A 224,247-nucleotide genomic window follows, 5' to 3' on the forward strand; every position below is an offset into this window, starting at 1 on the left:
TCCTTGGCTTGGACGAGCTTGTCGATCTCGGCGATCGTACGATCCGTCAGGCGCTGGACCTCGTCCTGCCCGCGGCGCTCGTCGTCCTCGGAGACGAGTTTGTCTTTGACCAGCTTCTTCAGCTGCTCGTTGGCGTCGCGGCGCACCGCGCGCACGTGGATCTTGGCTTCTTCGCCGGTGTGGCGCACGACCTTGGTCAGCTCCTTGCGGCGCTCTTCGGTCAGCGCGGGCATCGGCACGCGCAGCAGGTCGCCCTGGGCGGAGGGGTTCAGGCCGAGATCCGACTCGCGGATCGCCTTCTCGATCTTCGCGCCCATGCCCTTTTCCCAGGGCTGCACGCTGATCGTGCGGGCGTCGAGCAGCGAGACGTTGGCGACCTGGCTGATCGGCAGCATCGAGCCGTAGTACTCGACGTGGACCTGGTCCAGGATGCCCGGGTGGGCGCGGCCGGTGCGGATCTTGTGCAGTTCGTTCTTGAACGAATCGACGGACTTCGCCATCTTCTCGGCGGCCGTCTTTTGGATGTCAGCGGTGGTCATGAGATGGGGGCCTCGTCAAACGTGCACGAGCGTGCCTTCGTCCTCGCCCAGCACGACGCGCTTCAGGGCGCCGGGCTTGTTGATGCTGAAGACCCGGATCGGCAGCTTCTGGTCGCGGCACAGCGCGAACGCTGTGGCGTCCATGACCTGCAGGTTCCTCGCGATCGCTTCGTCGAAGGCGATCGTCGAGTAGCGCGTGGCGGTCGGGTCCTTGTTCGGGTCGGCGGAATAGACGCCGTCGACCTTGGTCGCCTTCAGCACCACCTCGGCGCCGACTTCGGCGCCACGCAGCGCAGCGGCGGTGTCGGTGGTGAAGAACGGGTTGCCGGTGCCGGCGGCGAAGACGACGATCTTGCCTTCCTCGAGGTACTGCAGCGCCTTCGGGCGCACGTACGGCTCGACGACCTGCTCGATCGAGATCGCCGACATCACGCGGGCGGTCATGCCTTCCTGGCGCATCGTGTCGGCCAGCGCGAGCGAGTTCATCACCGTCGCGAGCATGCCCATGTAGTCGGCGGTGGCGCGGTCCATGCCGACCGAGCCGCCCGCGACACCGCGGAAGATGTTGCCGCCGCCGATGACGACGGCGACCTGGCAGCCCAGGTTGGTGATCTCCTGGACTTCACGCACCATGCGCACGATGGTGCCGCGATTGATGCCGTACGAGTCCTCTCCCATCAGCGCCTCGCCCGACAGTTTGAGCAGAATGCGCTTGTATGCGGGCATGCGAGAGACTCCTGATTCGGTGGTGATGCGAGAGAGAGTGTAAGGGGGCACGAGGCCCCCTTTGTTGCCGGACCTAGCTTATTGGCCCTTGGCGGCGGCGACCTGGGCCGCGACCTCGGCGGCGAAGTCGTCGACCTTCTTTTCGATGCCTTCGCCGACCACGTACAGGGTGAAGCCCTTCACCGTGGTGCCGGCGGCCTTGAGCATCTGCTCGACGGTCTGCTTGTCGTTCTTGACGAAGGCCTGGTTCAGCAGCGAGACCTCCTTCAGGAACTTCTGCACCGAACCCTCGACGCGCTTGGCGACGATCTCCGGCGACTGCACCGGCTTGCCGGCGGCGGTCGCGGCGGCGGCGTCTTCGGCGGCCTTCTCGGCGGCGATGCGGCGCTCGGACTCGACCAGGTCGGCCGGGACTTCGCTGGCGGCCAGCGCCTTGGGCTTCATCGCGGCGACGTGCATCGCGACGTCCTTGGCGGCGACGGCGTCACCTTCGAACTCGACGACGACGCCGATGCGCGTGCCGTGCAGGTAGCTGGCGAGCTGGCCGCCGCCGGCGTAGCGCTTGAAGCGGCGGATCGACATGTTCTCGCCGATCTTGCCGATCAGGCCCTTGCGCACGTCCTCGAGCGTCGGGCCGAAGCCGTCCTGCTCGTAGGCCAGCGCGCCGAGCGCGGCGACGTCGGCCGGGTTCTTCTCGGCGACGAGCTGAGCCGTGGCCTTGGCGAAAGCCAGGAACGAGTCGTTCTTCGAGACGAAGTCGGTCTCGCAGTTGATTTCGACGAGCGCGCCGGTGGCGCCTTCGACGGCAGCGGCGACCACGCCTTCGGCGGTGATGCGGCTGGCGGCCTTGCCGGCCTTGTTGCCGAGCTTGACGCGCAGGATCTCCTCGGCGCGGGCGATGTCGCCGTCGGCCTCGGTGAGCGCCTTCTTGCACTCCATCATCGGCGCATCGGTCTTGGCGCGCAGTTCGGCAACCATGCTGGCGGTGATTGCGGGCATCTCTCTACTCCATTCGGATGGCAGGAAACCGCCGCAGCGCGTCGTGCGCGCCGGCGGCGGACTCACGGATTCGGGGCGGGGCCGGGTGCGGCCCCGCGCGGATCAGGCCTCTTCGCGGACCTCGACGAACTCGTCGGCGCCGGCGGCGGCTTGCACGACCTCGTTGGTCGCGCTGGCCTTGCCTTCGAGCACCGCGTCGGCGACGGCGCGCGCGTACAGCGCGACAGCCTTGGCCGAGTCGTCGTTGCCGGGGATGACGTAGTCGATGCCCACCGGCGAGTGGTTGGTGTCGACGACGCCGATCACCGGGATGCCGAGCTTCTTGGCTTCGGCGACGGCGATCTTGTGATAGCCGACGTCGATCACGAACATCGCGTCAGGCAGCGCGCTCATGTCCTGGATGCCGCCGATGTCCTTCTCGAGCTTGACCAGCTCGCGATCGAACAGCAGGGCTTCCTTCTTGATCATCTGCTCCATGCCGGCTTCCTTGGTCGCCTGCATGTCCTTGAGCTTCTTCAGCGAGCCCTTGACCGTCTTGAAGTTGGTCAGCATGCCGCCGAGCCAGCGTTGGTCGACGTAGGGCATGCCGCAGCGCTGGGCTTCCATCGCGACCACTTCGCGCGCCTGGCGCTTGGTGCCGATCATCAGGATCGTGCCGCGGCGCGCGCTCAGCTGGCGCACGAACTTCATCGCGTCCTCGAAGAGCGGCTGCGTCTTCTCGAGGTTGATGATGTGGATCTTGTTGCGATGGCCGTAGATGTACGGGGCCATCTTGGGGTTCCAGAAGCGCGTTTGGTGCCCGAAATGGACGCCGGCTTCCAGCATTTCACGCATGGAGACAGTCATGGAGACTCCGAAGGTTGGATCTAGAATCCCGGCGCTTGATCGTTGCCGAAGGTGACCGATTGGCTCGAGTCGTGAAAGCGACTGAAGCCTCTCCCGTCTCCCCGCCAGCGACACCTCAGGTGCCCGGGTTCGCGGATGTGTCCGTCTCGAATCGCAGGGGCATCAGCACCCGCCCCGAGACAAACCCAATGAGTCTACCACGCCGCGGCGCCCCCGATCTGGGCGACGCCCGGAACCGCATCGTGTCCGGCGCTTCCAGCGCCCTCGCGATGCTCGAAGAATCCCTCGCCGCGGCCGACGCGGCGCCCTGCCGCCACGCCTTCGTGCGCCGCTTCGACGCCCAGGCCCGGGCCACGGCCGCGGCGGTCGATGCGCTGCACGCCGCCGGCGCCCCGCTGCCGCCGCTGGCCGGGCTGGCGGTCTCGATCAAGGACCTGTTCGACGTCGCCGGGCAGCCGACGACCGGCGCCTCGGCGGCGCTGGCCGACGCGCCGCCGGCCGCCGCCGACTGCCCGGCCGTCGCCCGGCTGCGCTCTGCCGGCGCGGCGCTGGTCGGCCATACCAATCTGTCCGAGTTCGCCTTTTCCGGCCTCGGCCTCAACCCGCACCACGGCACGCCGGCCAACCCGGTGAGCGCGGCGCTGGACGCGACGCCGCGTGTGCCCGGCGGCTCGACCTCGGGCGGCGCGGTCAGCATCGCCACCGGCGCGGCCTGGGCGGCGCTGGGTTCGGACACCGGCGGCTCGATCCGCATCCCGGCGGCCTTCCAGGGCCTGGTCGGCTTCAAGAGCACGCAGGCGCTGGTGCCGCTGGACGGCAGCATCCCGCTGTCGAGCTCGCTGGACACGGCCTGCGCGATCACACGCTCGGTGGCCGACGCGGTGCAGCTGCACGGCATCCTCGCGGCACGCACACCGCGGCCGGCCGCGCGTCCTCTCGACGGGCTGCGTTTCGCCGTGCCGCGCACGCTGATGCTCGACGGCCTGGACGACAGCGTCGCGGCGGCCTTCGACGCCGCGCTGGCGACGCTGTCGGCCGGCGGCGCACGCATCGTCGAGATCGTGCTGCCCGAACTGGGCGAGCTGGCGTCGATCAACGCCGCCGGCGGTTTCCCGGCCGCCGAGTCCTGGACCTGGCATCGCCACCGCCTGGCCGAGCGCGGCGATCGTTACGACCCGCGTGTCGCCAGCCGCATCCGTCGCGGCGAAACGATGTCGGCCGCCGACTACCTGGACCTGCAGCGCACGCGCCGCGACTGGATCCGCCGGGTGCAGACGGCGCTCGCCGGCTTCGACGCCGCGCTGTCGCCGACGGTGCCGATCGTCGCGCCGCCGCTGGCGCCGCTGGAGGCCGACGACAAGCTCTTCTTCGCCACCAATGCGCTGGTGCTGCGCAATCCGGCGGCGGTGAACTTCCTCGACGGCTGCGCGCTGTCGCTGCCCTGCCAGACCGCCGGCGTGCTGCCGGTCGGGCTGATGCTCTGGGCACCGGCTTTCGCCGACGACACGGTGCTCGGCGCCGCGCTGCAGGTCGAGAGCGCGCTCGCCGCGCGGGAGGCTTGACGATGCGAGTCGCCGTCATCGGGGCCGGCATCGTCGGCGTCACCACCGCGTTCGAACTCGCCGCCGACGGGCACGAGGTCGTGGTCTACGAACGCCGCGGCAGCGTCGCCGCGGAAACCAGCTTCGCCAACGCCGGCGTGCTGGCCCCGGGCTACGTGATGCCCTCGGCCGCGCCGGGCATGCCGCTGAAGCTGATGCTGCAGCTCTTCCGCCGCGAAGGCGCGCTGACGCTGGACGGCCTGGGCGTCTGGGGCCAGCTGCCCTGGCTGTGGCGCTGGTGGCGCGCCTGCCGCCCCGGCGTGCACGCGACCAACCGCGCCGCGATGCTGCGCCTGGCGCGACTCAGCCAGGAGCGCCTGGCGACGCTGACGCGCTCGCTGCGCCTGGACTACGAGCACAGCCGCGGCTACACGGTGCTGCTGCGCAGCGAACGCGAACTCAAGCGCGCCCGGCCAGGCCTGAAGCTGCTCGCCGAACTCGGCGTGCCCTTCGAGTTGCTCGACGCCGAACGTGCCCGCCAGGTCGAGCCGGGACTGAACCCCGAGACGGCGCTGCGCGCGGCCGTGCACCTGCCGCAGGACGGCGTCGGCAACTGCCGCCAGTTCGCGCAGCAGCTGAAGACCGAGGCCGCGCAGCGCGGCGCCGACTTCCGCTTCGGTGTCGAGGTCGAGCGCATCGGCGCCGGCGGCAGCCCGACGGTGCTCGCCTGCGGCCGCGAGGAGCGTTTCGACGCCGTCGTGCTGTGCAGCGGCGCGGCCTCGGTCCCGCTGCTGCACTCGCTGCGGCTGAAGCTGCCGCTGGCGCCGGTCTGGGGCTACGCGGTGACCGCACCGCTGCGCCAGCTCGAGGCCTATCCCGACCTCGGCCCGCGCTCGGCGATCTTCGACGAACGCTTCCGCGTCACCGTCAGCCGCCTCGGCCAGCGCGTGCGTGTGGCCGGCAGCAGCGAGATCGGCGGCCGCGCCGACCGCTACGACGAACGCGCGCTGCGCACGCTGTACCGCGTGCTCGAGGACTGGTTCCCCGGCGCCTTCGTCGCGACCCAGGCGCAGCGCTGGAAGGGCGCGCGCCCCAGCCTGCCCGATGGCCCACCGGTGCTGGGCACCAGCGGCCTGCCCGGTGTCTGGCTGAACCTGGGCCACGGCGCCAGCGGCTGGGCGCTGGCCTGCGGCTCGGCGCGTGTGCTGGCCGAACAGGTGGCCGGGCGCGCCGCGCCGCTGGACATGACGGCGCTCGGCCTGGAACGCCTGCGCTGAACCAGGGCAGGACGAGAATGGCGGCATGAGCCCCGCCCTCGTCGCCCCCAAAACCGGCTGGCCGCTGCACGACGCGGCCGCCTCCCGCGCCGCCGAGGCGGTGGCGCTGGCCGCCACGCCGCCGCACGCGCTGATGCGCCGCGCCGGGCTCGGTGTCGCCCGCCTGGCGCTGGCGCTGGCACCGCACGCGCGCAGCGTCGCCGTGCTCGCCGGCCCGGGCAACAACGGCGGCGACGGCCTCGTCGCCGCACGCCATCTGCACGCCGCGGGCAAGGCCGTGCGCGTCGTGCTGACCGGCGACGTCGGCCGGCTGCCGGCGGACGCTGCCGACGCGCTGGCGGCGGCACAGGCCGCCGGCGTGCCGATCGCCGAAGCGCTGGACGAAGACCCGGCCGAGCTGATCATCGACGCCCTGCTCGGCCTGGGCACGCGCCGCGCGCCCGAAGGCCGCATCGCCACCGCCATCGCCTGGGCCGCGTCGCGCGGCGCGCCGGTGCTGGCGGTGGACCTGCCCTCCGGCCTTCATCCGGACACCGGCCAGCCGCTGGGCGAGGCCTGCATTCGGGCCGACGCGACGCTGGCGCTGCTGACGCTCAAGCCCGGGCTCTTCACCGGCGAGGGACGCGACCACGCCGGCCAGGTCTGGTTCGACGAGCTCGGCGTCGCGGCCGGCGGCGAGACCGCCCGCCTGGCCGCCGCGCCGGCACGGGCCGTGCGCCGGCACGCCCAGCACAAAGGCAGTTTCGGCGACGTGGCCGTCGTCGGCGGCGCGCCCGGCATGGCCGGCGCCGCCTGGCTGGCGGCGCGCGCGGCGCTGGCCGCCGGCGCCGGCCGCGTCTACTGCAGCCTGCTCGACGCCGAGGCGCCGCTGCTGGACCCGACCCGGCCCGAGCTGATGGGCCGCCCCGCCTGGTGGCGTTCGCCGCCGGCGACGCTGGCCGCAGCGACCGTCGTCGCCGGCTGCGGCGGCGGCCAGGCGGTGCGCGAGGCCATGCCGGCTCTGCTGGCGCATGCCGGCCGGCTGGTGCTGGACGCCGACGCGCTCAACGTGCTGGCCGCCGACCTCTCGCTGCAGCGGCTGCTGACGCGCCGCGCGCAACCGACCGTGCTGACGCCGCATCCGCTGGAGGCCGCACGCCTGCTCGGCACGACGGCCGCCGCGGTCCAGGCCGATCGCCTGGCCGCGGCGCAGCGCCTGGCCGAGCGCCTGGGCTGCGTCGTCGTGCTGAAGGGGTCGGGCAGCGTCGTCGCGGCACCGGGCGCCCTGCCCTCGCTGAACCCGACCGGCAACGCGCTGCTGGCCACCGCCGGCACCGGCGACGTGCTGGCCGGCTGGCTGGGCGGCGCATGGGCGGCCGGTGGCGAAGCCTTCGCCACCGCGGTCGCCGCGGTCTGGCAGCACGGCCACGCCGCCGACCGCGCGCTGGCCGCCGGCGCCGGCCGGCCGCTGCGCGCAGCCGACCTCGTCGACGCGCTGCACGCGAGCGCCTGAACGCGCCTCAGCGGCGCGTGCGCACCTTGCCGGCCGTCTTGCGGGCGCTGCTCTTGCGCGGCGCGGTGGCGACCTTGCGGGCCTTCGAAGCCGCTTTCGCGGAGCGGTCGGCGGCCCGCAGCGCAGCCAGTTCCTCGCTCGCCGAACCCGGCTTTTCGGCACGCTCCGGCGTCCCGCGGCCGCGCGCCAGCAGGCGCTCGGAATCGCCCTCGCGCACCATGCGGAAGTCGATGCGGCGGCCGTCCAGGTCGACGCGGCTGACCTGCACCTGCACCCGCGTGCCGATGACGTAGCGCACGCCGGTGCGCTCGCCCCGCAGTTCCTGGCGCAGTTCGTCGTGGCGGAAGTACTCGCCGCCGAGTTCGGTGATGTGCACCAGGCCCTCGACGTAGAGCGCGTCGAGCGTGACGAACAGGCCGAACGGCGTCACCGCGCTCACCGTGCCGGCGTACTCCTCGCCCAGGTGCTCGCGCATGTAGCGGCACTTGAGCCAGGCCTCGACGTCGCGCGAGGCCTCGTCGGCGCGGCGCTCGTTGGCGCTGCAGTGCGCGCCGGCGGCTTCCCAGGCCTCCATCTCCTGCGACATCGGCTTCGCCGGCTTGGCCGGCTTGCCGCCCTTGGCACCGCGGCGCACCTCGGGCACGCGCGTCTTCGGGCTGGGCACGAGGTGGTAGCGACGGGTGCCGAGCAGGGCCTTGATGACGCGGTGCACCAGCAGGTCCGGGTAGCGCCGGATCGGGCTCGTGAAGTGCGTGTAGGCGCCGTAGGCCAGGCCGAAGTGGCCGGCGTTGCTGGCGGTGTAGATCGCCTGCTGCATCGAGCGCAGCAGCATGGTCTGGATCTGCTGCGCGTCGGGGCGGCCCTGCACGGCCTGCGAGATGGCCTGCATCTCGGCCGGCGTCGGCTCCTCGCTCAGGTGCAGGCCGAGGCCCAGCGCCTTCAGATAGGCCTGCAGCGCGGCACGCTTCTCGGGCGTCGGACCTTCGTGCACGCGGTACAGCGAGGGGTGCTCGCCGTGGGCGATGAAGTCGGCTGCGCAGACGTTGGCCGCGAGCATCGCCTCCTCGATCAGCCGGTGGGCGTCGTTGCGCACGCGCGGCACGATCTTCTCGATGCGGCCGTTGTCGTCGCAGACGATCTGCGTTTCGACGGTGTCGAAGTCGACCGCGCCGCGCAGCGCACGCTGCTTGAGCAGCGCGCGGAAGACCTCGTGCAGGTGCACGAGCTGCGGCACCAGGTCGGCACGGCGCTGGGCTTCGGGGCCGCGCGTGTTCTGCAGCACCGCGGCGACCTCGGTGTAGGTTAGCCGCGCGTGCGAGCAGATCACCGCCGGGTAGAACTGGTAGGCGTCGAGCGTGCCTTCGGTCGACACGAGCATGTCGCAGACCATCGCCAGCCGGTCCTGCTCGGGGTTCAGCGAGCACAGGCCGTTGGACAGCTTCTCCGGCAGCATCGGGATCACGCGGCGCGGGAAGTAGACCGACGTCGCACGTTCGTAGGCGTCCTCGTCCAGCGGCTCGCCGGGTTTGACGTAGTGGCTGACGTCGGCGATGGCGACGATCAGCCGCCAGCCTTCGAACAGCGTCTTGCCGCGACCGCGGCGGAAGGGCTCGCAATAGACCGCGTCGTCGAAGTCGCGTGCGTCCTCGCCGTCGATCGTCACCAGCGGCACGTCGGTGAGGTCGACACGGTGCTTGCGGTCGGCGGCGCGCAGCTTCTCGGGCAGCGCCGCGGCCTGGGCCAGCGTCTCGGGCGTGAAGCGGTGCGGCACCTCGTACTTGCGCACCGCGATCTCGATCTCCATGCCGGGGTCGTCGATCTCGCCGAGCACCTCGGCGACACGGCCCACGGGGCGCGAGTGCAGCGACGGCGGTTCGGTCAGTTCGACCGAAACGACCTGCCCCACCGCGGCGCTGGCGGTGGCGTTCTTCGGAATCAGGATGTCCTGGCCGTAGCGGCGGTCTTCGGGCGCGACGATCCAGTGGCCGCCTTCGTGCAGCAGCCGGCCGATGATCGGCGACTTGCGGCGTTCCAGAATGTCGAGCACACGCCCTTCGGGCCGGCCCTTGCGATCGAAACGCACGATGCGCACGCGCACGCGGTCGCGGTGGAGTACCGAGCGCATCTCCTGCGGCGCGAGGTAGATCCAGGTGTCGCCCTCGTCGGGCACGACGAAACCGTGGCCGTCACGATGGCCTTCGACACGGCCCTCAACCTCGCCCAACAGGCCGGTTGAAGAATTTTTTGCGGAGGGGCTTGCAGAGTCCATATTCCGATGCTATAGTTCTTTCTTCCCTGAGACGCCCAGATGGCGGAATTGGTAGACGCACTAGTTTCAGGTACTAGCGCTTAACGGCGTGGAGGTTCGAGTCCTCTTCTGGGCACCAAACAACGACGGGGTTTCGGAAATTATCTTCCGAAACCCCGTTGGCTTTTCCGGCGAACGGAAAATAAAAAAGGCCAGCTTCGTGCTGGCCTTTTTGCTGGGCGGTCAAACCGCGAACTTGCGGGCGAGACCGTCGGGACGAAGGTTGTCGTATTCCTCGAAGGGCTGGTGGATCCACGGGCTCGTGTCGAGCATCTCGCAGTAGTAGTCGGGCACGTAGCTCGACACGCCCTTCACCCACAGCACCGCGGCGCGCAGCTCGGAGATCGACGGCATGCCACGCAGGCGGTCGACCACCGCGCGCAGCGTCACGCCGGTGTCGGCCAGGTCGTCGACGAGCAGCACGCGGCCGGCAAGTTCACCCTTGGGCATGGTGATGTACTTGGCCATGTCCAGGCGGCCCTGGATGGTGCCGGCGTCGGAGCGATAGGAACTCGTCGACATGATCGCCAGCGGCTTGTCGAAAACCCGCGACATGACGTCGCCGGGACGCATGCCGCCGCGCGCCAGGCACAGGATCTGGTCGAATTCCCAACCCGAGGCATGCACCTTGAGCGCCAGGCGCTCGATCAGCAGGTGGTATTCGTCCCAGGAAACGTAGAGGTGCTTGCCGTCGTCGGTGAGCATGGATTCTCCTTCTCGCTATTTCGTCGTGATTCAGGCGCGGAACGGATGCCGCAGCAGGATGGTGTGGACCCGATCGGGGCCGGTGGAAACCATGTCGATCGGGGCGCCGATCAGCGCCTGCACCCGCTCGAGATAACGTCGGGCGGCAAGCGGCAACTGTTCCCAGTTGGTCAGGCCGGCGGTCGTGTCGCTCCAGCCGGGCATGGTTTCGTAGATCGGCTGGCACTGCTCGATCTCGTCGGCATCCAGCGGCAGCACGTCGAGCACGCGACCGTCGAGTTCATACCCGGTGCAGATCTTGATTTCCTGCAGGCCGTCGAGCACATCGAGCTTGGTGATGCACAGGCCGGAGACGCCGTTGATGATGATCGAGCGCTTCAGCGCCGCGGCATCCAGCCAGCCGCAGCGGCGTGCACGGCCGGTGACGGTGCCACGCTCCTGGCCGACGGTCGACAGGTGGTGGCCGATCGTGCCCGCGGTCTCGATGTCGAGCTCGGTCGGGAACGGGCCGCTGCCGACACGCGTCGTGTAGGCCTTGGTGATGCCGAGCACGTAGTGCAGCATGCCCGGGCCCAGGCCCGAGCCCGCGGCGGCGTTGCCGGCGACGCAGTTGCTCGAGGTGACGTAAGGGTAGGTGCCGTGGTCGATGTCCAGCAGCGTGCCCTGGGCGCCTTCGAACAGCAGGTTCTCGCCCAGGCCGTGGGCCTGGAACAGGCGGTAGCCGACATCGGCCATCATCGGGCGCAGCTGTTCGGCGGCACGCAGCATGTCGTCGAGCATGGGCTGCAGCTCCAGCGGCTGGCCGCCGAGCACGCCGGTCAGCTCGGCGTTGTGCAGGTCGAGCAGCGTGCGCAGCTTGGCTTCGAGGCGCTCGGGGTGCTTCAGATCCTGCACGCGCAGCGCGCGGCGCGCGACCTTGTCTTCGTAGGCCGGACCGATGCCCTTGCCGGTGGTGCCGATCTTGCCGCTGCCGCAGCTCTCGCGCTGCGCTTCACGGGCGCGGTCGATCTCGACGTGGAACGGCAGGATCAGCGGGCAGGACTCGCTGATGAACAGGCGCGAGCGCACGTCCAGGCCCAGCGCCTCGAGGCGCTCGATCTCGCCGAGCAGGTGCTTCGGGTCGACGACGACGCCGTTGCCGATGTAGCACTTGACGCCCTCGCGCATGATGCCCGACGGGATCAGCTGCAGCGCCGTCTTGCGCCCGGCGATGACCAGGGTGTGGCCGGCATTGTGGCCGCCCTGGAAACGCACGACGCCCTGGGCGTGGTCGGTCATCCAGTCGACGACCTTGCCCTTGCCTTCGTCGCCCCACTGGGTGCCGACGACCACGACGTTGCGTCCCGCGGTCGGGAGGATGCCTGTTTGCATGGGATGGGTTCCTTAACGGGATTCAGCAGGCGCGCAGCTGCCACTGGCCGTCCAGCAGCACGAGCTCGCGGTCGCATTCGAAAGCCTGGGTCTCGACTTCGTGACCCGGCAGCGCGGCGATGACGGTTTCTCCGGCTTCGCGCAAACGGCGCACGGCGGCGCGCAGCGCGGCGTCGTCGCCCCAGGGGGCGCGGATCGCGCGGCCGGCGCCGACGGCCGGCGCCAGGTCGGCCAGCGCCTTCAGGTCCAGGCTGAAGCCGACGGCCGGCCGGTTGCGGCCGAAGACCGCGCCGACTTCGTCGTAGCGGCCGCCCCGCGCCAGCGCGTCGGCGCTGCCGGCGCCGTAGACGGCGAAGCGCAGGCCGCTGTAGTAGGCGTAGCCGCTCATGTCCGACAGGTCGAAGCCGATCGCCAGACCGGGGAACGCGGCGCGCAGGTGGCGCGCGGTCCATTCGAGCTGCTCGATCGCGGCGGTGATCAGGCTGCGCTGGGGCAGCTCGCTGCGCGCCGCGGCCAACACCTCGTCGCCACCGTACAGGCGCAGCAGCGCCCGCAGGCCGTGGCGGGTCTCGTCGGGCAGGCCGACGGCCAGCGCTTCGAGCGCCGAAGCGTCCTTCTCGGACAGCGCGGCGACGACGTCCTGCAGGCGCGAGGCGTCCACCGGCGCGCCGGCGAGCACGCCGCGCAGCACGCGCGCGTCGGCCAAGTCGATCGTCAGATCGGACAGGCGGGCAGCGTGCAGGCAGTCCAGCGCCAGCTCGGCGACCTCGAGGTCGGCTTCCAGGCCACCGTGACCGAAGATCTCGGCGCCGAACTGCAGCGGCTCGCGCGTCGCGTTCAGCCCCGAGGGCCGGGTGTGCAGCACCGGGCCGCAGTAGCAGAGCCGGGTGACACCTTCGCGGTTGAGCAGATGGGCGTCGATGCGCGCCGCCTGCGGCGTCGTGTCGGCGCGCAGGCCGAGCGTGCGGCCGCTCAGCTGGTCGACGAGCTTGAACGTCTTGAGGTCGAGTTCACGACCGGTGCCCGACAGCAGCGACTCGAGGTGCTCGAGCAGCGGCGGCATCACGAGCTCGAAGCCGTAGCCGCGGGCGCGGTCCAGAAGGCGCCGCCTCAGCTCCTCGATGCGTCGGGCGTCGGCGGGCAGGACGTCGGCGATATGCTCGGGCAAGAGCCAAGCTGACAACATTCGAAAAGGCCTGCAGCGCTTAAAAAGGGGATTGTACGCGGCGTTGCCGGCCCGGCCGACGAACGGCCGAGCGCACCGCGGGGCGGCTCAGTGCCAGAGCGCCAGCAGCACCAGGCCGACGCTGATGCAGCCCAGGCCGAGGAAGCGGATCTGGCCGTCCTCAAGCCGGGTCATCTGCTCGAACATGCGGCGCCAGGTCGCCGGGCTGGCGAAGGGCAGCAGCCCTTCGAAGATCAGCACCAGCGCCAGGGCGCCGAGCAGCAGGTCGGACACGTCGGTGCCGAACCGCTCACTTGCCCTTGCCGGCCGGTGTGCCCGGCCCGCCGTTGCGCATCGCGCGGAAGAACTCCGAGTTCGGGTCCAGCACCATCACGTCGCTCTTGGAGCGGAAGGCGGCGCGGTAGGCCTCGAGGCTGCGGTAGAACTGGGCGAACTGCGGGTCGCGGCCGAAGGCCTCGGCGTACAGCGAGGACGCCTTGGCGTCGCCCTCGCCCTTGATCTTCTGCGCGTCGCGATAGGCCTCGGCGAGGATGATCTCGCGCTGGCGGTCGGCGTCGGCGCGGATCTTCTCGCCTTCGGCCGCGCCTTGCGAGCGCAACTCGTTGGCGACCTGCTTTCGCTCGGACTCCATGCGGCGGTAGACCGAGTCGGTGATGTCGGCGACGAAGTCCACGCGCTTGATGCGCACGTCGACGATCTCGATGCCGAAGCCCTTGGCCTCGTCGGTCAGGCGGCTCTTGACGTCGTTCATCACCCGGTCGCGCTCGGTGGCGAGCACGCCGCGCACGGTGCGCTTGGTGATCTCCTCGTTGAACGCGGCCTGCACCACCGGCGCCAGCCGCGACTCGAGGTTGCGGATGTCGGTGCCGTTGTTGCGGATGAACTGGCGCGGCTCGGTGATGCGCCACTTGACCAGCCAGTCGATGACCAGGCTCTTCTTCTCGGCCGTGAAGATCGGCCGCGTCTCCGGGCTGTCCAGCGTCTGGATGCGCTTGTCCAGGAACACGACGTTCTGGAACGGCGGCGGCATCTTGAACTTGAGGCCGGGCTCGGTGACGACTTCCTTGATCTCGCCGAGGGCGTAGACGACCGCCACCTGGCGCTGGTCGACGACGAACAGCGTCGATGCGGCAAGCATCAGCGCGACCAGCGCGCCGGCGACGATAACTCCGATTCGATTCATGTCTCGCGTGCTCCTGGATCAGCGGCCTTCGCGGTCGCGAGCGCGCGCGTTGTCGCGGGAACGGATGTCGGCGCTGCCGGACAGCGTGTCCGGCGTCGACGAAGGCGTCGGCACGGCCACCGGGGCCTGCGCCGGCGCGGTGCTCGGGCCGCTCTGCTGGATCAGCTTGTCCAGCGGCAGGTACAGCAGGTTCGAGCCGCTGCGCGAGTCGACCAGCACCTTGGAGACGTTCGAGTAGATCTGCTGCATCGCGTCGAGGTACATGCGGTCGCGCGTGACCGCCGGCGCCTTCTGGTACTCGGTGAGCACCGAGCGGAAGCGCTGGGCGTCACCTTCGGCCTGGGCGATGACGCGGGCGCGGTAGCCCTCGGCTTCCTCGGCCAGGCGCGAAGCGTTGCCGCGGGCCTTCGGGATCACGTCGCTGGCGTAGGCCTGGCCTTCGTTCTTGAAGCGGTCGCGGTCGGCGCCGGCCTTGACGGCGTCGTTGAACGCCGCCTGCACCGCGTCGGGCACCTGCACGTTCTGGACGTTGACGTTGGCGATGATGATGCCGGCGCGCAGGCGCTCGAGCTGGGCCTGGATCGACTTGACGAGGTCCGAGGCCAGCGCGTCGCGCTGCTCGTAGAGCACCGAGTCGACGCTGCTGCGGCCGACGATCTCGCGCACCGCCGATTCGGCGGCCTGGACCACCGCTTCGTCGGCGTTGCGGTTCTCGAACAGGTACTGGCGCGCGTCGCTCAGCCGGTACTGCACGGTGAAGCGGATGTCGATGATGTTCTCGTCCTGCGTCAGCATCGACGAGTCGCGCAGCCCGGTGGCCTGGACCACCGTGTTGCGGCCGACGTCGACCGAACGCAGCTGCGTCACCGAGACCGTCTCGTGGGCCTGGATCGGGTACGGAAAGCGCCACTGGAAGCCGGCGTCGGCCGTGTGGCTGTACTTGCCGAAGGTCGTGACGACCGCCTGCTGGCCTTCCTGGACGATGAAGAAGCCGCTGCCCAGCCAGACCAGCACGACGACCGCGCCGATCAGGCCGACGCCGATGCCGGCGCTCTTCATGTCGGGCTGGAACGACGGGCCGCCGGAGCCGCCGCCGTTGCCGCCTTCGTTGCGGTTGCCGCCACCGCCGCCCTTGCCACCGAACAGGCCGCTCAGCTTGCGGTTGAAGTCGCGCCAGAGCTCGTCGAGGTCGGGCGGGCCGTCGTTGCGGTTGTTGAAGACCCAGCCTGCCAGCGCAGCGCGCAGCCGCGAGACCTTGAAGGGGGGTGTGTGCTTCATTCGTTGGTGATCGTTTGCGCCTCGGGCGCGGGACGCGCGGCCTCGGCGATGACCTGACGCAGGACGTCGAGCCCCTGCCCGTCGCGTGCGCTGACGAACACGCGCGCGCGGCGCATGCCCGGATGGACCTCGACCTCGTCGCGCGGCTGGCGTGGCAGCCGCGACTCCTCGAGCAGGTCGCATTTGTTGAAGACCAGGATCTGCGGCACGCCGGCCGCCCCGATCTCCTCGAGCACGCGCTCGACCTCGGCCTGCTGCTCGAGCAGCGCCGGGCTCGCGGCGTCGACGACGTGCAGCAGCAGGTCGGCGTCGGCGGCCTCGCGCAGCGTGGCCTCGAAAGCCTCGACGAGCTTGTGCGGCAGGTCGCGGATGAAGCCGACGGTGTCCGACAGCGACACCGAGGCGCCGGCCTCGCCGAGCCAGAGCGAGCGCGTCGTCGTGTCCAGCGTCGCGAACAGCTGGTCGGCGGCGTAGGTGCGCGCCTTGACGAGGGCGTTGAACAGCGTCGACTTGCCGGCGTTGGTGTAGCCGACCAGCGAGACGCGGAAGGTGCCGCGGCGCTCGCGCGCCCGGCGCTGCGTGCCGCGCTGCTGCTTGACCTTCTCCAGCCGCGCCTTCACCGACTTGATGCGCTCGCCGATCATGCGCCGGTCGAGTTCGATCTGCGCCTCGCCCGGGCCGCCGCGCGTGCCGATGCCGCCGCGCTGGCGCTCCAGGTGCGACCAGCGCCGCACCAGCCGCGTCGCGACGTACTGCAGGCGGGCGAGCTCGACCTGCAGCTTGCCTTCGTGGCTCTGGGCGCGGGCGGCGAAGATGTCGAGGATCAGCGAGGTGCGGTCGGCGACCGGAACGCCGAGGTGGCGCTCCAGGTTGCGCTGCTGCGCCGGCGACAGCGTCTGGTCGAAGATGACGCCGTGCGCCTGCGTGGCGCCGACCATCGCCCGGATCTCGTCGGCCTTGCCCGAACCAACGAACAGCGCCGCGTCGGGCGCCTTGCGGCGGGCGGTGACGCGGGCGACCGCGACGTCGCCCGCCGACTCGGCCAACAAGGCGAGTTCGTCGAGGGTGGGGTCGAAGTGGCTGTCACCGCCGAGGTCGACGCCGACGAGCACGGCGCGCGTCGGGCCGCCCTCCTGCGACAGCGTCTGCGGTGCAGCTGAAGTCAAGGCTCGGGTGGTGGCGGGTCTCGTTGGAGGGAATCGAGCGGGATCAGGCCTGCTCGGAGGCCTCGTTCGGATGGAAATTCACCGCGCGGCTGGGCACGACGGTGGAGATCGCGTGCTTGTAGACCATCTGGGTGACGGTGTTGCGCAGCAGAACGACGTACTGGTCGAAGGATTCGATGTGGCCCTGGAGCTTGATGCCGTTGACCAGGTAGATCGAGACCGGCACGTGCTCTTTGCGCAGCAGGTTCAGGAAGGGGTCCTGCAAAAGTTGGCCTTTGTTGCTCACGATATGCTCCGTGTTGAATGTCGAGTGCCCCACGTTATCACACGGGGGCGAACCCGACTTGAAAAGCGGATTGCCTCAGGGGCTGCGTTCGTCGAAGGGATTCTTCGAGGAACGGAATTCGATCCGCATCGGCGTGCCGACGAGCTTGAAGTGCTCGCGGAAACGACCTTCGAGATAACGCTTGTAGGCGTCGGTGATGTGGTCCAGCGAGTTGCCGTGGATCACGACCAGCGGCGGATTCATGCCGCCCTGGTGGGCATAACGCATCTTCGGCCGGAAAGCGCCTTCGCGCCGCGGGGCCTGGTGCTGCACGGCGTCGATCAGCAGGCGCGTCAGCACCGGCGTCGGCATCTTCACCGTCGCCGAGGCGTGGGCGTGCAGGATGGCCTTCCACAGCGCCGTGAGGCCGGTGCGCTTCTTCGCCGAGATCTGCAGCACCGGCGCGAACTTCAGGAACGCCAGGCGGCTCTCAATCGAGCGCTGCAGCTGCTGGCGCTGGTAGTCGTCGGTGGCGTCCCACTTGTTGAGCGCCAGCACGACAGCACGCCCGGACTCGAGCACGTAACCGGCGATGTGCGCGTCCTGCTCGCTGACGCCGACGGTGGCGTCGACCATCAGCACGACGACGTTGGCGTCGGCGATGGCCTGCAGCGTCTTGACGACCGAGAACTTCTCGATCGCCTCGAAGACCTTGCCCTTGCGGCGCAGGCCGGCGGTGTCGATCAGCTCGAAACGGCGGCCCTCGCGCTCCAGCGAGACCTTGATCGCGTCGCGCGTCGTGCCCGGTTGGTCGAACGCCACCAGGCGCTCCTCGCCCAGCCAGGCGTTGATCAGCGTCGACTTGCCGACGTTGGGCCGGCCGGCGACGGCCAGGCGGATCGGCGCGTCGGCATCGGGCTCGCCGCCCTCCTCGTCCTCGTCGCCGAAGTCGAAGTCCTCCAGCGCCGTCTCGAGCAGGCTGCGCACGCCCTGGCCGTGCGAGGCCGACAGCGGATGCGGCTCGCCGATGCCGAGCTCGTGGAACTCGGCCAGCAGCGGCGACTCGGCCATGCCTTCGGCCTTGTTGACCGCGAGGATGACCTTCTTCTGCTGCGTGCGCAGGAAGCGCGCGATGTCGTGGTCCTGGGCCGACAGGCCGGCACGCAGGTCGGTGACGAAGACGACGACGTCAGCCTCGGCGACGGCCTGCTTGGTCTGCTTGGCCATCTCGGCGACGACGCCGCTGGGCTTCTCGGGCTCGAAGCCGCCGGTGTCGACGACGATGAACTCGCGCCCGCCCAGGCGGGCGTCGCCGTAGTGGCGGTCACGCGTCAGGCCGGCGAAGTCGGCGACGATGGCGTCGCGGCTCTTCGTGATCCGGTTGAACAGCGTCGACTTGCCGACGTTCGGCCGCCCGACGAGCGCGATGACAGGTTTCACTCGCGACCTCAGTTCGGACGGAAGGCGTGCAGGCCGCCCTTGCGGGTGACGACCAGCATCGTCGTGCCGGCGAGCACCGGCGCGCCAACGACCGCCGAGCCGTCGGTCGGCAGGCGCAGCTGGAACTCGCCGGTGGCGGCCGACAGGAAGTGCACGTAGCCCTCGGCGTCGCCGAAGACGACGCTGGGGCCCAGCGCCAGCGGCGCGCTCAGGCCGCGGTAGAGCATTCGCTCGTTGGTCCAGAGCACTTCGCCGTTGTCGCTGCGCCAGGCGCTGACGCGGTCGGTGCCGTCGGCGCCGAAGATCGCAGTGTCGTTGCCGCCGACCGGCTGCACGCCGCCGACGTTGCGCGACCACAGCAGCGTGCCCTTGGACGCGTCGGCGCAGGCCACGGCCGACTGGAACGAACGCGCGCAGACCTTGTCGCCCAGGCGCAGCACCGGGCCCAGCAGGTCGGCCAGACGCTCGACTTCGTTGGTGCCGCGCGGCGAGGCCATCGCGACTTCCCACTGCACGGTGCCGCGCAGCGAGTCGACGCCGGTCAGGCGCGGGCCCTGGCCGACGAGCAGCGTGTTCTTGAACGCGGCGACGACGCCGGCCTGCGACAGCGTCAGCGCGTCGCTCGGGCGCTGCATGCGCCACAGCAGGCGGCCGTCGAGCGCGTCGAATGCATTGACCGTGCGGTCCACGCCCATGACGAAGACCCGTTCACCGGCGACCAGCGGCGCGGTGACGACGCGCGAGGACAGGCGCTTGCGCCAGACCTCGCGGCCGCCGTCGACGACGACCAGCTCGTTGGCCGTCGTCACGACGGCGTCGAAGCGGCCGTCGCTGCCCAGGCCGGCGGCGATCTTGGCGTCGATCCTGGCGCGCGACAGCTCCTTGCCGCTCTGGGCGTCGAGCACGAGGATCGTGCCGTCGCTGCCGGCGACGCGGAACTGGCCGTCGCGCACGACGACGGCCAGCGGAAACTCGACGCCGTCCAGGCGGGCGCTCCAGACCTCGCGGCCGGCGATCGTGGGCTTCAGGTCCTGCAGCGCCATCGGCTTGGGCTTGGACGAGCCGCAGCCGGCCAGCACGGCGGCGACGGCGAGCGCGAAGACGACGCGGCGCATCACGACGCGGCTCCCGAGGCGGCAGACGCGGCCGGGGCAGGCGGCGCCGCGCCGAGCGCGGTGAGCTTGGCCTCGACGAGGCGCTTGTAGTCGATCTTGTCGTCCATGGTCTTGAACGCCACCTCGTAGGCGGCACGCGCCTCGTCGTTGCGGCCGGCGGCGGCGAGCACGTCGCCACGGCGGTCGGCCACCAGAGCCTCGAAACCGACGGCCTTGGCGCCGTCCAGCTGCGCCAGCGCCTGGTCGAACTGCTTGGCCGCGGACAGAACGGCGGCCAGGCGCAAGCGCGCGATCGTGCGGTACTCGTCCTCGGCGGCGTGTTCGGCGACCCAGGTCAGCGTCGCCTTGGCGGCGTCTACCTGACCCTTCTCGAACTGCACCTTGGCCGCGGCCAGGCCGCCCTGCTCGGCGTAGGCCGTGCCGGCGTAGCGGTCCTTCAGGTCGCCGAAGATGCGCCCGCTCTTGTCGGCATCACCGGCGGCGGCGGCGCGGTCGAGCTCGTCGTACATCGCGCTGGCCTTCAGCGCCTGGCTGCGCTGCCAGTAGTTCCAGCCGTTCCAGCCGGCGTAGGCGGCGAGCGCGGCGATCAGCAACCAGGAGACGAGGTTGCCGTACCGCTTCCAGAACGCCTTGAGGGCGTCGATCTGCTCCTGCTCCTGCAGGTCGAGTTGTGTGGCCATGTCGGTGAAGCGGACGAAAAACGGTCGATTATGCGGGGAGCAGGTCGGCTGCCCAGGTGGCGGGGTCGGCGATCGGTCGCGCGGCCTGCGCCGCTGCGGCGTCGCGCAGCGGCTTGACGGCAACTTCGCCGCGGGCGAGCTCGTCGCCGCCGAAGATCAGCGCATGGCGCGCGCCGCTGGCGTCGGCCTTCTTGAACTGCGACTTCATGCTGCCGCCGCCGACGTGCAGCTGCACCGCGACGCCGGCCGCACGCAGCGCCTCGACGACGCGCATCGCCTGCGGCAGCGCGCTGCCGTCGGGCACGATGGCATAGGCGTCGGGCACCGGCGCCGGCGGCGCCACGCCCAGCTGTTGCACCAGGTCGAGCACACGCTCGATGCCCATGCCCCAGCCGATGCCCGGCGCCGGCTTGCCGCCGACCAGTTCGACCAGGCCGTCGTAGCGCCCGCCGCCGCAGATCGTGCCCTGGGCGCCGAGCTTGTCGGTCACCCACTCGAAGACGGTCAGGTTGTAGTAGTCCATGCCGCGCACCAGACGCGGGTTGACGCGGTAGGGCTGGCCGGCGGCGTCGAGCATGGCCTTCAGCGCATCGAAATGCTTCAGCGAGGCTTCGCCGAGGTAGTCGATGAGCTGCGGCGCGGCCTCGACCATGGCCTGCATGGCCGGATTCTTGGTGTCGAGAATGCGCAGCGGGTTGCTGTGCAGGCGGCGGCGCGCGTCCTCGTCGAGCAGTTCGGCGTGCTGCTCGAAGTGGGCGATCAGCGCCGCGCGGTGCGCCTTGCGCTCCTCGGGCTGGCCCAGGCTGTTGATGTCCAGCCGCACCTCGCCCAGGCCCAGGTCCTTCCACAGCGCCCGGCACATCAGGATGACCTCGGCGTCGACGTCCGGGCCGCCGAAGCCCAGCGCCTCGACGCCGACCTGGTGGAACTGGCGGTAGCGGCCGCGCTGCGGACGCTCGTGGCGGAACATCGGGCCGATGTAGAACAGGCGCTTGCCGCCGTCGTACAGCGCCGAGTGCTCGACGACCGCGCGCACGACGCCGGCCGTGCCCTCGGGGCGCAGCGACAGCGGATCGCCGTTCATGCTGTCGACGAAGGAATACATCTCCTTCTCGACGATGTCGGTCACCTCGCCCAGCCCGCGCACGAACAGCGGCGTGTGCTCGACGATCGGCGTGCGCACGTTCTGGTAGGCGTAGCGGCGCATCAGCGCGCGCACGGTGTCTTCGAACCACTCCCAGCGCGCCGACTCGGGCGGCAGGATGTCGTTCATGCCTTTGACGGCAACGATCTTCTCGGCCATGGGGAACAGGTTGGTGCGGCGGGCCGGCGGCCCGCCCGGAACGAGGAATCAGGCCGCGGTCGCGGCGGCGCCGAAGCGGCGCTCGATGTAGTCCTCGACGATCTTGTGGAACTCCTGCGCGATGCCCTCGCCGCGCAGCGTCAGCGCCTTCTCGCCGTCGATGAACACCGGCGCGGCCGGAGCCTCGCCGTTGCCCGGCAGGCTGATGCCGATGTCGGCGTGTTTGCTCTCGCCGGGGCCGTTGACGATGCAGCCCATCACCGCCACCTTCAGGTTCTCGACACCCGGGTAGCGGCTCTTCCACACCGGCATCTGCGCACGCAGGAAGTCGTCGATCTGCTTGGCGAGTTCCTGGAAGGTGGTGCTCGTCGTGCGGCCGCAGCCGGGGCAGGCGGTGACGCTGGGGTTGAAGGTGCGCAGGCCCAGCGACTGCAGGATCTCGCCGGCGACGACGACCTCCTGGGTGCGCGCCTCGCCCGGCTGCGGCGTCAGGCTGACGCGGATCGTGTCGCCGATGCCTTCCTGCAGCAGGATGCCCAGCGCGACGCTGGACGCCACCGTGCCCTTGGTCGCCATGCCGGCTTCGGTCAGGCCCAGGTGCAGCGCGTAGTCGCAGCGCTGGGCCAGGCCGCGGTAGACCGAGATCAGGTCCTGCACGCCGCTGACCTTGCAGCTGATGACGATCTGATTCGGGTCCAGGCCGAGTTCACGCGCGGCGCTGGCCGAGCTCAGCGCCGACTGCACCAGCGCCTCGTACATCACCTGCTTGCCGTCCAGCGGCTGGGCGCGGTGCGCGTTCTCGTCCATCATGGACGCGAGCAGTTCCTGGTCCAGGCTGCCCCAGTTGACGCCGATGCGCACCACCTTGTTCCAGCGGCAGGCGGCCTCGACCATCATCGCGAACTGGCGGTCGCGCTTGTCGCCCTTGCCGACGTTGCCCGGGTTGATGCGGTACTTGGACAGCGCCTGCGCCATCGCCGGGTACTCGGTGAGCAGGCGGTGGCCGTTGTAGTGGAAGTCGCCGACCAGCGGAACGTCGATGCCCATGCGGTCGAGCTGCTCGCGGATGTGCGGCACGGCCTCGGCGGCTTCGGGCGTGTTGACGGTGATGCGCACCAGCTCGGAGCCGGCCTGGGCCAGTTCCTTGACCTGGATGGCGGTGCCGATCACGTCGGTCGTGTCGGTGTTGGTCATCGACTGCAGGCGCACCGGAGCGTCGCCGCCGATGGTCACGACCCGGTTCCCCCAGACGGCACGGGCCTGGCGCGAGCGGCGCGCCAGCGGTGCGGCGGACGGGATGGTGGCGGGCGTTTCCGGAGCGTTCATCGAAACCTCACTGCAATAACGGCTGCGCTCACTGCAACTCGACGCGGGCGACGGCGTTGCGGGTCAGCGGCGCCAGGTCGACCGGCTTGCCGCGGAAGGACAGGCGGGTGGCCGGCGCATTGCCGATTTTGAGCCGCAACGGCAGTTGCCCGTCGACCCCGGCGGTCTCGCCGGCGCGCAGCAGGCGCGAAAAAACGACCTGGCCCTTGGCGTCGTAGGCCTCGATCCACGAGGGCTGTTCGGCATGCAGCTGGACCAGCCCCGCCGCAGCCGGCACGGCCGAGGCAGGCGCAGAAGCCGCGGCCAGCGTGGCGGCCATCGCCGGCTTCAGCGCCGGCAGCACCGCGGATGCGGCCGACGCTGCGGCCGCCGGAACCGGCGCCGGGGCCGGCACGGCCACCGGCACGGCCACCGGCGCGACCGCCACGGCGACCGACGCAGGCGCCGAAGCCGGCTCCACCGGCACCAGGGCGACCTCGGGCACCGAGGCGGCCGCCTCGGGCACCGACGCCGCTTCGGGCGGCGGGCTGGCGTCGGCGGTCGGCGCAGGGGACTGGAGCATGCCGGCCGGCATGAAATAGACGACCGCCGCCGCGATCAGCAGCGCGCCGCCGGCCCAGACCAGCGGCTTGACCGAACCCAGGCTGACCTTGGGCATGTCGGGGCCGGCGCGTTCACGGAACGGCGTGTTCAGGCTGCCGACGACGTGATCCAGCGCCGAACCGTCGGTGCGCGGCAGCAGCGCCAGCACCGGCTGGGCGTCGGTGTGCAGCGCACGGCACACCGCCAAGGCGAGTGCGCGCGTGAACGCCGGGTCCAGCAGCTCGTCGTGGCGGTCGGCTTCCAGCGCCTCCAGCTTGGCCACCGGGACCTTGATGGCGGCGGCCAGCGCCGCGATGTGCAGGCCCTGCTTCTCGCGTGCCGCGCGCAGCAGCGCGCCGGCCGTCGTGCCCGCGGGCGGGGGCGTCACGGAATCAGTCATCGAACCGGCCTTGCTCGAACTGGGCAGCCTCGGGCGATTGGGGGAAACGGTCGCGCAGCTGGCGGCCGAACTCGTAGGCGCCAGCCTGGTTGCCCAGCCGGCGCTCGATGCGTGCGGCCAGCCACAAGGTGGCCGCACTGGATTGCTCGCTCACCGCGTTGACGCGCTGGACGTAGAAGCGGGCACGTTCGAACGAACCGCGGTGATACAGCGCGTCGGCGAGGTTGTAGGACGTCGCCGGGTTGGCCGGTTCGAGCTGGAAGCTGCGGTAAAGCGCCGCTTCGGCATCGGCCCAGCGGCCTTCGCGCGCGTCGCAGACACCCTTGGCGAGCAGCGTGCGCGCGCTGCCGCGGTACTGCGGCAGCGCCAGCGTGGTCTCGAACTCGCGGTCGGCGTCGCCGTAGCGGCCCTGCTGGCAGAGGAACCAGCCGTAGTTGTGGCGCAGGTCGCCGTCGCGCGGCGCCAGCGACAGCGCGCGCTGGAAGCTGTCATCGGCCAGGCGCGTCTCGCCCAGCGCGGCGTAGATCAGGCCGCGCAGGCCGAGCGCTTCGGGCATGTCGGGGCGCGCGGCCAGCGCCTGTTTGACCTCGTCGAGCGCGGTCTCCGACTGGCCGCGGGCAAAGTACGCCGACGCCAGCTCCAGCCGCACCTTGGCGCGGCGTTCGACGTCGGCGGGGTCGTTGCTCGGCCGCGTCTCGCGGGCCGAGCCGTTGGCCGGCGGTTCGCTGACGCAGCCCGCCAGCAGCGATGCGGCGCAGGCCGCCGCGGCCAGCAGGGCCAGCAGGCGACGCGTCACCGCGGGTCCTCCGCGGCGGCGATCGGGATCGTGCGGCGGCGCTCCAGCAGGCGTTCGCGTGCCCGGGTGCGGTCCTGCACCTCGCCGGCGAGCTGGCCGCAGGCCGCGTCGATGTCGTCGCCGCGCACCTTGCGGATCGTCGTCACGATGCCGGCGTCCTGCAGCACCTTGGCGAAGGCCGTCACGCGTTCGCGCGGCGAGCGCTTGAGCCCCGACTCGGGGAACGGGTTGAACGGGATCAGGTTGAACTTGCACGGCACGCGGCGGCGGCGGACAAGGTGCACGAGTTCCAGCGCCTGCTCGGGGGCGTCGTTGACGCCGTCGAGCATGCAGTACTCGAAGGTGATGAAGTCGCGCGGCGCTGCTTCGACATAACGCAGGCAGGCGTCGAGCAGCGCCTCGATGCCGTCCTTGCGGTTGATCGGCACCAGCGCGTCGCGCAGCGCGTCGTTGGGCGCGTGCAGCGAGACGGCCAGCGCCACCGGGCAGTCCTCGCGCAGGCGGTCGATCATCGCCACCATGCCCGAGGTCGAGACCGTCACGCGGCGGCGCGACAGGCCGTAGCCGTGGTCGTCGAGCATCACGCGCAGCGCCGGCACGACGGCCGTGTAGTTCTGCAGCGGCTCGCCCATGCCCATCATCACGACGTTGTCGATGACGCGCTGGCCGTCCGGCCCGCGCAGGCGGTGCTCGGCGTAGCGCAGCTGGGCGATGATCTCGCCGGTGCTCAGGTTGCGGCTGAAGCCCTGGTGCCCGGTCGAGCAGAAACGGCAGCCGACGGCGCAGCCGGCCTGCGAGGACACGCACAGCGTGCCGCGGTCGTCTTCAGGGATGTAGACGGTCTCGACGGCGTTGCCGCCGCCGACGTCGAACAGCCACTTCGTCGTGCCGTCGGCCGAGACGTGCTCGCTGATGACGGGCAGCGACTCGACCACCGCCGCGCCGGCGAGCTTGCCGCGCAGCGACTTGGCGAGATCGGACATCTTGTCGAAGTCCGACTCGCCTTTCTGGTGGATCCAGCGGAACAGCTGGACGGCGCGGAAGCGCTTCTCGCCCAGGCTGTCGCAGAAGGCCGCCAGCCCCTCGAGGTCGAAGTCGAGAAGATTGACGGCCATCGTCGACTCAGCGGCTGTAGACGCTCATGCCGGGGAAGAAGAACGCGACCTCGACGGCCGCCGTTTCCGGGGCGTCGGAGCCGTGCACGGCGTTGGCGTCGATGCTGTCGGCGAAGTCGGCACGGATCGTGCCCTTCTCGGCCTTCTTCGGGTCGGTGGCGCCCATCAGCTCGCGGTTCTTGGCGATCGCGCCTTCGCCTTCGAGCACCTGGATCATCACCGGGCCCGAGATCATGAAGCTCACGAGGTCGTTGAAGAACGGGCGCGCCTTGTGCACGGCGTAGAAGGCTTCGGCCTCGGCACGCGACAGGTGCTGCATCTTCGCGGCGGCGATCTTCAGGCCGGCGCCTTCGAAGCGGGCGTAGATCTGGCCGATGACGTTCTTGGCGACGGCGTCAGGCTTGATGATCGAGAGGGTGCGTTCGATGGCCATCTTGAAATATCTCCTTCAATCAAGGACTTGGCAAAGCTTTCGATTCTACCGCGCCGGATCGGCGCGGCCATGACGGAAAGACGCGTTCAGCGCCCGCCGCGGCGACCACCGCCGCCGCCGCCACCACCACCCCGGCCGCCACGCGGACCGCCGCGGCCACCGCCGCCGTTGGCCTTGCGCAGGAAGGCGTCGCCGCCGATGTAGCCGACCGAGGTCTGCATCGGGTCGGGCTGGCCGCCCGCGCCACCCTTCTTCGGGCCGCGCGCGCCACGGCCGCCGGCCAGCGGCTTGGGCTTCTGCACGAAGCGCTTGTCGTAGGTCTGCTGCAGCGGGTTGGGGATCGGGCCGTCCTCGCCGAGGTCACGCACCGGCCGGTCGCGCTGCAGGCCACGCTTGTCGTAGGTCTGCTGCAGCGGATTCGGGATCGGGCCGTCCTCGGGGATCTCGCGGCGGCGCTGGCGTTCCTGCTGGATCGCGCGCTTGTCGAAGGTCTGCTGCAGCGGATTCGGGATCGCGGCCTCGCCGGCTTCGCGGCGCTGCGGCTTCGGGCCGCGCGGCGCGCTCTCGGGGGCGTTGCCACCACGGCCGCGCTTGCCGCGCTTGCCGCGGCGATCACCGCCGGCATCGCGCTGCTCGCCCTCGGGACGCTCGCCGACGCCGGTCATGCGGCGCAGCGAACGAACGTCCTGCTCGCTCAGGTCGACCCAGACCCCGCGCTTGAGCCCCTTGGGCAGCACGACCGAGCCGTAGCGGATGCGGATCAGCCGGCTCACCGCGTGGCCGACGGCGTCGAAGAGCTTGCGCACCTCGCGGTTGCGGCCTTCGGTGATGACGCAGCGGTACCACTGGTTGGCGCCTTCGCCGCCGCCGTTCTCGATGCTCTTGAAGCCGCAGCGCTGGCCGTCGATCTCGACGCCTTCGAGCAGCTTCTGGCGCGCGGCGTCGTCCAGGCCGCCGAGCGAACGCACGGCGTACTCGCGTTCGACGCCGAAGCGCGGGTGCATCAGCTGGTTGGCCAGTTCGCCGGAGTTGGTGAACAGCAGCAGGCCTTCGGTGTTGATGTCCAGGCGGCCGACCGACTGCCACTTGCCCTGGTGCAGCTTGGGCAGGCGGCGGAAGACCGTCGGCCGCTGCTGCGGGTCGTCGTGGGTGACGACCTCGCCGGCCGGCTTGTGATAGGCGATGACGCGGGTCGGCGGCGGCGCGATGCGGTAGCGCACCGGCTTGCCGCCGACGGCGATGCGGTCACCGGCGGCGATGCGCTGGCCGATGTGCGCCGGCTCGCCGTTCACGGTGATGCGCCCTTCCAGGATCATCTGCTCCATGTCGCGACGCGAGCCGATGCCGGCCTGGGCCAGCACCTTGTGCAGCTTGGGCGCGTCGGGTTCCGGCGCGAGCACGCGCTTGGCCGGCAGCGGCGGCGCTTCGTCGCCGGCTTCGGCGTCCCAGACGCCCGACAGCACGCTGGCGAAGACCTCGCCGACGTCGGCCGGCGGCAGTTGCGGCGCCGGCGCGGTCTCGGGGGCCTCGTCGTCGCCGGCGACGTCTTCGCCCTCGGCGGCCGGGGCGGCGGCGTCGCGCGGCGCACGTTCGGCGCGCTCGCCACGGCGGCCACGACGGCGGTTGCGGCTGCGGCGCGGGGCGTCGCCTTCGGCGCCGGCTTCGGCCGGCGCGGCGTCGGCGCCCTCGCCTGCCGGCTCGGCAGACGGTTCGGCCGCGTGTTCCGGCGCGGGGGCGGGCTCGGCGCGCGGCGGCGCTTCGGCCGGAACCACCGTCGGCGCCGGCTCGGGCGCGCGCTCGGCAGCGGCGGCCGGCAGCGACTCGACGACGGCCACAGGCTCGGCCGCCGGCGCCTCGGCGGCGGCGGCCTTCTTCGTCGTGCGCCGGCGGCGCGGCTTGGCTTCGGCGGCGGGTTCGGCCGCGGCCTCGGGCGCGGGCGCCTCGGGAGCCGCAACGGCCTCGGCTGCCGGCGCGACGTCGGCGGCGGGCGCCTCGGCCTTCTTGCGCGGCGCGCGGCGCTTTTTCGGCGGCGCCTCGTCGGCGGGAGGCACGGCGGCGATCGGGTCCGGCGTGGATTCGGCGTCGTTCGAGCTCATGCGATCTCGTCGTTCAGGAAGTGGTGTCGGGGCCGGAAGCGCCTTCGGGCGTTCCGGTGATGGGGGTGGACGCCTCGGCGTCCGCCGTCTCGGGGGCAATCGGCGCTGCAGCGTCGGCTTCGTCCAGCGGCAGCTGGGCCTGACCGTCACCGAGCAGCGAAGGCTGGTCTTCGAGCGCCTCGAGCATCGCCGTCGGCGCTTCGCCGCCGTCCAGCGGCGGCAGCTGATCCAGGCTCTTCAGGCCCAGGTCGTCGAGGAACTGGCGCGTCGTCGCGTACAGCGCCGGGCGGCCGGGGGCCTCGCGGTAGCCGATGACCTCGACCCAGCCGCGATCCTCGAGCTGCTTGACGATCTGGCTGCTGACGGTGACGCCGCGGATGTCCTCGATGTCGCCGCGTGTCACCGGCTGGCGGTAGGCGACGATGGCCAGCGTCTCCAGCGCAGCACGCGAATACTTGGGCGGCTTCTCGGGGTTCAGGCGATCGAGGAACTCGCGCATCTCCGGCCGGCTCTGGAAGCGCCAGCCCGAGGCCAGCGCGACCAGCTCGACACCGCGGCCGCGCCAGTCGGACGCCAGCTCGTCGAGCAGCGTGCGAAGCGTGTCGGCGCCGACCTGGTCGTCGAAGAGCACGCGCATCTCGCGCAGCGGCAGGGGCCGGTCCGCGCAGATGAGCGCCGTCTCGAGGACGCGCTTCGCCTCCGAAGTGTTCATTCGCCTGAGCTCAGGGAGCCTGCGGGCGGCAGGCGGGGTCGTTCGTTGGGTCGGGCCGGCGCGAGGGCCGGGGCGAGGACTCGCCGAAGGTCGGGATCGCGCGGCAGCGGCCAGCAGCGCCCGGACATTGTCAATCGAGCGGGATTGTAACCCCAGCAATGGCCCGCCATGCGGTCGAGAAATCCTCGGGCGGCGGACAGCCGAAGGACAGCGGCGCGCGCGTGACCGGATGCTCGAGTTCCAGCCGCACCGCATGCAGCGCCTGGCGCACCATGCCCAGCGCCGGCCGGCCGCCGTAGACCGCATCGGCCACGAGCGGATGGCCGCGCGAGGCCAGGTGCACGCGGATCTGGTGCGTGCGCCCGGTGTGCAGCGTGCAGCGCACGGCGCTGAGGCCCTCGTGCTGCGCCAGGCACTCGACGTCGGTGCGCGCCGGCTTGCCCGAGGCGACGACGGCCATGCGCACGCGCGACACCGGATCGCGGCCGATCGGCGCGTCGATGCGCTGCGTGGCCACCGCACCCTGCGCCAGCGCCAGGTAGCGCCGGTGCACGTCGCGCGCGGCGATGTCGCGCACCAGCGCGGTCACCGCCGGCAGGCTCTTGCCGACCATCATCACGCCCGAGGTGTCCTTGTCCAGCCGGTGCACGATGCCGGCGCGCGGCAAGGTGCTCGCGGCCGCGTGGTGCGCCAGCAGGCCGTTGAGCAGCGTGCCCGACCAGTTGCCCGGCGCCGGGTGCACGACCAGGCCCGCGGGCTTGTCCAGCACCAGCAGGTGCTCGTCCTCGTACAGGATGGACAGCGCCATCGGCTGCGGGCGGAAGGCACGGCTCTCGTCGGTCGGCACCAGCTCGACCTCGACACGCTGGCCGGCCTTCACGCGCCGCGAGGCGGCGCCCGCCTGCTGGCCGTCCAGACGCACGTGGCCCAGGTCGATCAGGTGCTGCAGATGGCTGCGCGAGAACTCGCCGGCCATCGACACCAGCACGCGGTCCAGGCGTTCGCCGTGCTGCGCGGCCTCGACGACGGCCGCACGCGTCTCGACGGCGTCGTCGGTGCCGCCCTCGTCCTCGGCACCGTCCACCGGGGGCGCCGGGACATCGTGCGCGGGCGACGAGGTCGCCTCCCTATAATCGGCGGCTTTTGGCACGCTTGCGGCACGCTTTCCGATGACCTTCTCCCAGAGGTGGCGCCTTGCGCCCGTAGCCGTTTCGACGGCCGTGATGGTGGCCACGCTGCTGGCTGGCTGCGGCTCGACCCAAAAGGAAGAGCGCGCCGACGTGGCGGCCGAAAAATTGTATGCGGACGCCAAGGACAGCATGGAGGCCGGCAGCTACGACCAGGCCATCAAGTCCCTGGCGCGCGTCGAAGGCCTGGCCGCCGGCACCCAGCTCGCGCAGCAGTCGCAGCTCGACCTCGCCTACCTGTACTGGAAGACGAGCGAGAAGGCGCAGGCGCTGACGACGATCGAGCGCTTCATCAAGCTCAACCCCTCGAGCCCGGCGCTGGACTACGCGATGTACCTGCGTGGCCTGATCAACTTCAACGAGGACATGGGCCTGTTCGGGCGCATCGCCAACCAGGACCTGTCCGAACGCGACCAGCGCGCCGCGCGCGACGCCTACCAGTCCTTCAAGCAGCTCGTCGAGCAGTTCCCGGCGTCGAAGTACGCGCCCGACGCCCGGCAGCGAATGGACTACATCGTCAACTCGCTGGCGGCCTACGAAGTGCACGTCGCGCGCTACTACTACAAGCGCGGCGCCTACGTGGCCGCGGCCAACCGCGCGCAGCAGGCGGTGACCGAGTTCCAGCGCTCGCCAGCGGCCGAGGAAGGCCTGTACCTGATGGTGCAGAGCTACGACCGCCTGCAGCTCGCCCAGCTGCGCGACGACGCGCTGCGCGTGCTGCAGCAGAACTACCCCGACAGCCGCTTCCTCGCCCAGGCCGTCGAGCAGGACAAGCCGCGCGCCTGGTGGAAGCTCTGGTGACGCGCCGGCGCCCGCCGCGCTGATCGACAGGCCGCCTTCGGGCGGCCTTCGTCTTTGTGCCCGAGCCTGCGGGCGGCGCCCGGCCGTCAGTGCTCGGCGGCGAGCTCGTGCAGCCAGTCCAGCGCTTCGTCCTCCGAGCCCACCCAGGACATCGGCGGCAGCGCCGCACGCAGCCGCGTGCCGTAGCCCATCTGGCGCATGCGCGGGTCGCAGACGACGAGCAGCCCGCGGTCGGTCTCGGTGCGGATCAGGCGCCCGGCGCCCTGCTTCAGCGACACCGCGGCCTCGGCGACGAAGTAGGCGTCGAAGGGATCGCGGCCCTCGGCACGCAGCTGGCGCACACGGGCCTCGACCAGCGGGTCGTTGGGCGGCGGGAACGGCAGCTTGTCGATCAGCACGCACTGCAGCGCGTCACCCGGCATGTCGATGCCTTCCCAGAAGCTCTGCGAGCCGACCAGCACCGCGCCGCGGCCGTCGCCGAAGCGCTGCAGCAGCGCGCGCCGCGGCTGCGTGCCCTGCACCAGGATCTCCAGCGACTGGCCCTGCCACTCGGCCTCGGTTCGCAGCGCCTCGGCGATCTGCGGCAGCACGCGCAGCGTCGTCGTCAGCACGAAGGTGCGGCCGCCGAGCGCCGCGGCCAGCCGCGCCGCCAGCGAGCCCACCGCCGCCGGGTGCGCGGCTTCGTTGGGTTTCGGGAAGCGTGTCGGGATCCAGGCCCGGGCGTGGTTCGGGTAGTCGAAGGGGCTGCCGACACGCAGCGTCGTCGCATCTTCCAGCCCGGTGGCCGAGGTGAACCAGGCCAGGCCGTCGTCCTCGCCCAGCGTCGCCGAGGTGAAGATCCAGGCCCGCGGCGCGGCCTGGCGCTGCTCGGTCAGCATGTCGCGGATGTCCAGCGGCGACTCGACGAGCCTGGCCTGCAGCGGCGACAGGTCGATCCAGCGCACGCGGCCGTCGGCGGCCTCGTCGGCGAAACGCCCGGCCAGCTCGGCGATCGAGCGCACACGCTCCTGCAGACGCACGAAGTCGGGGCCGACGGCGGCGACGCCGGCCAGCGCGTCGGCGGCCGCGTCGGCCGCGGCCGCCAGCGCCGCCAGCGGCTCCTGCAGCCGGCCGTCGCGGGCGCGTTCGTCCCAGCGCAGCTTGATGACGCCGCGCACCTCGCGCAGCGCGCCGGCGCAGGCCAGGCGCAGTTCGCGTGCCGCCTTCTCCAGCCCGGCCTGCAGCTCGTGCCAGGGCATCAGGCCGCGTGCCTGCGCCAGGCCGACGGCCAGCAGGTCGCGGCCGACGTCGAGCACCTGGGCCGTGCCCAGCATCGTGCCGAGGAACTGCACCCCGGTCTCGACGAGCTGGTGGGCCTCGTCGAAGACCGCCGCGTCGACCGTCGGCAGCAGTTCGGCCACGCCGCTGTCGCGCAGCGCCATGTCGGCGAAGAACAGGTGGTGGTTGACGACGACCAGATCGGCGGCCATCGCGTCGCGCCGCGCCTGCATCACGTGGCAGTTGCGGTGCTCGGGACAGTCGGTGCCCAGGCAGTTGTCGCGTGTCGAGGTGACGATCGGGATCACCGGCGAGCGTTCGTCCAGGCCTTCGAGCTCGGCGAGGTCGCCGCTGCGGGTGGACAAGGCCCAGGTCTCGACGCGTGCGAGCTGGCGCACGGCGAAGCGGTCGGGCAGCTCGGCCGTCGTGCGCGCCTGTGCCAGGCGGTGGCGGCAGAGGTAGCTGGCGCGGCCCTTGAGCAGCGCCATGCGCACCGGCACGCCCAGCGCCTGCACCAGGCGCGGCAGGTCGCGCAGGAAGAGCTGGTCCTGCAGGCTCTTGGTCGCGGTGCTGACCAGCGCGCGCCGGTCCGACAGCAGCAGCGGCACCAGGTACGCGAAGGTCTTGCCGACGCCGGTGCCGGCTTCGGCGACCAGGGTCTCGCGGTCTTCGACGGCGCGCGCTACGGCCAGCGCCAGGCGGTCCTGCTGCTCGCGCGGGATGAAGTGGCTGTCGTGGCGCGCGAGCGCGCCATCGCTCGCGAAGGCCTCCGCGACGCGGTCGGCGAGATCCTGGCTCACGCGGGTTCGGGGGGTTCGAGCGCGTTCTCGAGCTGGGCGATGCGGTCGCGCAGCGCCAGACGGCGTTTCTTCAGGCGGCGCAGCACGAGGTCGTCGGCAGGGGTGGCAATGAGGTGGCGGTCGATGAGGTCGTCGAGATCGGCGTGCTCGATGCGCAGCTCGATGAGGAGCCGTTGCGGCGAATGCAGGTTGTCGTCCATGGGCGCACCGGAGGCCGGATGGCCGAGTTTATAGTCGGCCGCATGCCGCCCCCTGCTGCCGCCCGGTCCGCGTTCCGCATCAGCGCCACCACCGCCCTGCACCGGGGCGACCGCGCCTACCAGCAGGACCAGGTGGCGATCGTGGCGCACGCGCGCATCAACGGCTGCGCGCTGGCCGTCGTCGCCGACGGCATGGGCGGCAAGAGCGGCGGGCGCAAGGCCGCCGACCAGGTGCAGCTGACCGCACGCCAGCTCTTCGAACGCTTCGTTCCGAGCGAGGACGCGGCAGCGCAGATGCTGAGCCAGCTGGTCACCGAGTCGCACCTGATGATCAAGCTGACCGCGATCACCGCCGAGGAGGAGCCGCACAGCACGGTGGCCGCCTACCTGGTGCTGCCCGACCTGAGCTGCGAGGTCGTGCACGCCGGCGATTCGCGCGTCTACCACTTCCGCGGCGCCGAGATGCTCTGGCGCACCACCGACCACTCCTTCGTGCAGCGCCTCATCGACGAGGGCAAGCTGAGCGAGGAGGCGGCCAACACCCACCCGCAGTCCAATCTGCTGACCGGCTGCCTGGGCACGCACTCGGACCCGCCGGTGGCGCTGCACCGCATCGAGCGGCTGGAGCCGGGCGACACGCTGATGGCCTGCAGCGACGGCCTGTGGCACTACTTCACGCCCAAGGAACTGGGCGCGATCGTGCACGCGCTGCCGCCGCGCGAGGCCGGCGAGATGCTGGTCAACAAGGCGCGCCAGCGGGCCCGCGGCGGCGGCGACAACCTGTCGCTGGCGCTGATGCGCTTCGAGGCGCTGAAGTAGCCGCCCCCGGCCCTAGTTCTTCGGGATCTCGGGCCGCGCCGGCAGCGGCGTCGACGGCTTCTTGTCCTTGGCGCGGCGGTCGGCCTCGCGTTCGGAAATGCGGGCGCGGTCCTCGGCAGCCTGCTGGCGCAGGTCCTCGGCGGCCTGGGCCCGGCGCTGGGCACGTGCGGCCTCGTCGCGCGCGCGCTGCGCGCGTTCGGCGGCCGACGGCGTCTGCGGCGCGCGTGCGGCGGGTGCCGATGCCGCCTCGCGGATCACCGGCGCCGGCTGCGCCGGCATCGGCGGGCGTGCGGCGGCCTCGCGCTGCTTCTCCTCGATGGCCTGCAGGCGCGCCGCGGCACGGCGGCGGCGGCCCTGCTCGTCGAGCACCAGCTCCTGGTGCTTGAGGCGACCCAGGGTCTCGCGGCGCCGGGCCTTGGCCTCGTCGACGCAGGCGGTGACGACGAAGCGTTTGCGGCACTCGGCCTCCTCGGCCGCGTAGCGCGACTCGGCAGCGCTGCGTTCGGCGGCGATGCGGCTGCGCTCGGCGCGGTCGTCGAGATCCGAGGTGGCGGAAGCCGCCAGCGCGGCCCAGGAGGCGGCCAGCAGCGGCAGCGCGGCCAGCGGCGGGAGAAGACGGCGATACATCGGCGGGAGTGTGCCCGAGGGCGAAGCTTCAGGTCAGCGAGGTGTCGACCTCGCGGCGTTCGAGCCCGAGGTACTCGGCCGACTGCATCTCGCGCAGCCGCGACACGGTGCGCGGGAACTCGTGGGCCAGCGGGCCGTCGGTGTACAGCGCCTCGGGCGGCACCTCGGCCGAGACGAGGAACTTGACGCGCCGGTCGTAGAGCACGTCGACCAGCCAGGTGAAGCGCCGCGCCTCGCTGGCCAGGCGCGGCGGCATCGCGGGCACGTCCGACAGGATCAGCGTGTGGAAACGCGAGGCCAGCTCGAGGTAGTCGTTCTGCGAGCGCGGACCGCCGCACAGCGTCTTGAAGTCGAACCAGACGACGCCGCCGGCACGCCGGCGCGCGCGCAGCTCGCGGTGCTCGATGTGCAGCAGCGGGTCTTCGTCACGCGCCTCGGCCAGGCGCTCGAAGGCTTCGGCCAGCGCGCGCTCGGCCTCGGCGTCGGCCGGGCAGTGGTAGGTGGCGACCTGCTGCAGCGTGCGCTGGCGGTAATCGATGCCGGCGTCGACGTCGACGACTTCCAGCTGCGCCTTCAGCAGCTCGATGGCCGGCAGGATGCGGTCGCGGTGCAGGCCGTTAGGGTACAGGTCGTCGGGGTGGAAGTTGGACGTCGTGACGATGCTGACGCGGTTGTCGAACAACGCCTGCAGCAACCGGTGCAGGATCATCGCGTCGGTGACGTCGGCGACGTGGAACTCGTCGAAGCAGATCAGGCGGAAGCGCCGCGCGATGCGCCGGCCCAGCTCGTCCAGCGGGTCGACGGTGCCTTTGAGGTCCTGCAGTTCGCGGTGCACCTCGCGCATGAACTCGTGGAAGTGCAGCCGCGTCTTGCGCACCAGCGGCACGGCCTGGAAGAAGCAGTCCATCAGGAAGCTCTTGCCGCGGCCGACGCCGCCGACCATGTAGACGCCGCGCGGGATCGGCGGGCGCACCAGCAGCTTGGTGATGCGGTTGCCGCGCCGCGCCTTGTAGTCGGCCCACTCGCGCTCGCAGCGCTCGAGCGCGTCGATCGCACGCAGCTGCGCCGGGTCGGACTGGTAGCCGCGCTCGGCCAGCGTGGCCTCGTACAACGCTCGGACGCCGCTCATCGGTTCAGGAAGCTCAGTGGAGGATGGAAAGACCGCGATGCTAGCCGGCGTCGTGCACGACCCGGTCGCGGCCCTCGTGTTTGGCGCGGTACAGCAGCGCATCGGCGCGCGCCAGCGCCGCGATCAGGTCTTCGCCGGCGCTCACCGCCGTGACGCCGATGCTGACCGTCACCTGCAGGCCCTCGGCGATCTCGCCCCAGGCATGTTCGGCCAGCGACCGGCGCACACGCTCGAAAGCGCCGGCCGCCTCGTCGGGCGGGAGCGCGGCCAGCGCGACGAACTCCTCGCCGCCCAGGCGCGCCAGCAGGTCCGGCGCGCGCAGCGAAGCCGCCATCAGCGCCCCGGCCTGGCGCAGCACGGCGTCGCCGACGAGGTGCGAGAAGCGGTCGTTGATGCGCTTGAAATGGTCCAGGTCCAGCACCGCCAGCACCAGCGGGCCGGGCCCGCGCCGGGCCTCGAACTCGGCTTCGAGCGCGCGCCGGTTCGGCAGCCCGGTCAGCGCGTCGGTCTCGGCCAGGCGGCTGTACTGGCGCACGTCGTCCTGCAGGCCCTGGTTGTGGGCGCGCAGCTGGCGGTTCTCGTCGCGCAGGTGCAGGTCGACGAGGCGCGCGGCGAGCTCGTCGACGCGCGCGTCCAGCGCCGCGCGCACCGAGGCCATCTGGCGCGCGTGGCAGCGCAGCAGCAGAGGCAATGCGGCGTCGGGACGACCCGCCAGGTCTTCGGCACGCGCACGGCGGCGCAGCCAGACCGCGCCGTCGTCGGCAAAACGTTCGGCCAGCTCCAGCGCCCGGGCCGCTGACCGGGTTCCGTCCTCGCCGCGTCGCCGCAGCAGCTCGCCATGCAGCAGCCAGCCCTCGGCCATCAGCCCCGGCGGCATGCCGCGGGCCTCGTCGACCAGCGCCTGCAGCAGCGGCGCCGCCGCCGCGTCGTCGCCGGCCCGCACCAGCCAGCCGGCACGCAGGAAGTCGTGGCTGCTGCGCCCCGGCACGCCCCGGGCGGCCAGCTCGGCCGTCGTGCGGTCGACGGCCTCCAGCGGCCAGCGCAGCTCGGCCAGCAGCGCCGCGGCCTTGTCGGCGTCGACCTCGTGCAGCTGGTCCTAGGCGTGCAGGCCGCTGTGCACGAGGTTGATGCGCAGGCGCAGCAGGATCGCCTCGTCGGCCAGCACCGTGCCGGCCTGCAGCGCACGACGTGCCGACTCCAGCGCGTGCAGGTCCAGCCCCAGCGCCTCGAAGGCCAGCGTGACGCCGGTGAAGACGGTGGCCACGGTGCGCGGCTCGTCGACGTCGGCCATGCGCCGCAGCACGTGGCCGACGGCCTGCATCGCAGGCACCGGCCGCAGCGCGCGGGCCCGTTCCGAGGCGAGCAGGACCCAGGCCGAGGCCTCGAGCTCGGCGGCGCCGGCGCGCAAGGCGTGGCCGGCGGCACGCTCGGCCCATTGCTGGGCCGGCAGCGGCTGCTCGCGGTTGGCGTGGCCCTTGGCCAGCAGCAGCGCCGCCTCGGCGGCGTCGCGCCAGGCGTCGACGGCCAGCGCCTCGTCGTGCAGCGCCTGCACCTCGGGGCTGGCGGCTTCCACCGGGCCCTGGGCGAAGGCCTGCCGCAGTGCGTCCAGGCGGGCCGCGAACGGCGAAGCGCCGGCCGCGCCCCCGGCAGGCGGCATCAGAAGTTCAGGGTGCGCTTGTCGACGGCCAGCGCCGCTTCCTTCACCGACTCGGCGAGCGAGGGGTGGGCGTGGCAGATGCGCGCGATGTCCTCGCTGCTGGCCTTGAAGGCCATCGCGACGCAGGCTTCGGCGATCAGCTCGCTGGCCATCGGGCCGACGATGTGCACGCCGAGGATCTCGTCGGTCGTGGCATCGGCGAGGAACTTGACCATGCCGGTCGTGTCGCCCAGCGCACGCGCGCGGCCGTTGGCCATGAACGGGAAGCTGCCGGCCTTGTAGGCGCGGCCTTCGGCCTTGAGTTGCTGCTCGGTCTTGCCGACCCAGGCGATCTCGGGGCTGGTGTAGATGACCCAGGGGATCAGGCCGAAGTCGACGTGGCCGTGCTGGCCGGCGATGCGCTCGGCGACCGCGACGCCCTCTTCCTCGGCCTTGTGCGCCAGCATCGGCCCGCGCACGACGTCGCCGACCGCCCAGACACCCGGCAGGTTGGTGCGGCACTCGTCGTCGACGACGATGGCGCCGCGCTCGTCGAGCTTCAGGCCCACGGCCTCGGCGTTCAGGCCGGTGGTGTTGGGCTGGCGGCCGATCGAGACGATCAGCTTGTCGACGTCCAGCGTCTTCTCGGCGCCCTTGGCGTCGGCGTAGGCGACGCTGACGCCCTTGGCGCCGGTCTTGATCTCGCCGATCTTCACGCCCAGCTCGACCTTCAGGCCCTGCTTGGCGAAAGCCTTCTGCGCTTCCTTGGCGATCTGCTCGTCGGCCGCACCCAGGAAGGCCGGCAGCGCCTCGAGCACCTGCACCTCGGCGCCCAGGCGGCGCCAGACCGAGCCCATCTCCAGGCCGATGACGCCGGCACCGATGACGCCCAGCTTCTTGGGCACCGCGCCTATGCGCAGCGCGCCGTCGTTGCTGAGGATCTTGTCCTCGTCGAAGGGCAGGCCGGGCAGCGCGCGCGCGCTGGAGCCGGTGGCGACGACGACCTGCTTGCCGGTCAGAACCTCGTCGCCGACGGCGATCTCCCAGCCGCCGTCGACCGCCTTCACGAACGAACCGCGGCCGTGGAAGAAGCTCACCTTGTTCTTCTTGAACAGGTAGAGGATGCCGTCGTTGTTCTGCTTCACGACCTGGTCCTTGCGCGCGACCATCTTCGCGACGTCGATGGACAGGCTCTTCAGACCGATGCCGTGATCGGCAAAATGCTTGGCGGCGTGCTCGTAGTGCTCGCTGGACTGCAGCAGCGCCTTGCTCGGGATGCAGCCGACGTTGGTGCAGGTGCCGCCCGGGGCCGGGCCGCCCTTGTCGTTCTTCCACTCGTCGATGCAGGCGGTGGCGAAGCCCAGCTGGGCGGCACGGATCGCGGCGATGTAGCCGCCCGGGCCGCCGCCGATGACGATGACGTCGAAGTTCTTGGACATGAGGTCTTTCTAGACGGGATCCTCGGGCACGAAGATCCACAGCAGCAGGTACAGCAGCACGCCGGTGCCGCCGAAGAAGGCCAGGCCGAGGGTGACGAGGCGCCAGATCCAGCTCTCGACGCCGGTGGCGCGCGCCAGGCCGCCGCAGACGCCGCCGAGCCAGCGGTCGGCTCGGCTGCGGCGCAGGCGGTTGACGGCGTCGACGGCCGGCGCGGCCGCCGGGCCGTCGAGCAGGCGGGCCTTGGCGCGCGCGAACTCCTCGTCGCTCAGCACGCCGCGCTGGCGCAGTTCGTCCAGACGGGAGAGTTCGTCGGCCAGGCTCATCGTGCGGGTCAGATGTCGAACAGCAGGCGCGACGGGTCTTCCAGCGCTTCCTTCATCGCCACCAGGCCGAGCACGGCCTCGCGGCCGTCGATGATGCGGTGGTCGTAGGACATCGCCAGGTAGTTGATCGGGCGGATGACGATCTGGCCGTTCTCGACGACGGCGCGGTCCTTGGTCGCGTGCACGCCGAGGATCGCGCTCTGCGGCGGGTTGATGATCGGCGTCGACAGCATCGAGCCGAACACGCCGCCGTTGCTGATCGAGAAGGTGCCGCCGGAGAGCTCCTCGATCGACAGCTTGCCGTCGCGGGCCTTGGTGCCGTACTCGGCGATCTTCTTCTCGACGTCGGCAAACGACATCTGGTCGGCGTTGCGCAGGATCGGCACGACCAGGCCGCGCGGCGAGCCGACGGCGATGCCGATGTCGAAGTAGCCGTGGTAGACGATGTCGTTGCCGTCGACCGAGGCGTTGAGCACCGGGTACTTCTTCAGCGCCGCGACCGCGGCCTTGACGAAGAAGGACATGAAGCCGAGCTTGACGCCGTGTTCCTTCTCGAAGCGCTCCTGGAAGCGCTTGCGCATCTCCATCACCGGCGCCATGTTGACCTCGTTGAAGGTCGTCAGGATGGCGTTGGTGGCCTGCGACTGCAGCAGGCGCTCGGCGACGCGGGCGCGCAGGCGCGACATCGGCACACGCTGTTCGGGGCGCTCGCCGAGGTTGACCGCGGGCGCGGCCACCGGCGGCAGCGGCTTGGCGACGGCCGGAGCGGCCGGCGCGGCGACGGGCGCCGGCGCCGCGGCCTTGGGCGCGGCCAGCGCGCCGAGCACGTCGCCCTTGGTGACGCGGCCGTCCTTGCCGGTGCCCGGCACCGAGCCGGCGGCCAGCTGGTTGTCGGCCATCAGCTTGGCCGCCGCGGGCATCGCGACGCCGGCCTTGGAGCCGCCTGCGGCGGGGGCCGGGGCAGCCGGCGCCGGGGCGGCGGCGGCAGGCGCCGGAGCGGCTGCTGCGGGCGCGGCGGTGCCAGCCTTGGCCTCGGTGTCGATCTTCGCGATCAACTGGTCGCTGGCGACGGTGGCGCCGTCGGCCTCGACGAGTTCGGCCAGCACGCCGGCGGCCGGCGCCGGCACTTCGAGCACGACCTTGTCGGTCTCGATCTCGATCAGGATCTCATCGGCGGCGACGGCGTCGCCGGGCTTCTTCTTCCATTGCAGCAGGGTGGCTTCCGCGACCGATTCGGACAGTTGCGGGACCTTCACTTCAACGATTGCCATGGTCTATCTCGGTGTCTTGTTCGGGGCACCGCGGGGCGAGAGGGGCCGACACGGCTCCATCGACCACGCGGCGAGGCCGGGCTGCGCCACACGGCGCGCCCGGCACGCGCTCACTTGGTCAGCACGAAGCCTTTGAGCTTGCCGTAGGCCTGCTCGAGCAGCGCCTTCTGCTGCTCCTGGTGCAGGTGCGAGTAGCCGACCGCGGGCGAAGCGGACGGCGGCCGGCCGGCATAGCCCAGCTTCTGGCCGTCGAGCATGTTCTCGTGCACGTAGTGCTGCACGAAGAACCACGCGCCCTGGTTCTGCGGCTCGTCCTGGCACCAGACGACCTCGGTGGCGTTCGGGAAACGCTTCATCTCGGCCGCGAAAGCCTTGTGCGGGAACGGATAGAGCTGCTCGACGCGGATGATCGCGACGTCGGCGGCCTTCTTCTCCTCGCGCTTTCGGATCAGGTCGTAGACCACCTTGCCCGAGCAGCAGACGACACGCTTGACCTTGTCGGCCTCGGCCTCCGGGTGCAGCGAGGTCATCACGGTGCGGAACTCGCCGCGCGTGAACTCGGTGAGCGGCGAGGTCGCGTCCTTGGCACGCAGCAGCGACTTCGGCGAGAAGATCACCAGCGGCTTGCGGAACGGGCGCACCATCTGGCGGCGCAGCAGGTGGAAGATCTGGCTGGCCGAGGTCGGCTGCACGATCTGCATGTTGTTGTCGGCGGCCAGCTGCATGAAGCGCTCCAGGCGCGCCGAGCTGTGCTCGGGACCCTGCCCTTCGTAGCCGTGCGGCAGCAGCATCACCAGGCCGTTGGCCCGGCCCCACTTCACTTCGCCGGAGGCGATGAACTGGTCGATGACGACCTGCGCGCCGTTGGCGAAGTCGCCGAACTGGGCTTCCCAGATCGTCAGCGTGTTCGGCTCGGCCGAGGCGTAGCCGTACTCGAAGCCGAGCACCGCTTCTTCGGACAGGATGGAGTCGATGACGACGAACGGCGCCTGGCCTTCGGCGACGTTCTGCAGCGGCACGTAGGTGCCGATGTCCCACTTCTCGCGGTTCTGGTCGTGCAGGACGGCATGGCGGTGCACGAAGGTGCCGCGGCCGCAGTCCTCGCCCGACAGGCGCACGCCGTAGCCGCTGGCCACCAGCGACGCGTAGGCCAGCGTCTCGCCCATGCCCCAGTCGACGTTGACCTCGCCACGGCCCATCGCGGCGCGGTCGGCGAGCACCTTCTCGACCAGCGGATGCAGCTTGAAGGTCGGCGGCACCGTCGTCACGCGCTCGGCCAGGCGCTTGATCTCGGCCAGCGGCAGCGCGGTGTCGGCGGCGTCGGTCCACTTCCGGCCCAGGTACGGGGCCCAGTCGACCGCGTACTTGCTCTTGAAGTTGGTCAGCACCGGGTTGATCGTGTGCCGGCCCTCGTCCATCGCCGAGCGGAAGGCCTTGACCATCTGGTCGGGGCCGTCGGCCGGCAGCACGCCCTGGGCGACGAGCTTGTCGCCGTAGAGCTTGCGCGTGCCCGGGTGCTGGGCGATCTTCTTGTACATCAGCGGCTGCGTCAGGCTCGGCGTGTCCTGTTCGTTGTGGCCGAGCTTGCGGAAGCAGACGATGTCGACGACGACGTCCTTCTTGAACTGCTGGCGGTAGTCCATCGCCAGCTGGGTGCAGAGCACGACGGCCTCGGGGTCGTCGCCGTTCACGTGCAGCACCGGCGCCTCGATCATCTTGACGACGTCCGAGCAGTACAGCGTCGAGCGGCTGTCGCGCGGGTCGCTGGTCGTGAAGCCGATCTGGTTGTTGACGACCAGGTGCACCGTGCCGCCGGTGAAGTAGCCGCGCGTCTTGGCCAGCGCCAGCGTCTCCATCACGACGCCCTGGCCGGCGAAGGCCGCGTCGCCGTGCACCTGCACCGGCAGGACCTGGTTGCCCATCGGGTCGCCGCGGCGGTCCATGCGCGCCTTGGCCGAACCTTCGACGACCGGGTTGACGATCTCCAGGTGCGAGGGGTTGAAGGCCAGGCTCAGGTGAACCGGGCCGCCGGCGGTCGAGACGTCGCTCGAGAAGCCCTGGTGGTACTTGACGTCACCGGCCGGCAGCGCCTCGGGCGCGGTGTGGTCGAACTCGGCGAACAGGTCCTTGGGCATCTTGCCCAGGGTGTTGACGAGCACGTTCAGGCGGCCGCGGTGGGCCATGCCGATGACGATCTCCTGCACGCCCTTCTCGCCGGCACGCTGCACCAGTTCGTCCATCGACGCGATGAAGCTCTCGCCGCCTTCGAGCGAGAAGCGCTTCTGGCCGACGTACTTGGTGTGCAGGTAGCGCTCCAGGCCTTCGGCGGCGGTCAGGCGCTCGAGGATGTGCTTCTTCTCCTCGGCCGTGAAGCTTGGCTTGCTGCGCGAGGACTCCAGGCGTTCCTGCCACCAGCGCTTCTCGGTCGGGTCGGTGCCGTGCATGAACTCGACGCCGATCGTGCCGCAGTAGGTCTCGCGCAGGGCCTGCAGGATCTCCCGCAGGCTCATGTTCTCGGCCTTGCTGAAATACGTGTTCGCGGCCGAGAACATGATGTCCATGTCCGACTCGCTCAGGTCGTAGAACGCCGGATCGAGCTCGGGGATCTTGGGGCGCTCGGTGCGCTTCAACGGATCGAGGTCGGCCCAGCGCGAGCCGAGAACGCGGTAGGCCGCGATCAGGCTCTGGACGTGGACCTGCTTGCGCGCGACGGCGAGGTCGACGGCGCTGGCCTTGAGCGCGAAGGCGTTGGCCTTGGCGCGTTGTGCGAAGGATTCGACGACCGGGGCGTGGGCGACGTCGCGGCTGTCGGAACCGTCGACCGCGGGCACGTGCTGGAGGTTGTCGAAGTAGGCGCGCCAGTTGTCGGGCACGCTGCCGGGGTTGTCGAGGTAGGCCTCGTAGAGTTCCTCGACGTACGGGGCATTGCCCCCGAACAGGTACGAATTCGACCTGTACTGCTGCATCATCTCTCGCGCACCTTTCGCCCCGGTTCCCAGGGCTACGATGGGTTGATCAACCTTCCGCGGCCCCGGCTTCACCGGTTGGCGGATTGCGACCCGCCTTGCTGCACATCTGACTCAGCAAGGGGACGGGAAGGACCAGACACGTTCCGTATCCAGCGAAGGACTGTAGCACTTGTACTGAATCCGGGTGGGGCGATCTGAGCCAGCGCAAACCCGGGCGGCTTCGTGCGCCGCGTGGCAAATGGCACGCGGCGGCGGTCTTCATCGGCGCTTGGCGGCCCGCCATCAGGGCGCACACTGCGCCCGCCATGTCCACCCGCCGCATCCTGCTCGTGCCCGAGGCGCCGCCCAAGCCGGCGACCGGCGAGCCCTGCAACGGCTGCGGCGTCTGCTGCGCCGCCGAGCCCTGCCCGCTGGGCGTGTGGATCTCGCGCCGCCGCCACGGCGCCTGTGCGGCGCTGGTCTGGGCCGCCGACGAAGGCCGCTACCGCTGCGGCGCGATCGCCGAGCCCGGCCGCCATCTGCCGTGGCTGCCCTCGGCCTGGACGGCGCGGCTGGCGCGGCGCTGGGTCGCCGCGGGCGTCGGCTGCGACGCCGACTACGAGGTGCTGGACGGACGACGGGCCGGCGACGCCGCGAACGGCGACCCGGCCCGCTGAGCCCGGCGGGGCCGACTCAGGCCGTCAGGCCCAGGCGCTGGCGCGCCGCGTCGTACTCGCGCTTGAGCCGTGCGACCAGTTCGCCGGCCGGCAGCACGGCCTTCACGGCACCGATGCCCTGGCCGCAGCCCCAGATGTCCTTCCAGGCCTTGGCGCCGTCGCCGCCGAAGTTCATCTTCGACGGGTCGCTCTCGGGCAGGTGGTCCGGGTCCAGCCCCGCGTTGCGGATCGACGGCTTCAGGTAGTTGCCGTGCACGCCGGTGAAGAGGTTGGAATAGACGATGTCGTCGCTGTCGCAGTCGACGATGCACTGCTTGTAGGCCTCGGCGGCACGCGCCTCGTCGGTGGCGATGAAGGCCGAGCCGATGTAGGCCAGGTCGGCGCCCATCGCCTGCGCGGCCAGCACCGCGTCGCCGGTGGCGATCGAGCCCGACAGCGCCAGCGGCCCGTCGAACCAGGCGCGGATCTCCTGGATCAGCGCGAACGGGCTCTTGACGCCGGCATGGCCGCCGGCACCCGCCGCCACCGCGATCAGGCCGTCGGCGCCCTTCTCCACCGCCTTGTGCGCGAAGGCGTTGTTGATGACGTCGTGCAGCACGATGCCGCCCCAGGCGTGCACCGCGTCGTTGAGGTCGCTGCGCGCGCCCAGCGAGGTGATGACCAGCGGCACCTTGTAGCGCGCGCAGACCTCCAGGTCGTGCTCGAGCCGGTCGTTGCTCTTGTGCACGATCTGGTTGATCGCGAACGGCGCCGACTTGCGCTCGGGGTGGTCGCGGTCCCAGGCGGCCAGCGTCTCGGTGATCTCGGCCAGCCACTCGTCGAGCTGCGAGGCCGGCCGCGCGTTGAGCGCCGGCATCGAGCCGACGATGCCGGCCTTGCACTGCTCGATGACGAGCTTGGGGTTGCTGATGATGAACAGCGGCGAGCCGATGACCGGCAGCGCCAGATGTTGCAGCACGGGCGGCAGCATCAGAAGGCCTCCAGTTCGAGCGCGGTGACCGACTCGGCACCGTCGACGATCGCGTCGCGCAGCCCGCCGCAGCGCACCAGCAGGTGGTCGCCGTAGAAGCGTGCGGTGGCGATCTTGGCCTTCATGAACTCGGGGTCCTCGCCGGCGGCCAGGTGCTGTTCGGCGACGAGCAGCGCGCGCGCCATCTGCCAGCCCGCGACCGCGGTGCCGGCCAGCATCAGGTAGGGCACGCTGCCGGAGAACACCGCGTTCGGATCGCTCTTCACCTTGGCGAGCACGAAGTCGACGACGTCCAGGAAGGCACGGCGCGCGGCGCCCAGGTGGCGCGCCATCGCCAAGGCCGCGGCGCTGCCGGACGCGTTCAGCTCGCCTTCGGTGGCCTCGATCTGCGCGGCGATCGCCCGCGCCGTGGCGCCGCCGTCGCGCGCCGTCTTGCGGCCCACCAGGTCGTTGGCCTGGATCGCCGTCGTGCCTTCGTAGATCGTCAGGATCTTGGCGTCGCGCAGGTGCTGGGCGGCGCCGGTCTCCTCGATGAAGCCCATGCCGCCGTGCACCTGCACGCCCAGGCTGGCGACGTCCAGGCTCATCTCGGTGGACAGCCCCTTCACCAGCGGCACCAGGAACTCGTAGAAGGCCTGGTTCTGCTTGCGCGCGGCTTCGTCCGGATGGGCGTGCGCGGCGTCGTAGGCGGCCGCGGCCACCAGCGCCATCGCGCGGCAGCCTTCGGTGTGGGCGCGCATCGTCATCAGCATGCGGCGCACGTCGGGGTGGCGGATGATGGCCGAAGCCCCCGGCGTCGAGCCGTCGACCGGGCGGCTCTGCACGCGGTCGCGCGCATAGGCCACGGCCTGCTGGTAGGCGCGTTCGGCCAGCGCGATGCCCTGCACGCCGACGCCGAAACGCGCGGCGTTCATCATGATGAACATGTACTCGAGGCCGCGGTTCTGCTCGCCGACGAGGTAACCGACAGCGCCCCCGTGGTCGCCGAACTGCAGCACCGCGGTCGGGCTGGCCTTGATGCCCAGCTTGTGCTCGATGCTGACGCAGTGCACGTCGTTGCGCGTGCCGTCGGCCAGCACCTTCGGGCAGACGAACAGCGAGATGCCCTTCACGCCTTCAGGCGCGCCGCTGACGCGTGCGAGCACGAGGTGGACGATGTTCTCGGCCATGTCGTGTTCGCCCCAGGTGATGAAGATCTTCGTGCCAAATAGCTTGTAGCTGCCGTCGCCCTGCGGCTCGGCACGCGTGCGCACCAGCGACAGGTCGCTGCCGGCCTGCGGCTCGGTCAGGTTCATCGTGCCGGTCCAGCGCCCCGAGATCAGGTTCGGGATGTAGGCCTGCTGCATCTCGTGGCCGCCGGCGGTCAGCAGCGCCTCGATGGCGCCGTCGCTCAGCAGCGGGCACAGCGCGAAGCTGATGCTGGCGCTGTTGACCATCTCGCCGCAGGCCGCACCGATCAGCTTGGGCAGGCCCTGGCCGCCGAACTCCACCGGGTGCTGCAGCCCCTGCCAGCCGCCTTCGGCGAACTGCTGGAACGCTTCCTTGAAACCCGGCGTGGCGCGCACGCGGCCGTCGGCGAACGAAGAAGGATCCAGGTCGCCGACGCGGTTCAGCGGCGCGACGACGTTCTCGTTGAACCGCGCGCATTCCTCCAGCACGGCGACGGCGGTGTCGAAGCCGGCGTCCTCGAATCCGGGCAGCGCGGCGACGGCGTCGAGGCCCGCGAGCTCCTTCATCACGAACAGCATGTCCTTGACCGGGGCACGGTACGTCATGGTTCTTGTCTCCAGATGGAAAAAAGGCGCCACGGAGGGCGCCTCGGGGTCTTGTTTTTCTTCAGAGCGCGGCGACCAGCTCCGGCACCGCGGCGAACAGGTCCGCCTCCAGGCCGTAGTCGGCGACGCTGAAGATCGGGGCCTCGGGATCCTTGTTGATCGCGACGATGACCTTGCTGTCCTTCATGCCCGCCAGATGCTGGATCGCGCCGCTGATGCCGGCGGCGATGTAGAGCTGCGGCGCGACGATCTTGCCGGTCTGGCCGACCTGCCAGTCGTTGGGCGCGTAGCCGGCGTCGACCGCGGCGCGGCTGGCGCCGAGTGCGGCGCCCAGCTTGTCGGCCAGCGGCGTCAGCACCTCGTTGAACTTGTCGCTGGAACCCAGCGCGCGGCCGCCGGAGACGATGATCTTGGCAGCGGTCAGCTCGGGCCGGTCGCTGGTGGCGAGTTCCGAGCCGACGAAGACCGACAGGCCCGAGTCGGCGACTGCCGGGATGGCATCGACCGAGGCCGAGCCGCCGCTGGCCGCCGCGGCGTCGAAGCCGGTCGTGCGCACGGTGATGACCTTGATCGCGTCGGCGCTCTGCACCGTGGCGATGGCGTTGCCGGCGTAGATCGGGCGCTCGAAGGTGTCGGCCGAGACGATCTTCGTCGCGTCGCTGATCTGGGCGACGTCCAGCAGCGCGGCCACGCGCGGGGCGACGTTCTTGCCGCCGGCCGTCGAGGGGAACAGCACGTGGCTGTAGTCCTTGGCGATGGCGACGACCTGGGCGGCGAGGTTCTCGGCCAGGCCGTGGGCCAGCGCCGCGCCGTCGGCGTGCAGGACCTTGGCGACACCGGCGATCTGCGCCGCGGCCTGGGCGGCGCCGCCGGCGTTCTCGCCGGCGACCAGCAGGTGCACGTCGCCGCCGCAGGCCAGCGCCGCGGTGACGGTGTTCAGGGTCGCGCCCTTGACGGTCGCGTTGTCGTGTTCGGCAATGACGAGGACAGCCATCTCAGATCACCTTCGCTTCGTTCTTCAGCTTCGAGACCAGGGTCGCCACATCGGGCACCTTGACGCCGGCGCCGCGCTTGGGCGGCTCGCTGACCTTCAGCGTCTTCAGCCGCGGCGTCACGTCGACGCCCAGGTCGGCCGGCTTGACGACCTCCAGCGGCTTCTTCTTGGCCTTCATGATGTTGGGCAGCGTGACGTAGCGCGGCTCGTTCAGGCGCAGGTCGGCGGTGACGACGGCCGGCAGCTTGAGGTCCACGGTCTCGGCGCCGCCGTCGACTTCGCGCGTGACCTTGGCACGGCCGTCGGCGATCTCGATCTTGCTGGCGAAGGCGCCCTGCGCCAGGCCGGCGAGCGCGGCCAGCATCTGGCCGGTCTGGTTGGCGTCGTCGTCGATCGCCTGCTTGCCGACGATGACGAGGCCCGGCTGCTCCTTGTCGACCAGCGCCTTCAGCAGCTTGGCGACGGCCAGCGGCTGCAGTTCCTCGGTGGTCTCGACGAGGATCGCGCGGTCGGCGCCGATCGCCATCGCGGTGCGCAGCGTCTCCTGGCACTGCGTGACGCCGCAGGACACGGCGACGATCTCGGTCGCGACGCCCTTCTCCTTGAGCCGCACCGCCTCTTCGACGGCGATCTCGTCGAAGGGGTTCATGCTCATCTTGACGTTGGCGATGTCGACCCCGGTGCCGTCGCTCTTCACGCGGACCTTGACGTTGTAATCGACCACCCGCTTGACGGGGACCAGCACCTTCATGCCTCAGCTCCTGGGAGTTGACGTTGACGTTACCCGACGATTCTAGTGGGGGGTTCCGAAGCCCCTGAGGCGGAACCCCCAGAAATCGAACGATCGTTCTATTTTGGGCGAACCCCATCAGGGTGAACACTAGGATTCCCCCTGCCCCGAGGGCGCAGCCGGATTCAGGACCGCGTAAACGCCTGAGGGTAATGGCGGTCGTACCAGCCGCGTGCGCCCTCGTGATCCTGGCGAAGGAAGAGTGCCAGCCCGGGCACCGCCATCAGCAGCAGCCCGCTGGCCGCGAAACCCGCGCCCAGCAGCAGGTAGCCGGTCGGCACGGTGGCCACGCCCAGCAGCGCGCCGCCGAGCGCCGGCGCCAGCGCCGCGGCGAGGTGGGCGATCGCCAGGTGCGCGGAGCTCATCCGCGAGCGGTAGTCGTCGGGCATCGCCAGCATGCGGTGCGTCTGGCCGACGAGTTGCGTCACCGCCAGCGCCAGGCCGATGACGGCGAACAGCGCGACCAGCCCCGGCGCCCAGCGGACCAGGCCGATGCCGGCGATCGCCACCGCGCAAGCCTGCACCGCGACAGCCAGCGCGCGTACCCGCCCGACTCGCTCGATCAGCGCCGGCGCCAGCCCGGCGACGCCGGCCAGCAGCCCCAGCGACATCGCCGCGCTGCAGGCGCCGAACCAGGCCGCCGACAGCCCCAGCCCCTGGATGCGCAGCGGCAGCAGCAGCCCGGTGGCCGGCAGCAGGCACATCATCATCAAGGCGCCGACCAGCGTCCACCAGCGGTCCAGCCGCACGCGCCACTTGGCGCGCAGGCCATCGGCCATCTCGTCGAACCAGCCGCGCCGTGCAGTGGTTTCCGCCGGGCGCTGCGCCGAGCCGACGCGCCAGGCGGCGAGCGTCGCGAGCCCGAACAGCAACAGGCTCATGACCATGGCGGCGCGCAACCCGGCGCCGGCCAGCACGACGCCGCACAGCCCAGGGCCGAGCATCCCGCCCAAGGCCTGGGCACCGCGGCGCAGGCGCAGCGCGGTCGGCAGGTCCGCCGGCGGCAGCAGCTCGGGCAGGACGCTGGCCTCGGCCGGCCAGAGCAGCGCCGTCGCCGCCACCGACAGCAGGCTGCAGGCGCAGATCAGCCGCAGGTCGTAGACGCCGGCCGCGCACAGCAGCGTGAGGCCCAGCGCGTCCAGCACCAGCGCCAGCTTGCCGACGCGGATCAGCTGGCGCTTGGGCCAGCGGTCGCCGGCCGGCGACAGCAGCGGCGTCGCCAGCAGCGCGGCGAAGGCGGTGATCGCGCCGTAGCGCGCCAGCGCCTCGGCGCCGCCTTCGCGGCTGATCCACCAGGCCAGCGCCAGGTGCATGGCCGCGGCGGCGAGCAGCCCGAAAAGCTCGCCCAGCATCAGCCGGCGCACCGGCACCGGAATCGAGCGCCAGGCGGCGGGCAGGGTCGGGAGCAGGCCTTGGGTCATGGCGCCGCACTCTAGGCAGCGTAGCCGCGACGCGTTAGCCACAACACCGCCCTGCGAGGCGGTGTGCAGCGGCCTCTGTATCGACCCACCGGCCGGCTCTCTGTATCGATCCAGGAACGCCGCGCCGGCGTATCGTCGCCCCATGTCCGAACGCCCCACCCGCTACCGCCGTCTGGCCGAAGACCTGGCGCGGGCGCTGCACGAAGGGCGCTACCCGCCGGGCTCGCAGCTGCCTTCGGTGCGCCAGCTGTGCAACGAGTACGGCGCCAGCCTGGCGACGGTGACGCACGCGCTGCACGAGCTGGAGGACGCCGGGCTCGTCGAGGCCCGTGCGCGACGCGGCCACTTCGTGCGCGGCGCGGTGCGCGCGCCGCTGCCGCCGACCGGACAGGCGCTGGAACTCGAAGGCCGGCGCAAACGCCTGATCGAGCTGGCGACGACGCGGCCCGACAGCCTGTCGCTGAGCCATCTGGCGCTGCCGGCGGCGCTGCTGCCGCTGGCCGCGCTGCAGCGCCATCTGCAGCAGGCGCTGGCCGCCGACCGCTCGCTGCTGGCGATCGGCAGCGTCTACGGCAGTAACGCGCTGCGCCAGGCACTGGCGCACCGCATGCTGCGCGCCGGCTGCGCCGTCGATGCCGAGGACATCATCGTCACGCACGGCGAAGGCGAGGCGCTGGAGCTCAGCCTGCGGCTGCTGACGCGCCCCGGCGACACCGTCGCCCTGCCCGAGCCGGCGTCGCCACGCACGCTGGAGCTGGTCGCCAGCCTGGGGCTCAAGCCCCTGCCCATCCCGGCGCCGCAGGACGGCGGCTTCTCGGTGCCGGCACTGGCCTTCGCGCTGCAGCACCACGACGTGCGCTGCTGCGTCGTCGATCCGAGCTTCGACAGCGTGCGCGGCAGCCGCATGCCCGACGCGGCGCGCGAGCAGCTCGCCGCACTGCTGCGCGAGCACCGCCTGCCGCTGATCGAGTGCGAGCTGATGGGCGAGCTGCAGCGCAGCGGCGAGCGCCCGCGCCCGGTCAAGGCCTGGGACGACGACGACCGCGTGCTGTACTGCGCCAGCCTGGCCTGCGTCACCGGCGCCGGCTTCAGCGTCGGCTGGGTGGCCAGCCGACGCCACCGGCTGCAGCTGCGCGCCGCACGCGCGGTGCACGGCGAGCTGCTGTCGCCGCTGACCGACGCCGCACTCGCCGGCTTCCTGGCCGACCGCGCCTACGAGACGCATCTGCGTCGCCTGCGGCGCACGCTGGCGGCGCAGACCGAGGCCTGGGTCGAGGCCGCACGCCGCTGGCTGCCGCCGGGCACGCGCGTCACGCCGGGCGAAGGCGGCTACGTGATCTGGGTCGAGCTGCCGCCGGGTGTCGACAGCGCCGCGCTGCTGCCGCGACTGCGCGAACGCGGCTACGGCTTCGTGCCGGGGGCGGCCTTCGGCAGCAGCGCCGCGCTCGCCCGCGGGCTGCGGCTGAGCGCCGCCCACCCGCTGGACGCGCAGCGCGAGGAAGGCCTGCGCCAGCTCGGCGAGCTGCTGCGCGGCTGAGCGGCGGTGACGCCGCGTGACACCGGCGGCGGCCTCGCCGGCCGCCACCCCGCGCCGCGCCTGGGATCGCCGCGCCGCGGCATGTGAAGCGCGCTTCACACGACGGCAAACAGGCGCTGGCGCCGGGCCGCCAGAGTCGGCAGCCGGACCCGCTACCCGCCTGCCGATGACTCCCACGACCGCCCGCCGGCTGCGCTACGGCGCCGCCGGCCTGGCGCTGCTGCTCGCCGCCGTCGCGGTGCAGCGCCTCGTCTTCTCCCGCCCCGAACCGCCGGCGCTGATCACCGCGCCGGCGACGCGTGCCGACCTGCAGGACACGGTGCTCGCCAACGGCACGCTGCAGGCCTTCAAGCAGGTCAGCGTCGGGGCCCAGGTCTCGGGCCAGGTCAAGTCGCTGAAGGTGGCGCTGGGCGACGAGGTGAAGAAGGGCCAGCTGGTCGCCGAGATCGACTCGATGACGCAGCAGAACACGCTGCGCAACGCCCGCGCCGCGCTGGTCAGCGTGCAGGCGCAGCTGCGCTCGGCGCAGGCGACGCTGGCCCAGGCCCGGCGCACGCTGGCACGCCAGCAGCAGATGCGCCACAGCGAGGCCAGCGCGCCGGCCGACCTGGAGTCGGCGCAGGAAGCCGTCGAGGTCGCCGAAGCCAACGTCGTCGCGCTGCAGGCGCAGCTGGAGCAGGCCCGCATCAGCGTCGACACCGCCGAGGTCAACCTCGGCTACACGCGCATCAGCTCGCCGATCGACGGCCAGGTCGTGGCCATCGTCACCGAGGAAGGCACGACGGTGAACGCCAACCAGTCGACGCCGACGATCCTGATCGTCGCCCAGGTCGACACGATGACCGTCAAGGCCTCGATCTCCGAGGCCGACGTCACCAGCGTCAAGCCGGGGCAGAAGGCCTGGTTCACGATCCTCGGCGAGCCGCGCCGGCGCTTCGAGGCCAGGCTGCGCAGCGTCGAGCCGGCGACCGACAGCATCAGCTCGACGTCGACTTCGACCAGCAGCAGCTCGAGCACGTCGACGACCAGCGCCACCGCCATCTACTACAACGCCAAGTTCGAGGTCCCCAACCCCGACCGGCTGCTGCGCATCTCGATGACCGCCGAGGTGCACGTCGTGCGCGGCGAAGCCAAGGGCGCACTGACGATCCCCGTCGGCGCGCTGGGCGCGCGCCAGGACGACGGCCGCACGACGGTGCAGGTGCTCGGCCCCGACGGCCAGCCGCAGCCGCGCGCGGTGCGCATCGGCCTGAACAACAACGTCGCCGCCCAGGTGCTCGACGGGCTGAAGGAAGGCGAGCGCGTGGTGCTCGGCAACGCCGCCTCGCCGACGGCGTCCACCAGCGGCCGGCGCATGGGCCCGCCGCCGATGTTCTGACGATGGCCGGCTCCCACGAGAGCGCCACGCCGCTGCTGTCGCTGCGCGGCGTCTGGCGCGAGTACCCGGCCGGCGACGGCACGATCGCCGCGCTGCGCGAGCTGGACCTGGACATCGCCGCCGGCGAGATGGTGGCCATCGTCGGCCAGTCGGGCTCGGGCAAGTCGACGCTGATGAACGTGCTCGGCTGCCTGGACCAGCCGACGCGTGGCCGCTACACGATCGCCGGCCGCGAGGTCGCCAGCCTGGCGCCCGACGAACTGGCGGCGCTGCGCCGCGAGCATTTCGGCTTCGTCTTCCAGCGCTACCACCTGCTGTCGGACCTGACGGCGCAAGGCAACGTCGAGATGCCCGCGGTCTACGCCGGCAGCGCACGCGCCGAGCGCCAGGAGCGGGCGCGCACGCTGCTGCAGCGCCTGGGCATGGCCGACCGCCTGGGCCACGTGCCGGGCAAGCTCTCGGGCGGCCAGCAGCAGCGCGTGTCGATCGCCCGGGCGCTGATGAACGGCGGCGAGGTGATCCTCGCCGACGAGCCCACCGGCGCGCTGGACAGCGCCTCGGGCGCCGAAGTGATGCGCATCCTGGCCGAGCTGCACGCCCAGGGCCACACCGTCATCCTCGTCACCCACGACATGGGCGTGGCGCGGCACGCCCGGCGCATCGTCGAGATCAAGGACGGCGTCATCGTCGCCGACAGCGGCCGCCCCGCGGAACACGCGGCACCGACCGTGCCACGCACCGAGGTGCAGCGCGGCCGCGGCGCCTGGCTCGACGGCCTGCGCGAGGCGCTGCACATGGCGCTGCTGGCGATGAACGCCCACCGCCTGCGCACGCTGCTGACGATGCTCGGCATCATCATCGGCATCGCCTCGGTGGTGTCGGTCGTCGCGCTGGGCGAGGGCTCGCGGCGCAAGGTGCTGGCCGACATCAGCAGCATCGGCACCAACACCGTCGAGGTCTTCTCCGGCCAGGGTTTCGGCGACCCGCGTTCGGCGCGCATCCAGACGCTCAGGCCCGCCGACGCCGACGCGCTGGCCGAACAGGGTTTCGTCGACAGCGTGACGCCCAACGTGCAGACCTCGCTGACGGCGCGTTTCGGCAACGTCGACGCTTCGGCCAGCGTCAGCGGCGTGGGCGACCAGTACTTCCGCGTCAAGGGCCTGAAGCTCGCCGACGGCACGGCCTTCGGCGCCGACGCGATCGAGCGCTACGCCCAGGTGGCCGTCATCGACGACAACACGCGCCAGAAGCTGTTCCCGACGACCGAGCCGGTCGGCCAGGTGATCTTCCTGGGCAGCATGCCGGTGACGGTGATCGGCGTCACGGCCAAGAAGGACAGCGCCTTCGGCCCTAACAGCGAGAGCCTGAACGTCTTCGTGCCCTACACGACGGCGATGCGGCGGCTGATCGGCCAGGGCTATCTGCGCAGCATCACCGTGCGCGTCGCCGACCACGCACCGATGGCCGCCGCCGCGCAAGGCATCGGCCAGCTGCTCGAGCAGCGCCACGGCCGAGTCGACTTCTACGTGCTCAACACCGACAGCATCCGCCAGACGATCGAGAGCACGACGCGCACGCTGACGCTGCTGATCGCGTCGATCGCGGTGATCTCGCTGGTCGTCGGCGGCATCGGCGTGATGAACATCATGCTGGTCAGCGTCACCGAACGCACCGCCGAGATCGGCGTGCGCATGGCCGTCGGCGCGCGCCGACGCGACATCCAGCAGCAGTTCCTGATCGAGGCGGTGCTGGTCTGCCTGCTCGGCGGCGCGCTGGGCATCGCCTCGGCGCTGGCCTTCGGCGCGGTGTTCTCGCGCTTCAGCCAGGACTTCAGCCTGGCGTTCTCGCCGCTGGCGATGCTCGCCGCCTTCGGCTGCGCGACGCTGATCGGCGTCGTCTTCGGCTGGCTGCCGGCACGCAACGCCTCGCGCCTGGACCCCGTCGAGGCCCTGGCCCGCGATTGAACCCGACCCCGTGATGACCTCCGCCCGCCCTCTCCTGCTGCTGCCGCTGGCGCTGCTGGCCGCCTGCTCGGCGCTGCGCACGCCTTACGAACCGCCCGCCACCGCGCTGCCGGCCGCCTGGTCCGGGCCTGCCGAGGCGGCCTCCGCCGCGACCGACACTCGCTGGTGGCAAGCGCTCGGCGACCCCGTGCTCGACCGTTTCGTCGACGAGGCGCTGGCGCGCAACGCCGACCTGGCGGTGGCCGGCGTCGCGCTGCGCCAGGCGCGGCTGCAGGCCGGCCTGGCCGACAGCGACCGCCGGCCCAGCCTGAGCGCCAGCGTCAGCGGCCAGGCCGAACGCGGGCTGGACGCGCCGCGCAGGACGACGCACGCCTATTCGGCCAGCGTCGGCGCCAGCTGGGAGGCCGACCTCTGGCAGCGCCTGGGCGCACTGGCCGATGCCGCGCAGCTCGAAGCCGGCGCCAGCGAGCAGGACCGCGACGCCGCCGCGCTCAGCCTGTCGGGCACCGTCGCGACGCTGTACTGGCAGCTCGGCTACCTGAACCAGCGCATCGCCAGCGCCGAGGCCAGCGTCGACACCGCGCGCCGCACGCAGGCGCTGGTGCAGGCGCAGTTCGACGCCGGCGCCGTCGGCGCGCTGGAACGCCACGAGGCCGAGCAGACCGTGCTCGCCCAGCAGGCGACGCTGGAAGACCTGCGCCAGCAGCGCACCGAGGCGAGACACGCCTTCGCCCTGCTCTTCGACCGCGCCGCCGACGACGTGCCGCCGGCGGACGAGCCCCAGGCGCTGCCCACCGCCGCCCTGCCGGCGCCACGCGCCGGGCTGCCCGCCGAACTGCTGGGCCGGCGCCCGGACCTGCGCGCCGCCGAGCTGCGGCTGCGCAAGACCCTGGCCCAGGGCGACGCCGTGCGCGCCAGCTACTACCCGACGCTGTCGCTCACCGGCAGCCTGGGCGGCAGCAGCAGCGCGCTGGGCCAAGTGCTGGCCAATCCGGTGGCCGCGCTGGGCAGCGGGCTGGCCCTGCCCTTCCTGAACTGGCGCGAGATGCAGCTGCAGGGCGAGTTGCAGCGCGCCAACTACGAGAGCGCCGCGATCTCGTTTCGCCAGACGCTGTACGCCGCGCTGGCCGAGGTCGAGGACGCCTTGTCGGCACGTCAGGCGCTGGCCCGGCAGGGCGAATGGCTCGAAGCCTCGCTGCAGGCCGCGCGCCGCATCGAGGCGCTGTACGAGGCGCGTTACCGCGCCGGGGCGGCAACGCTGCGCACCTGGCTGGACGCGCAGGAGAGCCGCCGCAGCGCCGAGGTCGCGCTGGCCGAGAACCGGCTCGCACGGCTGAAGAACCAGGTCACGCTGATCAAGGCGCTGGGCGGCGCGGCCTGAACGTCGGAGGCGTCCGACGTGCAGCACGGGCGCTGCGCCGACACCGGAACGCGCCGCCCGCCCACGGCCGCGGCGGGTCGCCGAGCACACGATGGCGAACACGAAAGCCGCCCGCGGCCTTCGCATTCAAGGAGAACGAACGCATGAACCTCATCCGAAACACGCTCGCCGCCACGATCACGGCCGTCGCCGCCCTCGTCGTCCTGCCCGGTTGCGCCGTCACGCGCGACCAGTCCACCGTCGGCGAGTACATCGACGACAGCGCGATCACCACCGCCGTGAAGGCCAAGTTCGTCGAGGACAAGTCGGTCGACGCCAGCGCCATCAGCGTCGAGACGCTGCGCGGCGAGGTGATGCTCTCGGGCTTCGCCAAGTCCGGCACCGAGAAGGCGCGTGCCGAGACGCTGGCGCGCAGCGTCAATGGCGTCAAGCAGGTGAAGAACCAGCTGGAGGTGCGCGGCTGAGCGTCGCCGAGCCGGCATGACGGGCGCCTGCGGGCGCCCTTTCTTTTGCCCGCGCCGGGCGGCGGGCGGCGCAGGCGGTACACTGCGCGCCCTTAACCGATCCTTCGACTGGCTCATGCTGCACGGGTCTGCCAGCCCGGGCGTTGCCGGTTCGGAGCTCACCCGCCTCCTCGCCCGTCTTGCCGACGGGCCGCCGACCGAAGGGCGACCCGCCTTCGGCGAGCGACTGGGCCACTGGCTCGGATGGGCGGGCGCCATCTCGCTCGCTTCGGCGCTCGCCGCCGGACAGGCCGTGCCCGCCGCGGGCCGCACGGCCGGCAGCGAGGATGCGGACTTCCGGCGCGTGCGCGCGGCCCTGGAGGCGGCGATAGCCGCCGGGCCCGCCGAGCCGGCCACGAGCCCGGACGACTTCGGCCCGTTCCATCGCCACTGCCTGGGGCTCCAGCAGGGCATGCACGACGCCGTCGCCGCGCTGCGGCGGCGGCTGCGCGAAGCCTTGTCGCGGCGTTCGGCGGCGCTGGCGCGTGTCGCGGCGATCGACGCCGCGCTGGAGCCGGCGCTGGCGACGCAAGAACGCCGCGTGCTGGCGCTGGTGCCGCAGCGGCTGATGGCGCATTTCGAGCGCCTGGGCCGTGAACACGGCGAGGACGCGGGCTGGCTGGCCGCCTTCCGCGAGGATCTGGACGAGGTGATGCGGGCCGAACTGGCGCACCGGCTGCTGCCGGTGCAGGGCCTGCTGCAGACGCTGCACGACCACGACGCGAGATGAACCGACTGCTTCCCCACGCGGCCTTCGTCGCCGGCGCCCTGGCCCTGGTCTGGGTCGGTGCCGGTTATGGCGCCTCCAATCCGCTGGCGCTGACGCTGGTGGCCCTGATCGCGGCCTTCTTCGTTGCCGGCGCGCTGGAACTGCGGCGCTTCGCGGCCGAGACCGAGGCGCTGGAGCGCCACCTCGGCACGACGACGGCCGAGCCGCCGGCGCTGGCCGCCTGGCTGGACGGCGTGCCCGCCGCCTTGCGCCACACCGTGCGCCTGCGCATCGAAGGCGAACGTGCCGCCCTGCCCGGCCCGGCGCTGGTGCCCTACCTCGCCGGCCTGCTGGTGCTGCTGGGCATGCTCGGCACCTTCCTCGGCATGGTCGTCACGCTGCAGGGCACCGGCCAGGCGCTGGAGCACGCCGCCGACGTCGAGGCGATCCGCGCCTCGCTGGCGGCGCCGGTGCGGGGCCTGGGGCTGGCCTTCGGCACCTCGGTCGCGGGCGTCGCGGCCTCGGCGATGCTGGGGCTCGCGTCGGCGCTGCTGCGGCGCGAACGCCGCCGCGCCGGGCGCCGGCTGGACGCGGCGATCGCCGGGCCGCTGCGCGCGTTCTCGCGCACGCACCAGCGCGAAGCCTCGCTGGCGCTGCTGCAGGCCCAGGCGCAATGGCTGCCGACGCTGGCCGAGCGGCTGCAGGCGCTGGCCTCGACGATCGAGGAACGCGGCCGCACGCTGGACGAGCGCCTGCTGGCGGGCCAGCAGCGTTTCCACGACGACGCCGGCCAGGCCTGGCGCGAGCTGTCGGCCACCGTCGCCACGACGCTGTCCGAGACCGCCGCCGCCAGCGCCCGGCAGGCCGCCGCGGCGGTCGAGCCGGCGGTGCAGTCGACGATGGCGGCGCTGGAGCGCCAGTCGGCGACGCTGAACGAGACGCTGCAAGGCCAGGTGCAGCGGCATCTGGCCGGCGTCGCCGAACGCCTGGACGCCACTGCCGAACGCCTGGCCGGGCACGGCCGCGAGGCGCTGGACGCACAGCAGGCACGCCAGCAGGCCCAGCTCGATCGCCTGGGCGCGGCGCTGCAGCGCTTCGGCGACGAGCTGCAGACACGCTCGGCGACGCTGCTCGATGGCCTGGATACGCGTCTGCAGGCCGGCACCGAACGCTGGTCGGCCGCCTGGCAGCAGACGCTGGCGACCCAGCACGAAGCCCAGGCCGCGCTGGCTGCCGCCGGCCGCGAGACCGTCGCCGCTGCCGGCGAGGTGCTGCAGCGCCACGCCACCACGCTGCAGGCCGAACTGGCCGCGGCCCGCGCTGCCGCCGACGAAACCGCCGCCGCCCGCGAAGCCGAACGCCGCGCGGCGATGGAGAGCGCGCTGCAGGCGCTGGCCGAGCGCCTGGCCGACGAGACGCGCCGCGCCGCGGCCGACGTCGCCGGCCACCAGCAGCGTGTCTGCGCCGCGCTGGACGCCGCCGCCGACGCCGTCTCGGCACGCACGCGCGAGCAGGCCGAGGCGACGATCGCTGAGATCGGCCGCCTGGTGCAGGCGGCGGCCGAGGCGCCGCGTGCTGCCGCCGAGGTCATCGCCGAGCTGCGCCAGGCGCTGTCGGACAGCCTGGTGCGCGACAACGCGGCGCTGGAAGAACGCAACCGCCTGCTGGGCACGCTGGGCGAACTGCTCGACACCGTGCAGCGCGCCGGGCGCGAGCAGCGCGAGACGATCGCTTCGCTGGTCGAGAGCACCGGAGCCCTGCTGGAGCAGGCCGGAGCCCGCTTCGCCGCCCAGGTCGAGACCGAAGCCCAGGCGCTGCGCGGCACCGCAGCCCAGATCGAGGCCGGCGCCGGCGAACTCGCCGCGCTGGGCGAAGGTTTCGGCCAGGCGGTCGAGCTCTTCGCGCGCAGCAGCGAGCAGACGACGGCGCAGCTCCAGCGTATCGAGGCTGCGCTCGCCCAGGCCGGCGCGCGCAGCGACGAGCAGCTCGCCTACTACGTCGCCCAGGCGCGCGAAATCGTCGACCTGACGCTGGGCGCGCAACAGCAGGCGGTGGCCGCGCTGCAGCGCCGCGCCGCCGAGGCCGGGGCATGACCGCCGACGACGAGATCGACGGCGACGCCGAGCACGGCGCGCCGGTCTGGGCGGTCTTCGGCGACCTGATGTCGGGGCTGCTCGGCGCCTTCGTGCTGATCCTCGTCTGCGCCATCGGCCTGCAGCTGGACCTGGCCGAACGCCTGCGCACCGAGGTGCAGCAGCGCCAGGCCGAAGCCCAGCGCCGCGAGGCGCTGGAGCACGCGCTGGCGGTGCCACTGGCGGCCGGCCGCGTGACGCTGGCCGGCGGGCGCATCGGCATCAGCGGCAACGTGCTGTTCGCTTTCAACTCGGCCGAACTGCAGCCCGAGGGACGCCAGCTGCTGAAGAGCCTGGCCGGCCCGCTGGCGGCCTACCTGTCGGCGCGCGACGAAGTGCTGATGGTCAGCGGCTTCACCGACGACCGCCAGGTGCGCGACGGCGGCCGCGCGCGCTTCGCCGACAACTGGGAGCTGTCGGCGCAACGTGCGCTGACGGTCACGCGGGCGCTGATCGAAGACGGCGTGCCCTCGTCGGCGGTGTTCGCCGCGGCCTTCGGCGCCGAGCAACCGGTGGCCTCGAACGCCGACGCCGCCGGGCGCGCGCTCAACCGGCGCGTGGAGATCGCGCCGACGCCGCGGCGGGCGGCCGACACGGCGCGATGAACGCAGCGGCCGACGAAGACGTTTTCGCGGCCCTGGCCGCACGCCGCGCCGCGCCCGGTGCCGAGCCGGTCGCATTGGCCGTCGCCGAAGCGCTGGCGCGCCGTGCCGCGGCGGCCGAGGGTGAGACGCGCCGGCTGCTACTGGCACGCCTTCAGCGGCGCATCGACGCGATCTCGAACGTGCCGGCGGTGCCGGAAGCCGCTTCGGCGCCCCCGCCCTGGGCCGGTCTGTGCTCGCTGGTCGACCGCCTGGGCCGCGCCGAAGCGCCGCCGCCGCGCAGCCAGGTGCGCGCGCCGGCACCGCCGCCGCTGAAGACCGTCGCCGCGCTGCAGCCCACCGTCGGCCGGCTGAAGACCGAACACCGCTTGCGCCAGGCGCGTGCCCAGGTGCCCGAGAACGCCGGGCCGCTGCATTCGTCGCGGGTCGTGCACCGCATGCTGCAGACGCTGCATGCCGACGCGCCGGCCTATCTGCAGGCGCTGAGCGCCAGCGTCGAGGCGCTGGCCGAATTGGAGCGAGCGTTCGAAGCCAGCCTGCGGCCGGCGGGGCGTGAATCGCGAGGCGAGAAACGCCGTCAGCGCTGATGGTGCCCGGAGCGGGGATCGAACCCGCATGCCCTCTTTCGAGAGGCGGCGGAGTTTAAGTCCGCTGCGTCTGCCAGTTTCGCCATCCGGGCGGCGCACCGGGTTCTCGATGCACAAAGGGCTCCACGCGGGAGCCCTTTGACGATCGGAATACTGGAGGCGCGATCCGGAGTCGAACCGGACTAGACGGATTTGCAATCCGTTGCATAACCGCTTTGCTATCGCGCCGCGTGGCAGAACACCCGGATTCTGCCCAAAAAGAAGGGAAGCCTGGGCTTCCCTTCGGATGTCTTGGAGCGGGAAACGAGGCTCGAACTCGCGACCTCAACCTTGGCAAGGTTGCGCTCTACCAACTGAGCTATTCCCGCTTTGCCCTTGAAACACTGCATTGTCTGCAACGAATCAAGACTGACAGTATAGACCGATTTTCTCGTGTCCTGCAAGTACCTTATCAGTGCGGCAGGGCATCGGAACCGACGACCGGCGTCACCGCGGCTTCCGGCGCGGCGTCCTTGGCACTGACCTCTTCCTCGGGCAGCGGCTCGGGCACCTTCTCGAGCGCGATCTCGAGCACGCGGTCGATCCACTTGACCGGCACGATTTCGAGGTTGTTCTTCGCGTTCTCCGGAATCTCCTGGAGATCCTTGACGTTCTCCTCGGGGATCAGCACGGTCTTGATGCCGCCGCGGTGCGCCGCGAGCAGCTTCTCCTTCAGGCCGCCGATCGCCGTGACCTCGCCACGCAGCGTGATCTCGCCGGTCATCGCGACGTCGGCCCGCACCGGGATGCCGGTCAGCGCCGAGACGAAGGCCGTCGTCATCGCCGCACCCGCGCTCGGGCCGTCCTTGGGCGTCGCGCCGTCGGGCACGTGGATGTGGATGTCGCGCTTCTCGAAGAGTTCGTCCTTGATGCCCAAGCGGCGGGCGCGCGAGCGCACCACCGAGCGGGCCGCCTCGACCGACTCCTTCATCACGTCGCCGAGCTGGCCGGTGCGGATGATGTTGCCCTTGCCGGGCATCACCGCCGCCTCGATGGTCAGCAGGTCGCCGCCGACCTCGGTCCAGGCCAGACCGACCACCTGGCCGACCTGGTTCTGCTTCTCGGCACGACCGAAGTCGTACTTGCGCACGCCCAGGAAGTCGTTGAGGTTGTCCTCGGAGACGACGACCTTGCCGTCGTAGGTCTTGAGCTGGATGCCCTTGACCACCTTGCGGCAGATCTTGGAGATCTCGCGCTCGAGCGAACGCACGCCGGCTTCACGCGTGTAGTAGCGGATGATGCCGCGCAGCGCCGACTCGGTGACTTCCATCTCGCCGTCGGCCACGCCGTTGTTCTTCTGCTGCTTGGGCAGCAGGTAGCGCTGGGCGATGTTGAGCTTCTCGTCCTCGGTATAGCCGGCCAGGCGGATGACTTCCATCCGGTCGAGCAGCGCCGGCGGGATGTTCATCGAGTTGGACGTCGCGACGAACATCACGTCCGACAGGTCGAAGTCGACCTCGACGTAATGGTCGCTGAAGGTGTGGTTCTGCTCGGGGTCGAGCACTTCCAGCAACGCCGACGACGGGTCGCCGCGGAAATCCATGCCCAGCTTGTCGATCTCGTCGAGCAGGAACAGCGGATTGCGCACCGCGACCTTGCTCAGGCTCTGCAGCACCTTGCCCGGCATCGAGCCGATGTAGGTGCGGCGGTGGCCGCGGATCTCGGCCTCGTCGCGCATGCCGCCCAGCGCCATGCGCACGAACTTGCGGCCGGTGGCGCGCGCCACGCTCTGGCCGAGCGAGGTCTTGCCGACGCCCGGGGGGCCCACGAGGCACAGGATCGGCGCCTTGACCTTGTCGACACGCTGCTGCACCGCGAGGTACTCGAGGATGCGGTCCTTGACCTTCTCCAGGCCGAAGTGGTCTTCGTTGAGCACAGTCTCGGCGTTCGCCAGGTCGTGCTTGATCTTGGACTTCTTCGCCCAGGGCAGGTTGACCAGCGTGTCGATGTAGTTGCGCACGACGGTCGCCTCGGCGGACATCGGCGACATCAGCTTGAGCTTCTTCAGCTCCGACTCGGCCTTCTTGCGCGCTTCCTTGGTCATGCGCGCGGCGGCGATCTTCTTCTCGAGTTCCTCGAGGTCGGCACCTTCTTCGCCGTCGCCGAGTTCCTTCTGGATCGCCTTGACCTGCTCGTTCAGGTAGTACTCGCGCTGGCTCTTCTCCATCTGCCGCTTGACGCGGCCGCGGATGCGCTTTTCGACCTGCAGGATGTCGACCTCGTGCTCGAGCAGCTCGAGCAGCTTCTCCAGCCGCGGCGCGGTGGCGAACAGGTCGAGCACGGCCTGCTTGGCCTCGAGCTTGAGCGGCAGGTGCGCGGCGATCGTGTCGGCCAGGCGGCCCGGATCGTCGATGCCGGCGATCGAGGTCAGGATCTCCGGCGGGATCTTCTTGTTGAGCTTGACGTACTGGTCGAACTGCTGCGTCACGGCGCGGCGCAGGGCCTCGATCTCGGGCGAGCTGTCGGCCGGCGCGGTGATCGGCGCGACCGTGCCGACGAAGTGCTCGCCGGAGTCGGTGATCGTGACGGTGTGGGCGCGCTGCAGGCCTTCGACCAGCACCTTCACGGTGCCGTCAGGCAGCTTGAGCATCTGCAGGATGCTCGACACGCAGCCGATCTCGAACATGTCGTCGGCCTTGGGCTCGTCCTTGCCGGCGGCCTTCTGGGCCACGAGCATGATCTGCCGGCCCGATTCCATCGCCGCTTCCAGCGCCTTGATCGACTTCGGGCGCCCGACGAACAGCGGGATGACCATGTGCGGGAACACCACGACATCTCGCAGCGGCAGCAGCGGCAGCGTGATGGGGTCGCTCGGCAGGGTGGGATGTCCGGACATCGGTGTACCTCTCTTTCTCAGGTCCACGTGGGGCCCGAGAGGGCAAATGCAAGTGGCGGGCCGCCGCGAGCAGGCGTGGCCCGGCCGGGCTCAGGCGCTGGCCTTGGCCTGTTCCCGGTAGACCAGCAGCGGCTTGGCGCCGTCTTCGATGATGTGTTCATCGATCACGACCTTGGCAACGCCGTCCAGCGTCGGCAGATCGAACATCGTGTCGATCAGCGCGTGCTCCATGATGGAGCGCAGGCCGCGGGCGCCGGTCTTGCGCGCCAGCGCCTTGCGGGCGATGGCGGCCAGCGCGGACGGACGGATCTCGAGCTCGACGCCGTCCATGCCGAACAGCTTCTGGTACTGCTTGACCAGCGCGTTCTTGGGCTCGGTGAGGATCTGCACCATCGCGTCTTCGGTCAGCTCGCCCAGCGTGGCGACGACCGGCAGACGGCCGACCAGTTCGGGGATCAGGCCGAACTTGATCAGATCCTCGGGTTCGACTTCGCGGAACAGGTCGGAGACCTTCTTCTCGCTCTTGCTGTGCACGGTGGCAGCGAAGCCGATGCCGGACTTCTCGGTGCGGTTCTGGATGACCTTCTCGAGGCCGTCGAAGGCGCCGCCGCAGATGAACAGGATGTTCGTCGTGTCGATCTGCAGGAAGTCCTGGTTCGAATGCTTGCGCCCGCCCTGCGGCGGCACGCTGGCCATCGTGCCTTCGACCAGCTTGAGCAGCGCCTGCTGCACGCCTTCGCCCGACACGTCGCGCGTGATGCTCGGGTTGTCGGCCTTGCGGCTGATCTTGTCGATCTCGTCGATGTACACGATCCCGCGCTGCGCCCGCTCGACGTCGTAATTGCAGTTCTGCAGCAGCTTCTGGATGATGTTCTCGACGTCCTCGCCGACGTAGCCGGCTTCGGTCAGCGTCGTCGCGTCGGCGATCACGAACGGCACGTTCAGCAGCCGCGCCAGCGTCTGCGCGAGCAGCGTCTTGCCCGAGCCGGTGGGGCCGATCAGCAGGATGTTGCTCTTCGTGAGCTCGACCTCGTCCTTGCCACCGGCGCCCATGTGCTTCAGGCGCTTGTAGTGGTTGTAGACCGCCACCGACAGCGTGCGCTTGGCCACGTCCTGGCCGATGACGTACTGGTCCAGGCTGGTCTTGATCTCGCTCGGGACGGGCAGGTCGGACTTCGTGACCTTCGCCGTGCCGCCTTCGGCCGGCACTTCGTCACGGATGATGTCGTTGCAGAGCTCGATGCACTCGTCGCAGATGAACACCGACGGCCCGGCAATGAGCTTCTTCACCTCATGCTGGCTCTTGCCGCAGAAGGAGCAGTAAAGGACTTTCTCGCCGGAGGCGCCCTTCTTGTCGGCCATGTCTCGTCGTGCGCGGAGGGAAAAGGAAACCGAACCCCATCATAGACCAACTCCCGCTGCCCGCTGGACAGCGAAAAGGAGGCCTTTTCCGGGGGTCGAGAAGGGGTGGGAAAGCGGGTCAGCCGCGCTTTTCGAGGACCTGGTCGATGAGACCGTAGTCCTTGGCTTCGCTGGGCGACAGCCACATGTCGCGCTCCATGTCGGCCTCGATCTTCTCGATCGACTGACCGGTGCGCTCGGCATAGATGCGGTTGAGCTGCTCGCGCGTCTTGATGATCTCGCGGGCCTGGATCTCGATGTCGCTGGCCTGGCCCTGGGCGCCGCCCGAGGGCTGGTGGATCATCACGCGGGAGTTCGGCAGCGCGAAGCGCTTGCCCTTGGCGCCGGCCATCAGCAGGAAGCTGCCCATGCTGGCGGCCATGCCCATGCACAGCGTCGAGACCTCCGGCTTGATGAAGTTCATCGTGTCGAAGATCGACAGGCCCGCGCTGACGCTGCCGCCCGGCGAGTTGATGTACAGGAAGATGTCCTTGTCCGGGTTCTCGGACTCCAGGAACAGCAGCTGAGCGCAAACGAGATTCGCGACCTGGTCGTTGACAGGGCCGACAAGGAAGACGATCCGCTCGCGCAGCAGGCGGCTGTAGATGTCGTAGGCGCGTTCACCGCGCCCGGACTGCTCGATGACCATGGGCACCATGCCCAGGCCGGTCGTCTCGATCACGCTCATAAGGGGATGTTTCCTCAGGCTGCCGACATCAGCTCGTCGAACGGTAGCACCTTGTCCGTGACCTTGGCCTTCGCCAGGATGAACTCGGTGACGTTGTTCTCGATGACCACCGCCTCGACCTCGGCCATGCGCTGGCGGTCGCCGAGGTACCAGCGCACCACTTCGGCGGGCTTCTCGTAGCTCTGGGCGAGCTCCTCGATGTGCGCACGCAGCTGGTCGGGCTGGGCTTGCAGGTTGTTGGTCTTGACGAGCTCGGCGACGATCAGGCCCAGGCGCACGCGGCGCTCGGCCTGCGGACGGAAGATGTCCTCGGGGATCGGCGCGTTCTCGGCGTCCTTGACGCCGCGCTGCTTCAGGTCGGCACGGGCACCGGCGACCAGACGCTGCAGTTCGTTGGCGATCAGCGCCTTGGGCAGGTCGAGCTCGGCCGACTTGGCCAGCGCTTCCATCGCCGCGGCCTTGTTGCGCGAACGCACGCGGAACTTGACCTCCCGCTCGAGGTTCTTCTTGACGTCGGCGCGCAGCGCCTCGACGGTGCCTTCGGCGATGCCCAGCGACTTGGCGAACTCGTCGTCGACGGTCGGCAGGTGCTGGATCTCGCACTTGGTCATCGTGACCAGGAAGTCGGCTTCCTTGCCCGCGACGTCCTGGCCGTGATAGTCGGCCGGGAACTGCAGCGGGAAGGTCTTGTTGTCGCCGACCTTCATGCCGCGCACGGCCTTGTCGAACTGCTCCAGCATCTGGCCTTCGCCGATGATGAACTGGAAGCCTTCGGCCTTGCCGCCGGCGAACGGTTCGCCGTCGATCTTGCCTTCGAAGTCGATCGTCACGCGGTCGCCTTCGGCGGCGCCTTCGGCGGCCGGGCGCTGCGTGAAGGTGCGGCGCTGCTTGCGCAGGATCTCGACGGTGCGGTCGATCGCTTCGTCGGTGACCTCGGCGGTGACGCGCTCGACCTCGACTTCGGCGAGTTCGCCGAGCTTGACTTCGGGGTAGACCTCGAAGGTCGCTTCGAAAGCGATCTCGCCTTCGGCGGCTTCGTCCTTCTGCGTGATGCTCGGGGCACCGGCGACACGCAGCTGGGCTTCGGTGGTGGCGTCGGCGAAGGCCTGGCCGACACGGTCGTTGACCACCTCGTACTGGACCGAATAGCCGTAGCGCTGGGCGACGACCGACATCGGCACCTTGCCCGGGCGGAAGCCGTCGGCCTTGACCGTGCGGGCCAGCTTGCGCAGGCGGGCTTCGACTTCGCTGTTGATGACGCTGGCCGGCAGCGTCAGCGTGATGCGGCGTTCCAGTTTTTCGAGGGTTTCGACGTTGACGGCCATGTGGGGCTCTCTAAGGCTTCAGTGAATGTCTGGTGCGCGGGGCCGGACTCGAACCGGCACGCCCGTGAAGGCGTCAGGACCTAAACCTGGTGCGTCTACCAATTTCGCCACCCGCGCGCTCAAAAACGTCGCCGCACGACACCCGCGGCGCGAATCCCGCGGGGGTCGTCGATCGCCGTTCCCGGATAACTCGATCGGTAAACCGCGCATTCTAGCCGGCACGCGGACAAAGCCCGACGCCGGCCCGCGTGCAAATGCTTCAGCGCCCTGCCCCGCCCTCGCGGCGCACGCGGAACCAGGCCGCGTACATCGCCGGCAACGCGAGCAGCGTCAGCGCCGTGGCGAGCACCAGCCCGCCCATGATTGCCACCGCCATCGGCCCCCAGAAGGTGCTGCGCGACAACGGGATCATCGCCAGCACCGCGGCCGCGGCCGTCAGCACGATGGGCCGGAAACGGCGCACCGCAGCCTCGATGATCGCGTCCCAGGCGGCGACGCCGCGGGCACGGTCGAGCTCGATCTGGTCGATCAGGATCACCGAGTTGCGCATGATCATGCCGGCCAGCGCGATGACGCCCAGCAGCGCGACGAAACCGAAAGGCTGGTCCAGCAGCAGCATCGCCGCGGCGGCGCCGGCGATCCCGAGCGGCCCGGTCAGGAACACCAGCAGCGCGCGGCCGAAGCTGCGCAGCTGCAGCATCAGCAGCGTGAAGATGATGAACAGCATCGCCGGCACGCCGGCCACGATCGAACGCTGGCCCTTGCTGCTTTCGGCGACGGCGCCGGCGGTCTCGATGCGGTAGCCCGGCGGCATGCGCGCCTGCAGCGCGCGCATCGCCGGCTCGAGCTGCGCCGTCACCGTCGCGCCCTGCACGCCTTCGGCGAGGTCGGCCTGCACCGTCGCGGCGTAGTCGCGCCCCTGGCGGTGCAGCACGCCCGGCTCCCAGTCCAGGCGGAGATGAGCCACCTGCGTCAGCGGCACGGCGCGGCCGCTGGCCGTCTGCACGTAGGCGCTGGACAGATCGGCGATCGTGTCGCGTTCGGCCTCGGGCAGGCGCAGCACGACGTCGACCAGCTTGTCGCCTTCGCGGTACTGGGCCACCGTGCTGCCCGACAGCAGGGTCTGCGAGGTCTGGGCGACGAGGCGGCTGGTGACGCCCAGCGCACGCGCCTTGTCCTGGTCGATCTCCAGGCGCAAGACCTTGATCGACTCGTTCCAGTCGTCGTTGACGCCGCGGGTGTGCGGGTTGGCGCGCATCAGCTCCTTGGCCTGGTCGGCCCAGCGGCGCACTTCCGCCGCCTCGCGGCCGAGCACGCGGAACTGCACCGGATACGCCACCGGCGGCCCGTTGGGCAGCGCGGTGACGCGGGCGCGCACCTCGGGGAACTCGGCGGCCAGCACCGCCGGCAGCTCGCGGCGGAGGCTGTCGCGCTCCTCCGGGTCCTTGGGCACCAGGATCATCTGGCTGACGTTGCTGTTCGGGAAGATCTGCTCCAGCGGCAGATAGAAACGCGGCACGCCCGAGCCCACCCAGGTGCTGACGGTGGCCACGCGCTCGTCGGCCAGCAGGCGCTTTTCGACGCGGCGCGCGACGTCGTCGCTGGCCCGGATCGTCGCCCCTTCGGGCAGCCAAAGGTCGACCAGCAGCTCGGGCCGCGCCGACTCGGGGAAGAACTGCTGCTGCACGCGCGTCATGCCGAAGATGCCGAGCGCGAACGAGGCCACCGTCACGCCGATCGTGATCCAGCGGTGCGCGACGCACCAGTCGACCGCGGCGCGGAAGCGGTTGTAGAACGGGCTGTCGAAGAGTTCGTGCGGCCCGTCGTCGGCCGCGGCCACCTTGCTGTGCGTGCGCAGCAGCCAGGTCCCCAGGTAGGGCACGAAGTAGACCGAGGCGAGCCAGGACACCAGCAGCGCGGCGGTCGTGACGGCGAAGATCGCGAAGGTGTACTCGCCGGTCTCCGACTTGGCCAGGCCGATCGGCAGGAAGCCGGCGGCGGTGATCAGCGTGCCGGTGAGCATCGGCATCGCGGTGATCTCGTAGGCGAAGGTCGCGGCACGCAGCTTGTCGTAGCCCTCCTCGAGTTTGCGGACCATCATCTCGACGGCGATGATCGCGTCGTCGACCAGCAGCCCCAGCGCGATGATCAGCGCGCCCAGCGACACCTTGTGCAGGCCGATGCCCCAGAAGCGCATCACGACGAAGGTGATCGCCAGCACCAGCGGGATCGTGATCGCGACGACCAGGCCCGGCCAGATGTCGACGCGCAGCGGCCTGGTGTGCAGACCCAGGCTGAGAAAGCTCACGCCGAGCACGATGACCACGGCCTCCAGCAGCACGCCGACGAACTCGTTGACCGAGGCCGAGACGACCTGGGGCTGGTCCTGGATCTGGTCGAGCTCGATGCCGATCGGCAGCTCGGCACGCAGCTCGTCGACCGCGGCACGGAGCGCCTTGCCGAGCGTGACGATGTCGCCGCCCGAGGCCATCGACACGCCCAACGCCAGCACCTGCCGGCCCTGGTGGCGCACCATCGTGTCCGGCGGGTCGACGTAGGCGCGGCGGATCTCGGCGATGTCCTGCAGCCGGATCGTGCTCGCGCGTCCGGTCTGCGGGTCCTGGGCGCGGATCGGGAAGCGCCGCAGCTCCTCGACCGAGCTGAACTGCCCGCCGACACGGAGCTGGATCTGCTCGGCGCCGGCCTGCAGCGTGCCGGCACCTTCCATCGCGTTCTGCGCGCCGAGCTGGGCCACGACCGCGCCGGCGTCGAGGCCGAGCTCGGCCATGCGCTTGCGCGAGACCTCGACGAAGATGTTCTCCGCCTGCCGGCCGAAGATCTCGACCTTGGAGACGTCGGGCACACGCAGCAGCCGCTGGCGCACGTCGTCGGCGAACTCGCGCAGCTCCTCCTGGCTGAAGCCGTCGGCCGACAGCGCGAAGATCGAGCCGTAGACGTCGCCGAAATCGTCGTTGAAGACCGGGCCGATGACGCCTTCGGGCAGCGTCGAGCGCATGTCGCCGATGCGCTTGCGCACCTGGTACCAGGCGTCGCGCACCTCGGCCGGCGGCGAGTGCTCGGCCAGGAACAGCGTCGTCACCGACTCGCCGGGCTTGGTGTAGCTGCGGATGCGGTCGGCGTACGGCACCTCCTGCAGCGTGCGCTCGATCTTGTCGGTCACCTGTTCGGCCACCTGCTGGGCGCTGGCGCCAGGCCAGTAGGCCTGCACGACCATCGCCCGGAAGGTGAACGGCGGATCCTCGTCCTGGCCGAGCTGGAAGTACGCGGCGATACCGAGCACCATCAGCACGACCATCAGGTAACGCGTCAGCGGCGCGTGTTCGAGCGCCCAGCGCGAGATGTTGAAACGCTCGCGGGCCGGGGCCGGCGCGGCGTCGTGGTTCTGCGTCTGCATCAGCGCTTCGTGTCCTCGTACAGGCGGACCTTCTGGCCCGGGGCGAGCACGTGCACGCCGGCCGTCACGACGACGGCACCGGGGGCCAGGCCGCTGGCGACGACGACGCTGTTGCCGTCGGTGCCGCCGAGCTCCACCGGCTGCGGCCTGACGGTCATCGTCGCGCGGTCGAGCACCCAGACCGAGGTCTTGCCCTGGACCTGCACCACGGCGGTCAGCGGCAGCTTGGCGACGCCTTCGACACGCGGCTGCTCGATCAGCACCGACGCGGTCTGCCCGAGCTGGGCGGCGCCGGCGCCGACGTCGGCCTTGACGGTGAAAGTGCGCGTCGCCGCGTCGGCGGCGGCGGCGACTTCGCGCACCGTCGCCGGCATCGTGTCCTGGCGGCCCCACAGCCGCACGCGCACGGCGCCCGGCCGTCCGAGCATCGAGCGCATGCGGCCGACCTCGTCTTCGGGCACGGCGAAAACGACGTCGCGCGGGCCGTCGTGCGCCAGGCGCAGCACCGGCGTGCCGGCCGCGAGCACCGCACCCGGCTCGGCCATCACCGCGGTGACGATGCCGGCCGCGCTGGCGTGCAGGTCGCTGTAGGCGGCCTGGTTGGCCTGCACGCCGGCTTCGGCGCGCGCCTGCTCGAACTGCGCCCGCGCGGCCTTCAGCGTCGTCTCGCGGCGGTCGAGTTCGGCGGCGCTGATGAAGCCTTGTTCGTAGAGCTCGCGGAAACGCTTGAAGTCGGCCGCGGCCATCTCGGCATTGACCTGGGCCGAGCGCATCGTCGCCTGGGCGGCGGTCTGCGCCAGGCGCAGGTCCTGCGGGTCGAGCTGGGCCAGCAGTTCGCCGGCGGCCACGTGCCGGCCGACTTCGGCCTGGCGGCGCACCAGCTTGCCGGCGACGCGGAAGCCGAGCTGCGACTCGGTGCGCGCCTGGACCTCGGCGGCGTACTCCTGCACACCGCCGGCGCTCGCCTGGGCCAGCACGACGGTGCGCACCGCACGCACCGGCTCGGGTGGCGCCTCGTGGCGCGAGCAGGCGGACAACGCGGCGACCGCCAGCAAAGCCGCCACCGGGATAACGAAGAAAGATCTCATGCGCTGGCGCTAATGACTCACTGGTCATTAATGTAGGCGTCCGTGCTTTCCACTGTCAACGGCGGCCCCGCCGCGCCAGCGGCCACAATCGCCGCCCGTGAGCGTCGATCACTACGAGAACTTCCCTGTCGCGTCGGTGTTGTGCCCGCCGACGATCCGGCCCGCCGTCGTGGCCATCTACCACTTCGCGCGCACGGCCGACGACATCGCCGACGAAGGCGCGGCCCCGCCGGCCGAGCGCCACGCGGCGCTGGCCGCCTACCGCGCCGACCTGCAGGCCGTCGAGCGCGGCGCTGCACCCAGCGCCCGCTGGGCGCCGGTCTTCGCACCGCTGGCGGCGGCGATGGAGCGCTACGCGCTGCCGCCGATCTGGCTGCACCGGCTGCTCGACGCCTTCGTGCAGGACGTCGACAACCCGGCTTACGCCGACCGCGCGCAGATCCTGCGGTACTGCAGCCGATCGGCCGACCCGGTCGGCCGCTTGCTGCTGCACCTGTACGGCGTGCACGACGCCGAGTCCGAACGCCGCGCCGACGCGATCTGCACCGGCCTGCAGCTCGCCAACTTCTGGCAGGACCTGGGCCTGGACGCCTCGCGCGGCCGCGTCTACCTGCCGCACGACGAACTGGCGGCCGCCGGCATCACGCTCGACGAGGTGCTGGCACGGCAGGACACGCCGGCGCTGCGCCGCCTGGTGCACGAACTCTGCGCCTGGGCCGAGTCGCTGCTGCGCGACGGCGCGCCGCTGGCGCTGGACGTGCCCGGCCGGGCCGGCTGGGAGCTGCGCCTCGTCGTGCAAGGCGGACTGCGCGTATTGGAGAGAATCGCGCGCATGAATCATGCGACGATCAGCGCGCGCCCGACGCTGGGCGCCACCGACCTGCCCGCGCTGCTGTGGCGCGCGGCGACGATGCGCCGCCCACGATGACACCGTCCGAGTACGTGCAGAAGCGGGCCGCCGGCAGCGGCTCGTCGTTCTATTACGCCTTCCTCTTCCTGCCGCCGGCCGAACGCGCCGCGATCACCGCCTTCTACGCCTTCTGCCGCGAGGTCGACGACGTCGTCGACGAGATGCAGGACCCGTCGGTGGCGGCGCAGAAGCTGCAGTGGTGGCGGCGCGAGGTCGACGCCGCCTTCGCAGGCCAGCCCACGCACCCGGTGATGCTGGCGCTGATGCCGCTGGCGCCGCAGTTCCGCATCGAGGCCGCGCACCTGCAGGCGGTCATCGAAGGCTGCCAGATGGACCTGGAGCAGACGCGTTTCCTCGACTTCCCGGCGCTGGCACGTTACTGCCACCTGGTGGCCGGCGTCGTCGGCGAGGTCGCGGCCAACATCTTCGGCCGCAGCAGCGAGCAGACCGTGCGCTACGCGCACACGCTGGGCCGCGCGCTGCAGCTCACGAACATCATCCGCGACGTCGGCGACGACGCCCGCCGGGGCCGCATCTATCTGCCGGTGTCCGAGCTGCAGCGCTTCGACGTCAAGGCGCACGAGATCCTCAAGCGCGAAGCGCCTTGGGGCTACAGCGAACGCTTCACGGCCCTGATGCGCTTCCAGGCCGAACGTGCGCACGCCACCTACGACGAGGCGCTGGCGCTGCTGCCCGAGGCCGACCGGGCGAAGCAGAAGACCGGGCTGATGATGGCCAACATCTACCGCGCACTGCTGCGCGAGATCGAGGCCGGCGGCTTCCAGGTGCTGCACCAGCGCACCTCGCTGACGCCGCTGCGCAAGCTGTGGATCGCGGCGCGCACCCACGTGCTGGCGCGGTGACGCGCGTCGCCGTCATCGGCGCCGGCTGGGCGGGGCTGGCCGCGGCCGTGCGGCTGGCCGCCGCCGGCGCCGCCGTCACGGTCTACGAGATGGCGCCTCGCCTCGGCGGCCGGGCGCGCAGCCTGGCCGACGATGCCGGCGGGCGCCTGGACAACGGCCAGCACATCCTGATCGGCGCCTACTCGCGCACGCTGGCGCTGATGCAGGACGTCGGCGCCGACCCGGCGCGGCTGCTCGCGCGCGGGCCGCTGGTGCTGCGCCGTGCCGATGGCGGCGGGCTGGCGCTGCCGCCGGGTTCGCCGGTGCCGGCTTTCGTGCGTGCGGTCGCCGGGGCGCGCGGCTGGAGCTGGCCCGACAAGCTGTCCTTGCTGAAGACGGCGACCGGCTGGGCGGCACGCGGCTTCCGCTGCGCGCCCGAGACCACCGTCGCGGCGCTGTGCAGCGGACTGTCGCCGCGCGTGCGCGCCGAGCTGATCGACCCGCTGTGCGTCGCCGCGCTGAACACGCCGGCCGACGAAGCCAGCGGCGCGGTGATGCTGCGTGTGCTGCGCGATGCCTTGTTCGGCGGCGCCGGTGCCGCCGATCTGCTGCTGCCGCGCCGGCCGCTGTCCGAGTTGCTGCCCGAGCCGGCCTCGGCCTGGCTGCAGGCGCACGGGGCCGAACTGCGCTGCGCGTCGAGGGTCGGCGCGATCGCGCCCACGGAGCGCGGCTGGCAGGTCGACGGCGAGCGCTACGACGCGGTCGTCCTGGCCGCCACGGCCGTCGAGTCGGCGCGCCTGAGCTCGGCGGTCGCGCCGGACTGGAGCGCCGCCGCCGCGGCCTTGCGCTACGAACCGATCGTCACCGTCTACCTCGATGCGCCGGGCCAGTCGCTGCCCTCGGCGATGACGACGCTGCGCGAAGGCCCCGAAGCGCCGGCGCAGTTCGCCTTCGACCACGGCCGGCTCGGCGGCACGCCGGGCCGCTCGGCCTGGGTCGTCAGCGGCGCCCGGCCCTGGATCGAACGCGGCCTGGACGCCTGCGGCGCCGCGGTGCTGGCCCAGGCGAGCCCGCTGCTGCCCGGCGCGCGCCTGCATCGCAGCGTCGCCGACAAACGCGCGACCTTCCGCTGCACGCCAGGGCTGCGACGTCCGCCGGCCCGCGTCGCGGCGCGACTCTGGGCCGCCGGCGACTACGTCGAGGGGCCTTATCCGGCGACGCTGGAAGGTGCGGTGCGGGCCGGCGAAGCCGCCGCCGCCCAAACGCTCGCCGAGATCGGCGCAGCGCAGCGCCGCGGACGGGCCTGACGCTCGGCTGCTGTGTCCCGGCGCACCGCGGCGCGCAAGTCCGGCGCCGCAACCCGGCGCGGTGCACCCCCGCCCGCCGCATGCACCGGCATGGCGCGCGGCGTCACAACAACGTGACGCGCTTCTCGACACGCAAACCGCCCTTCCGCGATGCAAAATCGGCGCATTGATGCCCGCCTGCCGCTTTTCATGACGACCAAGGATCAGCAGACCCCGACCATCCAGGTGCTCGAGCGCGCGTTCGCGCTGCTCGACATGCTGGCCGCACACCCGGACCCGGTCTCGCTGAAAGAGATCAGCGAACGCACCGGACTGCATCCTTCGACCGCGCACCGCATCCTCAACGACCTGACGATCGGCCGCCTCGTCGACCGCCCGCAGGCCGGCAGCTATCGGCTGGGCATGCGACTGCTCGAACTGGGCAACCTCGTGAAGGCGCGGCTGGACGTGCGCGACGCGGCGCTCGGCCCGATGCGCGAGCTGCACAAGCTGACGCACCAGCCGGTCAACCTGTCGGTGCGCCAGGGCGACGAGATCGTCTACATCGAACGCACCTACAGCGAACGCTCGGGCATGCAGGTCGTGCGCGCCGTCGGCGGCCGTGCGCCGCTGCACCTCACCTCGGTCGGCAAGCTCTTCCTCGCCCACGAAGACCCGCAGCGCGTGCGCACCTATGCGACGCGCACCGGCCTGACCGGCCACACGCGCAACAGCATCACCGACGTCGCCCGCCTGGAGCGCGAACTCGCCGCGGTGCGCGCCCAGGGCAGCGCACGCGACGACGAAGAGCTGGAGCTGGGCGTGCGCTGCATGGCCGCCGGCATCTACGACGACCAGGGCAAGCTGGTGGCGGGACTGTCGGTGTCGGCGCCGTCCGACCGGCTCGAGGAAGGCTGGCTGGAGAAGGTGCGCACGACCGCGGCGCAGATCTCCTCAGCGCTCGGCTACCGGGGCTGAAACGAAAAAGCCGGCGGGGAGACCGCCGGCTTCGTCCAGACGGACGCTCAGTTGCTGAGCGAGGCGGGCTTGACGCCCGATTGCAGCACCGGCGAGCCGTCGCTCGTCAGCCACTTGCGGATGCGCTCGGCGTCGCCGATGCGCGAGTACTTCCCGGCCGAGTCGAGCAGCACCATGATCAGCTTGCGCCCGGCGAGCTGGGCCTGCATCACCAGACAGCGGCCGGCCTCGGAGATGTAGCCGGTCTTCTGCAGGCCGATGTCCCAGCTCGGGTTGCGCACCAGGCCGTTGGTCGTGTGGAACTGGAGCTGGCGGCGGCCGACGGCGACGCTGGCGTCGGTCGAGGTCGTCAGCTCGCGCAGGATCGGGTGCTGGTAGGCGGCCTTGACGAGCACGGCGAGATCGCGTGCGCTCGACTGGTTGTTGCTGGACAGGCCGGTCGGCTCGACGTAGCGCGTGTCGTGCATGCCCAGCAGCTGCGCCTTGGCGTTCATCGCCTGCACGAACGCCGGCAGGCCGCCCGGATAGTGGCGGCCCAGCGCGTTGGCGGCGCGGTTCTCGGAGGACATCAGCGCCAGGTGCAGCATCTCGCCACGCGTCAGCTGCGTGCCGACGAGCAGGCGCGAGCTGCTGCCCTTCTCGGTGTCGACGTCGTCCTGGGTGATCGTCAGCACGTCGTCGAGCGACTGGTGGGCCTCGGTGACGACCAGGCCGGTCATCAGCTTGGTGATCGACGCGATCGGCAGCACGGCGTGCGGGTTCTTGCTCAGCAGGACCTGGTCGGTGTCCTGGTCGATGACGAGCGCGACGCTGGACTTCAGGTCCAGTGGATCGTCGGTGCGGTGCAGGCCGTAGATCTGGCCGAACGAGGCCTTGGCGGGCTCGATGGCGACGACGACCGGCTTGTGCGGCGCGACCTTGGCGACGGTGCGTGCCGGGACGACCTTGGTGCTGCGCACCGGCGTCTTGCTGCGGGTCTTGGCCGAGGCGGCGTTGCGCGCAGCGCCGGTGGCCGGCTTCTTGGCGGTCTTGGCGGCCTTCGCCTTGTTGCTGGCGCTCTCCGCATGGGCCGAAAGAGGCAGCGCACCGATGGCGGTGAGAGCTGCCGTCACGAACGCGGCTGCTGCCAGCCGTTTGAAACTACCGAACCAGCCCACTGAATACCTCGGAGAGAATGCGCCAGAGTGTAGATCACTCGAAGAACATGCGCAAGATCAAGAACTTGCGCATGATTCCTCAAGTGAGCGTCGCAGGAGCCGTGCCAGGCCCCCACAGCGCATCGCCCCGGGGACCCTCAGCTTTGCGCCGGGACACGCTCGGCGTTGCTCTGCAGCTTGCTCAACGCCGCGAGGTAGGCCTTCGCCGACGCGACGACGATGTCCGGATCGGAACCCACCCCGTTGACGATGCGCCCGCTGTGCTGCAACCGAACGGTCACCTCGCCCTGGGATTCTGTGCTGCCCGAGGTGATCGCATTGACCGAATAGAGCACCATTTCGGCGCCACTGCAGACCTTCGACTCGATCGCCTTCAGCGTCGCGTCGACCGGGCCGTTGCCTTCGCTCTCGACGCGGTACTCGACGTCGCCGGCAGCGAACGCGATCGTCGCGTGCGGACGCTCGCCGGTCTCGGAGCGCTGCGCCAGCGACAGCAGGCGGTAGTGCTCCTGCACCGCGGTGACGCTCTCGTCGCCGACCAGGGCGATGATGTCCTCGTCGAAGATCTCGCTCTTGCGGTCGGCCAGATCCTTGAAGCGCGCGAAGGCGGCGTTGACCTCGGCTTCGGAGGCCATCTCGATGCCGAGCTCCTGCAGCCGCTGCTTGAACGCGTTGCGGCCCGAGAGCTTGCCGAGCACGATCTTGTTGGCCGTCCAGCCCACGTCCTCGGCACGCATGATCTCGTAGGTGTCGCGGGCCTTCAGCACGCCGTCCTGGTGGATGCCGCTGGCATGGGCGAAGGCGTTGGCGCCGACGATCGCCTTGTTCGGCTGGACGACGAAGCCGGTGGTCTGGCTGACCATGCGCGAGGCCGGCACGATCTGGTGGGTGTCGATGCCGACGTCGAGGCCGAAGTGGTCGCGGCGGGTCTTCACCGCCATCACGACTTCTTCCAGGCTGCAGTTGCCGGCGCGTTCGCCCAGGCCGTTGATCGTGCATTCGATCTGGCGCGCGCCGCCGATCTTCACGCCGGCCAGCGAGTTGGCCACCGCCATGCCCAGGTCGTTGTGGCAGTGCACCGACCACACCGCCTTGTCGCTGTTGGGCACGCGCTCGCGCAGCATGCGGATGAAGTGGCCGTAGAGCTCGGGGATCGCGTAGCCGACGGTGTCGGGGATGTTGATCGTCGTCGCGCCTTCGGCGATGACGGTCTCGATGACCTGGCACAGGAACTCGGGGTCGGAGCGGTAGCCGTCCTCGGGGCTGAACTCGATGTCATCGCAGAGGTTGCGCGCGAAACGCACCGCCAGCCGCGCCTGCTCGAGCACCTGCTCGCGCGTCATGCGCAGCTTCTTCTCCATGTGCAGCTCGCTGGTGGCGATGAAGGTGTGAATGCGCGAACGCGCCGCCGGGCGCAGCGCCTCGGCGGCGCGCGAGATGTCGCGGTCGTTGGCCCGCGCCAGCGAGCACACCGTCGACTCGCGCACCGCCTGGGCGATGGCGCGCACGGCCTCGAAGTCGCCGTTGCTCGACGCCGCGAAACCGGCCTCGATCACGTCGACACGCAGGCGCTCGAGCTGGCGGGCGATGCGCAGCTTCTCGTCGCGCGTCATCGAGGCGCCGGGAGACTGTTCGCCGTCACGAAGCGTGGTGTCGAAGATGATGAGCTTGTCGGTCATGGTCGTGCCTTTGCGAGAGGTTGGAGTCGCAAGCAGCTTGGAAGACGGAAATGAAAAACGGCCCGCTGCGTTGCGCTGGCGGGCCGTTGATCGGGAAAAGGACGGACGAAGACGATCAGCGCACCCGCGGTTGGGCTAGCGCTAGCAGGATGAAGGCTTGGATCGTCGTCACGCGGCGAATGTAGCACAGGCCCGTGCTCACGGATGCAGGCCCTTCTCGTCGGGATCGTCGGTCGAGGTCGAGATCACGCTCGCCGGCTGGCCCTTGAAGCGCCGCCAGGCGAATACCGCGTAACCCGACAGCCCGTAGAGCACAAAGACACCGAACAGCACGCGCGGCGGGTCGAGCGCGATCAGCGCGATCGCCAGCATCACCGCGACCAGCACGACGAAGGGCACGGTGCGCCGGCCGCCGATGGTCTTGAAGCTGTAGAACGGCGCGTTGGTCACCATCGACAGCCCGGCGTAGAGCGTGACGGCGAACGCCGTCCATTCGAGCCAGGAGATCGAGTAGACGTCGCGAAAGCCCGCATCGTCGAAGACCCAGACCATGCCGACGACCAGCGCCGCGGCCGCCGGGCTGGGCAGGCCCTGGAAGAAGCGCCGGTCGACGACGCCGATGTTGACGTTGAAGCGCGCCAGCCGCAGCGCGGCGCCGGCGACGTAGACGAAGGCCGGGATCCAGCCCAGCTTGCCCAGGTCCTTCAAGGCCCAGACGTAGACGATCAAGGCCGGCGCGGCGCCGAACGAGACCATGTCCGAGAGGCTGTCCATCTGCTCGCCGAAGGCGCTCTGCGTGCGCGTCATGCGCGCCACGCGGCCGTCCATCGCGTCGAGCACGGCGGCACAGAAGATCGCGATCGCGGCGGCCTCGAAGCGGCCGTTGATCGCCATCACGACGCCGTAGAAGCCGGAGAACAGCGCCGCCAGCGTGATCGCGTTGGGCAGCACGTAGAGGCCGCGGCGCGGCCGGCGTGCGACAACGGCGTCGACCTCGACGTCATCGTCGCCGGGAACCTGGGTATCGTCGGTCATCCGGTCGAGGATAACCGCGGCCGGGGCCGAGCGCGGCCCCGGGGGTTTGAGCGGCGGCGACGGCCCCGCGTGTCTCGCACGCGGGGCTGCCGTTCAAGGCCGCGTCAGTTGCGGGACTTGTCGACCAGCTTGTTGGCCTTGATCCACGGCATCATCGCGCGCAGCTTCTCGCCGACGACCTCGATCGGGTGCTCGGCGGTCAGGCGGCGGCGCGAGGTCAGCGTCGGGGCGCCGGCCTTGTTCTCGAGGATGAAGCTCTTGGCGTACTCGCCGGTCTGGATGTCCTTGAGCGCCTGGCGCATGGCGTTCTTGGTGTCTTCGGTGACGACACGCGGCCCGGTCACGTACTCGCCGTATTCGGCGTTGTTCGAGATCGAGTAGTTCATGTTGCCGATGCCGCCTTCGTAGATCAGGTCGACGATCAGCTTCAGCTCGTGCAGGCACTCGAAGTACGCCATCTCGGGCGCGTAGCCGGCTTCAACCAGCGTCTCGAAGCCGGCCTTGATCAGCTCGACGGTGCCGCCGCAGAGCACGGCCTGTTCGCCGAACAGGTCGGTCTCGGTCTCTTCGCGGAAGCTGGTCTCGATGATGCCGGCCTTGCCGCCGCCGTTGGCCGCGGCGTAGGACAGCGCCAGGTCGCGCGCCTTGCCCGACTTGTCGGCGTGCACGGCGATCAGGTGCGGCACGCCGCCGCCCTGCTTGTAGGTGTTGCGCACCGTGTGGCCCGGGGCCTTGGGCGCGACCATCCAGACATCGAGGTCGGCACGCGGCACGACCTGGTTGTAGTGCACGTTGAAGCCGTGCGCGAACGCGAGCGACGCGCCTTCGCGGATGTTCGGCTCGACGTCGTTGGCGTAGACGCTGGCGATCTGCTCGTCGGGCAGCAGGATCATGACGACGTCGGCGGCCTTCACGGCCTCGGCGACCTCGGCGACCTTCAGGCCGGCGGCTTCGGCCTTGGCCCAGCTCGCGCCGCTACGGCGCAGGCCGACGGTGACCTTGCAGCCGCTGTCGTTCAGGTTCTGCGCGTGGGCGTGGCCCTGCGAGCCGTAGCCGATGATGGTGACGTTCTTGCCCTTGATGAGGCTCAGGTCGGCGTCCTTGTCGTAATAGACCTTCATGGGGTTCTCCGTTCTCTAGTCAGACGCCCGGCCGCGAATGGCCGGGCAGGTTTCCGGGCGATGGGCGGCCGTGCGGCCGCCGGGGCGCCGCCTCAGATGCGCAGGATTCTTTCGCCGCGGCCGATGCCGCTGGCGCCGGTGCGCACGGTTTCCAGGATCGCCGCGCGGTCGATCGCGACGAGGAAGGCGTCGAGCTTGGACGAGTCACCCGTCAGCTCGATCGTGTAGCTCTTCTCGGTGACGTCGATGATGCGGCCGCGGAAGATCTCCGCCATGCGCTTCATCTCCTCGCGTTCCTTGCCGACGGCGCGCACCTTGATGAGCATGAGCTCGCGCTCGACGAAGCTGCCTTCGGTCAGGTCGACGACCTTGACGACCTCGATCAGCCGGTTCAGGTGCTTGGTGATCTGCTCGATGACGTCGTCGCTGCCGGTGGTGACGATGGTCATGCGCGACATCGACGGGTCTTCGGTCGGCGCGACCGTCAGGCTCTCGATGTTGTAGCCGCGCGCCGAGAACAGCGCGACGACACGGGACAGGGCGCCGGCTTCGTTCTCGAGCAGCACCGCGATGATGTGTTTCATGGTCTTCGTCCTTGCGTGGATCCCCGAGCCTGCGGCGGTAACCGCCGGCCCTTCACCACGCCGTTGGATCGTTGGAAAGATGCAGTCCGCAGGGGTTCGCGGCAGCGGCTGCGGCAGCCGGCGGCGGCGCGGTAACGCCGTCGCCGCCGACGCGGCCCGTGCCGGTCACAGGTCTTCGGACTTGAGCTGCATCTCGCTGATGCCCTTGCCGGCGTGCACCATCGGCCACACGTTCTCGGTCGGGTCGGTGCGCACGTCGATGAACACGGTGCGGTCCTTGAGCCGCATCGCCTCCTTCAGCGCGCCTTCGACGTCGGCTGGCCGGTCGACACGCAGGCCGACGTGGCCGTAGGCCTCGGCGAGCTTGACGAAGTCGGGCAGCGCGTCCATGTAGCTGTGCGAGTAGCGGCCGCCGTAGATCAGCTCCTGCCACTGCCGCACCATGCCCAGGTAGCGGTTGTTCAGCGAGACGATCTTCACCGGCGTCTTGTACTGCAGGCAGGTCGACAGCTCCTGGATGCACATCTGGATCGAGCCTTCGCCGGTGATGCAGAAGACGTCCGACTCCGGCTTGGCGAGCTTGATGCCCATCGCGTACGGCAGGCCCACGCCCATCGTGCCCAGGCCGCCGGAGTTGATCCAGCGCCGCGGCTCCTCGAAGCCGTAGAACTGCGCCGCCCACATCTGGTGCTGGCCGACGTCGGAGGTGATGTAGGCATCGCGACCGCGCGTCAGGCGTGCCAGCGTCTGCACCACCATCTGCGGCTTGATGACCTCGTCGCTGGGCTCGTAGGCCAGGCACTCGCGCTTGCGCCACTCGTTGATCTGGCCCCACCAGGAGGAGATCGCCACGGTGTCCGGGCGTTGGTGCGACTCCTTGAGCTGGGCGATCAGCTCCTGCAGCACGTCCTTGACGTCGCCGACGATCGGGATGTCCACGCGCACGCGCTTGGAGATCGACGAGGGGTCGATGTCGACGTGGATGATCTTGCGTTCGACCTGGGCGAAGTGCGCCGGGTTGCCGATGACGCGGTCGTCGAAGCGCGCGCCGACGGCCAGCAGCACGTCGCAGTGCTGCATCGTCATGTTCGCTTCGTAGGTGCCGTGCATGCCGAGCATGCCCAGGAACTTCGGGTCGCTGGCGGGAATCGCGCCCAGGCCCATCAGCGTGTTCGTCACCGGGAAGCCGAGCAGGTCGGCCAGCTGGCGCAGCTCCTGCGACGCTTCGCCGAGCACGACGCCGCCGCCGGTGTAGATGTAGGGGCGCTTGGCCTGCAGCAGCAGCTGCACGGCCTTGCGGATCTGGCCGCTGTGGCCCTTGCGCACCGGGTTGTACGAGCGCAGCTCGATGGTCTGCGGGTACTGGAACGGCGCGGTGTTCAGCGAGACGTCCTTGGGCACGTCGATCACGACGGGGCCCGGACGGCCGGTGCGCGCGATGTGGAAGGCCTTCTTGATCGTCGAGGCCAGGTCGCGCACGTCCTTGACGAGGAAATTGTGCTTGACCACCGGGCGCGTGATGCCGACGGTGTCGCACTCCTGGAAGGCGTCCATCCCGATCGCGGCCGTCGGCACCTGACCGGTGATGATGACCATCGGGATCGAGTCCATGTAGGCCGTCGCGATGCCGGTGACGGCGTTCGTGACACCCGGGCCCGAGGTGACGAGGGCGACGCCGACGTCGCCGGTGGCGCGGGCGTAGCCGTCGGCGGCGTGCACCGCGGCCTGTTCGTGCCGGACCAGGACGTGCTGGATGCTGTCCTGCTTGTACAGCGCGTCGTAGATGTAGAGAACCGATCCGCCGGGATAGCCCCAAAGGTACTTGACCCCTTCGGCCTGCAGGCTGCGAACCAGGATTTCAGCGCCGTTGAGCACGGCGGGAGGAGAAGACGGTTGTGCCGATGCGGCACGCTTGACTTCCGCGGCGGAGATGTCCATTTCCGAACCTTTGCGAATTTCTCTGACGAAAATCGATCGGTGCTCCTCCTCGCGCCCTCGTGAGGCGGACTCGGAACTGCGCGCGGTCTGAGAACTGACGTCCGGGTCGGACGAGAGCGAGACCCAAAAGAGCGTTGTGCGAACATGGATTATGCACCGCCTCCGGGCGCCGCCCCGCCCGGGTGCCCGGGCCGCGCCCGAGTGCATAATCCGGCGCGCCCGAACCCGGGGTGCTGCTCCCCGTCCGCGCGTTGGCATCCGATAAAGAACTTTCCGATTTCCTGAAGAGCGTCGAGCGACGCGCGTTCAAACGCGCGGCTTTCGCCGTACGCGACGAGGATGCCGCGCTGGACATCGTCCAGGACGCGATGATCCGGCTGGCCGAGAAGTATCCGGACCGGCCGGCATCGGAGTTTCCGATGCTCTTCCAGCGCATCCTGTCGAACGCGACGATGGACTGGTTCCGGCGCCAGAAGGTCCGCAACGCCGTCGTCCAGAACCTGTCGGACCTCGAAGGCGACGACGAGGACGGCGACTTCGACCTGCTGGAGACGCTGCAGGCTGTCGAGAACTCGCTGGGCACCGAGAGCGCCGCCGAGGCCGTCTCGCGGGACCAGATCTTGCGTCTCATCGAGCACGAAGTGGCCGGGCTGCCCGACCGTCAACGCGAAGCCTTCCTCTTGCGTTACTGGGAGGAGTTCGACGTAGCCGAAACCGCGGCGGCGATGGGGTGTTCCGAGGGCAGTGTGAAAACCCACTGCTCGCGCGCCGTCCATGCCCTGGCCAAGGCCCTTCGTCTCAAGGGAATCGCGCCATGACTCAAACCAGCTTCACCGACGCGGACGTCCTGCGCGCGCGCATCGCGGCGCGCATCGCAGCCGGCTTGACCGAGCGAGCCGACGATCTGCCCCACGACATCTCCGAGCGCCTTCGCATCGCCCGTGAGCAGGCGCTGACGCGCGCCCGCGCCGTGCGCCAGGAGGCCGCCGCCGAGTCGATCGTCGCCGTCTCCGGCGGCGCTGCCGTGCGCGGCGGCCCGCCCTGGTGGCAGCGTCTGGCCGTCGTGCTGCCGCTGGTCATGCTCGTCGCCGGTCTGGTGCTGATCCGCGAGCACGACCACCGCGAGCAGGTCTTGGCCGCCGCGGACATCGATTCCGTGCTGCTGGCCGACGACCTGCCGCCGGCCGCCTATTCCGATCCCGGGTTCGCCGAGTACCTGAAGACGCAGCAACCGTGAGCTTTCGCCCGGCCGTCATCGCTGCCGTCGTGATCGCGGCCGTGTTCGCCACGGCCGCGCCGGTGTTCGCTGCCGAGTCGGGCCCCACCTGGGCCCAGCTCTCGGCGGCGCAGCGCCGAGCGCTCGCGCCGCTGCAGCAGGACTGGCCGAACCTCGACGCCACCGGCAAGGAACGCTGGCTGAGCGTCGCCGCGCGCTTTCCGAAGCTGAGCCAGGCCGAACGCCAGCGCGTGCAGGAGCGCATGGCCGCCTGGACGCAGATGACACCGTCGGACCGCGCCCAGGCCCGGTTGCAGTTCCAGCAGGCGCGCCAGTTCTCGCCCGAAGACCGCCAGGCGCGCTGGGAGGCGTACAAGGCTCTCCCGGACGACCAGCGCAAGCAGCTCGCCGAACGCGCCAAACCGCCCAAGCGTGCCGCCTCGCGCGTGCGCGACGACGAGGACGACGACGACGGCAAGCCCAAGCGCAACATCGTCGCCACGCCGCGCCCGCAGGCGCCCAAGGCGGTGGCACCGGCCGTCATCCAGGCCGCGCCCGGCGCGACGACGACGCTGATCACCTCGCAGCCTTCGTCGCCGGCGCACCACCAGTCCGGCATGCCCAAGATCATCGCCACCGACGGGTTCGTCAATCCGGTGACGCTGCTGCCCCGTCGCGGACCGCAAGGCGCTGCGGTACGCTCGCAGGCTGCTTCGGAACCGCGCTGACCCGTCTCGATGATCGTCCTGCCTCCCGCCGAGGGTGAACACCCCACCCCGGCGCTGATCCGCCGCCTCGCCTGCTTCGTCTACGAAGGCATCCTGCTCTTCGGCGTCGTCATGGCCGCCGGGCTCGTCTATTCGCTGGCGACCAACCAGCGCAGCGCCCACCAGGGCCAGTTCGGCCTGCAGGTCTTCCTGTTCTTCGTCTTCGGCCTGTACTTCGTCTGGTTCTGGAGCCGCACCGGCCAGACGCTGGCGATGCAGACCTGGCAGATCCGCCTCGTGCAGCGCGACGGCCAGCCGGTCTCGGTAGCGCGGGCGCTGGGGCGTTACCTCGTCTGCTGGATCTGGTTCCTGCCTTGGCTGGCCATCGCCCATTTCGCCGGCCTGCAAGGCAATGGCCAGGTCTTCGGCCTGCTGATGCTGGGCGTGGTGCTCTGGGCCGTGCTGTCGCGCCTGCACCCCGATCGCCAGTTCTGGCACGACGCACTCTGCGGAACGCGCCTGATCGCCTGGCGCTCCAAGCCCAAGGACTGAGGCCGTGACTCCGAGCAGCCCACCCCCGCCGCTGGAGCGGCACCACGAAGCCGCCGCCAACCCGCACAAGGGCCGCACCGGCCTGGACCGCATCCTGCGGGCCACCGGCTACTCGGCGGCCGGCCTCAGCGCCGCGTTCCGCGGCGAAAGCGCGTTCCGGCAGGAAGTCTTCGCCGCCGTCGTCATGCTGCCGGCGGCGTTCTGGCTCGGCAGCGGCTGGATCGAGGTCGCGCTGCTGGCCGGCAGCGTCGTCATGGTGCTCGTCGTCGAGCTGCTGAACTCGGCGATCGAGGCCGTGGTCGACCGCGTCGGCCTCGAACTGCACGAGCTGTCCAAACGCGCCAAGGACCTGGGCAGCGCTGCCGTCATGCTGTCGCTGGTGCTGACCGGGGCGATCTGGCTGGGCGCGCTCTGGCAGCGGTTCGCCTGAGACAATCGGCGCGATGAACGACATCGCGCCTCCCCCTCCCTTCACCGTCTGCGTCTACTGCGGCTCGCGCCACGGCCAGCGCGCCGCCTACACCGAAGCCGCCCGCGTGCTCGGCCGCGCGATCGGCGAGCGCGGCTGGCAGCTCGTCTACGGCGGCGGCAAGGTCGGCCTGATGGGCGAAGTCGCCGATGCGGTGCTGGCAGCAGGCGGCCGCGTCGTCGGCGTGATCCCCGAGTCGCTGATGAAGCGCGAGGTCGGCCACCGCGGCCTCACCGAGCTGCACGTCGTGCCGACGATGCACAAGAGGAAGCAGATGATGGCCGAGCGTGCCGACGCCTTCATCGCGCTGCCGGGCGGCATCGGCACGCTGGAAGAGCTGTTCGAGGTCTGGACCTGGCGCCAGCTGGGCTACCACGACCAGCCGATCGGCCTGCTCGACGTCGACGGCTTCTACGAAGGCCTGCTGGCCTTCATGCGCCGCACCGTCGAAGAAGGTTTCCTGTCCGAAGCCCAGCAGGCGGTGCTGCAGGTCGAACGCGACCCGCTGGCGCTGCTGGACCGGCTGGCGACGCTGGCGCATCAGGCCGGCGGCCCGGACCATTTCGGCCGCATCTGAGGCCACCAAGAACAACGGGGCACCGCTCGCGCGGGGCCCCGTCGTCCTGGACAAAGCCCGGCCGCGGCCGGGCAGGCCTCAGACCGCCGATTCGTCGGTCTCGCCGGTGCGGATGCGCACCACCTGGTCGACCGAGGTGACGAAGATCTTGCCGTCGCCGATCTTGCCGGTCTTGGCGGCCTTGACGATGGCGTCGATGCAGCGGTCGACGTCGTCGTCCTTGACGACGACCTCGATCTTCACCTTGGGCAGGAAGTCGACGACGTACTCGGCGCCGCGGTAGAGCTCGGTGTGGCCCTTCTGGCGGCCGAAGCCCTTGACTTCGGTGACGGTCAGACCGGAGACGCCGACCTCGCCCAGGGCTTCGCGGACTTCTTCGAGCTTGAACGGCTTGATGACGGCGGTGATCTGCTTCATGCGGGTAGCTCCGGGGAAAGACGTTGGACTGACGGGAATTTAAGCACGGAACCTCGACGTGATGGGGTACCGCCAGTCGCGCCCGAACGCCCGATGGGTGATGCGGATGCCGACCGGCGCCTGACGCCGTTTGTACTCGTTGATCTTGATGAGCCGGGTGACGCGTTCGACGTCGGCGCGCGCGAAACCGGCGGCGACGATCTGCTCGACGCTCTGGTCGTCTTCCATGTAGCGCGCCAGGATCGCGTCCAGCACCTCGTAAGGCGGCAGGCTGTCCTGGTCAGTCTGGTCCGGGCGCAGCTCGGCCGAGGGCGGGCGCGTGATGATGCGCTGCGGGATCACCTCGGCGCCCTGCGTGTTGCGCCAGTTCGCCAGGCGGTAGACCAGGGTCTTGGCGACGTCCTTGATGACCGCGAAGCCGCCGGCCATGTCGCCATAGAGCGTGCAGTAGCCGGTGGCCATCTCGCTCTTGTTGCCGGTGGTCAGCACGATGGCGCCGGTCTTGTTCGACAGCGCCATCAAGAGCGTGCCGCGGATGCGCGCCTGCAGGTTCTCTTCGGTCGTGTCCTCGGCCAGCCCGGCGAACTGCGGCGAAAGCGCGGCGCGGAAGGTGTCGAACATCGGCGCGATGTCGATCTCGTCGTAGCGCACGCCCAGGCGCGCAGCCATGTCGCGGGCGTCGATCCAGGAGATGTCGGCGGTGTACGGCGAGGGCATCATCACCGCGCGCACCTTGTCGGCGCCGAGCGCGTCGACGGCCACCGCCAGCACCAGCGCCGAGTCGATGCCGCCGGACAGGCCGATGATCGCGCCGGGAAAGCCGTTTTTGCCCAGGTAGTCGCGCACGCCGGTGACGAGCGCGTCCCAGGCCTGGCGTTCGAGGCCCGGCGCCGCGGCGACCGGGCCGCTGGGGCGACCGTCGGCGTCGAGATCGACGATCAGCAGATCCTCGGCGAAGGTCGCGGCACGCGCCGCCACCTCGCCCGAGGCGTCGAGCGCGAACGAGGCGCCGTCGAAGACGACCTCGTCCTGGCCGCCGACCAGGTGCGAGAACAGCAGCGGCAGGCCGACGTCGCGCGCGCGCTCGGCCATGCGGGCCTGGCGCTCCTCGGCCTTGCCGAGATGGAAGGGCGAGGCGTTGAGCACGCACAGCACCTGGGCGCCGGCGTCGCGCGCCAGACGCGCGGGCTCGTCGAACCAGGCGTCCTCGCAGATGACGACGCCGAAGCGCCGGCCTTCGCAGTCGAAGACCAGCGGCGGCAGGCCGGCGTCGCGGCCGGAGACGAAGTAACGGCGCTCGTCGAAGACCTGGTAGTTGGGCAGCTCGCGCTTGCAGTAGGTGGCCTGCACGCGTCCCTGTGCCAGCAGCGAGGCCGCGTTGTAGCGCTGCTGCACGGTCACGGACTTGGTCCTAAGATCGCCGCGCTCGCCGAACTGATGCGGGTGCCCGACGACCAGATGCAGCCCTTCGCAGTCTTGCAATGCCTCGGCCAGCGCCGCCAGCGCCTCGGCGCAAGCGTGCATGAAAGCCGGACGCAGCAGCAGGTCCTCGGGCGGGTAGCCGGTCAGCGCCAGCTCGGGGGCCAGCACCAGGCGCGCACCCTGCGCGTAGGCGCGGCGCGCGGCGTCTTCGAGGCGACGGGAGTTGCCGGCGAGATCACCGACGACGGCGTTGAACTGGGCCAGCGCGACCTTCATCGACGGCTCCGCTGAATGTCACGAGGGCTCACGGGATCGGATTATCACATCGGGGTCGAGACCGACCCCGCTCGCCTGGACGCGCAGGCCTGGAACGCGTTGCTGGCGAGCCAGCCGGCACCGACGCCCTTCCTGCGCCACGAGTACCTCGCGGCGCTGCACGAGTCGGCAAGCGCGGTTCCCGCAACGGGCTGGACCCCACGTTTCCTGACCCTGCACGACGACGGCGGCGGACTGGTCGGCGCCGCGCCGCTGTACCTGAAGACCCATTCCTGGGGCGAGTACGTCTTCGACTGGGCCTGGGCCGACGCCTATCGCCGTCACGGGCTGCGCTACTACCCCAAGCTGCTGGGCGCGGTGCCGTTCACGCCGGTACCGGGAACCCGGCTGATGGCACGCGACGACGCGGCGCGCGAGGCCCTGGTGGCGACGATCCGCGAGTTTGCCGACGAGGCCGGGCTGTCCTCGGTCCACGTGCTCTACGTCGACGACGCCGACCGTGCGGCCTTCGAGCGCGCCGGCTGGATGCTGCGCGAGAACCTGCAGTTCCACTGGACCCGCGACGAAGCGCAGCCGGTGGCCGACTTCGACGCCCTGCTCGCCCGGCTGCAGCGCGACAAGCGCAAGAAGATCCAGCAGGAACGCCGCCGCGTCGCCGAACTCGGCGTCGAGTTCAGCGTCCACGAGGGCGAGGCGATCGACACCGGGCTGTGGGACTTCTTCCATCGCTGCTACACGCTGACCTATGCGGCGCACCAGTCGACGCCCTACCTGACCCGCGATTTCTTCGCCCGCATGCAGACGACGATGGCGCCGCACTGGCTGATGTTCGTCGGCCGGCGCGAGGGCCGGCCGGTCGCGGCCTCGCTGGTGGCGATCGACCGCGGCAGCGGCGCCGCCTGGGGCCGCTACTGGGGCGCGGTCGAGCCGCTGCCCTTCGTGCACTTCGAGGCCTGCTACTACCAGCCGCTGGCCTGGTGCCTGGCCAACGGCTTCCGCCGCTTCGAAGGCGGTGCCCAGGGCGAACACAAGATGGCGCGCGGCCTGCTGCCAGTGCGCACGAGCTCGGCGCACTGGCTGCGCGACCCGCGTTTCGCCGGGGCGGTGGCCGAGTTCCTGGCGCGCGAAGGCGAAGGCGTGGCCGCCTGGGAGGACGAGCTGCGCGAGCGCAGCCCGTTCAGGCGAGGACCGGGCGGCGGCTGAAGCCGCCGCGGCCGGCGCTCAGGCGCCGGCGCGTTCCTTGGACCAGTTGGCCATGCCGGCGCGCACTTCGGCTTTCGCTGCGTCCGGGCCTTCCCAGCCCAGCACCTTGACCCACTTGCCTTGTTCGAGGTCCTTGTAGTGCTCGAAGAAGTGCTGGATCGCCTTCAGGCGCGCCGGGTTCAGGTCCTCGGGCTTCTGCCAGGACGAGTACAGCGACAGGATCTTGGTCGTCGGCACGGCCAGCAGCTTGTTGTCGCCGCCGGCTTCGTCGTCCATCTTCAGCATGCCGATCGGGCGGCAGGTGACGACGACGCCGGGAATCAGCGGCACCGGGGTGATGACAAGCACGTCGACCGGATCGCCGTCGTCGGCCAGCGTGTTGGGCACGTAGCCGTAGTTGCACGGGTAGTGCATCGCCGTGCTCATGAAGCGGTCGACGAACAGCGCCCCCGAGTCGTGGTCGACCTCGTACTTGATCGGGTCGCCGTTCATCGGAATCTCGATGATGACGTTGAACTCGTCGGGCGCCTTGGCGCCGGGGGTCACGTTGTGCAGGCTCATGCAGCGGTCTCGGGCAAGAGGAGAGAAAGAGAGAGGAGAGCGAGAGAAAGATCGGGGCGCGATTCTAGGCGCCACGCTTGCCCTCGCCTGACGCGCGGCCGCCTTGACCCGGCTCATCCGGGCACTCGGACATAGGAAAACCCCGAACCGAGCGTGATAGCCTTCACATAGCATGCCGCGCCAGCCGACCCGAAGCGCCCGGGCGGCGTGCGAGAGATAGAGAGAGAAGAGACTAGACCCGAACGAGAGGAAGGAGCTCTTTCCATGACGACAAGTTTGGCGCTGTACATAGCGCTGGGGTGTGGCCTGGCGGCCGTGCTCTACGGATTCATCCAGCGGGGATGGATCCTCTCCCAGGATGCCGGCAATGCACGCATGCAGGAAATCGCCGGTGCCATCCAGCAAGGCGCGGCGGCATATCTGGCGAGGCAATACAAGACAATTGCCATCGTCGGCGCGGTTCTCGCGATCCTGATCTTCTTCTTCCTCGGCGGCCTTACGGCCGCCGGGTTCGTTTTGGGGGCCGTACTTTCGGGTGCCTGCGGCTTCATCGGCATGAACGTCTCGGTGCGCGCCAACGTGCGCACCGCGCAGGCGGCCACCAAGGGCATCGGCCCGGCGCTGGATGTCGCCTTCAAGGGCGGTGCGATCACCGGCATGCTCGTCGTCGGCCTGGGGCTGCTGGGCGTGTCGCTGTTCTTCTGGCTGCTGAGCGGCGGCCAGCACGCCGACTCGGCGACGCTCAAGCCGCTGCTCGGCCTGGCCTTCGGTTCGTCGCTGATCTCGATCTTCGCGCGCCTGGGCGGCGGCATCTTCACCAAGGGCGCCGACGTCGGCGCCGACCTGGTGGGCAAGGTCGAAGCCGGCATCCCCGAGGACGACCCGCGCAACCCGGCGGTGATCGCCGACAACGTCGGCGACAACGTCGGCGACTGCGCCGGCATGGCGGCCGACCTGTTCGAGACCTACGCCGTGACGCTGATCGCGGCGATGGCGCTGGGCGCGCTGCTGCTGCCCAACGCGGCGCTGGCCGCGGCGGTCTATCCGCTGGTGCTGGGCGGCGTCTCGATCATCGCCTCGATCATCGGCTGCGCCTTCGTCAAGGCCAGCCCGGGCATGAAGAACGTGATGCCGGCCCTGTACAAGGGGCTGATCGTCGCCGGCGCGATCTCGCTGGTGTTCTTCTTCTTCGTCACGCGCCTGGTGATGCCCGACGACGCGCTCGGCGCGAGCACGCAGATGCGGCTGTTCGGCGCCTGCGTCGTCGGCCTGGTGCTGACGGCGGCGATGGTCTGGATCACCGAGTACTACACCGGCACGCAGTTCAAGCCGGTGCAGCACGTCGCGCAGGCCTCGACCACCGGCCACGGCACGAACATCATCGCCGGCCTGGGCGTCAGCATGAAGTCCACCGCCTGGCCGGTGATCTTCGTCTGCCTGGCGATCTACAGCGCCTACGCGCTCGCCGGCCTGTACGGCATCGCGATCGCCGCGACCTCGATGCTCAGCATGGCCGGCATCGTCGTCGCGCTCGACGCCTACGGCCCGATCACCGACAACGCCGGCGGCATCGCCGAGATGTCGGGCCTGCCCGACAGCGTGCGCGACATCACCGACCCGCTGGACGCCGTCGGCAACACGACCAAGGCCGTGACCAAGGGCTACGCCATCGGCTCGGCCGGCCTGGCCGCGCTGGTGCTGTTCGCCGACTACACCCACGCACTGGAAGCGCGCGGCATGTCGCTGGCCTTCGACCTGAGCGACCACCGCGTGATCGTCGGCCTCTTCATCGGCGGTCTGATCCCCTACCTCTTCGCGTCGATGGCGATGGAAGCCGTCGGCCGCGCCGCCGGCTCGGTGGTGGTCGAGGTGCGGCGCCAGTTCCGCGACATCAAGGGCATCATGGAAGGCACCGCGAAGCCGGAGTACGGCACCGCGGTCGACATGCTGACCACCGCCGCGATCAAGGAGATGATCGTGCCGTCGCTGCTGCCGGTCGTGGCGCCGATCCTGGTCGGCATGCTGCTCGGCCCGGCGGCGCTGGGCGGGCTGCTGATGGGCACCATCGTCACCGGCATCTTCGTCGGCATCTCGATGTGCACCGGCGGCGGCGCCTGGGACAATGCGAAGAAGCTGATCGAAGAAGGCTTCACCGACGCCAACGGCGTGCTGCACAAGAAGGGCAGCGAGGCGCACAAGGCGGCGGTGACGGGTGACACCGTCGGCGACCCCTACAAGGACACCGCCGGCCCGGCCGTCAACCCGCTGATCAAGATCATCAACATCGTCGCGCTGCTGATCGTCCCGCTGCTGCCGCTGGCCAGCAACCCGGTCAAGGCCTCACACGTCGAGCCGGCACCAGTGGTGCAACCGGCCGAGACCGCGCCGGCGATGCCGGCGGCGCCGATGGCCGAGCCCTCGGCCCCGGCCGCGTCGCAGTAAGCTCGCGATCTTTCCCGCACGTGCCGGCGCCCTCGGGGCGCCGGCCTTTTTTCCGATGTCCGAGAAGCCTCCCGAGGTCGCCCCCGAGCTGCCGCGTTATCGCCCGATCCCGCGCCGGCGCCGGCTGCTGATCGTCGCGCTGGCGATCGCGACCGCGATCACGGTCGTGTCGATGCTGCTGGACCCGCCCGGCCGCCCCGAGCACCCGCGCGACGCCCAGGTACGAGAATGCCCGACCGGCCGCGGCGTCAACTGCGTCGGCGGCAAGGCCCAGGTGCTGCTGCTGGCGCCCGAGGCGCCGAGCGCCGCCGCTTCGGCCACGCGCTGAAGCGCTGCGTGTTCCAGGTCACCGACGCGCACGCCGCGACGGTGTGCAATGCAGGGCTCCGACGACGCGACGCCCGATGACCGACAAGCGCCCTCCCCGCACCGCCTCCGTTCCCCAGGGCCGCACGCGCCGGCTGCTGCACTTCGGCCGCGCGGTCGGCGAACTGGCGGCCGGCGCCGCCGCCGAAGGCCTGTCGCGGCTGGCGCGCGGCCAGCTGCCCAAGCCCTCGGCGATGATGCTGACGCCGGCCAACGCCCGGCGGCTGGCCAACCGCCTGTCGCGGCTGCGCGGCGCGGCGATGAAGTTCGGCCAGCTGATGTCGATGGACGGCCACGGCGTGCTGCCGCCGGAGTTCGCCGAGCTGCTGGGCACGCTGCGCGACCGCGCCCACGTGATGCCGGCCTCGCAGCTGGCCGAGGTGCTGGAGCAGGAGTACGGCGTCGGCTGGCACCGGCGCTTCCGCCAGTTCAGCTTCGAGCCGATCGCCGCGGCCTCGATCGGCCAGGTGCACCGCGCGACGACGCACGACGGCCGCGTGCTGGCGCTGAAGATCCAGTATCCCGGCGTGCGCGAGAGCATCGACAGCGACGTCGCCAACCTCGCGCTGCTGGCTAAGACGCCGGGGCTGGTACCTGCCGGGCTGGACCCGGCACCGCTGTTCGAACGCGTGCGCCGCGTGCTGCACCAGGAGACCGACTACGTCGCCGAGGCGCGCGCGCTCGAGGAGTACCGCGAACGGCTCGGTGACGACGAGCTCTTCGTCGTGCCCGAGGTCGACGCCGAGCACTCGACCGGCCGCATCCTGGCGACCAGCTTCCAGCCCGGCGACACCATCGACCACCTCGCCGCGCCGGGCGTGCCGCAGGCCCACCGCGACCGCGTCGCCGAGGCGCTATGCCACCTCGTCGTGCGCGAGATCTTCGAGCTGCGCCTGGTGCAGACCGACCCGAACTTCGCCAACTACCTCTACGACCCGGCGACGCGCCGCGTCGCGCTGCTGGACTTCGGCGCCACACAGGCGGTGAGCCTGCAGCGTGTCGAGCACCTGCGCGCCCTGGGTCGCGCGATGCGCGACCAGGACGCGGAGGCGATGACGCGGGCCGCACGCCGCGCCGGCTTCATCGCCGAGGGCGACCCGCCCGAGCAGGCGCGCGGCGTCGTGCAGCTGATCCTGACGATCGGCGAACCGCTGGCCCACGACCGGCCGTTCGACTTCGCAGGCTCGGACCTGTTCAAACGCAGCTTCGACGCCGGCCGCGAGCAGTTCTTCGGCGACGGCTTCTCGCACGCACCGCCGCCGGACCTGGTGTTCCTGCAGCGCAAGATGGTCGGCGTGTTCATGCTGTGCACGCGGCTGAAGGCACGCGTGAACCTGGCGCGCCTGTTCGGCGCCCAGCTCTAGCTCAGGCGAAGACGCGGCGGCGCATGCCCAGCCACTCGTTGCCCGCCAGCGCGGCGAGCACGAGCAGGCCACCGACCAGCACCGCCATGTCGGGCGATTCGCCGGCGCCAAGCCAGGCCCAGGTGACGCCGAAGATCACCTCCAGCAGCCCGAGCAGCGACATCTCGGCCGCCGGCAGCACGCGCGACAGCGCGACCGCGATCAGGCAGGGCACGGCGAGCTGCACCGAGCCCAGCAGCGCGAGCAGGCCGAGATCGTGCGCCGAGGCCTGGAACGGCATCGCCAGCGGCAGCGTCGCCAGCGCCGACAGCGTCGCGCCGATCAGCACCGCCGGCAGCATGTCGGTCGAGCGGTCGTCGCGGCGCGACTGCAGGAGGGTCCAGTTGACCGCCGCCGACACCGGCACGGCCAGCGCCACCAGCGTGCCGAGCACGTGGCGCGTGTCGCCGCTCAGCTGCTGCCCGTACATCCAGGCGATGCCGGCGCCGGCGACGCCGATCGCGCCCCAGGTGCGCGCCGGCAGCCGGTGGCCGAGCGCCAGCCGCGCCAGCAGCGCGGTGATCAGCGGCCCGAGCGCCATCGTCACGAGCACGTTGGCCACCGTCGTCAGCGTCAGCGCGACCATGAACGAGGTGTACATCGCGGCCCAGCACAGGCCCGAGAACCAGACGATGCGCCCGCCGTCGCGGATCGCGCGCACGATCTGCGCCGGCCCGCGCAGCCAGGACAGCAGCGCCAGCAAGGCCAGCGCGTTGAACGCGCTGCGCCAGAACGTCACCTCGAAGCTGCGCGCCGCCTCGAGCTGCCGCGTGACCACCCCCGCGATGCTCCACAGGAAGGTCACGAGAATCATCAGCAGGACGGCGTTGCGGCGTGTCACGGCAGAAGCAGAAGAGCGAATGGCCCACAGAGGCTCGCGCAGCGAGCCGGGCAACTATCTAGCCAGAGCCCGCCCCTCGGAGGGGGGCTGGGGGGAGCGGTGCGGAAGAGCGGAACGCGGGCGGCGCACGCCGCCAGCGTTCAACTACCTTCGCGCGAAGCACGCTTCCGGTCGTGCTCCTTCAAATGGCGCTTGCGGATCCGGATGCTCTTCGGCGTGATCTCGACCAGCTCGTCGTCCTCGATGAACTCGACCGCGTACTCCAGCGTCAGCTCGATCGGCGGCGTGATCTTGATCGCGTCTTCCTTGCCGCTGACGCGGAAGTTGGTCAGCTGCTTGGTGCGCGTGGCGTTGACGACGAGGTCGTTGTCGCGGCTGTGGATGCCGACGATCATGCCTTCGTAGGTCGGGTCGCCAGGCTTGACGAACATGCGGCCGCGGTCGTCGAGCTTGCCCAGCGCGTAGGTGATGATCTCGCCGTCGTCCATGCTGATCAGCACGCCGTTCTTGCGCCCGGCGATCTCGCCCTTGTAGGCCTCGTAGCCGTCGAAGATGTTGCTGATCAGGCCGGTGCCGCGCGTCAGGTTCATGAACTCGTTGGAGAAGCCGATCAGCCCGCGCGCGGGGATGCGGTACTCCAGGCGCACGCGGCCGCGGCCGTCGACTTCCATGTTGGCGAGTTCGCCCTTGCGCTCGCCCAGGGCCTGCATGACGCCGCCCTGGTGCTGGTCCTCGACGTCGACCGTCACCAGCTCGATCGGCTCCTGGCGCTCGCCGCCGTCGTCGTGGAAGACGACGCGCGGCTTGCTGACCGCCAGCTCGTAGCCTTCGCGGCGCATGTTCTCCAGCAGGATCGTCAGGTGCAGTTCGCCGCGGCCGGAGACCTCGAAGATGCCGTCTTCGCCCGACTCCTTGACGCGCAGCGCGACGTTGCTCTGCAGTTCCTTCTGCAGACGGTCCCAGATCTGGCGGCTGGTGACGTACTTGCCTTCGCGGCCGGCCAAGGGGCTCGTGTTGACGCAGAAGTTCATCGTCAGCGTCGGCTCGTCGACGCTCAGCATCGGCAGCGGCTGCGGGTTGGCCGGGTCGGTCAGCGTGACCCCGATGGCCACGTCCTCGATGCCGTTGACGAGCACGATGTCGCCCGGGCCGGCTTCGTCGGCCATCACGCGGTTCAGGCCCTCGAACTTCAGCACCTGGTTGATGCGGCCCTTGTAGCTGCGGCCGTCCGGGCCTTCCATCACCAGCACGTCCTGCGCGGGCTTGAGCGTGCCGCTGTTGACGCGGCCGACGCCGATGCGGCCGACGAAGGTCGAGTAGTCCAGCGAGGAGATCTGCAGCTGCAGCGGCGCCTCGGCCGAGCCTTCGTGCGCCGGTACGTGCCTGAGGATGGTCTCGAACAGCGGCGCCATGTCGGTGCCCCAGGCTTCGCCCGGCTCGCCCTCTTCCAGCGCCGCCCAGCCGTTCAGGCCCGAGGCGTAGACCACCGGGAAGTCGAGCTGGTCGTCGGTGGCGCCGAGCTTGTCGAACAGGTCGAAGGCGGCGTTGATGACGTAGTCGGGGCGCGAGCCGGGCTTGTCGACCTTGTTGACGACGACGATGGGCTTGAGGCCCAGCGCCAGCGCCTTCTTGGTCACGAAGCGCGTCTGCGGCATCGGGCCTTCCTGGGCGTCGATCAGCAGCACGACGCCATCGACCATCGACAGCGCACGTTCGACCTCGCCGCCGAAGTCCGCGTGCCCCGGGGTGTCGACGATGTTGATGTGCGTGTCCTGCCAGCGCACGGCGCAGTTCTTCGCCAGGATCGTGATCCCGCGTTCGCGTTCGATGTCGTTGCTGTCCATCACGCGCTCGGCGATCTTCTCGTTGTCACGGAAGGTGCCGCTCTGGCGCAGGAGCTGGTCGACGAGCGTGGTCTTGCCATGGTCGACGTGGGCGATGATGGCGATGTTGCGGATCGGCTGGGTCATGTCAGGCCTCGGCCTCGGCGGGCGTGGCGGAAGTAAGTGGGACGGGAGCGCCGAGCTGCGACGCCACTTCGGGCGGGCTCAGCAGGCGGTCGGCGATGAGTTCGCCGCGGGTGACGTGGGCGCTGCCGAGAAAGGCGCGCGGATCGGGGCCATAGACGCGCACGGCGGCAGCGTCGGCATGTTGGATGCGGCGGCGCTGGCCGCTGAGGAAACGACCGGCGTCCTCCTCGTCCAGTCGCACGGCGGGCCAGTCGGCGACGAGGCAGTCCACCGGGTGCAGCAGCGCGGCGCGCGCCTCGGGCGCCATCGCCTCGAGTTCGGCGATCGTCACCGCGCCCTGCAGCGACAAGGCGCCGCTGGCGGTGCGGCGCAGCGCCGACAGGTGGGCGCCGCAGCCGAGCGCGCGGCCGATGTCCTCGGCCAGCGTGCGCACGTAGGTGCCCTTGCTGCACTCGACGTCGAGCACCAGCGTCGGCGAGTTCCAGTCGAGCACGGCCAGCGATCGGATCGTCACCCGGCGCGGCTCGCGCTCGACCTCGACGCCCTGGCGCGCGTACTCGTAGAGCGCACGGCCCTGGTGCTTGAGCGCCGAGTGCATCGGCGGCAGCTGGTCGATCTCGCCGGTGAACCGCGCCAGCACGGCGTCGATCGCGGCGCGGTCGCAGTCGACCGGGCGCTCCTCGACGACTTCGCCTTCGAGGTCGCCGGTGCTCGTCGTGCGGCCCAGGTGCAGGGTCGCGGTGTAGCGCTTGTCGGCGTCCAGGCTGGCCTGTGAGAACTTGGTCGCGGCGCCGAAGCACAGCGGCAGCAGCCCGGTGGCCAGCGGGTCCAGCGTGCCGGTGTGGCCGCCCTTCTCCGCGCGCAGCAGACCCTTGGTCTTCTGCAGCGCGTCGTTGCTCGTCCAGCCGATCGGCTTGTCGAGCAGCAGCACGCCGTGCAGGGCACGGCGCGGCAAACGGGGAGGACGGGCGTTGCTCATCGCGGCGGGCTCAGTCGTCCTTGGCGCGCGTGGCGTTGGCCTTGGCGATCAGCGCCGACAGGTCGGCCGCACGTTCGGTCGTGCGGTCGAAATGGAAGTGCAGCGTCGGCACGGTGTGGATCGCCAGGCGCTTGAACAGGCCGTTGCGCAGGAAGCCGGCGGCTTCGTTGAGCGCCGTGGCGCTGTCCTCGGCGCTGCCGACCAGCACCGAGAAATAGACCTGGGCGTGCGCGTAGTCGGGCGAGACCTCGACGCTGTTGATCGTGACCATGCCGATGCGCGGGTCCTTCAGCTCGCGGATCAGATCGGCCAGATCACGCTGGATCTGGTCGGCGACGCGGAAGCTGCGGTTGACGGGGGCTTTCTTGTGACGCATCGGGATGCTCCAAAAAACACGCGACCCCGCCAAGGCGGGGCCGCTCGCGATCAAGGTCGGTAGCGCCCCTCGCCCGGCATTGCGGCCGGGCGGGAGCCAAGGGGACTCACAGAGTCCGCGCCACTTCCTTGACTTCGAAGACTTCGAGCTGGTCGCCTTCGCGGATGTCGTTGTAGTTCTTCAGCTTGATGCCGCACTCGAAGCCTTCCTTGACTTCGCGAACGTCGTCCTTCATCCGCTTGAGCGACTCGATCTCGCCGGTGTAGACGACGACGTTGTCGCGCAGCAGGCGGAAGCGTGCGTTGCGGGTCACCTGGCCGGCCGTGATCATGCAGCCGGCGACCGTGCCGATCTTGCTGGCCACGAACACCTGGCGGATCTCGGCCATGCCGATGACTTCCTCGCGCTGCTCCGGCGCCAGCATGCCCGCCATCGCCGCCTTCACCTCGTCGACCGCGTCGTAGATGATGTTGTAGTAGCGCAGGTCGACGCCGTTGCCCTCGGCCAGCTTGCGCGCACCGGCATCGGCCCGCGTGTTGAAGCCGATGATGACGGCCTTGGAGGCGATCGCCAGGTTGACGTCGCTCTCGCTGATGCCACCGACCGCCGCGTGCACGATCTGCACCTTGACCTCGGCCGTCGAAAGCTTCTGCAGGCTCTGCGCCAGCGCTTCCTGCGAACCCTGCACGTCGGCCTTGATGATCAGCGGCAGCGTCTGCGCGGCGTCGCCGAGCTGGTCGAACATGTTTTCCAGCTTCGCGGCCTGCTGCTTCGCAAGCTTGACGTCGCGGTACTTGCCTTGGCGGAAGGTGGCGATTTCGCGCGCCCGGCGCTCGTCGGTCAGCACGATGAACTCGTCGCCGGCTTGCGGCACCTCGGTCAGGCCCTGGATCTCGACCGGCATCGACGGACCGACGGACTCGGTGTTCTTGCCGTCTTCGTCGAGCATCGCGCGGACCCGGCCGTAGCTCGAGCCGGCGAGCACGACGTCGCCCTTCTTCAGCGTGCCGCTCTGCACCAGCACCGTGGCCACCGGGCCGCGGCCCTTGTCCAGGCGGGCTTCGATGACGAGACCGCGGGCGGCGGCTTCGACCGGCGCCTTCAGTTCCAGCACCTCGGCCTGCAGCAGCACCTGCTCGAGCAGGTCGTCGATGCCGGTACCGGTCTTGGCCGACACCGGGACGAACGGCGAGTCACCGCCGAAGTCCTCGGGCACGACGCCTTCGGCGACGAGCTCGCTCTTCACGCGCTCGGGGTTGGCGTCCGGCTTGTCGATCTTGTTCAGCGCCACGACGATGGGCACCTGGGCCGCCTTGGCGTGCGAGATCGCTTCCTTGGTCTGCGGCATGACGCCGTCGTCGGCGGCCACGACCAGGATGACGATGTCGGTCGCCTTGGCGCCGCGGGCACGCATCGCGGTGAACGCCGCGTGGCCCGGGGTGTCGAGGAAGGTGACGACGCCGCGCGGCGTCTCGACGTGGTAGGCGCCGATGTGCTGCGTGATGCCGCCGGCTTCACCCGCGGCGACGCGGGCACGGCGGATGTAGTCCAGCAGCGAGGTCTTGCCGTGGTCGACGTGGCCCATCACGGTGACGACCGGCGGACGCGGCAGCGCCTCGGCGGCGTTGTGCGCGGCGGTCTCTTCCTCGGTGAAGGCTTCCGGATCGTCCAGCTTGGCGGCGAACGCCTTGTGGCCCATCTCCTCGACGAGGATCATGGCCGTTTCCTGGTCCAGCTGCTGGTTGATCGTGACCATCTGGCCCAGCTTCATCAGCTGCTTGATCAGCTCGCTGGCCTTGACGGACATCTTGTGCGCGAGGTCGGCGACGGAAATCGTCTCCGGCACGTGCACTTCCTGGATCTGCTGCTCGGGCGGCGGCGTGAAGTTGGAGCCGCCGTCGCGGTCACCGCGGCCACCCCGCATGCCGCCACGCGGCGCACGCCAGCCCGGACGCGCGCCACCGGCGTCGCCGCGCGTCTTCAGCGCGGCACGCTTCTTCGCGGCGTCGTCGGCCCAGCTCGAGGACAGCTTCTCGGACTTGACCTGTTTCTTGTCGCCCGGCTTGGCGGCCGTCGTCGACGACGGCGCGGAACCCGGTGCGCCCGGCTTGGCGGCCGGCTTGTGGATCGTGCCCTTGATCGCTTCCTTGGCCGCTTCGGGCTTCGGCTCCTCGGGCTTCTTGGCCACGAGCGTCTTGCGCGGCTGCGCCATCATCGCGCGGATGGCGGCGGCCTCGGCCTCGGCGGCCTTGCGCTTGCGTTCGAGTTCGGCCTGACGTGCGCTGTCCTCGGCGGCCTTGTCGGCAGCCTTGACGACACGCAGCACCGGCTTGGGCGGCTCGGCGGGCTTGGCCGGTTCGGCCTTCGGAGCTTCGGCGGGCTTGGCGGCTTCGACGGGCTTGGCCGCCTCGGCCGCCGCGGCCGGCTTCGCGGCTTCGGCCGGCTTGGCCGACTGCGCGGCCTGGGCACGCGCCGCTTCCTCGGCCGCAGCCTTGGCGGCGGCTTCGGCGGCGGCCTTCGCGGCGGCTTCGGCGGCGGCCTTGGCAGCCGCTTCGGCGGCGGCCTTGGCAGCAGCTTCGGCGGCTTCGCGGGCCTGGCGCTCCTGCTCTTCGCGGCGGCGGCGCTGCTCGGCGAGTTCCTCTTCCTGGCGGCGCAGGGCTTCGGCTTCGGCGCGCGCTTCTTCCTCGCGGCGCTGGAGATCGAGCTCCTCGGCCGACGGGCCGGCGGTCATCTCGCCGCCGGGGACGTCGTCACGCTTGACGAAGACACGCTTCTTGCGCACCTCGACCTGGATCGTGCGAGCCTTGCCGCTGGCATCGGCCTGCTTGATCTCGGTGGTCGACTTGCGCGTCAGGGTGATCTTCTTGCGCTCGGCGCCGCCAGTGCCGTGCGACGAACGCAGGAACTCGAGCAGACGCTCCTTGTCCGCGTCGGTCAGCGCGTCGTCGGGCGACTTCTTGGCGACGCCGGCCGACTGCAGCTGCTCCAGCAGCGCCGCCGTCGGGCGGTTGAGCTGGAGGGCGAACTGGGCGACGGTAGTCACGGCCATGTGGCGGTATTCCTCGGTTTTTTGCAGCGGGCGCGAGCGTTCAGCAGTCTGTCGTTCAGGCAGTGAACCAATGCTCGCGCGCCTTCATGATCAGGGCACGCGCCTGCGTCTCGTCGACGCCGGTCATCTCGACCAGTTCGTCGACGGCCAGGTCGGCGAGGTCGTCGCGGGTGTTGACGCCGCCGTCGGACAACTTGCCGATCAGCTCGGGCGACAGCCCCTCGAGATCGCGAAGGTCTTGCGACACCTCGTCGACCTTCTCCTCGCGCTCGATCTCCATCGTCAGCAGCGCGTCCTTGGCACGGGTGCGCAGCTCGTGCACGGTGTCTTCGTCGAACGCGTCGATCTCGAGCATCTCCTGCAGCGGCACGTAGGCCACTTCCTCGAGGCTCGTGAAGCCTTCGGCGATCAGGATGTCGGCGACTTCCTCGTCGACGTCGAGCTTCTCGACGAACACCTTGCGCACCGACTCGGTCTCGGTGGCCTGCTTGGCCTGCGATTCCTCGGCGGTCATGATGTTGATGCGCCAGCCGGTCAGTTCGGACGCCAGGCGCACGTTCTGGCCGCCGCGGCCGATGGCGATCGCGAGATTCTCCTCGTCGACGACCACGTCCATCGCGTGGCGCTCCTCGTCGACGACGATGCTCTGCACGTTCGCCGGGGCCAGCGCGCCGATGACGAACTGCGCCGGGTCTTCCGACCACAGCACGATGTCCACGCGTTCGCCGGCGAGTTCGGTCGTCACGCCGTTGACGCGCGAGCCGCGCACGCCGACACAGGTGCCGATCGGGTCGACACGGCGGTCATGGCTGACGACGGCGATCTTGGCGCGGCTGCCCGGGTCGCGGGCGCAGCTCTTGATCTCCAGCAGGCCCTGCTCGATCTCGGGCACTTCCTGGGCGAAGAGTTCGACCATGAAGCCCGGCGCGCTGCGAGACAGCATGATCTGCGGGCCACGCTGCGTCGGGTCGACGCCGAGGATGAAAGCCCGCACGCGGTCGCCCGAGCGCAGGTTTTCCTTCGGGATCATCTCGCTGCGCTTCAGGCGCCCTTCGACCCGGCCGGACTCGACGATGATGTCGCCCTTGTCCAGACGCTTGACGGTGCCGACGAAGATCTTGTCGCCACGCGCCAGGAAGTCGTTGAGCAGCTGCTCGCGCTCGGCGTCGCGGATCTTCTGCAGGATCACCTGCTTGGCCGCCTGGGCACCGATGCGACCGATGGGCACCGACTCGACCGACTCTTCGATGTAGTCGTCGACCTCGATGTCCGCGATCTGCTCCTGGGCCTCGAACAGCAGGACCTCGGCATCCGGGTTCTGCAGGCCGGCCTCGTTGGGCACGACGTGCCAGCGGCGGAAGGTTTCGTACTCGCCGGTTTCCCGGTCGACCGCCACGCGGATGTCGACCTCGCCGCCGTGCAGCTTCTTCGTGGCCGAGGCCAGTGCGGCCTCGACCGCGCCGAAGACGACGTCGCGATCGACCGTCTTCTCGCGCGAGATGGCGTCCACCAGCATCAGCATTTCGCGATTCATCGCTCCAGACCTCCGTCTACCCCCGGCTCAGTGCCGGCCTTGCGGCCGCGCCGGCCTTTGAAATCCACCACCGGGACGAGCCGGGACTCGCGCACCTCGTCGAGCGAGAACGCCAGCACCTGCTCGGCCTTGCCGTCCTGGAAGACGAGACACCAGCCCTCGCCTTCCGCTTTGTTCAGGACACCCTTCCAATGCTTGCGGCCCTGGAACGGCTGCCGCAGCGTGAGTTCGATCTCCTGACCGGAGAAACGCTCGTAGTCGGCGGCACGGCGCAGCGGCCGGTCCAGCCCGGGGGACGAGACTTCCAGGCGCTCGTAGTCGACGTTCTCGACTTCCAGCACATACTGGAGCTGGCGCGTGACGGTTTCGCAGTCTTCGACCGTGATGAACTCGCCTTCGACCGGGTAGGCCTGGCCGGGGATGCGATCGATCGTGACACGCAGCAGCCCGCGACCGACGCGCTCGATGTCCACCAGGTCGTAACCCAGGCCGGCGACCGTGCGCTCGATCGTGTCGCGCCAGCTCGTGCGACGTCCGTCGCCGCTGGCGCCTGCCTTGTCTGCCGTGTCCGCTTCGCTCAAAGTGCCCCGTGTCCTTTACCGGTTCGCGCCCGCCGTCACCGGTTGCCCGATGCTGGCGTCACCCCCCGGGGCCGCCGAGGCGTCTTGCTGCCGCCTTCTTGAGCCGGAGGTCGCGACGCGCTTGTCTGTTCGGGCTTCGATAGCCCTCGGCAAGCACGCCGGCAACCCCGAAAAGGCGTTCGAGCAAAAAAAATGGGCTGGAAGAATCCGCCCACGCCAGCATTTCCCGGGAAAGGGGCATTATAGCCGCGGCTCAAATCCTGAGCAAGGGCAGAACACCGGCGCTGCAGGGATGCCAAAATCCCGCCTTCCCCAAGAACGGAGTCACCATGGGTTTTCTTGCCGGCAAGCGCCTGCTCATCACCGGCCTGCTCTCCAATCGCTCGATCGCCTACGGCGTGGCCCGCGCCTGCCGTGCGCAAGGCGCGGAGCTCGCGTTCAGCTATGTCGGCGAGCGCTTCCGCGACCGCATCACCGAGTTCGCCCGCGAGTTCGATTCGGAACTGGTGTTCGAATGCGACGTCGGCGACGACGCCCAGATCGAAACGATGTTCAAGCAGTTGGCCGAGCACTGGCCGCAGTTCGACGGCTTCGTGCATTCGATCGGCTACGCGCCGCGCGAGGCGATCGGCGGCGACTTCCTCGACGGCCTGTCGCGCGAAGCCTTCCGCATCGCCCACGACATCTCGGCCTACAGCTTCCCGGCCCTGGCCAAGGCGGCGCTGCCGATGCTCAAGCCCGATGCGGCGCTGCTGACGATGAGCTACCTGGGCGCGGTGCGCGCGGTGCCGAACTACAACACGATGGGCCTGGCCAAGGCCTCGCTCGAAGCCAGCGTGCGCTACCTCGCGGCCAGCCTCGGCCCGCGCGGCATCCGCGTCAACGGCATCTCCGCCGGCCCGATCAAGACGCTGGCCGCCAGCGGCGTGAAGGACTTCGGCAAGCTGCTGGGCCTGGTGGCCGGCAGCGCGCCGCTGGGCCGCAACGTGACCATCGAGGAAGTCGGCAACGTCGCCGCCTTCCTGCTGTCGAACCTGGCCTCCGGCGTCACCGCCGAGATCACCTACGTCGACGGCGGCTTCAGCCAGGCGATGGTGCGCGGCGAGGAGTGAGTGCCGGCGGCATCGCCGCCTTGCGCTGCGCAAATCAGAACGGCCGGGAGGGCAACGCCTCCCGGCCGTTTTTCCTCTCGGCGCGCCGATCAGTCCTCGCGCACGCAGTCGACGAAGTAGCCGCGACGGCCCTGGGCGTCGACGTCCTCGACGAGGCCGTGCACGTCGGTCGCGAAGCCCGGGAAGGCGGCGTTGAACTCGCGCGTGAAGCGCAGGTAGTCGACGATGCGCTTGTTGAAGCGCTCGCCCGGGATCAGGAGCGGGATGCCCGGCGGGTACGGCGTCAGCAGCGAGGTCGCGATGCGGCCTTCCAGGTCGTCGACGGCCACGCGCTCGGTGCGGCGCTGCGCGATGTGGGCGAAGGCGTCGGTCGGCTTCATCGCCGGCACGATCTCCGAGACGTACATCTCGGTCGTCAGGCGGGCGATGTCGCCCTTGGCGTACTGCTCGTGGATCGCCTGGCAGAGGTCGCGCAGGCCCATGCGCTCGTAGCGCGGATGCGCGGCGCAGAACTCGGGCAGCACGCGCCACATCGGCGCGTTGCGGTCGTAGTCGTCCTTGAACTGCTGCAGCGCCGTCAGCAGCGTGTTCCAGCGGCCCTTGGTGATGCCGATCGTGAACATGATGAAGAACGAGTAGAGCCCGGTCTTCTCGACGACGACGCCGTGTTCGGCGAGGAACTTGGTGACGATCGACGCCGGGATGCCGGTCTCGGCGAAGCGGCCCGACAGGTCCAGCCCCGGCGTGATCAAGGTGCACTTGATCGGGTCCAGCATGTTGAACCCGTCGGCCAGCGCGCCGAAGCCGTGCCACTCGTCGTCGGCCTCGAGCACCCACTGCGCGCTCTGGCCGATGCCTTCGCCGGCGAGATCGTCCGGGCCCCAGACCTTGAACCACCAGTCGCCATCGCCGAACTCGAGCTCGACCTTGCGCATCGCGCGGCGGAAGTCCAGCGATTCGACGATGCTCTCCTCGACCAGCGCCGGGCCGCCGGGCGCCTCCATCATCGCCGCGGCGACGTCGCAGCTGGCGATGATCGCGTACTGCGGCGAGGTGCTGGTGTGCATCAGGTAGGCCTCGTTGAAGAGGTGGCGGTCGAGCTTGCGCTCGGTCGCGTCCTGCACCAGCACCTGGCTGGCCTGGCTGATGCCGGCCAGCAGCTTGTGCGTCGACTGCGTCGCGAAGACCAACTGGTCCTTCGGCCGCGCCCGCTTCTTGCCCATCGAGTGGAAGGGCCCGTAGAAGCGGTGGAAGGCGGCGTGCGGCAGCCAGGCCTCGTCGAAGTGCAGCGCGTCGACATAGCCGTCGAGCGCGTGCTTGATCGTCTCGGTGTTGTAGAGCACGCCGTCGTAGGTGCTCTGCGTCAGCGTCAGGATGCGCGGCTTGACCTGCTTCGGGTCGACGCCGGCGAGCAGCGGGTTGGCGGCGATCTTGCGTTCGATCGCCTCTCGCGAGAACTCGCTTTCGGGGATCGGACCGATGATGCCGTAGTGGTTGCGCGTGGGCGTCAGGAACACCGGCACCGCGCCCGTCATGATGATCGAGTGCAGGATCGACTTGTGGCAGTTGCGGTCGACCACGACCACGTCGCCCGGCGCCACCATGTGGTGCCAGACCATCTTGTTGCTGGTGCTGGTGCCGTTGGTGACGAAGAAGCAGTGGTCGGCGTTGAAGATGCGCGCCGCGTTGCGCTCGGACGCCGCCACCGGGCCGGTATGGTCGAGCAGCTGGCCGAGTTCCTCGACGGCGTTGCAGACGTCGGCGCGCAGCATGTTCTCGCCGAAGAACTGGTGGAACATCTGGCCCACCGGGCTCTTCAGGAAGGCGACGCCGCCCGAGTGCCCGGGGCAGTGCCAGGAGTACGAGCCGTCCTGGGCGTAGTCCATCAGCGCCTTGAAGAACGGCGGCGCCAGGCCGTCGAGGTAGCTGCGGGCCTCGCGGATGATGTGCCGGGCGACGAACTCCGGCGTGTCCTCGAACATGTGGATGAAGCCGTGCAGCTCGCGCAGCACGTCGTTCGGGATGTGCTGGCTGGTGCGCGTCTCGCCGTAGAGGTAGATCGGGATGTCCGCGTTCTTGAAGCGGATCTCCTCGATGAACTTGCGCAGGTTCAGCACCGCCGGGTCGAGCTCGGGGCCGGGCGTGAACTCGTTGTCGTCGATCGACAGGATGAAGGCGCTGGCGCGGCTTTGCTGCTGCGCGAACTGCGACAGGTCGCCGTAGCTCGTGGCGCCGACGACTTCGAAGCCCTCTTTCTCGATGGCCTCGGCGAGCGCGCGGATGCCGAAACCCGAGGTGTTCTCGGAGCGGAAGTCCTCGTCGATGATGACGATGGGAAAGCGAAAGCGCAGCATGGGCCGGGGCCTCGTCGGGACGACTGGGGTGAAACGAGGCGCGAAGTGTAGAGGCGCCGGCCCCCCTGGTGGGATGACGAAGGGTCGGACCGTGCACGCGACGCGTCGCGCACGGCTTTCGACGCATTTGTCCGACGCCGATGGTCGACGCGCCGCGGAGCTGAGGTAGACTAGCGGGCTATTTCCGGAAGGGTGGATGAGCGGTTTAAGTCGCACGCCTGGAAAGCGTGTGTGGGTTAACAGCCCACCGCGGGTTCGAATCCCGCCCCTTCCGCCAGATGCTCGGCAGCCCCTCTCCACCTAGGAGAGCGGGCCTCCAGACCGAAGCACTTTCCCCCACGCATTTCCCCCACGCTGTCGCACCGGCACAGCGATGCAAGCGGGCTCGCCCTGTTGACGCATCAGCACCGGGCTTGGAGTCGGTCAACTCCGGCCTCCAAGTCCTTGATCGAGTCAGTGAGTACCTTCAAGGCAGCCGCATAACGGACCGCGTCGTCCGACGTACGCGCATCCCAATCCTCAGGCCCAATCGTGGTCAGCGACAGTAGGGTCCTGTTTCTGAGGCCAAAGGCGCACTCGACCTGCTCTATCGCCACACGGAAAGCAACCTTCAGGTCAGCTCCCGGGATTGGGTAGGTCTTCGCCTCGCGCATCAACTCAACGGCTTGAGTCCACCTGTTAGAGCGGTACGCCTCTGTCAGATAGAGCTGATAACCAGACGGCGTGCGCGCCGAGTCGTTCGCCTCTTGCAGCAACTGCGAGCAGACGAGCAGGAGGTCTCGAAGTTCAATGACTTGGCCGAGGCTCTGCGCTGCCTGCTGACGATGGAAGTTCCGCTGCTGCTCGCGAAGTTGATACCAGATGCCGAGGACACCTGCCACGATTGCGAAGACGCTCCCAATTGCCTGCATCCACCCCGACCACTCGGACTTGGTCATACATGTGGACCAGTGATCTATGGTCAGCAGACAGAACTGCGGCTCGGCCATACGGCGCGTTCCCTCCCCACGACATCCTAGCGCGAAGCACTACAGAGGCAGCCGGCTGGCTCGACGGCGCCAGTAGCCAGTAGCTTGCATGTGGCGTCGGCACCCTCATCGCTGGCATGCACGCGCCGCGAAAAAGCAGATGCCCGGACGCGCGAGCCTGCGCTTTGCGCAAGCCCGCCCATCGGGGCATCTGTCGCGTTACTGCACCGGGTGCGCTTCCTCGGGCGCCAGGAAGTCGGTCACGCCGGCCAGTTCCTCAACATCCGCGGCGACCTGCTCGGGTGACAGGCCCAGCGCTTCGGCGACTCCTTCGACGCTGTAAAGCGGCGCGCCATCGTCTGTGAAGTGGGTCGGCCTCGGGAGCCTGATCCCGCAAGCTTCAGCCCCTCGGGCGACCGTTCCCGGGGCCTGCAGTTCGACCGCCTTGATCGCGGCGGCGAGCGTCCGCGGGTCATCTTCGCCGAGGGTCTCCAGCAGGTGTAGCGCATGGGCGAACGCCTCGCGGATGCGCTGCCTTTTTGCGTCGTGCTCAAGCCTGACCATTCGCACCGCAGCGTCGAGGAACGGGCCTGCAAGCTCGGCAGGCATTCCTCTGTCCACGAAGCAACGAATGGCGCCGCTGCGGGTAACGGGGCGATCCGGTTCTGGGAGAAGTGCTGCAACCGGCACGTTTTCCATCCCCAGCATGCCGGCGAAGGCTGCAGCACTGTCCAGCGCGGAGTCGATGCTCTCGATGCTGTCCGCGGCCTCCAGGCGGGCGACGAGGCCGGCGACGATGTTCGCGAGTTCATCCGCGCCCGCGCGCGGGGTCTTGTGGTGGCTCATGAGTGGCTCCAATGCAGAAGCCCCCGCCGGCAGCTTACCGAACGGGGGCGGTGAGGGTGCGCCGGCTACTGTCGGCGCGAACGCGGATGGGGGAGTTCAGGGCAGAAACACAAGGCAGCACGAGCACTTAGCCCGCGTGCTGTTCACTGCACCCGTTCATTTTGAACAGTGCCTGTCGGCTGCGGTCAGAAGGGCTCGGGTTCTGCCTCCTCGGTCCCGAGGCGCTCGGCTTCCGCGACCAGCGCTCGCAGCCTCTCGACGATCCTATGCCGGTGTGCCGGGGTGACCTGCGGCAGCGCCTGCATCAGGCCGGCAGTGGCCTTGTTGGCTTCGATGAAGTGCTCGTCGGCGAGACTCAAGCCTTCGCATGGTGGCTGCTCGGCGTTCGCGTTCCCGTGCTCCTGGCCCCCCATGCGGGATGCCAGTTCCCGGAAGTCCCTGAGCATCCATTGCCGGATCGTCGTGTGCCCGATGCCCAGCGCCGCACCAATCTCGCGGTAGCTCATCAGTTCCCGGCCGGTCTTCTTGTGCTTGCCGGCGCGGATGAAGGCCCGGAAGACCCCTCGATACTCGCGTGTCTTCAGGGGCACGCCATGAGCGAGGTTCGCGCTCGCGGCCTGCCAGCGCAGTTCTGACATCGTCAGGTCCGCAACCAGCGCGCGGACCTCGTCGCCGTTCGCCTCATAGCTGCTCAGGCGTTCGACCGCGCCGGCCTCCAGCCGGTGCCATCCGTCTACCAAGTACAGCGACCCGTCGGGTAACCGACCGACCTTGATCGGTGGTGGCACTTGCCCGGCGGCGGTCATGTCGCGGTAACGCTTGACGGCCCCAGCGTCGAGCTTGTGGCGGACCTGCAGCGGCTCGTGCCGGATGATGGACGCCTCCGGCACCCATTCTTCCCGCCACTCGATGGCGGCGTCAGCGCAGGAGGGCTGCGCGGCGGTGTTCTTCTGCTTGCTCATGTTCGCGGCCTTCCCGCGCTTCGCTGTATTGCCGGTGCTCGCGCACGATGCGCGCGACGGTCTGATTGATGGACGGCCGTTCGCCGGTTTCGGCTTCGGCCCTGCGCTGCTCATCCTTGATGTGGTCGAAGACTGAGACCGGCAGCGCCAGATTGCGGAAGACCGCAGGCTCTCGTCCTCGTCGAGGGTGCGCTGTTCGCACTTCGGAACCTCCTTCGGGTTGTGACGTTGATGCACGGCCCCGGACGACGGCGCGCCGTCTGCCGCGAGAAGCGCGGGTTAGGTCGGCGGTCCACCAAACGCGGCGCGTGGCTACGCCGCTGTCCGGGGTTCTCCAAGAGCCAGGGTCTAGCCCGATACCTCTGCGGGGCGCGCAAATAGGATCGAGCGCGCAGGCATCGCGCACGTCCTGCGCGGCGAACCCAGGGGGGGGGGGGGGGCGTCGAGGGCGATGGTGCGAAAGCCGCGCGCCGGGTCAGCCGGGCGTCTTTGCAATAGCCCGGGTTTAGCCGGCCGCTTCGCCGATGGCTCTCTGGATCGTGGCCCGGCCGACGTTGAACTCGCGCGCCAGCGCGGACACCGTAGCCCGCCCCGACTGCAGCCGCTGGCGGATGTCCGCGACCTGCTCAGGCGCCAGCGCTGCCGGCCTGCCGAGCTTCTTTCCCTCGCCCTTGGCCCGCTCCAGGCCCGAGCGGGTCCGCTCCCGGATCAGGTCCAGCTCGAACTCGGCCACGGCCGCGAGCACCTGCATCGTCAGCTTGCCGGATGCGCTTGTCAGGTCAGTTCCACCCAGCGCGAGGCAGTGAACGCGCACGCCCATCGCCGCCAGCGTCTCAACGGTGGACCGGACATCGTCCGCGCTGCGCCCCAGGCGGTCCAGCTTGGTGACGACGAGGACATCGCCGGGCTCTAGGCGGTCCAGCAGCTTGACGAACTGAGGGCGCAGCCGTGCGGCCTGACTGCCCGAGACCGTCTCGCAGACGATGCGCCGGGGGCTCAGGGCGAACCCAGCGTCGGTGATTTCCTTGATCTGGTTGTCGGTGGTCTGCTCGGCAGTGGACACGCGGCAGTAGGCGAAGACTCGGGCGGTGGACATGGGCGGGCTCTAGTCGGTGACCGGAAACGGTGCCCGAATCATGGATGATGACCGAAACCCTGTCAACCTAGGTTTCGGTCACGCCTACAGCCCCTGCCCGCAAACGGCCGTTTTCGGTCGCCCTTGGGGTCACCCGGCCAACGCCCACGGCAGGACAGCCGCGACACAGGTGCCGGCGCAGGCGCTGCATTGTCGGCCTGCTTGCGCCCCGCTATGGCCCCAGAAAGCCCGCTACGGGCCTTCAACGAGGCGCCGGCCACCTACCCGGCATCCCGGCGCCGCGGAAGCTCTGTAGGGCGCCTATGCGGCCTGTCAGTCGCCCGCCTGCCTCCATCGCCCGCAGGCCCGCCCTGGCTGGCTCCCGACCTTCCCCCATCAGGGACGAATGGCACAGAAGAAGGCCCGCGACGGGGCCGACCTTCTTCTCTGCTCTCCAGCGTCAGCGTCGCCTGTCGAGGATCAGTTCAAGGCGACCAAGGCGCAGGTTAAAGGCGTCGTCCTCCTTCCAGGCGTCCACGAAGGACGGCCCGCCGGCAACCCAGAAGGCGCCCGCGCCGGCCACGGATGGAACCAGCTTGGCGACAGCGCGGCCCGCGAGTCGGGCGATGGAGTCGAGGACAGGGACGGGGGTCACGATCAAGCGCATGGCTTGCAAGAGTCGAGGGTGTCGCACTGCAACATCGCAGCGGGGCGGACTGTGCCAGCCCCCGGACGGCTGCAGCGAAAAGACCATGCATCCCGTGAAGAGGACGGTTGTCGGTGAGGGACGGTCACCGCGTCGGGCACTCGAAAGGGCCCGCTTGGCGCGGCGTTCATGCGCTATCGGCCGGCGCATCTGGAGACGGAGGGGGGCACGGGGGGAAACCGGCGCGCCGGGCTCGTCAGATGCCCCCTCGGAAATTTCTCCCCAACATCGGCGGCCTCCCGTGCTCACCACTCAGCGGCGCGGCCGACCTTGGCGGGATAGCGCACCCTGCGGATTGCCTCCGCCTTCGTCTTCAGCGTCGCGCCCCCGGAGTACAGCCCGTAGGTGATCCGCGGCTTCTCATGCCCGACGATGTCGGCTGCAAGGTTCTCGGACACGCCGGCATCCTCCAGCAGCGTGACCAGCGTCTTCCGCAAGCTGTGGAACACGAAGAGCGGGCCGTGTCCCATCGCGGCCTTCAGCCGGCCGAACCGCTTGCCGATGGCGTTGGATCGGTCGTCGTACTTGTTGAAGGTCAGCCCGCCGATGACGTAGTCGTCGGTCGCCTCTTCCTTCAGCGCCTTCATCAGCGGCTGCAGCGCTGGATGCAGCGGAACCTCACGCAGCCCGGCGTGGGTCTTCGAGTCGACGATGCTGAAGGAGTCGGCCTTGACGTCCCTCCACTTCAGCGAGCACAGCTCTTCGATCCGTGCCCCCGTGTAGGCGCCCAGCGCGATCAAGTCCGCCAGCTTGTCGTCGCCCTTGTCCTTCGCGGCCTGCGCCAGCTTCGGCACGGCGGCAGGATCGAACGGAAGCCAGTGGTCCTGCTGTTCCCGCTGCGCCCTCTTGCCCTTGGCCTTCTTGCTCGGTAGCTCGATTTCCGCGAACGGATCCACCCCCTTCGGGACCGCCTTCACCTTGTCCGCCTGCAGGTAGCGCCAGTAGGACCGCCAGCACGAGACCATCCGCTTCAGCGACCCCGGCGAGACCGGCGCCTTCGGGTTGGCCTTCAGTTGCTCGGCCCACTGCGCCAGCGCCCCCGGCGTCATCGCCTCCAAGGTGTCGAAGCGGTCGACAAGCCGGCGAACGTCGGCCTTGTACTGGTCCCTGGCCTTCGGCACGAGGTACTGGATGGAGGCGACCCAGGCGTCGTAATGCAGCGTCGACGGGGTCGAGTAACCCAGCGCCAGCGAGGCGAACGCCTGCGCCTCTGCTGTGCCCTTCTCCTGCTCGACCTCCTCGGCCTTGTCGGTGACCAGCATCTCCATGGCCTCGGCGGTGTCGTGGTCGCCGGCCTTCTTCAGTTCCTCCAGCGTCGCCCGCCAGCGCAGCGCCTCCGTCTTCACAGCCCCCGGCTCGCCCTGCAGTTGCCGGAGCTGCGCCTTCCAGAGCGCGACGACAGGCTTCGCCAGTTCAACCGCGCGGCGCCTGTCGGTGGTCTGAAGGGTCTGCTTGAACTTCGTCCGCCCAAGCTGGGGGCGCAGATCGGCGGGAACCTTCAGGGTTGCGAACCAGACGTTGCGGCACAGCTCGATGTGGTCGGCCACGGGGCATCGGGGGCGGATGGTGGAGCGACCAGTTTACCCCACGTATTTCCCCCACGCTGGCTCCGATTCCACCCAGGCAAACAAGCCTGACAGGCACTTAGAGCACACCCGGCGGAATGTCCCGCCCCTTCCGCCATCTTTCTTCGGCCCCCTGCCCCGTCAGCGCAGGCAGCACGCGGCCCGGCCGCTCCCCTGACCCACCATCCCGCCCGCCCTCGGTTGCTCCGACGGCGGCAGTCCAAGCATGTGGTCAGCGCTCGCGCAGCAGCTTCGCGTAGAGCTCGCGGTAGGCGCCGATGACGGCGGCCTCGGAGAACTCGTGTTCGATGCGCCGCCGCCCCTGGCGCACCATCGCGGCCTGCAGCTCGGCGTCGGGGATCACCGTGCGCAGGCCCTCGGCCAGCGCGGCGCCGTCGTCGCAGGGCACGACCCAGGCGTCCTCGCCGTGGCGCGTCAGTTCGCGTGCGCCGCGGAAGGCGGTCGCCACCAGCGGCTTGCCGTAGCTCCAGGCTTCGAGGATGACGTTGCCCAGCGTCTCCGGGTCACGCGACGGGAAGACGATCAGGTCGGCGAGGTGGAACCAGGGCGTCGGGTCCTGCTGCCAGCCGGCCCAGTGCACGCGCCCGTCGACACCGAGCTGGCGCGCCTGCGCCCGCAGCGGCTCGGCCAGCGGGCCGTCGCCCAGCACGACGAGGCGCAGCCGGCGGCCGGCCAGCCGTTCGGGCAGGCGCGCGAAGGCGTCGAGCAGATAGCGCTGGCCCTTGACGTCGATGAGGCGGCCGGCGGTGACCAGCAGCAGGTCTTCGTCCTGCACCGCCAGTTCGGCGCGCAGCGCGGCCAGCGCTTCGGGCGAACACGGCTTCACCGGGTCGGCGAAGTTGGTGACGTGGTGCACGCGCTCGGCCGGCAGCCCGCCGGCGATCATCCAGTCGCACAAGCCCTGGGTGTTGCCGATCCAGGCATGGGCGTGAACGAAGGGGTCGAGCTTGTAATAGCCGCCCAGGCGCGAGACGTGCACCTGGCGGCCTTTCGGCGGCAGGTGCAGCAGCCGCGTCGCGCGGCCCATGTAGGTCTGCACGATCGGGGCGTCGCTGCGCGCGACCAGGCGCGCGACCTCCCACTTCGACAGCGGGTCCCAGACGGTGCGGAAACCCAGCTCGCTGTGCGCGATGCCGCCGAGGTGATGGCGCGCCAGGTCCGAGTCGCGGCGCACGACGGCATGCACGTCTTCGCCGGCCCGCACCATGGCTTCGAGGAAACGCTTGAACCAGCGTTCGGCACCGCCCATCTCGGCGCTGCCGATCAGGTGCAGCGACTTCACGAGACGCGGTCGGCCAGGGCGCCCTTGCCCTTGCGCGCCTGCTTGAAGTGCAGCTTCCAGGCGAAGCCGAGCAGGTTGTCGCCGTAGGAGATCGCCTTGCGCGTCAGCTCCAGCGGGTGCTCGGACAGGTTGCCGGCGCCGCGGATGCAGGTCGTCGCGCTGCGATAACCGGCTTCGGCGACGAACTCGCGCGAGCGCGCCGTGTAGTCGCCGTAGGGGTAGCAGAAGTGCGCGACTTCGGCGCCCAGCAGGTCCTCCAGCTGGCGCTTGCTGTCGGCGATCTCGCGGCGCTGCTCGGCCGCCGGCAGATGCGACAGCCGCGGATGGCTCAGCGTGTGCGAACCGAAGTGGCAGCCTTCACGGTGCAGCCGGCGCACGGCGTCGGCGGTCATCAGCGGCGCCGGGTCCGGGCGGTGCGTCTGCCAGGACGAGCGCTGGCCGATCAGCGAGCCGACCAGGTAGACCATCGCCGGGAAACCACGCTCCTGCAGCGCCGGCCAGGCGTGTTCGCGGAAGTCGTCGTAGCCGTCGTCGACGGTGATCACGACCGAACGCCGCGTCAGCGGACGGCGGCCGAACAGGCTGTCCACCGCCTGGTCCATGCTCAGCACGTCGAAGCCGGCGCGGTCGAGATAGGCGAGCTGGGAGCGGAAACGATCGATGTGGCAGAACAGCGCCCGGTGCGCGTCCGGGCGCGGGTAGCGCCCGATCTGGTGGTACATCAGGATCGACAGAGTCGGGGCGCCGGGCGGCATGTCGGAAGGCGTTCCCATCGCGGCCTGCACGAGGTGGCGCCGTCGTGCGGCGCCCCTGCGGGCCGGATCTTGATCGCAGGCGAAAAGGGGACCCGGATCGTATCAGAGGCCCCCGGCGCGGCCGCTGCCTGGCAGGGCTCGCGGCCAGCGTCGGCCGCCGCCCAGCAGCGCGTGGCCGCTGACGACCAGCACCCCCGCCAGCACCAGCCCGGCGCCGGCGACGAAGGCCGCGTCCAGGCGCTCGGCCAGCAGCCAGGCGCCGAAGACGACGCCGAGGATCGGCGTCAGGAAGGACAGCACGCCCAGGCGTGAGGCCAGGTAGTGGCGCAGCAGCCAGAACCAGACCAGGAAACTGGCGAACGAGACGATCAGCGCCTGGAAGCCGAGGTGGGCCCAGAAGGCCGGCGTCGCGTGCAGCGCGGTCTGGCCCGTCACCAGCGCCCCGGCGCCCAGCAGCACGCAGGCGCCGAGCAGCTGGTACAGCAGCGTCTCGGCCGCCGGCGCCTCGCTCAGCCGCGAGCAGCGGATGAGCACCGTCGTCGCGCCCCAGGAGGCGCCGGCGGCCAGCGCCAGCAGGTCGCCCCACAGCATTGACATCTGCATGGCCGTCGCCGTTCCGCCGCCGCGCCCGCCGAAGGCCAGCGCGATGCCGCCGAAGGCGACGGCGATGCCGGCCCATTGCAGCGGCCGCAGGCGCTCGGCCGGCAGCTTCAGGTGCAGGCCCACCGCAGCGAAGATCGGCGAGGTGTAGAGGAAGACGACGACGTGCGAGGCATGCGTGTGGCGCAGCGCCTCGGCGACGAACAGGTACTCCAGCGCGAACAGCAGCCCCACGCCCAGCCCCGGGCGCCAGCGTCCGGTGGCGCGCTGAACGCGCTCACCGCGCCAGGCCATCACGCCGGCCACCAGCAGCGCCGCGACGGCCGAGCGCAGCGCCACCATCAGCATCGGCGAGACGTCGTCCGCGGCAGCCTTCAGCGAGATCTGCTGCAGGCTCCAGAGCATGCACAGCAGCACCATGACGCCGACGGCCAGGCCGTCGAGGTTCTTGCGGGAATCCATCGGGGGGAGCGCGCCGGGCGCGCAGGCGGGAGGGTGAACGCGCACAGTGTCACGCTGTCGGAAGCTCGATGCATAGCGAATATCGGACAATGTGCAGCGTGGGGCCGCCAGCCGGGCCGCCCCGCAACCCGCCCCGATGAGCGCCGAAGACAACCCCCGTCACCTCCTCCAGCCCTACGCCGGCACGATCGACACGCCGGTCTGGTTCCGTGCCGCGCGCACGCCCGCCGACGCCGGGTATCCCACCCACCGCCACGACGGCGGCGAACTGGTCTACGCCTTCAGCGGCGTGCTCGAGATCGAGATCGCCGGCGCGCTCTACCTCGCGCCGCCGCAGTACGCGCTGTGGCTGCCGCCGGACGTCGAGCACCGCGCGCTGAACCGGCGCGAGGCGCACCATGCCTCGGTCTACGTCGCCGAGCCGCTGTGCGCGACGATGCCGCGCGAGGCTACGGCGATCACCGTCGACCCGTTGCTGCGCGCCCTGCTCGCCCACCTCGACCGCCATCCGCCGGCGGCGCCGCCCACCGAGGCCGAGGCACGGCTGCTGCAGGTCGTCGTCGACCGGCTGGTGGCCGCACCGCGTTCGGGCAGCTATCTGCCGGTCTCGCGCGACCCGCTGCTGGCGCCGGTGCTGCAGGCGCTGCAAGCTGACCCGGCCGACGAGCGCAGCGTCGCCGAACTCGCCGCCGCGGTCGGCACGACCGAACGCACGCTGGCCCGGCGCTGCCAGCGTGAGCTGGGCATGCCGCTGGCGGCCTGGCGCCAGCGCCTGCGTGTGCTGCGCGCGCTGGCCATGCTCGACGAAGGCCGCAAGGTCGAGGCCATCGCGCTGGACCTGGGCTACGCCGGCGCCTCGGCCTTCATCGCGATGTTCCGGCGCCTGATGGGCACCACGCCCGACGACTACCGCGGTCGCCGCGGCGACCTTGGAGTCCCGCGATGAGCGATTGGAGTACCCGCCTCGTCCAGCTGGCGCGCGCCGAATGGCAGCACCTGACCCAGGTGCAGCGCAGCGACCGCCTCTGGCAGATGCCGGTGGCCGCCGCGCTGGCCACCGGGCTGCCGCTGCTCGTCGGCGCCTGGTTCGGCCACATCGAGTTCGGCCTCGTGTCCTCGCTCGGCGGCATGGTCTTCGTGCATACGCCGAACACGCCGATGCAGCACCGCATGGTCGTGCTGATGGCCTGCGCCTTCGCGATGAGTGCCTGCTACGCCACCGGCGTGATCTGCCACTTCGCGCCCGGCTGGGCGGTGCCGGCGATCGCCTTCCTCACCGCCGTCGTGACGATGCTCGTGCGGCTGTACTCGATGGGCCCGCCGGGCAGCCTGTTCTTCGTGATGGCCGCGGCCATCGGCGCCTACACACCGGTGCAGGTCGAGGACCTGCCGCGTTCGGTGGGCCTGCTGTTCCTGGGCGCTTTCCTGGCGGTGCTGATCGCCTTCGCCTACAGCCTGTGGGCGCTGCGGCTGCGGGCGCCGCAGGAGCCGCCCGAACCCGCGCCGCCGAGCTTCGACTTCGTCGTCTTCGACTCGGTCGTCATCGGCGCCTTCGTCGGCCTGTCGCTGGCGCTGGCGCAGGCGCTGGGGCTGTCGCGGCCGTACTGGGTGCCGGTGACCTGCCTGGCGGTGATCCAGGGCGCGTCGCTGCGCGCGGTGTGGATCCGACAGCTGCACCGCGTGCTGGGCACCGCCGCCGGGCTGATGGTCGCCTGGGCCATCCTGTCGCTGCCGCTGGGGCCGTGGAGCGTGGCTTTCGTGCTGATGGGGCTCAGCTTCGTCATCGAGATCAGCGTCGTGCGCCACTACGGGCTGGCAGTGATGTTCATCACGCCGCTGACCATCCTGCTGGCCGACGCCGCGCACCTGGGCGCGGTGGCGCCGGGGCCGCTGGTGCAGGCGCGCTTCGCCGACACCGCGGTCGGCTGCGCCGTCGCGCTGCTCGGCGCCTGGTGCCTGCACGACCGGCGCTTCCGCGTGCTCGTCGGCCGGCCGATGCGGCGGCTGATCCCGCCGCGGCTGCTGCGCTGATCAGGCGCCGCCGATACCGACCGTGATGCGGCCCGTGCCGTCGCAGACCGGGCAGCAGCTGCCTTCGCTGATGCGGCCGCTGCCGCCGCATTCGGGGCAGACGGTCTCGCCGGTGCCCGGCGTGCCGGGGGCGGCCTGGTCGCCCGGCGCCAGAGGCGCGGGCGGCGCGGGTGGTGCCGGCGCGGCGGGCGCGGCCGGTGCGGAGGTCGGTTCGGGCAGGCTGGAGAAGCTGGCTTCGGTGCTCATCGTCGGTCCTCGCGCGGTGCACCCGGCGGCGGGCAAACGCCGCACCCGGCTTCAGGCCGCGGTCGCCTGCAGGCGCGTGCCCTGGCCGCCGTGCAGGTCCAGGTCGGCGCGGATCGCCTGCATCGCCGGCCAGACCGTGCTGCACCAGGCGGGCGCGACCAGCGTCGGCGCGCGCGCGGTGGCGCTGACGCGGTGGAACACCAGCTCCGGCGGCGTGCGCCGGATCAGCTCGCCGACCAGCGCCGCATAAGCCGGCAACTCGGGCGGTTCGATCTCGCCGCGTTTGTGCGCGACGGCCAGCCGGCTGCCGCGCGTGATCATCAGCGGGTGCAGCTTCAGGCCTTCGGCGCCGGCGTCGAGCACACGCTCCAGCGTCGTGACGGCATGCGCGTCGGTCTCGCCGGGCAGGCCGAGGATCAGGTGGGTGCAGACCGGCACGCCGGCAGCGCGCGCGCGCGCCACCGCGTCGGCATAAGCCGCCCAGCCGTGGCCGCGGTTCACGCGTGCCAGCGTCTCGTCGTGCGCGCTCTGCAGGCCCAGTTCCAGCCAGACCTCGTAGCCGCGTTCGCGATAGCCGGCCAGCAGCGCCAGCACCGCGTCGGGCACGCAGTCCGGCCGTGTGCCGACGGCCAGGCCGACGACGTCGGGGCTGGCGGTGGCCTCGGCGTACAGCCGCGTCAGCGTCTCGACCTCGGCATAAGTGTTGGTGTAGGCCTGGAAGTAGGCGATGTAGCGCGCCGCGCGCTTGAGCTCGGCGCGGCGTTCGGCCAGTTGCTGCGCCAGCGGCGCGTCGCCGTCGTCGGCGGCGAAGGACAGCACGCTGCAGAAGGTGCAGCCGCCGCGGCCCAGCGTGCCGTCGCGGTTGGGGCAGCCGAAGCCGGCGTTCAGCGACAGCTTGCGCACGCGTTCGCCGTAGCGCGCCTTCAGGTGGCGGCCCAGCGTATTGACGACGTCATCGAGGTTCACGGCCCCGATTGTCCGCCGCCGCGCGGCATCATCGGGCGATGGACTGCCGCGTCGCCGCCGCGCTCGCCGCCCGCCTGGGCGGCGCCTGGCACGTGCGCACGCTGGGCGCCAGCGGCTTCACCGCCACCTGGCGCGCCGACGGCGCGGGCGGGCCGCTGTTCGTCAAGACGCTGCCGGCGGCCGACGCCGACACGCTGGCCGCCGAGGCCGACGGGCTGCAGGCGCTCGCCGCCACGACCACCGTGCGCGTGCCGGCGGTCGCCGGCTGCTGGATCGACGACGGCCTGGCGCTGCTGGCCCTGGAGTGGCTGGAGCTGCGCGGCAGCCCCGACGGCGCACGCCTGGGCGCCGCGCTGGGCGCGCTGCACGCCGCGCCGGCCGAAGGCGGCGGCCGCTTCGGCTGGCGGCGCGACAACCGCCTGGGCAGCACCGTGCAGCGCAACGCCTGGAGCAGCGCCGGCGGGCTGGACGGCTGGATCGAGTTCTTCGGCCAGCGCCGCCTGATGGCGATGCACCAGGCGCTGGCCGCCGCCGGCGCGCCCGCCGCGCTGGGCCACGCGGTCGAGGCTGTCGTCGCCGCGCTGCCGCGTTTCTTCGACGACGGCCATCTGCCACGCGCCAGCCTGATCCACGGCGACCTGTGGAGCGGTAACCACGGTGCGCTGGCCGATGGCACGCCGGTGGTCTACGACCCCGCGGTCTCGGTCTCGGACGCCGAAGCCGAGCTGGCGATGCTGGAGCTCTTCGGCTCGCCGCCGCCGGGCTTCTGGCCGGCCTACCGCGCCACGGCCGGGCTGGCCCCGGGCTACGAGCGGCGCCGGCCGCTGTACCAGCTGCACCACCTGCTGAACCACGCGCTGCTGTTCGGCGGAGGCTACGTCGCGCAGTCGCTGCGGCTGGCCGAGCGGCTCTCACGCACCGCCTGAACACCGGTCAAGAAAAAGGCCGGCCCCGGCGAAGCGGGTCCGGCCTTCTGTCGGGTGTGCGGCGTGCTTCAGTTCACGCGCACGAGGTTCTCGCGCAGCGAGGCCGGCACGTCCTGCAGCAGCACGATCGAGATGCTGCCGTCGCTGGTCTTGTTGTTGTGCGCGGTGGCGTCGGCCGGCAGGCTGGAAGCCACGCTCTCCGGCGACAGCGTGTACATGTTGCCCGACAGCGGATCGACGACGAACCAGCCGATGAGGCCGCCGAAGATCAGGTTGCCCGCGATGTACCAGCCGTTGGCACCGGCGGCGACGGGGATGACCTGGGTCTTGTAGCCCGGCTTGGAGATCGTCACGGTGAACTTCTTGCCACCCCAGTAGCGACCGGTGCTCTTGTTGAGCGTGACCGAGGTCGGGGTCTTGCCGGCGAAGACCTGAATGCCGGACTCGTCGGTGATCATGATGTCGGCATCGCTGGGGGTGCTGCCGATGGGCAAGGTCTGCGTCGGCGAGCCCATGATCGTCGCGCAGCCGGTGAGCGCCGCGGCCAGCACGGCCAGCGCCATCGTTCTCTTCAACATTCTTCTCTCTCCAAAAGACCCGGATCGGTGCACGCGTCCGGCTGCCGGAACGCCGCCACGTCGGCGCTTGCGGAGCGCCACGTTACTGAACGTGAACCGGCGTGAACTTGATGGGCCCCAAGGCCGCCACCGGGCGGCACCACGCGATTGCGGGGACGCGGGGCAGCGTCCTACAGGCGGGCTCGCTCCAGACCGACGCGCGTGCAGGGTCCGCAGAGCGCCCAATGGCCGCCACCGTCCGAAGTTCAGGCCCGGCCATGCCGTTCCCGCCCGCCGACCCACCCCACCCCGAGGAAAGCGAACGCCTCGTCGTCCTGCCCGCCGGGCTGGCGACGGCGATCGCCATCGCGCTAGCCGTCGCCGCGCTCTACCTCGGCCAGGCGATCCTGGTGCCGTTCGCGCTGGCGGTGCTGCTGGCCTTCGTGCTCGACCCGCTGGTGACGCGGCTGCGCCGCGCCTGGCTGCCGCGTGCGGCGGCGGTGGCGATCGTCATCGCGGCGACGGTCGGCGTGCTCGGCGGGCTGTCGCTGTTCGTCGGCTCGCAGGTCGCCGAACTCGGGCGCGACCTGCCGAGCTACCAGAGCACGATCCAGAAGAAGCTGCGCACGCTGCGCCAGGCGGTGGTGCTCAACGGCGGCTCGCTGGGCGGCGCCTCGCGGGTCGTCGACGTCGTCGAGCGCGAGTTCGACGCCGCGCGCCGCGCGCTGCACCCCGGCCAGCCGGCCGCCGCCGACGCGCCGATGCGCGTCCGTGTCGACCCCGCGCCGGCTTCGCCGCTGGAGGCCCTGGCCGACGTCGCGCTGCCGGTGCTGACGCCGCTGGCCACCGCCGGCGTGGCGCTGGTGTTCCTGGTCTTCATCCTGATCGACCGCAGCGACCTGCGCGAACGCCTGCTGCGTTTTGCCGGCGCCGACCTGCGCCGCGCCACCGCCGCCGTCGACGAGGCGGCGCGCCGCGTCAGCCGCTACCTGACGGTGCAGCTCGGCGTGAACCTGGGCTTCGGCGCCGCGCTGGGCCTGGGGCTGTGGCTGATCGGCGTACCGGGTGCGCTGCTGTGGGGTGTGCTCGGCGCGGTGCTGCGCTACGTGCCTTACGTCGGCGGCCTGGTCGCGGCGGTCTGCCCGGCGCTGATGGCCTTCGCGGTCGACGACGGCTGGAGCCTGCTGCTCTGGACGCTGGCCCTGGTGCTGGCGCTGGAGATCGTCATCAACAGCCTGGTCGAACCCTGGCTGTACGGCGCCAGCGCCGGCATCGCGCGTGTCGCGCTGCTGCTGTCGGCGGCCTTCTGGGCGGCGCTGTGGGGGCCGGTCGGGCTGCTGCTGGCGACGCCGATCACGGTCTGCCTGGTCGTCATGGGCCGCCACCTGCGGCCGCTGAGGTTCCTGGAGCACCTGCTCGGCGCGACGCCGGTCTTCGACGCGCCGACGCGGCTGTACCAGCGCCTGCTGGCCGGCGACGTCGAGGAGGCGATCGAACTGGCCGAGCAGGAGGTGCGCAGCGGCTCGCTGCAGGCTTTTCTGCGCGACACCGGCGTGCCGGCGCTGCAGCAGGCCAGCCTGGCGCACGCGCGCAGCGGCGCCGAGCACCGCCATCGTGTCGTCTCCGGCATGGCCGCGCTGCTCCACGAGCTGCGCCAGTCCTCGCCCGCCCCGGCGCCGGCCGAAGGCGCGGCGCGCGTGCTGTGCATCGGCCTGCGCTCAGAACTCGACTCGCTGGCCGCCGAGATGCTGGCGCTGACGCTGGCCGCCGCTGGCGCCGACGCGCGCCACGTGCCGGCCGCAGGACTCAGCGTCGAGCAGATCGGCCGCCTGCCGCTGGACGGTGTCGACGCGGTCGTGCTCTCGGCCTTCAATCCGGCGCCCGAGGTCAACGCCCGTTTCGTCTGCCGCCGCTTGCGCCGCCGCGAGCCGGGGCTGCGCATCGTGCTGGCGCCGTGGAACGCGGCGACCACGCTGCGAACGCCGGAGGCCGCTGCCGACCTGGGTGTCGACCACGTCGCCGCGACGCTGGACGAAGCGGCGCTGCAGGCCTTGCCGCCGCGCACTGCCGGCGAGGCTGCGCCCGAGGCGCCCCGCACGCTGCCGGCCGGCGAACTGCAGGCGGCGTTGACGCCGGTGCTGCAGCGCGCCGTCGACGTGTTCGACGCGCCGGTGGCCTCGCTGGCCTTGCGCGACAGGCGCTGCCTCGTGTCGCCCGGCGCCGACGCGGCGCTCGGCACGGCGGCCTCGCGCCTGGCCGCCGAAGCCGCCGCCGCCTTCCAGCACACGAGCGTGGCCGCCGGTGCGCTGCCCGATCCGCAGCAGACGCTGGGCGGGCTGGTCGCGTCGGTCGCGCCGCTGCTCGACGACGCCGGCGGCCTGCGCGGCGCCCTCGTCGTCGCCCGCGCCGGGCCGCGCGGCGCGACGCCGGGCGAGCTGCGGCTGCTGCAGTCGCTGGCCCAGGAGGCCGCGCGTGCCGTGGCCAGCAGCAGCGACGGCGAGCCGCCCGCGCCGGCCGCCTCGGCCGCGCTGACGCCCCCGGGCCAGCCGGCGACGGCCTGACGGCGTCTCGTCCGACACGCGGCGGCGGTGCCTCCCGACGCCGGGCACCCGGCTTGCCCCGCGACGATGCGGTTCAGCGTGGCCCGTCCGGGGCCCGACCGCCGAGGAGCACGACATGAACGAGGGCCTGCCGATCGCCCCCCGTCCCGAAGACGACGCCCTGGAACGCGACGACGCCGCCTGGGCGCTGGGCTGCGAGGCCGCCCTGCCCTGGCTGATCGACGCGGCCGCGCCGAAGGACGAAGGCCGCGCCCTGCGGCCGCAGCCCGGGCGCGAGTGAGGCCGATGCGGCGTAGGACGCGTCCGACAGCGGCGCCGCGGCCGCTCCGACAGCCGCCTGCGGCCGCGACCGCCGGGCGCCGTGCCGGGAGGCTCCGCACAATGGGCGCCATCCCGCTGCCCGAGCCGCACCGACCATGCTGCACTGCGCCGCCGCCCTGCTGGCCATCGCCCTGTTCACCCCGCTCGTGGGTCTGGCCGACGGTGTGCCCGACACCGCCCAGATCCTCGCCCTCGGCGCACTCGCCGCGGGTCTGGCCTCGCTGCTGCAGCGCTTCCTGGGCCGCTGACCGACACGGGGCGCGCCGGTGAGCGCGCCCGAAGCCGGAGAGCGCCAGGCACGCGCCGAGTGGCAGGCCGACGGCGGCAACGCCGTGCTGCAACTGGCCGGCGACTGGCGCGGCATGCCCGCCGAACTGCCCGCCCCGCCCGGCGACGCCCGCCGCCTGCGCGTGCAGGCCCAGGACATCACCTGGGACGCCCGCCTCGCCTCGGCGCTGTGGCAGCTGCTGCAGCCGCTGGCCGCCGAGTCGCGCGAGCTGAAGCTCGACGGCCTGCCGCCCGGCCTGGCGCGCATCCTCACGCTGGCGCTGCCAGCGCCGCGAGCCGCGGCGGCGCCGCCGCCCGCCCCACGCTCGCGACGTCCGCACTGGGTCACCGAACTCGGCCACCAGAGCCACGACGCCTGGGAGCGCGCGCTCGCGACCCTGCGTTTCGTCGGCGAGCTGGTGCTGGCCTTCGGCCGGCTGCTGCGCGGCCGCAGCGACATGCGCGGCGCCGACTTCGCCTGGCAGCTCGACCAGTGCGGCCCGCGCAGCGTGCCCATCGTGTCGCTGGTCTGCGCGCTGGTCGGCCTGATCGTCGCCTACATGGGCGCGGTGCAGCTGGCACGTTTCGGCGCCCAGGTCTTCATCGCCGACCTGGTGACGATAGGCGTCGTGCGCGAGATCGCGCCGCTGATCACGGCCGTGATCCTGTCGGGCCGCGTCGGCGCGGCCTTCGCGGCGCAGATCGGCAGCATGGTCGCCGCCGAGGAGGTCGACGCGCTGCGCACGCTGGGCATCGCGCCGGTGGATCACCTCGCGCTGCCGCGCGTGCTGGCGCTGGCCGTCGTGACGCCGCTGCTGGCGGCCTACGGCGCGATCGTCGCGATGCTGATGGGCGGGCTGGTCGCGGTGGCGATCTTCGGCGTCGAGCCGCTGGCCTACCTGAACAACAGCGAGCGCGCGCTGGCCGTCGAGCATGTCGCCATCGGCCTGGTGAAAGCCGCCTGCTACGGCGTGCTGGTCGGCATCGCCGGCTGCCGCCAGGGGCTGGCCGCGGGCCGCAGCGCCCAGGCCGTCGGCGCGGCGACGACGAAGTCGGTCGTGCAGTCCATCGTCTGGATCGTCATCGCGGCCTCGGCGCTGACGGTGCTGTTCCAGCGCCTGGGCTGGTGAGCGCGCACGGCGCCCCGCTCGTGCGTGCCGAGCGCCTGACGATGGCCTTCGGCACGAACGTCGTGCAGCGCGACCTGGACTTCGAGATCCGCCGCGACGAAGTCTTCGTCATCGCCGGCGCCAGCGGCTGCGGCAAGAGCACGCTGCTGCGCCACCTCGTCGGGCTGCAGCCGCCGGCAGCCGGGCGCGTGCTGCACGGCGGCCACGACCTCTACGCCGCCGACGACGCCGAACTCGCCACGCTGCGCCACGGCTTCGGCGTGATGTTCCAGGCCGGCGCGCTGTGGACCTCGATGAGCGTGGGAGAGAACGTGATGCTGCCGCTGCAGCTCTTCACGACGATGGACGAGGCGCGCCGCGAAGCCGAGGCGCGCTTCAAACTCGCCCTCGTCGGCCTGGACGGCAGCTTCGACGCCGAGCCCTCGGCGCTCAGCGGCGGCATGCGCAAACGCGCCGCCATCGCGCGGGCGATGGCGCTGGACCCGCCGCTGCTCTTCCTCGACGAGCCCTCGGCCGGGCTGGACCCGCTGACCTCGGCGCGGCTGGACGAGCTGATACTGCAGCTGCGCGACGACTTCGGCACCACCGTCGTGATGGTCACCCACGAGCTGGAGAGCCTGATGGCCGTCGGCGACCGCCTGCTGTTCCTGGACGCGCAGACCAAGACCGCGACCGCGCTCGGCCCGCCGCACGAGCTGGCCCGCAGCGGCCCGCAGTCGGTACGCGAGTTCCTCGCCCGCGGGAAGCCGGCATGAAGCGGCGCGCCAACCCGACGCTGATCGGCGCCTTCGTGCTCGGCGCGCTGCTGCTGCTGGGCGCGGCGGCCTTCGCGATCGGCGGCGGGCGGCTGTTCGCTCGCACCGACCGTGCGGTGATGCACTTCAGCGGCTCGGTCTTCGGCCTGCCGGTCGGCGCGCCGGTGGTCTTTCGCGGCGTGCGGGTCGGCAAGGTCGAGTCGGTCGAGATCCGCCACGATCCGAGCAGCGACCAGTTCTCCATCCCGGTCTTCGTCGAGCTCGACCGCGGTGCGATCCGCAACCTCGACGGGCGCAGCGCCGAGGACCAGCCGCGGCTGGCGCTGCCGGCGCTGGTCGAACGCGGGCTGCGCGCCAAGCTGTCGATGCAGAGCCTGCTGACCGGCCAGCTCTACGTCGACCTGGACCTGCGGCCCGACGAAGCGCGTTCGCGCCGCGGTGCTTACCCCGGGCTGGTCGAGATCCCGACCTCGGAGACCACGATCCAGAACCTGAAGGCCCAGCTCGACGGCCTGGACGTCAAGCGCCTGGTCGACGACGTCGCCGCGATCGCCGCGTCGGCGCGTGCGATCGTCGCCGGCCCGCAGCTCGGCCAGGCCTTGAACGACCTGCAGCAGATCACCGCCAACCTGCGCGAAGTGAGCGAGCAGCTCGAACGCCGGCTGGGGCCGCTGGCCGACGGCGCCCAGGGCGCGCTGGGCAGCACCGACGCGGCGATGCGCCGGCTGGGCAGCGCCGCCGACGGCGTGCGCGCCTCGGCCGAACGGCTGGACACGCTGCTGGCACCCGATTCGCCGCTGATGGCGCAGCTGCAGCGCAGCGCCGAGGAACTGGCCACCGCCGCCGCCGGGCTGCGCCGCGCCACCGCCGAGGACTCGTCGCTGATGCGCGGCACCGACCGCACGCTGCAAGACGTGTCGCGCGCCGCGCGCGCCGTGCGCGAACTCGCCGACCTGCTCGAACGCCACCCCGAGGCGCTGCTGCGCGGCCGTGCCCCCGACGCCGAGGAGTCCCGCCGATGAGCCCTGCACCCTGCCCGCTGCGCCGCCGCCTGGTGGCCGGTGCTGCCCTCGTGCTCGCCGGCTGCGCCGCCGCGCCGACGCCACCGCGGCGCCTGTACCGGCTGGACAGCGCCGCGCCCGGCCCGGTGCCCGAGGCGTCGCCCGCTGCCGAGGTCTGGGCGCTGTCGCCGACGGTGGCACTGCCGGAGTATCTGCAGCGCGACGCGATCCTCGTCGCCGCCGGCGACACGCGGCTGCAGTCGCTGGACGGCGAACGCTGGGCCGAGCCGCTGCGCGACGCGCTGCCGCGCGTGCTGCGCGCCGACCTGGAGCGCCTGCGCGGGCCGGGCAGCATCTGGCTGGCGCCGCTGCCGGCGGGCCTGCAGGCGGCGCGCGTGCTGCGCGTCGAACTGGCCGAGCTGCACGCCCAGGCCGCGCCGCCGGGCGTGCGCTGCGTCGCACGCTGGTGGCTCGAAGACCCTGCCGGGCGCCAGCCGCCGCGTGCCGGCAGCGCGGCACTGCTGGAGCCGAGCGCCGGCAGCGCCGCCGAGGACATCGTGCGCGCCCACCGCCGCGTGCTGTGGCGGCTGGCCGAGCGCATCGCCGCGGGCTGAAACGGCCGGGCGCTTGTCCTACGGCCCGCGGGCCACTGCTCCGACCGGCCGCGGCCACCGCGCTGCCTACAGTGCAATGCCATCCACGGAGCACCGCCATGAAGATCTCGCCCCAGACCACCGAGGACGGTCGACGCCTGGCCGCCAAGCTCGAAGGCCAGCGTGTCGCGATGCTGACGCTGGAAGAGAACGGCGAGCTGACGAGCCGGCCGCTGACGCCGCTGGAACTCGACGACCACGGCCGCTTCTGGTTCTTCGTCTCGCGCCGCACGATGCAGCCCTTGCTGGGCCACGGCGCGCGCGAAGCCAACCTGGCCTTCGTCGACGTCCCGCGCGGCGTCTACGCCTCGCTGCCCGGTCAGGTGGACCTGGTCGACAGCCCCGAGCTGAAGGCGGCGCTGTGGACCGCGGCCGCGAGGCCTTGGTTCCCCGACGGCGAGCACGACCCCGACCTGGTGCTGCTGAAGTTCGCACCGCGCCGCGCCGAGGCCTGGGACGGGCCACACAGCGCCGTCGTGCGCCTTGCGGCGATGGCCGCTTCGGTGGTCGCCGCACGGCCGATCGGGCTCGGCGACCACGAACGGCTGGGCGGCCTGCCCCGCGACTGAACCACCAACGCGCGTCATGCGCCGGGCGGCTGGAGTCGCCCGACTGCCCCCGCCCCGGTCACCCGGCGCGGGGGCTTTTTTTGCGGCGGCGGCCGGCGCTCAGAAACGCTTGCGCCAGGCCACCGCCAGGCCGTTGCGGCGTGGGCGCAGCGACAGCGACGCGTCGCCCGAGAGCTGGACGCGCAGAGCGCCCCTCGGGATCGACACCGGGCCTTCGCCGTCCTCGAAGGCCAGCGCCGGGCGCGACAGGCTCTGCGCCGGCGGCGTGGCAAAGGCCGGCTCGGGCACGATCAGCAGGCGCGGCAAGGGGCGTTCGGCACGCGGCATGCGCAGGTCCAGCGCGCCGCCGCGCCCGTCGCCGGCCTGGCAGGACAGGCACAGCGGCAGCAACAAGGTGCCGCCCAGGCGGAGGACGGCGTTCATCGCGACACCTTGCGCGAGCGGCGGCGGCGCAGCGCGTCGAGCACGAAGCTGCCCAGCGCCAGCAGCAGGAAGACCACGAACAGCAGCTGCGCCACCTGCGCCGCACCCACGGCGACGCCGGTGAAACCCAGCGCGCCCGCGACCAGCGCGATGACGAAGAAGACGACGGCCAGTTGCAGCATGAGCCACCTCGCGTCCGGGTTCGGCCGGGGTGTCCGGCGCTTGGACTCAAGCGTAGGCAGCGGCCCGGCGGCGCCGGGTGGGAAGCGGCCATGCTGCGCTGTCGGTCGCATGCGAGGGCCTCTGTAGGAAGCGGCCGATCAGGCCGGGCCGAGCATGCGGCGCGCGTCGACCCAGGTGTCGAAGTGCTCGCCGTCGACGCCGGCGGCCAACGCCGCCTCGCGCAGCGTGAGACCGCGCGCCTGCGCGTCGTGCGCGATGGCTGCGGCACGGTCGTAGCCCAGGTGCGGCACGAGCGCGGTCACCCGCATCAGCGAACGGCCGAGCAGCGCCTGCATGCGCGCCTCGTCGGGCTGCAGGCCCTCGACGCAGTGCTCGGCGAAGCTGGCCGTGGCGTCGGCCAGCAGGCGCAGGCTGTCGAGCACATCCAGCGCGATCAGCGGCTTGTAGACGTTGAGCTCGAGCTGGCCCTGGCTGGCGGCGAAGCCGATCGCCGCGTCGTGGCCCAGCACCTGGGCGCAGACCATCGTCAGCGCCTCGACCTGGGTCGGGTTGACCTTGCCCGGCATCATCGAGCTGCCGGGTTCGTTGGCCGGCAGGCGCAGCTCGGCGAAGCCGGCGCGCGGGCCGCTGCCCATCAGCCGGATGTCGCCGGCGATCTTGGCCAGCGCCACCGCCAGCGTCTTCAGCGTGCCGTGCAGCAGCACCAGCGCCTCGTGCCCGGCCATCGCCGCGAAGGCGTTGCGCGCGACGACGAAGGGTTCGCCCAGGTCCTGCGCCAGGCGCTGCGCGACGCGCCGGCCGAACTCGGGATGCGTCGAGAAGCCGGTGCCGACCGCGGTGCCGCCGATCGCCAGCGCGCACACGCCCGGCAGCGCCTGTCGCAGCGCCGCGTCGGCCAGGCCCAGCTGGGCCTCGTAACCGGAGAACTCCTGGCCCAGCGTCACCGGCGTCGCGTCCTGCAGGTGCGTGCGGCCGACCTTGACGACGCCGGCCCAGGCCTCGGCCCGGGCGTGCAGCAGCGCGCGCAGCCGCGTCACCGCGTCCAGCAGCGGCCGCGCCTGCAGCGCGGCGGCGACGTGCATCGCCGTCGGAAAGACGTCGTTGGAGGACTGGCCGAGGTTGACCTCGTCGTTGGGGTGCACCAGCCGGCCCGGCCCGATCTCGCCGCCGAGCGCGCGCGAGGCCAGGTTGGCCAGCACCTCGTTGACATTCATGTTCGTCTGGGTGCCCGAGCCGGTCTGCCAGACGAGGAGCGGGAAGTGCTCGTCGAAGCTGCCGGCCGCGACCTCGGCGGCGGCGCGCGCGATGGCGTCGGCCTTGGCCGCGTCGAGCCGGCCGAGTTCGGCGTTGACCAGCGCCGCCGCGCGTTTGACCTGGGCCAGCGCGTGCACGATGGCCATCGGCATGCGCTGCGTGCCGATGGCGAAGAAGCGCAGGCTGCGTTCGGTCTGCGCGCCCCAGAGTGCGTCGGCGGGCACGTCGATGGGGCCGAAACTGTCGCGTTCCTCGCGACGGGCGGGGGCGGGAGGGCTCATCGCCCCCGCAGGGCAAGCGGCGCGCCGCCGCCCGGCTCAGCGTGCCGGCGGAGTGGGCGGGGCCGGCGGCACAGGCGGAGCCGGCGGCGTGCCCGGGACGACGGTCACCAGTTCACGCACGATCGCGCCTTCGGCGACCGAACCTTCCTGCTTGCCTTCGCCGCGCGCCAGGCGTTCGCACAGCGCGCGTTCGGACGGCGGCTGCACCTGGCAGCGGCGCAGCGCGTTGGCGCGCCAGTCTTCCGGCGTGCTGGCGTCGCCGAGCTTGCCTTTGCGGGCTTCGGCCAGCGCAGCACCGGCTTCGCGCAGGCAGGCCGTGCGCTCCTGGCTGCTGCTGCCGTTGAGGCAGGCGGCGCGGTCGCGTTCGTAACGCGCCTGGGGGCTGTCGGCGGCCGGGGCCGCGAATGCCGTGGCGGCCAGCGTGGCCAGCACGACGGCGAGGGGGAATCGTTGCATGGTGAGCCTCGAGAAAGAGGTGATCGGATCGCCGGGCACGCTGCGTGCCCGGGCACGGCGCGCGGCCTGAGCCGCGGGGGACACGATGTCGACCGAGCGTACACCCCGCCGGCGAGGCCGGCTTGCGACCCCGGCCTGGTGGCTGGCCTGGTGGACCTGCACGGTGCTGGCCGGCTGCGCCGGCACACCGGTCGCGCCGCGCCTGGACCCGGACCTGGCGCAAGGCCCGCCGCCCAGCACCCGCGCCGTGGCGCGCGAACTCGACCTGCACGGCCGCCGCGGCCGCCTGGCGCCGGCCGAACGCGAACGCCTGCTGGCGCGCGTCGCGGCCCAGGGCGACGGCGATCTGGTGCGCCGCCACCTCGCGGTGATGTCGGCCTTCGGCGACGCCGACCTCAGCGTCGGCAACCGCGCGCGGCTGCTGGTCGACGGGCCGGCGACCTTCGAGGCGATGTTCACGGCCATCGAGGCCGCACGCCACAGCGTGCTGCTGGAGAGCTACATCGTCGAGGACGCCGCGGTCGCGCGCCGGCTGGCGGCGCTGCTGGCGAAAAAGCGTGCCGACGGCGTGACGGTGGCGCTGCTGTACGACGCGGTCGGTTCGATCGGCACCGCGCCCGAGTTCTTCGACGGCCTGCGCGCCGACGGTGTCGCGGTCTGCGAGTTCAACCCGCTGGCGCCTGCGCCCGGGCGCGGCGGCGTCTGGGGCCTGAGCCACCGCGACCACCGCAAGATCCTCGTCGTCGATCGCGAGATCGGCTTCACCGGCGGCATCAACATCAGCGCCGTGTACTCGTCGGGCTCCTTCGGCCGGCGCGGGCGCGCCAAGGCGCCCGAAGCCGGCTGGCGCGACACGCAGATCGAGCTGCGCGGCAACGCCGCCGCGGCGCTCGAAGACCTGCTGCGCGACACCTGGCGGCACCAGCGCTGCCCCGGCGAGCTGGGGCCGCCGCGCGCGGGCGCGGGCGCTGCCGCCGGCGAGCAGCTGGTGCGCATCGTGCCGTCGGGGCCGTCCGAGCCGTACTCGCGGCTGTACACGCTGCTGCTGGCGGCGATCGACGCCGCGCAGCGCAGCGTGCACCTGACGATGGCCTATTTCGCGCCGACGCCGGAAATGATCGAGGCGCTCGCCGAAGCGGCGCGCCGCGGCGTCGACGTGCAGCTCGTGCTGCCCTCGCGCAGCGACTTCCGCCCGGTGCTCTACGCCGGGCGCAGCCACTACGGCCGGCTGCTGGAGGCCGGCGTGCAGATCCACGAACTGCAGGACGCGGTGCTGCACGCCAAGACCGCGGTCATCGACGGCGTCGTCTCGACGGTCGGCTCGAGCAACCTCGACTGGCGCAGCTTCGTGCTCAACGAGGAGGTCGACGCCGTCGTCGTCGGCGCCGAGCTCGGCAGCGCGATGGAGGCGCTGTTCGAGCGCGACGTCGCCGCCAGCCGGCCGGTGACGCTGGCCGACTGGCAGGCGCGGCCGCTGTGGCGGCGCGCCACCGAAGGCCTGGCGCGGCTGTTCGAGCGCTGGTGGTGAGGTAGTCCACCTCCTACCGGCGACTGCATTGCGCGCCGACAGCCGCGCGGGGCACAGGCTGCTGCCGCCGGCGCCCGGTTTTTCCAAGAATGGGTTCATCGCGGCCATGGCCGCATGACGCACAGAGGAGACCCCGATGCTTCACTACGCGCTCGCCTTCCTGGTCGTGGCCTTGATCGCCGCGGTCCTGGGCTTCGGCGGCATCGCGGCCGGCGCTGCCGGCATCGCGAAGATCCTGTTCTTCGTGTTCCTGGTGCTCGCCATCGGCGGGTTCCTCGCGAGCCTGCTGCGCAAACCCTGAAGGAGCTCACGATGAACCGACACGACAACTCCGCCCGCGCCGACGAACTGGCCGCCCGCGCGCAATCGGCCTGGGACGAAGGCCGGCGTTTCGCCGCCGAGGCCCACGACGCGATCGACGAAGGCGCGCGCTCGGCACGCCACGACGCCGCCGAAGCCTTCGGCCGCGCCCGCTCGCAGGTCGGCGACGCCGCCCGCCGCGGCTGGGACAGCGCCCGCGAGTTCGGTGCCGACGTGCGCCACCGCGTCGACGTCGCCGGCGAACGCACGACGGCGACGATCAAGGAGCAGCCGCTGAAGTCGGTGCTCGTGGCCGCCGCCGCCGGTGCCGTCGTCGCGCTGCTGATCGGCGCGCTGGCCTCGCAAGGCCGCACGCGCCGCTGAGGCCCGGCATGCACGACGACCGAGACGCCTGGCTGGACGACGTGCGCCGCTTGTACTACGGCGGCACGCCGCCGGCCGGCGACCGCGCCCCCCAGCCCACACCTCAGAACGCCGCGGCTTCGCGCCAAGGCAGCCCGTCAGAACCCCGATCCGAACGAAAGGAACCCCGATGAATTCCACCCGCCGTCCTCTTGCCGCCACCGTGATCGCCGCCGCCGTCGCGGCCCTGGCCCTGACCGCCTGCGGCCGCAACGACGACCGCAGCGCCGGCGAGAAGATCGACTCGGCCACCGCCGCGGCCGGCAACACCGCCGAACGTGCCGGCAACTCCGTCGAGAAGGCCGCCGAGCGCACCGGCGACGCGATCGGCAACGCCACCGACCGCGCCGGCGCGGCGATCGACGACGCGAGCGTCACCGCGCGCGTCAACGCCGAGCTGGCCAAGGACCCCGACCTGAGCGCGCTGCGCATCAACGTCGACACCGACGCCGGCCGCGTCGTGCTCAAGGGCAGCGCTCCCGACGCCGCGGCGCGCGAACGCGCGACGGAGATCGCCGCCCGCGTCGAGGGCGTGAAGGGCGTCGACAACCGCCTCGAAGTGAAGAAGAGCTGATCCCCGCGAAGGCCGCCGCCTCAGGCGGCGGCCGTCTCCGCGGCCAGCGGCAGCCAGGCTTCGATCGTCGTGCCGGCGCCGGGCCGCGACTGCACGCGCATCGCTCCGCCTTGCGACTCGACGCGGTAGCGCATGCCCATCAGCCCGTGCGCGGTGCCGCGCACGGCGTCGGGATCGAAGCCGCGTCCGTCGTCCTTGACCGCGATGCGCGCACGGTCGCCGTCGCGGGCCAGCGTCACCGTCACGTGCCGCGCCGCGGCGTACTTGGCGATGTTGGTCAGCGACTCCTGCACCAGGCGGAAGGCAGTGATCTGGGCGCTGTCCTGCAGCGTCACGCCGTCGAGTTCGACCTGCACCGGGATCTCGGAACGCTGCGAGAACTCGCGCGCCTGGATTTCCAGCGCCGCCACCAGGCCCAGATTGCTGAGCGACGAGGGCCGCAGGTCTTCGATGATGCGGCGCTTGAGCCCGATGCCGTCGTTGATGGTGTCGTTCAGGTGCTTGAGCCGCGCCTCGGACTCGGGCGTCATCGTGCCGAGGCTGCGTTTGAGCCGCGCGGCGTCGAGCTTGGCGGCGGTGAGCAAGGCGCCCAGTTCGTCGTGCAGCTCGCGCGCCAGCCGGCTGCGTTCGTCCTCGCGGGCGGTCTGGAGGTAATTCGCCAGGTCGGTGAGGTCGCGCGTGCGCCGCGCGACCTCGGTCTCGAGGTGGTCCTTCTCGGCCTGAAGCGCCAGCGCGTGCTGGCGCTGCACCTCGTCGAAGTTGGCCGTCTGGCGCAGGAAGAGGATCAGGGCGAGCAGGCTGAGCGCCGTCATCGCGTTGACGCCGATGCGCTGCAGCCGCAGCGTCTCGTAGACGTCGCCGCGATCGGCGCGGATCAGCTGCGACTCGTAGTCCAGCAGTTGCTGGCCCAGCGAGCGGATGCGCTGCATCTTGTCCAGGCCGATGTTGGACATCAGCAGTTCGTGCCAGGCCTCGTGGCGGCCTTCGTCATAGAGGCGGACGGCGGTCTGCAGGTCCGACAGGCGCTGATCGACGGTCGTCGAGATCGCCTCCATCAGCTGCGTCGCCGCCGCGTCGCCGGCGAAATACGACTTCAGCCGCTGCACCGTCGGCGGAATCGAGGCCGCGGCGTTCTCGTAGGGCTGGAGGTACTCCTTGCGGCCGGTCAGCAGGTAGCCGCGCTCGCCGGTCTCGGCGTCGACCAGCGCGCCGCGCAAGGTCTGCAGATCGACGCGCGCGCTGCCGCGGATGCCGAGCTGGTCCAGCGACGCGACCGAGTCGCTGTAGGCCAGCTCGTTGATGAACAGGATGACCAGCGCCGCCGCCGCTGCCAGAGGCAGCGCCAGCACGCTGCGGCGCAAGCGCGATACCAGACCGAAACGCATCCACGTCCTCCCGCGCCAACGCTGGCGCCGATTCGTCTTTTACGCGGCGCCGCGCAGCCCTGCGCGCCGAAGGGGAGCGCCGGCTTCAGTTGAGCGCGCCGGGCACCGTCGCGCCGCCGCCTTCGGACAGCCGCAGGCAGTAGTTGATCAGCTCGTCGAGCTCGTTGGACTTGTCGAAGACGCGGTGGGCGCCGAGCGCCTGGCACTTCTCGCGCATGTCGGGCGTGGCGTAGTTGGTCAGCACGACACGTCGGCCGCGCACCCCGGACTGTGCCGCCTGGCGCAGCACGCCCAGACCGGAGCCGGACTTGAGGAAGATGTCGATGATCAGCAGATCGCAGTCCTCGGGCCGCGCGCGCAGCCAGTGCACCGCGCTGGACTCGTCGGCCGCGGTGCCGACGACCTTCACCGGCGCGAGTTCCTCGAGCGTGGCGACGAGGCTCTCGAGGATGATGGGGCTGTCTTCGACGATGAAGGCGTTGACGTCAGGCATGGGGGGCCGGCAGCACGCGGCTGCCGCGGGGTACGGGAACGGTCGGCTGGGGCGCGGGCTCCAGTGTGAAGGATGGCGGCGGCGGCGCTATCGCCACACGCCGCCATCGGACGTCGGACTCGTCCTACGTCACTGCGGCTGCGTGCCCGCCGCAGCCGGCTGGTTCTGCATGTCCTGGGCCCCGAACGGCGCCACCGGCTCCTGGGGCGGTGCGGCCTGCGCCGCAGCGTCGACGGCCGCCTGGCGTTCGTACTCGGCACGCAGCTCTTCGCCCTTGGCCTCGGCGTACTGCTCGCGCGCCATCAGCGTGCGCGGCGTGTCGCCGAGTTCGCCGTCCGGCGTCAGCGCGCCGGCCTGGCGCACTTCGCGGTAGTCCTCGCGCACCTCGGCGCGCGAAGCCGGCGCGGCCGCAGCGCCGGACGTGCCCGTCTGGGCGACGCCCGGCGTCGACAGCGCGGCCAGCGTGGCGGCAGCGGCGACGAGGGCGAGAGATCGGGATCGGTTCATGTCGTGCTCCTTGAGGCTGCGTCCCCGCGGGGACCATGACCCGAGGATCGCCGCCGCGCCAGCCGGCGTCTGTCGGCCTCCGGACCGAGGGCCTGTCGGCGGCTTCCGACCGTGGCGCCGGCCGACGCGCCGGGGCTGCCGCTCGTCCTACACGCGGCTGCGCGGCGCGCCGATACGGCGGCGGCGGCCACGGCGCCACAGTGGGCCCACATCCTGGAGCCACCATGAACCGCCACCCGATCCGCCTGAACGCGACGACGCCCTGGCTGCTGTGGGGCGCGGCGCTCGCCCTGGCCTTGCTGGCCGCCTACGTGCACCTGCTGACTTCCGCGGTCGAACGTGCGGCGGCCCAGCGCGCGGCGCCGCCGGCGGGCAACCGCGGCGCGCCGGCGCAAGGCGCGCAGGCGATGCCGACGCCGATCCCCGACTCGCACGTCGCCTTCATCGTCGTCCCCTGATCGCCCGGCGGCCCCGGGCCGCTTGATGTCGCTCAATGCCGACCCCGAGGACCGGCGAAGAATGGACCGCCGGTCCATCCTCGGAGGAGCGACATGCTGCAGATCCGGCTGCACGGGCGCGGCGGCCAAGGCACGGTGACGGCAGCCGAGATGCTGTCGCTCGCGGCCTTCGAGCAGGGCCGCCACGCCCAGGCCTTCCCCAGCTTCGGCTCCGAGCGCACCGGCGCACCGGTCGTCGCCTTCTGCCGCATCGGCGACTGCGAGATCCGATCGCGCGAGCCGGTGATGGCGCCCGACGTGCTCGTCGTGCAGGACCCGACGCTGCTGCACCAGGTCGACGTCTTCCAGGGCCTCAAGCCCGACGGCTGGGTGCTGATCAACTCCGGCCGCGACCTCGCCGCGCTGGGCCTGGCCGAGCTGGCCGCGCGGCTGCCGCCGGGCCACGCCGCCACCGTGCCGGCCAGCGAGATCGCGCTGGCGCGCCTCGGGCGGCCGCTGCCCAACGCCGCGCTGCTGGGCGGGCTGGCGGCGCTGGCCGGCATCGTCTCGCTGGAGGCGGTGGCGCAGGCCATCCGCGACACCTTCGCCGGCCGCGTGGCCGACGCCAACATCCTCGCCGCCGCCGACGCCCATGCCTGGGTGCTGGAGCACGCCGAAGGAGCCGCCGCATGCTGAAGCAGATCGAAGGCTCGCGCGCCGTCGCGCAGGCGGTGGCGCTGGCCCGCCCCGAGGTCATCTGCGCCTACCCGATCTCGCCGCAGACGCACATCGTCGAGGGCCTGGGCGAGCTGGTGAAGGACGGCAGCCTCAGCCCTTGCGAGTTTGTCAACGTCGAGAGCGAGTTCGCGGCGATGAGCGTGGCCATCGGCGCCAGCGCCGCCGGCGCACGCAGCTACACCGCCACCGCCAGCCAGGGCCTGCTGTTCATGGCCGAGGCGGTCTACAACGCCTCGGGCCTGGGGCTGCCGATCGTCATGACGGTGGCCAACCGCGCGATCGGCGCGCCGATCAACATCTGGAACGACCACAGCGACTCGATGAGCCAGCGCGACTGCGGCTGGATCCAGCTCTTCGCCGAGACCAACCAGGAGGCCGCCGACCTGCACCTGCAGGCCTTCAAGCTCGGCGAGGAGCTGTCGATGCCGGTGATGGTCTGCATGGACGGCTTCATCCTGACCCACGCCGTCGAGCGTGTGGACCTGCCGACGCAGGCCGAGGTCGACGCCTTCCTGCCGCCTTACGAGCCGCGCCAGGTGCTGGACCCGGCCGAGCCGGTGTCGATCGGCGCGATGGTCGGCCCGGAGGCCTTCATGGAGGTGCGCTACATCGCCCACGCCAAGCAGACGATGGCGCTGGAGCGCATCCCGCAGATCGCCGCCGAGTTCCAGGCGCGTTTCGGCCGCGACTCGGGCGGTCTGGTGCGCGGCTACCGGCTGGACGGCGCGAAAACCGTCGTCGTCGCGCTCGGCTCGGTGCTGGGCACGCTGAAGGACGCGGTCGACGTGCTGCGCGACGACGGCATGGCGGTCGGCGTGCTCGGCATCGGCTCGTTCCGGCCCTTCCCGCTGGCCGCGGTGCGTGCCGCGCTCGAAGGCGCCGAGCGGGTCGTCGTGCTGGAGAAGAGCTTCTCGGTCGGGCTGGGCGGCGTCGTCTCCACCGACGTGCGACTGGCGCTGTCGGGGCTCGTCCTGCACGGCCACACGGTGGTCGCCGGGCTGGGCGGGCGGGCGATCACGCAGGCCTCGCTGGAGCGCATGCTGCGCGACGCGGTGGCCGGCAAGCTCGGGCCGATCACCTTCCTGGACCTGGACTGGCGCATCGTCGAGCGCCAGCTGGCACGCGAGGCCGCGGTGCGCCGCAGCGGCCCGATCGCCGAGAACCTGCTGCGCGACCTGGGCGCCGCCGCGCCGCGCGGGAGCTGAGCATGGACGAGCCCGTCAAGTTCTACCAGACCGGCACCTTCACCGTCGGCAACCGCCTGCTGCCGAAGGAGCAGCGCACCGTGCAGGCCTCGCGCCAGCGCGGCAACGCGCTGAACTCGGGCCATCGCGCCTGCCAGGGCTGCGGCGAGGCGCTCGGCGCACGCTACGTCGTCGACGCCGCGCTGCGCGCCGCCGAGGGCCGGCTGATCGCCGCCAACGCCACCGGCTGCCTGGAAGTGTTCTCGACGCCCTACCCCGAGACCTCGTGGCAGCTGCCGTGGATCCACTCGCTGTTCGGCAACGCCGCCGCGGTGGGCACCGGCATCGCCGCGGCGCTGAAGGTCAAGGGCCGGCGCGACGTGCGCGTCATCGCCCAGGGTGGCGACGGCGGCACCACCGACATCGGCTTCGGCTGCCTGTCCGGGATGTTCGAACGCAACGACGACGTGCTCTACGTCTGCTACGACAACCAGGGTTACATGAACACCGGCGTGCAGCGCAGTTCGGCGACGCCGCCGGGCGCCCGCACCGCGACGACGATGGCCGTCGGCCCCGAGCCCGGCGCGCCCTTCGGCCAGGGCAAGAACCTGCCGCTGATCGCGATGGCCCACGCCATTCCCTACGTCGCCACCGCGACGGTGGCCGATTTGCACGACCTGGAGGCCAAGGTCGAACGCGCGATGGCGCTGCACGGCGCACGCTACCTGCACGTGCTGGTGCCCTGCCCGCTGGGCTGGGGCGCGGCCAGCCACGACACGGTGCGCCTGGCGCGGCTGGCCAAGGAAAGCGGCATCTTCCCGGTGTTCGAGGCCGAACACGGCGAGCTGACGGCGGTCTCGAAGATCCGCCGCCGCGTGCCGGCGGCCGAATACCTGCGGCTGCAGAAACGTTTCGCCCACCTGTTCGGCGAGCCCGGCCACCCGGAGATGCTGGCCGCGATCCAGGCGGGCGCCGACCGCAACGTGCGCCGCTTCGGGCTGGAGGACTGAGCATGGACAAGCCCTTCGCGATCACGCTGGACCCGGGCTCCTCGCTGGCCAACAAGACCGGCAGCTGGCGCACCGAGCGCCCGGTCTACACCGACCGCCTGCCGCCCTGCAACGCGACCTGCCCGGCCGGCGAGGACATCCAGGGCTGGCTGTTCCGCGCCGAGAGCGGCGACTACGAAGCCGCCTGGCGCCACCTGGTGCGCGACAACCCGCTGCCGGCGGTGATGGGCCGCGTCTGCTATCACGGCTGCGAAGGCGCGTGCAACCGCGCCAAGCTCGACGAGGCGGTCGGCATCAACTCGGTGGAGCGTTTCCTCGGCGACGAGGCGATCCGCCGCGGCTGGGCCTTCGAGCCGCCGGCGGCCGAGAGCGGCCGGCGTGTGCTCGTCGTCGGCGCCGGGCCTTCGGGGCTGTCGGCGGCCTACCACCTGCGCCGGCTGGGCCACGCGGTCACCGTCGCCGAAGCCGGCGCGGCGGCCGGCGGCATGATGCGCTACGGCATCCCCAAGTACCGTTTGCCGCGCGAGGTGCTGGACGCCGAGGTCGCGCGCATCGTCGCGCTCGGCGTCGAGCTGCAGCTCGGCACGCGCGTCGACCGCATCGCCGAGGCGATGCAGGCCGGCGCCTACGACGCCGCCTTCCTCGCCGTCGGCGCGCACATCGCCAAACGCGCCTTCATCCCGGCCGGCGACTCGGCGCGCATCCTCGACGCCGTCGCGCTGCTGCGCTCGATGGAAGACGGCGCGACGCCGGTGCTCGGCCGGCGTGTCGCCGTCTACGGAGGCGGCAACACCGCGCTGGACGTCGCACGCACCGCCAAACGCCTGGGCGCGACCGAGGCCGTCATCGTCTACCGCCGCACGCGCGAACGCATGCCGGCGCACGACCTCGAGGTCGAGGAAGCGCTGGAAGAAGGCGTGCAGGTCAAGTGGCTGTCCACCGTCGCCCACGCCGAGGCCGGCACGCTGACGATCGAGAAGATGCGCCTGGACGAACACGGCAAGCCGCAGCCCACCGGCGAATACGAGACGCTGGAAGCCGATTCGCTGGTGCTGGCGCTGGGCCAGGACGTCGACCTCGCCCTGCTGGCCGGCGTGCCCGGGCTGGACGTGCGCGACGGCGTCGTGCAGGTCGACCCGCAGACGATGATGACCGGCCATCCGGGCCTCTTCGCCGGCGGCGACATGGTGCCGGCCGAGCGCAACGTGACGGTGGCCGTCGGCCACGGCAAGAAGGCCGCGCGCCACATCGACGCCTGGCTGCGCGGCACGGCGCTGGCCGCCGAACCCAAGCACGGCCCGGCGCTGTTCGAGCGCCTGAACCCCTGGTACTACAGCGACGCGCCGAAGACCGAACGCGAACAGCTGGAGCTGGCGCGGCGCACCGACGGCTTCGACGAGGTGCAGCACGGCCTGACCGAGGAGAACGCGCTGTTCGAGGCGCGGCGCTGCCTCAGCTGCGGCAACTGCCTGCAGTGCGACAACTGCTATGGCGTCTGCCCCGACAACGCGGTGAAGAAGCTCGCACCCGGGCGCTACGCCGTCGACTACGACTACTGCAAGGGCTGCGGACTGTGCGCCGTCGAGTGCCCTTGCGGCGCGATCGACATGGTGGCCGAGCAGACCTGAGGCCGCACCCGGACGCCGGTGCTGCCGCCGCGACGGGCGGCGCGCCGACGCATCCCGTTACGTTTGTTCCCTACGCTCGCGGATGTCGCATCAAGCCGCGCAGGCGTTCAATGGCCTTCGTCATCCGGACGGGGGAATCATGGACACCGCAGGATTGCTGGCCTTCGTCGCTGCGATGCGCCAACGGCAACACGATCCGGCGCTGCCGCTGGAGCGGCGGGCGGCGCTGATGCGCCTGGCCGACGCGCTGGAGTTCCTGCTCGCCACGCTGGCGATGCCGGCGCTGGACGGGCCGAGGCAACACCCGGCCGAGGCGGCCAGCCGCGAAGCCGAGCAGGCCTGGCTGGCGCTGCGCGACGGGATGCCCGAGGCCTTGAACACCCAGTTGAAGACCTGGCTGGCGGACGCTTCGCGCATCACGGCCAAGCTGTCACGCCGAACCCGCGGAGAGCCGGCGCCGGAGGAGTACCGCACGCTGGGCGCGGACTTCGCCTTGCAGCCCTCATCCGCCGCGCCCGACGGCGCCAGTCCGGCGGCAGCGCCAGAAACAGCAGCGGCGGCCCCGGCTCCGGCCGACGACGCGCGTTTCGGCGCCAGCGCACCGTCGCGCGTGGCGCCGGGGCGCGAGTTCGTCGCCGAGTTCGTCGCCTACCCGGCCGGCCAGCAGGACGCCGCGCGGGCGCTGCTGTCCCAGCCGCACACGACGCTGGAAGTCGGCGCCAGCGCGCCGCTGCAGCGCGGCGTGCGGCTGGACGTCACGCTGCGCGGCAGCGCCTTCGTGCCGGCCGACGGCGAGAGCGCCACCCAGAGCTTCGTCTGGCAAGGCGCGCCGCTCAAGCTCGCCTGGGCGCTGCAGGCGGCGGCCGGCACGCCGGGCGAGGCGCTGCTGCGTTTCGACGTCGCGATCGACGGCATCGTCGTCGCCCGCGTGCGCCTGGCGCTGGAGGTCGCGGCCGCGGCGCCGCCCGACGCACCGCCGGCGCGCGCCGAAGAGACGCCGATCGCCCAGCGCGCCTTCGCGTCCTACGCCTCGGCCGACCGGCTGCGTGTGCTCGACCGCGTGGCCTCGATCCGGCTGGCGGCGGGCATCCGCGTCTTCCTCGACTGCCACGACCTGCACCCGGGCAAGGCCTGGCAGCCGCAGCTCGAACGCGAGATCGACGGCAGCGACCTGTTCCTGCTGTTCTGGTCGGCTGCGGCGGCGCAGTCGGGCTGGGTGCGCTGGGAGTACGAACGCGCGCTCGAACGCCTGGGCGACGAGCGGCTGCAGGTGCACCCGCTGGACAACGGCGTGCCGCCGCCGCGTGCTCTGGCGCACCTGCACCTGGCCGACGCCTACATGGCGCTGCGCCAGGCCGAGCAGCAAAGCCGCGCCGCGACGGCAGGCTGAGGGAGACGAGCATGGACGAGGACACCCCGCTGACGCTGCGCCTGCGCGCCGGCGCGCTCGACGACCTGCCGCTAGGCGTGCTACGGCTGGGGCTGGACGGCCGCATCCGCTACGTCAACCGCGCCGCGGCACGGCTGGCCGGGCCCGAGATGCAGCCCGGTGCGACGCTGCGTGCGATGCCCTTCGAAGCCGAGAGCGTCGCCCGCCTGGACGACGAGATCCGCCGCCGCCACCGCGCCCAGCGCGCCAGTGCCTACCCGCTGGCGCTGAACCGTCCCGACCGCGGCCCGGGCGTGCGCGTGCACCTGCAGGTCGTCGGCCTGCCCGAGTACGACGCCGAGGGCCGGCTGGCCGGCTCGCTGGGTTTCATCGAGGACCGCACGCTCGAGCTTGCGGCGCTGGCGATCCACGAGGCCATCGGCGCGGCCGACGACTGCGAGCAGCTGCTCGACTCGCTGGCCGGCCAGCTCGACGAGGTGATGCACTTCGACGCGATGCTGGTCAGCATGATCAGCGAGGACCGCTCGGCGGTGCGGCTGCTGCATTCGCGCCCGGCAATGGCGGTCTCGCACGCCTGGGGCTGGTGGCCGATGCCGGAGATGGTGCGCGCCGACCTGGACGAGCTCGACGGCACGCGCGTCGACACGGTCGCCGAGCTGTTCGCGCGCGAGCCCTATGCCGGCCTGGCCCGGCACGACGTCGCGACGCGCGACTTCATCGACGCCGGCTGGCGCCACATGCTGCGCCGGCCGGTGTTCCGCGACGGCGCGCTGGCCGCCATCCTGACGCTGCTGCGCCGCGAGGACCGGCCCTTCGACGACGACGATGCCGAGCGTGCGACCCAGTTGCCGATCGTCGAGGCGGTGAACGTCGCGCTGGCGCTGGACCGCCAGCGGGCGCTGGAGTTCGAGCTCGAGCTGATCGGCAGCATGGGCCAGGCCGCGGGCAACCTGTCGGACGTGGCCTGCGTGCTCGTCGACGGCCTGCGGCGCACCCGCGGCTGGGACCACGTCTCGCTGTTCCGGGTCGACCACGACGAGCGCGTCGCCTCGCTGGTGCACCAGTCGGCCGCGCCCGGCGCCGAGCTGCCTGACGGCTATCGCCAGGCGCTGGCGAGCGGCGTGCTCGGCGAGGTCGCGCTGTCGGGGCGCGCGCTGCGGCTGGGCGACGTGCGCACGAGCACCTGCTACACCGCGGGCGTCGCCGGCACGGTCTCGGAGATGTGCTTGCCGGTGCCGGGCCAGCCGGTGCGCTGGCTGCTGAACCTGGAGTCGTCCAGGAGCAACGCCTTCGCCGCGGCCGAGCAGGCGTCGATCGAGCGCACGCTGAAGGTGGCCGGCCTGATCCTAGACCGCTCCTGGGCGCTGGAATTCAACACCGCGCTGCTGGACGCGGTGGCCGACGCGGTGATCCAGACCACCGCGCGCGGCGAGATCCAGGCCGTCAACCCGGCCTGCGAGGCGCTGACCGGCCTGCCGCGCGAAGCCCTGCTCGGGCGCCAGTTCGCCGAGCTGCTCAGCGCGCCCGGCCACGAGGCCGACCCGCCGGGTTATGCCGAACGCCTGGTCGAGATGCCGCGCCTGCTGTCCAGCGAAGTCGAGCTGCGGGCGCGCGACGGCACGCAGGTGCCGGTGCTGCTGTCGGGCGCCTCGCTGCCGCCGCAGATCGGCGGCAAGGTCTACGTCGCCAGCGACCTGCGCTTCCGGCGCGAGGCCCAGCGCATGGACTCGCTGCGCCACGTCTACTCGCAGGTGGCCAACGAGATCCGCGTGCCGCTGTCGCTGGCCAGCACCTACCTGCGCGGGCACACGGGCGGCGGCGACGACAACGGCACCGATGTGCTCGACAAGGCGCTGCGCCAGCTGCTGCGCGCCGACCTGTCGCTCGAACGCGTCGCGCGGCTGGCCTCGACGCCCGAGGACGGCGAGCTGCCGCTGCGCGTCGTCAGCCTGGACCAGCTCGCCGCGCAGCTGCACGACGACCTGCCGCGGCGCCAGCAGAAGACGGTGGACCTGCTGCCCGACCCGCTGGCGCCTCCGGTGCTGGCGGCGCCGCCCGAGCTCGCCTTCTGCGCGTCCAGCCTGCTCGCCTTCCTGCTGCGCATGCGCGCGCAGGACGACCGCATCCGCATCCGCGTCGACGGCGGCCATGCGTTGCCGCGGCTGTGTTTCGAGCTCGCCGACGAACGCGGCGACCCCAGCCCGACGCGGCTGGAGCCGCGCAGCGACGAGGAACGCGAGTTCGCGCTCGCAGAAGGCGTGCTGCGCACGCTGATGCGGCGCATGCGCGGCCAGCTCGTCGTGCAGCAGCACCTCGGGCTGTCGCTGGCGCTGCGGCTCAGCGCCGCCGAAGGAGGCTGAGGTGCTCTGGCAACTGATCGTCCACCACGACGAGGACATGCGCGAGATGCTGGAGGACGGCGTGCGCGCCGCCTTCGCCTCGCTGGGCCTGCCCGCGCGCCCGATCGAGAAGGGCAACATCGAACGCGCCGGCCGTGCGCTCGAGGACCACGGGCTGGACAACTGCAGCCTGGTCGTCGTCGGCTCCAGCACGCCGGCCGACGCGGCCTCGAGCATCGGCCTCACCGGACGCGAGCCGACGATGCAGTTCATCCGCCAGCTCAAGAGCTTCTGGCAGCAGCTGCCGGTGATCGTCATCTCCAACGCGCCCGACGAGCGCCTGGCCGGCTTCCTGGAGGCTCATGACCGCACCGCGCTGCTGGCCGCCGACGCGCGCCTGGGCGAGACGCTGCGCGACGCGGTGCGCACGCTGGTCGGCGGCCAGCCGCGACTCAGCGCCGCCTGCGTGCGCCTGCACATCCACCTGCGCGACCGGCGCAGCGCCAGCTGGGAGATGCTGCGCACCGGCGGTGCCAAGCTGCGCACCTTCCGCTCCAGCGGCACGCTGGCCATCGACACGCGCAAGCTCGACGACATCCTCGACGAGTCGGCACGCCTGGACGCCGACGTCTCGCAGGACAGCTTCCGCCCGCGTTCGTTCGCCCGCCTGTCGCGCGACCTGTCGGACCTGCTGTTCAGCGGCTCGGCCGACAACGCCGACTGCTGGAGCAAGTTCAGCCGCCAGCGCGACGAAGCCGGCGGCATGGGCCACATGCGCGTGCGCGTCACCGTCGACGACGAGATGCACACGCTGATGCTGGAGGCGCTGCGCGACCCCAGCGCGGCCAGCCTGGCCGACTGCTGGATCCTCAACGCGCCGATGTACCGCCACGCGATGCCGCGCGGCAGCGAACCGCTGTTCCGCGACGCCGACAGCCGCAACGGCCCGATCAACGCCCTCGTCATCCAGGCCGACGCGGCGCCCGGCAACATCCCGCTCGGCGACGAGCGCGTGCTGCCGCTGGCCGGCCTGCCGCACACCGCGGACGAGGCGGCCTGGCTGGAGACGCTGCTGCGCGCGCAGGGCGGCGGCCAGGTGCGCCGGCTCGACCTCGGCGACGCCGACCCGGCGCCCCCCGAGCAGCGGCTGATGAAGGCGCTGGGCGAGGAGGCGCCGCCTCAGGGCTGGCACCTGGTTCACTTCTGCGGCCACGCCGTCAACGCCCGGCCGCTGGGCGCGAGCCTCGTGCTGCGCGCCGATCGCGGCGGCGCGCTGCCGGTGCACCGCCTGGCGACGGCGCTGGCGCGCACCCAGTTCCTCTACCTCAGCGCCTGCCACAGCACCAAGGACCCGACGGTGCTGCGCGCCCTCGAGCAGCAGGTGCCCGCGGTGCTCGGCTACCAGTGGAAGGTGCCCGACGAGCGCGCCAGCAACTTCGCGCGCCTGTTCTACGGGGCGCTGTTCGAACGCGGCGCGCCTTCGTACCGCTACCTCGAGTACGCCTTCATGCGCGCCCGGCGCCGTGCCTACGAGCAGGCGATGCGGGAAGCCGAGACGCGGCTGCTGGCCGACGGCGGCGACCCGCAGGCGAGCGTCGAGGACACGCTGCGCGACCACTCGTGGATCTCGCCTGTGCTCGTGATGCAGATGGACTGATACCCCTCATTCGAGGGGGTTGGACGGCGATTTTCAGCGCCGGACGGGGCGAGCGCGCCGGTCCGGCCGCCGCGCGAACGGCGCCGGCACGGCCGATTTCATTCGTGCGCAGAGCTCCCGAGGCCCGCCGGACCCCGGCAATTTGTCATAGATCAGAGCCGCGACACATTCAGCGTTGCGGGGGTGTCACGACATGTTGACGCCCCCACCCTGTCAGCGTAGCGTTACACATGTCGGTAGGGAGAAATCCGAGGGCTACAGAAGCCAACCCACGTGCGGGTCGAGCACGGAAACTGGTCCATGTCTCTGAAGGAGAAACGCAATGGCAGATGATGCAAACAAGGTTTGGCCGTCCGGCCTGACCACGGCTGAAGCCGAAGAACTGCAAAAGGGTCTGGTTGATGGCACCCGTATCTTCGGTGTCATCGCCGTCCTGGCTCACATCCTGGCGTATGCCTATACGCCGTGGCTCCACTAAGTCACTAGCAGGAATTAAAAAATGAACCAAGGCAAAGTCTGGCGCGTCGTTAAGCCGACCGTTGGTGTTCCCGTTTACCTGGGCGCCGTGGCCGTCACGGCCCTGATCCTGCACGGCGGCCTGCTGGCCAAGACCGACTGGTTCGGTGCCTACTGGAACGGCGGCAAGAAGGCTGCTGCGGCTGCTGCTGCTGCCGCCCCGGCCCCGGTCGCGGCTCCGCAAGCCCCGGCGCAGTAAAGAGCGTCTGTCAGCGTATGTCCGGCATGGGGCTGAGGTTCGCGGACCTCGGCCCCATGTAGTTTCAGGCGCGGCGCAGTGCCCATGGCTTCTGTGAAAAAGCGCCGCCACAGGACCCGGACACGTCCGAACCGCTGACGCGGCGGACGAGCTTCTCCCCACCCAATGCCCTCGGTAGCGCCGGCCTCGTGCCGGCGCTTCTGTTTCCGGGCCCGGCACGACCTGGGCGCGATCGCGCCGCCCGGCAGTAAGACACCGCGGCAGCACGACACCCGGGAAGCCCGGCATGACGGGCATCCGGTCGAGCGACCTGCCCCACCCTGCTGCACGAGGCACTCCAGCCACCAGCCGGTGCCGGCGCCCGCTGCCGATCGGCAGGCCAGGCACACTGCCGGCGCCCCGCGCGAACCCCCGCGCCCCAAACAAATCGCCCCGCACGAAGCGGGGCGTCGGACTCTTCGAGCGCCCGCAGCCGGCGCCGCGTCTTCAGGCCGGCACGCGCCGCGCCTGGCGCCCGATCAGCGGCACCATCGCCGCGATGGCCGCCAGCAGGATCACCAGTTCCAGCAGGTAGACGAAGACGTAGCCGGTGGCCGGGATCGAGATCCAGTGCGTCCACGGGTGCCAGGTGACGAAGGCCTGCACGAGGTCGCGCAGGATGCCGCCCAGCGCCATCGCCAGACCCGCGGCCGTGGCCTGCACCGCGCCCCAGGCGCCCAGCGCCAGGCCGGCCTGGTTGGGCGGCGCCAGGTTCATCGTCGCCGTCAGCGTGCCGTGGCCGAACAGGCCGCCGCCGAAGCCGATCAGCGCGACGCCGGCGGCGAAGACGAAGGGCGAGTTCATCGGCGCGGCGATGATGACGAAGATGAAGGCCGGGATGCCGACCAGCGCGCCCCAGCAGGCCATGCGGAACGGATCCATGCCGCGGCTCAGCACCTTGGACGCCAGGCCGAAGCCGAACAGGCCGCCCAGCGCCAGCGTCGCCGTCAGCTTGGTCGTGTCGCCGACCGTCAGCCCCAGCACCTGGCCGCCATAGGGTTCGAGCAGCACGTCTTCCATCGTGAAGGCCGCGGTGCCCAGGCCGATCGTCAGCAGCCGGCGCACGACCTGGTTGCCGTTGCCGACGAAGTGGCGCCAAGCCTCGACGAAGGACGGATCGTCGTCATGGCGCTGGGCGCCGCGGCGCGGGTGCCGGCTCTCCTGCTTCCACAGCGCCAGCACGTTGAGGATCATCGTCGTCAGCGCCGCGCCCTGGATCACCTGGATCAGCTTGGCCGGCGTGAAGTCGGCCAGCAGCCAGCCGAAGAAGAAGGCGCTGACGATGGTGCCCAGAAGCAGCATCACGTACATCAGGCCGACGACCTTGGGCCGCGCCTCGGGCTCGGCCAAGTCGGTCGCCAGCGCCAGGCCCACGGTCTGCACGGTGTGCATGCCGGCGCCGACGAGCAGGAAGGCGACGGCCGCGCCGAGCTGGCCGACCCAGGTCGGCAGCGCGCCCGACTCGCCGCCGCCGGACAGCACCAGCAGCGCGAACGGCATCATCGCGAAGCCGCCGAACTGCAGCAGCGTGCCTTTCCAGATGTAGGGCACGCGGCGCCAGCCCAGCGCCGACTGGTGGTTGTCGGACTTGAAGCCGATCAGCGCCCGGAACGGCGCGAACAGCAGCGGCAGCGCGACCATCACCGCGACGATCGAGGCCGGCACGCCGAGCTCGACGATCATCACCCGGTTGAGCGTGCCGACGAGCAGCGTCACCGCCATGCCGACCGTGATCTGGAACAGCGACAGCCGCAGCAGCCGCGACAGCGGCAACTCGGGAGTCGCCGCGTCGGCGAAGGGCAGGTAGCGGGTTCCGATCCCGGTCCATACCTGCATCAGTTTGCGGCCAATCGTGCTCATCGAATCAAGTGCTCCGCCGACGTGGGGCCGGCCTGGACAATCGCCGGAACCTAACCCGTGAAGCGGCGAAACGGCCTGCTTTTTGTCAAACGGGACGAGACGAGCACGCCGCGCGATGACGCGGATCATGGCCGCGTCATCGCGCGGCGAAGAAGCGCCGGGAACAGGGCTTGCCTGGATGACGCCCAAGTGCCCTCCCCCACCCTGACGACCGCCGACGACTCCGCGCCCGCCGCCACGCCCTGGCGGCCGACGGCCTGGCGTTTCGTCGTCAACGCCGCGTCCGGCCGCCACGACCGCGAGCAGACGCGTGAACGCCTGGAGGGCGCGCTGGCCGCCGCCGGGCAGTCCGGCCGCATCGACTTCGCGCCCGCCGGCGAGCTGGCCGCGGTCGCCGAACGCGCCGCCACCGAATCGGCGGCCCAGGGCGCGGCACTGGTCGGCGTCGGCGGCGACGGCACGCTCAACGCGGTGGCCGACGCCGCCTGGCGCGCCGACGCCGTCTTCGGCGTCGTGCCGCAAGGCACTTTCAACTACTTCGCGCGCTCGCACGGCATCCCGACCGAGCCCGACGAGGCGCTCGCGGCGCTGTTCTCGGCGCAGCCGCAACCGGTGCAGGTCGGCCGCGTCAACGGCCACGTCTTCCTCGTCAACGCCAGCCTGGGCCTGTACCCGGACCTGCTGGAAGACCGCGAAGCCTGGAAGTCGCGCCTGGGCCGCAGCCGCCTCGTCGCGCTGGGCGCGGCGCTGGCGACGCTGCTGGGCGAGCACCGCCGGCTGCGGTTGACGGTGGAAGAAGGCGGGCAGACGCGGCCGGTGCGCACGCAGACGCTGTTCGTCGGTAACAACCGGCTGCAGTTCGAGCAGGTCGGCCTGCCCGAGGGGCGGGAGGTCGAAAGCGGCCGCATCGGCGCGGTGATGCTGCGCCCGATCGGCAGCTGGCGCATGCTCGGGCTGCTGCTGCGCGGCGCGCTCGGCCGCCTGGGCGACGCCGACACGGTCGAGTCCTTCGCCTTCGAGCGCATGGTGGTACGGCCTTGGCTGCCCTCGGGCGGGCGCGTCAAGCTAGCCTACGACGGCGAGGTCGTGCGCGTGAAGCCGCCGGTCGTCTTCGAGGTCGCACCGCGGCCGCTGATGCTGCTGCTGCCGCCGCGCTGAGCCGATGAGCGTGCTGCTGCAGCTCTCGGACCCGCACTTCGGCACCGAGCGCGCACCGGTCGTCGAGGCGCTGGTGGCCTTCGCCCACGCGCTGCGGCCCGACCTCGTCGTGCTCTCGGGCGACATCACGCAGCGCGCCCGGCGCGCGCAGTTCGCTGCCGCGCGGCGTTTCGTCGACCGGCTGGGCGTGCGCTGTCTGGCGGTGCCGGGCAACCACGACATCGCGCTGTTCGACCCGGTGGCGAGGCTGATGCGGCCATATGCGGCCTTCCGCCAGGCCTTCGGCGCCGAGCAGTGGGAGCACGAGAGCGCCGACTGCCTGCTACTGGGCCTGAACACGACCCGCCCCTGGCGTCACAAGAACGGCGAGCTCTCGGCCGCGCAGGTCGAACGCGTGGCCGCGCGCCTGGCCGGCGCGGCTGCGGCGCAGCTGCGCATCGTCGTCGTGCACCAGCCGGTGGCCGTGCTGCGCGAGGAAGACCGGCGCAACCTGCTGCGCGGCCACGAGCCGGCGCTGCGCCGCTGGGCCGAGGCCGGTTGCGACCTCGTGCTCGGCGGCCACATCCACCTGCCCTACGTCGTCGCGCTCAAAGGGCTGGCGCGCCCGCTGTGGGCGGTGCAGGCCGGCACCGCGCTGTCCTCACGCATCCGCGACGGCATCTCCAACTCGGTCAACGTGCTGCGCTGGGACGGCCACCCCGGCGGCAGCTGCCGCATCGAACGCTGGGACTACGCTTCGGCCGGCGACTTCGTGCGCCACAGCGTCAGCGAGGCGCGGCCCTTGCGCTAGGCCACCGCGGCGACGCCGCCGCCGCGGTGCTTGGCCTGGTAGCAGGCGGCGTCGGCAGCGGCCAGCCACTCCTCGACACTGTGGCCGTCGCGGCTGAACTCGGCGACGCCCAGGCTGGCGCCGACACGCAGCGTGCGGCCTTCCCAGTCGAGCTCGATCGCGGCGATCGCCTGGGCGACCTTGCGCGCCACGCCCAGCCCCTGGGCGGCGTCGCAGTGCGGCAGCAGCAGCGCGAACTCGTCGCCGCCGATGCGCGCCGCCGAATCGCTGCTGCGCACGTTGTCCTGGATCGCCGCGGCCACAAGCTGCAGCATCGCGTCGCCGGCGGCGTGGCCGGAGCTGTCGTTGATCGGCTTGAACTGGTCCAGGTCGATCATCACGACGGTCGCCGGGCGATGGTCGCCGTCGATGCCGGCACGGGCATCGAGCACCTGCTGCACGGCGGTGAAGAAGCCGTCCCGGTTGAGCAGGCTGGTCAGCGGGTCGTGGCGCGCGGCGTACTCCAGCCGCTGGCGCGCGTCGATCTGGCCGCTGATGTCGTACATGCACCAGATCGCGCCGGCGGCCGGATCCTCGGCGTCGACCGGGCGGGCGCGCAGCCGGCTCCAGAACGGCGGCCCCTCGCGGCCGACGAGGCGCCACTCGCCTTCGTAGACCTCGCCGCGATCGAAGGCATCCGCGGCGGCGCGGCGCATCGCCTCGTCGTCGACGGCGGTAGCGAAGATGATCTCGGTGGCCTGGCCGACGAGATGCGACTCGTCGCGCCCGATCAGCCGGCAGACCTCGGCGCTGACGAGCTGGAAGCGACCGTCGCGCTCGAAGGCCAGCCCCACCGGCGAGGCCGCGAGCACCGAGCCCAGCCGGCGCAGCACGACGGCGCGCGCCTCCTCGGCGCGCATGCGTTCGACCGCGGCCTGGCGCAGCGTCGCCGCCAGACGGCCGATCTCGCCGTCGGCCTCGGGCCATTCGGTGCGCTGATCGCCAGCGATCAGGCGTGCCGCGCGCCGCTGCAGCCGGTCCAGCGGCTGCAGCTGCTGCGCCAGGAACCAGACCATCAGCGCCGCCATCGCCACCGAGAACACGGCGCCGACCTCCAGCGCCTCGATGCGCGCCTCGCGCAACGGTGCCTGCAGCAGCGCCCGCGGCAGGATGCGCCAGACCTGCCAGCCGGTCTCGGGTTCGCCGGCCATCGCGACGAGCTCTTCGTCCCCGGACCAGGCGCCGGCATGCGCCGACAGCGGCCGTCCGGCGCGCAGCCAGCGCTCGTACGCGGGCGCCAGGCGCGGCTCGGCGGACACCTCGCGCAGCACGCGGCTGCGGTCAGGGTGCGAGACGATGCGACCGTTGGCATCGGTGACGACGGTCACCTCCTCGTCCTCCACGTCATCGTCCATCGGGTCGTCCAGATCGGCAGCCAGGCCGCCGTCGACCAAGGGCATCGAGCCGAACAGCACGCCGTAGACGCGGCCATCGTCGGCCAGCAGCGGATGGGCGAGGACGACGACGGGCTTGGGCACGACCACGCCGACCATCGGACTGGAGATCACCGGCAGCCGGGTGCGCAGAGCGCGCTCGAAGGTCGACTTGCCGGCCACCGAAGCCTGGGGCCCGGTCAAGCCGTCCGCGGTCATCGCGAGCAGGATCGCCCCGTCGGCATCGGCGAGCGCGACAACGCTGAAGAAGGCCTGCAAGGACGTCTGCGTGCGGAAGAACTCGTTGCGCTGCCGTGCGTCGGCCATCATCGACGGCGTGACGAAGGTCGCGGTCGCCGACAGCGCACGCTGCATCGTGCGCACGCGACGGCTGACGACGTCGGCACTGCGCTGCACCTCGACCTGCTGCTGCTGCTCGACCGTCGTCTCGATGTGCTGCTCGGCGACACGCACCATCTGCGTCAGCGTCAGCGCGATGGAGGTGAACAGCACCAGCGTCGAGCCGACGGCCAGCCGCGCCTTCAGCGTCGGCAGCCAGCGCGCGACAAAGCCGCCGCGGCGCCCCACCGCCGCGTCCACCGATTCACCCGCTGCCAACGAAGATCCTGCCGACTCGTCCCGCACCCGCCGCCCCCGCGCGACACCGACGGCGTGGCGCCAGGATGGCGCACGCCCGGACGCGATTCTGGTCGGCCGGCGCAGCGCCGCAGCAACGAAAAGACGGGAGGCGACCGCCCATCTCGGCGCCGAACGCGCCCGCTCAGCGCTTGGAAGGACGCGGCTTGCGGGCCGGCGGCGGCGCGGCCGGCGCCTCCGCGGCCGGGGCCGGCGCGGCGGGCGTCGCCCGCTCGGAGCCCGGCGGGAGGGCCCAGTCGTGCTCGTCGCGGGCGGCGTCGACACGCTCCTCGGCATGCATCGCCGCGCTCGGCGAGATCGGGTCGCTGGCCGGGAAGGTCTCGTCCAGCGCCTCGTCGAGCAGCTTCTGGTAGGTCGGCAGGCCGGCGTCTTCGGGCTCGGCGGTGGCCGGCGGGGCGGGCGGGGTCTTGCGGCGGGCGGTCATCGGCGGTCCTTTGCGGCCACGGGCGTCGCCTCGCACCGGCAGGCGCCGTGCCCGAGGCGACGCGGCACCGCGCTTGCCCGCAACGCAGCACACCCCGACCTTCGAGAGGACCACCCCGATGTTTGCCCACACCAAGCGCCTGCAGTACACCGTGCGCGTCACCGAATCCAACCCCGGCCTGGCCAACCTGCTGCTCGAGCAGTTCGGCGGGCCGCAGGGCGAACTGGCCGCCGCGACGCGCTACTTCACGCAGTACCTCGCCGAGGACGACCCCGGCCGGCGCGACATGCTGATCGACATCGCCACCGAGGAGCTGAGCCACCTCGAGATCATCGGCACCATCGTCGCGATGCTGAACAAGGGCGCCAAGGGCCGCATCGCCGAAGGCGTCGACAGCGAAGCGGACATGTACCGCTCGATCTCCGGCGCCGGCAACGACTCGCACGTCACGCAGCTGCTCTACGGCGGCGGCCCGGCGCTGACGAACTCCGGCGGCGTGCCCTGGACCTCGGCCTATGTCGACACCATCGGCGACCCGACCGCCGACCTGCGCAGCAACATCGCCGCCGAGGCGCGCGCCAAGATCATCTACGAGCGCCTGATCAACGCCACCGACGACCCGGGCGTCAAGGAAGCGCTGGGCTTTCTGATGACGCGCGAGATCGCGCACCAGCAGAGCTTCGAGAAGGCGCTGTACTCGCTGCAGCCGAACTTCCCGCCCGGCAAGCTGCCCGGCATGGCCGAGTTCGCGAACGTCTACTTCGACATGTCGCAGGGCGAGACGCCGACCCGCGGCCCCTGGAACAAGGAGCCGACCTTCGAGTACCGCCAGGCCGAGACCGCGGTCGACGGCGGCTCGGGCAACGGCGAGGTGACGCTGGCGGCCGACGAAGCGGCCTGCGTGCAGCAGGCGGCCGAACGCCTGCGCTCGGACCCCGACAGCGACCCGCAGACCGGGGCGATGCTGGGGGCCGGCGGCGACGCCGCCGCCAACACCTCCGCCGCGCGCCAGCGCGGTGGCAAGGGCGGCACGGCGACGCTGGACGACGGCGAGCCGCGCAGCGGCGGTGCCTGAAAGCGAGGGCGCGACGGTTGGCCCGCGGCAGCGCCCGGGCCCGGGCACGGCGCGCCCGCTGCGCCGTGCCCTCGGCTGGGCGATCGTCGTCGCCGGCGCCGCGTTCTCGCTGCACGCCGTCTGGCGCGAGGTGATCTCGGGCCGGGCGGCGGTCGAGCATGCGTTCTACGGCGGCCTGTTCGCGGCGCTGGCCACCGCGCTGGGCGCGCTGCCGGCGCTGCTGCGCCATGGCGCCGAGCCGCGCATGCGCGACGCGATGCTGGGCTTCGGCGCCGGCGTGATGCTGGCCGCGTGCTCGTTCTCGCTGATCGTGCCGGCGCTGGCCGCGGCGCGTGCCGCCGGCGCCGGCATCAGCGGCTCGGGCATGCAGGTGGCGGCGGCGCTGCTCATCGGCGCCGGAGCGCTGATGGCGCTGGAGCGCTGGCTGCCGCACGACTACTTCGAGTTCGCCTCGCCCAGCGCCGCCGGCGGCCTGGACTCGCGGCAGCTCAAACGCGTCTGGCTCTTCGTCACCGCGGTGGCGCTGCACAACGTGCCCGAAGGCCTGGCGATCGGCACCGCGTTCGGCGGCGGCCTCGCCGAGGGTCAGGCGCTGGCGGCCGGCATCGCGATCCAGGACGTGCCCGAAGGCCTGGTGATCGCGATGGCGCTGCGCGGTGTCGGCTACCGGCCGGGCTTCGCGGTGGCGCTGGGCGCGCTGTCGGGGCTGGTCGAGCCGGTCGCCGCGGTCGGCGGCGCGCTCGTCGTCGCCCATGCCGCGATCGTGCTGCCCTGGGGGCTGGCGTTCGCTGCCGGCGCGATGCTCTTCGTCATCGGCCACGAGGTCGTGCCCGAGTCGCACCGCGGCGGCCACCCGCGGCTCGCGACGGCCGGGCTGATCCTCGGCTTCGCGCTGATGATGATGCTGGACACGACGCTGGGCTGAGCGCCGACGCGGTCTTGCGCGGCAGCGCCAGAATCGCGGGGACAACGGAGACCCCGAGATGACGCTGCAAGACTTCCCGATCACCACCAAGTGGCCGCCCCGGCACCCCGAGCGGCTGCAGCTGTATTCGCTGCCGACGCCCAACGGCGTCAAGGTCTCGATCATGCTCGAGGAGACCGGCCTGCCCTACGAGGTGCACCGCGTGTCCTTCGACAACCAGGACCAGCTCTCGCCCGAGTTCCTGTCGCTGAACCCGAACAACAAGATCCCGGCGATCCTCGACCCCGACGGCCCGGGCGGCAAGCCGCTGGCGCTGTTCGAGTCGGGCGCGATCCTGCTGTACCTGGCCGAGAAGACCGGCCAGTGCCTGCCGCGCGACCCGGCCGCCAAGTGGCAGACCGTGCAGTGGCTGATGTTCCAGATGGGCGGGGTCGGGCCGATGTTCGGCCAGCTCGGCTTCTTCCACAAGTTCGCCGGCAAGGACTGGGAAGACAAGCGCCCGCGCGAGCGCTACGCCAGCGAGTCGCGCCGGCTGCTCGCCGTGCTCGACGGCCACCTCGCGGCCCGCGCCTGGATGATGGGCGACGAGTTCACGATCGCCGACATCGCGATCTTCCCGTGGGTCAACAACCTCGTCGGCTTCTACGACGCCGGCGACCTGGTCGGCTTCAGCGGCTTCGCCAACGTGCAGCGGGTGCTCGAAGCCTTCATGAACCGGCCGGGCGTGGCGCGCGGCATGAAGGTGCCGGCGACGCGCTGAGCGCGGCGCCTCAGCCTTCGACCGAGGCCACCATGCGCGCCAGCTCGGCCACCGAGCCGGCTTCCATCTTGGCCATGATCGACGCGCGGTAGGCCTCGACCGTCTTCACCGACAGCTCCAGCTCCCAGGCCACGGTCTTGTTCAGCTTGCCGGCGAGGATGCCGTCGAGCACCTCGCGTTCGCGCCGGCCCAGGCGCGCCAGGCGCTCCTCGATCGTGCGCCGGCGCGTCTGCCGCGCCAGCGTCTCGCGCGAGAGCTCGATCGCCGCGGCGACGCGGTCCAGCAGGTACTGCTCCTGGAACGGCTTCTCGATGAAGTCGTAGGCCCCGGCCTTCAGCGCCTCCACCGCCATCGGCACGTCGCCGTGGCCGGTGACGACGAGGATGGGCAGCGGGAAGTCGCGTTCGGCCAGCCGGCGCTGCAGCTCCAGCCCGCTCATGCCCGGCATGCGCACGTCCAGCACCAGCGCGCCGGGGCGCTGGGCTTCGCGCGGCGGCAGCGCGGCGAGGAACTCGTCGGCCCCGGCGTAGCAGGCTGAGTCCAGCCCGACCGAGGCGAACAGGAACTGCATCGAGCGGCGCATCGCGTCGTCGTCGTCGACGACCAGGATCAGCGGCGTGTCTTCGGCGGCACTCATCTCGGCTCCTCGGTGGCGGGCGGCAGCACGACGCGCATCGTCGCGCCGCCGTCGGCTTCGGCGCTGGCGGTCAGCCGGCCGCCGTGGCTCTCGACGATCGTGCGGCAGATCGACAGCCCCAGTCCCAGGCCCTGCGGCTTGGTCGTGAAGAAGGGGTCGAAGAGCCGCGCCTGAACCTCGGGCGGCAGGCCGCTGCCGTGGTCGCGCACGGCGAGCTCGACGCCGGCAACGCCCTGCGCCGTCGTGACGACGATGCCGCGCTCGTGCGCCACGCCGTCGGGCGTCGCGTCGAGCGCGTTCTGCAGCAGGTTCAACAGCACCTGCTCGATCTCGATGCGGTCGGCCTGCACCGGCGGCAGCGCGCCGTCCAGGCGCAGCAGCAGCGGGATGCCGCGGCGCGCGGCGGCGTGCGCGAACAGCGGCAAGGTCTCGCGCACGACGAGGTCCAGGTCCAGCGGCTCGCGCCGCGCGTCGCGCCGGCGCACGAAACCGCGGATGCGGCGGATGATGACCGCGGCGCGTTCGGCCTGGCCGGCGATGCCGCGTGCGCCGTCGCGCAGGAACGCGGTGTCCGTGCGGCCGGCGTCGATGTAGCGCGTCATGCCTTCGGCGTAGTTGGTGATCGCCGCCAGCGGCTGGTTCAGCTCGTGGGCGATGTTGGACGCCATCTCGCCGAGGATGCCCAGGCGCGAGAACTGGTCGCGCTGCTCGCGGTGCAGGCGCGCGGCCTGCTCGGCCTTCTCGCGCTCCTGGATCTCGCGCGTCAGCTCGACGGTGCGACGGCGCACCAGGCTCTCGACACGCGCGACGTGCACCAGCCACCAGGCCAGCGCCGCGGCGGCCGCCGCGAACCACGGCCAGTAGCCGGCGACCAGGCCGCGCAGCGTGGTGTGCGACAGGTACTCGTAGGGGCCGATCTTCAGCGTGCGGAACAAGGCGTGCACCGAGCTGTAGTCCTGCGGCGCGGTCCAGGCGCGGCCGTCGACCGGGGCCATCGTCAGCAGGCTGGCGGTGACCGCCTTGGCGAGGTCGGGCGAGGTGCCGGCCAGGCGCGCGAACGGCCAGTCCGGGTACAGGCGCGAGGACAGCCGGCACGGGAAGGCGCCGGCCGGGCGTTCACCGACGACGGCGAACTCGTCGGCGCGCACGCGGCCGGCGGCGATCAGCTCCTCGAGCAGACAGGTGCGCAGCACGCCGGCGTCGGCGCGGCCGGTGCGCAGCGCGTCGATCACACGTTCCATCGGGAAACCGGTCTCGACCAGCGCCGCCAGCCGCGTCGGCTCGACGCCGGCCTCGGCCATCTCGCGCCAGACGACTCGCCAGCCGCCGAAGGCATCGGCGGCGACGACGGCGACACGCCGGCCGGCCAGGTCCTCGAAACGTTCGGCGTGGCCGGGCCGGTTGGGCACGACGACGGTCGAGCCGACGCTGTCGGTGGGCACCGCGTGCTCGCGGCTTTCCAGCGTCGCCAGCCGCGTGACGCCGTGCGCCGACTCCAGCTCGACGTAGTAGCCGGGGTTGGTGACGACGAAGTCGAGTTCGCCACGCCCGACGGCGGCGGCGAGGCCGGCCGCGTCCAGCGGCTGCAGCGTGAAGCGGTGCTCGGGCAGCGTGCGCCGCAGCTGCGCCACCGTCGGCTCGAAATCGCGTGCGGCGCGTTCCGAGCCCTGATAGGCGAGCACGCCGATGCGCACCTCGTCGGCACGGGCGACGGCGGCGGCGAGCAGGCAGCAGAGAACGATCAGCAGGCGCACGGCGTGGGTGGAAACGAAAAGGCCGGCTCGTCGAGCCGGCCCCGGGGGTCAGTAGCGTGCGTCCTTGGGCTTCGGGTCCTTCGGCCAGTCCTTCACCTTGTCGGGGAAGTCGGGCCGCGGCTGGTGCGAGAAGTACTCGGCCACGTCCAGCGCCTCCTGGTCCGACAGCCCGCCCTGGCCCAGCGGGAACTTCTCGTGGAAGCCGACCGGCATATTACGCTTGACGAAGGCGGCGGCGGTGTAGGTGCGGGCCATGCCGGCGCCGAGGTTGAACGAACGTTCGCCCCACAGCGGCGGGTAGACCGTGCGCCCGGCCTCGTCCTTCAGGCCTTCGCCGTCGGCGCCGTGGCAGACCGCGCACTGCGTCGCATAGACCTTCTCGCCGTTGGCCGGGTCGGGCACCAGCTTCGGGTCGATCTTGCCGACGCCGCGGCCCGGCACCTGGTCGCCCTTCTTCGTCGCGCCGCGCATCCAGTCGAAGTAGGCGACCATGGCCTTCAGGTCGGGCGAGTCGGCCGGCAGCGGCTTGCCGTTCATCGAGCGGCGGAAACAGCCGTTGATGCGGTCTTCCATCGTGATGACCTTGCCGGCGCGCGGTGCGTACGACGGGAAGAAGGCGCTGACGCCGACGTACGGCGAGCCGCCGGCCACCGTGCCGGCGTTCAGGTGGCACGAGGAGCAGTTCATGTCGGCGCCGACGTGCTCGGGCAGCAACTCGCGCGTCTCGGCGTTGAGCCGCATGCCGCGCACCAACTGCGTGGCGTCGGGCTCGGCCAGCAGCGCGGCCAGGCGCGGCGTCTCGAACTTCGAGGCTTCGACCGTCGGGTCCAGGCGAGCGCGCGCCTGCTTGACCTGGTCGGCGCTGACTGGGCCGGCACCGTTGCCCCAGCTGGCGCGCACGAAGCTCAGGATCTCGGCGATCTCGTCGTCGCCCAGGCGGGCGAAGCCGGGCATCGTGTAGACGCGCGGATGGCGTTCGGTGGCGGCGGTCTTCCAGCCGGTCAGCGTCAGGTGCAGCAGCGTCGCCGGGTCGCGTGCGGCGACCGTCGGGTTGCCGTCCAGCGCCGGGAACACGCCCTTGACGCCGCGGCCATCGGCGCGGTGGCAGTCGGTGCAGAACTGCGTGTAGCCCAGGCCGCCGCGCGTCGTGTAGCTCGTCTCGGGCGTGCCGCGCGAAGCCGTGCGTTCGGCCGGCGCCGGGCGCTCGCCGGGCAGCGCCGCGAGGTAGGTGGCGATGGCCAGCAGGTCCTCGTCGCGGAAGTGCTGGGTCGAGTGCAGGATGACCTCGGTCATGCTGCCCGAGACGGCGCCGAAGCGGTTCTGGCCGGTCTTCAGCAGCTCGACGGTGTCGGCCACCGGGCCCAGGCCACGCAGGTCGACGGCGTGCCAGTCCTCGACGACCGAGCCGGCGAGGAACTGCCGGCCGCCGGTGCCGCCGTCGCCCATCGCCTTCTCCTGGAACGCCAGGCCACGCGGCGTGTGGCAGGCGCCGCAGTGGCCGGGGCCTTGCACGAGGTAGGCGCCGCGGTTCCACAGCGCGTCCTTGGAGGCGTCGCGCACGAAGGGCGTGGTGTCGGCGAAGACCGCGTTCCACAGCCCCAGGCCGGCGCGCAGGTTGAACGGGAAGCGCATCGTCGCTTCGCGGTTCGGCGCGGCCACCGGCGTCACCTCGTCGCGCAGATAGGCCCACAGCGCGCGCATGTCCTCGTCGCTCAGCTTGGCGTAGGACGGGTAAGGCATCGCCGGGTACAGGCGGTGGCCGTCGGCGGCGACGCCGTGGCGCATCGCACGCTCGAAGGCGCCGAAGCTCCAGCCGCCCAGGCCGGTGGCGGTATCGGGCGTGATGTTGGTCGACCAGATCGTGCCGAACGGCGACTCGAGCGCGCGCCCGCCGGCGAGCGCGGCGCCGCCGGGTGCGGTGTGGCAGGCGACGCAGTCGCCGAGCTGGGCGACGTAGCGGCCGCGTTCGATCAGCGCGGCGTCGTGCTGCGGCACGGCGGCGCCTTCGACGACGGCCGGCGCACGGGCGATCCAGGCCGCGGCGGCGCCGCCGGCGAGCACGATCGCCGCCGCGGCCAGCGCCAGGCGCCGCGGGAGTCGGGAGGGGGTGGTGGTCATGGTCCGGGGACTTCTGGTTCTCGTGGGTTCGAGCCTAGGGTTCACCCTGATTCGTGGCGAGCCGGGCTTCCACGCCGCCGAACCCGGGTTTCCCCGGGTTTCCCGAGCCCGGTGCTCGGCGATCGGCGGCCGCGCTGGCCTAAGATCGCGCCCGTCTTGCCTGCCGTCCCCACTCCTCCCCTGCCCGCCCAGGACGCGCCGATCGGGGTCTACGACTCCGGCGTCGGCGGCCTGTCGGTGCTGCGTGCGCTGCGCGCACGCCTGCCGGCCGAACGTTTCGTCTACGTCGCCGACAGCGGCCACGCGCCTTACGGCGACCGGCCGCGGCCTTACCTGCTGGGCCGCGCCGGCGCGGTGGCCGGCTTCTTCGTCGCCCAGCGCGCCAAGGCGCTGGTGCTGGCCTGCAACACGATCAGCGTCGTCGCCGCCGAGACACTGCGTGCGCAGCACGCGCTGCCGATCGTCGCGATGGAACCGGCGATCAAACCCGCCGTCGCCGCCACACGCAGCGGCATCGTGCTGGTGCTGGCGACCACCGCGACGGTGCACAGCCCGGCCGTCGAGCGCCTGTGCCGCATCTGGGGGCGCGAGGTCGAGATCCTGCTGCAGCCCTGCCCCGGCCTCGTCGAGCTGATCGAGCAGGGGCGCTTCGCCGACCCGGCGACGCGTGCGCTGCTGGAGCGCTATCTGCGCCCGGCGCTCGACGCCGGCGCCGACATGGTGGTGCTGGGCTGCACCCACTACGCCTTCGTGCAGGACGAGATCCGGCGCCTGGCCGGGCCCGCGGTGCAGGTCATCGAACCCTCGGAAGCCGTGGCACGCCAGCTCGTCTACCGCCTCGGCCCGGCGCTGGCGCCGGCCGGCGCCGCCGGGGCCTCGACCTGCTACTACACCTCGGGCGACACCGAGGCGCTGCGCCGTTTCCTCGAGGTGATGGGGCGGCCGGGCGCGGTGGTCAACCGGCTGCCGGAAGACGGCTGAAGCCGGGCGCCGCAACTGGCGCAATTCCTGCTCGTCGGAAATCGGGACAATCCCGTCCTTTCGCGCCGCCCGCGGGTCACGAGCCCCGAGGCGGTGAACACGTGCCCCACCACCGCACATGGCCGCCAGTTCTTCCGCTTCCCACCCTCCCGTCGCCCACAGCTGGCTCGACGACGCGCACGCGCTGATCGCGGGCTCGCTGTTCGTCGCGCTGGGCATGACGATGTTCGCCCACGTCGGGCTGCTGACCGGCGGTCTCGCCGGCGTCGCCTATCTGCTGCGCTACGCCTTCGGCGTCGACCTGTCGCTGGCCTTCTTCGTGCTGAACATGCCGTTCTACTGGCTGGCCTGGCGCCAGCTGGGCGGCGAGTTCACGGTCAAGAGCTTCATCGCCGTGGCGCTGGTCTCGGCCTGCACCGCGGCGGCGCCTCACTATGTGCGCTTCCAGCTGCTGGACCCGTGGGTCGCGTCGCTGGTCGGCGGGCTGCTGATCGGCTTCGGCCTGCTGGCGCTGCTGCGCCATCGCGCCAGCGTCGGCGGCGTCAACATCCTCGCGCAGTTCCTGCAGCAAAAACGCGGCTTCAGCGCCGGCAAGGTGCAGATGTCGGTCGACGTCTGCGTCGTGCTCGCGGCGCTGATGACGGTGCCGCCCGAGCGTGTGCTGCAGTCGGTGGTCGGCGCGGTGGCGATCGGCGCCTTCCTGGCGCTGAACCACCGGCCGGGGCGTTACCTGGGCGTCTGAAGCCGGCGCTCAGGCGACCAGCGGCACGGTCCAGTAGACCAGACTCACGGCCACGCACAGCAGCACCGCGGCGGTGAGGTCCAGGCGGCGCTCGCGGCGCCGCCATTCGAGGCGCTGGATCGTCAGGCGGATCGGGTCGTGCATCGCGGCCTCCGCTCAGTGCATGCGCGCGGCGAGGCCGCTCGGGTCGGACGGCGGCGGCGGCACCGGCGGGCGCGCGGCGATCTCGCGCCACTGCGCCAGCGCGCGCCGCACCGACTGGCGCACCGGCGCGGCCAGCGCCGCGGCACGCGAGTCGACGAAAGCGAGGTTCTCGACGACTCGCGAGGCGACGAGCCCACGCTCGCCGCCGTGCGCGGTGCTCGCGCAGCGGCCGAGCGCGACCCAGGTCGCCATCAGCACGGAGGTCGACGCCAGCAGCGCGTCGGCGACGTCGGGGTCGGCAAGAGGATCGGTGTGCATGGTGGGCAGAGAGCAATCGACGAGCCCATCGTATTGAGAATAGTTCTCAACTACAACCGGTCTCCCTGACACCAGAGCGGCTACCCGCCGCGCACACCCGGCCCCGCGTTCAGCCTCCGCGCAAGGCGGCCCGCAGCGCCGCCACCGTCGCCGGCGGCTGGGCCGACAGCCGCCAGTGGCCGGGCAGGCCGAAAGAGCCGGTGTCGCGCACCGCGACACCGTGGCGGCGCAGCGAGGCCGCGTCGGGTGCCCCCGGCGGCGGCCGCACGCAGAGGAAGTTGGCGACGCTGGGCAGGGTCTCGAAGCCCAGCTCCTCCAGCGCCACGCGCAGCCCGGCCAGCCACTCGCCCAGCGTCAGCCGGGCGCCGGCCAGCCAGCGCTGCGTCGCCGCCTCGGTCCAGATCTCGAGCATCGCCACCGCGTGCGCGCCCAGCGGCCAGGACGGTTCGGCCGCGGCCAGCGCCGCGGTCCAGGCGCCGAGGTCCCAGTCGACGGCATCGGCATCGGGCGCGATCGCGTAGGCGCCGCGCAGACCGCACAGCCCCAGCGCCTTGTTCGGGCCGTGCAGCACGAAGACCGCCTGGCGGTCGGCCGTGGCCCAGCGGCTGGCGCCGCCCAGGCGCAGCGGCGCGTAGACCGAGTCGAGCACGGTCGGCACGCGCGCCAGGTCGGGCGGCGGCGGCGTGTCCTGGCCCAGCGGGCTGGAGGGTTCGCCCAGCCAGCGCAGGCTGGCGCGGGGGTCGCCGAGCCGCGTGCAGGCACGGCCGTTGGCCTGCGCCGCGGCGGCGTAGTCGCCGTAGGCGTGCGGCGGCAAGGCCACCGCGCCGGGCGCCAGGCGCGTGCCGACGGTCGTGATGCGCTGGATGAACTCGCTGGCGCTGGCGGCCAGCACGATGCGCTCGGGCGTCACGCGGTGCCAGGCGGCCAGGCGTTCGCGCAGCGCGTGATAGCCCGAATCCGGGTAACGCGTCGGGTCGACACGCTGCAGCGCGGCGACGGCTGCCGGGCACGGCCCGGCGGCGTTGGCGCAGGTCGAGAAGTCCCAGGGCGCGGGCCCGTGGCGGTCGGGGCCGCCGTGCACCCGGCGCGCGGCCGGATCCGATCTCAGAAAGTCCATGCAAACTCCGCCAGACGCCACAGCAGCGCGGCCACGAGCGCGCCACCGGCGCCCTGCCCGGCGATGCCCAGCGCCCGTGCCAGCGCCGTCGTGTCGGCCTCGGCACCATGTTCGTTGAGGGTGTAGACGCCGGGCTTGCCCAGGCGCACGCCCAGGCGCAGCGCCATCGCGCCCATCGGCCAGCCGCCGTTGGGCGACGGCGTGCGCGCGGCTTCGTGCGCCAGCGGCGCCCAGCCCAGCGCCGGGCGCCACAGCAGCAGCGCGGTCAGCCGCGCCGGCAGCCAGCCGAGCACGTCGTCGGCACGCGCCGACCACTTGCCGGCCCATTCCCAGCGGCCGCGGTAGCCCCACATCGCGTCCAGCGTGTTGACCGCGCGCCAGGCCCAGGCGCCCGGCAGGCCGGCGACGCAGAACCAGAACAGCGGCGCGACGACCGAGTCGTTGAGGTTCTCGGCCAGCGTCTCGATCGCCGTCTCGCGCACCTCGCGCGCGTCCAGGCGCTCGACGTCGCGGCTGCAAAGGTTGCGCAGCCGCTGCTGCGCTGCCGGCAGGCCGCCGGCCTTGAACGCGGCGTCGACCGCGGCGACCTCGTCACGCAGCATGCGCCAGGCGAACGAGGGCTTGAGCGCCAGTGCCAGCAGCGGCACTGCGGCCCAGTGCGGCAGCGCGAAGATCGCGGTCTGCAGGCCCCAGGCGAGCGCGGCGACGCCGCCGACCACCACCCACCAGGCCAGCGTGCCGGCGACCAGCGCCGCACGCGGCGCCAGGTTCGGCAGCCGGCGGTGCAGCGGCATGATCGCGTGGCCCAGCCAGGCCACCGGGTGCCAGGCGTCGCGCGGCTCGCCGAAGCGGCGGTCGATCAGCCAGGCCAGCGCCAGCGCGGCGGCGAAGACGAGGGCGGCGCTCATCGGCGGGCGGCGGCGGCCTCGGGGGCCAGCCGTTGCAGGCAGTCGACGATCGCCGCGGCGCCTTCGCCCAGGCGCGGGCCGGGGCGGATCAGCAGGTCGAAACGTTCGGGCGCGAAGCCGCAGACGCGCCCGGCGCGCAGCGAACTCATCGCCGCCCAGCCCGGCCGCGACGCCAGCGCGGCGACGTCGCGCTGCTGCACCAGCAGCAGCTCGGGGTCGGCGCGCACGACGAACTCCGGGTTCAGCTTGGGGAAGGCGCCCAGCTCGGCCGGCACGACGTTGGCGAGCCCCAGCCGCGCCAGCGTGTCGCCGACGAAGGAAGCGCTGCTCGCGCCCCAGCCGGCGTGCACCTCGAAGAACACGCGCCGGCCGCGCAGCGACGGCGGCACGCGCGCCGCGGCGGCGGCGAGTTCGGCGTCCAGGCGCTGCAGCAGGCGTTCGGCCTCGGCACGGCGCTCGAGCACCTGGCCCAGCGTGCGCACCGTCTCGACCATCTCGGCGTGGCGCTCGGCGTGCACACGCAGCACGCGCAGGCCCAGGGCTTCGAGCCGGTCGCTGGCGCGCGACAGGTCCGAGGCCAGCACCAGGTCGGGCTTGAGCGCGACGACGGCCTCGACGACCGCGTCTTCCATGCCACCGACCCGCGGCAGCGCCGCCAGCGCCGGCGGCCAGTTGGAATAGCGGTCGACACCGACCAGGCGCTCGCCGGCACCCAGCGCCCAGACGGTCTCGGTCAGCGAGGGCAGCAGCGAGACGATGCGCCGCGGCGAAGCCTCAAGCTTCAGCTCGGCGCCACGCGCGTCGTGCACTGCGATCGGCGCCGCCCACGACGGGGCCGCACCCAGCATCCAGGCCAGGCACAGCAGCAGAGCGACACCCCGGGCCGTGCGCGGCGCAGCGACGCGCGCGGCAGCCGCCCGAAGGGCAGCGGCAGCACGGGCACACGAGAAGGCCCACGGGCCCGGGACGGAAGTCGACATGAAAGACGGTAAGAGCCGCTGCGGCCGACCACTTCCCCGCGGCCGCCGCTGTACGGTGCCGCGCTCGCGCGCCGCACCCCCTCGTTGGCCGGTATCCGGGCTGGCGGTGCGACCCGTGTGCCCTTCCCAGGCGTTCACCCAGTGGATTCGACACGAGCGGAAGCCCGAAGCCTCCGACCGCTTACCGTTGCGGGGGCAGCTCAGGTTGGGGGCTCGCAGGCGACGCGGGTCGCCCTTCCTGATTCCCGTTGAACTGCCCCGACCGACGCCGAGGACGAGCACCAACGGCGCGCATGATAGGCATCGCCGCCTCGCCTGCACGCCGATGCGGCGCAGTTTCTTGACACCCGTCAAGCCGACAACCCCGCCGGAAGCGGCCGCGGCGTCACTCCGGGCCGTTCCCGATGGGGCCCGTCGGCCGCGGCGCTAGGCTGCGCCATCGGCCCCGCGGCCACGGACAGGAGAACCCCCGATGAGACTGCCGTTGCGACCGCTGCTGCTCGCGCTGGGCGCCGCCGCGCTGGCGCTGCCGGCCGCCGCCGAGCCGCGCGCCGACGAGGCGCTGGCCGCCCGTTCGGTGGCCGCCACCTGCGCCAACTGCCACGGCCCCGAAGGCCGTTCGCAGGGCACGATCAAGACGCTGGCCGGCCAGCCGGCCGAACGCACCCTGCAGTCGCTGGCCGAGTTCCGCAGCGGCGCCCAGCCTTCGACGATCATGGCCCAGCTGCTGCGCGGCTACAGCGACGAGCAGCTGCGCCTGGCGGCGCAGTGGTTCGCGGCCCAGCCCGAACGCCGGGAGCGCTGATGCACGACCGCTCGCACACGCTGACGCGCCGCCGCCTGCTCGGCGCGGGCCTGGCCGGCGGCACGCTGGCGCTGGCCGGTTGCGCCGCGCCGCCGGTGGCGCGCTCGACCCCCGGCCGCGTCGTCGTCGTCGGCGGCGGCTACGGCGGCGCCACCGCGGCGCGATACCTGCGGCTGTGGGGCGGTGTCGACGTCACGCTGGTCGAACGCGAAGCGGTCTTCGTGTCCTGCCCGGTGTCCAACCTCGTGCTCGGCGGCTGGCGCACGCTGGCCGACATCACGCGCGGCTACGACGGCCTGGCCGCCGCCGGCGTCAAGCGCGTGCGCGGCGAAGCGGTGGCGATCGACGCCCAGCGCCGCCTGCTGCGCCTGGCCGACGGCAGCACCCTGCCCTGGGACCGGCTGATCGTCGCCCCCGGCATCGACTTCGACAGCGCGGCGATCCCCGGCCTGCAGCCGGCGCTGGACGCCGGCACCGTGACGCACGCCTGGAAGGCCGGGCCGCAGACCGTGGCGTTGCGGCGCCAGCTCGAGGCCCTGCCGGACGGCGGCGTCGTCGCGATCACCATCCCGCGGGCGCCCTTCCGCTGCCCGCCCGGGCCTTACGAACGTGCCGCCGTCATCGGCAGCTGGCTGAAGCAGGCGCGGCCACGCGCCAAGCTGCTGCTGCTCGACGCCAACCCCGAGATCCAGTCGAAGAAGGCGCTGTTCCAGCGCGCCTTCGGCGAGCACCTGAAAGGCATCGTCGAGTACCGCCCCGACGCCGAGCTGCGCGAGGTCGACGGTCGGCTGGCGCGCTTCGACTTCGAGGACCTGAAGGCCGACGTGCTGAACGTCATCCCGCCGCAGCGCGCCGGCCGGCTGGCGCAGGACGCCGGGCTGGTGACGGTCAACGGGCGCTGGGTCGGCGTCGACTGGCTGACGCTGCAGTCGCAGGCGCTGCCCGGCGTGCACGTGCTCGGCGACGCCACGTTTTCGGCGCCGCTGATGCCCAAGAGCGGACACATGGCCAACCAGCACGCCAAGGTGGCGGCGGCAGCGGTGATCCAGCTGCTGCGCGGCGAGCCGGTGAACCCGGCGCCGCTGGTGATGAACACCTGCTACAGCGTCATGTCGCCGACGCAGGCGGTGCACGTCGCCTCGGTGCACCCCTACGACTCCGCCGAGAAGACCTTCAAGGCCGTGCCGGCCTCGGTCGGCGTGTCGCCTGACTGGAACGGCGCCGAGGCCCGCATCGCGCAGGCCTGGGCCGAGAACATCTGGGCCGACACGCTGGCGCTGTGAAGGCCCGGGGCGGCACCGGGGTGCCGCCCCTCGCGCCGGTCAGCGCACGACCGCGAGTTCCTCGCGCTTGCCACCCTTGAAGGTGTAGAGCGTCAGCGCGCCGTTCTTGATGTCGCCCTTCTCGTCGAAGGCGATCGTGCCGGTCACGCCCGGGTAGCTGATCTTGGCCAGCACCGGCAGGTACTTGGCCGGATCGGCCGAGCCGGCCTTGACCATCGCCTCGGCCATCACCTTCGTCGCGTCGTAGGTGTAGGGCGAGTAGATCTGCACTTCGGCGCCAAACTTCTTCTTGAAGTCGGCCTTGAACTTGTCCATCACCGGCTTTTGCGCGCCTTCGACGCCGCCGGCGATCGCGCAGATCACCTGGTTGTCGGGCACCTGGCCCGAGGCCAGCTTCGGCAGCTCGGCGGTGCAGACGCCGTCGCCGCCCATGAACTTGGAGTTGATGCCCAGCTGCTTCATCTGGCGCAGCATCGGGCCGCCGACCGCGTCCATGCCGCCGTAGAAGATGACGTCGGGCTTGGCGGCCTTGATGCCGGTGAGGATGCCGGTGAAGTCGGTCGCCTTGTCGTTGGTGAACTCGCGCTTGACGATGGTCGCGCCGGCGGCCTTGGCGGCCTTCTCGAACTCGGTGGCCACGCCCTGGCCGTAGGCGGTGCGGTCGTCGATGACGGCGACGGTCTTGGCCTTCAGCGTCTGCACCGCGTAGCGGCCCAGCGTGCCGCCGAGCTGGGCGTCGTCGGCGACCATGCGGAAGGTCGTCTTGAAGCCTTGGCGGGTGTAGCGCGGGTTGGTCACCGACGGGGCGATCTGCGGGATGCCGGCTTCGCTGTAGATGCGTGCGGCCGGGATGGCGGTGCCCGAGTTCAGGTGGCCGACGACGCCGTTGACCTTGCTGTCGACCAGCTTCTGCGCCGCTGCGGTGCCCTGCTTCGGGTCGCCGCCGTCGTCTTCGGCCAGCAGTTCGAACTTGGCCGTGCGGCCGCCGATCTGCACGCCCTTGGCGTTCAGCTCCTCGATCGCCATGCGCACGCCGTTCTCGTTGTCGCGGCCGAGGTGGGCGGCCGGTCCGCTGAGGGCGGCGACGTGGCCGATCTTGACGACGATCGGCTCGGCGGCCGACGCGGAAACGGCCACGCAGGCCAGGGCGAGCAGGGAAAGGCGCGGGAAGAAGGCAGTCATGTTCACTCTCTCAGCAGGACGTCGCGGCATGCCGGCGCCGCGCCCCTGCGCAGCGTCACCCCCTCTGTCACCGTCACCTGAGAGATTCACAGCGGCCGCCCGGCGCCGTTTGCTCCTTCGGCGCACCGGCGGACGTCACGCAGCCGGCGCTTCTTCAGAGTTCATCCAGGGCATCGGTCCATGGTGCCTGAGAGTTTCCGGGGTGGTTGCTCCTTCGGCGCCGCGCGATAGGGTGAACGCGCGGACTCTCCCGATGCCATTCGGGCTTTTGGCCTGCCCGGCTGCGGAATCACCACCGGCCGAGCGAGAAGTAGTCGATTATGCCAGCGAACCACGGGGAAACCCGCAGCAAGCTCTCGCCCCATCAGGCGACGACAGCCTCGGCGTCGCGGCGCTCGCCGCGGGTGTCGGTCCAGGAGACGCCGACGCGGTCGCCGGGCTTCGCGCCGCGCAGCACGAAGCGCAGGAACGGGTTCTTCGACACCGAAGGCCCCCAGCGCATCGTCAGCACCGGGCGGCCCTGCAGCGTGACCAGCACCTCGTGGATGTGCCAGGCCGGGATAGTCCGGCCGTCGCCGTCCTTGCGCTGGCCGGACTCCATCTCGTGGGCCATCAGCACGCGCACCAGCGCACGCTCGCCCTGCGACTGGGCGCGGATCAGGATCGGGGCGGCGGCCATGCGGCTCCTTCAGGCGGCGCAACCGCCCAATGTCACGCGGATCTCCTTGCGGGCGAAAAAGACGCGGGCGTCGGAGGTCGTCGCGACGGCCCAGACCGGCGAGGACTCGGCCATCTTGATTCGCAAGGTGAATTCGGGTTCGACGGCTTCGCTCAGCTCAAAGATGGCCGACAAAAGCGCTGGGTTGTGCTCCACGAGCAACAGCAGGCGTTGCGCATTGACAAGCGACGTGCCGAATGTCAATTCGACCGCGGCGCCGTTCTCGGCGACGTCCGGCCCCGACAGCGTCACCTCGGCACTCGGTTGCGGCGTCGCGATGCCGAGCGCGCTCTGAAGCTCGGCCAGCGAGGCGGCTTCGAAGGCAGGCGGCAGGGCCGCGGCGCCGGCGGCCCGCGGCCACAAGCCCAGACTGGCGAGCATCGCGGCACACACGCCGGCGGCCAGCGTGTCGCGGCGTTCGAGGTCGGGACCGAGTGCAGGACTCATGTCGACGAGGTGGCCAAGCGAAGGGGTCGGAATTGATTTGGACCGAGTCCGAGGTCCAGGTTCGTTCTTTGAGTTAAGACAAGTTTCTTAACAAGAGTCGCGCGCCCAATTTCACCGATCGATACAGATCAAGCCCGCCGAGGAGCCCACGAATGAATGCGATGACCGTCCTGTTCTCCACCGATGTCGGCCTGATGAGTCTGGCCGTGATTGCCGTCACCCTGGGAATGGGCGCGTTCTATCTCCGCTACTTCCTGAAGCACATGCGCGAAGACAGCGCACGTGCCGCGGCCGAAGCCAAGGCCGGCCGCTGAAACGCCGCGCCGCACGCGGCGCCGCCCTCGAAACGCCGGCCCCCGGGCCGGCGTTGTCATTGATACAGGCCGCGCTCGCGTGCGAACAGTCGGGCGAGCCCGAACAGCGCGTCGATCGCCGGCGTCGGCTGGCCCAGGCGCTGGCCGAGTTCGCGCACCGCGCCGACGATGGCGTCGAGCTCCACCGGCCGCCCGGCTTCGACGTCCTGCAGCATCGAGGTCTTGAAGGCGCCGAGCCTGGCGGTGATCGCATGCCGGTCTTCCGGCGTCTGCCCGATCGGGCAGCCGACGAGCGCGCCGATCGCCGCGGCCTCGCCCATCGCCTGCGAGCAGAAGGCGCGCACCAGCGGATCGGCGAGCACGCGGTCGGCGGTGGCGCCGGTGATCGCGCTCACCGGGTTCATCGTCAGGTTGCCCCATAGCTTGTACCAGACGTCGCGGCGCACGTCGGCCGAGGCCGTGACGTCGAAACCGGCCTCGCGCAGCAGCGCCGCCACCGTGTCGACGCGCGCACTGGCGCCGCCGGCCGGCTCGCCGACGATCAGCCCGGCGCCCATCTTGTGCACCACCAGGCCAGGCTCCGAGGTGAAGGCCGCGGCGTGCACGACGCAACCGAGCACGGTCTCGAACGGGATCGCGGCGCCGACGATGCCGCCCGGGTCGACCGCTTCCAGCGGGGCGTCGCCGAGCGCCGCGACGCCGTGGCCGAACCACCAGGGCACGCCGTTCATCGCCGGCAGCACGACGGTCTGCGGGCCGATCAAGGGCGCGATGCCGCGCGCCACCTGCGTCAGCGCCGGGCCCTTGACGGCGATGACGACGAGATCCTGGACGCCGAGTTCGGCGGCGTCGGCCGAGACCGCGGCACACGGCGCCTGGATCGACTCGCCGCCCTGCTGCAGCCGCCAGCCGTGACGGCGCAGCGCGTCCAGCGTCGCGCCGCGCGCCAGCGCCGAGACCTTCGCCTGGCCGCGCGCCGCGAGCCGGGTGCCGATGAAGCCGCCGATCGCGCCGGCGCCGAGGATGCAGACCTTCATGTCGTCGAGCCGCTCGCGGCGGCGCTGGCAGTGGAATCGGAAGCGGGCGACGCGGCGTAGACCGCCGCCGCGGCACGCAGGCGTTCGGCGACCTTGGCGCGCAGCTCGGGCGGCGACAGCACCTCGGCGTCGCCGCCGTGGCGCATCAGGTCCATCACGAGTTCGGTGTCGTCGGTATAGGGCAGCTGCAGCTCGTAGCGGCCGTCGTCCAGCCAGCGCCCCTGCTGCTGCGGGTGCCAGACCTCGCGCCCGACCCAGGCCGCGGCCTGCGCGGCGAAGACCACCGTCGCCCAGCGCCGCGTGCCGCCGGCGTAGATGCCGTAGCCGGTGTCCATCTCGGCCTGCACACGTTCCAGCGGCAGCTCGAAAGCCGGCTGGTCGAGCAGCGCGGCCTGCTCCATCGCGTCGAGCGCGAATCGGCGCAGCCCGTCGGCGCGGTGGCACCAGGCGTCGAGGTACCAGGTGTTGCGGTAGTGCACCAGGCGCTGCGGCGAGACGTCGCGCTCGGCGACCTCGCCACGCGTGCGCGTCAGGTAGCGCAGGTGCAGCCGGCGGCGCTCGAGCAGCGCTTCGGCGACACGTTCGAAATGGCGCGCCGGCACCGCGCGCCGCGCCGCCGCGACGATGCGCACGCGCTGCATCAGCGTCTTGTCCTCGGCGCCGCCGATCATCTCGCGCACGCGGTCCAGCAGCGGCTGCAGGTGGCGCGACAGCGTGCCGTCCTCGTCCAGACTGGCCAGCAACTGGTGCGCGGCGAGCAGCGAATACAGCTCGCGTTCGTCGAACCACAGGCCGGGCAGCTCGTGGCGCGCGCCACGCGCGGCTTCCTCGAGCCGGTAGCCGTTGAGCTCGCGGTCGTAGACGATGGGTGCGCCCAGCCGGCTGCGCAGGTACTCCAGGTCGCGCTTGAGCGTGGCGCGCGAGACTTCCAGTTCGTCGAGCAGCGTGCGCAGGCTGACGTGCCCGCGCTGGCGGATCATGCGTTCGATCTTGTAGAGGCGTTCGGCGTTGGACATGGCTCGGGCGCCCGCGGCGCGGGGCTCAGAACAGACCGACGACGCGGCCGTCCTCGGTGAGGTCGATGACCTCGGCGGCCGGAGTCTTGGGCAGGCCGGGCATGGTCATCACGTCGCCGCAGACCATGACGATGAACTCGGCGCCGGCGGCCAGGCGCACCTCGCGCACGTCGAGCACGTGGCCGCTGGGCGCGCCGCGGCGCTTGGCGTCGGTGGAGAAGCTGTACTGCGTCTTGGCGATGCAGATCGGCCAGCGGCCGTAGCCCTCGGCCTGCAGGTGCTCGATGCGCGCACGCACCGCCGCCGGCGCCTCGACGTCGGCCGCGCCGTAGACGCGCGTCGCGACCTTGCGCAGCTTCTCCCACAGCGTGTCGTCGTCGTCGTAGACGAAACGCGGCGTGCTCGGCTGCTCGAACAGGCGCACGACCTCGCGCGCCAGGTCTTCGGCACCGGCGCCGCCCTCGGCCCAGTGGCGTGCCAGCGCGATCGGCACGCCCCAGCCCTGCACACGCTCGCGCAGCAGCGCGTGCTCGGCCTCGGTGTCGGCGCTGAAGTGGTTGACGGCGACGACGCAGGGCAGGCCGTAGACGCCGCGCACGTTGTCGACGTGGCGGCGCAGGTTGTCCAGCCCGCGCTCGAGCGCGCCCAGGGCCTCGCGGCCCAGTTCGGCCAGCGCCGCGCCGCCGTGGTGCTTGAGCGCCCGCACCGTCGCGACGACGACCGCCGCGTCGGGCCTGAGCCCCGACTTGCGGCACTTGATGTCGAGGAACTTCTCCGCGCCCAGGTCGGCGCCGAAGCCGGCTTCGGTGACGACGACGTCGGCGAGCTTCAGCGCCGTCTTCGTCGCCAGCACCGAGTTGCAGCCGTGGGCGATGTTGGCGAACGGGCCGCCGTGCAGGATGGCCGGCGTGTGCTCCAGCGTCTGCACGAGGTTGGGCGCGAAGGCGTCCTTGAGCAGCACCGCCATCGCGCCGTGCACCTTCAGGTCGCGGGCGTGCACCGGCAGGCGAGAGCGCGTCTCGGCGACGACGATGTTGCCCAGGCGCTGCTTCAGGTCGGCCAGCGAGGTCGCCAGGCAGAAGATGGCCATCACCTCGCTGGCGACGACGATGTCGAAGCCGTCCTCGCGCGGCACGCCGTTGCCCGGGCCGCCGAGGCCGACGGTGATGTCGCGCAGCGCGCGGTCGTTCATGTCCATCACGCGCTTGAAGCCGATGCGGCGCACGTCGATGTCCAGCGCGTTGCCGTGGTGCACGTGGTTGTCGATCGCCGCGGCCAGCAGGTTGTTGGCCAGCGCGATGGCGGCGAAGTCGCCGGTGAAGTGCAGGTTGATGTCCTCCATCGGCACCACCTGCGCGTGGCCGCCGCCGGCGGCCCCGCCCTTCATGCCGAAGACCGGGCCCAGGGACGGTTCACGCAGCGCGACGATGGTCTTGCGGCCAATGCGGTTGAGCGCGTCGCCCAGGCCGACGGTGGTCGTCGTCTTGCCCTCGCCGGCCGGCGTCGGCGTGATCGCCGTCACCAGCACCAGCTTGCCGTCGGGGCGCGACTCCAGGCTGCGCAGATAGTCCAGCGACAGCTTGGCCTTGTAGTGGCCGTAGGGCACGAGGTGCTCGTCGGCGATGCCCAGGCGGTCGCGGGCCAGGTCGGTGATGCGTTGCAGGCGGGCGTTCTGGGCAATGTCGATGTCGCTCGGCACGGGCACTCCGAAAACGGGGGGCGGGCAAAGCGGGCGATTGTGCTGCCGAAGCCTGTTTCTTGCCCCGCCGGCAGCGGTTTGCCGGGGTCCGGGCGTCGGGCGGGCACGACGCCTGCACCGTTCAACGGCCGCCAGCTTGATCGGCAATGGCAAAAACCGCCTGCGACATAGGACAATCCCTAGTGTGGACTACCCCGAATACGACCCTTCCCTGCAGACCACGCCGCTCGCCGACGAGGAACTCGACGAACTCGACGCGCTGCTGCAGGAACTCCCCGCCGACGAGGCGATGAACGTCGAGGCGCTCGACGGTTACCTGACCGCGCTGGTGGTCGGCCCCGGCAGCCTCTCGCGGCTGCACACCCGCCAGTGGATGCCGGTGATCTGGGGCGGCGACGGCGACGGGCCGGCGCCGTTCGCCAGCGGCAAGCGCCGCAAGCGCGTCGTCTTCCTCGTGCTGCGCCATCTGCACGCCATCGAAAGCGTGCTGAAGACGCGGCCCGACGACTGGCAGCCGGTGTTCAGCGTCGCCGAGACCGCCGACGGCGAGATCATCGACGCCGAGGACTGGTGCATCGGCTTCCTCGCCGCCGTCGGCCTGGACGCCGCGGCCTGGGAACCGCTGTTCGACGACCCGGCCTACGGCCCGGCGCTGGTGCCGCTGGCGCTGCTCGGCGGTGACGACGAAACCTTGTCGAGCACCGACCGCGAACGGCTGCAGGATCCGCTGGAACGCGACGAGCTGTCGCGCGCCGTGGCCGACGTCGTGCCGCGCATCCCCGAGTTCGCCGCCGCCGTCTGAAGCCTCAGCTGCGCCCGGCCGCCCGGCGGCCGAGCCAGTGCAGCAGCACCGAGTACAGCTGCGCCGGGTCGACCGGCTTGGCGACGTGGTCGTCCATGCCGGCGTCCAGGCAGGCCTGGCGGTCCTCGCCGAAGGCGTTGGCGGTCATCGCGACGATCGGCGTCGCCGCATGCGCCGGCAGCGCGCGGATCAGGCGCGTGGCCTCCAGGCCGTCGACGCCGGGCATCTGCATGTCCATCAGGATCGCCGCGTAGTCGCCGTCGACGGCCAGGCGCGCGGCCTGCTCGCCGTCGGACGCGACGTCGACCTGCAGCCCGGCCATCTCCAGCAGCTCGCGGCCGACGTCCTGGTTCACCGGGTTGTCCTCGGCCAGCAGCACGCGCGCGCCGGCGAAACGCCGCCGCAGCTCGGACTCGCCGTCGACCACCGGCCGTTCGCATGCGGCCACCGCGCTGCCGCCGGACAGCCGCACGCTGAACCAGAAGCGGCTGCCCTCGCCCAGCCGGCTGTCGACGCCGACCTCGCCGCCCATCAGTTCGGCCAGCCGGCGCGTGATCGCCAGCCCCAGCCCGGTGCCGCCGAAGCGCCGGGCCATCGACGCGTCGGCCTGGGCGAAGGCCGAGAACAGCTGCTCGCGCTGCGCCGGCGCGATGCCGATGCCGGTGTCGGTGACGGTGAACAGCAGCTTGAGCCGCGGGCCCTCGCGCTCGAGCAGGCGCACGTCGAGCGCGACGGCGCCGCGTTCGGTGAACTTCACGGCGTTGCTGAGCAGGTTGAGCAGCGCCTGCGCCAGACGCATCGAGTCGCCGCGCAGCAGGTCGGGCGTGTCGCCGACGTCGGCGTGCAGCGCCAGCGACTTGGCGGCCGCGCGTTCGGCGATCTGCTCGGTGCAGCGCTGCACCAGCTCGCGCAGCGAGAAGTCGTGTTCGTGCAGCTCGAGCCGGCCGGCCTCGATCTTGGACAGGTCCAGGATGTCGTTAAGCACCGCCAGCAGGTGCTGCGCGGCGCTGTCCACCCGCGCCAGGCGCTCGGCGGTGACGCCGTCGCGCGCGTCGCGGCGCATCAGGTGAGTGAAGCCGAGGATGGCGTTGAGCGGTGTGCGGATCTCGTGGCTCATGTTCGCCAGGAAGGCGCTCTTGGCCTGGTTGGCGGCGTCGGCCTGCGCGCGCGCGGCTTCCAGTTCGGCGGTGCGGCTGGCAACCAGCATCTCCAGGTGGTGACGGTGGCCGTCGAGTTCGCGTTCGAGCCGGCGGCGTTCGGTGACGTCCTCGTTGACGGCGACGTAGTGCGTGATGTGCCCGCCCTCGTCGCGCAGCGGCGTGACGACCGCAGCCTCGACGAACTCGCTGCCGTCCTTGCGCCGGTTGACGAACTCGCCGCGCCAGGTCTCGCCGGCCTGCAGCGTGTGCCACAGCGACTCGATCGCCGCCGCCGGCATGCTGGCCGAGTGCACCAGCGCCGGCGTGTGGCCGATGACCTCCTCGCGCGTGTAGCCGGTGTGCTCGAGGAAGGCCTGGTTGACGTACTGGATGCGGCCTTCGGGGTCGGTGATCAGGATGCTGCTCGAACTCTGCTCGACGGCCAGCGACAGCTCGCGCAGGCTGGCGTTGGCCGCCTCGGCGCGCGCACGCGCCGAGACCGCCTCCTGCATCAGCCGCTGGGCCTCGATCTGGCTGCGGCGCAGCGCGTCCTCGGATGCGCGGCGGCGCGCGGCGGCGTCGTCGAGCTGGCGGCGCACGGCGGCGATCTCGGCGACGCGGCTGTCGGCCTCGGCAGAGCCCGCCGGCGCGGCCAGCGAGCCGACGTCGCGCCCCAGGCGGCGGCCGGCCAGCGTGCCGCCGAGCACGCCGATCAGCGTCACGCCGACGATGCCGGCGACCAGCGGCAAGGCCTCGGCGAGCACCGCGTCGTGCATCACCTGCGGCGGCATCAGGACCACGGCCTCCCAGCCCGCACGCTGCAGCGCCGCGCGGCGCAGCCAGCCGTCGTCGCCGGAGATCGGCTCGCCGCGGCGGGCGACGACGGCGCCGGCGGCGTCGCGCAACTCCAGCGACCAGCCCTCGGGCAGCAGCAGCCGCTCCAGCGGCGGCTGGAACTGGCGCGACTCGATCGTCGTCAGCAGCGCCTGCGGCGGCTGGCCGGGCGCCTCGGGCATCGGGACCGCGACGACGACGATCGGCAGGCCGGCGATCGGCCCGAGGAACAGGTTGCCGACGACCGGGCGGCCGTCGCGCAGCGCCGCGGACAGCGCCGCCATCGCCGCCGGCCGCGGCAGCGCCGGCTGCGGCACCTCGGGGGGCAGGCGGCTGTTGAGCAGCACCCGGCCGTCGGCGTCGGCCAGCAGCACGTGGCTGCCGAAGCCGCGGGCGTAGCTCTCGCCCATGCGGCGCAGCTGGCCCAGAGAGGCCGAGGGCTCGATGCCCTGCGCCAGCATCACCAGGCCGCCGATGCGCGAATCGAGCATCTGGTCGGTGAGCAAGGCCAGGCGCGCGACGATGCGTTCGGCCGCCTGCTGGCGCTGCTCGAGGCCGGACTGCACGCGGTTGTAGGCCAGCACCGCCCCCAGCAGCAGCATCGGCCCGACGCACAGCCAGATCAGCCGCCGCAGATAGACCCGCAGCGGCAGCACCGCATGCGAGGCGGGCGCGGGCTCCGGAGACTCGGCGAGGGTGGGTTCGCTCGACATGGACGGCGGCTGCGGCGGATCATAGGCAGCGCCGATGCCCCACGCGGCTCGGGCGCTTCCCCTATCCCCAGACCGACATCCCCCGAGTGAACGACTCCATCACCCTGCCCGCGTCCTTCGTCTCGCTGTACCAGCCCGAGGGCCGCACGCGGCCCGAGCTGCCGCTGCGCGAGATCGCCGAGCGCCACGAACTCTGCGAGGACATGGCCCAGATGCTGGCCGAGCCGGCGCGCGCGCTGCCGCTGGCGCTGGGCATCACCGAAGCCGACGTGCTCGAACGCATGCACGCCGTCGCCGGCGCCGACGACACCGGGCTGTCGCCGGCCGAGGCGACCTGGGTCGTGCGCCGGCTGGCCGAACTGCTGGGCTGGCCGGATCCGGGCGCCTGAACCGCGCCCGGCGGGCGGCCTTCAGCGCAGGCCGTCGGCGCGCAGCGGCGCCAGGGCCTCGTCGTAGAGCGCGAGGTACTCGCGCGCCGGCCCTTCCCAGGAGTGCTGCTGCACCATCGCCCGCGCGCGCAGCTGCGCCCACAGCGCCGGCTGGCGCCGCGCCTCGAGCGCCCGCTGCACCGCCTGGGCGAAAGCCTGCGGGCTGGCGGCGTCGAAGACGAAGCCGGTGGCGCGGTCCTCGGCCACCGCCGCGGCGCTGGCGTCGACCACCGTGTCGGCGAGGCCGCCGACGCGGCGCACGATCGGCAGCGTGCCGTAGCGCAGGCCGTAGAGCTGGGTCAGCCCGCAGGGCTCGAAGCGCGAAGGCACGGCGATCGCGTCGGCACCGGCGATCAGCCGATGGGCACGCGCCTCGTCGTAGCCGGTGAAGACCTGCACCCGGCCCGGCGCCTGCGCCTGCGCGGCGCGGAACGCCGACTCCAGCGCGGCGTCTCCGGTGCCCTGGATCGCGAACTGCACGCCCTGGCCGATCAGCTCGGGCAGCGCGGCGAGCACCAGGTCCAGCCCCTTCTGGGAGGTCAGGCGCGAGACGATGGCCACGACCAGCGCCGCGTCGTCGATCTCCAGCCCGGCCTCGGTCTGCAGCGCGCGGCGGCAGGCGGCCTTGCCGTCGGGGCGCGCGGCGTCGTAGGACGCGGCGATCGCCGGGTCGGCGGCCGGATTCCAGACCGCGGTGTCGATGCCGTTGAGGATGCCGCGCACGTGCGCCGAGCGCGAACGGATCACGCCGTCCAGGCCGCAGCCGAACTCCAGCGTCGAGATCTCGCGCGCATAGGTCGGGCTGACGGTGGTCACGCGGTCCGAGAACTTCAGCCCGGCCTTCATGAAGCTCAGCTGGCCGTGGTACTCCAGCCCGGCCGGCGACATCAGCCGCGAGGCCAGGCCCAGCGGCGCCCAGTCGTGCATCGGGAACAGGCCCTGGTAGGCCAGGTTGTGCACGGTGTAGACCGAGGCCGCCGGCGTCGCCGCGTGGTCGGCGATGTAGGCGCAGCTCATCGCCGCGTGCCAGTCGTGCGCGTGCACGACGTCGGGCGCCCATTCCGGGTCGGCGTCGCCGGCGGCCAGGTGGGCGGCGATCCAGCCCAGCAGTGCGAAACGCTGCAGGTTGTCGGGCCACTCCTCGCCGTGCGCGTTCTGGTAGGGGCTGCCGCCGCGCTTGTAGAGGTACGGCGCCTCGACGATGTAGGCCACCAGGCCGTCGCCCGGCAGCCGCGCGCGCAGCAGGCGCACGCGCAGCGCGCCGAAGCAGGCGCCGATGTCGATGACGCAGCGCAGGCCGCTGACCTGCTCGAGGATCGCCGGCAGCCCGGGCAGCAACAGGCGCACGTCGGTGCCCTGCTGCGCCTGCGCCACCGGCAGCGCGGCGACGACGTCGGCCAGGCCGCCGGTCTTGACCAGCGGGAAGACTTCGGCCGCGACGTGCAGCACCTTCATGGTTCGGCTCGTCATTGCAGCGCGCGCAGCATCTCCCGCGTGACGAGCACGATGCCGGATTCGGTACGGTAGAAACGCGCTGCGTCGGCGGCCGGGTCCTCGCCGATGACCATGCCGTCGGGGATCACGCAGTCGCGGTCGACGACCACCCGCGTGACGCGCGCATGACGGCCGATCTGGGCGCCCGGCAGCAGCACCGCCCAGTTGACCGAGGCATAGGAGTGCACGCGCACCTGCGAGAACAGCACTGAGCGGTAGACCGCGCCGGAGACGATGCAGCCGCCGGAGACCATCGACTCGATCGCCAGCCCGCGTCGGTCGTCCTGGTTGTGCACGAACTTGGCCGGCGGCAGCTGCGGCTGGTAGGTCCAGATCGGCCAGTTGGTGTCGTAGAGGTTGAGCAGCGGGTCGGTCGCCGTCAGGTCGATGTTGGCGTCCCAGTAGGCGTCGATCGTGCCGACGTCGCGCCAGTACGGGCCGGTGCCGGCGCGCGTGCCGACGCAGCTCAGCTCGAACGGGTGCGCCACGGCGACGCCGGCGCGCACCATCTTGGGGATGATGTCCTTGCCGAAGTCGTGACTCGAGTTCGGGTCGGCCATGTCGCGCTCGAGCTCGCGGTACAGGTAGCGGGCGTTGAAGACGTAGATGCCCATGCTGGCCAGCGCGCGGTCGGGCTTGCCCGGCAGGCACGGCGGGTCGGCAGGTTTCTCGACGAAGTCGAGGATGCGGCGGTTCTCGTCGATGTGCATGACGCCGAAGGCGGTGGCGTCCTGGCGCGGCACCTCGATGCAGCCGACGGTGCACTCGCGGCCCTGGGCGACGTGGTCGGCCAGCATCAGCGCGTAGTTCTGCTTGTAGACGTGGTCGCCGGCCAGGACGACCACGTAGTCCGCCTTGTAGGCCGCCAGGATGTCCTGGTTCTGGTAGACGGCGTCGGCCGTGCCGCGGTACCAGCTCTCCTCGTCGACACGCTGCTGCGCCGGCAGCAGGTCAACGAACTCGTTCATCTCGGACTTCAGGAAGGCCCAGCCGCGCTGCAGGTGGCGCAGCAGGCTGTGGCTCTTGTACTGGGTGATGACGCCGATGCGGCGGATGCCCGAGTTCAGACAGTTCGACAGCGCGAAGTCGACGATCCGGAACTTGCCGCCGAAGTACACCGCCGGCTTGGCCCGGTTGTCGGTGAGATTCTTCAGGCGCGTGCCACGCCCCCCCGCAAGGACCAGCGCGATCGAACGGCGCGGAAGGTCGAAGCTGGAGGCGGGATCGATGGGTTTCATGGCTGTCTCCTGGCCGGTAGGACGTTCGGTTGAAGCAACGGAATTACAAAGCAGGAACACGCCCGGCGGCGCCGCGTGGCCAACGCAGCGTCACACCAGAACGTGAAGATGGGGAGTGGAAATGGCGCCAACGTCCTGTCGCACCTACATTTCGGCGCGCGGGCGTGGCTAGAATCGTTGTCGGACACCGAAAGCAGGTCGGCATTTTCTGTAGTTTTACTACATGACCGTGTCGGCGTACGGCGTCGTGACTCGCGCAGGGATCCCGGGAATCGGGGACTACGCGGCACGGCCCATGCATCGGTGCCGCCAACCGGCCCCGTGTTCGCCCAACCGCTGCAGACCGCCATGAATACCTCGACTGCCGCCCTGACCGCCCCGGACCGCTTCGAGGCCCAGGTCGACCGCCATCTGCTTTCCACCGTCGGCGTCGCGCCGGCGGATGCCTCGCAATCCGACATCATGCATGCGGTGGCGCAGGTGGCTCGTGAAGCATTGTCCCGCCGCTGGGTCGCCTCCGATGCGACCGATCGCAAAGCGCGTGCCCGTCGCGTCTGTTACCTGTCAATGGAGTTCCTGATCGGCCGCACGCTGGGCAACGCCCTGGCCGCGCTCGACATGCAGGGCGACGCCGCCGCTGCGGCGCGCCAGCACGCCGCCTCGTTCGAGGACGTCGCCAGCACCGAGCTCGACGCCGCGCTCGGCAACGGCGGCCTCGGCCGCCTGGCCGCGTGTTTCCTCGACTCGATGGCCACGCTGGGCCTGCCCTCCTTCGGCTACGGCATCCGCTACGAATACGGCATGTTCGCCCAGGCGATCGCCGGCGGCCGTCAGGTCGAACACCCGGATCCCTGGGTCGAAGACGGCACGCCCTGGGAGTTCCCGCGCCAGGCGGTGGCCTACCCGGTGCGCTTCGGCGGCTGGGTCGAGCACCCCGAGTCGCCGGCCGCGGCGCCGGTGTGGCGCCACGCCGGCCAGGTCAGCGCCAAGGCCTACGACATGGTGATCCCCGGCCACGGCACCCAGCGCGTCAGCACGCTGCGCCTGTGGAAGGCCGTGGCGCCGGCGCAGATCGACCTGCACGCCTTCAACAGCGGCGACTACCAGCGCGCCGCCGAGTACAAGAACCAGTTCGAGAACATCTCCTGGGTGCTCTACCCGAACGACAGCACGCCGGCCGGACGCGAGCTGCGCCTGCGCCAGGAGTACTTCTTCACCAGCGCGTCGATCCAGGACATCGTCGCCCGCCACCTCGCCGAGCACGGCCGGCTGGACAACCTGGCCGAGCAGGTCGCGATCCACCTCAACGACACCCACCCGGCGATCGGCGTCGCCGAGCTGATGCGCCTGCTCGTCGACGAGCAGCGCCTGCCCTGGGCCGAGGCCTGGGCGATCACGCAGCAGGTCTTCAGCTACACCAACCACACGCTGATGCCCGAGGCGCTGGAGACCTGGCCGGTGTCGCTGATCCAGCACGTGCTGCCGCGCCACCTGGAGATCATCTTCCGCATCAACCACGAGTTCCTCGTGATGGCGGCCAAGGCGCGCCCGGGCGACGACGCCTTCCTGCGCCGGCTGTCGCTGATCGACGAGAGCGGCGAGCGCCGCGTGCGCATGGCGCACCTGGCGGTGGTCGGCAGCCACAAGATCAACGGCGTCTCGGCGCTGCACTCCAAGCTGCTGGTCGAGACGATCTTCGCCGACTTCGCGGCGCTGTGGCCCGAGCGCTTCATCAACATCACCAACGGCGTGACGCCGCGGCGCTGGCTGGCGCAGGCCAACCCCGGCCTGGCCGGGCTGCTCGACCGCACGATCGGCAGCGACTGGCGGCTGCACCTGGAGCAGCTGTCCAGGCTGGCGCCGCACGCCGAGGACGCCGCGTTCCGCCAGGAGTTCCTGGCCGTCAAGCGTGCCAACAAGGTCCGCCTGGCCGACCACATCCGCACCGCCACGCGCATCGTCGTCGACCCGGACAGCCTGTTCGACGTGCAGGTCAAGCGCATCCACGAGTACAAGCGCCAGCTGCTCAACGTGCTGCAGATCGTCGCGCGCTACCAGGCGATGCTGGCCGACCCCGAGGCCGACTGGGTGCCGCGCACGGCGATCTTCGCCGGCAAGGCGGCGTCGAGCTACGCGATGGCCAAGAACATCATCCGGCTGATCAACGACGTCGGCGCGGTCGTCAACCACGACCCGCGGCTGGGCGGGCGGCTGAAGGTGGTGTTCGTGCCGAACTACGGCGTCTCGGTGGCCGAGGTCATCATGCCCGGGGCCGACGTCTCCGAGCAGATCTCCACCGCCGGCACCGAGGCCTCGGGCACCGGCAACATGAAGCTGGCGATGAACGGCGCGCTGACCGTCGGCACCGACGACGGCGCCAACATCGAGATCCGCGAGAACGTCGGCGACGACAACGTCTTCATCTTCGGCCTGAAGACGCCGGAGGTTGAAGCCACGCGCGCCGCCGGCTACCAGCCGCTGCGCATCTACGAGAGCAACACCAAGCTCAAGGCGGTGCTCGACGCGATCGCCGGCGGCAGCTTCTCGCCCGACGAGCCGGCGCGCTACCGCGGCCTGGTCGACTCGCTGCTGTGGGGCGGCGACCACTACCTGCTGCTGGCCGATTTCGACGCCTACTGCGAGGCGCAGGCCAAGGTCGACGCGCTGTACCGCGACCGCGACGCCTGGGCACGCAAGGCGATCGCCAACGTCGCGGGGATGGGCACGTTCTCGTCCGACCGTACCATCGCCGAGTACGCACGCGAGGTCTGGAAGCTGCCGACCGACCGATAGCCGTCACCGTCAGGCGCCATCATCGCCTGCGCCACCACGTCCCGTCAGAGGAGAAAGCGTCTTGATGCTCGAGTCCCACGTCGTCGATCTGGTCTGCAGCGGGCGCCACGGCGATCCGTTCGCCGTGCTGGGGCCGCACCCCGACGACCAAGGCGCCACCTGGGTGCGCGTCTTTCTTCCCGGGGCCGTGGCAGTCGAGGCGCTGGGCGTCAAGGGCGGCCGGCGCGGCAAGCTCGCGCTGCGCCACCCCGACGGCTTCTTCGAAGGCAAGCTGCGCAACGGCGGCTACTACCGCCTGGGCGTCACCTGGCACGACGGCGCCACCTCGGTCATCGAAGACCCGTACCGCTTCGGCACGGTGCTCGGCGAAATGGACGTCTGGCTGCTCGGCGAAGGCTCGCACCTGCGGCCCTTCGAGGTGCTGGGCGCGACGCCGCGCACCTTCGACGGCGTCGCCGGCACGGCCTTCGCCGTCTGGGCGCCGAATGCCGAGCGCGTCTCGATCGTCGGCGACTTCAACTTCTGGGACGGCCGCCGCCACCCGATGCGGCTGCGCCGCGAGTGCGGCGTCTGGGAGCTGTTCCTGCCGGGCGTCGGCGAAGGCGCGCGCTACAAGTTCGAGATCCTGTCGCGCTCGGGCGAGCTGCTGCCGCTGAAGGCCGACCCTTACGCGCGCCAGTCCGAGCTGCGCCCGGCCACGGCCAGCGTCGTCGCCGCCATGCCGCTGCCGGTCGCCGCCTCGGCCCAGCGCCAGCACGCCAACGCGCTGGACGCGCCGCTGTCCATCTACGAGGTTCACCTGGGCAGCTGGCGGCGCAAGCCCGAGGACGGCAACCGCTGGCTGAACTGGGACGAACTCGCCGACGAACTGATCGCCTACGCCCAGGACATGGGTTTCACGCACCTGGAGCTGCTGCCGGTCAGCGAGCACCCGTTCGACGGTTCCTGGGGCTACCAGCCGCTGGGCATGTACGCCCCGACCTCGCGCTTCGGCGACGCCGAGGGCTTCCGCCGCTTCGTCGACCGGGCCCACGAGGCCGGCGTCGGCGTGCTGCTGGACTGGGTGCCGGCACACTTCCCCGGCGACGCCCACGGGCTGGCGCAGTTCGACGGCACACACCTCTACGAGTACGCCGACCCGCGCGAAGGCTTCCACAACGACTGGAACTCGCTGATCTACAACTACGGCCGCACCGAGGTGCGCAACTTCCTCGTCGGCAGCGCGCTGTACTGGCTGGAGCGCTTCGGCGTCGACGGCCTGCGCGTCGACGCGGTGGCCTCGATGCTCTACCGCGACTACAGCCGCAAGGCCGGCGAGTGGATCCCCAACGTGCACGGCGGCCGCGAGAACCTCGAGGCCATCGCCTTCCTCAAGCGCACCAACGAGGTCATCGGCAACGAGCGCGCGCAGGCGGTGACGATCGCCGAGGAGTCGACCGCCTTCCCGGCCGTCTCGCGCCCGACCTACGCCGGCGGCCTGGGCTTCCACTACAAGTGGAACATGGGCTGGATGCACGACACGCTGCAGTACATGTCGCGCGAGCCGGTGCACCGGCGCTTCCACCACGGCGAGATGACCTTCGGCCTGGTCTACGCCTTCCACGAGAACTTCATCCTGCCGATCTCGCACGACGAGGTCGTGCACGGCAAGGGCTCGCTGCTGGGCAAGATGCCGGGCGACCGCTGGCAGAAGTTCGCCAACCTGCGCGCCTACTACGGCTTCATGTGGGGCCACCCGGGCAAGAAGCTGCTGTTCATGGGCTGCGAGTTCGCCCAGGAAGCCGAGTGGAACCACGACCAGAGCCTGGACTGGCACCTGCTGGCCGACGACCACCACGCCGGCACGCAGCGCCTGGTGCGCGACCTGAACCGCCTCTACCGCGCCAGCCCGGCGCTGCATACGCGCGACTTCAGCGGCGACGGCTTCGAGTGGATCTGCCACGACGCCGCCGACGAGAGCCTGCTGAGCTTCGTGCGCCGCGGCCGCGACGGCGAGCTGATGCTGGTCGTCTGCAACTTCACGCCGGTCGTGCGCCAGGCCTACCGCGTCGGCGTGCCGGCGGCCGGGCGCTGGATCGAGCGGCTGAACACCGACTCGGGCTACTACGGCGGCAGCAACGTCGGCACGCCCTTCGGCGCCGCCGCCAGCGAGCCGCAGCCCTGGCAGGGCCGCAGCCAGTCGATCGTGGTCACCATTCCGCCGCTGGCCACGGTGTTCTTCGAATGGACCGCCTGACCGGCATGCTGCAGGCCGGCCGCTCGTGGCCGCTGGGCGCGAGCTGGGACGGCCATGGCGTCAACTTCGCGGTCTTCTCGGCGCACGCCAGCGCCGTCGAGCTGTGCCTGTTCGACGCCGAGGGCACGCACGAGATCGCCCGCGCGGCGCTGCCGGCGCAAAGCGGCGACGTCTGGCACGGCTACCTGCCCGGCGCCAAGCCGGGGCTGATCTACGGCCTGCGCGCCCACGGCCCCTGGCGCCCGGAGCGCGGCCACCGCTTCAACCCGCACAAGGTGCTGCTCGACCCCTGGGCGCGCGAGATCGTCGGCAGCTTCGACTGGAGCGGCCCGCATTTCGCCAACGACCGCGAGCACCCGCTGGACCTGGACATGCACGACAACGCGCGCCAGGCGCTCAAGGCGCGTGTCGTGCACGACCACGTCGACTGGTACGGCGACGCGCACCCGCGCACGCCGCTGGCCGACACCGTGATCTACGAGCTGCACGTCAAGGGCTTCACGCGCCGCATGCTGGGCGTTCCCGAGGCGGTGCGCGGCAGCTACGCCGGGCTGGCCTCGGACGCCGCGATCGCCCACCTGCGCCGGCTGGGCGTCACCGCCGTCGAGCTGCTGCCGGTGCACCAGCACCTGGACGAGCAGCGCCTCGTCGCCAACGGCCTGGCCAACTACTGGGGCTACAACTCCATCGGCTTCTTCTGCCCCGAGCCGCGCTACGCCGCCACCGGCCACCCGCGCGAGGAGTTCCGCACGATGGTGCGGCGGCTGCACGCCGCGGGCATCGAGGTCATCCTCGACGTCGTCTTCAACCACACCGCCGAGAGCGACGAGTTCGGGCCGACGATCAGCTGGCGCGGCCTGGACAACGCCAGCTGGTACCGCCTGCCCGTCGAGCAGCGCTCGGCCTACGAGAACATCACCGGCACCGGCAACGCGCTGGACCTGCGCCATCCGCGCGTGCTGCAGATGGTGCTCGACAGCCTGCGCTACTGGGTGCAGGAGATGCACGTCGACGGCTTCCGCTTCGACCTCGCGCCGGTGCTGGCGCGCGGCGACTGGGGTTTCGAGGCCGCCGGCGCCTTCTTCAAGACGCTGGCCCAGGACCCGGTGCTCGCCGGCGCCAAGCTGATCGCCGAGCCCTGGGACATCGGCCCGGGCGGCTACCAGCTCGGCCACTTCCCCAGCGGCTGGCTGGAGTGGAACGACCGCTTTCGCGACTGCGCGCGGGCGTTTTGGCTCGGCGGCGACTGCCGGCGCGGCGAACTGGCGCTGCGCGTCGCCGGCTCCTCGGACATCTTCCAGGCCCGGCGCCGGCCGCCCACCGAGTCGATCAACTACGTCGTCTCGCACGACGGCTTCACGCTCGCCGACCTCGTCAGCTACGACGTGCGCCACAACGAGGCCAACCTCGAGGGCAACCGCGACGGCCACGGCCACAACCTGAGCTGGAACTGCGGCATCGAGGGCCCCAGCGACGACCCCGACGTGCTGCGCCTGCGCCGGCGCCTGCAGCGCGCGCTGCTGGCCACCGTGCTGCTGTCGCAGGGCACGCCGATGCTGTGCGCCGGCGACGAACTCGGCCACACCCAGCACGGCAACAACAACCCGTACTGCCAGGACAACGAGACGACCTGGATCGACTGGGGCCGCGCCGACGAGTCGCTGGTCGCCTTCACGGCGCACGTCATCGCGCTGAGGCGGCGCTATCTGCCGCTGGCCCAGCGCTGGTACACCGGGCTGCAGGACATGCGCGGCCGCCACGACCTGAGCTGGCTGCGCCGCGACGGCCAGGCGATGACGCTGGCCGACTGGAACGACCGCGTCTCGCGCGTGCTCGGCGCCTACATCGGCGCACCGGGCCGCACCGACTCGCCGCTGCTGCTGCTGGTCAACGCGGTCGACGCCGACACCGGCTTCCGGCTGCCGCCGGGCGACTGGCACGCCGAACTCGACACCGCCGAAGCCGACGGCCGCAGTGCCTGGCGCGGCAGCGACGTCGACTACCCGCTGCGCGCACGCAGCCTGGTGCTGCTGCGCAACGCCGCAGCCTGACCCGGAGGGCACGATGCGACTTCCCCGTTCGAGCGGGATCCTGCTGCACCCCACCTCGCTGCCGGGCCCGCACGGCTCGGGCGACCTGGGCCCGGCGGCCTATCACTTCGTCGACTGGCTGGCCAGCGCCGGCCAGCGTCTGTGGCAGGTGCTGCCGCTGGGGGGCATCGGCCCCGGCAACTCGCCCTACATGAGCCCGTCGGCCTTCGCCGGCAACGTGCTGCTGATCGACCTGGGCGAGCTCCAGAGCCAGGGCTGGCTGGACGCCGCCGACCTCGAGCCCGCGCCTGGCCTGTTCGCCACCCACGTCGACTACGGGGCCGTCACCAGCTTCCGCATGGAGCGGCTGGCGCGCGCCGCGGCCCGTTTCGCCGCGTCGGCCAGCGAGGAGTCGCGCGCCGCCTTCGACACCTTCTGCGAGTCGCACCGCAGCTGGCTCGACGATTACGCGCTGTTCATGGCGCTGTCCGAGGCGCACGAAGGCGTCGACTGGTGCGACTGGGCGCCGGGCCTGGCGCTGCGCCGCGCCGGCGCGCTGGCCACCGCCCACCGCACGCACGCCGAGCGCGTCGCCTTCTGGCGCTTCTGCCAGTGGAGCTTCTTCCGGCAGTGGGCGCAGCTGCGCGCCTACGCCGCGCGCAAGGGCGTGAAGATCGTCGGCGACGCGCCGATCTTCATCGCCCACCACAGCGCCGACGTCTGGGCCCGCCCGGAGCTCTTCGAGCTCGACCCCGAGGGCCGGCCGACCGTCGTCGCCGGCGTGCCGCCGGACTTCTTCAGCGCCACAGGCCAGCGTTGGGGCAACCCGCTGTACCGCTGGAGCGCGCACGCCGCCGAGGGCTACGCCTGGTGGATCGAACGCCTGCGCCGCACTTTCGAGCTCGTCGACATCGTGCGCATCGACCATTTCCGCGGCTTCGCGGCGCACTGGGAGATCCCGGCCTCGGAGCCGACGGCGGTCAACGGCCGCTGGGTGCCCGGCCCCGGCGCGGCGCTGTTCGAGGCCGTGCAGCAGGCGCTGGGCACGCTGCCGGTGCTGGCCGAGGACCTGGGCGTCATCACGCCCGACGTCGAGGCGCTGCGCCGGCGTTTCGAGTTCCCCGGCATGCTGATCCTGCAGTTCGCCTTCGGCGGCGACGCCGCCAACCGCTACCTGCCACACCACCACGAGCACGACGCCGTGGTCTACACCGGCACGCACGACAACGACACGGTGGCCGGCTGGTGGGCCGGGGCTTCGGACACCGAGCGCCACTTCGCGCGCGGCTACTTCGGCGTCGACGGCCACGACATGCCGTGGACGCTGATCCGCGCCGCCTGCATGAGCATCGCCGACACCGCGATCCATCCGCTGCAGGACGTGCTCTGCCTGGGCGGCGAACACCGCATGAACCGCCCCGGCGCCGACGACGGCTGCTGGCGCTGGCGTTTCCAGTGGAACGACGTGCACCCCTGGCACGGGCGCCGGCTGGCCGAGTTCTGCCGCCTCTACGGCCGCACGCCGGCCGCTTGACGCCGACCGAGGCCGCCGCCGCGGCCATGAAAAAGGGCGCCCGAGGGCGCCCTTCGTGTTCGTGCGAGCAAGACTCAGCGCACGACGGCGATCTGCTGGCGCGCGCCACCCTTGTAGGTGTAGAGCGTCAGGGCGCCGTTCTTGATGTCGCCCTTCTCGTCGAAGGAGATCGTGCCGGTCACGCCTTCGTAGCCGGTGGTCTTGGCCAGCACCGGCAGGTACTTGGCCGGGTCGGCCGAGCCGGCCTTGACCATCGCGTCGGCCATCACCATCGTGGCGTCGTAGACGTACGGGGCGTAGATCTGGACGTCGGCGTTGAACTTCTTCTTGAACGCGGTCTTGAACTGCTCGAGCTTGACCTTGCCCGGGCCGTCCACGCCACCGGCTTCGGCGCAGTAGACCTGGCTGTCGGCCATCGTGCCGGCGGCCAGCTTCGGCAGCTCGCTCGAGCAGATGCCGTCGCCGCCCATGAACTTGGCGTCGATGCCCAGCTGCTTCATCTGGCGCAGCATCGGGCCGGCCACGGCGTCCATGCCGCCGAAGAAGATCACGTCGGGCTTCTTGGACTTCAGGCCGGTCAGGATGGCGGTGAAGTCGGTCGCCTTGTCGTTCGTGAACTCGCGGCCGACGACGTTGCCGCCGGCAGCCTTGACGCCCTTGGCGAACTCTTCGGCGACGCCCTGGCCGTAGGCGGTGCGGTCGTCGATGACGGCGATGTTCTTGCCCTTGAGCGTGGTCACGGCGTACTTGCCGAGCGTGCCGCCCAGGTGAACGTCGTCGGCGACGACGCGGAACGCGGTCTTGTAGCCGTTACGCGTGTACTTGGGGTTGGTGGCCGACGGGCTGATTTGCGGAATGCCGGCGTCCGAATAGATCTTCGAGGCCGGAATCGTCGTGCCCGAGTTCAGGTGGCCGATGACGCCGTTGACCTTGCTGTCGACGAGCTTCTGCGCCGCGGCGGTGCCCTGCTTCGGATCGGCCGCATCGTCTTCGGCCAGCAGTTCCCACTTGACCTTCTTGCCGCCGATCGTCACGCCCTTGGCGTTGAGCTCGTCGATGGCCATGCGGGCGCCGTTCTCGTTGTCCTTGCCCAGGTGCGCGATGCCACCGCTGGTCGGGCCGACGTGGCCGATCTTGACGACCACGTCCTGGGCGTACACCGCGCCGGTCATCAGGATGGCGGCCGCGCCGACGACCACATTGAGCTTGAATTGCATACTGGAGAGCCTCCGGTGAAGGTTGTCGAATGAATCGACAGTAAGGATGTAAGCGCTTTCAACAATACTCGAAAAGCGCCTGTCGCCGACTACGTGACAGCCCGCGGACGACAAGCGGCGTTTCGGTCCCGCCACAACGCAACAGCCGTGCCCTGTGGAGACAGGGTAAATGCCTAGTTCTTCGCCGCCGAATGGTGCGTTGGCACCATTCCATGCGCTTTCCAGGTGCGCCAACGCTCCCGCGCTGCACCGGCTTCGTCCGGCGTATCGCCGACGATCTCGATGACGCGCGAAAAACGTGCGGCCGATGCCGGCACTTCGCCACCGAGGTTCAGGAGGATGTCCGGCGCATCGGCCGGGGGCTCGCCGTCGACGAGCCAGATGGGCGTGCGCGCGGCCTGCGCCGTCCCGGCGTTGGCCGCGCTCACGCGCAAGTGGGGCACGAAGTCGCGTTCGTCGAAGGTCCACAGCGCGCGGTCCAGCGCCACGAGCGTTGACGCGGGCGCGGTGACGACCACGCGCGCGCCCTGCCGGTAGGCCTTGCGCAGCATCCGGCACGCGAAGCCCAGGGGCTCGGCGATGCCGGTGTGGAAAACGACCTCGGACACGGCCCCGTGCCGGGTCAGCGCCCGGCGCGCTGCAGCAGGAAGTGCGTCAAGAGCGGCACCGGACGGCCGGTGGCGCCCTTGGCGGCGCCGGACTTCCAGGCCGTGCCGGCGATGTCCAGATGCGCCCAGCGCTGCTTGGCGGTGAAGCGCTTGAGGAACATCGCCGCCGTGATCGAGCCGCCGGCGCGCGGGCCGACGTTGCCCATGTCGGCGAAGTTGCTCTTCAGGCCTTCGTCGTACTCCTCGTCCAGCGGCAGGCGCCAGGCCGGGTCGGCCGCGGCCTCGCCGGCGGCCAGCAGCTCGGCGGCCAGCGCGTCGTCCGGGCTGAAGAGGCCCGAGCGGTGGTGGCCCAGCGCGATGACGCAGGCGCCGGTCAGCGTCGCGATGTCGACGATGGCCGCCGGCTTGAAGCGCTCGGCGTAGGTCAGCGCGTCGCACAGGATCAGCCGGCCCTCGGCGTCGGTGTTGAGGATCTCGATCGTCTGGCCCGACAGGCTCGTGACGACATCGCCCGGCTTCACCGCGCGGCCGCTGGGCAGGTTCTCGCAGGCCGGCACGACGGCCACGACGTTGAGCTTCAGGCCCAGTTCGGCGACGGCGCGCATCGTGCCCAGCACGCTGGCGGCGCCGCCCATGTCGAACTTCATCTCGTCCATCTCGGCGCCCGGCTTCAGCGAGATGCCGCCGGAGTCGAAGGTGATGCCCTTGCCGACCAGCACCACCGGCGCCTCGGTCTTGGCCGCGCCCTGCCAGCGCGCGACGATGAACTTCAGCGGCTCGTCGGAGCCCTGGGCGACGGCGAGGAAGGCGCCCATGCCCAGCTTCTCGACGTCCTTGCGCTCGAGCACCTCGACCTTCAGGCCGTGCTCCTTGCCCAGCGACTTGGCGGTCTGCGCCAGGTAGGTCGGCGTGCAGTGGTTGCCCGGGCGGTTGGCGCACTCGCGCGCCAGCTCGACGCCAGCGGCGACGGCACGGCCGATGCGCAGGCCTTCGTCGACCGCTTCGGCCTCGGCCTTGGCGCAGACCAGCGTCACCGACGCCAGCTTGGCCGCCGCCGGCGCGCTCGGCTTGGTCGCGCGGTAGAGGTACAGCGTCTCGGCGACGGCGGCGACGACGGCTTCGCCGTGCGTGGCGTCCAGCGCCTCGAAGCCGACCGCGGCGATCGCCAGGTCCTTCGTGCCACCGTTCTTCAGCGCGGCGACGCCCGCGGCCACGGCCTTGCGCAGCGCCTTGGCGCTGGCGGTCTCGCCGGCGGCGACGACGGCCAGGCGTGCGGCCTTCAGACCCTGCACGCGGTGGGCATAGAACACATGGCCCGGCTTGAAGACAAAGTCACCGGCCTCGACAGCGCTCTCCAGCACCGCCGCGACGGCCTTGGGCAGCCCCGGCGGCAGCGACGCGCCAGCCAGCACGACCAACAGTGCATCGGCGCTCGTGGCGCCCCAGCCTGCCGTGCCCGCCACCTGCGTCTTGAAGTCCATAATTACCCCCATTCAGAAGAGCCGAAGATGTTATTCGATTCAACAGTGCGCCGCGAACTCGCGCGGACCTTCGGCGCCACGCTCGTCGTGATCCTGACCATCGTGCTGACGATGTTCCTGATCCGCACGATCGGCCAGGCGGCCAGCGGCGTGGTCGCGCCGCAGGACGTCGTGCTGCTGCTGGGCTACGTCGCGCTCGGGCATCTGCCGACGATGCTGACGCTGTCGCTGTTCGTCGCCATCGTCATCACGCTGGGCCGGATGTACCGCGACAGCGAGATGGTGATCTGGTTCGCCAGCGGCGTCGGCCTGGCGCGCTTCGTGCGCCCGGTGCTGCGCACCAGCTGGCCGGTGCTGCTGGTCATCGCCGCGCTGCTGCTCTTCGTCTGGCCCTGGGGCAACCGCAACAGCCTGGAGCTGCGCCAGCGCTACGAGCAGCGCTCGGACCTGTCGCGCGTGACGCCCGGCGTCTTCCAGACCTCCAGCGACGGCAGCCGCGTGTTCTTCATCGAGCGCGACACGCGCGAAGGCGGCGACGCGCGCAACGTCTTCATCGTCGCCCAGACCGGCGAGAACGAGATCGTCACCTCGGCGCGCAGCGGCCACCTGGAGACCCAGGGCGACGACCGCTTCCTGGTGCTCGAACGCGGCCAGCGCAACGACGTCGACCTGAAGACCGGCGAGAAGGCGCTCTCCAGCTTCGAGACCTACCGCGTGCTCGCCGATGAGAAGCAGGCGCGCGACGCCACGCGCCAGCCGCCCAAGGCGATGAACACGCTGGACCTGCTGGAAGACCCGTCGCAGGCCAACCAGGGCGAACTAGCCTGGCGTTTCGGCCTGCTGACCGGCGCCGGCAACATGCTGCTGCTGGGCATCGGCCTGGCGGCGGCCAACCCGCGCCGGGCCAGCAACTGGAACCTGCTGCTGGCGCTGATGGGCTTCGTCGTCTACTTCAACCTGATCAACCTGTCGCAGGCCTGGGTGGCCAGCGGCCGCCTGAGCATGGGCGCGGCGCTGGTGGCGGTGCACGGCACGGCCTTCGCCGTCGCGCTGGCGCTGCTGTGGTGGCGCGACCATGCCGCCGTCGTGTCCTGGGGCCGCCGCCGGGGAGCGCGTGCATGAAGACCGTCCGCCGCCTGCTCTACCGCGACATCGTCGCCTCGGTCGTCTTCGTCGCGCTGGCCTTCCTGTCGCTGTTCTTCTTCATCGATCTGGTCGAGAAGATGGACGGCGTCGGCCGCGCCGGGCGCACGACCAGCGTCGCCGTGATCTCGGCGCTGCTCGAGCTGCCCGGGCACTTCTACGAGCTGATGCCGATCGCGGTGCTGATCGGCACGATCTACTCGCTGGCGCGGCTGGCACAGTCCTCGGAGTTCACGATCCTGCGCACCGGCGGCCTGGGCCCGGGACGCGCGCTGTCGCTGCTGGCCGTGCTGGGCGTGATCTTCGCCGCGGTGACCTTCGTCGTCGGCGACTACGTCGTGCCGGTGGCCGAACGCAAGGCCGTGGCGGTGAAGACGCTGGCCGCCGGCGGCATGCGCGTCGGCGGGCGCACCGGCGCCTGGCTGAAGGAGAAGCGCATGACGCCCGAAGGCGAGCACAGCTTCTCGGTCAACCTCGCCGGCACGACGCGCAACGGCCATTTGCGCGGCATCCGCATCTTCGAGTTCGACGCCGACGGCCGGCTGTCGGTGCGCATCAGCGCGGCCACCGGCACCGTCGCCTCCGACGGCACCTGGACGCTGGTCGACGCCGAGGTCGTGCGCTGGCCCGACGCCGCCAAGCGCTTGCCCGACGCCCGCATCGACGAGCAGCACGTGCCCAAGCTGCTGTGGACGAGCACGCTGACGCCGGACGTCGTCGCCGCCGCGGTGCTGCCGCAGGACTCGATGACCACCGCCGAGCTGTGGCGCTACAGCGCCCACCTGTCCGACCAGGCGCAGGCGACGCAGAGCTACGAGATCCTGTTCTGGAAGAAGGCGCTGTACCCGCTGGCCTGCCTGGTGATGATGGCGCTGGCCCTGCCCTTCGCCTACCTGCACGCGCGCGCCGGCAGCGTCAGCCTGAAGGTCTTCGGCGGCATCATGCTGGGCATCAGCTTCGTGCTGCTCAACAACCTCGCCGGCCACGTCGGCCTGCTGCGCAACTGGACACCGTGGATCGCCGCGGCCACACCCAGCCTGCTGTTCCTGCTGATGTCGCTGGGCGCCTTCGCCTGGCTGGTGCGCTACCGATGAGTCACGGCCTGATCCTCTTCGCCCACGGCGCGCGCGACCCGCGCTGGGCCGAGCCTTTCGAGGCCGTCGCCGCCCAGGTGCGCGCCGCGCGGCCGGGCGTCGCCGTGCGCCTGGCCTTCCTGGAGTTCATGACGCCCGACCTGGCCAGCGCCGGCGACGAGCTGGCCGCCGCCGGCTGCACCGAGATCGCCGTCGTGCCGCTGTTCCTGGGCGCCGGCGGCCACGTGCGCCGCGACGTGCCGGGGCTGCTGGACCAGCTGGCCGCACGCCACCCGGGCACGCGCTTCGTGCTGCAGCCGGCCGTCGGCGCGGCGCCCGAGGTCGTGGCCGCGATGGCCGCCGCCGCCGTGCGTGCGCTCGGCACCTGACCCCCACGAGGCCCGGATGAACCTGCACCAGTTCCGATTCGTCCAGGAGGCGGTGCGCCGCAACCTGAACCTCACCGAGACCGCCAAGGCGCTGTTCACCTCGCAGCCCGGGATCAGCAAGGCGATCCTCGAGCTCGAGGAGGAGCTCGGCGTCGACATCTTCGCCCGCCACGGCAAACGCCTGCGCCGCGTCACCGAACCGGGGCAGGAGGTGCTGAAGTCGATCGAGATCATCATGCGCGAGGTCGCCAACCTGAAGCGCATCGGCGAGCAGTTCTCCAAGCAGGACGCGGGCACGCTGTCGATCGCGACGACGCACACCCAGGCGCGCTACTTCCTGCCCGGGCCGATCGCCCAGCTGCGCAAGCGTTTCCCGAAGGTGCAGGTCGTGCTGCACCAGGGCATGCCCGAGCAGGTCGCACGCATGCTGCTCGACGACGTCGCCGAGGTCGGCCTGGCCACCGAGGCGCTGGCGCATTACGAGGATCTCGTCACCCTGCCCTGCTACGAATGGCAGCACGTGATGGTGGTGCCGCCCGAGCATCCGCTGGCGACGGTGGAACGCATCACGCTGGAACAGCTGGCCGCCGAGCCGCTGGTGCTCTACCACGCCACCGTCTCCGGCCGCACGCGCATCGACCAGGCCTTCGCTCGCGCCCGGCTGAAGCCGGTGCTGGCGCTCGAGGCGATCGACTCGGACGTCATCAAGACCTACGTGCGCCTGGGGATGGGCGTGGGCATCGTCGCCGAGACCGCGGTGCGCGACGACCCGCCCGACTCGGGCCTGGTCGCGCGCCCGGTGGGCCAGCTCTTCGGCAGCAACGTCACGCGCGTCGCCTTCAAGCGCGGCGCCTATCTGCGCCACTTCGTCTACGCCTTCGCCGAACAGCTGTCCGATCGCCTGTCGGCGTCGCTGGTGCAGCGCGCGATGGCCGGCGAAGGCTCCGACTACAACCTCTGATGAACGAACCCCGCACCCCGTCGCTGCCCAGCCGGCTGCCGAAGGTCGGCACGACGATCTTCACCGTGATGTCGGCCCTGGCCGCCGAGTGCGGCGCCGTCAACCTCGGCCAGGGCTTCCCCGACTTCGACTGCGACCCGGCCCTGCTCGACCGCGTCAACGACGCGATGCGCGAGGGTCTGAACCAGTACCCGCCGATGGCCGGCGTGCCGGCACTGCGCCAGGCGGTGGCGGCCAAGATCGCGGCGCTGTACGGCCGCAGCTACGACCCCGAGCGCGAGATCACCGTCACCGCCGGCGCGACCCAGGCCATCCTCACCGCGGTGCTGGCCTGCGTGCACCCGGGCGACGAGGTCATCGTGCTCGAGCCCTGCTACGACAGCTACGCGCCGAACATCGAACTCGCCGGCGGCCGCGTCGTGCGCGTGCCGCTGACCCCGGGCAGCTTCCGCCCCGACTTCGAGCGCATCGCCGCGGCCATCGGGCCGCGCACCCGCGCGATCATCGTCAACACGCCGCACAACCCGGCGGCGGTCGTCTGGACCCGCGCCGAGATGCAGCGCCTGGCCGAGATCCTCGCGCCCACCGACGTGCTGCTGATCGCCGACGAGGTCTACGAGCACATGGTGTTCGACGGCGCCGAGCACGTCAGCGCCTCGGCTATCCCCGAACTGGCCGCGCGCGCCTTCGTCGTCTCCAGCTTCGGCAAGACGTTTCACGTCACCGGCTGGAAGGTCGGCACGGTGGCGGCGCCGGCGGCGCTGACGGCCGAGTTCCGCAAGGTGCACCAGTTCAACGTCTTCACGGTCAACACGCCGATGCAGCACGCGCTGGCGCGTTACCTCGCCGACCCCGCGCCCTACCTCGGCCTGGCGGCCTTCTACCAGCGCAAGCGCGACCTGTTCCGCGCCGGGCTGGCCGCGAGCCGGCTGAAGCTGCTGCCCTGCGAAGGCAGCTACTTCCAGAGCGTCGACTACTCGGCGGTCTCGGACCTGCCCGAAGCCGAGTTCTGCCAGTGGCTGACGCGCGAGATCGGCGTCGCCGCGATCCCGATCTCGGCCTTCTACGACGGCGGCTTCGAGCAGCGTTTCGCGCGGCTGTGTTTCGCCAAGCGCGACGAGACGCTCGAGCGCGCGCTGGAGCGCCTGGCCAGACTCTGAAGGACGCTCAGCCGCGCGGCGGGATCAGGTTCAGACCGCCGTCGGGTGCCGTCGGCGGGCCCGGATCGGACTCGGTCTCGAGTTCGCTCAGGTCGAGGTCGATCGCCGCCACCGACGGCGGCTCGGCGATGCCTGGGTCGAAGACCGAATCGCGCTCCAGCGTCAGGTACGGGTGCGGCGAGGTCATGCCGAACTCGGCTTCCTCGGTCAGCGGCAGCAGCAGGTCGACGGTGCCGCTCTCGACGGCCTCGCGGTCCAGCAGGTCGCGCGCCAGCGAGTACAGGAACAGCACCTCGCGGTAGGCCGGCAGGTCGAACAGCTCGCCACGCGACTTGCGGAACAGCAGCGCCTCCAGCTCGGCCATCGCGTCCAGCGGCCGGCCCCAGACCTGCTGCAGTCGCGGCAGCACGCCGGGGTAGTCGTCCAGCGAGCGGCCGTGCTGCAGGTCGGCTTCCCACTCCGGCGCGTAGGCGTTGAAGCGGCGGTTGAAGCGCTCGCGCGTGCGCTCGTAGGCCTCGCGCTCGCCGCGGCGGCGGTAGATCTCCAGCAGCTTCAGGTAGGGCAGCGGGCTGCCGCCGCCGGTGTCGCGCAGGTGCTCGACGAGCAGGTCGATGGCCGCGTCGTCCTGGCCGAGCACGATGAAGAACTCGGCCTGCTGCTCCAGGTCGAGCAGCTCCTCGATCGTGACGTCGCGCGGCGCGCCTTCGTCGGCACGCGAGCCGGTGGGCAGGATCTGCGTGCGTTCGCTGTGGATCTCGTGGACCTCGGGGCCCGACGTCGCGGGCTCGACCGGCGGCCGCGGCGGCGGCACCAGCGGTGCCGGCGGCGGCATCGGGATCTCGCTGGTCATCAGCGGCAGCTGCGAGGTCGGCATCGGCGGGCGCGGCGGCGCCTCGGCGGTCGCGGCGCGCTGCCAGGCGCGCTGGCGCTCCTGCTGCAGGGCACGCAAGCGCCACCACAGGCCGCCGGCCAGCGCCAGCAGCGCGGCGACGGCCAGCATCAGCGGTAGGCGCCAGCGGTCTTCACGTGCGTCGGCAAGCTGCCGGCGCAGTTCGCTCACGAGCTGGCGGCTCTGCTCGGCGTCGGCACGCAGCTGTTTGACGGTCTGCTCCAGCGTCGCGACCCGCGCCTCGGCGGCCGATGCCGACGAAGCCGCGGCCTCGGCCGCGCTGGCCGCACGGGAGACGGCGGCGATCGCGTCCTGCACCGCGCTGGCGGCCTCGGCCGTGGCCTGGGCGCGCAGGGGCAGGCTCTCGACCGGGTCGAGCTTCAGTCGGGGCGTGGCGACGGTGCTGCGCGCCGGGGCGGCGGGCCGCGGGCGCGGCGCTGCGGTCTCGGCTGCAACAGCACGACGGCGCGGTTCGGCGCGCGCCGGCGCCGGCGCGGCCGCGGCAGACGTCGGCGTCGCCGGGGCGGCCGCCGGCGACGGCAGGTCCACCGGGCGCGACTGCGGCACCGCGGCGGCCATCGTCGGCGCGGCCACCGGCGCCGGATCGGCGAAGAGCACGAAGCGCCGCGACAGCCGCGTGGGACAGCCGATGGCCAGCGTCACGGTGACCACCGGTTCGTCGATCGTCGGTTCGGTGGCGACCCGCATCGCCAGCGCTTCGGCGCCGACATCGGCATGCACGTGCACCAGCGAGGCCGGCAGCACGCGGTCGCCGGACATGACCTCGGCACGCACGCACTCCGGCGAGATCTGGTCGCCCGGGTCCAGGCGCAGCGTCGCGGAGAAGGAGAGCGGGCGGCCCAGAACCGCCGCCTGATCGGCACGCGCCCAGCCCAGGGCGGAGGCGCTCTGGGCCGCGGACAACAGGGCGATGGCGATCCAGATCGTTGACGGTGGCCGCTTCTGTAGCATTCTTGGAATCGTCTTCGGCACGGCGCGGGGCACTCTATCACGAAGGGTTACAACTTCGAGGTCAAGCGCACCGGCGGATCTGCCGATGGACGAAGAGCGTTCGAAGTCGCCGCAGCCGGAGGCTGTGGCGCAGTCGCCCGCATCCTAGCCCAGGCCCGGCTCCCGCGGCCCTCCGGCCCGCGTTCGTGCTCGCCTACCGGCGCACCGAAGTCACGAACCGGACTCGTGCGTGACTCCCGCACGACGCCCCCGCCCCCACCGTCATCTCCCGCAAGCGCAGGTCGAACGCGGCTTGCCCAACCGTCGGCATGGCCCCGGCGCGCAAGAATCGCCGGGGCGACCGCTTTGTCGCCGCCGAGACAAGACATGACGACCCCGGTTCTTACACTCGAAGAGCGCCAGAACATCGAGAACGGCGCATGGTTCGCCAAGCTCTCCCCTGCCCTGCGCGATGACATCCTCGAACGTTCTCACGTGCGCCGCCTGCCCGACGGGGCGCCGCTGGTCGCCCGCGGCGCACGCGCCGAGGAGTGGTGCGGCGTCGCACGCGGCGCGGTACGCATCAGCACGATCTCGCTGGGCGGCAAGCAGGTGACGCTGACCTACGCGGAGCCCGGCGTCTGGTTCGGCGACATCGCGCTGTTTGACGGCCTGCCGCGCACCCACGACGCCGACACCCACGGCGAGACGACGCTGCTCGTCGTGCGCAAGCCCGACTTCCGCGAGCTGCTGGCACGCCACGTCGAGCTCTACGAGGCGCTGCTGCGCCTGAACTGCCGCCGCCTGCGGCTGATGTTCGACCACTTCGAGGACGTCAACACGCGCCCGCTGCAGGCCCGCCTGGCGCGCCAGCTGCTGCTGCTGGCGCGCAGCTACGGCGTCGAGGAAGGCGGCGAGCTGCGCATCGGCCTGCAGCTGGCGCAGGAAGACCTGGCGCAGCTGCTGGGCGCCTCGCGCCAGCGCGTCAACCAGGAGCTGAAGGGTTTCGAACGCGAAGGCGCGATTCGCGTCGAGCCGACGCGCCTGGTCGTGCTGGCGCGCGAGAAGCTGATGGAGATCGCCGAACGCTGAAGGTCCGGTGCCGGCGACGAAGACGATGAAGACCGAGGAGACAGATCGTGGATTCGTACACCGGCACCCGCCCGATGGCGGCCAGCCATGCCTTCGACGTCGCCGCGCTCGAGCGCTGGCTGGCGCATGAACTGCCGGGCTTCCAGGGCCCGCTCTCGGTCGAGCAGTTCAAGGGCGGGCAGTCCAACCCGACCTACAAGCTCGTCACGCCCGGCGGCGCCTGGGTGATGCGCACCAAGCCCGGGCCGGCCGCGAAGCTGCTGCCGTCGGCGCACGCGATCGAACGCGAGTACCGCGTGATGCAGGCGCTGGCCGCCACCGCGGTGCCGGTGCCGCGCATGGTCGCGCTGTGCGAGGACGAGGCCGTCATCGGCCGCGCCTTCTATCTGATGGACTTCGTCGCCGGGCGCGTGCTCTGGGACCCGGCGCTGCCCGGCATGAGCCCGGCCGAACGCGCCGCGATCCACGACGAGGCCAACCGCGTCATCGCCGCGCTGCACACCGTCGACGTGGCGGCGCTGGGCCTGGCCGACTACGGCCGCCCGGGCAACTACTTCGAGCGCCAGATCGCGCGCTGGAGCAAGCAGTACCAGGCCTCGGTCACCGAGCCGATCGCCGAGATGGACCGGCTGATCGACTGGCTGCCGCAGCACCTGCCCGCCGGCGCCCGCGACGAGCGCCAGGTCGCCGTCGTGCACGGCGACTTCCGCCTCGACAACCTGGTCTTCGCGCCCGACGCGCCGCGCGTCGTCGCGGTGCTCGACTGGGAGCTGTCGACGCTGGGCCACCCGCTGGCCGACTTCAGCTACCACTGCATGGCCTGGCACATCCCGCCCGGGATGTTCCGCGGGCTGGGCGGGCTGGATCTGGCGGCGCTGGGCATCCCGTCCGAAGCCGATTACCTGCGCCGCTACTGCGAACGCACCGGCCGCAGCGACGCCGAGGCGCTGATGGCCGACTGGAACTTCTACCTCGCCTACAACCTGTTCCGGCTGGCCTCGATCACGCAGGGCATCGCCAAGCGGGTCGTCGACGGCACGGCGTCGAGCGCGCAGGCCAAGGCCACCGGCGCGGCGACGCGGCCGCTGGCCGAACTGGCCTGGCGCTTCGCCTCGCAAGCCTGAGACCGCAGGAGCCGACGATGGACTTCGCCTATTCCGAACGCACCCAGGCGCTGCGCAGCCGGCTCTCAGCCTTCATGGCCGAACACGTGGAGCCGGCCGAAGCCGAGTTCGCGGCCGAGATCCGCGCCAACACCGAGGCCGGCCGGCGCTGGACGCCGCTGCAGACGATCGAGCGCCTGAAGCCCGCAGCCCAGGCCGCGGGCCTGTGGAACCTGTTCCTGCCCGAGAGCGAGTACGGCGCCGGGCTGACGAACTCCGAGTACGCGCCGCTGGCCGAGATCATGGGCCGCGTGCCCTGGGCCAGCGAGGTCTTCAACTGCTCGGCGCCGGACACCGGCAACATGGAAGTGCTGGTGCGCTACGGCACGCCCGAGCAGAAGCGCCAGTGGCTGGAACCGCTGCTGCGCGGCGAGATCCGCAGCGGCTTCGCGATGACCGAGCCGGCCGTCGCCTCGTCGGACGCGACCAACATCGAAGCGCGCATCGAACGCGACGGCGACGACTACGTCGTCAACGGCCGCAAGTGGTGGACCAGCGGCGCCGGCGACCCGCGCTGCAAGGTCCTGATCTTCATGGGCAAGACCGACCCGCAGGCGGCGAAACACGCCCAGCAGTCGATGATCCTGGTGCCGATGGACGCGCCGGGCGTCACGGTGCTGCGGCCGCTGGGCGTCTTCGGCTACGACGACGCGCCGCACGGCCACATGGAGGTCGACTTCGTCGACGTGCGCGTGCCGGCGGCCAACCTGCTGCTCGGCGAAGGCCGCGGCTTCGAGATCGCCCAAGGGCGGCTGGGCCCGGGCCGCATCCACCACTGCATGCGCCTGATCGGCCTGGCCGAACGGGCGCTGGAGCTGATGTGCCGGCGGGCGCTGGCGCGCAGCGCCTTCGGCCGCACGATCGCGCAGCAGACCGTCACCCAGGAGCGCATCGCCGAGGCGCGCTGCCGCATCGAGCAGGCGCGGCTGCTGACGCTGAAGGCGGCGTGGATGATGGACACCGTCGGCAACAAGGCGGCCAAGGCCGAGATCGCGATGATCAAGGTCGTCGCGCCGACGATGGCCGGCCAGGTGATCGACTGGGCGATCCAGGCCCACGGCGGCGCCGGGGTCTGCGACGACTTCCCGCTGGCCTACGCCTGGGCCAACGCACGCACGCTGCGTTTCGCCGACGGGCCCGACGAGGTGCACCGCAACGCCATCGCGAAGATCGAACTCGGGCGCTGGGCGCCGCGTCAGGGCTGAGGCGGCCGCGGCGCGACCATCGCCTCGGCGCCGAAGATCTCGACGCCGGCGCGCTGAGCCTCGTGCACCGCGACCTCGAACAGCGCCAGCCAGGCTTCGAGCGCGGCGTTGTCGGGATCGGACTGGGCCACGCGCAGCGTCAGCCGGCCGCGCGCGGCCATCAGCACGAAGGGCGTGTCGCCGCCGGGCGCGGCGGCCAGGCGCTCGCCCAGCGGGCCGGCCAGCCACTGCATCAGCCAGGGCTTGGCGCTGGCCATCGCGACGTAGTGCTCGCGCAGATCGCCGAGCTCGAGCCCGGTCAGGCGCGGGAACATCACCAGCCAGCGCATCTCGGGCGGCGTCTGGTCGTCGATGCGCGTCTGCACGCCTTCGACGTACTGGTCGAAGACCTGCTTCTCCAGCCGCTGCTGCAGCTCGCGGCCCATCACCAGCGCCTGCAGGTCGGGCGGCAGGCCGCATTCGGAGCGCAGGCGCAGTTCGGCGCCGACGATGTACGGCCGCTGCGACGGGCCCCACTCCAGCCGCCAGGGCCGCTTGCCGCGGAAACGCCCTTCGACGACGAAACCGTCGTGGTCACGCACGCCGCGGAAGGCCCACTGGCGCGTCTCCGCCCAGGTCGACACGGCGTCCCAGCGGCGGGATCCGGACGACGAGCGCGAGGTGAACAGACGTTTCAGGCCTTCCAGCATGTCTTAGAGTCCGCACGAGGCGGCCGACGGTCCGGCCGCGACGGGGGACGGGATGATCGAAGTGTATTCGTGGGCCACACCCAACGGGCACAAGGTGCACGTGATGCTGGAGGAGTGCGGCCTGCCCTACCGCGTGCACGCGGTGGACATCGGCGCCGGCGAGCAGTTCGCGCCGGAGTTCCTGGCGATCAGCCCGAACAACAAGATCCCGGCGATCGTCGACCCCGACGGGCCCGACGGCCAGCCGATCTCGCTGTTCGAGTCGGGCGCGATCCTGCTGTACCTGGCGGGCAAGACGGGGCGCTTCCTGCCCGCCAGCGTGCGCGGCAAGTACGAGACGCTGGAGTGGCTGATGTTCCAGATGGGCGGCGTCGGCCCGATGCTCGGCCAGGCGCACCACTTCCGCATCTACGCGCCGGAGAAGATCGCCTACGCCGTCGATCGCTACACCAACGAGGCCAAACGCCTGTACGGCGTGATGAACCGCAAGCTGGCCAAGACGCGCTACATCGCCGGCGACGAGTACACGATCGCCGACATCGCGATCTTCCCCTGGCTGCGCAGCTGGAAGAACCAGGGAATCGACTGGAACGACTACCCGCACCTCAAGGGCTGGTTCGACGAGATCGGCGCCCGCCCGGCGGTGCAGCGCGGCTGCGAGGTGCTGGCCGACCGGCGCAAGCCGATCACCGACGACAAGTCGCGCGAGATGCTGTTCGGCGCGACGCAGTACCGGCAGCGCTGATACGACGACGGCCGCCCCGCGGGGCGGCCGTCGCAGCCGGCTTGCGGCGTCAGGACATCAGAACGCCGGCACCACGGCGCCCTTGTACTTGTCCTGGATGAACTTCTTCACCTCGGGCGAGTGCAGCGCGGCGACGAGCTTCTTGATCGCCGGAGCGTTGGCGTTGTCCGGCCGTGCGGCGACGAAGTTGGCGTACGGCGAATCGGCGCCTTCGATGAACAGCGCGTCCTTCGTCGGCACCAGCTTGGCTTCGAGCGCGTAGTTGGTGTTGATCAGCGCGAGGTCGACGTCGTCCAGCGCGCGCGGCAGCTGCGCCGCCTCGAGCTCGCGGAACACCAGCTTCTTCGGGTTGGCCGTCACGTCCTTGGCGGTGGCCAGGATGTTGGACGGGTCCTTCAGCTGGATCAGGCCCTGCTTCTGCAGCAGCACCAGCGCGCGGCCCGAGTTCGACGGGTCGTTGGGGATCGCCACCGTGGCGCCGTCGCGCAGCTCGGCGATCTTCCTGATCTTCTTCGAGTAGGCGCCGAAGGGCTCGACGTGCACCTTGCCGTCGGCCACCGGCACGATGTGCGTCTTGCGGTCCTTGTTGAAGCTGTCGAGATACGGCTTGTGCTGGAAGTAGTTGGCGTCGAGCTGCTTCTCCTCGACGGCCAGGTTGGGCTGCACGTAGTCGGTGAAGACCTTGACCTGCAGGTCCACGCCCTGCTTTTTCAGCACGGGCTTCACGAATTCGAGGATCTCGGCGTGCGGCACCGGCGAGGCGGCGATCTTCAGCACCTCGTCGGCCTGGGCGGCAAACGGCAGCACGGCGACGACCAGCGCCGACAGCGCGTGTTTGAACGACATTTCTTTTCCTTGGGAAGCGGTTGAACGGACACCGCGGTCGGCGACCACGGCATGCGTCCAGGCTACCCAGCGCCGCTTATCCGGTGAACGGACGTTTGGCTGTTTGAAAACTCGCTTCCCGCATGACGCGGGAGGCCGCCGCTCAAACCTCGAGGTCGAGCAGGCTGGCGGTCATCGCGTCCTGCGCGCGGAAGGCCATCAGGTTGGCGCCGAAAGCGTGCTGCGCCTCGATCATGCCGACGGTGTCGGCTTCCAGCGCGTTGCCCGCCTCGGGCATTTGCGCGATCGAGACCGTGACGCCGGCGGGCTGGGCCGTGGCAGCCTGCGCGACCTGGCGGCGAAAGCCTTCGGTCTGCAGGTTGGCGACGTTGTGCCCCGCGACGTCCAGACGGGTCTGGGCGGCGTTCAGGCCGGAGAGGCTGGCGGAGGCGGCGGGTGTCACGGGGTCGGCGCGGCGAGGAACGGCGCCGCGATCATCGCCCGGATCGCCCCCGGCGCGGGAGCGCCGAACGCGACGCTGTTCACGCCAGCCCGGCTCAGAACGCCGTGCGCAGCGTCACGCGCAGCGTGCGCGGCTCGGCCGGGTGCACGTGCTTGTCGGCCACCGGCGCGCTCTCGCCCGGCAGCTGCGACTCGTACCAGTACTCGATGTCGTTGACCTTGCGGTCGAAGAGATTGAAGACGTCCAGCGTCAGCTCGGTCCTGGCGCCCAGCTTGCGGCCGATGCGCAGGTTGGTCGTCAGCGATGCCGCCGAGCGCACACTGTTGTCTTCCACCAGCGCGCCGCTGCCCAGGTAGCGCCACTGCAGGCTGGCCGACCAGGGCCCGAGTTCGCGCGCCGTGACGGCCAGCGAGGCCACCTTGTCGACCGCGTTCGGGATGCGGTCGCCAGCCGGGTCGTCGTCGGAGAAACGGGCGTGCGTCCAGGCCAGGTCGGCGTCGACCAGCAGCCAGGGCCGCGGCGCCCAGCGGTTGTTCCACTCGACGCCGCGGCGCTTGCTCGGGCGGTTGGCCTCGGTGGCGCCGGCGTCGCCGACGTAGACGAGCTCGGAGTCGAAGTCCAGCGTCCACAGCGCCAGCGAGCTCTGCAGCCCCGGGATCCACTCGGTGCGCGCGCCGAGTTCGTAGCCGCGTGCGGCCACCAGCCCGGGCGCCGGGTCGACGGCGGCCGTCGCGCCGCGCGCGTCGTTGCTGTGGAAGCCGCGCCCGGCGTTGACGAAGAACTCGGTCTTCGCCCAGGGGCCGAGGATCAGCGACAGCTTGGGCGACACCAGGTGGTCCTTGGCCGAACCCGAGTTGGCGTCGTCGCTCAAGCCGTCGACGTCGAAATGCACGCGGTCGGCACGCAGGCCGACGACGCTGCGCAGCCAGGGCGTCCATTCCAGCGTCGTCTGGCCGTAGACCCCGGCCATCGTCTCGCGCACGCGGTCCTCGCGTGTCGTGCCGGTGATGCGCCGGGCCTCGGTCTCGAACAGGCCGACGCGGATGCGGTCGTGGCGCAGCTGGGCGCCGAACTCGGTCTTCGCCGGCAGGCCGGCCAGCATGTGGTCGAAGGCGTGGCGCACGGCGACGCCATAGATGCTGCGATCGTCCTGCTGCGAGAACTGGTCGCCCTGCTGCGGGCGCTCCAGCGCATAGGTGAAGTTGGAATAGAGCTTCAGGCCGTAGTCGATCGCGTAGGCCGAGAGCTCGGTGGACGCGCCGTCGCCGCGCCAGTGCCATTCGCCCGACAGGCTCGTGCGGTGGGTGCTGCCGCCGTCGCTCGGGTCCAGCGAGTCGAAACGGCCGAAAGGCTTGCCGTCGAGGCTGCCGCCCTTGATCAGGCGCTCGGGGATCTGGTCGGTGGCATCCCAGCGCGCGTCGTAGGCCATCAGGCTGGTGCTCCAGCCGGCGGCGCGGGTGCCGGCCGACAGCGTCAGCACCGCGTTGCTCTTGCGCAGATGCTCGGGCACGGTCCAGGGGCCGTCGTTGTGCATCAGCTCCACGGCGCCGAGCAGGCGCAGGTCTTCGCCCAGCACCGTGGAGCCGCCACCGACCAGGCGCTGGTAGTCGCGCTCGCCCAGCGTCAGCGCCGCGAAGGGTTCGTCCAGCGTCTGGCGGTAGACGATGTCGGCCGAGCCCGCGGCCGAGAAGTCGCCGTTGCGCGCGAAGTACGGGCCTTTGCGGTACTCGATGCGGTCGACGAGTTCGGGGATCAGGAAGTTGAGGTCCGAATAACCCTGGCCGTGGCCGTGCGAGGGCATGTTGACCGGCATGCCGGCGACGCTGGTCGCGAAGTCGGTGCCGTGGTCGAGGTTGAAGCCGCGCAGGAAGTACTGGTTGGCCTTCCCGTCGCCCGAGTGCTGGGTGACGATGACGCCGGGCACGAACTCCAGCACCTCGCCCGGGCGCAGCGCCGGCCGGCTCTGCAGCAGTTCGGCGCGGATCGTGCCTTGCGAGGCGGCGTCGGACGTGCCGACGGCGTTGTCGTAATGGCGGCCGGTGATTTCGATGCGCTCCGCGGCGCCGCCGGTGGGCTCGGCGCTGGCATCGGTCTGGGTCTGGGCGACGGCGGCGCCGGACAGCAGCACGGCCAGGGCGATCGGGGTGTGGCGCAGCGCGGAGTTCATGCGCGGCATGCTGGGTCGGGCCGGTGTCATGCGTATGAAACTTGTTGGGTTCTTCATACCCGCGGATGCGGGTGGGCTCAGGAAGCGAAGGTGCGCCGCTCAGCGCAGTGCGGGGGCGGGACGCAGGCGCGCGGCGCCGGCGCAGGCGGCCAGATAGGCGAGCGCGATGGCGGTGATGACCGCCAGGCCGACGAACAGCTCCTTGCCTTCGAGCCAGCCGTCGACCCAGGACGAGGCGAAACGCGCCACGCCCAGCGACGCGACGAGCAGGCTGACGCCGGCCACGGCCAGCGTCATCGTGCGCGAGGCGACGACGGCCAGGCGGTCGGTGCGGCCGATCAGCCGCGAGATCCACCAGCCGTTGGCGCCGTCGGCCAGCAGCATGCCGAGCACGAACAGCGCGCCCAGCAGCGCGGCGTTGGCGACGCCGCCGTAGTGCATCGCCGTCACGGCGAACAGCGCCGACTGGCTCAGCGTGTCGAAGGACAGCGCGAACAGCATGCCGACACCCATCACCGACAGCGGCCCGGCGGCGCCGCCGCGGCCGCCGAGCAGGCGTTCGACCAGCCGCCCGCGCACGCCGACCAGCGCCACCGGCGCGTCGGCCGGCGCCGCCCAGACGGCGCGCAGGTTGACGATGCCGACCAGCGTCAGGAAGGCGATCGAGATCAGGCCGCCCAGCGCCTCGAACCAGCCCGGCGGCACCCAGCGGCTGCCGAGCGCGCCGACGGCCAGCGCGATGGCCATCACGACGAGGCCGTGGCCGAGCGAGAACAGCGCGCCGCACCAGCGTGCATGCGCCCGGCCGCTGCGCGAGCCGATGCGCGTCAGGCCGTCGATGGCCGCCAGGTGGTCGGCGTCCAGCCCGTGGCGCATGCCGAGCAGGAACACCACGGCGCACAGGGCGCTCCAGTCGGCGGGCAGGTCGTGCATCGGAGACGGCGGACTTGTATGAAGATTTGTTCGATTCTCATACAAGTTCCGTGCCCGTTCGCCCGTCGGCGAGCGGCCGCACGGCCGTTCAACCGGCGCGTGGGGTGCGGCGGGCCCGGCGCGACGCCGGCGGCGCCGTCGCCGGCTCGAGATGGTCGTGGCCGTGCGCGCTGTGCGCCGTCATCGGCACGAGGTGCAGCTTGCCGTGGCTGACGCCGGGCTGGGCGATCACCGACTCGGCGAAGGCGCGCACCGCGTCGGTGCGGCCGCGCAGGATCACGGTCTCGATGCAGTGGTCGTGGTCGAGGTGGGCGTGGGTCGTCGCCACCGTCAGCTCGTGGTGCTCGTGCTGCAGGTCGGTGAGGCGCATCGCCAGCTGGCGCTGGTGGTGGTTGTAGACGTAGCTGAGCGTGGCGACGCAGGGCTGGCCGGGCTGCTCGCGCAGCCGCACCTGGCTCAGGTCCTGGCGCAGCAGGTCGCGAAAGGCCTCGGACCGGTTCTCGTAGCCGCGCGAGCGCACCAGCGCCTCGAAGGCCTCGGCCAGTTCGTCGTCGAGCGACATCGTCAAGCGCTTCATCGCCGGGACTCTAGCGCCTTGGCAGGCGCCAGGGCGAGGAGCGAACCGCTGCTGACCTCGTTCGCAGCGGCTCACGAGCGCCGCACATCCGAGATCGCGCTTACCGGCGGTTGCCGCCGCGGGGCCCGAATCGCGTGGTGCCCGGGCCCCCGGGCGCTGCCTAGGCTCGGTGCTCCAACCTTGAAGGAGACGACATGAACCGCAGCTCGCGACTCGCCGCCGCCCTGCTCGCCGCCACGGCTCCGGCCATGGCCCTGGCGCTCGACGGCATCACCGACCGGCCGGGCGACTTCCTGTCGACCTTCGCCGGCAGCGCCGCCAGCACCGATCTCGACGTGATCTCGGCGACCGTGCTCTACGACCCGGGCGCCGACCTCTTCAAGCTGACCAGCACCTTCTCCGGCGACGTCGGCCTGACCGCCTCGGCGCTCTACGTCTGGGGCGTCAACCGCGGCGCCGGCACCGCCGGATTCGCGGCCCAGGGCATCGACGGCGTGCGCTTCGACCGCGTCGTGCTGCTGCGCCCCGACGGCAGCGGCAGCGTCGCCGGCGTCGGTGCCCTGGCCGACGGCTCGGTGACGGTGAGCGGCGCGACGATCACCGCCCTCGTGCCGGGCGCGCTGCTGGAGTCCACCGGCTTCGCCAAGCGCGACTACACCTGGAACCTGTGGCCGCGTGACGCCAGCTTCAGCGGCTTCGCCGCGATCTCCGATTTCGCGCCCGACAACGCCAACTTCACGACGACGATCGGCATCGTGCCCGAGCCCGGCTCGATGGCGATGATGCTGGCCGGGCTGGTGCTGCTGGGCGGCGGCGCGCTGCGCCGCGGCGCCGTGCCGCGGGGCTGAGGCTTCAGCCCCGGCGCGCCGCCTCGATCGCGGCGACGTCGATGCGCTCCATCGACATCATCGCCTCGAAGGCGCGCCGGGCGGCTTCGCGGTCGGCACCGGCGATGGTCTCCAGCAGCACGCGCGGCGTGATCTGCCACGAGATGCCCCAGCGGTCGCGGCACCAGCCGCACTGGCTGGCCTGGCCGCCGTGGCCGACGATGGCGTCCCAGAGCCGGTCGGTCTCGGCCTGGTCCTCGGTCGTCACCTGGAACGAGAAGGCCTCGTTGTGGCGCACGCCGGGGCCGCCGTTCAGCCCGACGCAGGGGATGCCCAGGACCGTGAACTCGACCAGCAGGACGTCGCCCGCGCGGCCCGCCGGGTAGTCCCCCGGTGCGTGCAGCACGGCGCCGACGGCGCTGTCGGCAAAGGTCTCCGCATAGAAGTTCGCCGCCTCCAGCGCGGCACCGTCGTACCAGAGGCAGACCGTGTTCCTTGCAGCCATGCGCATCTCCCGGGCTTGCGAGCATTGCGAAAGGCCGCGCGGCGGCAATCGCCGTTCCGCTGCCGCCCGAGCCCGCCGCGTGACCGCCATCAATGCAGCCGGCGCCGGCTTGGCATCCAGTACGGGCATACACCGGTGTCGCTCGACGCGCCTCACGCCAGACTCGAGCGCAGCACGATCGATGGCCCGCCACCCCGTCACCGAAGCGGACGACCCCGCCGCCGGCCCGCTGGCCGACGACATCCCGTCGCTGGCCACGACGCTGCTGGCCAGCATCTCCGACGGCGTCAACGTCATCGACGGCCGGCGCCGCATCGTCTACACCAACCGCGCCTTCGACGAGATGTTCGGCTACGCGCCGGACGAACTGCTGGGCCAGGACGCGGCGGTGCTCAACGCCGACGGCCAGCGCAGCGGCGAGCTGCTGGCGCAGGAGATCGTGCACACGCTGGAGGCCTCCGGCGCCTGGACCGGCGAGCTGCTGAACCGGCGCCGCGACGGCAGCCGGTTCTGGACCCACGCCAGCGTCACCTCGTGGCGCGACCCGCAGCGCGGCACGCTGTGGGTGACGGTGCAGCGCGACATCACGGCGATGCGCGAGGCGCAGGCGCAGCGCCGCATCGCCGAGCAGCGCTTCCAGCTCGCCCAGGACGCCGGGCACATCGGCATCTGGGACTTCGACCTCGCCAGCGGCAGCGTCTACTGGTCGCCCGAGTCGCTGCGCCTGTGCGGCCTGCCCGACGACGAGCCGAACCTGAGCTACGAGGACTGGCGCGCGCGCATCCATCCCGACGACCTGGCGCTCATCGACGCCGGCTGGGCCCAGGTCTGGCGCGGCGAGAGCTTCAACGTCGAGTACCGCATGCGCCACGGGCGCGACGGCTGGCGCTGGCTGTACTCGGCCGGGCGGCCGGTCATCGACGACGAAGGCCGGCTGATGCGCGTGCTGGGCATCAACCTCGACATCACCGAGCGCCGCCGGGCCGCCGCGGAGCTGGAAGCCCACCGCGACCATCTCGCCGACCTCGTCGCGCAGCGCACCCAGTGCCTGGAGGAGCAGACGCGGTTCCTGCAGACGATGAGTGACGCGCTGCCGGCGCTGGTAGGCTACTGGGACACGGCGCTGCACAACGGCTTCGCCAACCGCGCCTACCGCGAGCACTTCGGCCTGAGCACCGAGCGCATCCGCGGCACGACGATGCGCGAGCTGCTCGGCGACGAACTCTTCGCGGCCAACCAGGCGTCCGCCGCCGCCGCGCTGGCCGGCACGCCGCAGCGCTTCGAGCGTTCGATCCGCCGGCCGAGCGACGGCCGCGCGATGCACGTCTGGGTGCAGTACATCCCCGACGTCTGCGACGGCCGAGTCGTCGGCTTCTTCGTGCTCGCCACCGACGTCACGGCGCTGCACGAGGCCAACGAGCAGCTGCGCCGCCAGGCCGCCGAACTCGACGACCTCTACCACCACGCGCCCTGCGGCTACCACTCGATCACGCCCGAGGGCACGGTCCGCAAGATCAACGACACCGAACTCGCCTGGCTGGGCTACCGGCGCGAGGACGTCGTGGGCCGGCACATCACCGAGTTCATGACGCCGGAATCGGTGCGGACCGTGCACGAGACGATGCCGCGTTTCTTCGCCCAGGGCCGCATCGAGTCGCTCGAGCTCGAACTCGTGCGGCGCGACGGGCGGCGGCTGCCGGTGCTGCTGTCGGCCACCGCGGTGCGTGGCGACGACGGCCGCCCGGTGCTGTCGCGCTCGGTGCTCGTCGACTACTCGCAGCTGCGCGAGCAGCAGCGCGTGCTGCGGCAGGTGCTGAGCGCGGCGCCGGTGGCGGTGCGCATCGCGCGCGCCAGGGACCGGGCGGTGCTCTTCGCCAACGACGCGTTCTACGCGCTGCTGGACCGCCCGCGTGCGCAGGCCGACCGCATCGACATCCGCGCGCACTACTGCGACCCGGCGGTGTTCGACGAGATCGGCGCGCAGGTCGCCGCCGGCGAGGCGGTGCTCAACCGGCTGGTCGAACTGCACCGGCCCGGGCAGCCCGAGACGCCGCACGTCTGGGCGCTGAGCTCGTACATGCCCATCGTCTACGAGAACCAGCCCGCGGTGCTGGCCTGGCTGTTCGACGTCAGCGAGCTGCAGCGCGCGCGCGACGACGCCGAGGAGGCGATGCGCGCCAAGAGCAGCTTCCTGGCCAACATGAGCCACGAGATCCGCACGCCGCTCAACGGCATCGTCGGCATGGCGCACCTCGTCGGCCGGGGGCCGCTGGAGGCCGTCCAGCGCGCCCAGCTGGCCAAGCTGGTGGCCGCCAGCGAGCACCTGAAGTCCATCATCAACCACGTGCTGGACATCGCGAAGATCGACGCCGGCAAGCTGACGCTGTGCACGGCGCCGCTGCGGTTGGAGGCGGTGGCCGCCAACGCGCTGGCGATGCTCGAAGGCGAGGCACGCGCCAAGGGGCTGCAGCTGCTGCTCGAACTCCAGCCGCCGCTGCCGGCGGTGCTGGGCGACGCGACGCGGCTCGAGGAGTGCCTGCTGAACTACGTCTACAACGCGGTCAAGTTCACCGAACGCGGCAGCGTCACGCTGCGCGTGCGCACCGACGGCGAGGACGAACGCGGCGTGCTCGTGCGCTTCGAGGTGCGCGACACCGGCATCGGCATCAAGGCCGGCACGATGCGCAAGCTGTTTGCCGAGTTCGAGCAGGGCGACGCCGCCGGCGCGCACCAGGCGCACGGCACCGGCCTCGGGCTGGCGATCACGCGCCGGCTGGCGCGGCTGATGGGCGGCGACACCGGCGCAGCCAGCCAGCCCGGCCAGGGCAGCCTGTTCTGGTTCACCGCCCGGCTGCCGCGCGCCCCGGCCGCCGGCAGCGAGGCCGCCGCGACAGCGGAGGACGCCGAAGCCGAACTGCTGGCCCGCCACCGCGGCCGGCGTGTGCTGCTGGCCGAGGACAACGACATCAACGTCGACGTCGCGCGCAGCCTGCTGGAAGAAGTCGGCCTGCAAGTCGAGGTCGCCGCCAACGGCGCCGAGGCGGTGGCCTGCGTCGCCGCGCGCGGCGCGGACTACGGCCTGGTGTTGATGGACCTGCAGATGCCGGTGATGGACGGCATCGCCGCGACGCGCGCGATCCGTGCCTCGGGCGAGCACGCGTCGCTGCCGATCGTCGCGATGACGGCCAACGCCTTCGACGAGGACCGCGCCGCCTGCCTGGCCGCCGGCATGGACGACTTCCTCGCCAAGCCGGTCGTGCCCGAGGAGTTGTTCGCCACGGTGGCGCGCTGGCTGTCGCGGCCGCGGCACTGAAGGCGCCGATCGTGTACGATGGGCCTGCAGACATGCACAAGAGCGTCCGCTCATTGGTCTTTCTTCACGCCCCGGTGCTCTACCGGCCGTCGCGTCGAATCCCCTCTTGAAGATTTTCTTGGCGTTTCTCCGCTGGGTGCGATCTTGCGCCCGGCAACTTCGAAAGGTATTCGACATGACGACTCAAACCGGCACCGTGAAGTGGTTCAACGAAGGCAAGGGCTTCGGCTTCATCGCCCCCGATGACGGCGGCAAGGACCTCTTCGCGCACTTCAAGGAAATCAAGGGCAGCGGCTTCAAGACGCTGACCGAGAACCAGCGCGTCGAGTTCGAGGTGACCCAAGGCCAGAAGGGCCCGCAGGCCTCCAACATCCGCACGCTGGGCTGAGAGCCCGGCTGCACCACAGGACGCGGGGCTCTGCCCTCGCCGTCCTGACGACCGAAGCGCGGCAAGGCCGCGCTTTTTCATTTCTGCCGGAGGACGCCATGAAGAACCTGCAAGAAGCCACCGAGCGCATCTGCGAGTTGAAGGGCGGCCTCGTCGCGCTGGATGCGCTGATGCCGGCGTTGATCGAAACCCTGGGCCCGGCCTCGCTGACGCGGCTGGCCGCGTCCTTCGACGCCTATGCCGAGGCGGCGCGCACGGTGATGCTGCACGCCGAGATCTCCGACCTCGTGCTGGCCAGCTTCGAGCGCGACGTCGCGCGCCATCGGGCGGTGCTGCGCGGCAGCGCCGGCCAGCCCAGGCCCGCGCCGGCCGGCACCGTGGACGCGCTGCTGCTGGCGACGACCCGCGTCGCGACCTTCGTCGGCGCGCAGGCGCTGAGCAGCGCCAGCGGCTTCTTCTTCCGCCGCGACGAGCGGCTGTTCCTCGTCAGCGCCCGGCACGTCTTCGTCGACGCCGCCAGCGCGCACCGCCCCGACCGCCTGGAGATCACGCTGCACACCGACCCCGGCGACCTGGCGCAGCACGCCGTCGTCTCGTTGCCGCTGTTCCGCGACGGCCTGAGCCAGTGGCGCGACGGCAGCGACAGCGGCGGCGCGGTCGACGTGGCGGCGATCGAGATCGAAGAATCGCTGCTGCCCGCCGGCACCCGGCTGCAGGCCTTCGACGAGAGCCATCTGCAGGCGCTGGACGAGGACATCGCGATCGGCGACGTGCTGACGATCCCGGGTTACCCGCTGGGCTTCCAGGACACGGTGCACCACCTCGCGGTGGCGCGCAACGCGTCGATCGCCTCGGCCTACGGCGTGCGCTTCCAGCGCCAGGGCTGCTTCCTGACCGATGCGCGCACGCACCGCGGCAGCAGCGGCGCGCCGGTGGTGCGCCGCCGCCGCCAGGGCGCCGCGGCGGCGCTGGCGTCCTGGCAGCTGCTGGGCGTGCACTCGACGCGCATGGACATGCGCACGCGCGACGAGCACGAGGACGAATCGCTGGGCCTGAACTGCGCCTGGTACGCCGACGTGCTGCTGGCGCTGACCGGCGAGCGCCAGGCGCCGCCGGCCAGCTCCGCGCTCAGTAGCTGAGGTTCAGCTTCACCCAGACGTTGCGCCCGGTTTCGTGGATGCGCACCGGGTCGGCGGGGTAGCCGAAGTCGGCGCTGCCGGCCAGGTTCAGGTGCTCGCTGTAGGTCCGGTCGAACAGGTTGTCGACGCCGGCCGTGAGCTGCAGGCGTTCGTCGAAGCGGTAGCCGCCGTTGAGCGCCAGCGTCACGAAGCCGGCGCTCGCGCCCAGGTCGCGGCCGACGACGTTGCCCTGGTCGAGCGCGACGCGGCGCTGCGCCGCGACGGCGCGCAGCAGCGTGCCGAAGCTCCAGCGGCCGTCGTCCCAGCGGGCGCTGAACCGCGCCTCCAGCGGCGGCATCTGCGGCAGCGCCTGGCCGCTCGTGGCGTTCTCGCCCCAGGCGTAGGCCAGCGTGCCGCCGAGCTTCCAGCGCGGCGTCGGCCGCAGTTCGACGCCGGCTTCGGCGCCGCGGATGTTGGCGTCGACGTTGGTGGCGGTGGACGTCAGGCCCATCATGCCGCCGCCGCCATAGCTGAAGAGGATGTAGTCGGCGATGCGGCCGGCGTAGGCCGAGACCCAGGCGCTCCAGTCGGCGCTGCGGTATTGCGCGCCGACGTCGAGCTGGGTCGTCTTCTCGGGGCGGAGGCCGGCGAAGGCGTTGGCGGCGCCGGCCGGGCCCTTGTCGGCCGAGAACAGCTCCCAGTAGTCGGGCATGCGCTCGGTGTGGCCCAGGCCGGCGTACCAGCCCAGCGGCAGCGTCGAGAGTTCCCGCTCGTAGCGCAGGAAACCGGCCTTCAGCGTCTCGTCGCGCGTCTGGCCGGCCGTCGGGTTGGGCATCGCCATCATGCCGGTGGTCTGGCGCTTGTCGGTGGCTTCGGCGCGGTCCAGGCGCAGGCCGGCGACGACGCGTTGGCGGGCTTCGATCGCCCAGCTGCCCTCGGTGAAGACGCCGACGCTGCGCAGCTCGGCGTCGGTGGCCCAGGGCTGGTCGCGGTAGGCGCCGCGGCCCATCGCGCTGCGGTCGCGGTGGCGGCTGGCCAGCGCGTCGATGCCGCTGGTCAGCGCCAGGCCCGCGGCCGTCCAGTCGACCGCCACGCGGCCGCCCTGCGTGCGGCGCTCGACGTCGGCGGCCATCGGCATCGGCATCGAGCTCATCGGGTTCGGCTCGCGCAGCGTGTAGTTGTCCATCACGTGGTCAGCGAGGTTGTAGTAGACGCTCGCCTTGACGGACTTCAGCACCGGGCCGAGGTTCTTGCGCTCGAGGCGCAGGCCGTAGCTCTGGCGGCGGAACTGCGCGCCGTCCATGCCGCGGCCGGCGTAACGCGCCTCGCCGTCGCCGGTGCCGGCGCTGAACTCGACGACGGTGTCGGCGTCGGGCGTCCAGCCCAGCGCCAGGTCGGTGTTCCACTTCTTCCACGAAGAAGGCACGGTCTTGCCGTCGCCGTCCTCGTAGTCGTCGGCCTGCGCATGGTTGGCTGACAACCGCGCGTAACCCTGCGCGAAGCCGGCGGTGGCGTCGAGCACCGCGTCGGCGCGGCCGAAGGCGCCGGCCAGCAGGCTGCCGGTGGCGTGCACGCCGGGTTCGTCGAAACGCGGCGTCTCGCGCTCGAAGCGCACGGTGCCGGCCGAGGCTCCCGGCCCCCAGAGCACGGTCTGCGGGCCCTTGACGACGACCAGCTTGTCGTAGGTCTCGGGCGAGACGTAGGACAGCGGGTTGTCCATGCGCGCCGGACAGGCGCCGGGCATCGCGCCGTCGTTGCTCAGCACGTTCAGGCGCGAACCGAACATGCCGCGCAGCACCGGGTCGCCGTTGGTGCCGCCGTTGCGCACGGCGCTGAAGCCGGGCACGGTCTTCAGGTAGTCGGCGCCGTCGCTGGCCGGCACCGGCTGGCGCGGCAGCCGCGGGTCGGTCTCCCAGGTCAGCGCCGAGATCGGCGAAGCGGTGATGACGATGACCTCGGTGGGCAGCGGCGGTTCATCGTCGGCGAACGAGGTGCTGGGTGAGGCGAAAGCGGCCAGGACGGCCAGGCTCAGGGCAGACGCACGCGGCGTCTTCCGTTGGGACGTGGACATGGGACTCCAAAGCACAAGGAGCACGGCCAGCAGGCCGCGCGGAGTAAACGGGACTTGTGGTTCAGAGCGAGGCCGGCGGGCCTTGCGCGCCGAGGCCGCACAGGCGCACCGGGCGGGCACGCGGCGGCTCGTCGACGAGCGCGAGCTGCGTGGCCGGCGCAAGCGGCGGCAGCGGCGCCTGCCAGCGCGGCGGCGGCATCGGCGCGCCGAGCACGCAGTAGCCGCAGTCCGCGCCGGCGTGCAGGCTGGCCGGCAGGCCGCTGTCGCCGTGGCCGCCCTCGGTGCTGCAGAGCTCGGCCCAGGACGGCGGCGCCTGCGCCGCCAGCACCCGGCTGATCGACGGCATGAGCGCCATGAGCAGCGCGGCCAGGAAGGCCAGGCGGGACATGGAGCGCAGGAATGCCGTGCGGCGGAGCATGGGGCGGATTCTCGCCGCCCGGCGGGCGACATTCCTTCAATTGCTTCAAGAATCGAAGCTCGCCGCCGCCGGGCTAAGCTGGCGCCCATGCGGGCCGCCCTCGACGCCGTCTACCGCGAACACGCGCGCCGCGTGTTCTCGACGCTGGTGCGGCTGCTCGGCAGCTTCGAGCTCGCCGAGGAGGCGCTGCACGACGCCTTCCTCGCCGCCGCCGAGCAATGGCCGGCGCACGGCGTGCCGGCGCATCCGGTGGCCTGGCTGGTGTCGGCCGGGCGCTACCGCACGATCGACCGGCTGCGGCGCGAACGCCGCTTCATGGCCTGGGACGACACGCTGGCCGACCCCGCGCCCGGGCCCGACGCGCTGGCCGAGGCCCGCGACGAAATCCCCGACGACCGGCTGCGCCTGGTCTTCACCTGCTGCCACCCCAGCTTGTCGGAAGACGCGCGCATCGCGCTGACGCTGCGCGAGGTCTGCGGCCTGGGCACCGAGGCCATCGCCGCGGCCTTCGTGCTGCCGACGCCGACGCTGGCGCAGCGCATCGTGCGCGCCAAGGCCAAGATCGCCGCGGCCCGCATCCCCTACGAAGTCCCCGGACCGGCCGAGCTGCCGGCGCGCCTGACCAGCGTGCTGCGCGTCGTCTACCTCGTGTTCAACGAAGGCCACGCGGCGCGCGACGCCGGCCTGGCCGACGAGGCGATCCGCCTGGCGCGGCTGCTGCTGGTGCTGATGGCGCCCGAGCCGCCGGCCGAAACACGTGGCCTGCTGGCGCTGCTGCTGCTGAGCGACGCCCGCCGCGCCGCCCGCCTGGACGCCGACGGCGCGCTGGTGCCGCTGGACCGGCAGGACCGCCGCCTCTGGAACCGCGCGCTGATCGCCGAAGGCTGCACGCTGGCCGAGGCCGCGCTGCGCCAGCGTGGTTTCGGCGCCTATGCGCTGCAGGCGGCGATCGCCGCGGTGCATGCCGAAGCCGCCGACGCCGATGCCACCGACTGGGCGCAGATCGTCGGCCTGTACGACGCGCTGTGGCGCGTGGAGCCGACGCCGGTGGTGGCGCTGAACCGCGCCGTCGCGGTGGCGATGCGCGACGGCCCCGAGGCCGGCCTGGCCTTGCTGCGGCCGCTGCTGCCGCAACTGCCCGCCTACCCCGCCGCGCCGGCTGCTGCCGCGGAGCTGTGCCGCCGCGCCGGCCTGCTCGACGAAGCACGACGGCACTACCGCGACGCCGTCGCGCTGGCACGCCAGGCGCCCGAACGCGACTTCCTCGCCGCACGGCTGGCGGCGCTGTGCGGTTGAAACAAGTCGTCAGCGGCTGTCGATATCGCCGCCCCCCGTTCGACCAGTGGAGACCGGCTTGCCGGTTTCACCACCCCGAACCAGGAGACGACATGGCCACCACGCTCACCCCCTACCTCAGCTTCCCGGGCAACACGCGCGAGGTTTTCGCGTTCTACGCCCAGGCGCTGGGCGGCACGATCGAGGCGATGATGACCCACGGCGAGATGCCGCCCCCGCCCGACGACCAGCCGGCGCCCGAAGGCTGCGGCTTCGCGCCGCCGCCGGCCGACTCGATCATGCACGCCTGCCTGCGGCTGCCCGACGGCGCCCGGCTGATGGCCGGCGACGCACCACCGGGCATGCCGTTCGACGGCGTCAAGGGCGTGATGCTGGCGCTGCAGTACGACACGGTGGCCGAGGCCGAACGCGTGTTCGCCGCGCTGGCCGAAGGCGGCAGCGTCACGATGCCGCCGGCGCCCACCTTCTGGGCGCGGAGCTTCGGCATGCTGACCGACCGCCACGGCATCGCCTGGGCCGTCAACGGTGAGCCGATCGCCATCGCCTGAATCACAAGCCCCACCAGGAGACGACCGTGACCGAGACCGCTACCCCCGCCGCCGCGGCCGCCGACGACCGCGACCTCGTCATCACGCGCGACATCGCCGCCAGCCCGGCGGCGCTGTTCCGCTGCTGGACCGACCCGGCGCTGATCCCGCGCTGGTTCTGCCCGCCGCCGTGGACCGTCAGCCATGCCGAGACCGACCCGCGCCCGGGCGGCGCCAGCCTGATCGTGATGCGCGGCCCCGAAGGCCAGGAGATGCCCAACCCGGGCGTCTACCTGGAAGTCGTGCCGGGCCGGCGCATCGTCGCCACCGACGCCTATGTCCGTGCCTGGGAGCCCGCGGCCAAGCCCTTCATGACGTTGATCCTCGAGTTCGAGGATCTCGGCGACGGCCGCACGCGCTACACGGCGACCGCCCGCCACTGGAGCGCCGAGGACCGCGAGACGCATCGCAGGATGGGCTTCCACGAAGGCTGGGGCATCGCCACCGACCAGCTCGCGGCGCTGGCGGCCACGCTCTGAGGAGGCGGCGATGAAGTACCTGTGCCTCGTCTACCTGGACGCCGAACACTGGAACGCCTGCCCCGACGCCGACTGCGCCGACTACGCGCGCGAGCTGGCCGACAGCGGCCGCATGCTGGCCGCCGAGCCGCTGCACGGCACGCACACCGCGACCACGGTGCGCGTGCGCAACGGCCAGGTCAGGCTGTTCGACGGCCCGTTCGCCGAGACCCGCGAGATGCTCGCCGGCTTCTACCTCGTCGACGCGAAAGACCTGAACGAAGCGATCCGCATCGCCGCCGGCATCCCGCCGGCGCGACACGGCAGCGTCGAGGTGCGGCCGGTGAGGGAGTTGCAGGTCGCGCCCGTCGCGCAGAAGAGATGAGGCGGCATTGGCCGCCCGTGCCGCTCAGTGAGTAGAGGCGGAACGGCCCTCCGCGGCGCTTTGCCGGAGCAGGCCCGCCGTCGTGTCCTTCTCCAGCCGGCCCAGCGGCGGGATCACCAGCGTCGTGTACTCGGCGTACTGGGCGTCGGGCAGGTCACGCAAGGCCAGGCGCTGCATGCGCGGCTGCTCGATCGGCAGCCACGCCGCTTCGTAGAGGATCACTTCGTGCTCCGGCGGGTACCAGCGCAGCAGCTTGTCCACCAGCGCCTTCAGGCCCTCGCGCTCGGCATGAAAGCGTGCACATGTGAGGTCGCCGGCCAGCGCCACCTGCCACAGCAGCACCAGGCCGGCGCTGTCGATGCGGCGGTCGTAGACCAGGAAGTGCGTCGCTTCCATCGACTGCACGCCGCGCCGGCCCGGGTCCAGACCGAGGTCGGCGTACAGGCAGGCTTCGGCCGAGATGCCCGGTTCCATGCGCGCCGGGATGCCTTCGGCGCGTGCCTTGCGCACCACCACGTGCGGCACGTCGGCGAACACGCCCGGGTGGCCGTAGAACACGGCGCAGACGCGCTTGCCGGCACGCACCTCGGTCATGATCCGCTCGTCGATCTCGCGATAGGTCTCGCGCCGGTCCTTGCCCGGCGCGTAGTGCAGACCGAGGTTGATCGCATCCGGCCGCAGGCTGCTGATCATCGCCAGCGCCATCGGGTTCACCAGGCAGAACACCCGCTCGGCCTCGCGGATCTCCGACAGGCAGCGCTCGCTGGCGTGGCGGCCGAAATCGATGCCGCTGCCCACCACCACCAGGCTGGCCGGCCCGCTCTTGCGCGGCTCGTGGCCGCCGGCACGCACCACGCGGTTGCGCCCGGCGTGTTTGGCACGGTAGAGCGCCTGGTCGGCCTCATGCACCAGTTGCTCCAGCGTGCTCGCTTGTTCGTTGGCTTCGCAGATGCCGGAGCTGATGCTGAAGTGCACCGTCCTGCCGAAGACGGTGATCGGCTCGATGCGCTCGCGCAAGCGCTGCAGCAGCGCCTCGGCATGCGGGGCATCGCCCTCGACGAGGATCATGAACTCGTCGCCGCCGCTGCGTCCGGCGATGCCGCCTTCGCCCACGACCTCGGCGATCCAGGTCCCGAGCGAGCGCAGCGTTTCGTCGCCGGCGGCGTGACCGAAGTGGTCGTTGACGCCCTTGAAGCGGTCGACGTCGGCGACGATCGCGGTGAACGGCCGCCCCCGCTTGCGCGCCGCGGCGAAGGCCGCTTCGCCGAGCTTGTGCACCTGCTGGTAGTTGTAGAGGCGGGTCAGGCCGTCGTGTTCGGACTGCCAGCGGTAGCGCCGACGCTCGAGTGCGGTATGCCGCAGCAGCGCCGTCAGCAGGATCGCGGCCAGCAGCAGGCCACCGATGCCTCCCCACAGCAGCCACTGCCGGCGCTCTGCCGCGGTGACCTGCAGCGTCGCCAGTTCCTTCTCGGCCTGCAGCAGCGCGATCTGCTGCTCCTTCAGGCGGGTGTCGAACTGCACCTGCAGAAAGGCCAGCCGGCGCTCGCGCGCCTCGCTCTCGGCCGACGCCGACGCCGTCGCCGGGGCGGCTCTCTTGTAGTGCGCCAGGGCCTCGGCGAACTCGCCACGCTTCTCGGCCAGGCGCGCCAGGAGGCCTTCCGTTTCCGCCACCGCCGAATCGGCATTCCGGCCGCGGTAGTAACGCAGGATATCGGTCAGCAGCTTGCCGGCACGGTCCAGGTCACGTCCCGAGTCGATCAGGCTGCCCGCCAGCGCCTGGCGCGAGTCCCACTGGCCAGCGGCGTAGCCGGCCTTCTCGTACTCCGCCAACGCCTGGCCAAACCAGCGCAAGGCCTCGCCATGCAAGCCCTGCGCGGCCAGCATCCTGCCGACCCCGTACTTGCCGTTGGCGGCGAACACCATGTCGCCAGCGCGCGTGCAGGCCTCGATCTGCCGCCGATGCCAATGTTCGGCGTCCCGGAACCGGCGCGAAAGCTCCTCGGCCGTCGCGATGTGGGTCAAAGCCATGCACCGGCCATGGCCGTCGCCTCGCTCTTCGACCAACGAGAGCTCGCGCATTGCGAGTTCGCGCGCTTTGCCGGTTTCGCCGACCAAGGAGTACACGTAGCTGGCGACGCCCAACAGACGCGCCGACTCTTCTGGCGCCTCGTCCAGATAGCCGAGCGCCTCGTCGAGCCAGGTGAACGCCCGTACCCATTGCTCGACGTTCGCCGCGACGCTGATTGCGGTGCTATAGGCGCGAACGCGCAGTGCAGCGGGAAGCGGCGAATCCTGAAGCAACGCGCTCAACCCTTGGATCGCGCCGCTCTCGTCGCCCGACAGTGCGAGCATTCGCAGCCGCACGAACTCCACCCGCTGCCGCTGCTCGCGGCTCAGCGCCTCCAGTCGCGGGGACAGCGCCTGGATGTTGTCAGTGGTCTGCCGCCAGTTCGCAGTGGCGCCCAGACGCTCGATCTCGGCGACCTGCGGTTCCAGCGCCTCGCCGGCAAACGCAGGACCGCCGACGAGCGCAAACCACAAAGACGCAACGAGCCAGGATGCACGCATGCCGGCCCCAATGCCCTAGAAAGCCTAGTTGTCGTAGGCGTGGATGAGGTGATTGGTCGCGAACTGCCCGTCTTGCAGCCCGGTGAGGCGCTTGATCGCTTCGTAGTCCTTGTTCAGCAGCGCAGCGCTCTCTTCGGCGGACAGACCGAAGCGGCTGATCACCGCCTGCGGGTTCTGCTCGTACTCGCTGCTCAACGCAGCATCACTGCCCAGCTTCCTCATCAGGTCAAGCAGCTTCGACATGTCGCCCGTTCCTCTTCTTGATGATCGAAAACGTGATCCAGCCGTTTCGCGGACCGGATCGACCGATGACGGCTCGGCCGCCGGACGCTGCCCTGTCGGGCCCACGCACGGGTGACGAACCTAGCATAGAGGTCGACACGCCCCGGCTCACCCGGGTCAGCCGGGCAGCCGAGGCCGGCGCCCAGGCCGCCCGGGGCGTGA

The 224,247-nt window shown here is 71.4% G+C and carries 206 protein-coding genes, 6 tRNA genes and 2 riboswitches (1 of these 214 cut by a window edge); of the genes, 90 read left to right on the forward strand and 122 right to left on the reverse strand.

Annotation, left to right across the window (positions count from 1 at the left end; genetic code table 11):
* The 4 genes from frr to rpsB form a co-directional block, all read right to left on the reverse strand.
* Nucleotides 1–539 carry the 5' portion of a ribosome recycling factor gene (gene frr / locus RGE_RS13300; protein WP_014428937.1) on the reverse strand. Its footprint begins 22 nt before the window's first position, so 539 of the gene's 561 nt are visible here — the first part of the coding sequence; its start codon is at nt 537–539; its stop codon lies off the left edge, out of view.
* Between the two features lie 15 nt (nt 540–554).
* Nucleotides 555–1,265, reverse strand: a complete 711-nt coding sequence (pyrH, locus tag RGE_RS13305; RefSeq protein WP_014428938.1) for a UMP kinase — start codon at nt 1,263–1,265, stop codon at nt 555–557.
* Between the two features lie 78 nt (nt 1,266–1,343).
* The gene (gene tsf / locus RGE_RS13310) at nt 1,344–2,264 is read right to left on the reverse strand and encodes a translation elongation factor Ts (RefSeq protein ID WP_014428939.1); all 921 of its coding nucleotides are present in this window, start codon (nt 2,262–2,264) and stop codon (nt 1,344–1,346) included.
* A 102-nt stretch (nt 2,265–2,366) separates the two neighbouring features.
* A complete protein-coding gene (gene rpsB / locus RGE_RS13315; protein WP_014428940.1) occupies nt 2,367–3,110 on the reverse strand; it encodes a 30S ribosomal protein S2 in 744 nt (247 codons plus the stop codon).
* A gap of 188 nt (nt 3,111–3,298) precedes the next feature.
* Here rpsB and RGE_RS13320 point away from each other — a divergent pair, with 188 nt between their 5' ends.
* From RGE_RS13320 to RGE_RS13330, 3 genes are read left to right on the forward strand one after another with little or no spacing between them, the layout of a single operon-like run.
* Nucleotides 3,299–4,672, forward strand: a complete 1,374-nt coding sequence (locus RGE_RS13320) for an amidase (protein ID WP_014428941.1) — start codon at nt 3,299–3,301, stop codon at nt 4,670–4,672.
* Between the two features lie 2 nt (nt 4,673–4,674).
* Nucleotides 4,675–5,928, forward strand: a complete 1,254-nt coding sequence (locus RGE_RS13325; RefSeq protein ID WP_014428942.1) for an FAD-dependent oxidoreductase — start codon at nt 4,675–4,677, stop codon at nt 5,926–5,928.
* 25 nt (nt 5,929–5,953) lie between these two features.
* The gene (locus RGE_RS13330; RefSeq protein ID WP_014428943.1) at nt 5,954–7,420 is read left to right on the forward strand and encodes a bifunctional ADP-dependent NAD(P)H-hydrate dehydratase/NAD(P)H-hydrate epimerase; all 1,467 of its coding nucleotides are present in this window, start codon (nt 5,954–5,956) and stop codon (nt 7,418–7,420) included.
* A gap of 7 nt (nt 7,421–7,427) precedes the next feature.
* On the opposite strand, the gene rnr is transcribed toward RGE_RS13330, so the two are convergent.
* Complete coding sequence (gene rnr, locus RGE_RS13335) at nt 7,428–9,689, reverse strand: ribonuclease R (protein ID WP_052311001.1); 2,262 nt, start codon at nt 9,687–9,689, stop codon at nt 7,428–7,430.
* Between the two features lie 33 nt (nt 9,690–9,722).
* Between rnr and RGE_RS13340 the strand changes: the two genes are divergently transcribed.
* Nucleotides 9,723–9,807 (forward strand) — tRNA-Leu (locus tag RGE_RS13340).
* 104 nt (nt 9,808–9,911) lie between these two features.
* Here RGE_RS13340 and RGE_RS13345 read toward each other — a convergent pair.
* From RGE_RS13345 to RGE_RS13440, 20 genes are all read right to left on the reverse strand, one after another.
* Entirely contained in the window at nt 9,912–10,433 is a 522-nt protein-coding gene (locus RGE_RS13345) for a phosphoribosyltransferase (RefSeq protein WP_014428945.1), read from the reverse strand.
* Between the two features lie 30 nt (nt 10,434–10,463).
* Nucleotides 10,464–11,804, reverse strand: a complete 1,341-nt coding sequence (locus RGE_RS13350; RefSeq protein WP_014428946.1) for an adenylosuccinate synthase — start codon at nt 11,802–11,804, stop codon at nt 10,464–10,466.
* A gap of 22 nt (nt 11,805–11,826) precedes the next feature.
* Nucleotides 11,827–12,987, reverse strand: coding sequence for an ATP phosphoribosyltransferase regulatory subunit (locus RGE_RS13355; protein ID WP_043785413.1), 1,161 nt, complete (start codon nt 12,985–12,987; stop codon nt 11,827–11,829).
* A gap of 90 nt (nt 12,988–13,077) precedes the next feature.
* The gene (locus tag RGE_RS13360; protein WP_014428948.1) at nt 13,078–13,263 is read right to left on the reverse strand and encodes a DUF2065 domain-containing protein; all 186 of its coding nucleotides are present in this window, start codon (nt 13,261–13,263) and stop codon (nt 13,078–13,080) included.
* A gap of 16 nt (nt 13,264–13,279) precedes the next feature.
* Nucleotides 13,280–14,173 carry a protease modulator HflC gene (gene hflC, locus RGE_RS13365; RefSeq protein WP_014428949.1) on the reverse strand — a complete coding sequence of 298 codons (894 nt, stop codon included), beginning with the start codon at nt 14,171–14,173 and terminating at the stop codon, nt 13,280–13,282.
* An 18-nt stretch (nt 14,174–14,191) separates the two neighbouring features.
* Complete coding sequence (hflK, locus tag RGE_RS13370; RefSeq protein WP_014428950.1) at nt 14,192–15,451, reverse strand: FtsH protease activity modulator HflK; 1,260 nt, start codon at nt 15,449–15,451, stop codon at nt 14,192–14,194.
* Nucleotides 15,448–16,617 (reverse strand): GTPase HflX, encoded by a 1,170-nt coding sequence (gene hflX / locus RGE_RS13375; RefSeq protein WP_014428951.1) that lies wholly within the window; start codon nt 16,615–16,617, stop codon nt 15,448–15,450. Before hflX ends, hflK begins: the two co-directional genes overlap by 4 nt.
* 43 nt (nt 16,618–16,660) lie before the next feature.
* Nucleotides 16,661–16,903 carry an RNA chaperone Hfq gene (gene hfq / locus RGE_RS13380; protein WP_014428952.1) on the reverse strand — a complete coding sequence of 81 codons (243 nt, stop codon included), beginning with the start codon at nt 16,901–16,903 and terminating at the stop codon, nt 16,661–16,663.
* Nucleotides 16,904–16,978: 75 nt separating this feature from the next.
* Complete coding sequence (der, locus tag RGE_RS13385; protein WP_014428953.1) at nt 16,979–18,322, reverse strand: ribosome biogenesis GTPase Der; 1,344 nt, start codon at nt 18,320–18,322, stop codon at nt 16,979–16,981.
* A gap of 8 nt (nt 18,323–18,330) precedes the next feature.
* Nucleotides 18,331–19,437 carry an outer membrane protein assembly factor BamB gene (gene bamB / locus RGE_RS13390; protein WP_014428954.1) on the reverse strand — a complete coding sequence of 369 codons (1,107 nt, stop codon included), beginning with the start codon at nt 19,435–19,437 and terminating at the stop codon, nt 18,331–18,333.
* Entirely contained in the window at nt 19,437–20,117 is a 681-nt protein-coding gene (locus RGE_RS13395) for a YfgM family protein (protein ID WP_014428955.1), read from the reverse strand. Before RGE_RS13395 ends, bamB begins: the two co-directional genes overlap by 1 nt.
* 28 nt (nt 20,118–20,145) lie before the next feature.
* Nucleotides 20,146–21,420 (reverse strand): histidine--tRNA ligase, encoded by a 1,275-nt coding sequence (gene hisS / locus RGE_RS13400; protein ID WP_014428956.1) that lies wholly within the window; start codon nt 21,418–21,420, stop codon nt 20,146–20,148.
* 48 nt (nt 21,421–21,468) lie between these two features.
* On the reverse strand, nt 21,469–22,746 hold the full coding sequence (ispG, locus tag RGE_RS13405; RefSeq protein ID WP_014428957.1) for a flavodoxin-dependent (E)-4-hydroxy-3-methylbut-2-enyl-diphosphate synthase: 1,278 nt from the start codon (nt 22,744–22,746) through the stop codon (nt 21,469–21,471).
* 28 nt (nt 22,747–22,774) lie between these two features.
* Nucleotides 22,775–23,716 carry a helix-turn-helix domain-containing protein gene (locus RGE_RS13410; protein WP_148280188.1) on the reverse strand — a complete coding sequence of 314 codons (942 nt, stop codon included), beginning with the start codon at nt 23,714–23,716 and terminating at the stop codon, nt 22,775–22,777.
* A 4-nt stretch (nt 23,717–23,720) separates the two neighbouring features.
* Nucleotides 23,721–24,524, reverse strand: a complete 804-nt coding sequence (gene pilW, locus RGE_RS13415) for a type IV pilus biogenesis/stability protein PilW (protein ID WP_014428959.1) — start codon at nt 24,522–24,524, stop codon at nt 23,721–23,723.
* A complete protein-coding gene (gene rlmN / locus RGE_RS13420) occupies nt 24,521–25,639 on the reverse strand; it encodes a 23S rRNA (adenine(2503)-C(2))-methyltransferase RlmN (protein WP_014428960.1) in 1,119 nt (372 codons plus the stop codon). Before rlmN ends, pilW begins: the two co-directional genes overlap by 4 nt.
* Before the next feature lie 7 nt (nt 25,640–25,646).
* The gene (ndk, locus tag RGE_RS13425; protein ID WP_014428961.1) at nt 25,647–26,072 is read right to left on the reverse strand and encodes a nucleoside-diphosphate kinase; all 426 of its coding nucleotides are present in this window, start codon (nt 26,070–26,072) and stop codon (nt 25,647–25,649) included.
* An 86-nt stretch (nt 26,073–26,158) separates the two neighbouring features.
* Nucleotides 26,159–28,168: a pseudouridine synthase gene (locus RGE_RS13430; protein ID WP_014428962.1), complete on the reverse strand. Its 2,010-nt coding sequence runs from the start codon at nt 28,166–28,168 to the stop codon at nt 26,159–26,161.
* 13 nt (nt 28,169–28,181) lie between these two features.
* Nucleotides 28,182–28,880, reverse strand: a complete 699-nt coding sequence (gene scpB / locus RGE_RS13435) for an SMC-Scp complex subunit ScpB (RefSeq protein WP_014428963.1) — start codon at nt 28,878–28,880, stop codon at nt 28,182–28,184.
* A 130-nt stretch (nt 28,881–29,010) separates the two neighbouring features.
* A complete protein-coding gene (locus tag RGE_RS13440; protein ID WP_014428964.1) occupies nt 29,011–29,964 on the reverse strand; it encodes an RluA family pseudouridine synthase in 954 nt (317 codons plus the stop codon).
* Nucleotides 29,965–30,049: 85 nt separating this feature from the next.
* On the opposite strand from RGE_RS13440, the gene RGE_RS13445 reads away from it, so the two are divergent.
* Nucleotides 30,050–30,868 (forward strand): outer membrane protein assembly factor BamD, encoded by an 819-nt coding sequence (locus RGE_RS13445; RefSeq protein ID WP_043784092.1) that lies wholly within the window; start codon nt 30,050–30,052, stop codon nt 30,866–30,868.
* 86 nt (nt 30,869–30,954) lie between these two features.
* Here the strand turns inward: RGE_RS13445 and RGE_RS13450 are convergent, their stop codons facing one another.
* Both RGE_RS13450 and RGE_RS13455 read right to left on the reverse strand, forming a co-directional pair.
* Nucleotides 30,955–32,925 carry an ATP-dependent DNA helicase gene (locus RGE_RS13450; RefSeq protein ID WP_014428966.1) on the reverse strand — a complete coding sequence of 657 codons (1,971 nt, stop codon included), beginning with the start codon at nt 32,923–32,925 and terminating at the stop codon, nt 30,955–30,957.
* Nucleotides 32,922–33,125 (reverse strand): YdcH family protein, encoded by a 204-nt coding sequence (locus tag RGE_RS13455; protein ID WP_014428967.1) that lies wholly within the window; start codon nt 33,123–33,125, stop codon nt 32,922–32,924. Before RGE_RS13455 ends, RGE_RS13450 begins: the two co-directional genes overlap by 4 nt.
* A gap of 42 nt (nt 33,126–33,167) precedes the next feature.
* Between RGE_RS13455 and RGE_RS13460 the strand changes: the two genes are divergently transcribed.
* On the forward strand, nt 33,168–33,944 hold the full coding sequence (locus tag RGE_RS13460) for a PP2C family protein-serine/threonine phosphatase (RefSeq protein ID WP_014428968.1): 777 nt from the start codon (nt 33,168–33,170) through the stop codon (nt 33,942–33,944).
* A 12-nt stretch (nt 33,945–33,956) separates the two neighbouring features.
* Here the strand turns inward: RGE_RS13460 and RGE_RS13465 are convergent, their stop codons facing one another.
* From RGE_RS13465 to RGE_RS13500, 8 genes are all read right to left on the reverse strand, one after another.
* The gene (locus RGE_RS13465; protein WP_014428969.1) at nt 33,957–34,571 is read right to left on the reverse strand and encodes a hypothetical protein; all 615 of its coding nucleotides are present in this window, start codon (nt 34,569–34,571) and stop codon (nt 33,957–33,959) included.
* A 28-nt stretch (nt 34,572–34,599) separates the two neighbouring features.
* On the reverse strand, nt 34,600–35,700 hold the full coding sequence (gene zapE / locus RGE_RS13470) for a cell division protein ZapE (protein ID WP_014428970.1): 1,101 nt from the start codon (nt 35,698–35,700) through the stop codon (nt 34,600–34,602).
* Between the two features lie 40 nt (nt 35,701–35,740).
* Nucleotides 35,741–36,688 (reverse strand): GGDEF domain-containing protein, encoded by a 948-nt coding sequence (locus tag RGE_RS23265; RefSeq protein ID WP_014428971.1) that lies wholly within the window; start codon nt 36,686–36,688, stop codon nt 35,741–35,743.
* 108 nt (nt 36,689–36,796) lie between these two features.
* The gene (locus RGE_RS13480; protein ID WP_014428972.1) at nt 36,797–37,357 is read right to left on the reverse strand and encodes a hypothetical protein; all 561 of its coding nucleotides are present in this window, start codon (nt 37,355–37,357) and stop codon (nt 36,797–36,799) included.
* Complete coding sequence (gene lpdA, locus RGE_RS13485; protein ID WP_014428973.1) at nt 37,357–38,775, reverse strand: dihydrolipoyl dehydrogenase; 1,419 nt, start codon at nt 38,773–38,775, stop codon at nt 37,357–37,359. The genes RGE_RS13480 and lpdA overlap by 1 nt, the downstream gene beginning before the upstream one ends.
* A gap of 9 nt (nt 38,776–38,784) precedes the next feature.
* The gene (locus RGE_RS13490; RefSeq protein WP_014428974.1) at nt 38,785–39,099 is read right to left on the reverse strand and encodes a PspC domain-containing protein; all 315 of its coding nucleotides are present in this window, start codon (nt 39,097–39,099) and stop codon (nt 38,785–38,787) included.
* 8 nt (nt 39,100–39,107) lie between these two features.
* Entirely contained in the window at nt 39,108–40,370 is a 1,263-nt protein-coding gene (gene odhB / locus RGE_RS13495) for a 2-oxoglutarate dehydrogenase complex dihydrolipoyllysine-residue succinyltransferase (protein WP_014428975.1), read from the reverse strand.
* Nucleotides 40,371–40,480: 110 nt separating this feature from the next.
* Nucleotides 40,481–43,339 carry a 2-oxoglutarate dehydrogenase E1 component gene (locus RGE_RS13500; protein ID WP_014428976.1) on the reverse strand — a complete coding sequence of 953 codons (2,859 nt, stop codon included), beginning with the start codon at nt 43,337–43,339 and terminating at the stop codon, nt 40,481–40,483.
* A 305-nt stretch (nt 43,340–43,644) separates the two neighbouring features.
* On the opposite strand from RGE_RS13500, the gene RGE_RS13505 reads away from it, so the two are divergent.
* Nucleotides 43,645–43,995 (forward strand): hypothetical protein, encoded by a 351-nt coding sequence (locus RGE_RS13505; RefSeq protein WP_014428978.1) that lies wholly within the window; start codon nt 43,645–43,647, stop codon nt 43,993–43,995.
* Between the two features lie 16 nt (nt 43,996–44,011).
* Here RGE_RS13505 and RGE_RS13510 read toward each other — a convergent pair whose 3' ends face one another.
* The 5 genes from RGE_RS13510 to RGE_RS13530 form a co-directional block, all read right to left on the reverse strand.
* Entirely contained in the window at nt 44,012–44,965 is a 954-nt protein-coding gene (locus RGE_RS13510; RefSeq protein WP_014428979.1) for an NAD(P)H-dependent flavin oxidoreductase, read from the reverse strand.
* Complete coding sequence (locus RGE_RS13515; protein ID WP_014428980.1) at nt 44,965–46,740, reverse strand: acyl-CoA dehydrogenase; 1,776 nt, start codon at nt 46,738–46,740, stop codon at nt 44,965–44,967. The genes RGE_RS13510 and RGE_RS13515 overlap by 1 nt, the downstream gene beginning before the upstream one ends.
* Before the next feature lie 61 nt (nt 46,741–46,801).
* Nucleotides 46,802–47,734: an electron transfer flavoprotein subunit alpha/FixB family protein gene (locus tag RGE_RS13520; RefSeq protein WP_014428981.1), complete on the reverse strand. Its 933-nt coding sequence runs from the start codon at nt 47,732–47,734 to the stop codon at nt 46,802–46,804.
* A gap of 1 nt (nt 47,735) precedes the next feature.
* Nucleotides 47,736–48,485: an electron transfer flavoprotein subunit beta/FixA family protein gene (locus tag RGE_RS13525; RefSeq protein WP_014428982.1), complete on the reverse strand. Its 750-nt coding sequence runs from the start codon at nt 48,483–48,485 to the stop codon at nt 47,736–47,738.
* 164 nt (nt 48,486–48,649) lie between these two features.
* Nucleotides 48,650–49,945, reverse strand: coding sequence for an MFS transporter (locus tag RGE_RS13530; protein WP_014428983.1), 1,296 nt, complete (start codon nt 49,943–49,945; stop codon nt 48,650–48,652).
* A gap of 142 nt (nt 49,946–50,087) precedes the next feature.
* On the opposite strand from RGE_RS13530, the gene RGE_RS13535 reads away from it, so the two are divergent.
* The 9 genes from RGE_RS13535 to RGE_RS13575 all read left to right on the forward strand — a co-directional run bounded on the left by RGE_RS13535 (nt 50,088) and on the right by RGE_RS13575 (nt 60,738).
* On the forward strand, nt 50,088–51,482 hold the full coding sequence (locus RGE_RS13535; RefSeq protein ID WP_014428984.1) for an aminotransferase-like domain-containing protein: 1,395 nt from the start codon (nt 50,088–50,090) through the stop codon (nt 51,480–51,482).
* Nucleotides 51,483–51,648: 166 nt separating this feature from the next.
* Nucleotides 51,649–52,860 (forward strand): efflux RND transporter periplasmic adaptor subunit, encoded by a 1,212-nt coding sequence (locus RGE_RS13540; RefSeq protein WP_014428985.1) that lies wholly within the window; start codon nt 51,649–51,651, stop codon nt 52,858–52,860.
* A 2-nt stretch (nt 52,861–52,862) separates the two neighbouring features.
* Complete coding sequence (locus RGE_RS13545) at nt 52,863–54,824, forward strand: MacB family efflux pump subunit (RefSeq protein ID WP_014428986.1); 1,962 nt, start codon at nt 52,863–52,865, stop codon at nt 54,822–54,824.
* Between the two features lie 13 nt (nt 54,825–54,837).
* Nucleotides 54,838–56,205, forward strand: coding sequence for an efflux transporter outer membrane subunit (locus tag RGE_RS13550; RefSeq protein ID WP_014428987.1), 1,368 nt, complete (start codon nt 54,838–54,840; stop codon nt 56,203–56,205).
* Nucleotides 56,206–56,348: 143 nt separating this feature from the next.
* Nucleotides 56,349–56,669: a BON domain-containing protein gene (locus tag RGE_RS13555; protein ID WP_014428988.1), complete on the forward strand. Its 321-nt coding sequence runs from the start codon at nt 56,349–56,351 to the stop codon at nt 56,667–56,669.
* A 115-nt stretch (nt 56,670–56,784) separates the two neighbouring features.
* The gene (locus RGE_RS13560) at nt 56,785–57,438 is read left to right on the forward strand and encodes a DUF3348 family protein (protein WP_014428989.1); all 654 of its coding nucleotides are present in this window, start codon (nt 56,785–56,787) and stop codon (nt 57,436–57,438) included.
* On the forward strand, nt 57,435–59,510 hold the full coding sequence (locus RGE_RS13565) for a DUF802 domain-containing protein (RefSeq protein ID WP_014428990.1): 2,076 nt from the start codon (nt 57,435–57,437) through the stop codon (nt 59,508–59,510). Before RGE_RS13560 ends, RGE_RS13565 begins: the two co-directional genes overlap by 4 nt.
* Nucleotides 59,507–60,154, forward strand: a complete 648-nt coding sequence (locus RGE_RS13570; RefSeq protein ID WP_014428991.1) for an OmpA family protein — start codon at nt 59,507–59,509, stop codon at nt 60,152–60,154. The genes RGE_RS13565 and RGE_RS13570 overlap by 4 nt, the downstream gene beginning before the upstream one ends.
* Nucleotides 60,151–60,738 (forward strand): DUF2894 domain-containing protein, encoded by a 588-nt coding sequence (locus tag RGE_RS13575; protein WP_014428992.1) that lies wholly within the window; start codon nt 60,151–60,153, stop codon nt 60,736–60,738. The genes RGE_RS13570 and RGE_RS13575 overlap by 4 nt, the downstream gene beginning before the upstream one ends.
* Here the strand turns inward: RGE_RS13575 and RGE_RS13580 are convergent.
* The 10 genes from RGE_RS13580 to RGE_RS13625 form a co-directional block, all read right to left on the reverse strand.
* A tRNA-Leu gene (locus RGE_RS13580) sits at nt 60,739–60,830 on the reverse strand.
* Nucleotides 60,831–60,892: 62 nt separating this feature from the next.
* Nucleotides 60,893–60,966, reverse strand: a tRNA-Cys gene (locus tag RGE_RS13585).
* 64 nt (nt 60,967–61,030) lie between these two features.
* Nucleotides 61,031–61,106, reverse strand: a tRNA-Gly gene (locus RGE_RS13590).
* An 83-nt stretch (nt 61,107–61,189) separates the two neighbouring features.
* A complete protein-coding gene (gene lon / locus RGE_RS13595) occupies nt 61,190–63,613 on the reverse strand; it encodes an endopeptidase La (protein ID WP_014428993.1) in 2,424 nt (807 codons plus the stop codon).
* A gap of 90 nt (nt 63,614–63,703) precedes the next feature.
* Nucleotides 63,704–64,975: an ATP-dependent Clp protease ATP-binding subunit ClpX gene (gene clpX / locus RGE_RS13600; protein WP_014428994.1), complete on the reverse strand. Its 1,272-nt coding sequence runs from the start codon at nt 64,973–64,975 to the stop codon at nt 63,704–63,706.
* Between the two features lie 118 nt (nt 64,976–65,093).
* Nucleotides 65,094–65,702, reverse strand: coding sequence for an ATP-dependent Clp endopeptidase proteolytic subunit ClpP (gene clpP, locus RGE_RS13605; protein ID WP_014428995.1), 609 nt, complete (start codon nt 65,700–65,702; stop codon nt 65,094–65,096).
* Nucleotides 65,703–65,716: 14 nt separating this feature from the next.
* Entirely contained in the window at nt 65,717–67,027 is a 1,311-nt protein-coding gene (gene tig / locus RGE_RS13610) for a trigger factor (RefSeq protein ID WP_014428996.1), read from the reverse strand.
* Between the two features lie 30 nt (nt 67,028–67,057).
* Nucleotides 67,058–67,144, reverse strand: a tRNA-Leu gene (locus RGE_RS13615).
* Between the two features lie 142 nt (nt 67,145–67,286).
* Nucleotides 67,287–70,442: an efflux RND transporter permease subunit gene (locus RGE_RS13620; protein WP_014428997.1), complete on the reverse strand. Its 3,156-nt coding sequence runs from the start codon at nt 70,440–70,442 to the stop codon at nt 67,287–67,289.
* Entirely contained in the window at nt 70,442–71,530 is a 1,089-nt protein-coding gene (locus tag RGE_RS13625) for an efflux RND transporter periplasmic adaptor subunit (protein WP_043784097.1), read from the reverse strand. Before RGE_RS13625 ends, RGE_RS13620 begins: the two co-directional genes overlap by 1 nt.
* Before the next feature lie 97 nt (nt 71,531–71,627).
* Here RGE_RS13625 and hpnC point away from each other — a divergent pair, with 97 nt between their 5' ends.
* The 4 genes from hpnC to RGE_RS13645 all read left to right on the forward strand — a co-directional run bounded on the left by hpnC (nt 71,628) and on the right by RGE_RS13645 (nt 75,546).
* Entirely contained in the window at nt 71,628–72,458 is an 831-nt protein-coding gene (gene hpnC / locus RGE_RS13630; protein WP_014428999.1) for a squalene synthase HpnC, read from the forward strand.
* A complete protein-coding gene (gene hpnD / locus RGE_RS24600; protein ID WP_014429000.1) occupies nt 72,455–73,303 on the forward strand; it encodes a presqualene diphosphate synthase HpnD in 849 nt (282 codons plus the stop codon). The genes hpnC and hpnD overlap by 4 nt, the downstream gene beginning before the upstream one ends.
* Nucleotides 73,300–74,589 (forward strand): hydroxysqualene dehydroxylase HpnE, encoded by a 1,290-nt coding sequence (hpnE, locus tag RGE_RS24605; protein ID WP_014429001.1) that lies wholly within the window; start codon nt 73,300–73,302, stop codon nt 74,587–74,589. Before hpnD ends, hpnE begins: the two co-directional genes overlap by 4 nt.
* Before the next feature lie 189 nt (nt 74,590–74,778).
* Nucleotides 74,779–75,546 carry an IclR family transcriptional regulator gene (locus RGE_RS13645; RefSeq protein WP_014429002.1) on the forward strand — a complete coding sequence of 256 codons (768 nt, stop codon included), beginning with the start codon at nt 74,779–74,781 and terminating at the stop codon, nt 75,544–75,546.
* A 47-nt stretch (nt 75,547–75,593) separates the two neighbouring features.
* On the opposite strand, the gene pbpG is transcribed toward RGE_RS13645, so the two are convergent.
* The 6 genes from pbpG to RGE_RS13675 form a co-directional block, all read right to left on the reverse strand.
* Nucleotides 75,594–76,658, reverse strand: coding sequence for a D-alanyl-D-alanine endopeptidase (gene pbpG, locus RGE_RS13650; protein WP_232504931.1), 1,065 nt, complete (start codon nt 76,656–76,658; stop codon nt 75,594–75,596).
* Nucleotides 76,659–76,840: 182 nt separating this feature from the next.
* The gene (locus tag RGE_RS13655; protein ID WP_014429004.1) at nt 76,841–78,382 is read right to left on the reverse strand and encodes a 2-isopropylmalate synthase; all 1,542 of its coding nucleotides are present in this window, start codon (nt 78,380–78,382) and stop codon (nt 76,841–76,843) included.
* A 198-nt stretch (nt 78,383–78,580) separates the two neighbouring features.
* Nucleotides 78,581–79,417 (reverse strand): CDP-diacylglycerol--serine O-phosphatidyltransferase, encoded by an 837-nt coding sequence (gene pssA, locus RGE_RS13660; RefSeq protein WP_014429005.1) that lies wholly within the window; start codon nt 79,415–79,417, stop codon nt 78,581–78,583.
* A gap of 104 nt (nt 79,418–79,521) precedes the next feature.
* A complete protein-coding gene (ilvC, locus tag RGE_RS13665; protein WP_014429006.1) occupies nt 79,522–80,538 on the reverse strand; it encodes a ketol-acid reductoisomerase in 1,017 nt (338 codons plus the stop codon).
* Between the two features lie 92 nt (nt 80,539–80,630).
* Nucleotides 80,631–81,122, reverse strand: a complete 492-nt coding sequence (ilvN, locus tag RGE_RS13670; RefSeq protein ID WP_009859042.1) for an acetolactate synthase small subunit — start codon at nt 81,120–81,122, stop codon at nt 80,631–80,633.
* A 165-nt stretch (nt 81,123–81,287) separates the two neighbouring features.
* The gene (locus RGE_RS13675) at nt 81,288–83,060 is read right to left on the reverse strand and encodes an acetolactate synthase 3 catalytic subunit (RefSeq protein WP_014429007.1); all 1,773 of its coding nucleotides are present in this window, start codon (nt 83,058–83,060) and stop codon (nt 81,288–81,290) included.
* Between the two features lie 251 nt (nt 83,061–83,311).
* On the opposite strand from RGE_RS13675, the gene RGE_RS13680 reads away from it, so the two are divergent.
* From RGE_RS13680 to RGE_RS13705, 6 genes are read left to right on the forward strand one after another with little or no spacing between them, the layout of a single operon-like run.
* Nucleotides 83,312–83,878 (forward strand): RNA polymerase sigma factor, encoded by a 567-nt coding sequence (locus RGE_RS13680; RefSeq protein ID WP_014429008.1) that lies wholly within the window; start codon nt 83,312–83,314, stop codon nt 83,876–83,878.
* Nucleotides 83,875–84,297 (forward strand): DUF3619 family protein, encoded by a 423-nt coding sequence (locus RGE_RS13685; protein ID WP_014429009.1) that lies wholly within the window; start codon nt 83,875–83,877, stop codon nt 84,295–84,297. Before RGE_RS13680 ends, RGE_RS13685 begins: the two co-directional genes overlap by 4 nt.
* Nucleotides 84,294–85,004 (forward strand): DUF3106 domain-containing protein, encoded by a 711-nt coding sequence (locus RGE_RS13690; RefSeq protein ID WP_014429010.1) that lies wholly within the window; start codon nt 84,294–84,296, stop codon nt 85,002–85,004. Before RGE_RS13685 ends, RGE_RS13690 begins: the two co-directional genes overlap by 4 nt.
* 9 nt (nt 85,005–85,013) lie before the next feature.
* Entirely contained in the window at nt 85,014–85,535 is a 522-nt protein-coding gene (locus RGE_RS13695; RefSeq protein WP_014429011.1) for an RDD family protein, read from the forward strand.
* 4 nt (nt 85,536–85,539) lie between these two features.
* Entirely contained in the window at nt 85,540–85,965 is a 426-nt protein-coding gene (locus RGE_RS13700) for a diacylglycerol kinase (RefSeq protein ID WP_014429012.1), read from the forward strand.
* 13 nt (nt 85,966–85,978) lie between these two features.
* Nucleotides 85,979–86,581 carry an LOG family protein gene (locus RGE_RS13705; RefSeq protein WP_014429013.1) on the forward strand — a complete coding sequence of 201 codons (603 nt, stop codon included), beginning with the start codon at nt 85,979–85,981 and terminating at the stop codon, nt 86,579–86,581.
* A gap of 78 nt (nt 86,582–86,659) precedes the next feature.
* Here the strand turns inward: RGE_RS13705 and glnK are convergent, their stop codons facing one another.
* Nucleotides 86,660–86,998, reverse strand: a complete 339-nt coding sequence (glnK, locus tag RGE_RS13710; RefSeq protein ID WP_014429014.1) for a P-II family nitrogen regulator — start codon at nt 86,996–86,998, stop codon at nt 86,660–86,662.
* 39 nt (nt 86,999–87,037) lie between these two features.
* Nucleotides 87,038–88,696: an NAD+ synthase gene (locus RGE_RS13715; protein ID WP_014429015.1), complete on the reverse strand. Its 1,659-nt coding sequence runs from the start codon at nt 88,694–88,696 to the stop codon at nt 87,038–87,040.
* A gap of 15 nt (nt 88,697–88,711) precedes the next feature.
* Between RGE_RS13715 and RGE_RS13720 the strand changes: the two genes are divergently transcribed.
* Complete coding sequence (locus RGE_RS13720; protein WP_043784100.1) at nt 88,712–89,899, forward strand: GNAT family N-acetyltransferase; 1,188 nt, start codon at nt 88,712–88,714, stop codon at nt 89,897–89,899.
* An 18-nt stretch (nt 89,900–89,917) separates the two neighbouring features.
* Here RGE_RS13720 and ppa read toward each other — a convergent pair whose 3' ends face one another.
* Nucleotides 89,918–90,460, reverse strand: a complete 543-nt coding sequence (gene ppa, locus RGE_RS13725) for an inorganic diphosphatase (protein WP_014429017.1) — start codon at nt 90,458–90,460, stop codon at nt 89,918–89,920.
* Nucleotides 90,461–90,724: 264 nt separating this feature from the next.
* Here ppa and RGE_RS13730 point away from each other — a divergent pair, with 264 nt between their 5' ends.
* From RGE_RS13730 to RGE_RS13740, 3 genes are all read left to right on the forward strand, one after another.
* Nucleotides 90,725–92,902 (forward strand): sodium-translocating pyrophosphatase, encoded by a 2,178-nt coding sequence (locus RGE_RS13730; RefSeq protein WP_014429018.1) that lies wholly within the window; start codon nt 90,725–90,727, stop codon nt 92,900–92,902.
* A 55-nt stretch (nt 92,903–92,957) separates the two neighbouring features.
* Nucleotides 92,958–93,230 carry a hypothetical protein gene (locus RGE_RS13735; protein ID WP_043784102.1) on the forward strand — a complete coding sequence of 91 codons (273 nt, stop codon included), beginning with the start codon at nt 92,958–92,960 and terminating at the stop codon, nt 93,228–93,230.
* Nucleotides 93,231–93,306: 76 nt separating this feature from the next.
* Nucleotides 93,307–94,632: an ABC1 kinase family protein gene (locus RGE_RS13740; RefSeq protein ID WP_014429019.1), complete on the forward strand. Its 1,326-nt coding sequence runs from the start codon at nt 93,307–93,309 to the stop codon at nt 94,630–94,632.
* Nucleotide 94,633: 1 nt separating this feature from the next.
* Here the strand turns inward: RGE_RS13740 and RGE_RS13745 are convergent, their stop codons facing one another.
* The 7 genes from RGE_RS13745 to rimP form a co-directional block, all read right to left on the reverse strand.
* Entirely contained in the window at nt 94,634–95,485 is an 852-nt protein-coding gene (locus RGE_RS13745) for a DMT family transporter (protein WP_052311063.1), read from the reverse strand.
* A 167-nt stretch (nt 95,486–95,652) separates the two neighbouring features.
* Nucleotides 95,653–97,482 carry a translational GTPase TypA gene (gene typA, locus RGE_RS13750; RefSeq protein WP_014429021.1) on the reverse strand — a complete coding sequence of 610 codons (1,830 nt, stop codon included), beginning with the start codon at nt 97,480–97,482 and terminating at the stop codon, nt 95,653–95,655.
* A gap of 1 nt (nt 97,483) precedes the next feature.
* Nucleotides 97,484–98,461 carry a tRNA pseudouridine(55) synthase TruB gene (truB, locus tag RGE_RS13755; protein ID WP_014429022.1) on the reverse strand — a complete coding sequence of 326 codons (978 nt, stop codon included), beginning with the start codon at nt 98,459–98,461 and terminating at the stop codon, nt 97,484–97,486.
* A 10-nt stretch (nt 98,462–98,471) separates the two neighbouring features.
* The gene (gene rbfA / locus RGE_RS13760; protein WP_014429023.1) at nt 98,472–98,837 is read right to left on the reverse strand and encodes a 30S ribosome-binding factor RbfA; all 366 of its coding nucleotides are present in this window, start codon (nt 98,835–98,837) and stop codon (nt 98,472–98,474) included.
* A 106-nt stretch (nt 98,838–98,943) separates the two neighbouring features.
* Nucleotides 98,944–101,886 carry a translation initiation factor IF-2 gene (infB, locus tag RGE_RS13765; RefSeq protein ID WP_014429024.1) on the reverse strand — a complete coding sequence of 981 codons (2,943 nt, stop codon included), beginning with the start codon at nt 101,884–101,886 and terminating at the stop codon, nt 98,944–98,946.
* A 55-nt stretch (nt 101,887–101,941) separates the two neighbouring features.
* Nucleotides 101,942–103,420, reverse strand: coding sequence for a transcription termination factor NusA (gene nusA, locus RGE_RS13770; protein WP_014429025.1), 1,479 nt, complete (start codon nt 103,418–103,420; stop codon nt 101,942–101,944).
* A complete protein-coding gene (gene rimP, locus RGE_RS13775; RefSeq protein ID WP_043785422.1) occupies nt 103,417–103,929 on the reverse strand; it encodes a ribosome maturation factor RimP in 513 nt (170 codons plus the stop codon). Before rimP ends, nusA begins: the two co-directional genes overlap by 4 nt.
* A gap of 401 nt (nt 103,930–104,330) precedes the next feature.
* On the opposite strand from rimP, the gene fabI reads away from it, so the two are divergent.
* Nucleotides 104,331–105,113, forward strand: a complete 783-nt coding sequence (gene fabI / locus RGE_RS13780) for an enoyl-ACP reductase FabI (RefSeq protein WP_014429028.1) — start codon at nt 104,331–104,333, stop codon at nt 105,111–105,113.
* An 89-nt stretch (nt 105,114–105,202) separates the two neighbouring features.
* On the opposite strand, the gene RGE_RS13785 is transcribed toward fabI, so the two are convergent.
* Complete coding sequence (locus RGE_RS13785) at nt 105,203–107,467, reverse strand: arginine/lysine/ornithine decarboxylase (protein ID WP_014429029.1); 2,265 nt, start codon at nt 107,465–107,467, stop codon at nt 105,203–105,205.
* A 186-nt stretch (nt 107,468–107,653) separates the two neighbouring features.
* Between RGE_RS13785 and RGE_RS13790 the strand changes: the two genes are divergently transcribed.
* Nucleotides 107,654–107,744, forward strand: a tRNA-Ser gene (locus RGE_RS13790).
* A 124-nt stretch (nt 107,745–107,868) separates the two neighbouring features.
* On the opposite strand, the gene RGE_RS13795 is transcribed toward RGE_RS13790, so the two are convergent.
* The 10 genes from RGE_RS13795 to RGE_RS13840 form a co-directional block, all read right to left on the reverse strand.
* A complete protein-coding gene (locus RGE_RS13795) occupies nt 107,869–108,456 on the reverse strand; it encodes a hypothetical protein (protein ID WP_014429030.1) in 588 nt (195 codons plus the stop codon).
* A gap of 198 nt (nt 108,457–108,654) precedes the next feature.
* Entirely contained in the window at nt 108,655–109,281 is a 627-nt protein-coding gene (locus tag RGE_RS13800; protein WP_014429031.1) for a hypothetical protein, read from the reverse strand.
* Between the two features lie 185 nt (nt 109,282–109,466).
* Complete coding sequence (locus RGE_RS13805; RefSeq protein ID WP_014429032.1) at nt 109,467–110,243, reverse strand: ParB N-terminal domain-containing protein; 777 nt, start codon at nt 110,241–110,243, stop codon at nt 109,467–109,469.
* Nucleotides 110,200–110,445: a hypothetical protein gene (locus RGE_RS24300; RefSeq protein ID WP_158443094.1), complete on the reverse strand. Its 246-nt coding sequence runs from the start codon at nt 110,443–110,445 to the stop codon at nt 110,200–110,202. Before RGE_RS24300 ends, RGE_RS13805 begins: the two co-directional genes overlap by 44 nt.
* Nucleotides 110,446–110,748: 303 nt before the next feature.
* Entirely contained in the window at nt 110,749–111,339 is a 591-nt protein-coding gene (locus RGE_RS13815) for a recombinase family protein (RefSeq protein ID WP_014429033.1), read from the reverse strand.
* A gap of 439 nt (nt 111,340–111,778) precedes the next feature.
* Nucleotides 111,779–111,985, reverse strand: coding sequence for a hypothetical protein (locus RGE_RS13820; protein ID WP_043784108.1), 207 nt, complete (start codon nt 111,983–111,985; stop codon nt 111,779–111,781).
* Between the two features lie 284 nt (nt 111,986–112,269).
* Entirely contained in the window at nt 112,270–113,571 is a 1,302-nt protein-coding gene (locus RGE_RS23270) for a tyrosine-type recombinase/integrase (protein WP_014429035.1), read from the reverse strand.
* A gap of 250 nt (nt 113,572–113,821) precedes the next feature.
* Complete coding sequence (locus RGE_RS13830) at nt 113,822–114,892, reverse strand: glycosyltransferase (protein ID WP_014429036.1); 1,071 nt, start codon at nt 114,890–114,892, stop codon at nt 113,822–113,824.
* Nucleotides 114,889–115,665, reverse strand: a complete 777-nt coding sequence (locus tag RGE_RS13835) for a polysaccharide deacetylase family protein (RefSeq protein ID WP_100226714.1) — start codon at nt 115,663–115,665, stop codon at nt 114,889–114,891. The genes RGE_RS13830 and RGE_RS13835 overlap by 4 nt, the downstream gene beginning before the upstream one ends.
* 84 nt (nt 115,666–115,749) lie before the next feature.
* The gene (locus tag RGE_RS13840) at nt 115,750–116,709 is read right to left on the reverse strand and encodes a DMT family transporter (RefSeq protein WP_014429038.1); all 960 of its coding nucleotides are present in this window, start codon (nt 116,707–116,709) and stop codon (nt 115,750–115,752) included.
* 136 nt (nt 116,710–116,845) lie between these two features.
* On the opposite strand from RGE_RS13840, the gene RGE_RS13845 reads away from it, so the two are divergent.
* Nucleotides 116,846–117,655 carry an AraC family transcriptional regulator gene (locus tag RGE_RS13845; protein ID WP_014429039.1) on the forward strand — a complete coding sequence of 270 codons (810 nt, stop codon included), beginning with the start codon at nt 116,846–116,848 and terminating at the stop codon, nt 117,653–117,655.
* A complete protein-coding gene (locus tag RGE_RS13850; RefSeq protein ID WP_014429040.1) occupies nt 117,652–118,740 on the forward strand; it encodes an FUSC family protein in 1,089 nt (362 codons plus the stop codon). The genes RGE_RS13845 and RGE_RS13850 overlap by 4 nt, the downstream gene beginning before the upstream one ends.
* Here the strand turns inward: RGE_RS13850 and RGE_RS13855 are convergent, their stop codons facing one another.
* Together RGE_RS13855 and RGE_RS13860 are read right to left on the reverse strand one after the other, a co-directional pair.
* Entirely contained in the window at nt 118,741–118,986 is a 246-nt protein-coding gene (locus RGE_RS13855; protein WP_014429041.1) for a hypothetical protein, read from the reverse strand.
* Between the two features lie 51 nt (nt 118,987–119,037).
* Nucleotides 119,038–119,952 (reverse strand): TIGR01212 family radical SAM protein, encoded by a 915-nt coding sequence (locus tag RGE_RS13860; protein ID WP_014429042.1) that lies wholly within the window; start codon nt 119,950–119,952, stop codon nt 119,038–119,040.
* Nucleotides 119,953–119,990: 38 nt separating this feature from the next.
* On the opposite strand from RGE_RS13860, the gene RGE_RS13865 reads away from it, so the two are divergent.
* Entirely contained in the window at nt 119,991–120,878 is an 888-nt protein-coding gene (locus tag RGE_RS13865) for a fructosamine kinase family protein (RefSeq protein ID WP_014429043.1), read from the forward strand.
* A 68-nt stretch (nt 120,879–120,946) separates the two neighbouring features.
* Here the strand turns inward: RGE_RS13865 and RGE_RS13870 are convergent, their stop codons facing one another.
* Nucleotides 120,947–121,456, reverse strand: coding sequence for a hypothetical protein (locus tag RGE_RS13870; protein WP_043784110.1), 510 nt, complete (start codon nt 121,454–121,456; stop codon nt 120,947–120,949).
* A 257-nt stretch (nt 121,457–121,713) separates the two neighbouring features.
* On the opposite strand from RGE_RS13870, the gene RGE_RS13875 reads away from it, so the two are divergent.
* From RGE_RS13875 to RGE_RS13900, 8 genes are all read left to right on the forward strand, one after another.
* A complete protein-coding gene (locus RGE_RS13875) occupies nt 121,714–123,996 on the forward strand; it encodes an AI-2E family transporter (protein WP_014429045.1) in 2,283 nt (760 codons plus the stop codon).
* 115 nt (nt 123,997–124,111) lie between these two features.
* Nucleotides 124,112–124,276, forward strand: a complete 165-nt coding sequence (locus tag RGE_RS24395) for a hypothetical protein (RefSeq protein WP_014429046.1) — start codon at nt 124,112–124,114, stop codon at nt 124,274–124,276.
* A gap of 136 nt (nt 124,277–124,412) precedes the next feature.
* Complete coding sequence (locus tag RGE_RS24305) at nt 124,413–124,565, forward strand: hypothetical protein (RefSeq protein ID WP_014429047.1); 153 nt, start codon at nt 124,413–124,415, stop codon at nt 124,563–124,565.
* 18 nt (nt 124,566–124,583) lie between these two features.
* On the forward strand, nt 124,584–125,714 hold the full coding sequence (locus RGE_RS13880) for an MlaE family ABC transporter permease (protein ID WP_014429048.1): 1,131 nt from the start codon (nt 124,584–124,586) through the stop codon (nt 125,712–125,714).
* Entirely contained in the window at nt 125,711–126,469 is a 759-nt protein-coding gene (locus tag RGE_RS13885) for an ABC transporter ATP-binding protein (protein ID WP_014429049.1), read from the forward strand. The genes RGE_RS13880 and RGE_RS13885 overlap by 4 nt, the downstream gene beginning before the upstream one ends.
* On the forward strand, nt 126,466–127,491 hold the full coding sequence (locus tag RGE_RS13890; RefSeq protein ID WP_014429050.1) for an MlaD family protein: 1,026 nt from the start codon (nt 126,466–126,468) through the stop codon (nt 127,489–127,491). Before RGE_RS13885 ends, RGE_RS13890 begins: the two co-directional genes overlap by 4 nt.
* Complete coding sequence (locus RGE_RS13895) at nt 127,488–128,084, forward strand: PqiC family protein (protein WP_014429051.1); 597 nt, start codon at nt 127,488–127,490, stop codon at nt 128,082–128,084. Before RGE_RS13890 ends, RGE_RS13895 begins: the two co-directional genes overlap by 4 nt.
* Nucleotides 128,085–128,182: 98 nt before the next feature.
* Nucleotides 128,183–128,692, forward strand: coding sequence for a pyridoxamine 5'-phosphate oxidase family protein (locus RGE_RS13900; RefSeq protein ID WP_014429052.1), 510 nt, complete (start codon nt 128,183–128,185; stop codon nt 128,690–128,692).
* A 99-nt stretch (nt 128,693–128,791) separates the two neighbouring features.
* Here RGE_RS13900 and RGE_RS24415 read toward each other — a convergent pair whose 3' ends face one another.
* From RGE_RS24415 to RGE_RS13920, 4 genes are all read right to left on the reverse strand, one after another.
* Nucleotides 128,792–129,115 carry a hypothetical protein gene (locus tag RGE_RS24415; RefSeq protein WP_014429053.1) on the reverse strand — a complete coding sequence of 108 codons (324 nt, stop codon included), beginning with the start codon at nt 129,113–129,115 and terminating at the stop codon, nt 128,792–128,794.
* On the reverse strand, nt 129,112–129,297 hold the full coding sequence (locus RGE_RS13910) for a DUF1328 domain-containing protein (protein ID WP_014429054.1): 186 nt from the start codon (nt 129,295–129,297) through the stop codon (nt 129,112–129,114). The genes RGE_RS24415 and RGE_RS13910 overlap by 4 nt, the downstream gene beginning before the upstream one ends.
* Before the next feature lie 138 nt (nt 129,298–129,435).
* Entirely contained in the window at nt 129,436–130,833 is a 1,398-nt protein-coding gene (locus RGE_RS13915; RefSeq protein ID WP_014429055.1) for a class II fumarate hydratase, read from the reverse strand.
* A 36-nt stretch (nt 130,834–130,869) separates the two neighbouring features.
* Complete coding sequence (locus RGE_RS13920; protein ID WP_050985649.1) at nt 130,870–131,289, reverse strand: hypothetical protein; 420 nt, start codon at nt 131,287–131,289, stop codon at nt 130,870–130,872.
* A gap of 85 nt (nt 131,290–131,374) precedes the next feature.
* Here RGE_RS13920 and RGE_RS13925 point away from each other — a divergent pair, with 85 nt between their 5' ends.
* The 4 genes from RGE_RS13925 to RGE_RS24920 all read left to right on the forward strand — a co-directional run bounded on the left by RGE_RS13925 (nt 131,375) and on the right by RGE_RS24920 (nt 134,114).
* On the forward strand, nt 131,375–132,817 hold the full coding sequence (locus RGE_RS13925) for a phospholipase D-like domain-containing protein (RefSeq protein WP_014429057.1): 1,443 nt from the start codon (nt 131,375–131,377) through the stop codon (nt 132,815–132,817).
* 136 nt (nt 132,818–132,953) lie between these two features.
* The gene (locus tag RGE_RS23480; RefSeq protein WP_014429058.1) at nt 132,954–133,118 is read left to right on the forward strand and encodes a DUF1328 domain-containing protein; all 165 of its coding nucleotides are present in this window, start codon (nt 132,954–132,956) and stop codon (nt 133,116–133,118) included.
* Between the two features lie 11 nt (nt 133,119–133,129).
* Complete coding sequence (locus RGE_RS13935) at nt 133,130–133,501, forward strand: hypothetical protein (RefSeq protein WP_014429059.1); 372 nt, start codon at nt 133,130–133,132, stop codon at nt 133,499–133,501.
* Nucleotides 133,502–133,670: 169 nt separating this feature from the next.
* Complete coding sequence (locus RGE_RS24920; RefSeq protein ID WP_014429060.1) at nt 133,671–134,114, forward strand: BON domain-containing protein; 444 nt, start codon at nt 133,671–133,673, stop codon at nt 134,112–134,114.
* A gap of 20 nt (nt 134,115–134,134) precedes the next feature.
* Here RGE_RS24920 and RGE_RS13945 read toward each other — a convergent pair whose 3' ends face one another.
* The 3 genes from RGE_RS13945 to RGE_RS23275 form a co-directional block, all read right to left on the reverse strand.
* Entirely contained in the window at nt 134,135–135,499 is a 1,365-nt protein-coding gene (locus RGE_RS13945) for a CHASE3 domain-containing protein (protein WP_014429061.1), read from the reverse strand.
* A gap of 85 nt (nt 135,500–135,584) precedes the next feature.
* On the reverse strand, nt 135,585–135,992 hold the full coding sequence (locus tag RGE_RS13950; protein WP_014429062.1) for a response regulator transcription factor: 408 nt from the start codon (nt 135,990–135,992) through the stop codon (nt 135,585–135,587).
* A 129-nt stretch (nt 135,993–136,121) separates the two neighbouring features.
* On the reverse strand, nt 136,122–136,499 hold the full coding sequence (locus tag RGE_RS23275) for a DUF4148 domain-containing protein (RefSeq protein ID WP_014429063.1): 378 nt from the start codon (nt 136,497–136,499) through the stop codon (nt 136,122–136,124).
* 224 nt (nt 136,500–136,723) lie between these two features.
* Here RGE_RS23275 and RGE_RS13960 point away from each other — a divergent pair, with 224 nt between their 5' ends.
* The 10 genes from RGE_RS13960 (at nt 136,724) to RGE_RS14005 (ending at nt 147,597) form a co-directional block, all read left to right on the forward strand.
* A complete protein-coding gene (locus RGE_RS13960) occupies nt 136,724–136,957 on the forward strand; it encodes a hypothetical protein (RefSeq protein ID WP_014429064.1) in 234 nt (77 codons plus the stop codon).
* A 93-nt stretch (nt 136,958–137,050) separates the two neighbouring features.
* Entirely contained in the window at nt 137,051–137,632 is a 582-nt protein-coding gene (locus tag RGE_RS13965; RefSeq protein WP_014429065.1) for a 2-oxoacid:acceptor oxidoreductase family protein, read from the forward strand.
* A complete protein-coding gene (porA, locus tag RGE_RS13970) occupies nt 137,626–138,879 on the forward strand; it encodes a 2-ketoisovalerate ferredoxin oxidoreductase subunit alpha (RefSeq protein WP_014429066.1) in 1,254 nt (417 codons plus the stop codon). The genes RGE_RS13965 and porA overlap by 7 nt, the downstream gene beginning before the upstream one ends.
* A gap of 2 nt (nt 138,880–138,881) precedes the next feature.
* Nucleotides 138,882–139,868, forward strand: coding sequence for a thiamine pyrophosphate-dependent enzyme (locus RGE_RS13975; protein ID WP_043784114.1), 987 nt, complete (start codon nt 138,882–138,884; stop codon nt 139,866–139,868).
* Nucleotides 139,869–139,870: 2 nt separating this feature from the next.
* A complete protein-coding gene (locus tag RGE_RS13980) occupies nt 139,871–141,496 on the forward strand; it encodes an NAD(P)-binding protein (RefSeq protein WP_014429068.1) in 1,626 nt (541 codons plus the stop codon).
* A gap of 175 nt (nt 141,497–141,671) precedes the next feature.
* Entirely contained in the window at nt 141,672–142,886 is a 1,215-nt protein-coding gene (locus RGE_RS13985; protein WP_232504932.1) for a toll/interleukin-1 receptor domain-containing protein, read from the forward strand.
* An 11-nt stretch (nt 142,887–142,897) separates the two neighbouring features.
* Nucleotides 142,898–145,246 (forward strand): PAS domain S-box protein, encoded by a 2,349-nt coding sequence (locus RGE_RS13990; RefSeq protein WP_014429070.1) that lies wholly within the window; start codon nt 142,898–142,900, stop codon nt 145,244–145,246.
* A gap of 1 nt (nt 145,247) precedes the next feature.
* A complete protein-coding gene (locus RGE_RS13995; RefSeq protein ID WP_014429071.1) occupies nt 145,248–146,882 on the forward strand; it encodes a CHAT domain-containing protein in 1,635 nt (544 codons plus the stop codon).
* Nucleotides 146,883–147,204: 322 nt separating this feature from the next.
* Nucleotides 147,205–147,360: a light-harvesting antenna LH1, beta subunit gene (gene pufB / locus RGE_RS14000; RefSeq protein WP_014429072.1), complete on the forward strand. Its 156-nt coding sequence runs from the start codon at nt 147,205–147,207 to the stop codon at nt 147,358–147,360.
* A 21-nt stretch (nt 147,361–147,381) separates the two neighbouring features.
* On the forward strand, nt 147,382–147,597 hold the full coding sequence (locus RGE_RS14005; protein WP_043784119.1) for a light-harvesting protein: 216 nt from the start codon (nt 147,382–147,384) through the stop codon (nt 147,595–147,597).
* A 486-nt stretch (nt 147,598–148,083) separates the two neighbouring features.
* On the opposite strand, the gene RGE_RS14010 is transcribed toward RGE_RS14005, so the two are convergent.
* On the reverse strand, nt 148,084–149,496 hold the full coding sequence (locus RGE_RS14010; protein ID WP_014429074.1) for a PucC family protein: 1,413 nt from the start codon (nt 149,494–149,496) through the stop codon (nt 148,084–148,086).
* 189 nt (nt 149,497–149,685) lie between these two features.
* Here RGE_RS14010 and RGE_RS14015 point away from each other — a divergent pair, with 189 nt between their 5' ends.
* Complete coding sequence (locus tag RGE_RS14015) at nt 149,686–150,654, forward strand: diacylglycerol/lipid kinase family protein (protein WP_014429075.1); 969 nt, start codon at nt 149,686–149,688, stop codon at nt 150,652–150,654.
* Nucleotides 150,655–150,658: 4 nt separating this feature from the next.
* Nucleotides 150,659–151,444, forward strand: coding sequence for a metallophosphoesterase family protein (locus tag RGE_RS14020; protein WP_014429076.1), 786 nt, complete (start codon nt 150,659–150,661; stop codon nt 151,442–151,444).
* Here the strand turns inward: RGE_RS14020 and RGE_RS14025 are convergent.
* Nucleotides 151,441–153,474, reverse strand: coding sequence for a sensor domain-containing diguanylate cyclase (locus tag RGE_RS14025; protein WP_232504933.1), 2,034 nt, complete (start codon nt 153,472–153,474; stop codon nt 151,441–151,443). The genes RGE_RS14020 and RGE_RS14025 overlap by 4 nt on opposite strands.
* A gap of 163 nt (nt 153,475–153,637) precedes the next feature.
* On the reverse strand, nt 153,638–153,937 hold the full coding sequence (locus RGE_RS24615; protein ID WP_014429078.1) for a hypothetical protein: 300 nt from the start codon (nt 153,935–153,937) through the stop codon (nt 153,638–153,640).
* A gap of 118 nt (nt 153,938–154,055) precedes the next feature.
* On the opposite strand from RGE_RS24615, the gene RGE_RS14035 reads away from it, so the two are divergent.
* Genes RGE_RS14035 through RGE_RS14045 form a run of 3 tightly spaced genes read left to right on the forward strand, consistent with a single transcriptional unit; the run spans nt 154,056 to nt 156,697 of the window.
* Complete coding sequence (locus tag RGE_RS14035) at nt 154,056–155,012, forward strand: manganese catalase family protein (protein WP_014429079.1); 957 nt, start codon at nt 154,056–154,058, stop codon at nt 155,010–155,012.
* A complete protein-coding gene (locus RGE_RS14040; protein ID WP_014429080.1) occupies nt 155,005–155,937 on the forward strand; it encodes a ZIP family metal transporter in 933 nt (310 codons plus the stop codon). Before RGE_RS14035 ends, RGE_RS14040 begins: the two co-directional genes overlap by 8 nt.
* A 58-nt stretch (nt 155,938–155,995) precedes the next feature.
* Nucleotides 155,996–156,697 carry a glutathione S-transferase N-terminal domain-containing protein gene (locus tag RGE_RS14045; RefSeq protein WP_014429081.1) on the forward strand — a complete coding sequence of 234 codons (702 nt, stop codon included), beginning with the start codon at nt 155,996–155,998 and terminating at the stop codon, nt 156,695–156,697.
* 10 nt (nt 156,698–156,707) lie between these two features.
* Here the strand turns inward: RGE_RS14045 and RGE_RS14050 are convergent, their stop codons facing one another.
* Genes RGE_RS14050 through RGE_RS14060 form a run of 3 tightly spaced genes read right to left on the reverse strand, consistent with a single transcriptional unit; the run spans nt 156,708 to nt 161,206 of the window.
* On the reverse strand, nt 156,708–157,334 hold the full coding sequence (locus RGE_RS14050; protein WP_014429082.1) for a response regulator transcription factor: 627 nt from the start codon (nt 157,332–157,334) through the stop codon (nt 156,708–156,710).
* On the reverse strand, nt 157,331–159,088 hold the full coding sequence (locus RGE_RS14055) for a sensor histidine kinase (protein ID WP_014429083.1): 1,758 nt from the start codon (nt 159,086–159,088) through the stop codon (nt 157,331–157,333). The genes RGE_RS14050 and RGE_RS14055 overlap by 4 nt, the downstream gene beginning before the upstream one ends.
* Nucleotides 159,089–159,136: 48 nt before the next feature.
* Nucleotides 159,137–161,206 (reverse strand): c-type cytochrome, encoded by a 2,070-nt coding sequence (locus RGE_RS14060; RefSeq protein WP_014429084.1) that lies wholly within the window; start codon nt 161,204–161,206, stop codon nt 159,137–159,139.
* A gap of 156 nt (nt 161,207–161,362) precedes the next feature.
* Here RGE_RS14060 and murI point away from each other — a divergent pair, with 156 nt between their 5' ends.
* Together murI and RGE_RS14070 are read left to right on the forward strand one after the other, a co-directional pair.
* Nucleotides 161,363–162,187, forward strand: a complete 825-nt coding sequence (murI, locus tag RGE_RS14065; protein WP_014429085.1) for a glutamate racemase — start codon at nt 161,363–161,365, stop codon at nt 162,185–162,187.
* A 118-nt stretch (nt 162,188–162,305) separates the two neighbouring features.
* The gene (locus tag RGE_RS14070) at nt 162,306–162,929 is read left to right on the forward strand and encodes a YitT family protein (protein WP_014429086.1); all 624 of its coding nucleotides are present in this window, start codon (nt 162,306–162,308) and stop codon (nt 162,927–162,929) included.
* Nucleotides 162,930–162,938: 9 nt separating this feature from the next.
* Here the strand turns inward: RGE_RS14070 and RGE_RS24845 are convergent, their stop codons facing one another.
* The 5 genes from RGE_RS24845 to RGE_RS14090 all read right to left on the reverse strand — a co-directional run bounded on the left by RGE_RS24845 (nt 162,939) and on the right by RGE_RS14090 (nt 166,396).
* On the reverse strand, nt 162,939–163,073 hold the full coding sequence (locus RGE_RS24845; protein WP_014429087.1) for a hypothetical protein: 135 nt from the start codon (nt 163,071–163,073) through the stop codon (nt 162,939–162,941).
* Nucleotides 163,074–163,085: 12 nt separating this feature from the next.
* Nucleotides 163,086–163,391, reverse strand: coding sequence for a hypothetical protein (locus tag RGE_RS14075; protein WP_014429088.1), 306 nt, complete (start codon nt 163,389–163,391; stop codon nt 163,086–163,088).
* A 109-nt stretch (nt 163,392–163,500) separates the two neighbouring features.
* Nucleotides 163,501–164,508 carry an aminotransferase class I/II-fold pyridoxal phosphate-dependent enzyme gene (locus RGE_RS14080; RefSeq protein WP_052311002.1) on the reverse strand — a complete coding sequence of 336 codons (1,008 nt, stop codon included), beginning with the start codon at nt 164,506–164,508 and terminating at the stop codon, nt 163,501–163,503.
* Nucleotides 164,496–165,416, reverse strand: a complete 921-nt coding sequence (cbiB, locus tag RGE_RS14085; protein ID WP_014429090.1) for an adenosylcobinamide-phosphate synthase CbiB — start codon at nt 165,414–165,416, stop codon at nt 164,496–164,498. The genes RGE_RS14080 and cbiB overlap by 13 nt, the downstream gene beginning before the upstream one ends.
* The gene (locus tag RGE_RS14090) at nt 165,413–166,396 is read right to left on the reverse strand and encodes an ABC transporter substrate-binding protein (RefSeq protein WP_014429091.1); all 984 of its coding nucleotides are present in this window, start codon (nt 166,394–166,396) and stop codon (nt 165,413–165,415) included. Before RGE_RS14090 ends, cbiB begins: the two co-directional genes overlap by 4 nt.
* A gap of 69 nt (nt 166,397–166,465) precedes the next feature.
* A riboswitch (cobalamin riboswitch) is annotated at nt 166,466–166,697 on the reverse strand.
* 171 nt (nt 166,698–166,868) lie between these two features.
* Between RGE_RS14090 and RGE_RS14095 the strand changes: the two genes are divergently transcribed.
* The gene (locus RGE_RS14095) at nt 166,869–167,201 is read left to right on the forward strand and encodes a c-type cytochrome (protein WP_014429092.1); all 333 of its coding nucleotides are present in this window, start codon (nt 166,869–166,871) and stop codon (nt 167,199–167,201) included.
* Nucleotides 167,201–168,484, forward strand: a complete 1,284-nt coding sequence (locus RGE_RS14100) for an NAD(P)/FAD-dependent oxidoreductase (protein ID WP_014429093.1) — start codon at nt 167,201–167,203, stop codon at nt 168,482–168,484. The genes RGE_RS14095 and RGE_RS14100 overlap by 1 nt, the downstream gene beginning before the upstream one ends.
* Nucleotides 168,485–168,523: 39 nt before the next feature.
* On the opposite strand, the gene RGE_RS14105 is transcribed toward RGE_RS14100, so the two are convergent.
* The 3 genes from RGE_RS14105 to RGE_RS14115 all read right to left on the reverse strand — a co-directional run bounded on the left by RGE_RS14105 (nt 168,524) and on the right by RGE_RS14115 (nt 170,831).
* The gene (locus RGE_RS14105; RefSeq protein WP_043784120.1) at nt 168,524–169,666 is read right to left on the reverse strand and encodes a branched-chain amino acid ABC transporter substrate-binding protein; all 1,143 of its coding nucleotides are present in this window, start codon (nt 169,664–169,666) and stop codon (nt 168,524–168,526) included.
* A gap of 164 nt (nt 169,667–169,830) precedes the next feature.
* A riboswitch (glycine riboswitch) is annotated at nt 169,831–169,929 on the reverse strand.
* Between the two features lie 101 nt (nt 169,930–170,030).
* Nucleotides 170,031–170,345 (reverse strand): thiosulfate oxidation carrier complex protein SoxZ, encoded by a 315-nt coding sequence (gene soxZ, locus RGE_RS14110; RefSeq protein WP_014429095.1) that lies wholly within the window; start codon nt 170,343–170,345, stop codon nt 170,031–170,033.
* Nucleotides 170,346–170,354: 9 nt separating this feature from the next.
* On the reverse strand, nt 170,355–170,831 hold the full coding sequence (locus RGE_RS14115; protein ID WP_014429096.1) for a thiosulfate oxidation carrier protein SoxY: 477 nt from the start codon (nt 170,829–170,831) through the stop codon (nt 170,355–170,357).
* A 152-nt stretch (nt 170,832–170,983) separates the two neighbouring features.
* On the opposite strand from RGE_RS14115, the gene RGE_RS23485 reads away from it, so the two are divergent.
* A complete protein-coding gene (locus RGE_RS23485) occupies nt 170,984–171,145 on the forward strand; it encodes a DUF3149 domain-containing protein (protein ID WP_014429097.1) in 162 nt (53 codons plus the stop codon).
* A 56-nt stretch (nt 171,146–171,201) separates the two neighbouring features.
* Here the strand turns inward: RGE_RS23485 and RGE_RS14120 are convergent, their stop codons facing one another.
* Genes RGE_RS14120 through RGE_RS14130 form a run of 3 tightly spaced genes read right to left on the reverse strand, consistent with a single transcriptional unit; the run spans nt 171,202 to nt 174,897 of the window.
* Nucleotides 171,202–172,182, reverse strand: a complete 981-nt coding sequence (locus RGE_RS14120) for a 2-dehydropantoate 2-reductase (protein WP_014429098.1) — start codon at nt 172,180–172,182, stop codon at nt 171,202–171,204.
* Nucleotides 172,179–173,198, reverse strand: coding sequence for a helix-turn-helix transcriptional regulator (locus RGE_RS14125; protein ID WP_014429099.1), 1,020 nt, complete (start codon nt 173,196–173,198; stop codon nt 172,179–172,181). The genes RGE_RS14120 and RGE_RS14125 overlap by 4 nt, the downstream gene beginning before the upstream one ends.
* A gap of 25 nt (nt 173,199–173,223) precedes the next feature.
* Nucleotides 173,224–174,897 carry a formate--tetrahydrofolate ligase gene (locus RGE_RS14130; protein WP_014429100.1) on the reverse strand — a complete coding sequence of 558 codons (1,674 nt, stop codon included), beginning with the start codon at nt 174,895–174,897 and terminating at the stop codon, nt 173,224–173,226.
* Nucleotides 174,898–175,081: 184 nt separating this feature from the next.
* Between RGE_RS14130 and RGE_RS14135 the strand changes: the two genes are divergently transcribed.
* Nucleotides 175,082–175,699, forward strand: coding sequence for a UPF0149 family protein (locus tag RGE_RS14135; RefSeq protein ID WP_014429102.1), 618 nt, complete (start codon nt 175,082–175,084; stop codon nt 175,697–175,699).
* Nucleotides 175,700–175,703: 4 nt separating this feature from the next.
* Here RGE_RS14135 and RGE_RS14140 read toward each other — a convergent pair whose 3' ends face one another.
* Entirely contained in the window at nt 175,704–178,385 is a 2,682-nt protein-coding gene (locus RGE_RS14140; protein WP_052311003.1) for an ATP-binding protein, read from the reverse strand.
* Nucleotides 178,386–178,471: 86 nt separating this feature from the next.
* Between RGE_RS14140 and RGE_RS14145 the strand changes: the two genes are divergently transcribed.
* Nucleotides 178,472–178,774, forward strand: coding sequence for a hypothetical protein (locus RGE_RS14145; RefSeq protein ID WP_014429105.1), 303 nt, complete (start codon nt 178,472–178,474; stop codon nt 178,772–178,774).
* A gap of 21 nt (nt 178,775–178,795) precedes the next feature.
* On the opposite strand, the gene glgA is transcribed toward RGE_RS14145, so the two are convergent.
* A complete protein-coding gene (glgA, locus tag RGE_RS14150) occupies nt 178,796–180,268 on the reverse strand; it encodes a glycogen synthase GlgA (RefSeq protein ID WP_014429106.1) in 1,473 nt (490 codons plus the stop codon).
* 11 nt (nt 180,269–180,279) lie between these two features.
* Nucleotides 180,280–181,545, reverse strand: coding sequence for a glucose-1-phosphate adenylyltransferase (gene glgC, locus RGE_RS14155; protein ID WP_014429107.1), 1,266 nt, complete (start codon nt 181,543–181,545; stop codon nt 180,280–180,282).
* Between the two features lie 348 nt (nt 181,546–181,893).
* Here glgC and RGE_RS14160 point away from each other — a divergent pair, with 348 nt between their 5' ends.
* The 4 genes from RGE_RS14160 to malQ all read left to right on the forward strand — a co-directional run bounded on the left by RGE_RS14160 (nt 181,894) and on the right by malQ (nt 190,138).
* Nucleotides 181,894–184,338, forward strand: a complete 2,445-nt coding sequence (locus RGE_RS14160) for a glycogen/starch/alpha-glucan phosphorylase (protein ID WP_014429108.1) — start codon at nt 181,894–181,896, stop codon at nt 184,336–184,338.
* A gap of 64 nt (nt 184,339–184,402) precedes the next feature.
* Nucleotides 184,403–186,574: a 1,4-alpha-glucan branching protein GlgB gene (glgB, locus tag RGE_RS14165; protein ID WP_014429109.1), complete on the forward strand. Its 2,172-nt coding sequence runs from the start codon at nt 184,403–184,405 to the stop codon at nt 186,572–186,574.
* Nucleotides 186,562–188,625 carry a glycogen debranching protein GlgX gene (gene glgX, locus RGE_RS14170; RefSeq protein ID WP_014429110.1) on the forward strand — a complete coding sequence of 688 codons (2,064 nt, stop codon included), beginning with the start codon at nt 186,562–186,564 and terminating at the stop codon, nt 188,623–188,625. Before glgB ends, glgX begins: the two co-directional genes overlap by 13 nt.
* Before the next feature lie 13 nt (nt 188,626–188,638).
* Nucleotides 188,639–190,138 (forward strand): 4-alpha-glucanotransferase, encoded by a 1,500-nt coding sequence (malQ, locus tag RGE_RS14175; protein ID WP_014429111.1) that lies wholly within the window; start codon nt 188,639–188,641, stop codon nt 190,136–190,138.
* A gap of 74 nt (nt 190,139–190,212) precedes the next feature.
* Here malQ and RGE_RS14180 read toward each other — a convergent pair whose 3' ends face one another.
* From RGE_RS14180 to RGE_RS14190, 3 genes are all read right to left on the reverse strand, one after another.
* The gene (locus RGE_RS14180; RefSeq protein ID WP_014429112.1) at nt 190,213–191,355 is read right to left on the reverse strand and encodes a branched-chain amino acid ABC transporter substrate-binding protein; all 1,143 of its coding nucleotides are present in this window, start codon (nt 191,353–191,355) and stop codon (nt 190,213–190,215) included.
* 173 nt (nt 191,356–191,528) lie between these two features.
* Complete coding sequence (locus RGE_RS14185; RefSeq protein WP_014429113.1) at nt 191,529–191,963, reverse strand: DNA polymerase III subunit chi; 435 nt, start codon at nt 191,961–191,963, stop codon at nt 191,529–191,531.
* Nucleotides 191,964–191,977: 14 nt separating this feature from the next.
* Nucleotides 191,978–193,444 (reverse strand): leucyl aminopeptidase, encoded by a 1,467-nt coding sequence (locus RGE_RS14190; RefSeq protein ID WP_014429114.1) that lies wholly within the window; start codon nt 193,442–193,444, stop codon nt 191,978–191,980.
* Between the two features lie 27 nt (nt 193,445–193,471).
* Between RGE_RS14190 and lptF the strand changes: the two genes are divergently transcribed.
* The 5 genes from lptF to RGE_RS14215 are packed head-to-tail and all read left to right on the forward strand — an operon-like array spanning nt 193,472 to nt 198,170.
* Entirely contained in the window at nt 193,472–194,566 is a 1,095-nt protein-coding gene (lptF, locus tag RGE_RS14195; protein WP_014429115.1) for an LPS export ABC transporter permease LptF, read from the forward strand.
* Nucleotides 194,563–195,681 (forward strand): LPS export ABC transporter permease LptG, encoded by a 1,119-nt coding sequence (gene lptG / locus RGE_RS14200; RefSeq protein WP_014429116.1) that lies wholly within the window; start codon nt 194,563–194,565, stop codon nt 195,679–195,681. Before lptF ends, lptG begins: the two co-directional genes overlap by 4 nt.
* Nucleotides 195,678–196,049 (forward strand): sirohydrochlorin chelatase, encoded by a 372-nt coding sequence (locus tag RGE_RS14205; RefSeq protein ID WP_014429117.1) that lies wholly within the window; start codon nt 195,678–195,680, stop codon nt 196,047–196,049. Before lptG ends, RGE_RS14205 begins: the two co-directional genes overlap by 4 nt.
* A 16-nt stretch (nt 196,050–196,065) precedes the next feature.
* On the forward strand, nt 196,066–197,010 hold the full coding sequence (locus RGE_RS14210; RefSeq protein WP_014429118.1) for a CysB family HTH-type transcriptional regulator: 945 nt from the start codon (nt 196,066–196,068) through the stop codon (nt 197,008–197,010).
* Nucleotides 197,010–198,170, forward strand: a complete 1,161-nt coding sequence (locus RGE_RS14215; RefSeq protein WP_014429119.1) for a pyridoxal phosphate-dependent aminotransferase — start codon at nt 197,010–197,012, stop codon at nt 198,168–198,170. The genes RGE_RS14210 and RGE_RS14215 overlap by 1 nt, the downstream gene beginning before the upstream one ends.
* Before the next feature lie 7 nt (nt 198,171–198,177).
* On the opposite strand, the gene RGE_RS14220 is transcribed toward RGE_RS14215, so the two are convergent.
* Entirely contained in the window at nt 198,178–199,983 is a 1,806-nt protein-coding gene (locus RGE_RS14220) for a hypothetical protein (protein WP_043784124.1), read from the reverse strand.
* Between the two features lie 414 nt (nt 199,984–200,397).
* Between RGE_RS14220 and RGE_RS14225 the strand changes: the two genes are divergently transcribed.
* The 3 genes from RGE_RS14225 (at nt 200,398) to RGE_RS14235 (ending at nt 203,470) form a co-directional block, all read left to right on the forward strand.
* Nucleotides 200,398–201,102: a Crp/Fnr family transcriptional regulator gene (locus tag RGE_RS14225; RefSeq protein ID WP_014429121.1), complete on the forward strand. Its 705-nt coding sequence runs from the start codon at nt 200,398–200,400 to the stop codon at nt 201,100–201,102.
* Between the two features lie 74 nt (nt 201,103–201,176).
* Complete coding sequence (locus tag RGE_RS14230) at nt 201,177–202,226, forward strand: phosphotransferase (protein ID WP_052311005.1); 1,050 nt, start codon at nt 201,177–201,179, stop codon at nt 202,224–202,226.
* Between the two features lie 17 nt (nt 202,227–202,243).
* On the forward strand, nt 202,244–203,470 hold the full coding sequence (locus RGE_RS14235; protein WP_014429123.1) for an acyl-CoA dehydrogenase family protein: 1,227 nt from the start codon (nt 202,244–202,246) through the stop codon (nt 203,468–203,470).
* On the opposite strand, the gene RGE_RS14240 is transcribed toward RGE_RS14235, so the two are convergent.
* The gene (locus tag RGE_RS14240) at nt 203,461–204,159 is read right to left on the reverse strand and encodes a hypothetical protein (protein WP_014429124.1); all 699 of its coding nucleotides are present in this window, start codon (nt 204,157–204,159) and stop codon (nt 203,461–203,463) included. The two genes, RGE_RS14235 and RGE_RS14240, sit on opposite strands and share 10 nt — an antisense overlap.
* 52 nt (nt 204,160–204,211) lie before the next feature.
* On the opposite strand from RGE_RS14240, the gene RGE_RS14245 reads away from it, so the two are divergent.
* Nucleotides 204,212–204,904: a glutathione binding-like protein gene (locus RGE_RS14245; protein WP_014429125.1), complete on the forward strand. Its 693-nt coding sequence runs from the start codon at nt 204,212–204,214 to the stop codon at nt 204,902–204,904.
* A gap of 57 nt (nt 204,905–204,961) precedes the next feature.
* Here RGE_RS14245 and RGE_RS14250 read toward each other — a convergent pair whose 3' ends face one another.
* The 5 genes from RGE_RS14250 to nikR all read right to left on the reverse strand — a co-directional run bounded on the left by RGE_RS14250 (nt 204,962) and on the right by nikR (nt 209,869).
* Nucleotides 204,962–205,750: a MetQ/NlpA family ABC transporter substrate-binding protein gene (locus tag RGE_RS14250; RefSeq protein ID WP_014429126.1), complete on the reverse strand. Its 789-nt coding sequence runs from the start codon at nt 205,748–205,750 to the stop codon at nt 204,962–204,964.
* Between the two features lie 142 nt (nt 205,751–205,892).
* Complete coding sequence (locus RGE_RS14255) at nt 205,893–206,192, reverse strand: flagellar basal body protein (RefSeq protein WP_014429127.1); 300 nt, start codon at nt 206,190–206,192, stop codon at nt 205,893–205,895.
* Nucleotides 206,193–206,286: 94 nt separating this feature from the next.
* On the reverse strand, nt 206,287–208,368 hold the full coding sequence (locus RGE_RS14260) for a TonB-dependent receptor (RefSeq protein ID WP_014429128.1): 2,082 nt from the start codon (nt 208,366–208,368) through the stop codon (nt 206,287–206,289).
* 90 nt (nt 208,369–208,458) lie between these two features.
* Nucleotides 208,459–209,292: a HoxN/HupN/NixA family nickel/cobalt transporter gene (locus RGE_RS14265; protein ID WP_014429129.1), complete on the reverse strand. Its 834-nt coding sequence runs from the start codon at nt 209,290–209,292 to the stop codon at nt 208,459–208,461.
* An 88-nt stretch (nt 209,293–209,380) separates the two neighbouring features.
* Nucleotides 209,381–209,869: a nickel-responsive transcriptional regulator NikR gene (gene nikR, locus RGE_RS14270; protein ID WP_014429130.1), complete on the reverse strand. Its 489-nt coding sequence runs from the start codon at nt 209,867–209,869 to the stop codon at nt 209,381–209,383.
* A gap of 194 nt (nt 209,870–210,063) precedes the next feature.
* Here nikR and RGE_RS14275 point away from each other — a divergent pair, with 194 nt between their 5' ends.
* Nucleotides 210,064–210,717 carry a PEP-CTERM sorting domain-containing protein gene (locus RGE_RS14275; RefSeq protein ID WP_014429131.1) on the forward strand — a complete coding sequence of 218 codons (654 nt, stop codon included), beginning with the start codon at nt 210,064–210,066 and terminating at the stop codon, nt 210,715–210,717.
* Between the two features lie 4 nt (nt 210,718–210,721).
* On the opposite strand, the gene RGE_RS14280 is transcribed toward RGE_RS14275, so the two are convergent.
* The gene (locus RGE_RS14280; RefSeq protein ID WP_043785452.1) at nt 210,722–211,201 is read right to left on the reverse strand and encodes a VOC family protein; all 480 of its coding nucleotides are present in this window, start codon (nt 211,199–211,201) and stop codon (nt 210,722–210,724) included.
* 181 nt (nt 211,202–211,382) lie between these two features.
* Here RGE_RS14280 and RGE_RS23285 point away from each other — a divergent pair, with 181 nt between their 5' ends.
* The 3 genes from RGE_RS23285 (at nt 211,383) to RGE_RS14295 (ending at nt 216,041) form a co-directional block, all read left to right on the forward strand.
* Nucleotides 211,383–214,514: a PAS domain S-box protein gene (locus RGE_RS23285; RefSeq protein ID WP_014429133.1), complete on the forward strand. Its 3,132-nt coding sequence runs from the start codon at nt 211,383–211,385 to the stop codon at nt 214,512–214,514.
* A 175-nt stretch (nt 214,515–214,689) separates the two neighbouring features.
* Complete coding sequence (gene cspE / locus RGE_RS14290; RefSeq protein ID WP_014429134.1) at nt 214,690–214,902, forward strand: transcription antiterminator/RNA stability regulator CspE; 213 nt, start codon at nt 214,690–214,692, stop codon at nt 214,900–214,902.
* 98 nt (nt 214,903–215,000) lie between these two features.
* Entirely contained in the window at nt 215,001–216,041 is a 1,041-nt protein-coding gene (locus RGE_RS14295) for a trypsin-like peptidase domain-containing protein (RefSeq protein ID WP_014429135.1), read from the forward strand.
* On the opposite strand, the gene RGE_RS14300 is transcribed toward RGE_RS14295, so the two are convergent.
* Both RGE_RS14300 and RGE_RS14305 read right to left on the reverse strand, forming a co-directional pair.
* On the reverse strand, nt 216,031–218,091 hold the full coding sequence (locus RGE_RS14300) for a TonB-dependent copper receptor (protein ID WP_014429136.1): 2,061 nt from the start codon (nt 218,089–218,091) through the stop codon (nt 216,031–216,033). The genes RGE_RS14295 and RGE_RS14300 overlap by 11 nt on opposite strands.
* 61 nt (nt 218,092–218,152) lie before the next feature.
* Nucleotides 218,153–218,479, reverse strand: coding sequence for a DUF2946 family protein (locus RGE_RS14305; protein WP_014429137.1), 327 nt, complete (start codon nt 218,477–218,479; stop codon nt 218,153–218,155).
* 117 nt (nt 218,480–218,596) lie between these two features.
* Between RGE_RS14305 and RGE_RS14310 the strand changes: the two genes are divergently transcribed.
* The 4 genes from RGE_RS14310 to RGE_RS14325 all read left to right on the forward strand — a co-directional run bounded on the left by RGE_RS14310 (nt 218,597) and on the right by RGE_RS14325 (nt 221,235).
* A complete protein-coding gene (locus RGE_RS14310; RefSeq protein ID WP_014429138.1) occupies nt 218,597–219,805 on the forward strand; it encodes an RNA polymerase sigma factor in 1,209 nt (402 codons plus the stop codon).
* Between the two features lie 92 nt (nt 219,806–219,897).
* Nucleotides 219,898–220,353, forward strand: coding sequence for a VOC family protein (locus tag RGE_RS14315; RefSeq protein WP_014429139.1), 456 nt, complete (start codon nt 219,898–219,900; stop codon nt 220,351–220,353).
* Between the two features lie 26 nt (nt 220,354–220,379).
* Nucleotides 220,380–220,871: an SRPBCC family protein gene (locus RGE_RS14320; protein ID WP_014429140.1), complete on the forward strand. Its 492-nt coding sequence runs from the start codon at nt 220,380–220,382 to the stop codon at nt 220,869–220,871.
* A 10-nt stretch (nt 220,872–220,881) separates the two neighbouring features.
* Entirely contained in the window at nt 220,882–221,235 is a 354-nt protein-coding gene (locus RGE_RS14325) for a YciI family protein (protein WP_014429141.1), read from the forward strand.
* 24 nt (nt 221,236–221,259) lie between these two features.
* On the opposite strand, the gene RGE_RS23735 is transcribed toward RGE_RS14325, so the two are convergent.
* Together RGE_RS23735 and RGE_RS14335 are read right to left on the reverse strand one after the other, a co-directional pair.
* On the reverse strand, nt 221,260–223,803 hold the full coding sequence (locus RGE_RS23735; RefSeq protein ID WP_014429142.1) for a diguanylate cyclase: 2,544 nt from the start codon (nt 223,801–223,803) through the stop codon (nt 221,260–221,262).
* A gap of 24 nt (nt 223,804–223,827) precedes the next feature.
* Nucleotides 223,828–224,046, reverse strand: a complete 219-nt coding sequence (locus RGE_RS14335) for a hypothetical protein (RefSeq protein WP_043784129.1) — start codon at nt 224,044–224,046, stop codon at nt 223,828–223,830.
* Nucleotides 224,047–224,247 lie beyond the last annotated feature (201 nt).

Source organism: Rubrivivax gelatinosus IL144, assembly GCF_000284255.1.
Lineage (GTDB): Bacteria > Pseudomonadota > Gammaproteobacteria > Burkholderiales > Burkholderiaceae_C > Rubrivivax > Rubrivivax gelatinosus_A.

What these genes read in the sequence shown, in the direction of transcription:
- rpsB (WP_014428940.1), bottom strand. Translation starts at nt 3,110, where the DNA reads ATGACTGTCTCCATGCGTGAAATGCTGGAAGCCGGCGTCCATTTCGGG.
- RGE_RS13895 (WP_014429051.1), top strand. Translation starts at nt 127,488, where the DNA reads ATGAGCCCTGCACCCTGCCCGCTGCGCCGCCGCCTGGTGGCCGGTGCT.
- RGE_RS23480 (WP_014429058.1), top strand. Translation starts at nt 132,954, where the DNA reads ATGCTTCACTACGCGCTCGCCTTCCTGGTCGTGGCCTTGATCGCCGCG.
- RGE_RS14005 (WP_043784119.1), top strand. Translation starts at nt 147,382, where the DNA reads ATGAACCAAGGCAAAGTCTGGCGCGTCGTTAAGCCGACCGTTGGTGTT.
- bamB (WP_014428954.1), bottom strand. Translation starts at nt 19,437, where the DNA reads ATGCGCCGCGTCGTCTTCGCGCTCGCCGTCGCCGCCGTGCTGGCCGGC.
- RGE_RS13850 (WP_014429040.1), top strand. Translation starts at nt 117,652, where the DNA reads ATGAGCGATTGGAGTACCCGCCTCGTCCAGCTGGCGCGCGCCGAATGG.
- RGE_RS13800 (WP_014429031.1), bottom strand. Translation starts at nt 109,281, where the DNA reads ATGAGCCACCACAAGACCCCGCGCGCGGGCGCGGATGAACTCGCGAAC.
- RGE_RS13395 (WP_014428955.1), bottom strand. Translation starts at nt 20,117, where the DNA reads ATGGCCACACAACTCGACCTGCAGGAGCAGGAGCAGATCGACGCCCTC.
- RGE_RS13695 (WP_014429011.1), top strand. Translation starts at nt 85,014, where the DNA reads ATGATCGTCCTGCCTCCCGCCGAGGGTGAACACCCCACCCCGGCGCTG.
- tig (WP_014428996.1), bottom strand. Translation starts at nt 67,027, where the DNA reads ATGGCCGTCAACGTCGAAACCCTCGAAAAACTGGAACGCCGCATCACG.
- RGE_RS13875 (WP_014429045.1), top strand. Translation starts at nt 121,714, where the DNA reads ATGCCGTTCCCGCCCGCCGACCCACCCCACCCCGAGGAAAGCGAACGC.
- glgC (WP_014429107.1), bottom strand. Translation starts at nt 181,545, where the DNA reads ATGAAACCCATCGATCCCGCCTCCAGCTTCGACCTTCCGCGCCGTTCG.
- RGE_RS14250 (WP_014429126.1), bottom strand. Translation starts at nt 205,750, where the DNA reads ATGTCGTTCAAACACGCGCTGTCGGCGCTGGTCGTCGCCGTGCTGCCG.
- RGE_RS14280 (WP_043785452.1), bottom strand. Translation starts at nt 211,201, where the DNA reads ATGGCTGCAAGGAACACGGTCTGCCTCTGGTACGACGGTGCCGCGCTG.
- RGE_RS14115 (WP_014429096.1), bottom strand. Translation starts at nt 170,831, where the DNA reads ATGAGTCCTGCACTCGGTCCCGACCTCGAACGCCGCGACACGCTGGCC.
- RGE_RS14210 (WP_014429118.1), top strand. Translation starts at nt 196,066, where the DNA reads ATGAACCTGCACCAGTTCCGATTCGTCCAGGAGGCGGTGCGCCGCAAC.
- RGE_RS14125 (WP_014429099.1), bottom strand. Translation starts at nt 173,198, where the DNA reads ATGTCCAACGCCGAACGCCTCTACAAGATCGAACGCATGATCCGCCAG.
- RGE_RS14265 (WP_014429129.1), bottom strand. Translation starts at nt 209,292, where the DNA reads ATGCACGACCTGCCCGCCGACTGGAGCGCCCTGTGCGCCGTGGTGTTC.
- RGE_RS24305 (WP_014429047.1), top strand. Translation starts at nt 124,413, where the DNA reads ATGCTGCACTGCGCCGCCGCCCTGCTGGCCATCGCCCTGTTCACCCCG.
- RGE_RS13870 (WP_043784110.1), bottom strand. Translation starts at nt 121,456, where the DNA reads ATGTTGAAGAGAACGATGGCGCTGGCCGTGCTGGCCGCGGCGCTCACC.
- nusA (WP_014429025.1), bottom strand. Translation starts at nt 103,420, where the DNA reads ATGAATCGCGAAATGCTGATGCTGGTGGACGCCATCTCGCGCGAGAAG.
- RGE_RS13655 (WP_014429004.1), bottom strand. Translation starts at nt 78,382, where the DNA reads ATGACCGACAAGCTCATCATCTTCGACACCACGCTTCGTGACGGCGAA.
- RGE_RS13550 (WP_014428987.1), top strand. Translation starts at nt 54,838, where the DNA reads ATGACCTCCGCCCGCCCTCTCCTGCTGCTGCCGCTGGCGCTGCTGGCC.
- rnr (WP_052311001.1), bottom strand. Translation starts at nt 9,689, where the DNA reads ATGGACTCTGCAAGCCCCTCCGCAAAAAATTCTTCAACCGGCCTGTTG.
- RGE_RS14300 (WP_014429136.1), bottom strand. Translation starts at nt 218,091, where the DNA reads ATGTCCACGTCCCAACGGAAGACGCCGCGTGCGTCTGCCCTGAGCCTG.
- RGE_RS13620 (WP_014428997.1), bottom strand. Translation starts at nt 70,442, where the DNA reads ATGCAGACGCAGAACCACGACGCCGCGCCGGCCCCGGCCCGCGAGCGT.
- RGE_RS13325 (WP_014428942.1), top strand. Translation starts at nt 4,675, where the DNA reads ATGCGAGTCGCCGTCATCGGGGCCGGCATCGTCGGCGTCACCACCGCG.
- clpX (WP_014428994.1), bottom strand. Translation starts at nt 64,975, where the DNA reads ATGGCCGACAAGAAGGGCGCCTCCGGCGAGAAAGTCCTTTACTGCTCC.
- ilvN (WP_009859042.1), bottom strand. Translation starts at nt 81,122, where the DNA reads ATGAAACACATCATCGCGGTGCTGCTCGAGAACGAAGCCGGCGCCCTG.
- ispG (WP_014428957.1), bottom strand. Translation starts at nt 22,746, where the DNA reads ATGAACGCTCCGGAAACGCCCGCCACCATCCCGTCCGCCGCACCGCTG.
- RGE_RS13720 (WP_043784100.1), top strand. Translation starts at nt 88,712, where the DNA reads ATGTCACGAGGGCTCACGGGATCGGATTATCACATCGGGGTCGAGACC.
- soxZ (WP_014429095.1), bottom strand. Translation starts at nt 170,345, where the DNA reads ATGGCCGCCGCCCCGATCCTGATCCGCGCCCAGTCGCAGGGCGAGCGT.
- pufB (WP_014429072.1), top strand. Translation starts at nt 147,205, where the DNA reads ATGGCAGATGATGCAAACAAGGTTTGGCCGTCCGGCCTGACCACGGCT.
- RGE_RS13715 (WP_014429015.1), bottom strand. Translation starts at nt 88,696, where the DNA reads ATGAAGGTCGCGCTGGCCCAGTTCAACGCCGTCGTCGGTGATCTCGCC.
- RGE_RS13320 (WP_014428941.1), top strand. Translation starts at nt 3,299, where the DNA reads ATGAGTCTACCACGCCGCGGCGCCCCCGATCTGGGCGACGCCCGGAAC.
- RGE_RS13480 (WP_014428972.1), bottom strand. Translation starts at nt 37,357, where the DNA reads ATGCCGCCTGCCGGGGGCGCGGCCGGCGCTTCGCCGTTCGCGGCCCGC.
- truB (WP_014429022.1), bottom strand. Translation starts at nt 98,461, where the DNA reads ATGAGCAACGCCCGTCCTCCCCGTTTGCCGCGCCGTGCCCTGCACGGC.
- RGE_RS13945 (WP_014429061.1), bottom strand. Translation starts at nt 135,499, where the DNA reads ATGCGTTTCGGTCTGGTATCGCGCTTGCGCCGCAGCGTGCTGGCGCTG.
- RGE_RS13735 (WP_043784102.1), top strand. Translation starts at nt 92,958, where the DNA reads ATGTCCGAGAAGCCTCCCGAGGTCGCCCCCGAGCTGCCGCGTTATCGC.
- zapE (WP_014428970.1), bottom strand. Translation starts at nt 35,700, where the DNA reads ATGAGCGGCGTCCGAGCGTTGTACGAGGCCACGCTGGCCGAGCGCGGC.
- RGE_RS13890 (WP_014429050.1), top strand. Translation starts at nt 126,466, where the DNA reads ATGAAGCGGCGCGCCAACCCGACGCTGATCGGCGCCTTCGTGCTCGGC.
- RGE_RS14325 (WP_014429141.1), top strand. Translation starts at nt 220,882, where the DNA reads ATGAAGTACCTGTGCCTCGTCTACCTGGACGCCGAACACTGGAACGCC.
- RGE_RS13740 (WP_014429019.1), top strand. Translation starts at nt 93,307, where the DNA reads ATGACCGACAAGCGCCCTCCCCGCACCGCCTCCGTTCCCCAGGGCCGC.
- RGE_RS13925 (WP_014429057.1), top strand. Translation starts at nt 131,375, where the DNA reads ATGTCGACCGAGCGTACACCCCGCCGGCGAGGCCGGCTTGCGACCCCG.
- RGE_RS23485 (WP_014429097.1), top strand. Translation starts at nt 170,984, where the DNA reads ATGAATGCGATGACCGTCCTGTTCTCCACCGATGTCGGCCTGATGAGT.
- RGE_RS13835 (WP_100226714.1), bottom strand. Translation starts at nt 115,665, where the DNA reads ATGGGAACGCCTTCCGACATGCCGCCCGGCGCCCCGACTCTGTCGATC.
- RGE_RS14335 (WP_043784129.1), bottom strand. Translation starts at nt 224,046, where the DNA reads ATGTCGAAGCTGCTTGACCTGATGAGGAAGCTGGGCAGTGATGCTGCG.
- glnK (WP_014429014.1), bottom strand. Translation starts at nt 86,998, where the DNA reads ATGAAGCAGATCACCGCCGTCATCAAGCCGTTCAAGCTCGAAGAAGTC.
- typA (WP_014429021.1), bottom strand. Translation starts at nt 97,482, where the DNA reads ATGACCCAGCCGATCCGCAACATCGCCATCATCGCCCACGTCGACCAT.
- RGE_RS13820 (WP_043784108.1), bottom strand. Translation starts at nt 111,985, where the DNA reads ATGCGCTTGATCGTGACCCCCGTCCCTGTCCTCGACTCCATCGCCCGA.
- RGE_RS13345 (WP_014428945.1), bottom strand. Translation starts at nt 10,433, where the DNA reads ATGCTCACCGACGACGGCAAGCACCTCTACGTTTCCTGGGACGAATAC.
- RGE_RS14100 (WP_014429093.1), top strand. Translation starts at nt 167,201, where the DNA reads ATGCACGACCGCTCGCACACGCTGACGCGCCGCCGCCTGCTCGGCGCG.
- RGE_RS13785 (WP_014429029.1), bottom strand. Translation starts at nt 107,467, where the DNA reads ATGCTGCGCTTTCGCTTTCCCATCGTCATCATCGACGAGGACTTCCGC.
- RGE_RS14045 (WP_014429081.1), top strand. Translation starts at nt 155,996, where the DNA reads ATGACGCTGCAAGACTTCCCGATCACCACCAAGTGGCCGCCCCGGCAC.
- RGE_RS13645 (WP_014429002.1), top strand. Translation starts at nt 74,779, where the DNA reads ATGACGACCAAGGATCAGCAGACCCCGACCATCCAGGTGCTCGAGCGC.
- RGE_RS13455 (WP_014428967.1), bottom strand. Translation starts at nt 33,125, where the DNA reads ATGGACGACAACCTGCATTCGCCGCAACGGCTCCTCATCGAGCTGCGC.
- fabI (WP_014429028.1), top strand. Translation starts at nt 104,331, where the DNA reads ATGGGTTTTCTTGCCGGCAAGCGCCTGCTCATCACCGGCCTGCTCTCC.
- RGE_RS13525 (WP_014428982.1), bottom strand. Translation starts at nt 48,485, where the DNA reads ATGAAGGTGCTGGTCCCCGTCAAGCGGGTGGTCGATTACAACGTCAAG.
- RGE_RS14075 (WP_014429088.1), bottom strand. Translation starts at nt 163,391, where the DNA reads ATGCACACCGATCCTCTTGCCGACCCCGACGTCGCCGACGCGCTGCTG.
- RGE_RS14225 (WP_014429121.1), top strand. Translation starts at nt 200,398, where the DNA reads ATGACGACCCCGGTTCTTACACTCGAAGAGCGCCAGAACATCGAGAAC.
- RGE_RS13535 (WP_014428984.1), top strand. Translation starts at nt 50,088, where the DNA reads ATGTCCGAACGCCCCACCCGCTACCGCCGTCTGGCCGAAGACCTGGCG.
- RGE_RS13845 (WP_014429039.1), top strand. Translation starts at nt 116,846, where the DNA reads ATGAGCGCCGAAGACAACCCCCGTCACCTCCTCCAGCCCTACGCCGGC.
- RGE_RS14180 (WP_014429112.1), bottom strand. Translation starts at nt 191,355, where the DNA reads ATGCAATTCAAGCTCAATGTGGTCGTCGGCGCGGCCGCCATCCTGATG.
- RGE_RS14295 (WP_014429135.1), top strand. Translation starts at nt 215,001, where the DNA reads ATGAAGAACCTGCAAGAAGCCACCGAGCGCATCTGCGAGTTGAAGGGC.
- RGE_RS14090 (WP_014429091.1), bottom strand. Translation starts at nt 166,396, where the DNA reads ATGTCGACTTCCGTCCCGGGCCCGTGGGCCTTCTCGTGTGCCCGTGCT.
- RGE_RS13840 (WP_014429038.1), bottom strand. Translation starts at nt 116,709, where the DNA reads ATGGATTCCCGCAAGAACCTCGACGGCCTGGCCGTCGGCGTCATGGTG.
- RGE_RS14020 (WP_014429076.1), top strand. Translation starts at nt 150,659, where the DNA reads ATGAGCGTGCTGCTGCAGCTCTCGGACCCGCACTTCGGCACCGAGCGC.
- RGE_RS23285 (WP_014429133.1), top strand. Translation starts at nt 211,383, where the DNA reads ATGGCCCGCCACCCCGTCACCGAAGCGGACGACCCCGCCGCCGGCCCG.
- RGE_RS14240 (WP_014429124.1), bottom strand. Translation starts at nt 204,159, where the DNA reads ATGCTGGAAGGCCTGAAACGTCTGTTCACCTCGCGCTCGTCGTCCGGA.
- RGE_RS13350 (WP_014428946.1), bottom strand. Translation starts at nt 11,804, where the DNA reads ATGCAAACAGGCATCCTCCCGACCGCGGGACGCAACGTCGTGGTCGTC.
- lptG (WP_014429116.1), top strand. Translation starts at nt 194,563, where the DNA reads ATGAAGACCGTCCGCCGCCTGCTCTACCGCGACATCGTCGCCTCGGTC.
- RGE_RS13865 (WP_014429043.1), top strand. Translation starts at nt 119,991, where the DNA reads ATGGACTGCCGCGTCGCCGCCGCGCTCGCCGCCCGCCTGGGCGGCGCC.
- RGE_RS13855 (WP_014429041.1), bottom strand. Translation starts at nt 118,986, where the DNA reads ATGAGCACCGAAGCCAGCTTCTCCAGCCTGCCCGAACCGACCTCCGCA.
- rbfA (WP_014429023.1), bottom strand. Translation starts at nt 98,837, where the DNA reads ATGCGTCACAAGAAAGCCCCCGTCAACCGCAGCTTCCGCGTCGCCGAC.
- RGE_RS13980 (WP_014429068.1), top strand. Translation starts at nt 139,871, where the DNA reads ATGGACAAGCCCTTCGCGATCACGCTGGACCCGGGCTCCTCGCTGGCC.
- hflK (WP_014428950.1), bottom strand. Translation starts at nt 15,451, where the DNA reads ATGAAGCACACACCCCCCTTCAAGGTCTCGCGGCTGCGCGCTGCGCTG.
- RGE_RS13530 (WP_014428983.1), bottom strand. Translation starts at nt 49,945, where the DNA reads ATGACCCAAGGCCTGCTCCCGACCCTGCCCGCCGCCTGGCGCTCGATT.
- RGE_RS14235 (WP_014429123.1), top strand. Translation starts at nt 202,244, where the DNA reads ATGGACTTCGCCTATTCCGAACGCACCCAGGCGCTGCGCAGCCGGCTC.
- RGE_RS14315 (WP_014429139.1), top strand. Translation starts at nt 219,898, where the DNA reads ATGGCCACCACGCTCACCCCCTACCTCAGCTTCCCGGGCAACACGCGC.
- RGE_RS14050 (WP_014429082.1), bottom strand. Translation starts at nt 157,334, where the DNA reads ATGAGTGCCGCCGAAGACACGCCGCTGATCCTGGTCGTCGACGACGAC.
- porA (WP_014429066.1), top strand. Translation starts at nt 137,626, where the DNA reads ATGCTGAAGCAGATCGAAGGCTCGCGCGCCGTCGCGCAGGCGGTGGCG.
- RGE_RS14105 (WP_043784120.1), bottom strand. Translation starts at nt 169,666, where the DNA reads ATGACTGCCTTCTTCCCGCGCCTTTCCCTGCTCGCCCTGGCCTGCGTG.
- RGE_RS13445 (WP_043784092.1), top strand. Translation starts at nt 30,050, where the DNA reads ATGACCTTCTCCCAGAGGTGGCGCCTTGCGCCCGTAGCCGTTTCGACG.
- RGE_RS14215 (WP_014429119.1), top strand. Translation starts at nt 197,010, where the DNA reads ATGAACGAACCCCGCACCCCGTCGCTGCCCAGCCGGCTGCCGAAGGTC.
- RGE_RS13515 (WP_014428980.1), bottom strand. Translation starts at nt 46,740, where the DNA reads ATGACGTACCGTGCCCCGGTCAAGGACATGCTGTTCGTGATGAAGGAG.
- RGE_RS13975 (WP_043784114.1), top strand. Translation starts at nt 138,882, where the DNA reads ATGGACGAGCCCGTCAAGTTCTACCAGACCGGCACCTTCACCGTCGGC.
- RGE_RS13430 (WP_014428962.1), bottom strand. Translation starts at nt 28,168, where the DNA reads ATGAGCTCGAACGACGCCGAATCCACGCCGGACCCGATCGCCGCCGTG.
- RGE_RS13960 (WP_014429064.1), top strand. Translation starts at nt 136,724, where the DNA reads ATGAACCGCCACCCGATCCGCCTGAACGCGACGACGCCCTGGCTGCTG.
- RGE_RS13490 (WP_014428974.1), bottom strand. Translation starts at nt 39,099, where the DNA reads ATGAGCCTGGCCGACGAACTCTCCCGTCTGGACGAACTGCGCCAGCGC.
- RGE_RS14260 (WP_014429128.1), bottom strand. Translation starts at nt 208,368, where the DNA reads ATGCCGCGCATGAACTCCGCGCTGCGCCACACCCCGATCGCCCTGGCC.
- RGE_RS14230 (WP_052311005.1), top strand. Translation starts at nt 201,177, where the DNA reads ATGGCGGCCAGCCATGCCTTCGACGTCGCCGCGCTCGAGCGCTGGCTG.
- RGE_RS14080 (WP_052311002.1), bottom strand. Translation starts at nt 164,508, where the DNA reads ATGGACTTTCTGAGATCGGATCCGGCCGCGCGCCGGGTGCACGGCGGC.
- RGE_RS14070 (WP_014429086.1), top strand. Translation starts at nt 162,306, where the DNA reads ATGGCCGCCAGTTCTTCCGCTTCCCACCCTCCCGTCGCCCACAGCTGG.
- RGE_RS13730 (WP_014429018.1), top strand. Translation starts at nt 90,725, where the DNA reads ATGACGACAAGTTTGGCGCTGTACATAGCGCTGGGGTGTGGCCTGGCG.
- RGE_RS13935 (WP_014429059.1), top strand. Translation starts at nt 133,130, where the DNA reads ATGAACCGACACGACAACTCCGCCCGCGCCGACGAACTGGCCGCCCGC.
- RGE_RS24920 (WP_014429060.1), top strand. Translation starts at nt 133,671, where the DNA reads ATGAATTCCACCCGCCGTCCTCTTGCCGCCACCGTGATCGCCGCCGCC.
- RGE_RS13805 (WP_014429032.1), bottom strand. Translation starts at nt 110,243, where the DNA reads ATGAGCAAGCAGAAGAACACCGCCGCGCAGCCCTCCTGCGCTGACGCC.
- RGE_RS14190 (WP_014429114.1), bottom strand. Translation starts at nt 193,444, where the DNA reads ATGGACTTCAAGACGCAGGTGGCGGGCACGGCAGGCTGGGGCGCCACG.
- RGE_RS13950 (WP_014429062.1), bottom strand. Translation starts at nt 135,992, where the DNA reads ATGCCTGACGTCAACGCCTTCATCGTCGAAGACAGCCCCATCATCCTC.
- hflC (WP_014428949.1), bottom strand. Translation starts at nt 14,173, where the DNA reads ATGAATCGAATCGGAGTTATCGTCGCCGGCGCGCTGGTCGCGCTGATG.
- pssA (WP_014429005.1), bottom strand. Translation starts at nt 79,417, where the DNA reads ATGACCGACGATACCCAGGTTCCCGGCGACGATGACGTCGAGGTCGAC.
- RGE_RS13460 (WP_014428968.1), top strand. Translation starts at nt 33,168, where the DNA reads ATGCCGCCCCCTGCTGCCGCCCGGTCCGCGTTCCGCATCAGCGCCACC.
- glgX (WP_014429110.1), top strand. Translation starts at nt 186,562, where the DNA reads ATGGACCGCCTGACCGGCATGCTGCAGGCCGGCCGCTCGTGGCCGCTG.
- lon (WP_014428993.1), bottom strand. Translation starts at nt 63,613, where the DNA reads ATGTCCGGACATCCCACCCTGCCGAGCGACCCCATCACGCTGCCGCTG.
- RGE_RS14035 (WP_014429079.1), top strand. Translation starts at nt 154,056, where the DNA reads ATGTTTGCCCACACCAAGCGCCTGCAGTACACCGTGCGCGTCACCGAA.
- RGE_RS14305 (WP_014429137.1), bottom strand. Translation starts at nt 218,479, where the DNA reads ATGTCCCGCCTGGCCTTCCTGGCCGCGCTGCTCATGGCGCTCATGCCG.
- RGE_RS13900 (WP_014429052.1), top strand. Translation starts at nt 128,183, where the DNA reads ATGAAGATCTCGCCCCAGACCACCGAGGACGGTCGACGCCTGGCCGCC.
- RGE_RS13465 (WP_014428969.1), bottom strand. Translation starts at nt 34,571, where the DNA reads ATGTATCGCCGTCTTCTCCCGCCGCTGGCCGCGCTGCCGCTGCTGGCC.
- ilvC (WP_014429006.1), bottom strand. Translation starts at nt 80,538, where the DNA reads ATGAAGGTCTATTACGACAAGGACGCCGACCTGAGCCTCATCAAGGGC.
- hpnD (WP_014429000.1), top strand. Translation starts at nt 72,455, where the DNA reads ATGACACCGTCCGAGTACGTGCAGAAGCGGGCCGCCGGCAGCGGCTCG.
- RGE_RS13685 (WP_014429009.1), top strand. Translation starts at nt 83,875, where the DNA reads ATGACTCAAACCAGCTTCACCGACGCGGACGTCCTGCGCGCGCGCATC.
- RGE_RS13705 (WP_014429013.1), top strand. Translation starts at nt 85,979, where the DNA reads ATGAACGACATCGCGCCTCCCCCTCCCTTCACCGTCTGCGTCTACTGC.
- RGE_RS14140 (WP_052311003.1), bottom strand. Translation starts at nt 178,385, where the DNA reads ATGTCGAGCGAACCCACCCTCGCCGAGTCTCCGGAGCCCGCGCCCGCC.
- RGE_RS13555 (WP_014428988.1), top strand. Translation starts at nt 56,349, where the DNA reads ATGAACCTCATCCGAAACACGCTCGCCGCCACGATCACGGCCGTCGCC.
- RGE_RS24845 (WP_014429087.1), bottom strand. Translation starts at nt 163,073, where the DNA reads ATGCACGACCCGATCCGCCTGACGATCCAGCGCCTCGAATGGCGGCGC.
- nikR (WP_014429130.1), bottom strand. Translation starts at nt 209,869, where the DNA reads ATGAAGCGCTTGACGATGTCGCTCGACGACGAACTGGCCGAGGCCTTC.
- RGE_RS13910 (WP_014429054.1), bottom strand. Translation starts at nt 129,297, where the DNA reads ATGCTGCAACTGGCCGTCGTCTTCTTCGTCATCGCGCTGGTCGCGGGC.
- RGE_RS14310 (WP_014429138.1), top strand. Translation starts at nt 218,597, where the DNA reads ATGCGGGCCGCCCTCGACGCCGTCTACCGCGAACACGCGCGCCGCGTG.
- RGE_RS14245 (WP_014429125.1), top strand. Translation starts at nt 204,212, where the DNA reads ATGATCGAAGTGTATTCGTGGGCCACACCCAACGGGCACAAGGTGCAC.
- cspE (WP_014429134.1), top strand. Translation starts at nt 214,690, where the DNA reads ATGACGACTCAAACCGGCACCGTGAAGTGGTTCAACGAAGGCAAGGGC.
- RGE_RS23735 (WP_014429142.1), bottom strand. Translation starts at nt 223,803, where the DNA reads ATGCGTGCATCCTGGCTCGTTGCGTCTTTGTGGTTTGCGCTCGTCGGC.
- cbiB (WP_014429090.1), bottom strand. Translation starts at nt 165,416, where the DNA reads ATGAGCGCCGCCCTCGTCTTCGCCGCCGCGCTGGCGCTGGCCTGGCTG.
- RGE_RS13500 (WP_014428976.1), bottom strand. Translation starts at nt 43,339, where the DNA reads ATGATGCAGCAGTACAGGTCGAATTCGTACCTGTTCGGGGGCAATGCC.
- RGE_RS13510 (WP_014428979.1), bottom strand. Translation starts at nt 44,965, where the DNA reads ATGCTGCCGCCCGTGCTGCAACATCTGGCGCTGCCGGTCATCGGCTCG.
- RGE_RS13520 (WP_014428981.1), bottom strand. Translation starts at nt 47,734, where the DNA reads ATGGCTGTCCTCGTCATTGCCGAACACGACAACGCGACCGTCAAGGGC.
- RGE_RS14060 (WP_014429084.1), bottom strand. Translation starts at nt 161,206, where the DNA reads ATGACCACCACCCCCTCCCGACTCCCGCGGCGCCTGGCGCTGGCCGCG.
- RGE_RS23275 (WP_014429063.1), bottom strand. Translation starts at nt 136,499, where the DNA reads ATGAACCGATCCCGATCTCTCGCCCTCGTCGCCGCTGCCGCCACGCTG.
- RGE_RS13915 (WP_014429055.1), bottom strand. Translation starts at nt 130,833, where the DNA reads ATGAGCCCTCCCGCCCCCGCCCGTCGCGAGGAACGCGACAGTTTCGGC.
- RGE_RS13795 (WP_014429030.1), bottom strand. Translation starts at nt 108,456, where the DNA reads ATGGCCGAGCCGCAGTTCTGTCTGCTGACCATAGATCACTGGTCCACA.
- scpB (WP_014428963.1), bottom strand. Translation starts at nt 28,880, where the DNA reads ATGAACACTTCGGAGGCGAAGCGCGTCCTCGAGACGGCGCTCATCTGC.
- RGE_RS14205 (WP_014429117.1), top strand. Translation starts at nt 195,678, where the DNA reads ATGAGTCACGGCCTGATCCTCTTCGCCCACGGCGCGCGCGACCCGCGC.
- rlmN (WP_014428960.1), bottom strand. Translation starts at nt 25,639, where the DNA reads ATGGCCGTCAATCTTCTCGACTTCGACCTCGAGGGGCTGGCGGCCTTC.
- RGE_RS13675 (WP_014429007.1), bottom strand. Translation starts at nt 83,060, where the DNA reads ATGGACATCTCCGCCGCGGAAGTCAAGCGTGCCGCATCGGCACAACCG.
- ppa (WP_014429017.1), bottom strand. Translation starts at nt 90,460, where the DNA reads ATGAGCCTGCACAACGTGACCCCCGGCGCCAAGGCGCCCGACGAGTTC.
- RGE_RS13575 (WP_014428992.1), top strand. Translation starts at nt 60,151, where the DNA reads ATGAACGCAGCGGCCGACGAAGACGTTTTCGCGGCCCTGGCCGCACGC.
- RGE_RS13570 (WP_014428991.1), top strand. Translation starts at nt 59,507, where the DNA reads ATGACCGCCGACGACGAGATCGACGGCGACGCCGAGCACGGCGCGCCG.
- RGE_RS13560 (WP_014428989.1), top strand. Translation starts at nt 56,785, where the DNA reads ATGCTGCACGGGTCTGCCAGCCCGGGCGTTGCCGGTTCGGAGCTCACC.
- RGE_RS13920 (WP_050985649.1), bottom strand. Translation starts at nt 131,289, where the DNA reads ATGCAACGATTCCCCCTCGCCGTCGTGCTGGCCACGCTGGCCGCCACG.
- RGE_RS13565 (WP_014428990.1), top strand. Translation starts at nt 57,435, where the DNA reads ATGAACCGACTGCTTCCCCACGCGGCCTTCGTCGCCGGCGCCCTGGCC.
- malQ (WP_014429111.1), top strand. Translation starts at nt 188,639, where the DNA reads ATGCGACTTCCCCGTTCGAGCGGGATCCTGCTGCACCCCACCTCGCTG.
- pyrH (WP_014428938.1), bottom strand. Translation starts at nt 1,265, where the DNA reads ATGCCCGCATACAAGCGCATTCTGCTCAAACTGTCGGGCGAGGCGCTG.
- RGE_RS24615 (WP_014429078.1), bottom strand. Translation starts at nt 153,937, where the DNA reads ATGACCGCCCGCCGCAAGACCCCGCCCGCCCCGCCGGCCACCGCCGAG.
- RGE_RS13330 (WP_014428943.1), top strand. Translation starts at nt 5,954, where the DNA reads ATGAGCCCCGCCCTCGTCGCCCCCAAAACCGGCTGGCCGCTGCACGAC.
- RGE_RS24415 (WP_014429053.1), bottom strand. Translation starts at nt 129,115, where the DNA reads ATGAACGCCGTCCTCCGCCTGGGCGGCACCTTGTTGCTGCCGCTGTGC.
- RGE_RS24395 (WP_014429046.1), top strand. Translation starts at nt 124,112, where the DNA reads ATGAACGAGGGCCTGCCGATCGCCCCCCGTCCCGAAGACGACGCCCTG.
- glgB (WP_014429109.1), top strand. Translation starts at nt 184,403, where the DNA reads ATGCTCGAGTCCCACGTCGTCGATCTGGTCTGCAGCGGGCGCCACGGC.
- hisS (WP_014428956.1), bottom strand. Translation starts at nt 21,420, where the DNA reads ATGGCCGAGAAGATCGTTGCCGTCAAAGGCATGAACGACATCCTGCCG.
- RGE_RS13625 (WP_043784097.1), bottom strand. Translation starts at nt 71,530, where the DNA reads ATGAGATCTTTCTTCGTTATCCCGGTGGCGGCTTTGCTGGCGGTCGCC.
- RGE_RS14275 (WP_014429131.1), top strand. Translation starts at nt 210,064, where the DNA reads ATGAACCGCAGCTCGCGACTCGCCGCCGCCCTGCTCGCCGCCACGGCT.
- RGE_RS13505 (WP_014428978.1), top strand. Translation starts at nt 43,645, where the DNA reads ATGTCCACCCGCCGCATCCTGCTCGTGCCCGAGGCGCCGCCCAAGCCG.
- RGE_RS13965 (WP_014429065.1), top strand. Translation starts at nt 137,051, where the DNA reads ATGCTGCAGATCCGGCTGCACGGGCGCGGCGGCCAAGGCACGGTGACG.
- RGE_RS14160 (WP_014429108.1), top strand. Translation starts at nt 181,894, where the DNA reads ATGAATACCTCGACTGCCGCCCTGACCGCCCCGGACCGCTTCGAGGCC.
- RGE_RS13815 (WP_014429033.1), bottom strand. Translation starts at nt 111,339, where the DNA reads ATGTCCACCGCCCGAGTCTTCGCCTACTGCCGCGTGTCCACTGCCGAG.
- RGE_RS14095 (WP_014429092.1), top strand. Translation starts at nt 166,869, where the DNA reads ATGAGACTGCCGTTGCGACCGCTGCTGCTCGCGCTGGGCGCCGCCGCG.
- RGE_RS14010 (WP_014429074.1), bottom strand. Translation starts at nt 149,496, where the DNA reads ATGAGCACGATTGGCCGCAAACTGATGCAGGTATGGACCGGGATCGGA.
- lpdA (WP_014428973.1), bottom strand. Translation starts at nt 38,775, where the DNA reads ATGTCCAAGAACTTCGACGTCATCGTCATCGGCGGCGGCCCGGGCGGC.
- RGE_RS13985 (WP_232504932.1), top strand. Translation starts at nt 141,672, where the DNA reads ATGCGCCAACGGCAACACGATCCGGCGCTGCCGCTGGAGCGGCGGGCG.
- RGE_RS13745 (WP_052311063.1), bottom strand. Translation starts at nt 95,485, where the DNA reads ATGATTCTCGTGACCTTCCTGTGGAGCATCGCGGGGGTGGTCACGCGG.
- RGE_RS13990 (WP_014429070.1), top strand. Translation starts at nt 142,898, where the DNA reads ATGGACGAGGACACCCCGCTGACGCTGCGCCTGCGCGCCGGCGCGCTC.
- glgA (WP_014429106.1), bottom strand. Translation starts at nt 180,268, where the DNA reads ATGAAGGTGCTGCACGTCGCGGCCGAAGTCTTCCCGCTGGTCAAGACC.
- RGE_RS13545 (WP_014428986.1), top strand. Translation starts at nt 52,863, where the DNA reads ATGGCCGGCTCCCACGAGAGCGCCACGCCGCTGCTGTCGCTGCGCGGC.
- ndk (WP_014428961.1), bottom strand. Translation starts at nt 26,072, where the DNA reads ATGGCCATCGAACGCACCCTCTCGATCATCAAGCCTGACGCCGTCGCC.
- tsf (WP_014428939.1), bottom strand. Translation starts at nt 2,264, where the DNA reads ATGCCCGCAATCACCGCCAGCATGGTTGCCGAACTGCGCGCCAAGACC.
- RGE_RS13540 (WP_014428985.1), top strand. Translation starts at nt 51,649, where the DNA reads ATGACTCCCACGACCGCCCGCCGGCTGCGCTACGGCGCCGCCGGCCTG.
- lptF (WP_014429115.1), top strand. Translation starts at nt 193,472, where the DNA reads ATGTTATTCGATTCAACAGTGCGCCGCGAACTCGCGCGGACCTTCGGC.
- infB (WP_014429024.1), bottom strand. Translation starts at nt 101,886, where the DNA reads ATGGCCGTGACTACCGTCGCCCAGTTCGCCCTCCAGCTCAACCGCCCG.
- odhB (WP_014428975.1), bottom strand. Translation starts at nt 40,370, where the DNA reads ATGGCAATCGTTGAAGTGAAGGTCCCGCAACTGTCCGAATCGGTCGCG.
- clpP (WP_014428995.1), bottom strand. Translation starts at nt 65,702, where the DNA reads ATGAGCGTGATCGAGACGACCGGCCTGGGCATGGTGCCCATGGTCATC.
- RGE_RS14120 (WP_014429098.1), bottom strand. Translation starts at nt 172,182, where the DNA reads ATGAAGGTCTGCATCCTCGGCGCCGGCGCGATCGGCGGCTTCATCGGC.